The following is a 230097-nucleotide window of genomic DNA, read 5'->3' as shown; positions in this document are numbered from 1 at the left end:
CGACGAATCCTTCAGCAGCATCACGAGCGTGTTGCCGTACGGCGGCAGCGCGATGCGGAACGCCTGCGGCAGCACCACGCGCCGCATGATCATCGGCCCGCGCATGCCGATCGCGTGCGCGGCCTCGATCTGGCCGCGGTCGATCGCCTCGATGCCGGCGCGGAAGTTTTCCGCCTGGTAGGCCGAGTACGCGATGCCGAGGCCGAGCACGCCGGCCTGGAACGCCGACAGTTGCACGCCGAGATCGGGCAGCACGAAGTACATGTAGAACAGTTGCACGATGATCGGCAGCCCGCGGATCACGTTGACGATCGTGCTGCCGGCCGTCGCCACGGCGCGGTTGTGTGACACCTTCAGCAACGCGAGGATCAGCCCGAGCACCGAGCTGAGCACGAACGCGCATGCCGTGATCTCGATCGTGACCACCGCCCCCTTCAACAGGATCGGCAGGAAATCGATCGCGTTCTGAAAAAACATGAGGTTTCCTATTCGATGGCCGAATGGCGCGCCGCAATGGGTGCCCGCAAGGCGCGGGCGATACCGGTCAGGAATCGGGAGCCGGCGCTCAGCTCATGTGCCACTTCTGCAGGATCTGCTGCAGCGTGCCGTCGCTCTTCATCTTGCGGATCGCGCCGTTGAGCTGCTCGAGCGTCGCGGTATCGCCCTTGCGCACGATGAAGCAGACCTGCCCCTTCACGACGCTCTGGTATTCGGGTACGAGCCGCACGTCGCGGTTGACGCCGTGTTCGATCTGGTACGCGACGATCGGCTGGTCGGCGAAGCCCGCCTTGATGCGCCCGAGCGCGACGTCGCGCATGATGTCGGCGATCGAATCGTAGGTCCGGACTTCCTTGAAGATGCCCTTCTTGTTGAGCGCGTCGACGAACGCCGTACCGACCTGCGCGCCGACCACCTGCCCCTTGAAATCGTCCATCGACGTATAGCGGCCCGGGTCGTCCGCCTTCACGATCAGGCCTTCGCCAAACGAATAGACCGTGTCGGAGAAATCGACGACCTGCTGGCGCGCGGGCGTCTTCAGCATCGCGGCCGAGATGATGTCGATCTTCTGCGTGGTGAGCGACGGAATGAGCGCCGAGAACACGGTCTGCTGCACGTCGACGCGAAAACCGGCCGATTTCCCGGCCGCGGTGATCGCGTCGACCATCATGCCCTGGATCGAATTGCTCTTGACGTCGAGAAACGTGAACGGCACGCCGGTGGCCGTCGCGCCGACCTTCAGCGTCGGCTCGGCCGCGACGGCGCCCGCCGATGCCGCGGAAATGGCGATACAGGTGGCGAAACCGGCGGCCAGTGCGCCGAACCGCTTGATGAACGAAACCATGATGTCTCCTTCTCGAATAAGCCAGTACGCCGTCCAGTCGCCGATCGACGGTGCGACGATGACTTGATCTTAAAGCGAATCAAAAATATCGCAAATAGATTTTTGCGTATCGATATTCGATACGTTATGATTCGATATCGAATCGATCAAGCCTCCCCTTGCTCATGGAAACATCGCCCGATCAGTCAAACGACCTGCTGTTCAACCAGTCGCTGGAGAAAGGGCTGAACGTGCTGCGCGCGTTCAGCGCGAAGCGGCGCACGATGACGCTCGCAGAAGTGGCCGACGCGGCGGGGATGACGAAGAGCTCGGCACAGCGGATGGTCTATACGCTCGAGAGGCTCGGCTATATCCGCAAGCATCCGGTCACGCGGCGTTACCAGCTCACGCCGCACGTGATGCGGATCGGCTTCAACTACCTCGCGGCCGATACGCTGATCGACGTCGCAAATCCGTTCCTGTCCGAGCTCACGAACCTGACCGGCGAAACCACCAACCTCACCGAGCCGGACGAGGACGAGATGGTGTACGTCGCGCGTTTCGTATCGACGAAGTTCGTGCCGATCCACATGCCGATCGGCAGCCGCATCCCGATGTTCTGCACCGGCAGCGGCCGCGCGTTCCTGAGCGCGCTGCCGCCCGACGATGCGCGCGCGCGGCTCGACGGCATGGCGCGCACGCCGCACACGCCGCGCACGGTCACGGCGCTCGACGCACTCGTCGCGCTGCTCGACAGCGCGCGGCACGAAGGCTACGCCACCAACCAGGAAGAACTGTTCATCGGCGACATGTCGATCGCGGCACCCGTGCTCGGCAGCCAGGGGCAGCCCGTCGCGGCCGTGCATGTGGTCGCGCCGACGAGCCGCTGGACGTTCGACGACGCACGCCGCAAGCTCGCGCCGGCCGTGATCGACTGCGCGCGCGGCATCAGCAATTCGATCCGGACGCTCGAATAGTGTCTGCGATCGGGGAATGGCAGCGCCGCTGCATTGCGCAGCGGCGCTTGATCGCTCGTGCGCGTCAGCGCGTCACCGCCGGGTATTCGCTCACCATCGCGACCGCCTTCTCGCGCCGCTCGGCCAGCCGCTGCGCGAACCGATACGCGACGAGCGCCCCGGCCACCGCAAGCAGCATCGGCACGAGGCTGTCGTGATTCGCGCGCGTGAATTCGAGCAGCAGCACGACGGCCGTAATCGGCATCTGCATCGACGCGGCGAGAAACGCGGTCGCGCCGACCAGCGCGCATCCGCCAATCGACGCGCCCGGCCACACGAGGCTCCACAGCCCGCCCAGCACGATGCCGAGCAGCGCACCGTTCGCGAGGCCCGGCGTCAGCAGGCCGCCCTCGGCACCGGCCCGCAGGCTGCCCGCCTCGATCAGCACCTTAAGCACCAGCAGCGCCGCTGCCAGACCGATCGTCAGCGTGCCGTCGAAACTCAGCGACGCCGGCCCCTTGCCGTTGCCGAGCAGTTGCGGAAACCGCATCGCGAGAAATCCGATCACCGCGAAGTTGACCAGCGCGAGCACGGGCAGCCGCCAGTCTTTCCGCGCGTTCGCCCGTGCACGGGTCGTGAGCCGCACGAAGCCGTACGCGGCGAAGCCGAACAGCGGCCCGCAGACGATCGACCATGCGACGAGCGGCGTACTCAGCGCGAACGCAGGCACCGTGTACTGGTGTTCGTTGCCGAGGCCGATCCACGCGACGGCCGCCGCAATCGCCGACGTCACGACCGCCACGATCAGCGCGCGCAGTTCGAACGTGCCGAGCAGCACTTCGAGCACGAAGATCGCGCCGCCGAGCGGCACGTTGTAGACGGCCGCGAGGCCGGCGCCGGCACCGCACGCGACCATCAGCCGGCAGTCGTCGGGCGTCAGCCCCGCGCGATGCGCAAGCTGCCCGGCGAGCAGCGAACCGATTTCGCGCGGCGCGACTTCGCGGCCGAGCGGCGAGCCGAGCGCGACGGTGACGATCTGCAGCAGCGCGTGAATCGTCGTGCTGACGAACGGCATCCGCGGATCGCCCGCGCGCACCGCGCGGCGAATGCTGACCAGCGGCCGGCCGTACCGGTAAAGCGCCCACCAGCCGCCGCCGGCGACGATCCCGCAGACGATCAGCACCACGAGCCTGCGCAACGGATCAGCGCCGGTCACGCCGGTCAGGAAGCTCTCGGTGCCGATCACGTGCGCGACGCTGTAGCCGTACGCGACGTGCTGGATCGCATGCAGCAGCAGCGCGAGCAGCATGCCGCCGAGCCCAGCGCCGACGCCGGTCAGGATCGTGACGGCCGCCACGCGTGCGAACGGGCTGGCAGGCGGTGAAGCGGATGCGGGAGCGGACGGGAGATCGAGGCGCATGAGGTCGGCGAACGGGGATCGAAAGGACGGCGCGCAACCCGCGCGCCGTCGTCAGGACCGCATCGTAGGCCTGCGCCTCTCATGAGACAAACGTATTTTTCGAATCGACTCATGCATTTTTCGAATGCATAAGCACGGCTGGCTTGTAACCGCCTTCCGCATCAACTCGATCGATCCGGATGAGTGACGCGCTCCGGTTTACGCCGCATGGTTGGATGAAAAGCATCGATGCGCGCGCACCGCGCATCAGGACCAGCCTTCAAACGACAAGCCTGTTTCGGCAGCCGCTTCCTCCGGCGTCACGTCGCGCACGTGCTGGCCGAACGTCCACACGTGCTGTTCCGGATCACGCGCGCGATACGTGCGGTCGCCATAGAACTGGTCGGCCGGCTCCTGCAGGATTTCCGCGCCGGCCTGTCGCGCGCGTTCGCAATGGGCGTCGAGGCCGTCGGCAAGCTGCACGTGCACGCTTTGCGTGTTCCTGCCGCCGATCTCCTGCGGGCTCGCGACGAAATCGGCCCAGTGTCCGCCGATCATCACGACGCCGCCGCGATGCGTCAGCTCGGCATGCGCGACCTGCCCGTCGGGCGTACGGACGACGATGCCGCGGGCGAAGCCGAACGCGCGCTCCAACCATTCGAGCGCGGCGCTCGGATCGCGGTAATACACGGCGACGCTGATCGGCGGATGGCGGTCGGGCTGGCGCATCGTGTGTCTCCGGTCGTGGGCACGAGCGACTCATTCTCCGCGAGTCGCCCGTACCGATCAACCGTCGTGCCGCGCCCCGCGCTTGTTGCAACGGCGCGACAGCCGAGTCGCGCCGGGCGGATACCGCGTGCCGGTCATCTCGCAAAAACGCCCCGCGTCGGGCGCGCGCGGCGCGTCGTGTCAGTTTTGTGAAGGACCGTTGCCGGATCCGGAAAGGTGCGCTCGCGGCCCCGGCGGCCTTGCGCGTGCCGTGCATTCCTATACTTGCGCCGAACTTTTGTTTCCAGTCCCACACGCAGGAGCCTCACCATGAAAAAAAACCTGATCGCCGGCGCATGCACCGCGGCGCTGTTCGCACCGCTCGCCCACGCGCAAAGCTCGGTCACGCTGTACGGCCTGATCGACGCCGGCATCGCCTACACCAACAACGTGAATGGCGCGTCGCAGTGGCGCATGGCCAGCGGCACGATCAATGGCAGCCGCTTCGGCCTGCGCGGCAGCGAGGATCTCGGCGGCGGCCTGAAGGCGCTGTTCGTGCTCGAAAACGGCTTCAACGCGAACAACGGCGGGCTCGGCCAGGACGGCAAGCTGTTCGGCCGCCACGCGTATGTCGGCCTGAGCCAGGCCGGCTACGGCACGCTGACGCTCGGCCGCCAGTACGACACGATGGTCGACTTCGTCGCGCCGCTGTCCGCGACGGCCGGCGACTTCGGCGACGCGGGCTTCGCGCATCCATTCGACAACGACAACCTGAACCACTCGCTGCGCATCAACAACGCGGTCAAGTACACGAGCGATTCGCTCGCGGGCTTCAAGGTCGGCGCGATGTACGCGTTCTCCAACTCGACGAACTTCAGCGCCAACCGCGCATACAGCGTCGCGGCGAGCTACACGAACGGCCCGTTGAAGGTGGCCGGCGCGTACCTGCAGATGAACGGCACGAAGGGCTCGACGAGCGCGAGCCCCGGCGCGACAGATTCCGCCGAAGCGAAGAGCGTGAGCCAGGGCGGCTGGTCGATCGGCTCGGACCGCATGCGCACGTACGGCGGCGGCGTCAGCTACGTGTTCGGCCCGGCAACCGTCGGCTTCGTCTATACGCGTTCGCAGTACGACAACACGGGCTCGTTCGGCTCGACCGGCCAGGTCGCGTTCAACAACTACGACGTGAACGTGCGCTATGCGGTGACGCCGGCCGTCAGCCTCGGCGCGGCTTACGTGTACACGGACGCCAGCGTGTCGAACCCGGACAGCAAGCACGGCACCGATCCGAAGTGGCACCAGGTCGACCTGCAGGCCGTGTACAAGCTGTCGCGCCGCACCGACCTGTACGCGGAGGCGATGTATCAGCACGCGTCCGGCCGCGGCTATCAGGCGTTCATCAACACGTCGGGCGGCGCATCGAGCACGGCGAACCAGATCGTCGGCACGATCGGCATGCGCACGCGCTTCTGACCGGCGTGAGGCAACGTCGCCCGCCGGCAACGAACCCGTGTTCGCATACGGGTTCGTTCGCCGCGGGCGACGTGCGCCAATGTTGTTCCATCTGGAAGGCAGCCTGCCTGGAATCGGGGTTTTTGCATGTGCAAGCGCTGCGTAGACTCGTATCGAAGCTCCGGGTCGCGCATCGCGCGTCGAACCGGCCACCTCCCCCTTGCTCAGGAGAACCTCGTGAAATCGCTCGTCGTTACCGCCGCCGCTGCCGTCCTGCTTGCCGCACCGGCCCTGTCGTTCGCCCAGTCGGCGAAGTCGCCCGTCACGCGCGCGCAGGTGCTGCAGGAACTGGTCGATCTCGAGTCGGTCGGCTACAACCCGGCGCGCGGTGAAATCGGCAACTATCCGGAAGACATCATGGCGGCGCAGGAACGACTGCAGGCGAAGCGTCTCGCGGAACGGAAAGCCGCTCAGGCCGCATACGGCCCGGCCGGCGAGCCGGCAACCGAATCGGGCGCGGCGGCGAAACCCGCGCTGTGACGACATGACGATGCGCGTCGCCCGCATGAATCGTGTGCTGCGGGCGGCGCATATGCCACGTGTGCATGAAGAAGCCTGTCGCGCGATCGCCGGCCACCGCAATGTATCGACGTGCCGGTGCGCGCCCCGCGCTCAGGCGGCCTGCGGTTCGCGGCCGATCGCGTTGAGCATCTCGACGTCGCGCGCGATCATCCCAGGCACCTGCGCACGCAGCATCTCGACCCAGGTCCGCACCTTCGCGTCGACGAAGCGGCGCGACGGATACAGCGCATACACGTTCATCTTCTGCAGGATATGCGCGGGCAGCACGCGCACGAGCGTGCCGTCGCGCAGCGCGTCGATCGCCGAGTACAGCGGCAGCATGCCGATCCCGATGCCGTCGCGGATCGCGAGTGCGAGCGATTCGGCCGTATTGGTCTGCACCGGCCCGGCGACGTGGATCTGCTCGACGCCTTCCGGCCCTTCGAGTACCCATTCGTGGGTCGGGAACGCGGGCGTACACAGCGTCAGGCACGCGTGCGCGGCGAGATCCTGCGGACGGGCCGGCACGCCGTGCCGTTTCACATAGTCGGGCGACGCGCACAGGATGCTGAACGTCGAGCCGAGCAGATGCGACACCAGCTCCGAATCCGGCAGCGACGACGCGGTCACGACGGCCATGTCGCTCGTGCCGTCGAACAGGTCGGGCATGCGCTGCGACAGCGACAGTTCGATCGACACGTCCGGGAACTGCGCGTGATAGCGCGTCAGCGCGGGCAATACATAGTGATGGCCGACGCTCGCGAAGCTGTGCATGCGCAGCACGCCGGCCGGCCGCTCGTGCGCGCAGCTCGCCTCTTCTTCAGCGCGGTCGACGTCGGCGAGGATCTGGCGGCAGCGCCGCAGATAGCTTTCGCCGGCCGACGTCAGCGCGAGGCGGCGGGTCGAGCGATTCATCAGACGGGTGCGCAGGCGCGCCTCGAGCTCCGACACCGCGCGCGACATCGCGCCCGTCGTCGAATTCAGCGATTGCGCAGCGGCGGTGAAGCTGCCGGTCTCGACGACGCGCGAAAACACCCGCATGTTTTGTAGGGTATCCATTCCTGTGAGCAACCTGTAGCGGAGCCGCTATTTTCCTCCACGGGGTGCGACAGATTGTTGCTCCGGCTGCAACTATCGTTTCCCCGCAGCTGCGTTAATGCACGGGCGCCGCACTCCTACAATCGGCGCCTCACCAGTCGAACGGACCCGTCCGGACGCGCCGCGGCATCACGCTCGGCGTCGCACGCCCCTCTCTTTTCATGAAGCCACAACCTGCGATCGAGCAACCTTCCATCGAACCCGCACGATGGCGATCATGGCTCGATCCGCTCGGCGACGCGGCACGCGACTGGGCCGCCAGCGACGGCCTGATCTGGCTGCACCTCGCGAAGACCGTGTTCGCGGCGCTCCTTGCGATGGGCATCGCGATGCGTCTGGAGATGTCGCAGCCGCGCACGGCGATGACGACCGTGTTCGTGCTGATGCAGCCGCTGTCGGGGATGGTGTTCGCGAAGAGTTTCTACCGCGTGCTCGGCACGGCGGCCGGCCTCGTCGCCGCGCTTGCGCTCGGCGGGCTGTTCGCGCAGCAACCCGAGCTGTACATGGCCGGCATCACGCTATGGATCGGCGGCTGCATCGCGCTCGCGGTGCGCAACCGCCATTTCCGCTGGTACGGCTTCGTGCTCGCCGGCTACACGGCCGCGCTGATCGGCCTGCCGGCGGTGATGACGCCGCAGTCGCTGTTCCAGTCCGCACTCACGCGCGCCGCGGAAGTCGCGCTCGGCATCGCATGTTCGGGCGCCGTCAGCGCATTGATCCTGCCGCTCAGTTCCGCGAAGGCGCTGATGCGCTCGCTGAGCGCACGCCACGCGACGTTCGCGGCCTTCACGGCCGGCGCGCTTGCGGGGGCCGTCGCACGCGGCGATTTCGAGCGGCGCTTCGCCGATTTCGTCGACGACATCGTCGGCTTCGAAGCGAACCGCGCATTCGCGTCGTTCGAGGATCCGCACATTCGCGCGCGCAGCCGCCGGCTTGCGCGGCTGAACAGCGAATTCATGAACGCATGCACGCGGTTGCATGCACTGCACCAGCTCGTCAAGCGCCTGCGCGCGAACGGCTCGGACGCGGTGCTCGACGCGCTTGCACCGCACATCGACGCGCTCGCGCAGCGGTTCGCCGCATTGCGCGACGAGCGGCCGCGCGGCATCGCACCGGCCACCGGTGCGATGCTCGATCTGCGCCGTTTCCACAGTGCGTTGCCGAAGGCCGCGCGCGCGTCGCGGCGGATCATCGAGGAACACGCGGCCGGCGGCCTGCTCGACTTCGATACGGCGATCGAGCTACTGTACCGCTTCATCGGCGAATATCTCGGCTACGCGGACACCTACGCGTCGCTCGACCAGGACGATCACGCATTCGAGCGCACGGTCACGCATTACGCGGTGAAGACCAACTCGTTCTTCGTCGGCTTCGCGTTCCTGCGCACGATCGTCGCCGTCGGCGCGATGAGCGCGTTCTGGATCGCGTCCGAATGGCCGAGCGGCTCGCTCGCGGTGATCGCCACCGCAATCGCGTGCGCGCTCAGCTCGACGTCGCCGCGCGCACCGAAGTTCGTCGCGCAGATGGGCGTCGGCGCGGCATTCGCGACCGCCGTCGGCTACCTGTTCCTGTGCTACGTGTATCCGAATATCGACGGCTTCCCGCTGCTGTGCGCGACGCTCGCGCCGGTGCTCGGCCTAGGCGCGTTTCTCGCGATGCGGCCCGGCCTGTCGGGCTACGGGATCGGCTTCGCGGTGTTCTTCTGCCTGCTCGCGGGCCCCGACAATGCGATCGCCTATACGCCCGAAATACTGGTCAACAACGGGCTGGCCGTCGTCGTTGCGATGCTCGCGTGCTCGATCGTGTTCGCGGTCGTGTTCCCCACCCACATGCCGTGGCTCACGGGCCGCATCGCGCACGACCTGCGCCGCCAGGTCACGCTCGCGTGCGAAGGCGCGCCGGACGGCCTCGCGCAGCGCTTCCAGTCGAGCACGCACGACCTGATGGCGCAGTTGCGCACGCTGCTCGTGCGACGCACGCGGCAGCATCGCGACGCGCTGCGCTGGATGCTGTCCACGCTCGAAGTCGGTCATGCGGTGATCGACCTGCGCGACGAACTGCACGCGTTCTCCGAATCGAAACCGCCGCAGACGCTGCGCTGGACCGGTTCGATCGATGCGGTGCTGCACGAGCTGCCGCGCTTCTTCGACGACCCGACGCCCGGCCACCATGCGCGCACGCTGAAATCGGTGAACCTCGCGATCCGCGCCGCGCAGCACACGCTGCAGGCGTGGTACGCGGTGCCCGACGCGCGCCGCCGCATGCAGCGGATCGTCGGCTGCCTGCACTTCATGCGCAGCGCGCTGCTCGACAAGGACGCACCGTTCAACCGGCATCGCCATTGAACATCGATGCGCACGCAACGGGATCCTTGTTCCGAATGGAAATAAGCTCTACAGGCGCGGTGATTAATCTTTAAGCAGTGCGAGCCTATAGTTTCCTCACTGCCAGCGAGACTGGCACTCACCCAGGAGAAACAAAATGAAGCCGCTGCACCTCGCCCTCGTTGCCCTGTCGCTCACCGCTGCTGTCGCCCACGCACAGCCCGCGCCGGCCGACGTCGCACCGCAACAGGCGAACCGCGCCGAAGCCGTCAAGGCCGCAGGCCGCGTCGATCGCGCGCAATCGAAGCAGGAAGACCCGAACGCCTGTGTCGGCCCCGTCAGCTTCTGCAACATCTACTTCGGCAGCTGACCATGACGCCGCGTCGTCACGGCCAGGCCCGCATCGCCCGCATCGAATCCGCGGGCGGGCGGCGGACCGGCCGAGCGCCGCATCGCATTCCCGCTCCACGCCGCTTCGATTGAAGCGGCGCATGCCGTTTCAGGCGCCACGCCCCGGCCGCCACCCCACTTCGCGCAACGCATCCAGCAAGCGCGCCTGCCCTAGCCCCTCGACCCGCGCACCACGCGATTCGACGTCGCCACCCGCGACAAGCGCATTCACGATCGCTTCCTCCACCGCCTCCGCCGCCGCGACGAACAGCGCGGAAATATGGTCGTTGTTGACCATCTTCACGCCGGTGGTCGGCGCGCCCTTGCTGCCGTAGTTCGCCGCCGGCAGCCCGTCGTTGCCGGTTGCGAACGCAAGGAAGATGTCGCCGCTCGAATCCTCGGTGCCGCCGCCGACGCGTGCGAGCCCGACGCTCGCGCGCTGCGCGAGGCGCGCGCATTGATGCGGCAGCAGCGGCGCGTCGGTCGCGATCGTGACGACGATCGAACCCATGCCGGCCTCGCCTGTCGCGTCGGGCACGCGGAACGGCGAATGCACGTGCCGCAGCACTTCGCCGACCGGATAACCGGCCACGCGCAGCATCTCGCGCACGCCGTAGTTCGCCTGCACGAGCGCACCGACGGTCCAGCCGCCCGCATCGGCCGCGAGCACGCGCGACGCGGTGCCGATGCCACCCTTGAACTCGTGGCAGATCATCCCCGTGCCGCCGCCCACGCCGCCTTCGGCAACCGGTCCCGACTGCGTGGCGGCCAGCGCGCACTGCACGTGCGCGGCGCTCACGTGCTGCCCCCAGATGTCGTTCAGCAGCCCGTCGTAGGTTTCCATCACGACCGGCATGCACCAGTACACGCGACCGGCCGCCGCTTCCCGCTCGTTCGCGACGAGCGCGTCGCGCACCGCGCCGACGCTGTGCGTGTTCGTATAGGCGATCGGCGTCGTCAGCAGGCCCGCCTCGCGGATCCATTCGAGCCCCGTCGCGTCGCCGTTGCCGTTCAGCACGTGCACGCCGGCGAAACACGGCGAATCGTGCGCAGTGCCCGCGCGCGGCTCGATGACGGTGACGCCGGTGCGGATCGATGCGTCGCCGTTCTCGACGTTCAGCGTGCAATGTCCGACCCGCACGCCCGGAACGTCCGTGATCGCGTTGAAGCGGCCCGGCGTGCCGAGTCCGATGCGGATGCCGAGATCCCTCGTGCGCATGATGCAATTCCTCCAGTCTTTCAATGGTTCGGTGTTTCGGTGCTGCAACGTGACGATCCGGCGTTCAGAGCGCGCGGAATGCTTCGCTGTGGCGCGCCCAGACGACATACATCACGAGTGCGGCGACCAGCAGCCCGGCGATGATGATCAGGTCGGTCGGCTTCGTCGCCGTCGCCAGCGTCGTGTAGAGCGTATACGCGGCGCCCGCCACCGCGACGAGCGGCGTCACGGGCCACAGCGGCATCCGGTAGTGATGTTCGACGTCGCGGCGCACGAACCGGCTCGCCAATGCGGCCAGCCCGACGACCAGGTAAATCAGCAGCAGCAGGTCGACCGTGAACGCGGTCAGCTCGTCGAGGCTCGACACGAACACGAGCCCGGCTGACGGCACCGCGAGCGCGATCGTCGCGAGCCACGGCGATTCCAGGCGCGGATGGATCGTCGAGAATGCGCGGTTGCAGGTACGCGACCAGAGCGCGTGCCGGCCGCTGCTGTACAGCAGGCGGCCCATCGTGATCACGATCGCGATGATCGCGTTGAACACCGACAGGAAGATCCCGGCGCTGACCACGCGCGACACGGCCGGGTTGCTCAGCGAACGCACGACATAGCCGATCGGGTCGGCACTCTTCGTCAATTCCGTCAGCGACGGCGCGCCGAGCACGATCGCGGTGAGCGGAACCAGTTCGACGACGAGGATCACGAGCAGCGAATAGATCACGGCCTTCGCGACGTTGCGGTTGCCGCCGCGCAGGTCTTCGGCGAGGTACGCAGCGGAGCCGAAGCCGTTGTAGCAGAAGATCGCCGTGCCGATCGCGGGCACGATGGCGGCGAGCGTCGCCGGCACGAGCGCGTTGCCGCTCGCGACGACCGGCGCGACCAGCACGTCGGCGCCGCGATGCAGCGAGCCGAAGCCGAGCCCGGCGATCAGCATCAGCACGCCGATCTCGACGACGAGAAACGCGCCGGTGATCCACGCATTCGTCTTGATGTTCAGCATGCCGAGCAGGTAGCTGAGCAGCACGATCGTCAGCGCGACCGACTGGTTGCTGAAGTGCGTGCCGAGCGCGTTGTTCAGGTACGGCGCAGCGCCGCTCGCGAGCACGGCCGGAATGAACACGCTGACGGACAGCACCGTGATGAAGGTCAGGTAGCCGGGCAGCGTGCCGAACACGCGCTTGGCCATCACGTATTCGCCGCCCGCGCTGCGATGCGCGGCACTGAGCTCCGCATAGCAGAGCGCGAATGCGAGTGCGAGCACGCCGCCGAGCAGGAACGACAATACGGCGCCGCTGCCGGCCTGCTGGATCGCGAACGGCGCGATCACGAAGATCGAGCTTGCGGGGGTCACGCCCGACACGGTGATCATCACCGCGTCGCGCACGCTGAGCGTCTGCGACAGTGCGCGCGGCGCGTCTTCCGTTGCAGGCGCCGCTTGCAGCGTGCCCGTCGATTCCGACATCATCGCCATCTCGTTCTCCTGTGCTGCGGTTTTTTGAACGCCCATACTCGGGCCCGATTGATTGCGTGGCAGTCTAGGAAGCCAATTTCAGGACCGCTATTCCCCCTTCGTGTTACGCCCTTCCGGTGGTGGTATGGATCGTCTCTTCTCCGAAATCGCGATGCACCAGGCGCTTGGCCGCGCAATCGATCATCTCGGCCAGCCGCGCTTCTGGCGGTTCCTCGTGCTGCTGCTCAATGAAATGACGCCGTTCGACAATGCGCTCGCGACCGCGATTGGTCGCGACGGCGTGCCGCTCGTGCTCGACGAGTACGACACCGGCGGCACCGACACCGCGTCGCCGGTGCCGCTTTACCTGAATGGGTTATATCTGCTCGACCCGTTCCTGCAGGCCGCGCACGACGGGCTCGCCGACGGATGCTACCGGCTCGAGGAAGTCGCGCCCGACCTGTTCCGGCAGAGCGAGTATTTCCTGAGCTATTTCCGCGATGCGGTCGGCGACGACGAGATCCAGATCCTCGTGCGGCCGAACGCCGATACGCTGCTGTCGTTGTCGCTCGGTGCGGCCGCGCGCTTCGACGTCGAGCCGCTCGGCAAGCTGACGGCCGCCATGCCGTGGGTGCTCGCGACGATCCGGCAGCACTGGCGGCTGGTCGGCGACGCCGCGCGCACGACACCCGACGCCGATCTCGGCGCGCGCGTCGAGCAGGCACTCGCGCGCTTCGGCGCGGGCGTGCTGACCGATCGCGAGATGTCGATCGCGAGAATGGTGCTGCGCGGCAATTCGTCGAAGGCGATTGCCGAGCGGCTGACGATCTCGCCGGAAACGGTGAAGGTGCATCGGCGACATCTTTACGCGAAGCTCGGGATCTCGTCGCAGCCCGAGCTGTTTTCGCGGTTCATCCAGGCGCTGGGAGAAGATGCGGCCGGATGAGCGCATCGAGCAGTACGGATGGCAACCGGCGCGGAATCGCGCACTATCCGTGAATCGCCGCAATCCGTGGTCATCCGGTGAAGCACACGCGGATGTTCCGTCGACAACCAGGCTGCCCGGAAACAGGAATCCCGATCCATGTCGCTCATTCCGCTCGTCGGACTTGGCTGGTTGCTGCCATGTGCGATCAGCGCCGCATCGATCGTGCTCGTGCCGCCGCTGCTGCTGGTCGCCTGCCTGATGGGGAAGGATGTCTGGTCGATCCTGACGCGCGGCCGGCTGCAGTTCGCGTTCCTGGCCTACCTCGGTTCCGCGCCGGTGCCGGCGGTTTTCACATTCCTGCTGGAAGCCGGCGCCGCCGCCGGGAGTGCCGGCGGCGTGGCGCCCGACGGCCTGTACAGATGGAACGAACGGTGCGTTTTCATTTTCGTTGGCGCGGCTGCACTGAGCGGCCTGCTGTTGCTGCTGCGGCCGCAAGACTGGCGAGCGGCAAACGTCGAGCCGTCACAGTCTGCGGAATAGCCGGCACGCGAACGCCGCGCCATGCCGCCCGCCCGTTTTTCAGGCAGGGGCACGGTCATGCGCAGCGTCCTGCTACTGCCACTTCGCGCCGAGTTGCGCGAGCCCGGCGTTCCGGAGATCGTCCGGCAGCATCACCACGCGGAACTCGCAGTCTGCATTCAACATCAGGAACCATGGCTCCGCGAGCGCCGGGATCTGCGACGGGTCATCCAGATTGACGATCACGACCGCCCCACGTCCGCCGCTCTGCTCCGTGAAATACACGGCCTCCGGCTTGACCGCTTCGAGTATTCGCGAGATCACGTCGCCGACGCTGCCGTCGCGCACCAGCGTGTTGAACGGCTCGTGAGGGATTCGTATGTTGAGAAGCATGCGCATGACCATCCTCCTTGGGCTCCGCCCGGCGTGGGCCCTTCAAGCATAGGTGTTACGCGACGCCGCGCCAGTGGCGCCGCAAGCAGTTGCCGGCACGCATTCACATTCCGACGATTCGATGACACCGCGTCGCGCAAACGGCAAGCGCCGGTGCGATGCAGGCCGGGTCGAATCGACCGCTTATGCCCCCGTCATGCGGAGACTGTATCGACCGTCAGCCCGGTCGGCGCGATCGCCAGATGCAACGCATGCTCCGGCCGCAGCGTCACGTTCAGCACCGCGCGCGGCGGCGTCATGCCGGGCGGCACCGACAACACGTAACGCTGCAGGATCATCGCAGCCACCACCGTCATCTCCGTCATCGCCAGATGCTGCCCGAGGCATACGCGCGGGCCCGTGCCGAACGGCATGTACGCGCCGCGCGGCAGCGCCGGCGCATCGTCGGCGAAGCGCTCCGGACGAAACGCGTCGGGCTCCGGAAACCATCGTTCATCGCGCTGCATCAGTTGCAGCGGCAGCATGAACAGCGTCCGTGCGGGAAACTGCCATGCGCCCAGCGCGACCGGCCGCGATGCACGGCGGCTGATCAGGATCGGCGCGGACGGATACAGGCGCAGCGTTTCGTCGAGCGTCTGCGTCAGGTAGCGCAACGACGAGCGCGTGTCGGCGGACGGCGCGCGACCGCCCAGCACGCGGGACACCTCGTCGCGCGCGGCGGCTTGCACGGCCGGATTCGTGGCCATGCACCATGCCCACCAGGTCAGCGCCCCGGCCGTCGTCTCGTGACCGGCCAGGAACGCCGTCATGCATTCGTCGTGCACGGCCTGCAGCGGCCATTTCCGTGCATCCGCCCGATGCAGCCGCAACAGGCGCGACAGCAGATCGTCGGGCCACGTGCGCTCCGGCAGGTCGACGCGCGCACGCAGTTGCCGGTCGATCAGCCCGTTCAGCACCGCCGTCGCCCTCACCTTGCCGCGCTTCCACGGCATCCAGTCCGGCGTGCTCGCCGGCTGGTAGAACGCTGCGTCGGCCGCAGCGCTCACCGCGCGCACCGCGTCCTCGGCGGCACGCGCATCGTCGCCGATCGTATCGGAGAACATCGTGCGCATGATCACGTCCATCGCCAACGACGTCAGCGCGCTTTCGATCGGCCAGTCCGGATCGCGCGCGGGCCACTGCGCGAGTGCATGACCGGCCGTTGCCGCGATCGCCGGAACGAACGCCTGAACCGGCTTCGGCATGAAGTTCGGTTGCAACGCATGCCGCTTGTCGCGCCACGCATCGCCCTCGGCGACCAGCACGCTATGGCCGTGGACCTGCGCGAATATGCGGATCGCGCGCTCCCAGCGCCCGAACGCATCGTGATGCGTGACCAGCAGCTCGCGCACGAGCGCCGGATCGGTCACGACCACGGCGTGCTCGGGCCACACGCGCAAGTGCACGAGGTCGCCGTATTCGCACTGCCAGCCGGACAGCGTGCCGATCAGGTCGCGCGACATCTTGCGCAGCAGCCCCCACCCCGTCAGGCCGGCACGCGGCCCCGGCGGCCATACGCCGGGCGGGTGAAGCACGGGCGCCGGTGCAGCGGCGCCCGCATGGAATGGACATTGGGAAGATGATTGTGTGTTCATGGGCCGGATTGTCCGCGTCGGCGAGCCGGCGGTCTTGAACGCAAACGACATCGACACGCGTGCGGCCGGTCCCTATACTCCGGCGTCATGTTCTCCGGACTGCCATCGATCCCGCCGTCATGCCCCGATCCGCTTGCGCGCGCACCCCGTGTGTCGAGCGGCGGGCGGTCGCCGCATGCGCGGCTGCATCCCGCCCCGGCCGCGCTGCAGGGTGCGGTGGTCGCGATCGTCCTGCACGACACGCGCGGCTTCGCGTTGAGCGACGCGCAGCGACTCTCGCACTTTCCGGCCACGCCGCTCGTCTGCGTGTCGTGGTATCGGGATCTCGACGTGGGCTTCATCGAACCGACGGCCGACGGCCCGCAATGGCGCCCCTTCGGTGCGGCCGCGACGCTGTCGGGCAGCCACTCGGCCCCCACCGTCGCGTGGGCGCCGACGGGCGGGCTGATCGGCATGATCTGTTTCAACGCCGATGCGGCACGGACACTGTTCGGCATCGCGCTGCCGGACATCCACGACCGTGTGCTCGACGCGCACGCGTGCCTCGGCCGCGACTGGCACCCGCTGCTCGATGCGCTGATCGCCGCGGATCGCGACGCCGACGCGCTGGCGGCGATCGATCGCCATCTCGCGCCCCGCTGGCAGGCGCTTCGGCCCGCGACGCCGCTGTCGTCGCTCCGCAACGCGGGGCGTAGCTGGGTCGAGCGCCTCGCGCTGCAGGCGCGCGAATGGCGAGGCACGCACAGCCCGCGCCACGTCGAACGGCGCATCAAGACCTACAGCGGCCGATCGCTGCGCGAATGGCAGGCGCTCGTCAGGACGGAAAGCGCGTTCTTCGCGGCGCGCGACCGGTTCGAAGCCGGCGCCGCGTTCAACTGGGCGACGCTGGCGCTGGACGAAGGGTTCGCCGACCAGGCGCACCTGAGCCGCGAGGTCAAGCGCATCACGGGATTCTCGCCGAGCGAATTCACGCAACGCTTCATCGACGACGAATCGTTCTGGATGTACCGGCTCTGGGTGTGACGCGGCGGCGGCCGATCCCGCCTGGTCATCCGTTTCGCGATGAACGGCCCGCTTGCGTCCCCCACTCAACCGCGCGGTTCGACGAAACCGCCTTCAGGCGCAGCGTGCGGCACGTTCCAGCCGAAGTACACCTCGGCCTCGACGATCCGGCCGTCTCGGACGCGCAATCGCTCCGCGTTCCTGAACCGCTTGCCGCCGCTCGTTTCGGCCTCGTACACGACGAATACGTGCTCGCCGCGAACGACGACGTCGACGAAATCGAAGTGCGCCAGCGTCACGCTGTTCGGCCAGCAGCGCCGGAAATACGTGTCGCGGTCGAGCCGGTTGTCGAGCGGGCTCGTGAAGTGGAAGTCCGGCGCGATCAGCGCTTCGATCGCGTCGCGGTCCTTGTCGGCATATGCGCGATAGCAGGCGCGCGCAACGTCGCCCGGTTCGTCGCTCGGTTCGTCAAGCATCGTCGTGTCCTCCTCGAACGGTCGGTGTGGACCTCACTCGCGCAGGTTCAGGTGTTCCGGCGAAACGCACCCGATACCATCCACGTCAAGCCGCGTCGGCCGGCGGCCTGCTGCCTTCCATCGTATGCCGCCAATGCCGTGGTTGCCCGATTCGGCGGGCACGGGCATGATGTCCGCGAACTCGCCGGCCGCTTGTTTAGCCGATTCTTGCCGACCTCGCCGCACCTGCGCGGCGTGTCACGCGAACGCTGCCGCCGTCACGCGAGCCATCCGCATGCCTGCCCCGCCGCCCACGCCACTTCGTCCATGTCACTCCGCGCATTCAGAACGCTGGTCGCCATCGCCCGATACCGGACCTTCGCACGCGCCGGCGAAGCCATCGGGCTCACGCAGTCGGCGGTGAGCCTGCAGATCAAGACGCTCGAAAGCGAATACAACGTGCAGTTGTTCGACCGTTCGCGCCGGCAGCCCGTGCTCACCGAAGCCGGCAACATCCTGCTCGCGCAGGCCGAGCAGGTGCTCGCGATGGTCGACCGGATTCCCGATTCGCTCAGCGACGAGAAGAAGCTCGTCGGCCGCCTGCGGATCGGCGCGATCCAGACCGCGCTGTCCGGCCCGCTGCCCGACGCGCTGCTCGCGCTGCGCAACGCCCATCCGTCGCTGCGCGTGCACGTGTCGGCCGGCATGTCGGCCGAACTGGCGAACCGCGTCGCGGCCGGCGAACTCGATGCGGCGATCACGACGCGCCCGGTGCGCCCGCATCCGGCGGAACTGACGTGGACCACGCTGTACGAGGATCGCTTCTGGCTGCTCGCGCCGCCGGACCATGCGGAACGCGACGCGGGCACGCTGCTCGAAGCGCTGCCGTTCATCCGTTTCGACGCGCAGGCCTGGGCCGGCCGCATGATCGCCGCCGAGTTGCGCCGCATCGGCGTACGCGTGCGCGAAGAGATGGTGCTGGACAGCGCGGAAACGATCGCACGGATGGTGGCGCGCGGGCTCGGCGCGGCGATCGTCGCGCTTCCCGATGCGACGCTCGCGCGCCTGCCGCCCGTCACGCGCTTGCCGTTCGGCCAGCCGCAGATGGGGCGCGCGGTCGTGCTGCTCGAACACCAGTCGCGTCCGGCCGAGCGTTTCGCACGTGCGCTGGCCGCCGAAGTGACCGCATCATCGATGAGAATTTCTCATTGAACACCCGATAATTAACAATTATTCCTGTTGCTTGCGCGTGTTAACTTGGCCGCATCGTCACTCTTTCGATTGCGTGTCGCCATGTTGCCCGCCGGATGGATTCCCGCCTCGCTCCACCGCTCCGCCTGCCAGCTGCCCCGCACGGCCGGCGTGAAGGCGCGCCGATGATCGGCCCGATCCTGCTCGCGCTGGCGCCGGTCGCGCTACTGGTCGCGTTCGGCCACGGCCTCCGGCGCACGGGTTTCATCGCCGAAGCGTTCTGGCCGCAGGCCGAGCGCCTTTGCTACTACGTACTGCTGCCCGCGCTGTTCGCGGACGGCCTCGCGAACGCGCGACTGCAAGCGCTGCCCGTTTTACCGCTCGCGGCCGCGCTGGTCGGTTCGACCGCCGTCGCCGCGGCGCTTCTCCTGCTGGTCCGCCCGTTCGTCCGGGTCGACGGCGCCGGCTTCACGTCGGTGTTCCAGGGCGCGGTGCGCTTCAACAACTATGTCGGCACCGCGCTCGCCGCCGGGCTGTTCGGCGCAAAGGGCATCGCGCTCGCGGCCGTGGGCGTCGCGGCGATCGTCCCGACCGTCAACCTGATGTGCGTGTTGGTCTTCGCGCGGTATGGCGACACGCGGCTCGGCGCGAATGCGCTCGCGCGCCAGATCCTGTCGAATCCGCTCGTCGTCGCGTGTGCGCTCGGGATCGCGATGCAGGCCGGCGGCGTCGCGTTCCCGGCGGCCGTCGAGCCGGCCGTGCGCGCGCTCGGCGCGGCGTCGATGCCGCTCGGCCTGCTGTGCGTGGGCGCGGCGCTGAGATTCGACGCGGCCCGTACGTGGATTCAGCCGGTATGCGTCGCGTCGGCGTTCAAGTTCATGGCGATGCCGCTCATCACGCTCGCGGCCGGCCGCCTGTTCGGGCTCGGCGATGCGGCGCTGACGGTCGCGCTGCTGTTCCAGGCGCTGCCGACGTCGTCGGCGTCGTACATCATGGCTCGCCAGCTCGGCGGCGACGCGCCGCTGATGGCCGGCATCACCGCGTTCCAGACGGTCGCCGCGGCGCTTGCGATGCCGGTCGTGCTGACGGCGCTCGCATCGGCGCCCGTATTTCGCTGACGGTGCGGCACCCGCCCCCATCCCGTTGAATCAGCGCTGCGCGCCAGTCGTCGCACGGTTCGTGCCTCGTGAGCCGCGCGCGGTCGTGCACGCGTTGCCGCACTACCTTTCGAGAAACCACCCCACATGAACGCTCCCGCCCCACCGGCAGGCACCGCCGCCACCCGGCCGAATACGGCCATCTACGTGAAGCTCACGCTCGTCGCGCTGTTCTGGGGCGGCACGTTCATCGCGGGCCGGATCCTCGCTGCGTCGATGTCCGCGACTTCCGCGGCCACCGGCCGCTTCGCGATCGCCGCGCTGCTGCTGGTCGCGCTGACGTGGAAGTTCGAAGGCGGCCTGCCGAAGCTGAGCGGCCGCCAGATCGTGACGACCTTCGCGCTCGGCGCGACCGGGATCTTCCTGTACAACGTGTGCTTTTTCGCGGCGCTCGCGCGGATGCCGGCCGGCCGCACCGCGCTGTTCGTCGCGCTGAATCCGGTCGCCACCGCCGTGCTGCTGTCGGTCGTCATGCGGGAACGCCTGTCGCCGTCGCGCTGGGCCGGCATCGCCGTCGCGCTGTTCGGCGCGCTGGTCGTGATCAGTCGCGGCGAATGGCTGCGTGTGCTGACCGATCTCGGCAACACGTTCGGCGCCGGCGAACGATACATGCTGTGCGCGGTGCTGAGCTGGTCCGCCTACACGGTGATCGGCCGGCGCGCGCTCGACGGGCTGTCGCCGCTCGCGGCGACGACGTACGCGACGCTGTGGGGCCTCGCGCTGCTGGTCGTCGCGCATCTGTTCGGCCCGGGCGCAAGCGGCGGCATGCGGCTGACGTGGCAGGCCGTCGTGTCGATGATCTATCTCGGCGCGATCGGCACCGTGATCGCGTTCGTCTGGTATTCGCAGGGGATTCGCGAACTCGGGCCGGCCCGCGCGGCCGTGTTCACCAACCTGGTGCCCGTGTTCGGCGTGCTGCTGTCGGTCGCGCTGCTCGGCGAACTGCTGTCGCCATCGATGCTGGCCGGCGGCGCGCTCGTGATCGCGGGCGTCGTGCTGACCAATCGTGCGCGGCGCTGATACATCGCCGCACGCGCCGCGCCGGCTCGGGGACGGATCCCGAATACCGGATCGCGACGGCACTCGCCGAACCGTTGCGCGACGCCTGCGCACCGCCGCCACGCGCCCGGACTTTCTCGCAGCCGTGCCAAAAACCGCCTATCGTGAATGAAGTGCACCGTTCGCCGCCATCCGACCCTGCGTCGCTCGCACCGGCGGCAACGGTGCCGCGTTCCGGCACCATTCATCGCGATCGTCGCGCCCGCTCGCCCGTGCGCATGATCGCGGCCGCCCACCGGATTACAGGAGGCACTCATGAAAGCCGCGCTGCTCGTCAGTTCCGCCCTGCTCGCCATTGCGTCCGCTTCAGCCTCGGCCCAAGGCTCGATCACGAAAGTCGAAAACGGCGCGCTCGTCGCCGCGAACGGGATGACCGTCTACACGTTCGACAAGGACAAGCCCAACGCCGGCACCAGCGCATGCTCGGGCCAGTGCGAATCCTTCTGGCCGCCGTACAAGGCCAGCGCGACCGACGCACCGGTCGGGCCCTACACGATCGTGAAACGCGACGACGGCAGCCCGCAATGGGCGTACAAGGGCAAGCCGCTGTACTTCTTCTCGAAGGACATGAAACAGGGCGACCGCAACGGCGACAACTTCAAGGACATGTGGCACGTGGTCGCGCCGTAAGCGTTGTTCCGCCGCCGTCCGCGCAATCGGCGCGGACGTAAAAAAGCCCGCCCGGATCGTGGTCGATCAGGGCGGGCCTTCACCTCTTCACGCCGGCCGCGTTGCATCGCCAGCCGGCGGGCCGGCAACGCATGCAGCCGGCATGCGCGTCAGCGGTTCGACGGGAAGCTGAACACCGTCCCTTCGCGCACGCCCGCCGACGGCCAGCGCTGCGTGATCGTCTTGCGCTTCGTGTAGAACCGCACGGCGTCCGGGCCGTAGGCGTGCAGGTCGCCGAACAGCGAACGCTTCCAGCCGCCGAACGAGTGATACGCGACGGGCACCGGCAGCGGTACGTTGATGCCGACCATGCCGATCTGGATGTTGTCGCTGAAGTAGCGCGCGGCCTCGCCGTCGCGCGTGAACAGGCACGTGCCGTTGCCGTATTCGTGCGCGTCGATCAGCGCCATCGCCTCGTCGAGCGACTTCAGGCGGATCACGCCGAGCACGGGCCCGAAAATCTCGTGCTGGTAGATCGGCATGCCGGGCTTCACGTTGTCGAACAGGCACGGGCCGAGATAGTAGCCGCCGTCGTGGCCGTCGACCTTCACGCCGCGGCCGTCGACGACGAGCGTCGCGCCCGCCTCCACACCCGCTTCGACGAAGCCCGTCACCTTCTCGAAATGCTGCTGCGTGACGAGCGGGCCCATGTCGACGCCCGCGCCGTTGCCGGGGCCGACCTTCATCTTGTCGATTTCCGCCTTCAGGCCCGCGACGACCTTGTCGCCCGTCTCGTCGCCGATCGCGACGACCAGCGGAATCGCCATGCAGCGCTCGCCGCACGAGCCGTACGCGGCGCCCATCAGCGCGTTCACCGCGTTGCCGATGTCGGCGTCGGGCATCACGACCGCGAAGTTCTTCGCGCCGCCGAGCGCCTGCACGCGCTTGCCGTGCGCGCAGCCGGTCGAATAGATGGTTTCGGCGATCGGCGTCGAGCCGACGAAGCTCACGGCCTTCACGCGCGGATCGGTCAGGATCGTGTCGACCGCTTCCTTGTCGCCGTTCACGACATTCAGCACGCCCGGCGGCAGGCCGGCCTCGAGCGCGAGCTCGGCCATGCGCAGCGTCGACGACGGCGTGCGCTCGGACGGCTTCAGCACGAACGTGTTGCCGCACGCGACGGCCATCGGCCACATCCACAGCGGCACCATCACCGGGAAGTTGAACGGCGTGATGCCGGCGGCGACGCCAAGCGCCTGGAACTCGCTCCACGAATCGATCGCGGGGCCGACGTTCTTGCTGTGCTCGCCCTTCAGCAGCTCGGGCACGTAGCTCGCGTATTCGACGTTCTCGATCCCGCGCTGCAGTTCGCCCATCGCATCGGCGAGCACCTTGCCGTGCTCGGCCGTGATCAGCGCGCACAGCTCGTCGGCGTGCTCCTCGAGCAGCGTCTTGAAGCGGCTCATCACGCGGGCGCGCTTCAGCGGCGGCGTGTTGCGCCACGCCGGGAACGCGGCCTGCGCGGACGCGATCGCGGCTTCGACGGTCAGCTTGTCGGCGAGCGCAACGCTCTTGTCCGATGCGCCGGTGGCCGGATCGAACACCGGCTGGACGCGGCTGCCGCCGTCGACGCGCTTGCCGTCGATCAGGTGGCCGACGGTGGAGGTCACATTGCTGTCGTGTTTCATGGTTCAGGCTCGTTCGTGAATTCGGTTGTCGCTGGGGGGCGAGCCGCGGCTCAGTCCACTTCGTTCAGTGCGTCGGACAGCGCGTTGACCAGGTTGTCGATCTCGCGCTTCTCCGAGATGAACGGCGGCGCGAGCTGGATCGTGTCGCCGCCGTAGCGCACGTAGAAGCCCTTCGCCCAGCAGCGCATCGCGATCTCGTACGGGCGCCGTGCGGGTTCGCCCGGCAGCGCCGCGATCGTCAGGCCGGCCGCGAGGCCGTAGTTGCGGATGTCAGTGATGTGGCGCTGGCCCTTCAGCCCGTGCACGGCCGCCTCGAAATGCGGCGCGAGATCGCGCACGCGGGCCACCGCGTCTTCCTTCACGAGCAGGTCCAGCGCCGCGACGCCGGCCGCGCACGCGACCGGGTGCGCCGAATACGTGTAGCCGTGCGGGAATTCGAGCATGTACTCGGGGCCGCCCGCAGCCATGAACGTGTCGTAGATTTCCTTCGTCGCGACCACGCCGCCGAGCGGCTGCACGCCGTTCGTCACCTGCTTCGCGAAGTTCAGGATGTCCGGCGTCACGCCGAATGCGTCCGCGCCCGTCATCGCGCCGGCACGGCCGAAGCCCGTGATGACCTCGTCGAAAATCAGCAGGATGTCGTGCGCGGTACAGATGTCGCGCAGGCGCTTCAGATAGCCCTTCGGCGGTACGACCACGCCCGCCGAACCGGAGAACGGCTCGACGATCACGGCCGCGATGTTCGATGCGTCGTGCAGCGCGATCAGGTCGAGCAGGCGGTCGGCCAGCTCCGCGCCGTGTTCGGGCATCCCGCGCGAGAACTTGTTCTCGGCGAGTTGCGTGTGCGGCAGGAAATCGGCGTCGAGGCCCTGCCCGAACAGCTTGCGGTTCGGCCCGATCCCGCCGACCGAGATGCCGCCGAAGTTCACGCCGTGGTAGCCCTTCTCGCGGCCGATCAGGCGCGTCTTCGTGCCCTTGCCCTTTGCGCGCCAGTACGCGCGGGCCAGCTTCAGCGACGTGTCGGCCGCCTCCGAGCCCGACCCCGTGAAGAACACATAGTCGAGGCCGGCCGGCGTCAGTTCCTTGATCTTGTTCGCGAGTTCGAACGACTTCGGGTGACCGAACTGGAACGCCGGCGCGTAGTCGAGCTGCGCGACCTGGCGGCTCACAGCTTCGACGATTTCCGTGCGGCCATGACCGAGGCCCGTGCACCAGAGACCCGACAGGCCGTCGAAGATCTTGCGGCCTTCGGCGTCCGTGTAATACGCGCCCTGGCCCGACACGATCATGCGCGGATCGGCCTTGAACTGGCGATTGGCCGTGAACGGCATCCAGTGCGCGTCGAGCCACGCGGCGTCGGTGCGGATGGTCGAGTCGTCCTGCTGCGCGGCGGTGGTGATGTCGGTCATGTCGGTCGGCGCGGCGCGCCCCTCCTTCTTGTGATGATGTTGCGTATTGTCGGGAGGCCAATTAGTCTCTTCAATATCGCAATATCAATGTTCACTTGCGAAACTATGCAAGCAAAGAAACCGAAGAGCCGCGCGCTGCTCGGGCAGCTCAGCGACATGGATCTCCGCCTGCTGCGGGTCTTCAAGGGCGTCGTGCAGTGCGGCGGGATGGCGGCGGCCGAACTGGAACTGAATATCGGCATCTCGACGATCAGCCGGCACGTGAAGGATCTGGAGACGCGCGTCGGCCTCGTGCTGTGCCGGCGCGGTCGCGCGGGCTTCACGCTGACGCCCGAGGGCCAGACCGTGTACGAGGAGACGTTGCGGCTGCTCGCGTCGATGGAAGCATTTCGTAGCAGGATAGACGGTATTCACGACCGGATGGGCGGAGAACTGCACGTCGCGGTGTTCGACAAGACGGCCACCAACGCGAACGCTCGGCTCGGCGACGCGATCCGCCAGTTCGCGGACGAGGCGCCCGACGTCACGCTGAACCTGCACGTCGCGTCGATCAACGAGGTCGAGCGCGGGATCATCGACGGCAGCTACCAGGTCGGGATCATTCCCGCCCACCGCAACTCGGGCAGCCTCGTGTATTCGGAGCTGTTCGACGAACGGATGCTGCTGTATTGCGGCCGCCAGCATCCGCTCTACGATGCGCCGCACGGCAAGCTCACGTGGACGACGATCCGCAACCACGCGTTCGCGGGGCTCGGCTTCCATTCGCCGAACATGGAGCTGAGCCATCGCGCGAAGCTCACACGCAGCGCGACCGCGTCGGATCAGGAATCGATCGCGACGCTGATCCTGTCCGGTCGTTATCTCGGCTTCCTGCCCGACCATTACGCGGAAAGTTTCGAAAACAAGGGGCTGATGCAGCCGATCGCGCCGCACCGGTTCAATTACCGGTGCCGGTTCGTGAGCCTGCTGCGGCGCTCGCCGCGGCCGTCGCGGGCCGCGCTGCTGTTCCAGTCGTGTCTGGAAGCTGCACACGATGCGAAGGCGCGGCCGGCGGCGTAGGCGGCTCACTCGGGGAACCCGGTTCGCGGCGGTGCGCCGTGCAGCATCACTGCGCGCGGGACGCTCGGCAGAACGACTGGCTGGCCATGCGCGCGCGCCTGCATCGAATATGAGACGAACAGGCTCAGCCGCGCGTTCGTTTCCGCCCTGTTACGTCACGCGCCGTCGCCCTTGTCGACCGCACCGCCCGCGCGCAGCCTGGCCCGGCTGCGCTTCATGAAATGCGTCGCGACGAGCGCGGCGGCAAAACCGGACGCGGCGCCGACGCCGAGCGCCCAGCGCGGCCCGAGATGGTTCGCGACCCAGCCCGCCACCGGTGCGCCGAGCGGCGTGCCGCCGAGCGCGACCGCGAGGCGCAGCGCCATCACGCGGCCGCGCATCGTCGGCTCGGTCGACAGTTGCATCAGGCTGTTGGTCGAGTTCATGAAGGTGATCGCGGCGATCCCGGTCAGCACGAGCGCGGCCCCGAACAGCCAGTAGCCCGGCGCCAGCGCGGCGAGCGTGCAGCCGAGCCCGAACAGCGCCGCGCCGAACCACAGATGCCGGAAGCGCGGCTGTTCGCGGCGTGCCGCGAGCAGCGCGCCCGACACCGTGCCGACCGCCATCATCGATGACAGCACGCCGAAGCCGCGCGCGTCGACATGAAACACGCTGACCGCCATCGTCGAGATGAACAACTGGAAATTGAGTCCGAACGTGCCGATCAGGAACAGCATCACGAGGATCGCCTTCAGGTCGTCGCGCTGCCACACGTAGCGGAACCCGTCGAGCAGGCCACTGCGCGAGCGGCTCGCCCGCACATTCGCGCGCAGTTCGTCCTCCCGGAGCAGCGACAGCGACGCCAGCACCGCGAAGAAGCTGAGCCCGTTGGCGAGAAACGCCCAGCCGGTGCCGATCGACGCGATCAGGAACCCGGCCGCCGCCGGTCCGATCATCCGCGCCGCATTGAACGACGTCGAATTGAGCGCGACCGCGTTCGCCAGCTCGCGGTCGCTGACCAGTTCCGCGACGAAGGTCTGCCGCACCGGCGCGTCGAACGCCGACGCGCAGCCGAACAGGAACGCGAACACGTACACATGCTCGAGCCGCGCGACGCCCGTGACGGTCAGCGCGCCGAGCGTCAGCGCCAGCACGCCCATCAGCCCCTGCGTCACCATCAGCAGCTTGCGCTGGTCGAAGCGATCGGCCGCGTAGCCGGTCCACGGCAACAGCAGGAGCTGCGGCCCGAACTGCAGCGCCATCACCGTGCCGACGGCCGACGCGTCGTGATGCGTGAGCTGCGTGAGGACGAGCCAGTCCTGCGCGGTGCGCTGGATCCACGTGCCGATGTTCGATACCAGCGCGCCGATCGCCCACACACGATAGTTGAAACTGCGAAGCGAGCGGAACACGCCCGCGGCTGGCACGCTCATGGCCGCTCCCGGTCGGGCTCGTTGCCGCCGTGCAGCGCGCCGAAGTGCCGCGCGAGGAACAGGCCGAGCGCCAGTACACCGAGCCCGAGCGCGGCCGCGTCGGCCGTAACCTTCGGGTCGAAATCCCCGACGCGGCACACAAGCGCATAGCCGATCGCGAGATTCACGACGCCCCACACGACATTCACTGTGGACGACGACAGCCCTCGGCCGGGCGGATTCGCGAACGGCGTCTGGAACGGCTCGCCGCGCAGCCCGCTGGCGAGATGCGGCACGGCGTTCGTGAGAAACGCGCCGCCGAAAAAGTACGACACGAGATGCAGGGCGTTCATGGTCGGGCGGTCCTTTCGGCGGGCGGGTCGATGCGGTTCACGGGCGCGCCGGGTCCTGGAATTCGGCGAGCCGCTGCAGCAACTTCACGGCCGCTGCGAGTTCGGCCTGCTCCCGTTCCGATAACTGCGCGTGCAGTGCACGGAACAGCCAGTCGTCCTTGGCCGCGCGGTTGGCCTGCAGCACCTTGCGGAAACCGGGCGTGAGCGCGATCAGCGTCTGTCGTCCGTCCGTCGGATCGGGGGCGCCGGTGACGGCACCCAGCGCCTCGAGCGTCGCGACCGTCACGCGCATCGACTGCGGTCGCACGCTTTCGGCGCGCGCGAGCGCCGACACGGTCGCGGGGCCGTCGCGGTCGAGCCGCAGCAATACCGATTTCTGGGAAGACGTGAGGTCGTTCGGATGGGTCTGCTCCCGCATCCGCCGTATCAGCTTGCCGACCGAGATGCGGAGTTCGCCGGCGAGACCGGCCAGTGGGAGCGATTCGGAAGATGGCGATGGCGTGTTCATGAATCCACGGTAGCACATATACAGAAAAACTGTACAGTTTGACTGTATATATCGAGATGCGATGCTCACGTGCCTGCGGAGATCCGCGAATCGGGGACGAACGCGAAACGTCGCGTTCAGCCGCGCGATCCGCCTCTGCGATAATGCGGGCTCCCCATTTCCGCTCCGCCTCCCGCCATGACGCAGCCGCCCGCCCCGCTCTCCACCGACCTGCCGCCGATCTCGTGCCTGCCCGGCGATGCGCTGCCGTGGCTGCCGATGAGCGCCGACCTGCCGGGGCTGGCGATCAAGTACCTGCACATCAATGCGGCCGAGGACACGCTCACCGCGCTGTTGAAGATGCCGGCCGGCGGCACGCTGCCGCGCCATCGCCACGATGGCGAGGTGTTCGTCCATACGCTGCAGGGTGCGTGGCGCTACCTGGAATACGACTGGGTCGCGCACGCCGGCTCGACGGTGCTCGAACCGGCCGGCTCGGTGCATACACCGGAAACGCTTGGCGCGCCGGGCGAGGACGTGATCACGCTCAACGTGATGCGCGGCGATCTCGTGCTGCTCGACGACGACGGCCGCGAGACCGCGCGCGAGAATTGCCGCGTCGCGCTGCTGCGCCAGCGCAAGCATGCGCGCACGGCGCCGGACGCCGCCGTGGCGTTCGTGACCCGCTGACGTCGGGCGCGGTCGGATTCGGCGATCGGCGCATGCACGCTCGGCGTTGAAATGCCGGGGCCGCGCCGCATCGCCGAACGGGCCTAGTCAGCGGACCGCCGGATCAACTGGCGCAGCGACAGCGCGTGCAGCAGGATCGAGGTCGGCACTACGAACGCCGGGGTCAGCACATCCGGATAAACACCGGCACCGATGCTCGGCACATTCGGAACGATCAGTTGGAACCGGCCGGGCGACGTGATCATTCCCAACGTGATCGCGACCGCGAAATCCGCGAGGCCGAAGAGGTTCCACATGATCGCCACCTTCCGCCCGTCGGCCGTGCCGGTCGCGACGGCGATTGCCGCCGGCACGGCGAACACGCCGGTCAGCACGTCGCCGATTCCCGCCGGCAACGCGAACACGCCGGGCATCCCGCCATGCAGCCACGCGGCGAGCGCCCAACCGCCGAATACGCGGTAAAGCTGAATCGCGACGAGCCACGTCGCCGGCATCGCATCGAGCACCTGCCCGACCCGCCTCGACAACAGCAACAGCGGCGCGCCGATCAGCACCGGCAGGACAATCGCCAACGGCAGCAAAGGCGGCGCGTCCGGCGTGCCCGCGCGGAACGTGCCATCGATGGCCGCGCTCCACGCGACAGCGAACCAAAGCGTGTACGGAATCATGACCGCAAGCCAGGTCGTGCTGCGTTGGCCCGGCGTCAGGCCGGTGCGTTCGAGGCCGAGCCATAAACCGATCGCGACGACCGCATGAACCGCCAGTTGGTGAGCGGTGACTGCAACGCCGCTCGCGGGGATAGCCGGCTGCCAGTAGATCAGGCCGATCCGCAAGGCCGTCAGCGATGCGATCCAGAGCAGGCCGCGCCAGGCGGCACGCGACGGAACGATCCCGGCAGGAAAAGGAGCGGTTGTCATCAGCGGGCCTCCATGCGGTTCCGGATATTCGTGGCGTCGGCCTCGAACACCGCAGTGAGAATGCCGACCCGGCCTTCGACGAGATTGCGTCCCAGGTTCGCGAACAGTTGCGCGAAGTCCGGCCCCAGCACAATGCCAAGATTCGGCGACGGCGGCGGACCGGACGCGCGCCGTTGGGCGATCCACGCTTTTGCGGCCTCGGTGTCGTCCTGCCATGTCAGCGTGCGGAAACCTGCTGTCTCGATGGCCTCGCGTGTTGCGTCGGCCGTCATCAGGAAGCTCGTGGCCGGGGTTCGCGCCCACGGAACGGGATAGTGCGGTTCGCTGCCGTTTGCGACGACGTCGTATGTCGCGAATTTGCCGTCTGGCTTCAGCACGCGCCGGATCTCCCGGTAAAGCCGTGCGCGATCGGCGATGTTCATCGCCACATGCTGCAGCAACACGACATCGAAACAGCCGTCGTCGAACGGAAGGTCCAGCGCGCTGGCGGTACGAAACGACACCTGCCCGCTCTGCCCGGTGCGCTGCGCGAGATAGCGCGCGGCATCCACGAACGGCTCGCTGAGGTCGATGCCCGTCACCCGGCAGCCATGGGTTGCAGCCAGAACGCGAGCCGGCCCGCCGATGCCCGAACCGACGTCCAGCACCGCCATGTCGGCGGTGATCCCCACCAGTTCGGCAAGCTCGTCGGTGGCAGCCAGCCCGCAGGTGTGAAACTGGTCGAGGGCGTCCAGTTGCCGCGGTGCGAACGGTTGATCTTCCGGTCCGAGCACCGTGAGTGCGGCTTTCAGCCGCTCGGTCAGGCCGGTCGCGCGATAGTGCTCGCGCACGCCATCAAGCGCATCGTTCATGGTGACGTTCCTCCATGGATTCAAGCAGATCGTTCCGGGCTTGCGCGTCGAGATCGGCGCGATGCCTCGTCTGCAGGCGTAGGTGTAACATGGCCGCTGGCGAGCGACTATTCATCACAATGTTGATGGGCCATGAAGCAGAACTTCACAGTCAGGCAACGCGCACTCGATGGTGTGGAAGCGTTCCTCAGCGTTGCCCAGCATCGCAGTTTTCGCCGCGCTGCCGCCGAACTCGGCGTCACGCCGTCGGCCATCAGCCAGGCCGTGCGTGCGCTTGAAGAACGCATTGGCGCAGCGCTCTTCATCCGCACCACGCGTAGTGTCGGCCTGACGGAAGCCGGCGAACGGTTTCTGTCGCGTGCAAAGCCAGCGTTCGAAGAGCTCGTCGCCGCCAGCGAGGTGGCCCGCGATCTCGGCCAGCGGCCCACCGGACTGTTGCGCCTGTCGGTGCCGCGCGCGGTGGTGCCGATCCTGCTGGAACCGCTGATTGCATCCTTCTGCCGCGCGTATCCCGAGATCGAAGTCGAGATTGCCGCGAACGAGGCGCTGGTCGATCTCGCGGCGGAAGGGTTCGACGCCGGCATCCGACTGGGCCAGTTCGTCGACGCCGACATGGTCGCGGTGCCGCTCACGCCCCCGTTCCGTCTCGTCATCGTCGGCAGTCCTGCCTACCTTGCTGGCCGCGGCCGTCCCGAACGGGTGGACGATCTGCGCGAACATGCATGCTTGCGATGGCGGAGATCCAATGGCGCGCTCGCGCCGTGGTCATTCAACGACAACGACCGTGAGATCGAGGTCGCCGTATCGGGCCCGCTTATCGCGCATGATTTTCCTACCCTGCTGGGTGCGGCAGTCGAAGGTCTGGGCCTTGCGCAGCTACCTGAGCCCATGGTCTCGGAAGCGCTGAAAGCGGGAACCCTGGTGCACGTGCTGGAGCCGTTCGCGCCGGTGCGGCCGGGCGTGTTTCTCTACTATCCAGGCCGTCGGCAGATCATGCCGAAGCTGCGCGCGTTCATCGATCACGTGAAGAACCACCCGCCAGGTCCCGGCAAAACGTCGGCGCATCGTGCGCCGGGGCGTGCAGGACCGGGGAAAGGCGGATGAGGTTTTCTTTCGCGTGGCCGATTAGCGAGTCGGATGGTCGATCCGATCGGGCCGCAGGATCGCGATATCGAATGCCTCCCGCGCGTCGATCCGCCGCTTCAGCGCGGCCGCGTTGGCGAACGTGTTTGCGACACGATGTCCGGTCTGCCGCTCGAACTCGGGCGCGATTTCCTCAAGCGTCGAATTCAGCGCGGGCGTGCCGAAGACCTTGAGTTCGTCCGCGCGCCCTGACGCTGGGGCATGCAACGGTCGCGAGCCCCCGTTATCCATGCGCAGCCTCCCAATCATGAAGCGTAGCCACGCCGGGGAGCCGCTTTCCGTTTGGCCCGATGGGTTCAGAAAGTCAGCGGATAAGCTATCCGAAAACCCGAGCCCATGCCGCCCGAAGGCGTCGCGCGCGGTCTTCGAAGATATATGATGCCGCCAGCGTCAGGAGACCTGAAATTGCACCCGTCACGATGTGCTCGACATAGGGGATACGGTAGTGACTCGTGTGCGAGTAGGCGTCGCCCAACGTTGTCAGGACGCCAACGACCAGCGCATTGCCGAATCGATGCGCGTAGAGTTTCGCCGCGGGCGTGAAAGTCAAAAGTACAGCCAGGAGTCCAGTCAGCAGACCTGTATGAAATGCAATGGTCCAGTGGGCAAGGCTCATGATATTGCCCCAGCTCCCCGGCATGCAGGTCATGCACGCACTGGTCGGCTGCCAGAAGCGCTGGATAAACAGTCTGACGCGGTGCTTCCACTCGGTTGACATGATGCATTCCCATCAATGCCGTCATCGCGGCCGACGCCACCACACGTATCGTTGACGCAGTTTCCAAACCCTTTAACGAGCTTGCCGCCCTTGTCACGGATGGGCTGGCGGTGCGCCGTAGAGGCCGAGCAATGACTTGGATATGGGGAATACTACTCCACGATCAGACGGCCGCTGTCTCGACCGAGACCGGAATTCAACTCTTGTGTCTATCCGTGCGGTCCCGTCCATGACGGGCATCGAACGATGCGCTTCCGCGCGAAGTCGAGGTCCGGCATCGACCCACAACGGCCGGTCAGGTTTCGCGATAGCGGACCTTCATTTCCCACGTTTGTCACCTTGCGGAGCCCAATGATCTGGGGCGCACCGTCGCCTTACTGCTTCTGGCCGAACGCGTGTCAAAAAGCGCAGGCTCACACCTTCCGTTTACAACGGCCGCACCTACGCTTCCGGGATTTCGATTGTCCCTTCAAGATATTGAACAGCCTGACCGGAGATATATACCCGGTCGCCTTGTACGCGACAATGAAGTAACCCGCTGCGGCGTGACACCTGCATGGCCACGAGTTGTGACCTGCCCAAACGGTCGGACCATAATGGCGCAAGCGCCGCGTGAATAGACCCGGTCACCGGATCTTCATCTCCGCCATTGGCAGGCCAAAAGTAGCGGGACACAAAATCATGCTCATCTCCGCGCGCTGTCACGACAACATCGAGCGGACCAAGTGCCGACAGCAGATTGAGTTCGGGTACGACGGATCGTACCTCGTGTTCCGTTCCGTAGATCGCAACATAGGCTTGCTGGTTTATCAGCACTTCTTGAGGCCGTATCGAAAGCCCCTGGATCAAGTTCGCGGGTATTTCGTCCAATTTTTCAGGCCGGCGCTGCGGGAAGCTCATTTCGATCAGACCGTCATGCGTAAGGCAAACGGCAAGCCGACCGACCGCTTTCGCAACAAATTCGATGACTTCCAAATCATCACGTCGCTTGAAGATCACGTATGCGCTTGCCAGCGTGGCATGTCCACAAAAAGCAATTTCGGTAAGTGGAGAAAACCAGCGGATGTCGAACGCACCGTCGGCATTTTTCACGAAGAATGCTGTTTCGGACAGGTTGTTCTCAGCGGCGATTGCCTGCATCAAGCTATCGGGCAACCAGCGTTCGAGTGGCACTACCGCAGCGTAGTTACCCTTAAACACCTTATCTGAGAATGCGTCAATCTGATAGATCGGCAGTTTCATGAAATGTGCCTGTTCAAAGCGGGAGGTTAGTCAGCGATTTGCGGTGTTATTCGTAGACAACGATATCAGCCCGGGAAGCTGGCGAACATGTACAGATTGCGATGTTCGACACAAAAAGCGACCGTTCGCTTGGGCCGACGATGCCGTGGGCGTCGTCTGAAAGCAGCCGTTTGCCCAACGTTTTGCTGCCCGTCGATCCTGCGATGAAATGTTTTAGCGAGCATGAGCGGTGGCCCACCGGGACAACCGCGCATGACGATGACGGAAAAGAAACACGAGCACGCCTCCAATCATACTTGGCCACCCTGGCAGCCATCGCGTCGGCGAACGCAACTCAAAAGTCAGTTTGTCGTGCACTTCACAACCGCCGCTTATGTCGCGAATGGTCCGTTCGTGAATCCAGGTCCGAATGCCGAGCATTCGCGACGTTTCCTTGAATCGGAATCCGGGGCCCACTTCAGCGAGCGTGATGTCGTCGAAATCTACCGGGAGCACGCCCAACACAAGGAGCCAGCTCCGGCCGAGACAGCGCCCAAGCGGGAGTTGATCGATCGACCTACCTCGCAGAGCGGCAGGGACCGTCATGTGTAACCACGGAAACAGTTCGTCGTTGATGCCTTGCGGCGTTGTCACACGCGACCACGCTGCAGCGGCGCTTACCGGGAGTGTGGACCTTCGTTCAAATGTTGTTCTCACAGTCATCCCAATGTTTGAGTATTGTTCTCCCGGCCTGCCGGTCTCCACTCGGTCGAAAGAATTTGCACGGGCCACCAGCCTTGACAGTGAGTGGCCGTGATTGTCGACGATTCGATCGGTGGTGTCGACCGACCGAAACTGGCGGCGGATTCAGCCGGTAGCGGCCCTCGTCCCCACCCAAGCCAAGCCGACCCGATTCGTCCACATGCCCCTGCCTGTGGCGACCACCGGCCTAGCCACCTCCCCGATCGTCCGTACGCGCATCGCGACGCATCGCCTGCGGCGGCACGCCGAACCCGCGCACGAACGCCTCGCGCATGTGCCGGCGATCGCGAAAACCGTTCTCCTTCGCGATCACATCGAGCGGATGGCGGCTCTGTTCGATCATCAACCGCGCGGACTCGAGCCGCAACCGCTCGATCGCCTTCGCGGGCGACTGCCCCGTTTCGAGCGTGAACACGCGGCTGAACTGCCGCGGGCTCAGGTGGACCGCATCGGCGAGGTCCTCGACGGTCAGCGCGCGGCCGAGGTTCTGCCGCGCGTAGTTCAGCGCGTTCTGGATCCGGTCGGATTTCGGCGCGAGCTCCAGCATTTCCGAATGCTGCGACTGGCCGCCGGCCCGGCGCTGGTGCATCACCAGCTTGTGCGCGACCGAACGCGCGGCATCGGCGCCGAGATCCTTCTCCACCATCGCGAGCGCAAGGTCGAGGCCGGCCGTCATCCCGGCCGACGTCCAGATCGGCCCGTCGACGATGTAGATCCGGTCTTCCTCGACGCGAGTCTCCGGGTAGTGCCGCTGCATGTCGCGGCCGAAGGCCCAGTGCGTCGTCGCGCGGCGCTGCGCCAGCAGCCCGGCCTCGGCCAGCACGAATGCGCCCGTGCAGATGCCGGCGATCCGCCGCGCACGCGCGTTCGCGCGGCGCAGGAACGCGACCACGCCGGCCGGCGCCGGCGCAGCGAGCGGATCATTGACGCCCGCGACGATCCACGTATCGACGTCGATCCGCCCGCGCAGCGCGCGCGTCGCGACCGACAGCCCGAGCGACGAGCGCACGTCGCCGCCGTCGACCGAATAGTTATCCATCACATAGAACGCCTCGCCCGCGCCCATGTTCGCGTACTCGAACACCGACTGCGCGGCGAGCGCCATGATCTGGAAACCGTCGCTGATCAGAAAGCCGATTCGGTGCATGCGTGTTCTCCGGTCCCGGGCGTATCGGTGGCCCGACGTCCTGAATCATACCCATCTACGTCATTTGTGTCGCAGCGATTCGAAGCCAGAATGCATTCACGCCATTCGGCCACCTTCATCGAAACGGAGCGACATCATGACTCAAGCACATCGCGGTACCGCCCTCATTACCGGCGCCTCGTCGGGCATCGGCGCCCTCTACGCAGACCGGCTCGCGCGCCGCGGCTACGACCTGATCCTGGTCGCGCGCAGCCGCGACCGGCTGGCCGCCCTCGCCGAGCGCATCACGAACGACACGCAGCGCAGCGTCGAGATCGTCGACGCCGACCTCAACGACCGCGCGGCGCTCGCCGCCGTCGAAACGAAGCTGAAGCAGGACGCGAGCATCACGCTGCTCGTGAACAACGCGGGGATCGGCACGCACACGCCGCTGCTCGACAGCGACGTCGACGCGATGACGCGGATGATCGACCTGAACGTGACCGCGCTCACGCGCCTCACCTATGCGGCCGTGCCCGGCTTCGTCGCCCGCGGTCGCGGCGCGGTGATCAACATCGCGTCGATCGTCGCGATCTCGCCGGAGACGCTGAACGGCGTGTACGGCGGCAGCAAGGCGTTCGTCCTCGCATTCAGCCAGTCGCTGCACCACGAGCTCGCCGACAAGGGCGTGCAGGTGCAGGCCGTGCTGCCCGGCGCGACGGCCACCGATTTCTGGCAGACGGCCGGCCTGCCGCTCGAGCACCTGCCGAAGGAAATCGTGATGCCGGCGGCGGACATGGTCGACGCGGCGCTGGTCGGCTTCGATCGTGACGAACTCGTGACGATTCCGTCGCTGCACGCGGCCGACGAATGGGAAGCGTACGAGGCCGCGCGCCGCACGATGGCGCCGCACCTGTCGACCGATACGCCGGCGCCGCGCTACACGGTGGCGCGCTAATCCCCGTTTTCGCTTCTCCCCGATCCGATCACACAAATGGAGCACACGTCATGAAACTCAGCGGCAATACTGTCTTCATCACCGGCGGCACCTCCGGCATCGGCCGCGCGCTCGCGATTGCGCTCGAGCGGCGCGGCAACAAGGTCATCGTCGCCGGCCGGCGCAAGGCGCTGCTCGACGAGATCGCGCAGCAGCACCCGAATATCGACACGGTCGAACTCGATGTCGGCGACGGTGCGCAGATTCGCGCGGTCGCCGCCCGGTTGATCGACCGCTATCCGGCACTGAATATCGTGATCAACAACGCGGGCATCATGCCGTTCGACGACGCGGGCGGCCCGCTCGACGACGCGCAGGCCGTCCGCCTCGTCGATACCAACCTGCTCGGCCCCGTGCGCGTCAGCGCGGCATTCGTCGAGCACCTGAAGCGGCAACCCGACGCGACGATCATCAACAACAGCTCGGTGCTCGCGTATGTGCCGCTCGCGGCGACGGCGCTCTATTCGGCAACGAAGGCCGCGATTCACTCGTACACGCTGTCGCAGCGCTTCGTGCTGCGCGACACCAGCGTGCGCGTGCTCGAAATCGCGCCGCCGTGGGTCGACACCGATCTCGTGCACAAGAGCGGCGATCCGCGCGCGATGCCGGTCGACGCGTTCGTCGCCGAAACGCTGGCGCTGCTCGAAACCGCGACGACGGAAGTCGTCGTCGAAGCGGCCAGGCCGTTGCGCGACAACGCAGGGCCGAACGAGCACGCATTCGTCGAACAATTCAACCAGTTCGTCGTCGACAACCCGATTCCCGTGGCATGACGTCGCCCGGGAAACCCGTCATCGGAGCACACATCATGACGACCGCACTGGAAGAGAAAAACACGGCCTTCGTCCTCGAAGCGCTGGATACGCTGTTCAACCGGAAAGACTACGACCGTGCCGCGCAATTCTGGGCCGACGACTACGTGCAGCACAGCCAGCACGTTCCGGCCGGCCGCGACGGGCTGTTCAGCCTCGTCGATTCGATGCCCGACCTGCGTTTCGAATACGACAGGGTCGCCGCCAACGGCGACTTCGTGTGGGTGCACAGTCGGTACACGCACTCGGCCAGCCCCGTCGCGCTGATCGCACTCGATATCCTGCGGATCGAGGGCGGCAAGCTGGTCGAGCACTGGGACGTGCTGCAGAACGAGGCGACGCGCGCCGAATCGGCCGGCGGTCACCCGATGTTCGGCGACGCATTTCCGGACACACGTTGATGCGGTCGTTCGTCTGACGAAAAGCCTGGCGCCGGCGCGCCGGGACGCCGCCGGGGACTCCTTCCCCAGCGGCGCAAATGGGCTGCATGGAACACCGATTCCCGCACGCTTGCGTTGTATTTTTCGCAACAGTAAGCTCTATCGCTGCAGTCTCCGAAGCAGCGCCATATCGGGCGCGATCCGTCCGATCACCCGGGCAATCGACCGTTGCGGAATTCGACCATGCGGTTCCGTATGTTCATCACCGAGACCGGCGACGCGCCGGCCACCGCGCGCGGTTCGGCCGACCGTCAGCCGGCGCTTGCGCCGCCGCCCGAACTGGCGATCGTCTGCCGCATTGCGCGTGCGCATTTCGGCACGGCCGGCGCCTTCGTGGCGCACGCCGAAGCCGGCACGCAACGCGTGCTGGCGGCCGACGGAGTGCTACCCGACCGGCTTCCCGCCGATTTCTTCCCGCCATACGTCGAACGAGATCCGTCTGCCGGCAGGCGATTCGTCCTGCCCGGCGCGAACGGCGGCCTGCAGTCCGACAACACCCCGCCTCACGCACCGCAAGTCGTCGCCGCCTGCGAACTGGTCGCGCCCGACAGTGACACGCTCGGCACGCTGTGCATCGTCAACCCTGGTGCCCTGACGCTCGACGCCACGCAATGCGCGCTGCTGCGCGACTTCGCCGCGCTGGCCGAACGCGCACTCACCCGCGCGATTGCGGAAGCCGCGTTGCGCGATCGGCTCGGCATCGTCGAGGAGCACAGCACGATGACGACGCTCGCGCTGACCGAAAGCGGCACCGGCGTGTGGGACCGCAACGTGGAAACCGGCGAGATTCATTACTCGCCGGCCTGGAAGGCGATGCTCGGCTACGCGCCGCACGAACTGAGCAGCCGGATCGAGGATGCGTACCAACGGCTGCACCCGGACGATGTCGACGACGTGAAGGCCATGATGCTCGCGCACTTCGAGCGGCGGACCGACAACTACGAGGTCGAGCACCGCATCCGCTGCAAGGACGGCACATACAAGTGGATTCGCAGCCGCGGCAAGGTAATCAGCCGCGACGGTATCGGCCGTGCGCTGCGCATGGTCGGCACGACCACCGACATCACGGCGCTGCGCGAACTCGCCACGCGGCTGCGCGACTCGGCCGCGCTCGTCACGGACCTCACCGACCAGGTTCCCGGGCTCGTGTTTCAGCTGCGGCAGGCGGCCGACGGGCGCCGCACCTTTACCTATGCGAGTGCAGGTGTCAGCGACATCTACGAACTGACGCCCGAGCAGATCGCCCGCAGCGCGGATGCGGTCGAGACGCGGATCCATCCGGCCGACCTGATCGCGTATCGGCAGTCGCTGCATGAGTCGTCCGTGCGACTGACGCCGTGGCGCCTCGAATATCGCGTGCTGCTGCCCGGCCAGGGCCTGCGATGGCGCGAAGGCGATGCGCGCCCGCAACGCATGGCCGACGGCGGCACCGTGTGGCACGGCTTCATCACCGACGCGACCGACCGCAAGCGCATCGAGGCCGAACTGCAGCGGATGGCGACGACCGACCACCTGACGCAACTGTCGAACCGCCACGCGTTCATGCGGCAGAGCGAAGCCGCGCTGCGCTGCGTGCGCGCGACCGGCCGGGCCGCCGCGGTGCTGATGCTCGATCTCGATCACTTCAAGGCGCTGAACGACCGCTGGGGCCATCCGCTCGGCGATCGCGCGCTCCGGCATTTCGCGCGGCTGCTGCTCGCGGAAACCGGGCCGGACAGCATCGTCGGCCGGGTCGGCGGCGAGGAATTCGCGATCGTGCTGCCGGGATCGGACCTCGATACGGCGATTGCGTTTGCCCGGCGCCTGCAGCAGCGCGCGATGCAGGCACGGCTCATCCACGAGGATCAGCCGCTCGAGCTGACCGTCAGCATCGGCATCGACGCGATGCGCGAGTCGGATTTCGGCGCATACCAGTCGCTGTCGCGCGCCGACAAGGCGCTCTATCTCGCGAAGGATCGCGGCCGCAACCGGATCGAGGTGTATCGGGCGTAGCCCGGGACGGATTCGCCCCGCGTGTTGATCGATCGTGTAGGCTTGCGCATCGATCTGACGAATGCCACCTCGCCATGAGCCTTTCCGAACGAACCACGCACATTCCGGCCTGCCTTCTCGGCGTCGCGCTCATCGAGCTGCTTGCGCTCCTGATCTGCTACCTGTCCGCCAGTTCGATGGAAGATCCGTATGCCGGCGTTCGCGTGCTGCTCACCGCGCTGGTCTGCGCAGCTGCGATATCGGCCGTCGCGCTCATCGCAGGCATCGCGTATCTGGCAATCGACCTGCAGGCGCGCGGCGCCAGGATCAACAGTGCTGTGGCACTGCATGGCGTGCTCATCCTGCCGGGGCTGTATCTGTATTTCCATTGAACTGACCTGCGGTCGCCCGGTCACGCACGCGCCTGCGCGCGCACGCCCAGCAGCGCCGCGATCATCAACATCGCCGGATCCATGCGTCTCCTCGATGGATTCGGATGGGGGACGCACGTGAAGCGCCGGCCGCCGCCGCCCGCGGGCAGCGGCCGGCCGTGGTTCAGTCGCGCTGTGCGGCTTCGCCCTTCACGCCGAGCATCAGCGCGACGCCGCTCGCGACCAGCAGCGCGGCCAGCAGGTACACCGCGAGATCCATGCTGCCCGTGCGCGTGCGAATGATCCCGATCACCCACGGGCTGACGATGCCGCTCGTGATCCCGATGCTGCTGATCAGCGCGATCCCGGCCGCGGCCGCGTTGCCCGACAGGTAGCGGGTCGGCACGGCCCAGAAGATCGGCAGCGCGGCGAAGATCAGCGTCGCCGCGATCGACAGGCACGCGAGCATCGCCGCGAAGCTGTGCAGATGCAGCGTCAGCGCCGCGAGCGCGAGCCCGCCGCCGATCGTGCAGCACGCGAAGTGCTTGCGGCGTTCGCCGGTGCGGTCCGAGCGGCGCGCGATCAGGATCAGCCCGACCGCGCCGACCGCATTCGGCACGACCGTGTAGAGGCTCACGGCGACGACGTCGGTCACGCCGAAGTCGCGGATCATCAGCGGCATCCAGAAATTGAGCGTCAGCGACGCGCAGGTCAGCGAGAAATAAATGAACGCGAACAGGTACACGCGCGGGTTCGCGAGCGCAGCGGCGAGGCTGCGCCCGTCGTGCGCGCTGCCGTGCCCGCGGCCGTCCGCGCACAGCGCGGCGACCCGCGCCTTGTCATCGGCGGTGAGCCATGCGGCGTCCTGCGGCCGGTCAACGAGGAAAGTGAACGCGGCGAACGCGAGCAGGATCGCCGGCGCGCCTTCGATCGCGAACATCCATTGCCAGCCGTGCAGCCCGAGCACGCCGCTCATGTCGCGCATGATCCAGCCCGACATCAGGCCGCCGAGCACGCCGGCCACCGCGACGCCCGCGAAGAACACCGAGATCGCCGCCGCACGCCGGTTAGCCGGGAACCACCAGGTCAGGTACAGCACAATGCCGGGGAAGAAGCCGGCTTCGAACACGCCGAGCAGGAAGCGCAGCACGTAGAAATGCGATGGCTGCGACACGAACATCATCCCCGTCGACGCGATGCCCCACAGCAGCATGATCCGCGTGAACGTGCGGCGCGCGCCGAAACGCGCGAGCAGCAGGTTGCTCGGCACTTCGCAGAACACGTAGCCGACGTAGAACACCGCGGCGCCGAGGCCGTACATCGCATCGCTGAAGCCGAGATCGTGCTTCATCTGCAACTGCGCGAAGCCGATGTTGATGCGGTCGAGGAACGACACGACGTAGCAGAGGAACAGGAACGGGACGATCCGCCACGCGATCTTGCGGAACAACAGCGCGTCGCCGGATTCGGACGTCGATGAGGATACCGAAGCGCTCGCGTGTGCGAGCGTCGCTTCGGCGGGAAGCGATTGGGGCATGTCTCTCTCCAAACGGGCCGCGCGAATCGAGCGCGCAGCAGTCTCCGAGGGCGTGCATGCGCCCTGCTTTCTTGTGAGACCGGATACGGCGGCGGAAACCGCCGCCCTCAGTGAAACGGCGGCGCGTTCACGCGAACGCCCCGCCGCCGTGTGCCGCTCAGTCCTGCAACGCGGCCCACATGTCCTTGTCGCGCTGCGCCGTCCAGATACGCGGATGCGTGATGCCGCTCGCCTCGTCGAACGCGCGCGATACGTCGAACGGCAAGCAGTGCTCGTAGATGAACACGTGGCCGAACTTCGGATCCATCGCTTCGCGCGTGAGCGCCATCGACGCCTTCAGGTCGAGATTGCGCTCGACGGCCTTGCGGCCCTGCGCGAGCAGCGTCGTGACGAAATCCTTCGTGTAGTCGAGGCCCTTGTCGACCTCGGCCGGATTCAGCAGCGCGGGGCCGCGGCCCGGCACGAGCTTCTCGGCGCCGAGCGCACGCAGCGCCTCGAGCGTGGCCGGCCACTGTTCGAGCTGCGCGTCGCCGCAGTAGCACGCGGCGTCGTATTCGACGAGGTCGCCCGAGAACAGCACCTTCTGCGACGGCAGCCAGACGATCGTGTCGCCCTTCGTATGCCCCGAGCCGACATGCATGATCTTCACTTCGAGCTTGCCGAGGAACAGCGTGATCTCGCGCTCGAACACGAGCGTCGGCCAGGTCAGGCCGGGCACCGTCTCGACGCCCGCGAACAGGCGCGGGAAGCGCTCGATCTCCGACTTCATGTCGGCGTCGCCGCGCTCGACGATCATCTCGTACGTGCCGCGGCTCGCGATCACGTGCTGCGCGCCTTCGTCGAAATACGCGGACGCGCCGAGCACGCGCACCGCGTGGTAATGCGACAGCACCACGTGCTTGATCGGCTTGTCGGTCACGCTGCGGATCTTCGCGATCAGGTCCTGCGCCATCGCGGGCGTCGCGGTCGTGTCGACGATCAGCACGCTGTCGTCGCCGACGATCACGCCCGAGTTCGGGTCGCCTTCGGCGGTGTACGCGTACGCGTTCTCGGACAACTGCGTCCAGGTGACTTTCTTCTCTTCCAGATCGGCTTGGGAGGCGAATGCTTTGGCCATGTTGCGTTCCGTGGCTGCGAGCCATGTGTTGAGGGGTGTGAGCGGATCATCTTCCCGTGCCGATTATTTGTCAATGACAAAGTCGCTTGCTATTGTTTAATACGGGTAAACCTGCGGGCTGGCGCGATAAATGGCGTCGGATACCATGCGGGGTTTCGTCAACGGAAGATTCATCGCGTGCAGAACCACGAAGTCAGCGCAGACGACGCGCCGCCCAAGGCGCAGCGCGGGATCCAGAGTGTCGAGGTCGGCGGCCGGCTGCTCGACGCGCTCGCGCGCCGGCGCAAGCCGCTCGGCCTGTCGGAGCTGGCCGCGGCAGCCGACCTGTCGACCGCGCAGGCGCACACCTATCTCGTCAGCCTGACGCGGCTCGCGCTCGTGAAGCGCGACGCGATCACCGGCAACTACGAGCCGGGCCCGTTGTCGTTGCGGCTGGGGCTGATGTCGATCGAGCGCCAGCCGGCCTACCGCGCGGCGCTGCCGCACGCGGTGCGGCTCGCGGAAACGGTGGGCCTGAGCGTCGCGCTGTCGGTGCCGGGTGCGCTCGGCCCGACGATCGTGCGCATCGAGCACGGCGGCTATCCGTTGCACGTGAACCTGCACGTCGGTTCGGTGATGTCGCTCGACACGACGGCGACGGGCCGCGTGTTCCGCGCATTCGGCGATCCCGCGCAACTCGACGCGATGGCGGCCAGCCAGGCCGGCGCAGGCGATACGCTCGCAGGCGCCGAAGGCACGCAGCACGCCCCGGACGCCGACGCGCAACAGGCCGCACTCGACGCGATCCGCGCACGCGGCATCGAGCGCAGCGTCGACCGGCCGAGCCCCGGCGTCAGCGCGATGTGCGTGCCGGTGTTCGACGCGCACGGGCGCCTGCAGCTCGCGTTGACGGTGATCGGTTCGAGCGGATCGATCGATGTCGGCTGGGACGGCCCGATCGCGACCGCGTTGCGCGATGCGGCTCGGCAGGCCACCGCATCGCTCGGCGCGGAACGTGCGGAACCGCCGCCCGCACCGGCGGCGGGCGCATCGCGCGTGCCGCCGGCGCTGGCCGACGACGCGAAGGCGCAGCGCGGAATCAATGCGCTCGACAGCACCGGCGAGCTGCTGCTCGCGCTGGTATCCGCAGGCCGCGCGCTGCCGCTGCGCGATCTCGCGGCGGCGGCGGGCATGCCGGCGGCAAAGGCGTTTCCGCACCTCGTCAGCCTGCAGAAGATCGGCCTGCTGAGCCGCGACGACGCCGGCTGTTTCGACGGCGGCCCGCTCGGGCAGGCGCTCGGCCTGATCGCGATGCAGCGCGTGTCGCCGACGCGCGACGCAGAAGCCGAGATCGTCGCGCTGGCCGGCGCGACCGACATGAGCGTGGCCGCCGCGACGCTCGGGCCGCTCGGGCCGACCGTGATCCGCCTCGAGGAATCGGCGCGGCCGCAGCATGTGAGCCTGCAGGTCGGCACCGTGATGTCGCTCGTCAATACGGCGATCGGCCGGATCTTTGCGGCCGGCATGTCCGACGACGTGCTGGCCGACCTGCTCGCCAACGAGCCCGTGCGCCTCGCCGGCAGCGGCCCCGCGCAGGCCGACGATGCATTCCGCGCGCGGCTCGCGGCGATCCGCGCGGACGCGCTCGATTTCGCGTTCGACGCGCCGGTGCCCGGCATCGGGACGATCGCCGCGCCCGTGTTCGATCACACCGGCAGCATCCGGCTCGTGATCGCGATCATCGGCTCGTCGCGCGGCTTCCCGCGCGGGCCGGACAGCGACCTCGCGCAGACGCTGCTCGCCGCGACGCGGCGGCTGTCGTGGCGGTTCGGATGGATCGGCCGGTAATCGCCGCAACGCCGCCTTCCTCTCCGTCGCTCGATTCCCGCTCTCCTTCTCCTTGCAAGGCCGTGCTTGCCACGGCCTCGTCGCGCCTGTCCGCGACCTGGTGGATCGCGCAAATTCATGTTGCGTAGCAGCAACATAAATTGTCAGTAATTCTCATATAACGAAATCGAATTTCACAGGGCGGTGACGTTTCGCTATGATTAGGGTTATCCCTAACTCGCCACCTATATGGGGCTTCGTCATGCAAACGTCTAATGTCTCCGATCGTTCCACCCAATCCGCTGGCTGGCTCGCACGTGTTGGCGAGCTGCTGGCAGAAGCCTGGCAACTCCACCTCGATAACTGCGAAGTCATCGCCGAAGCGCACGCGCGCCTCCCGCACTGAACGGAACGACCGGGGCTGCACAGGTTTGAAATGAATGACGGTCCGTCGAGCGGACCGTCATTTGCAATCGGGCATGCTTTCCGCCGCGGCCTGCGCCGGTCTCCCGGCCAGGTTCCTGCGACGGGCGGGCGTCAGCCCTTCACCGCATGCTTCGCGGCCGCCGGCCGCGCGTCGTCATCGTCGTCGTGCCGTCGCGTCGCCTGCTGCGTGTCGCCCGGCCGCACCGGGTACGCCTTCGCCCCCATCAGCCCCTTCCACAGCACCTTGTTGTACGCGACCGCATCGAGCCGGTCCTCGACCGAGAAGTCCATCCCGCGCGTGACCGCTGCCCAGTAGCGCATCCCGTGCGTCGGCTTGAGCGCCGCCGTCTTGATGTCGCCCGCCGGGATCGGCAACTGCGTGTTCGCGAGCAGGCCCGACGCGACCGCCTTGTACGTCCACTTCGACTGACTCATGTCGAACACGTCGGTCATCGGCCCTTGCGTCGCGTCGAACAAACCGAGGTGATCGAGATTCAGCACCTCCGTGATCGTGCGGATCATGTTGACCGTCGTGTAATGCGTGCTGACGACCGCGTTCTGCTTCACGTACGGCCCGATCACGAATGCCGTGCTGCGATGTGCGTCGACGTGGTCAGGCCCGTCTTGCGCGTCGTCCTCGACGATGAAGATCAGCGTGTCCGCCGCATACGGGCTGTTCGCCAGCGCCTGCGCGACGCGGCCGACCGCATAGTCGTTGTCGGCCATGTCGAGCTCCGGCGTGTTGACGCCGTCCAGCGACGACGCAAAGCTGCCGGTATGGTCATGCGGCAGCCGCAGCAGCGTCAGCGCGGGCATCTGGCCGTTGCTGACGAACTGGTTGAATTCGCGCTCCCACTCCAGCTCGCGGTACAGGTCCGGATACGCGTTGTCGTAACCGCGGAAATACGGATCGGTGCGATCGACGAGCGCAGGCGTCACGCTGTACCCCTGCACCTTGTTGTCGGCGAACGGCGCGCGATCCATCGGAATCGCGTTCGGTCCGCCGTTGCGCGAGATATCCATGAAGAAGCCGTAGTTGCGCACCGTCAGCCCCGCGCGCAGCGCGGCGTTCCAGATATAGCCCTGCTGTACGGCGTCGGACGGGCCGTCCGGCGCCGACACGTCGGCCGTGCCGGGCAGCAGGTCGGGGTCGGCCGGCGTGAGCGGGTTCGCCGTCGTGCGTTGCGCGCCGGTCAGGCCCACGTCGACGTTTCGATTCTGGCCTTCCCAGTCGTAAGAGCCGCCGCGCGAGCCGCTGCGCACCGGGCTGCTGGCATAGTTAACGGGCAGCATCTTCGCGCCGGCGTCGGATTCGCGTGCGCCGGTCGACCACGGCCAGCCGTTGCCGCTCACGTCGCCGGAATCGTGGAAGTTGTCGAGCGTGACGAACGTCTTCGCGAGTGCGTGCATGCTCGGCGTCGTCGCGTCCGGGAACTCGGCCAGCGACGGATCGCCGTTCCCGCGGCCCAGATCGCCGAGGACCTGGTCATACGTGCGGTTCTCCTTGACGATATAGATCACGTGCTTGATCTTCTGTCGCAGCGCGTTCATCGTCGCGACGTCCGCCGTGGAGAGCGCGGCGTTGAAACTGTTGTTGTCGGCAACCTGCTTCGTCAGCAGACCGAGCGTCGCGCTATCCGGCGCGGGCATCCACATGAAGCCGCCCTTGCTCAACTGCTCGATGTACTGGTTCTCCACCAGGTGCACGGGCGAGTTCTTGACCGGGCACGGCACGGTCCGGCCGCTGTCCTTGCAGTTGCCCGGATTCGGCCCCGGCATGTTCTTCGTGTAGACCACGTAGAGCGCGTTGTTCGCGCCGACCGCGACATCGGACGGATACCATCCGGTCGGAATCAGTCCCGTCACTTTCGCCGTATCGCCGGACAGCGAAACGACCGCAACGTCGTTGGTGCCGCGATTGGTCACGTACAGTGCGGTTTCGTCCGGTGACAGCGCGAGCCCGTTCGGCGACGCGCCGCGATACTGCATTTCGGTGACGAGCCCCGCGGGCGCAACCGTCGACACGCTCGACACCACCTTGTTCGATGTCGTATCGATCACCGACACGGTGTCGGCGTTGTCGGACGCGACGTAGAGGCGCGTCTGCGCCCGGTTCAGCACCATCTTGTTCGGATTGCCCTTGACCGGGATACGCGTGACGACCTGCGGCGCATTGGTCGAGATGTCGACGACGACGATCTCCCGATCGCGTTCGCTCGACACGTAGGCCGTCTTGTTGCCGACGATGCGCACCGCGTTCGGATATTCTCCGCCGGGCGCGCCCGCTGCGCCGCCGCTCTTGCCCGGCCGGAGATCGCGTTCGGCGAGCACGGCGCCGGCTGCGACATCGACCAGCGTGACGGAGTCGTGATAGCGGTTTGCAACGACCGCGCGCTTGCCGTCCGCCGTCACGTCGACGCCGGTCGCGAGCGGCGAGCTGCCGAGGCCGTTGCCGCCCTTGTGATTCAGCGCGATCGGCGCGCCGGCTTCGCCCCACACGCCCTGCGACAGCGCAAACACATGCAGGTTGTCGTCGCCGCCGCCCGTCACGTAGAAATGCTGGCCGTCCGCCGCGAAAGCAATGCCGACGTAGGTATTCGGCACCGGCAGCACCTGCTTCTTCACCGGCGTGCCGCCCGACACGTCGAACACGAACACGTACTCGCTCGAATCCGCACTGATCAGCTTGCCGCCCGCATCGAGCCTGTTGTTGTAGCCGCTCGTCAGCACGAGCAGCGTCTTGCGGTCCGGGCTGAGCGCCTCCGACACCGGTTGGCCGGCGATCAGGTCCGGCACGTCCTGCAGCCCCGGATTCAGCGCGACGAGCGTCGTGCCAGGCGCGGCAGACGGCGTAACGCGCTGTCCGGTCGACAGCAGCGTCGACGTGGTGTCGCCGAGCGTCGCGGTCGTGTTCACGGAATCGCTGTTGCACGCGGTCAATGTCGCGGCAACCGCTCCAGCAAGGACGAGAATCTTGTACACGGATACTCCTGTTCGTCGAATGAGAACGTTTTCACCGCCCCACCGAAACGAGCGGTAATTATTCGTAACGAACAGCAGGATATTGACCGTGGGTGAACCACCGGTGACGGCAACCTTGCCGAAAGCATTCAAGCGCTTTCGTTTCGCCTTCCATCACCGCTCGGTGCGCGCGCCGGCCCGTGCGCATTGCGCGTCGACGACGGCCGCGCATGCCGATCGCGGGCGATGGGCAACCCGCGCAGTGCTGCGCGCTCAGCGCCCACGCCCCGAACGTTCACACCTGGATCGAAGGCACATCCTTCATGCAGCGCAGCGCGAACATCGAGCGGCTGTGGCGGATGCTCGAGATTTTGTACAGCTTTTCGCGCAGGAACCGCTCGTAGCCGGCCGTGCCGTCCACGGCGACCTTGATCCAGTAGTCGTATTCGCCCGACACCAGATACGCCTCGAGCACTTCCGGCAGCGCGGCCAGTTCCGCGCCGAAACGCGCCAGCGCATCGTCTTCGTGACGATCGAGCGTGACTTCGAGGATCACGATGTCCGCGTAGCCGAGCATGCGCTGGTTGACGAGCGCGACGTAACCGTCGATGTAGCCGTCGGCTTCGAGCTGCCGCGTGCGGTTCCAGCACGCGGTCGTCGACATGCCGATCTGTTCGGCCAGTTCGGCGTTCGACAGACGCGCATTTTTCTGCAATGCCCCAAGGATCTTGCGGTCCTGATTGTCGAGCGTTTTTGGCATGCGTTCGCGGTTGGCCATGATGAGAAGAATCTTCTACTGAAAATCGGCATTCTATCTGAACAGGATTCCGGTTTCAGACCCGTTTCGCCGGAAAACAGGAAGCCTTTTAACCTGCCCGCTTGATACATTTTCTCCATGCCTGTTGCCCGGCACGCTCCCCGCGACAACCCCTTCGCACCGGGACGCACGGCCGCAATCACGAGTTGCGGTGCCGGACAAGCAGGCATGCGATCCCCGCCGCCCGCACGCCTACCCGACCGCGTGCGGAGCCGGTGCCTGCGTCCCCGTTCTTGCACTTCCCGTCATGTCGTTCAGGCTTTATCTGTCGTTCCTCGCTGCTTCCGTCGTTCTCATCTACGCGCCCGGCCCCGTCAACCTGCTCACGATGAATCAGGCGCTGCGCACTGGCTGGCGCCGCGCGCTGCCGTGCGTGTGGGGCGGCACGCTCGCCGTGCTGCTGCAACTCGCGCTGACCGCGCTGTGCCTGAATTCGCTGGTCCACATCAATGAGCACGCGCTGACCGTGTTGCGCTGGGCCGGCGCCGCGTATCTCGTGTGGCTCGGCGGCAAGCAATGGCTCAACCGCGCGCCGGCTAACGCGCCTGCCGTTTCGGCGGATGCCGAAGCCGAAGCCGCAATCGTCCCGCAGGACACCGACACCGGACGCGCGCTGTTCTGGCGCGGCGTCGCAACGTCGGGCCTGAATCCGAAGACGCTGCTGTTCTTTCCGTCGTTCTTTCCGCAGTTCATCAGCCCGACTGCCGACTGGAGCCTGAACCTTCAATACCTGCTGCTTGCCGCGTCGTTCGCGCTGCTGTTCGCGGGCGGCGTCGCGTCGATGGCGCTGTTCTCGCACCGGCTGAGCCGCGCGTTGCAGCGGCCGGCGCGGATGCGCGCGATGAACCGGGTAACGGGCGGGCTGCTCGTCGGGATGGGCGCGATCATGGTCGGCTGGAACTGAGCGATCAGCGCGACCTCGAACGGCTGCGCCTGCTGAAACCCGACATGCTGTTCTCGCCGCAGCAACTCGCGGGCGAACTGCTCACAAGCACGCTCAACGACGAACCGGTCGACAAGTCGGTGATCTCGCACCTGCAGTTCGGCACGGCCGATGCCGCCTGACGCTGTGAGCCGGTGTGACGGTGTGACGGTGTGACGGCGTGACGGTGTGACGGTGAGCCGGTGTGACGGTGTGACGGTGTGACGGTGAGCCGGTGAGCCGGTGTGACGGTGTGACGGTGTGACGGTGTGACGGTGTGACGGTGTGACGGTGTGACGGTGTGACGGTGTGACGGTGTGACGGTGTGACGGTGTGACGGTGTGACGGTGTGACGGTGTGACGGTGTGACGGTGTGACGGTGTGACGGTGTGACGGTGTGACGGTGTGACGGTGTGACCCACGGCGCCCAGCGCTCGGCCGGTACAATCGCGCGATGTCCGAATTGCTCACTTACGGCGGCCTGTTCGCCGTGTCGATGGTCGCCGCGACCCTGTTGCCGCTCCAGTCCGAAGCCGTCCTCGCCGGCCTGCTCCTCGCCGGGCGCGAACCCGTGTGGGCGCTGGTGCTCGTCGCGAGCATCGGCAACGTCGCCGGCTCCGCGATCAACTGGGCGCTCGGGCGCGGCATCGAGCATTTCCGCGACCGCCGCTGGTTTCCCGTCAAGCCGTCCGCGCTCGCGCGCGCCGAGCGCTGGTATGCGCGCTACGGCCGCTGGTCGCTGCTGCTGAGCTGGGCGCCGGTGATCGGCGATCCGCTGACGATGATCGCCGGCGTGCTGCGCGAGCCGCTGCCGACCTTTCTCGTAATCGTCACGATCGCGAAGGTCGGTCGTTATCTGGCGGTCGCGTGGCTCGTGACGGTCTGACGCGCCCTATCCTGCGTCGACGGCGCCTGCTCGCGCCACCACCGGCTTCGCACCGCTAAAGAATTCGCCAAAGCTGCCGTATTCCTTACGATGTGCGGTGACGCGTGCGTTCCGCCCCTCTCCCTCCCCACTCAGGATGCCGTATGAGATTGACCCAAATGGGCCGGGTGAGCGTCGGCGCGCGCCTTGCCGCGCTGGCGTGCGCGCTCGTTGCACTGTTGTTCACCGTTTTCGCTTGGGCGCTCGCCCATTTTGCCAGCCAGCAACTCGCGGACGAGGCGCACGCGCGAATCGCCGACAAGGAGCAGTCGATCCGTGCGATGGTCGAGATGTTCGACAAGGCGCTGTCGGCCGAAGCCAGTCGCTCGATGTCGCTGTTCGCGAGTTTCCTCCCCGCCGATTTCTCGCTCGACCCGGCGCGCACCGTCGACATCGGCGGCGTCGCCGCGCCCACGCTTTCCGCGGGCGGCCAACCGCTCGACCTCGATTACTCGATTCCCGACCAGTTCCTGAAGAAAAGCGGCGCGATCGCGACGATCTTCGCGCGCGACGGCGACGATTTCGTGCGCATCACGACGTCGCTGAAGAAACAGGACGGGGCACGCGCGGTCGGCACGCGCCTCGATCGCGCGAGCCCCGCGTACGCGCCGCTCGTCGCCGGGCACAGCTACACGGGCCTCGCCAAACTGTTCGGCCGGTCGTACATCACGCAGTACAAGCCGGTCACCGACGCAACAGGCCGCGTGATCGGCGCACTGTTCGTCGGTCTCGACGTCGGCGCCGAGCTGCAAGTCGTCCAGGACGGCATCCGCGCGTTGAAAGTCGGCGAGAACGGCTACTACTTCGTGCTCGATGCATCGCCGGGCGCATCGCGCGGCACGCTCGTCGTCCATCCCGACGCAGCCGGCCAGCGCGCCGACGACACGCGCGCGCCGTACACGCAGATGCTCGCGGCCGGCCAGGGCCAGCTCGCGTATACGTCGGCGGACCCGGCCGCGCACGACAGCCAGCCAACCGCGAAATTCGTGTCGTTCACGACGATTCCGCAGTGGCAGTGGCTGGTCGGCGGCATCGCGGTCGACGACGAACTGCTCGCCGGCATGCGCACCCTCCGCGACCGTTTCCTGATGATCGCGGCCGTGCTCGTCGCGGCGTTCGCGGCGCTGTTCGTCGTCGTCGTGAAGCGCGTCGTGAGCCGGCCGCTCGACGCGGCGGCACGTGCTTCCGAACGCTACGCGGCGGGCGACCTCAGCGTGCGGATCCGCGACGGCGAGGCGGCACGCAGCGCCGCGGGCAACGACGAGATCGGCCGGCTCGTGCAGGCAGTGGACGGGATCGGCGACGGCCTCGCGCGGATCGTCGCGCAGGTACGCGGCGGTTCGGCCGACATCGCGCGCGGCATGGTCGGCATCGCGGCCGGCAGCGGTAACATCGCCGCGCGGATCGCGACGCAGGCGAGCAGCGTCGAACAAACGGCGGCCAGCATGGAGCAGATCACGGCCGCCGTGCAGCAGAACGCCGAGCACGCGGCGCAAGCGAACGCGCTGGTCGCGAACGCATCGGCCGCCGCGACCGACGGCGACGCGGCGGTACAGCGCGTGGTCGCGACGATGGACGAAATCGGCCGCGCAACGCGCCGGATCGCCGAAATCACGAGCGCGATCGAAGGCATCGCATTCCAGACCAACATCCTGGCGCTGAACGCAGCCGTCGAGGCCGCCCGCGCGGGCGAGCACGGCAAGGGCTTCGCGGTGGTCGCGGCCGAAGTGCGCGCGCTCGCGCAGCGCAGCGCGGCCGCGGTCAAGGAAATCGACACGCTGAGCGCCGAATCGTCGACGACCGTCGAACAGGGTTACCGAATCGCCGACGCGGCGCGCGGCACGATGCGCGACATCGTCGCCCGGGTCGATCAGGTCCGCACGCTGATCGGCGAGATCAGCGCCGCGTCGCGAGAACAATCGGCCGGTATCGAGCAGGTGAACCAGGCCGTCACGCAGATCGGGGAGGCCACGCAGCAGAACGCGACGCTGATCTCGAATGCCGAACGCGCGGCCGTCGCACTGCGCGACCAGGCCGCGCAACTGTCGGAAGCCGTCAGCGTGTTCCGGCTCGAGCGCGACGCATGAGCGTCGACCGGCGGCGGGCGACCGGCAGCGGGCGGTGGCCGCTCGCTGCCTACTTCTTCTCCCCCGCCAGGTCGATCGCCTTGTCCGATCCGACCGCATTGCGCAGCTGGAACTTCTGGATCTTGCCGGTAGACGTTTTCGGCAGCTCGCCGAAGCGCACGGCCTTCGGCACCTTGAAGCCCGCGAGCAGTTGCCGGCAGTGCGCGACGATCTCCTCCTCGGTCGCGCTCGCGCCCTCGCGCAGTTCGACGAACGCGCACGGCACCTCGCCCCATTTCGGGTCGGGCATCGCAACGACGGCCGCAACCGCGACGGCCGGATGCCGGTACAGCGCGTCCTCGACCTCGATGCTCGAGATGTTCTCGCCGCCCGAGATGATGATGTCCTTCTTGCGATCCTTGATCCGGATATAGCCGTCCGGCGTCAGCACCGCGAGATCGCCGGTATGGAACCAGCCGCCGTGGAACGCCTCGTCGGTCGCCTTCGGGTTCTTCAGGTAGCCCTTCATGCAGATGTTGCCGCGGAACATGATCTCGCCGAGCGTCTCGCCGTCGGCCGGCACCGGCGCCATCGTGTCGGGATCGATCACCGTCGCGCCCGCTTCGAGGTGGTAGCGCACGCCCTGGCGTGCATTGAGCCGCGCGCGCTCCTCATCGGAAAGTTCTTCCCAGTGCGACTGCTTCGCGCACACGGTCGCCGGGCCGTAGACCTCGGTCAGCCCGTACACGTGCAGCAGGTCGAAGCCGATCTCCTTCATCTTCGCGATCACGGCCGGTGCGGGCGCCGCGCCCGCGACCATCGCGTGCACCGTGTGGTCGATCCCTTCGCGGAATTCGGCCGGCGCGTTCGCGATCGCGCTCTGCACGATCGGCGCGCCGCAATAGTGCGTGATGCGTTCGCGGCGAATCAGGTCGAACACGGTCTTCGCGTCGAACTTGCGCAGGCACACGTTCACGCCGGCGCGCGCCGCGACGGCCCACGGGAAGCACCAGCCGTTGCAGTGGAACATCGGCAGCGTCCACAGATACACCGCGTGCTTCGGCATGTCCCATTCGAGGAGGTTGCTGATCGCCGCCAGATACGCGCCGCGATGGTGGTAGACGACGCCCTTCGGATCGCCGGTCGTGCCCGACGTATAGTTCAGCGCGATCGCGTCCCATTCGTCGGCGGGCGGCGTCCATGCGTAGTCGGCATCGCCGCCGGCGACGAACGCTTCATAGTCGGTCGCGCCCGCGAACCGGTCGGGATCGGCCGGCATCGCATCGGCCACGCTGACGATCTTCAGGCCCGGCACCTCGAGCGCCGCGCGATGCGCGAGCTCTGCGTATTCGGTATCGACGATCAGCACCTTCGCCTCGCCGTGACGCAGCATGAACAGCACCGACGGCACGTCGAGCCGCGTGTTGATCGTGTTCAGCACGGCGCCGGCCATCGGCACGCCGAAGTGCGCCTCGACCATCGCCGGGATGTTCGGCAGCATCGCCGCGACGGTGTCGCCGCGCTCGACGCCGGCCTGCGCGAGCGCGCTCGCCAGTTGCTTCGCGCGCGAATAGGTCTCGCCCCACGTGCGCCGCACGTCGCCGTGCACGATCGCGAGGCGCTCGCCGTAGACCTCGGCCGTCCGGACCAGGAAGTCGATCGGCGTGAGCGGTACGTAATTGGCATCGCGGCGGCCGAGCCCGGCCTCGAACATCTGCGTCATGATCCTGTCTCCCGTGTTCTGTCGACCGGTGTGCATGCACCCCGGATCGTTTTGATGTGGTTCAATTGCCGACAGCCTAACCGGCGTTATTGTGAGCCGTCTGTCATCGAAACGACAGAGTGCCTTTCGAGCGCCGCGCGTTATCCCTATCCTCGCAAACCCGCACCCATGCACGACCATCTCGTTGCGCCGCCCGACGCGGCCGCCCACCCGGCCGACGCGCTTCCCGAACCGGGCCTGCTGCCGGCGCTGTCGACGCTGTTCGGCCAGTGCGCGTGGTTCCGCACGCTCGCGCCCGAACACCAGGCGCTGGTGCTCGCGCAGTCGCGCGTCGAGCAGTGCGAGGCCGGCGACGTGATCGCGCACCGGCTCGCGCCGTCCGAATACTGGATCGGCGTGCATCGCGGGCTGCTGAAGCTGGCGATCTTCAACGCATCGGGGCGCGGCTGCACGTTTTCCGGCGTGCCGTCGGGCGGCTGGTTCGGCGAAGGCAGCGTGATCAAACGCGAGCTGCGCAAGTACGAGGTCGTCGCGATCCAGCGTTCGACCGTGCTGTTCGTGCCGGTCGACACGTTCCATGCGCTGCTCGACACGAGCCTGCCGTTCACGCGCTTCGTGATTCACCAGTTGAACAACCGGATGGGCGAATTCATCGCGTCGATCCAGAACAGTCGGCTGCTCGACGTCGATGCACGCGTCGCGCAGTCGCTCGCGCAGCTCTTCAACCCCGACCTGTATCCGGACACCGGCCCGTCGCTGTCGATCTCGCAGGAGGAACTGGGGATGCTCGTCGGCGTGTCGCGGCAGCGGATCAACCAGGCGCTGCAGCAACTCGAGAAGCTCGGTGTGCTGCGGCTCGCGTACAACCAGATCGAGGTCGTCGATCCGGGTGCGCTCGCGCGCGTCGGGATGGAGCAGATCTGAGCGCGGTGCGATGAGCGAATCCGCTGCCGGCACGACGCACGCATCCGGTGCCGCAACGGTTCGCCGGTCGCAGCACGCTCACGCATTTCGTCAGCAGAATCGGCCGACCTCGACCGCGCCACAACCTGACAATTCCGCCAGTTTCGCGACAGTAACCCGTTCCATGCCGACGCCTATCATTCGGGTTCCCTTCACCGACGCCTGATCACCGCCCGTCCCGCCGCCTCCATGTGGATTGTCAATCTCGCGCTCAGGCGCCCCTACACGTTCATCGTCATGGCCATCATGATCGTGCTGGCCACCCCGCTTGCGCTGATGCGCACGCCGGTCGACGTGCTGCCCGCGATCAACATCCCCGTGATCAGCGTGATCTGGAATTACGGCGGCTTCTCCGCGACGGAGATGACGAACCGCATCACGGCCGTGCATGAACGGATCCTGACGACGACCGTCAACAACATCCAGCATGTCGAGTCGACGTCGCTGCCCGGCATCGCGGTCGTGAAGGTGTTCCTGCAGCCCGGCGCGAACGTGCAGACGGCGATCGCGCAGACGGTCTCGTCCGCGCAGGCGATCGTGCGGCAGATGCCGCAGGGCGCGACGCCGCCGCTCGTGATCACCTATTCCGCGTCGAGCATCCCGGTGATCCAGCTCGGGCTGTCGAGCACGACGCTCAGCGAACAGTCGCTCGCCGACATCGCGCTGAACTTCCTGCGCCCGCAGCTGATCACGGTTCCGGGCGTGCAGATCCCGTTCCCGTACGGCGGGCGCACGCGCGTGGTCGCGATCGACCTCGATCCTCAGGCGCTGCAGGCGAAGGGCCTCACACCGGCCGACATCGTCAACGCGGTCAACGCGCAGAACCTCGTGCTGCCGACCGGTACCGCGAAGATGGGCCAGACCGAATACCGGATCGACACCAACGCGTCGGCCGACACGATCGCGGACATCAGCCGCCTGCCGATCCAGACCGTCGGCGGCGCGACGACCTACCTGAACGAAGTCGCGGCGGTACGCGACGGCTTCGCGCCGCAGACCAACGTGGTGCGGCAGAACGGCCAGCGCGGCGTGCTCGTGTCGATCCTGAAAAGCGGCGACGCGTCGACGCTCAAGGTCGTGTCGGACCTGAAGACGCTGTTGCCGAAGGTGATCCCGACACTCCCCGAAGGGCTCACGATCACGCCGCTGTTCGACCAGTCGGTGTTCGTCAACGCGGCCGTGCAGGGCGTGATCCACGAGGCGCTGATCGCGGCCGTGCTGACCGCGATGATGATCCTGCTGTTCCTCGGCAACTGGCGCAGCACGCTGATCATCGCGATCTCGATCCCGCTGTCGATCTTCACGTCGCTGATCGCGCTGTCGGCGCTCGGCGAGACCATCAACATCATGACGCTCGGCGGGCTCGCGCTCGCGGTCGGGATCCTGGTCGACGACGCGACCGTCACGATCGAGAACATCGAGCGGCACCTGCATCTCGGCACGCGCCGGGCCGCCCCAAGCGTGCCGAGCGCCCCCCTCGGGGGGCAGCGACCGAAGGGAGCGTGGGGGTCGTCGTTCAGCACGGACCTGCACGAGGCGATCCTCGAAGGTGCCGGAGAAATCGCGGTGCCCGCGTTCGTGTCGACACTGTGCATCTGCATCGTGTTCGTGCCGATGTTCTTCCTGACGGGCGTCGCGCGCTACCTGTTCGTGCCGCTCGCGGAAGCCGTCGTGTTCGCGATGCTCGCGTCGTACGTGCTGTCGCGCACGCTCGTGCCGACGCTCGCGATGCTGCTGTTCCGCCCGCAGCAGGCCAGCACCGGCCCCGATCACGCGACGTCGCGTTTCGCGCGCGTGCATCATGCGTTCAACAACGCGTTCGAGCGGCTGCGCGCGTGGTACATCGTGCTGCTCAGCATGCTGCTCGTGCGCCGCCGCTTCTACGCGATGTGCTTCCTCGGCTTCTGCGTGCTGTCGACGGGCCTCGTGTTCGCGCTCGGCCGCGACTTCTTCCCGAACGCCGATTCCGGCAACATCCGGCTGCACATGCGCGCGCCGACCGGCTACCGGATCGAGGAAACCGCGCGGCTCGCCGACCGGGTCGAGCGCGTGATCCGCGAAGCCGTGCCGCCAGATGAACTCGGCGCGATCGTCGACAACCTCGGGCTGCCCGTGAGCGGCATCAACCTGTCGTACAGCAATGCCGGCACCATCGGCACGCTCGACGGCGAGCTGCTGATCGCGCTGAAGCCCGGCCACCGCGCGACCCAGCATTACGTGCAGACGCTGCGCAAGCTGCTGCCCGAACGTTTCCCGGGCGTCGAATTCTTCTTCCAGCCGTCGGACATCATCACGCAGATCCTCAACTTCGGTCAGCCAGCCGCGATCGACGTGCAGGTGCTCGGCAACGATCTCGCGAGTAACATGACTATCGCGAGCAACCTGATGAAAAAGGTCAGGCAAATCCCCGGCGCCGTCGACGTGCATGTGCTGCAACGCAACGACGAGCCGACCCTGCTGGCCGACATGGATCGTACGCGCATGCAGCAGCTCAATCTCTCCGCGCAGAACGTCGCGCAGAACATGCTGATCTCGCTGTCCGGCAGTTCGCAGACGACGCCATCGTTCTGGATCAACCCGCGCACCGGCGTCCAGTACCCGCTGCAGATCCAGACCCCGCAATACAGCATCTCGTCGGTCGACGACCTGCTCGGCACGCCGATCTCGGCGAGCGGCCGCACGGGCATGCCGCTGCAACTGCTCGGCAACCTCGTGCAGGTGCGCACCGCCGCGAATCCGGCCGTGATCACGCACTACAACATCCGCCCGGCGATCGACCTGTACGTGAGCGTCGAGGGCCGCGACCTCGGCTCGGTCGCGGGCGAGATCGAGCGCATCGTGTCCGACATGCGCGCGAGCCTGCCGCGCGGCACCGAGCTGACGATGCGCGGCCAGATCGAGACGATGCGCACGTCGTACATCGGCCTCGGCGCGGGTGTCGCGATGGCGATCGTGCTCGTCTACCTGCTGATCGTCGTCAATTTCCAGTCGTGGCTCGACCCGCTGATCATCATCAGCGCGATGCCCGCCGCGCTCGCCGGCATCGCGTGGATGCTGTTCATCACCGGCACGCACCTGAGCGTGCCCGCGCTGACGGGCGCGATCATGACGGTGGGCGTCGCGACCGCGAACAGCATTCTCGTCGTGTCGTTCGCGCGCCAGCGCCTCGCGGCCGGCGCGCCGCCGCTCACGGCCGCGCTGGAAGCCGGCGCGACGCGGATCCGGCCGGTGCTGATGACGGCGCTCGCGATGATCATCGGGATGGTGCCGATGGCGCTCGGTCTCGGCGAAGGCGCCGAGCAGAACGCGCCGCTCGGCCGCGCGGTGATCGGCGGGCTGCTGTTCGCGACCGTTTCGACTTTGCTGTTCGTGCCGCTCGTGTTCGGCGGCGTGCATTCGCGGCTGGCCCGCCGGCGCGCGCGCCAGGCCGGACACTGACTTTCGCCTATAGACCCGGTTGAATTGGTTGAATTCATGGAAGAGAAACATCACAGCTCCGTCGGCATCCAGGTGGACGAACACGGCATGCACCTGCCGACGCGCACGTCGGTGTCGCGGCGCGGGCGAATCGTGCTGATCGTGATCGGCGTGCTGCTGGCCGCCGGCGCCACACGCACGATCGTCGTCAACGTGCTGAACCGCAACCGGCTCGACGCGATCGCCGAGCAGAACACGCGCCAGTACGTGAACGTCGTGCATCCGGTCGACGCGGCCACCGGCGGCAAGCTGACGCTGCCCGGCACGCTGCGCGGCTTCGTCGAGGCGCCGATCTACGCGCGCGCGAGCGGTTATGTGCTGCGCTGGCAGGCCGATATCGGCGCGCACGTGAAGCAGGGGCAAGTGCTCGCCGAACTCGACACGCCCGAACTGAACCAGGAGCTCGCGCAGGCCACCGCGCAGCGCCAGCAGGCGCAGGCGGCGCTCGCGCTCGCGAAGACGTCGTTCGACCGCGCGCAGCAGTTGCGCCAGCGGGATGCGGTGTCGCAGCAGGAACTCGACGACCGCCAGGGCGCATTCAACCAGGGCACCGCGAATCTCGCCGCGGCCGATGCGAACATGCGCCGGCTCACCGAACTGAAGGGCTTCCAGCGGATCGTCGCGCCGATCGACGGGATCGTCACGCAGCGCAACGTCGACGTCGGCGATCTCGTCGGCTCCGGCAACGCGGGCCGCTCGCTGTTCACGGTCGTGCAGGCCGACCGGCTGCGCCTCTACGTACAGGTGCCGCAGGCCTACGCGCAGCAGGTGAAGGTCGGCCAGCACGTGAGCGTCGCGCAGGCCGAGCTGCCGGGCCGGACCTTCGACGGCACGATCACGCGCTCGTCCGAGGCGATCGATGTCGCGACGCGCTCGCTGCAGATCGAGATCACGTTGCCGAACCCGGATGCACGGCTGCTGCCCGGCGCATACGTGCAGGCAACGCTGCCGATGACGCCGGTCGGCCGCCTGCAGATCCCGTCCAATACGTTGCTGTTCCGCGCCGAAGGCCCGACGGTCGCGGCCGTCGATGCGAACGGCCAGGTCCGCCTGAAACCGGTGACGGTCGTGCGCACGATCGGGCAGACGCTCGAAGTCGACGGGCCGCTCACGCCGAACGACCGCCTCGTCGCGAACCCGAGCGACGCGCTCGCGAACGGCGACCCGGTCGTCGTGTCGACGCCGGCGGCGAAACCCGCATCCGGCGCCGCGGGAGCAAAGTCGTGATCGCGAAACGCGCCCGCGTGCGGCCCGCGGCGCTCGCTGCCGTCATCGCGGCAGCCGCCCTCGCCGGCTGCACGGTCGGCCCCGACTACCGGCGCCCGGCCGTCGATACGCCGGCCGCATGGCGGCTCGACCCGGCCGACGCGTACTGGCACCCGGCCGCGCCGGCCCGCGCGCCGCTCGATCCCGCGTGGTGGACCGCGTTCGGCGATCCGCAGCTCGACGCGCTCGAGACCGACGCGCTGCGCAACAACCAGAACCTGAAGGCCGTCGCCGCGCGCTACGACCAGGCGAAGGCCACGCTCGCATCGGTCGCGTCCGCGCAGTATCCGGCGGTCGGCCTGAACGCGAGCGGCCAGCGCTTCAAGATTTCCGCCGACCGGCCGCGGACCAACTACGCGACGCAAAGCATGTCGACCGTGCAGAACGACATCCAGGTCGGCGCAAGCGTCAGCTACGAACTCGACCTGTTCGGCCGCGTGCGGCGCAGCGTCGAATCCGCGCAGGCGAGCACCGAGCAGGCACACGACGATTTCGCGAACGCGCGCCTCGTGCTGACCGCCGATCTCGCGTCGAGCTATTTCGCGCTGCGCGAGTTCGATAGCGAGATCGACGTCGTCAAGCGCTCGATCGACCTGCAGCAGAAGGCGCTCGACTACGTGAGCGCGCGCCACGACCTCGGCGCGGTGTCGGGCCTCGACCTGCTGCAGCAGCGCTCGCAGCTCGACGCGACGCGCACGCAGGCGCAGTTGCTGATCCAGCAGCGCACCCAGGTCGAAACCGCGATCGCGACGCTGGTCGGTACGCCGGCCCCGGCCTTCTCGCTGCCGCCGCTCGTGGTGCCGATCAACGCGCCCGCGCTGCCGACCGGCATGCCGAGCGACCTGCTGCAGCGGCGCCCCGACGTCGCGTCGGCCGAGCGCGCGATGGCGGCCGCGAACGCGCAGATCGGCGTCGCACGCGCCGCGTATTTCCCGCGCATCACGCTGTCGCCGGACCTCGGCTGGGATGCAACGCGCTTCGCGAGCCTGTTCACCGTGCCGGCGCTGCTGTGGTCGGTCGGCGCGTCGGTCAGCCAGCCGCTGTTCGAAGGCGGCAAGCTGAAGGCCGGCGTCGATTTCGCGCAGGCCGGTTATGCCGCCGCGCAGGCCAGCTACCGGCAGACCGTGCTCACCGCGTTCCAGGAAGTGCAAAATGCGGTGACGGGCCTGTCGGTGCTGGCCGATGCCGCGCAGCAGGCATCGGCGGCCGTCGACGACGCGCGCAAGCTCGTGTCGCTCGCGCAGGACCGCTACGCGGGCGGCCTGACGCCGTTCATCGACGTGCTGACGGCCCAGCAGCAACTGCTGACGAGCGAGCGCCAGGCCGTGCAGATCCAGGGCCAGCGCGCGGCGCTCGTCGTTTTTCTCGCGAAGGCGCTCGGCGGCGGCTGGGATGGTGGCGCGGCGAGCGGCCCCGCGCCGTCCGACGTCGCGGCAGCCGGCGCGCAGCGCACCGTGGGCGTCGCCCCTTAACCCGATTAGGCGGAAAACCAACATGAAAGTCCTGATCGTCGAAGACGAACCGAAAGTCGTCGAATACCTGAAGAGTGGCCTGACCGAGGAAGGCTGGGTCGTCGACACCGCGCTCGACGGCGAGGACGGCGCGTGGAAGGCGGTCGAATTCGACTACGACGTGGTCGTGCTCGACGTGATGCTGCCGAAGCTCGACGGCTTCGGCGTGCTGCGCGCGTTGCGCGCGCAGAAGCAGACGCCCGTCATCATGCTGACCGCGCGCGACCGCGTCGACGACCGCGTGCGCGGGCTGCGCGGCGGCGCCGACGACTATCTGACCAAGCCGTTCTCGTTCCTCGAACTGATCGAACGGCTGCGCGCGCTGACGCGCCGCGCACGCGTGCAGGAATCGACGCTGATCTCGATCGGCGACCTGCGCGTGGACCTGATCGGCCGCCGCGCGACCCGCGACGGCACGCGCCTCGACCTGACCGCGCAGGAGTTCCAGTTGCTCGGCGTGCTCGCGCGGCGCAGCGGCGAGGTGCTGTCGAAGACGACGATCGCCGAACTCGTGTGGGACGTGAACTTCGACAGCAACGCGAACGTCGTCGAGACGGCGATCAAGCGCCTGCGCGCGAAACTTGACGGCCCGTTCGCGGACAAGCTGCTGCACACGATCCGCGGGATGGGTTACGTGCTCGAGGCGCGCGAGGACGGCGACACCGAGAGGCAGGCATGAAACGCTCGATCGTCCTGCGGCTGTCGGCGATGTTCGGCATCGTGTCGCTGCTCGTGTTCACGCTGGTCGGCTGCGGGCTGTTCGTGATGATGGAGCGTCAGCTGTTCGCCGAGCTGCGCGCGACGCTCGACACGCGCGCGAAGGTCGCCGAGATGATCGTGTCGCATGCGACGACGGCCGCGCGCGGGCGGCTCATGCAGGAAAAGCTGGCCGACCTCGAACCGCCGGACGGCTCGACGCACTACCAGGTCGACAGCACGAACCCGGCATTCCGCTTCGGTACGCCGGTCAACGGCGTGCCCGTCGAGCCGCCGTTCGGCGCGTTCCAGCGCTACGCGCTGAACGACAGCAGCTACCACGTGATGACGAAGACCGTCACCGTGGCCGGCAGCGGCGAGCGACCGACGCTGAAGCTGATCGTCGCGAGTTCGTGCGAGCGCACGCAGCGGATGCTGCGCCGCTTCGGCTGGACGCTCGCCGCGCTGATCGCCACGGCCACCGTCATTACGCTGCTGCTGAGCCGCGCGGTCGCGCGCTTCGGGCTCGCGCCGCTCGACCGGCTGTCGCAGGACGCATCGGCGATCAGCCTCGCGAACCGCCGCCAGCGGCTGCAGACCGACGCGCTGCCGGCCGAGCTGCGCGACCTCGCCACCTCGTTCAACGGCGCGCTCGAACGCATCCAGCAAACCTACGCGCGGCTCGAAGCGTTCAACGCGGACGTCGCGCACGAACTGCGCACGCCGGTCAGCATCCTGATCGGCCAGACCCAGGTCGCGCTGACGAGCCGCGATCGCTCGGTCGACCGGATGCGCCAGACGCTGCAGTCGAACCTCGAGGAATTCGAGCGGCTGCGCATAATCATCAACGACATGCTGTTCCTGTCGCGCAGCGACCGCGGCGAACGCGCGACCGACCTGAAGGACGTGTCGCTCGCCGACGAGGTGCGGCGCATGCTCGACTTCCTCGAAATCCCGCTCGACGAAGCGCAACTGCGCGCCGAACTGCACGGCGATGCGCGCGCGGCCGTCGATCCGTCGCTGTTCCGCCGCGCGATGACGAACCTGCTGATCAACGCGATCCAGCATTCGGCGCCCGGCGCGACGGTGAACGTGACGATCGCGCGCCGCGACACGCTGGTCGAGATGGCCGTGTCGAATCCCGGCGAGCCGATCGATCCCGTGCAGCGGTCGCACGTGTTCGAACGCTTCTACCGGCTCGAGGAAGCGCGCGCGAACAGCAAGGAAAACCACGGGCTCGGGCTGTCGATCGTCAAGGCCGTGGCCGAGATGCACGGCGGCAGCGTGTTCGTCGCATGCTCGGGCGGCATCAATACGTTCGGCTTCTCGGTGTCGACGCAACCCTGCGCGGGCGGCCCGCTGCGCCCGGCCGATGCCACCGATTCCGCCGATGCCGCCGATGCCGCCGGCGCGGCCGATTCGCACGCCACGCGGCCGGCGCACGCGCCGCGCGCGTTGCACTGACGGCGGCCGCGCGCCGCCGAGGGCAGTTTTCTTCAATACGGGCCGATGCGGCTCCCGTAGTCTCGATGCGACTTTCGACATTTCGCATGGAGACACCTGATGAGCATGCTGGTTTCGATGGCGGCGTTCGCGCTCGCCTCGTCGATCACCCCCGGTCCCGTCAACATCGTCGCGCTCAGCGCCGGCGCACGCCACGGCCTCGGCGCGAGCCTGCGTTATGCGGCCGGCGCGACGCTCGGTTTCGTCGCGCTGTTCCTGCTGATCGGCCTCGGCCTGCACGCGGCGCTCGTGCGCTGGCCCGTGCTGACGACCGCCACGCAGTGGTCGGGAATCGCGTTCCTGCTCTATATGGCGCTGCGGCTCGCGCTCGACGACGGCCGGCTGTCGGCCGACCCGGACGTGGCCGGCCCGTCGGCGGCGGCCGGCGCGGCGATGCAGTGGCTGAATCCGAAGGCGTGGCTCGCATCCGTGGCCGCGATGGGCGCGTATGCGGCCGATGGCGACCGCGCGCAGGTCTGGTTATTCGCCGCGCTGTATCTGGTGATCTGTTTCGCGTCGATCGCGTGCTGGGGATATGCGGGCGCGTCGCTGCGGCACCGGCTCGCGAACGCGCGGCGCATGCGCGTGTTCAACCGGTTGATGGCATTGCTGCTCGCGGGCAGCGCGCTCTTTTTGCTGGACGTCTAGCCGGCCTGCTCGCGAATCAGGCGCTTCGGCGCATCGACGGCGCAAGCGCACTCCGCACCCCGCGCCCTGCCGTTCAGCTCATCGCGCTGCGGTACTGCCCGGGCGTCGCGGCCGCGATCCGCCTGAATGCACGCTGGAAATGCGCCTGGTCCGCGAAGCCCGCGTCGAGCGCGACCTCGGCGATCGGCCGGCCGCGGCGCAGCTCCGTGCGGCCGTACTGCACGCGGCGATCGATCAGGAAAGCATGCGGCGTCATTCCGTAGCGCGCGTTGAAAGCGCGGATCAGGTACGACGGCGACAGATCGGCCGCCGCGCAGATCGCATCGAGCGTGACGCCCTCGCGGCAATGCGCGGCGATGTAGTCGGCCGCACGCGCGAGCTTCGCGTTGTCGTCCGGGGGCCGCATGCCGGGCAGCTCGCGATCGAGCGCGCCGTGCAGTTGCGTGAAGAATTCGACCGCCGCGCTCTCCTTGCCGAGCGGATCGATGCCGGGCGACACGAGCGTGCGGTAGAAGCCGCCAAATTGCGCGAACAGATCGCGCCGCTCCGTCAACTTCGGCGAAAACCCGTGAAAATCGCTGTTCGGGTCGCGGCCCAGCGAATGCTGCAGCCGCGCGAGCCATGGCACGTCGACGTAGACCATCCGGTACGCCCATGCGTCGGTGCCGTACGGATTGCACGCGTGCACCTGCTCCGGATCGATGATCACGAGCACGCCGCGCCCGACATGCGCGTTCGTTGCGCCATTCACGTAGGTGCTCGTGCCGCCGACGATCGCGCCCAGCGAAAACGTGTCGTGCGTGTGCTTCACGTAGCAGATCGCGCGCCCGTCGTCGACGGTGCGCGCCTCGATGAACGGCAGCGCGGCGTCGCGCCAGAACGGCGACGGGTCGGCGGATCGGTTGACGGGACGGCTCACGCGGCGGGCTCCTGGTTCGGACGGCGAACGCTCACCGTACAAGACTGCGCGGGCCGATGCAACCGGCGCCTTGCAGCTTCGACGCCGGATCGCGCCGTTTCGCCTAAGCTTTGAATTCCGGCCGCCGCGACACGCGCGGCGGTTCCCGTTTACTCCTCTCCCGTCACGCTCATGCACATCGATCTGAAAGGCAAGACCGCGGTCGTCACCGCCTCCACCGCCGGTATCGGGCTCGCGATCGCCGAAGGGCTCGCGCGCGCCGGCGCGCGCGTCGTCGTCAACGGCCGCAGCGACGCATCGGTGCAGTCCGCGCTCGCGCAACTGCGCGCCGCCGTGCCCGGCGCGAGCCTCGATGGCGTCGCCGCCGACCTGTCAAACGCGGCCGGCGTCGCGCGCGTCACGCAGCACACGCCCGATGCGGACATCCTCGTCAACAACGCGGGCATCTACGGCCTGAAGGCGTTCTTCGACATCGACGACGCCGAATGGGAACATTACTTCCAGATGAACGTGATGTCCGGCGTGCGGCTCTCGCGGCATTACCTGCAGGGAATGATCGAACGCAATGCCGGGCGCATCGTGTTCATTTCGTCGGAATCGGGCCTGAATATCCCGGTCGACATGATTCATTACGGGTTCACGAAAACCGCGCAACTGTCGATCGCGCGCGGCCTCGCGAAGCTCGCGGCCGGCACCCATGTGACCGTCAACTCGGTGCTGCCGGGGCCGACGCTGTCGGAAGGCGTGCGCGCGCTGCTGAAGGAAACGGCCGACGAAACGGGCCGCAGTGTCGAAGACGTGGCCGTGGATTTCGTGCGCGATCATCGCTCGAGCTCGATCATCCAGCGACCCGCGACGCCCGAGGAAGTCGCGAACCTGGTCGTGTACGTGTGCTCGTCGCAGGCTTCGGCGACCACGGGTGCGGCGTTGCGCGTCGACGGCGGCGTGGTCGACACGCTCGCCTGACGGCTCACGCGCGGCGCTCGCCGCCGCGCTAGCGCGAAGCGGCCTTGTCCGGCTGGAGCGTGCCCTTGCGGTCGGCGTCGATGCAGGTATCGAAGCCGTACTGCGTGACGACGCCGGCCTTGTCGAATACGACGAAGTAAGGCCGGTGATCGTTGCCGTGCTCGATGAAGTAGTTGTAGCAGACGCCGCTGCCGTTGCGGACCATCCATACGCTGCGCGGATTGCCGCCGGCGCGGACGACATCGGCGCGCGTCGCGCCATGCCGCGATGCGGCCCGCGCGAGCGGCGTGCGCGAATACGAGAACGGTAGCCACGAGTCGAACCACGCGCAACCGTGCAACATCAGGCAGCCGGCAGCCAGGGACAGCGCCGCCGCGGGACGGGACATCGGAATCAATCGCATGCTTGGGGAAATCTGCTGCGCCATGCCGGCGTGATCGAAAGCCCCATGCTACTCGACCTTTGGGTCCGGATCGAAAAGAAATGTAGAGATCCGTATCCGAACCGTTGCCTTGCATGCCCTCGCGCCAGCCGGATCATTGCCGGCCATTGCGGCCGGCGCATGCTTGCACGCGCATCCATCCCGTCGCGCCGATGCATCGAATCGGCGCGACGACGAGCCTCGTCACGCAATCCATTCGGCCCACAGCATCGTCAGCACCGTCATCAGCGCGGGGCCGACGAACAGCCCGATCAGGCCGAACGTCTCGGCACCGCCGAGGATGCCGAACAGCACGAGCACGAACGGCAACCGCGCCGAACTGCCGATCAGCACCGGCCGCACGAAATGCTCGGCGACGAACACGACGACGAAACCGAGCACCGCCACCACCACGGCCCACATGGTCGCACCCTGCACGAACAGCCAGAGCGCCGCGCCGCAGAACACGATCGGCGCACAGAACGGCAGCATCGCGGCAATCGCCGTGACGAGGCCGAGCAGCGCCGCATGCGGGACGCCCGCGAACGCATAGGCGATGCCGAGCAACGCCCCCTCGCCGAGCCCGACGACGACGAGCCCCGTCACCGTGCCGTACACGGCCCTGACCATCCGGTCGATCAGTTCCGCGCCGTTGCGACCGAACGCGCGCTGCGCGCCCTGCAGCAATGCACCCGACAGCTTGTGGCCGGCGCGCAGGATCACGAACAGCGTGACGAGCATGAAGCCGAATTCGAGCAGCGCATGCGCGAGCTTCGTGCCGAACTGCCGGCCGAACGCGAGGAATTTCTCGCCGTTGGCGCCGTGCATCGCGCTGGCCGCATGCAGCGGATGACCGAGATTGGCCTGCCACCATTCGGTGATCTGCGCCGACCCGTAAGGCAGCCGGCTGACGACGTCGGGCAGCGGAATGCCGTTGTCCTGGATCGTACGCAGCCACTCGCGCAGGTCGTGCGCCTGCCCGATCGCCTGGATTGCCGCGACGGCGATCGGCAGCACGACGAGCAGCGAGATCGCCGCCGTGATGACGAGCGCGTTGACCGTTGGCCGGTTGCGGAACAACCGGTGCGATTCGACGCGTTTCAGCAGCGGCCACATCGCGATGGCGATCACGCAGGCCCATGCGATGGCGGGAATGAAGTCGCGGATCACCCAAAGCGCGAGCACCAGCAGCGCCGCATACAGCACGACGCGGGCGATCTGCTGCGCGCGCGAAGGTGCGGCGGACTCGTGAGACGACGGGACATGTGCGCCCATGGCACCTCTGTTGAAATGGAAAAATGGCGGCTCGCGCAGGCAACCGCCCGCACGAACCGCCATTCTATCCATCGCCACCGTATCGGCGGCGCGCGTCCTGCGCGGGCCGCCCCGGCGCTACGTCGCCGCGCCCGCTCAGGCCACCTTGTCGGCGACCCGGTAACGCTCGAGCCAGTGCGCGTACGGCGCGGGCAGCGTCCACGACGGGCGCTCGACGCCGAGCTGCTTCGCCGCGTAGTACGGCCAGTGCGGATCGGCCAGATGCGCGCGGCCGACCATCACGAGATCAAGCTGTTCTTCCGCCACCACGCGGTTCGCCAGTTGCGGCGTGTCGATGCCCCACGCGGACGACACCGGCAGCCCGGCCTCGCGGCGCACGCGCGCGGCGATCGGCGCGAGGAACGCCGGGCCCCACGGAATCTGCGCGTCGGGCGTCGTGAAGCCGACCGACACGCTCAGCATGTCGAGCCCTTCCTGCTTCATCCGCCGCGTGAGTGCGATCGACTCGGCGAGCGTCTCTTCATCGCGGCCGTCGTATTCGATCACGCCCAGGCGTGCCGTCAGCGGCAGATGCTCGGGCCATACCTTGCGGACGGCCGCGAGCGTCTCGACGAGGAAGCGGCCGCGGTTTTCGGCCGAACCGCCGTATTCGTCGTCACGCCGGTTCGAATGCACCGAGAAGAAGCTCTGGCCGAGATAACCGTGCGCGAAGTGCAGTTCGAGCCATTCGAAGCCCAGGTCGCGCGCACGCTGCGCCGATGCGACGAAGTCGGCCTGCACGCGGGCGATGTCGTCGCGCGTCATTTCACGCGGCACCTTCGGCAGATGCGCGCCGAACGGCACGGCCGACGGCGCGATGGTCTGCCAGCCGTGCGGATCGCCATCGGCGATATGGTCGTCGCCTTCCCACGGACGGTTCGCGCTCGCCTTGCGGCCCGCGTGCGCGATCTGGATGCCGGGCACCGCGCCGGCCGCCTTGATCGCCGCGACCGACGGCGCGAACGCTTCGGCCTGCGCATCGTTCCACAACCCCGCGCAGCCCGGTGTGATGCGCCCTTCCGGCGACACGGCCGTCGCCTCCGCGATCACGAGGCCCGCGCCGCCGCGCGCGATGCCGGCCAGATGCACGCGATGCCAGTCGTTGACGACGCCGTCTTCGGCGACGTACTGGCACATCGGCGGTACCGCAATACGGTTGCGCAACGTGACATCCTTGAGTTTGAACGGTTCGAACAGGGCAGACATCCACGACTCCTTTGCTTGGTTCTGCATAACATGGGCGCACCCGCCGCGTGTCAGGCGGCGGGACGAAAAGGTGTGCCCGGCAACGATCGCCGCCGGGCGGCAGCGCAACGCGCGGCGTCAGGCCCGCTTGAGCTGCGCGAGCAGTGCGGCAGCAGCCGGCTCCGACGACGCCGGGTTCTGTCCGGTGATCAGCAGGCCGTCGACCACCACGTGCGGTGCCCAGTCGGGGCCGTGCTCGTAACGCGCGCCGTTGGTCTCGAGCATGTTCTGGACGAGGAACGGCACGACTTCGGTCAGCTCGACGGCGGCCTCTTCGCTGTTCGTGAAGCCCGTCACGCGCTTGCCGCGCACGAGCGATTCGGCCGTCCGCGGATCCTTCGCGTGACGCAGCACGCCCGGCGCGTGGCACACGAGCGCAACCGGCTTGCCGGCGCCGATCGCGCGCTCGATCAGCGAGATCGAATGCAGGTCTTCGGCGAGATCCCACAGCGGACCGTGGCCGCCCGGGTAGAACACCGCGTCGTAATCGTCGATCGACACGTCCGTCAGCTTGCGCGTGCTGGCCAGCTCGGCCTTTGCCGTCGCGTCGGCGTCGAAGCGGCGCGTCGCATCCGTCTGCGCGGACGGATCGCTGCTTTTCGGGTCGAGCGGCGGCTGGCCGCCCTTCGGCGAAACCAGCGTCAGCTCGACGCCCGCGTCCTTGAACGCGTAGTACGGCGCGGCCAGTTCCTCGAGCCAGAAGCCGGTCTTCTTGCCGGTGTCGCCGAGCGTGTCGTGCGAGGTCAGGACAACCAGGATCTTCATGATCGCAACTCCTTCGAAATGGGGGGAACGGGGCCGCGCGGCCCGGTTTTGGCCGGCACGGCACGCCTGTCGGTTAGTCAGATACCGCGCGGCAACGTGCCGCTCACGGATCCGAAATACCGCACGATTCTATTAGACCAGTCGTCTAGGAAAAGTCCAAAAAAAACGACGGTGTCTCGCTGCACGTTCAGCATCGCAGTGCGATATGGCATTTTCGCGTCGCGTTGCCCGAGCCGGGAGGGGTCGTCGCATTCGTCAGGGCGGATGATATCCGCTGATTAGACCGGTCGTCTAGTGAACGGGCATTCATCCCTGCAAGCGTCATGGCCTTTTCGACCGGGCGCGATCCGGCAACGTCCGCCACCGATCGCGCCCTGCCCGGGCCCGTCGCGCCGGCTAGCCGCGCACCGGGCCGTCAGTATCGCCGGCTTCGATGACCGGTGCCTCCAGTCGATGCTCGTGTGCGCCGTCGTCCAGCCGCCGCAACATCAACTCCGCCAGCGCACGCCCCGACGCGTGCCCGGTCGGCTGCATGACCGCCGTCACGCGATGCGGATGCGCGAGGTCCGGCGGCACGCCGTCATAGACGATCAGCGACATGTCCTGCCCCAGGCGCAGCCCGCTGTCCACGAGCGCCCGAAACGCGCCGCTGCCCGCGATATTGTTGTCGACCAGCAGCGCCGTCGGCCGCTCGGCGTGTGCGAGCAGCGTCCGCGCGGCCTGCAGCCCGCCGTCGTGCGTAAACGCGCACTCGACGAGCAGCGCCGGATCCGGCTCGATACCGGCTTCGTGCAATGCCGACAGATAGCCTGCGCGACGCTGCGCGGCGAAATTCAGCACGAGCGGCGCGCTGATCATGGCAACGCGCCGATGCCCGAAACCGGTCAGCCGACGGACAGCATCGCGCGCGCCCGCCTCGTTGTCGAAATCGAACCACGCATACGGCTCGACCGCTTGCGTGCGACCGTACGCGACGTATGGAAACGCGCTCGACTGCAGGTAGGCAATGCGCGGATCGTCGACGAGCGTGCGCGCGACGATCAGCCCGTCGACGAGCTTGCCGTCGACGATCCGCCGATAGGTGTCCAGTTCCGCATTCGGTCGCGCAGACGCGATGATGAAATCGAGATTGCGCTCGGCCAGCCGCTCGGTGATGCCCGCGACGACCTCGCCGAAACGCGGATCGCCGAGATCGCCCGCGCCGAACGGATAGACGATCCCGATCACGTCCGCCCGCCCGGTCGCGAGCCGGCGCGCGGTCGGGTCCGCGACATAGCCCATTTCCCGCGCAGCCTTCGCCACGCGTTCGCGCGTCGCTTCGCTCACGTCGTCGTAACCGTTCAACGCACGGCTGACCGTCGTCCGCGACAGCCCGAGCGCATCCGACAGCGCCTTCAGATTCACCTTCACCGTCGCTCCTCGCATTCTCTTGTCCGCCCGATCGCCCGGATGCCCGTACGCCGGATGCCCGTACACCTCAATCGGGTAATTATTTCCATTTGGTAAGCATTACCGTCAAATAAATATCTTTTGCGTCCCAAACCGGTTTGAAATACTATCCAAACCGGTTTGGACATCGATGCCCACTCAGCCGTTCACTTTCACTTTCCCTGGAAACAACGACGAGATGACACACTTTCCCCTTTACCGTTCGCCGGCGGCCAAACGTTTGCTCCTCGCTGGCGGCGCACTTGCCGCCTTCGCGTCCGTCGCGCACGCGCAGTCCGGCGGCACGGGCGCGCCTGTGCCCACGCCGCATACGCAGCAGGCCTACGATCCCGAAGGCAACTTCACGATGCGCTGGACCCGCGCGGACATCCGCCAGATCGTCGCGCAGTCGCACACCGCAGGCGCCGACAAGAACTCGCTGCCGCAAGCGCTGACGATGCCGGACATCCCGCAGGATTTCCCGTTGGTCAACTCGAACGTGTGGGTCTGGGATACCTGGCCGCTGGCCGACCTGCGCGCGAACCAGCTCAGCTACAAGGGCTGGGAAGTGATCTTCTCGCTCACCGCCGATCCGCACGCGGGCTACACGTTCGATGACCGCCACGTCCACGCGCGCATCGGCTTCTTCTACCGCCGCGCGGGCATCCCCGCGTCGCAGCGCCCCGCGAACGGCGGCTGGACCTGGGGCGGCCACCTGTTCCCGGACGGCGCGAGCGCCAAGGTGTTCGGCACCGCGCCGATGACCAACAACGCCGAATGGTCGGGCTCCGCGCGCCTCACGCACGGCGACAACGTCAGCCTCTACTACACCGCCACATCGTTCAACCGCTCGGCGCCCGGCGGTGCCGACATCACGCCGCCGCAGGCGATCATCACGCGCGCCGACGGCCACATCCATGCCGACGACAAGCACGTGTGGTTCAACGGCTTCGACGATCACAAGGCGCTGCTGCAGCCGGACGGCAACTACTACCAGACCGGCCAGCAGAACACCTACTTCTCGTTCCGCGATCCGTTCGTGTTCACCGATCCCGCGCACCCGGGCAAGACCTACATGGTGTTCGAAGGCAATACCGGCGGCCAGCGCGGCGCCCGCACCTGCACCGAGGCCGATCTCGGCTACGCGCCGAACGATCCGTACAAGGAAGACCTCAACGCGGTGATGAATTCGGGCGCAGTGTATCAAAAGGCCAATGTCGGCCTCGCGGTCGCTACGAACCCGCAACTGACCGAGTGGAAGTTCCTGCCGCCGCTCCTGTCGGCGAACTGCGTCGACGACCAGACCGAACGCCCGCAGATCTACCTGAAGGACGGCAAGTACTACCTGTTCACGATCAGCCACCGTACGACGATGGCCGCAGGCGTCGACGGGCCGGACGGCGTGTACGGCTTCGTCGGCAACGGCATCCGCAGCGACTTCCTGCCGCTGAACGGCGGCAGCGGCCTCGTGCTCGGCAACCCGACCGATTTCTCCGCACCGGCCGGCGCACCGTATTTTCAGGATCCGAACCAGAACCCGCGCGAATTCCAGTCGTATTCGCATTACGTGATGCCGGGTGGCCTCGTCGAGTCGTTCATCGATGCGATCGGTCCGCGTCGTGGCGGCACGCTCGCGCCGACAGTGAAGGTCAACATCAACGGCACGTCGACGGCGGTCGACCGCACCTACGGACGCCGTGGGCTCGGCGGTTACGGCGACATCCCGGCGAACCTGCCCGCGACGGGCGCCGGTCACAACGACGGCCCGGGCACCCGCCCGTAACGGCCGCGGCGGGCTCCGCCCGCGAGCGTTGAGGCGGTGCACGTCGCGCGTGTCGCGTGCGCACCGCCGTTTTTCTTCCGCAATTCGCACATGCCGCCGTCTCACGCGGCATGCGCCCTCCTTTCCCGCTTCGCGCGACGGAGCACGGATCCCCGCATGAGATCGACGTTTTTCCGCTTTTCCTTCCGGATCGCCCGGCTGCTGCTCGGCTGCGCGGCCTGCACGCATGTCGCCGCCGCAACCTGTGTTACATCGCCCGACAACGGCACGCCGCAATGGCGCCCCGCGCTGCATTACACGCCGCAACGCAACTGGATGAACGATCCGAACGGGCTCGTCTACGACAACGGCCGCTACCACCTGTTTTATCAGTACAACCCGGTCGGTAACGACTGGGGCAACATGTCCTGGGGCCATGCGACCAGCACCGATCTCGTTCACTGGCGCGAACAACCGGTCGCGATGCGCGCGAACGCCACCGAGGAAATCTTCTCCGGCTCGATCGTCGCCGACACGCGCAATACGTCGGGCCTCGGGTCGCCCGGACAAGCGCCACTGGTCGCGCTCTACACGAGCGTCTACAAGGACGGCTCGGGGCACGTGCCCGGCACGCAGGCGCAGTCGCTCGCCTACAGCGTCGACCATGGCGCGACGTGGCAGCCCTACGCGCACAACCCCGTGCTCACGCTCGATCCCGAATCGAAACAATTCCGCGACCCCAAGGTGTCGTGGTACGCGCCGGGACGCTACTGGCTGATGACGACGGTCGTCGCCGACGCGCATGTCGTCAAGCTCTACCGTTCCGACGACCTGATCCACTGGTCGTTCCTGAGCGACTTCACGTTACCGGACGTGCCGCACGCAGGCGCACTGTGGGAGATGCCCGACCTCGTGCCGCTGCCGCTCGACGGCGATCCTCGACACATCAAGTGGGTGATGATCGTCAATGTGAATCCGTGGTCGATCGCGGGCGGCTCGGGCGCGATGTATTTTGTCGGCGACTTCGACGGCCGCACGTTCACGCCCGATCGGGTCGCGCCGGCCGGTTCCGATCCCGCCCGATTCCGCTGGGTCGATCACGGCGCCGATTTTTATGCCGCGGGCACCTTCTCGGGCGCACCCGGCACGCGGCCGGTCGCGATTGCGTGGATGAGCAACTGGGATTACGCCGCGAAAGTGCCGACGACGCCGTGGCGCGGCGCGACAACCCTGCCGCGCGAGCTGGCGCTGAAGACGATCGACGGCGAACCCCGGCTCGTCGTCACGCCGGCCGCCGCGTTCGACGCGTGGGCGGACGGCCGGCCCGCCGTGCACGAAGGCGAGCTTGCGGTCGAGTCCGCCACGCGCGAGCTGTCGGCTGCGACGCGCGGCGTCGTGCAACGCATCACCGTGACGATTACGCCCCAGCGCGCGGCGCGCGCGGGCCTGATCGTCCGACGCTCGGCGGACGGCACGACCGGCACCCGGATCGTGTACGACACGGCGAAACGCACACTGACGCTCGACCGCTCGCAGTCCGGCGAAGCGAATTTCGCCGGCACGTTCAGCCGCGAGCACATCGTCGACCTGCCGCTCGAACACGGGCAACTGCGGCTCGAAATCGTCGTCGATCGCGGGTCGGTCGAAGTGTTTGCGAACGGCGGTCGCGTCACGCTCACCGATCTGGTCTTTCCGCCGCTCGGCGCGGACCGCATCGCGGTATTTGCCGAGCACGGCCGTGCAACGTTCTCGGGGCTCACGGTGACGCAACTCGAAGCCGGCGGCGCTCCGCGTAGCGCCTGTGCGGCGCGGTAGGCGCGGTTCGAGAGCGTCGCCCTTCCCGCATGTGACGGGGACCGTCCGCCCGGCGTTGCGTCGGTCGGTTGCGGTCCCCGCCTGCGTCGCGGCTCAGAGCAATCCCATCCCGCCCGACGCGATGATCTCCGCACCGACGATGAATGCGGATTCCGCCGCGCTAAGGTGCAGCACCGTCGACGCGATTTCGTCCGGCGTGCCGAACCGGCCGATCGGGACGAGGCCCTTGATCTTCTCGGCCGTCTCGTCGAGCGTCGCCGCATCGAGCCCGAGCTTGCCGTACAGCGGCGTCTGAACCGGCCCCGGGCTCACGACGTTCACGCGCACGCCGTGCGGCAGCAATTCCGTCGACAGCGTCTTCGCGAACGAATTGACGGCCGCCTTGCTCGCCGCGTACACCGACGAGCCGGGCATTCCGATGTGCGCGTTGATCGAGCCGTTGATCACGATCGATGCGCCGCGGTTCAGCAGCGGCACCAGCAACTGGATCTGGAAATACGCGCCCTTCACGTTGGTGTTGAACACGAGGTCCCACATCGCCTCGTCGCTGTCCGCGAACGGCGCGAGTTTCGCGACGCCCGCGTTGATGAACACGGCGTCGAGCCGCGCGCCCGCGGTCGCGATCGCGTCCGCCAGTGCGCGGGCCGACGCGACGCTGCCGGCCTCGTTGCGGATCGCGAGCGCGCCTTCGCCGAGCGTTTGCCGTGCGGCTTCCAGCGTCTGCGCGTCGCGCCCGGTGATGATGACCCGCGCGCCTTCGGCCGCGAATGCCTTGGCGGCCGCCAGGCCGATGCCGCTGTTGCCGCCCGTGACGAGGACCGTTTTTCCTTCGAAGCGTTGCATGATGTTCTCCTGTGAACCGGTGAGTTGACCGTGAACACAGGATGCGCGCGGCGCCCGGACATGCCGTACGACGGGGGCGACGAACATGTTCGAAATCGTCGAACGTGTTTGAGTGGGTTCGAGCGTTGGCCACGGCCCGGCGACCGTACCCGCCGCACATGTGCCCTGGCATGCGTGGCCGTCGCCGCCATCCCGCCGACTGACGCCGCGCGCCCGGTCAGCGTTCATCCGGTCACGTCGATCCCGTCGAGCAGGCGCTGCGCGAGGCGCGGCTCGCGCAGTTGCTCCAGCCACCATTGCAGCGCGCGGCCGTCGCGATCGCCGTGCCATGCGACATACAGCACGTTCGGTTCGCGCGGGTTGTCCGTCTGTTTTTCGACGAGTTCGCCGCGCGCGAGCAGCGACGCCACGCGCCGGCGCGGCACCCAGCCGACGCCGAGCGCGTCGCGCTGCGCGAGGATCTTCGCGCGCATCGACGGCACCGCGAGCACGGCCTGTCCGCCGAGCAGGCCATACGCGCGGCCCGCCGCGCGCCGCGACGAATCGGCGACGACGACCGCGCGATGCGCGCCGATCGCGTCGCGCGTCAGCGCGTCGCTCGCCGAGGCAAGCGGATGGCGCGGCGAGACTGCGAACACCCACTCCATCGCGCCCAGCTCGAACCATTTGAAGCCCGGAATCGCCGGCGGCTCGTTGGTCGCGCCGACGACCAGATCCGCGCGACCGTCGCGCAGCGCTTCCCAGGTGCCGCCGAGCACCTCGTGCGTGAAGCGCAGCGACACGCCCGAATCGAGCGCGTCGAACGCGCGGACGACCGGCAGCAGCGTGTCGAACTCCAGCACCTCGTCGCTGACGATCCACAGCCGGTCCTCCCAACCGCTCGCGACCTGCCGCACGCGCTGCGTCAGCCGCGCGACGTCCAGTGCCAGCCGCGACGCTTCGTCGGCCAGCAATTGTCCGGCCGGCGTGAGCTGCAGCCGGTAGCCGCGCCGGTCGAACAGCAGCGCGTCGAAACGCGTTTCGAGCTGGCGCGCGGCGTGCGACACGGTCGACGGCGCCTTGCCGAGCCGCGCGGCGGCGCGCGACAGGCTGCCGGTCGCGCGGATCGCGTCGAGGAGCGCAAGTTCGTCTTCGGACAGCATGGGGTCGCTCCGGTGTGGGTTGGTCTGGGTTGGTGTGGGTGGTCTGGGTTGGTCTGGGGTTGTCGCGGCTCCCGTGGATCGTAAGGCAGTGGCGGGCGGCGGTCCAATCGGACGGCATTCGATGCTGCGAATGGGCGGGCAGGCGTCGGGCAAACTCCCTTCATTCGGTGTTCCGCTCGCCTGGCCGGCCGGTTTCGCTGGTTTCGCTGGTTTCGCTGGTTTCCCCGGTTTCCCCGGTTTCCCCGGTTTCCCCGGTTTCCCCGGTTTCCCCGGTTTCCCCGTTTCCCCGTTTCCCCGTTTCCCCGTTTCCCCGTTTCCCCCGTTTCCCCCGTTTCCCCCGTTTCCCCCGTTTCCCCCGTTTCCCCCGGTTTCGCACACTCGATCACGGCCCACGCCTTCCGGTTCCCCGCCCTTGCACCGCGTCGAACACAACATCCCGCCCACCCGAATCCGCGCGCCGGCGGCATACTGGCGGCACACCGATTCCGGCAAAACAGCATCAATCGAGGTAACCACTGCGATGGACATCGCGATCCGTATCGAAGGCCGTCACGACCTCACTGGGCAAATCTTCCGGCAACTGCGCACTGCGATCGTCGACGGGCGCCTGGCAGGCGGCGCACGGCTGCCATCAACGCGTGATCTCGCGAAGCAGCTCGGCGTATCGCGCAAGACGACGCTCGATGCGTTCGAGCGTCTCGTCGCCGAGGGCTACCTGAATACGCGTGCGGGCGATGGCACGTTCGTCGCCGACGGCCTCGCGCGCGTGCCGCACGCCGCGGCCATGTCGGCGCCGTCGATCGTCGAGGACACGCCGCGCATCGACGCGGTCGACGCGCGCGCGCTGTGGAACGACCTGCCCGACGCGCTCGCGATGCCCGCGCCGCAGGATTCGCCCGGCTTCGACTTCCGCGGCGGCGTGACCGACAAAACACTGTTCCCGTTCGACGCGTGGCGGCGCTGCCTGCACCACGCGCTGCGCCAGCAGGCGCGCGGCCCCGGCCAGTACCACGACCCGGCCGGCGATCCGCAGTTGCGCGGCGCGATCGCGCGCTACGTCGCGTTCAGCCGCGCGGTTGCGTGCAGCTGGGACGACGTGCTCGTCACGCAAGGCGCGCAACAGGCGCTCGACCTGCTCGCGCGCGTCGTCGTGCGGCCCGGCGACGTGGTCGCGGTCGAGGATCCCGGCTATCCGCCGGCGCGCGCCGCGTTCGCGTCGCTCGGTGCGACGGTGATCGGCGTGCCGGTCGACGCGCACGGCCTCGTCACGGAACGGCTGCCCGACGAAGCGCGCCTCGTCTACGTAACGCCGTCGCACCAGTTCCCGCTCGGGATGCCGATGACGCTGGAGCGGCGCATCGCGCTGCTCGAATGGGCGCAGCGCCGCCGCGCGGTGATCATCGAGGACGACTACGACGGCGAGTTCCGCTTCGAAGGCCGGCCGGTGGAATCGCTGAAGAGCCTCGACCGCACGGGCCTCGTCGCATACGTCGGCACGTTCTCGAAGACGATCTTTCCGGAACTGCGGATCGGCTACGCGATTCCGCCGCGCGCGCTGCGCGGCGCGCTCGCCAAGGCGAAGCAGATCGTCGACTGGCACAGCTGCACGCTGACGCAGGCGGCGCTCGCGCGCTTCATGGTCGAAGGCGATTTCGCGCGGCACCTGAAGCGCGTGCAGAAGCATTACGATGCGCGCCGCAAGATGCTGATCGCGCATCTGCGCGGCGAACTCGCGCCGTGGTTCGACGCGATCGTGCCGACCGCCGGCATCCACCTCGCCGCGCACCTGAAGCCTGGGCTCGACGAAGCGGCGCTGGTCCGCGCGGCGCGCGAGCAGGACATCGGCCTGTACGGGATCTCGGCGTTCCATGTCGGCGTGCCGGTCCGCGCGGGACTGCTGTTCGGCTATGGCGGGATCGACGCGCTGCGCATCGACACGGCGCTCGCCAAGCTGGCCGGGCTGCTGGGTTCGGGCAGTTTCGGCGCTCCGCCACTGGTTACCTGAATTTCCACATAATTGGCTATTCAAGCAGGCCAATCCGGGTCTTAAAGTGGGTCCTGTCGCGCCACCCTGCGCTACCCAACCGAAAAAGGACCTGCCATGCAACCGCGCCTGAACTTCTATACCGCCAGCCCGAATGCGATCAAGGTGATGCGCAACGCCGAGGAATTCCTCGCGAAGAGCTCGATCGAGAAGCCGCTTGCCGAACTCGTCCGCCTGCGCGCGTCGCAGATCAACGGCTGCGCGTTCTGCGTCGACATGCACACGACCGACGCGCGCAAGGGCGGCGAAACCGACCGCCGTCTCGCGACCGTCGTCACGTGGCGCGAAACGCCGTTCTTCACCGAGCGCGAACGCGCGGCGCTGGAATGGACCGAGGCGCTGACGCTGGTGGCCAGCAACCACGTGCCCGACGCCGTCTGGGAGGCCGTGAAGCCGCACTTCAGCGACGAGGAGCTGTTCGACCTGTCGATGCTGATCGCGACGATCAACACGTGGAACCGCTTCGCGATCGCGTTCCGCAAGATGCCCGAGTAAGGAGACGACGATGATCCGCTCCACGCTCCAGCGAGCCGCCCTGTGCGCAGGGCTCGCGCTCGGCGCCGCGCTGCCGGCCGCCGCCCATGCGCACGACACCGGCGACAACGTGCACGCGATCATGCAGCAGGCCGTGCCCGAAGCGCCCGGCAAGCTCGTCATCGTCGCGACCGTCGACTATGCGCCCGGCCAGGCTTCCGAAGCGCACCGGCACCTCGGCTCGGTGTTCGCGGTCGTGTCGAAAGGCGAAGTGCTGTCGCAGGTGAACGGCGGCCCGCTGCATCGCTATCGTGCCGGCGAAGGCTGGTACGAGGCGCCCGGCTCGCGCCACCAGGTGTCGCGCAACGCGAGTGCGACCGAGCCCGCGCAGCTCGTCGTGTTCGGGCTGACCGGCGAACACGAGCCACTGAAGTCGCCGATCGATCAGTGACAATGATTCGGGGGCGCGTGCGATATCAGGTCCGCGCCTCCGTTTCGTGATCGGCTTCCCCGCCGGTTCCGCGCAGTTTCTCCGCCGCGTTTCGCGGTTTCCGCTCGCCCGTTTCCCCATTAGCCGCTCCCTACACTTCGCCGCCGGCACCCTGCCCGCCGCGCGCGCCGCCTCCCTGCTCGTCCGCGCCGCCATTCGACACGCGTCCGATCGCGATCAACGCCGGCGAAAACCCTTCCTTGAAATTAACTAACTCATCAATTAGCGTCGTCTGCATGAACGCGAAATCCACCGTCGCCAGGCCGCGCGGGCGCCGCCCGTCGGCGGACGATTTCGACCTGCGCGACCACATGCTCGACGTCGCGATGCAGTTGTTTGCCGAGCGCGGCATCGCCGCGACGACGGTCGCGCAGATCGCCGCCGCCGCCGGCGTCACATCCGCGATGGTCCACTACTACTTCACGAATCGCGAGCAACTGCTCGACGCGATCGTCGAGGAACGGCTCGCACAGGTCATCACGTTCGTGTGGCGGCCGACCGAGCCGCAGATCGAAAACGATCCGTTCGCGCTCGTCGCCGAACTCGTCGATCGCTTCTTCGACGTCACGCATCGCATGCCGTGGCTGCCGTCGATCTGGCTGCGCGAGATCGTCCATGAAGGCGGGCTGCTGCGCGAGCGGATGGTCCGGCGCATTCCGCTCGAACATGTCGGGCGTTTCGCCGAACGCGTCCGCGCCGCGCAGCAGGCCGGCACGCTGAACCCCGCGCTGGAACCCGCGTTCCTGTTTCATTCGATCATCGCGCTCGTGATGCTGCCGCTCGCGACCGCGAAGCTGTGGCAAAGCGCGCGCGGCCTGCCGCCGATCGATCGCGACGTGCTGCACCGGCACGTCCGCGCACTGCTCGGTTCCGGCCTGCAGCCGCCGGCTGCCGCGCCGCGTGCGCGGACGCGCTCACCGCGGCGGCCGTCATGAACGCGGCCCGCGCACTGCCGCTCGCGCTGGCCGCCGTCGCGCTGCTCGCCGGTTGCGGACGGTCGACGGACAACGGCACGACCTACCAGGGCTACGTCGAAGGCGAATTCGTGTATCTGTCGTCGTCGCAATCGGGCACGCTGGCGCAGTTGTCGGTCGCACGCGGCCAGGCCGTCGTCGCCGGCGCGCCGGCCTTCTCGCTCGAAGCCGTGAACGAAACGGCCGCGCTGCTGCAGGCGCAGCATCAGCTCGCCGCGGCACGTGCGCAGCTTGCCGACCTGCAGACCGGCAAGCGCCCGCCGGAAGTCGCGGTCACGCAGGCACAACTCGCGCAGGCCACCGCACAGGCCGCACGGGCCGCCGCGCAACTCGCGCGCGACGAACGCCAGTACGCGGCCGGCGGCCTGTCGAAGCAGCAACTCGACGATTCGCGCACGTCCGCGCAGACCACCGCCGCGCAGATGCGCGAGCTGCAGAACCAGGTCGACGTCGCGCGCCTGCCGGGCCGCGCGCAGCAGGTCGCCGCGCAGGCCGCGCAGGTCGACGCCGCGCAGGCGGCGGTCACCGAAGCGCAATGGAAGCTCGACCAGAAGCGCGTCGCCGCGCCCGCCGCCGGGCGCGTGTACGACACGCTGTACCGCGTCGGCGAATGGGTGCAGGCCGGCAATCCGGTCGTGCAGATGCTGCCGCCGCAGAACCTGAAGGTGCGCTTCTTCGTGCCGGAAACCGCCATCGCATCGCTCGCGCCGGGGCGCACGGTCGCGATCCGCTGCGACGGCTGCGCGGCCGACGTGCCCGCGCGCATCACCTACGTGTCGAGCGAGGCCGAATACACGCCGCCCGTGATCTACAGCAACGAGAGCCGCGCCAAGCTCGTGTTCATGATCGAGGCGCGCCCCGCCGTCGCCGACGCGCCGAAGCTGCATCCGGGCCAGCCCGTCGCCGTGAGGGTGCAATGAACGCGCCGGCCGCTCCGTACGCGATCGACGTCGATCGCCTGAACAAGCGTTTCGGCGACAAGCACGTCGTGAAGGACGTCTCGCTGCGCGTCGCGCGCGGCGAGATCTTCGGCTTTCTCGGGCCGAACGGCAGCGGCAAGACGACGTCGATCCGGATGATGTGCGGCCTGCTCACGCCCGACTCGGGCAGCGGCACCTGCCTCGGTTACGACATCGTGCGCGACAGCGCGCAGATCAAGCGGCGCGTCGGCTACATGACGCAGCGCTTCTCGTACTGGGACGACCTGTCGATTCGCGAGAACCTCGATTTCGTCGCGCGCGTGTACGGGATGTCCGACCGCAACGCGGCCGTCGCGCGCGCGCTCGACGGGCTCGGCCTCGCGAGCCGCGCGGACCAGCTCACGGGCGCGCTGTCGGGCGGCTGGAAACAGCGCCTCGCGCTGGCCGCGTGCATGCTGCACGAGCCCGAACTGCTGCTGCTCGACGAGCCGACCGCCGGCGTCGATCCGGCCGCGCGCCGCGACTTCTGGGAGGAGCTGCACCGGCTGGCCGCGCAAGGAATCTCGGTGCTCGTCAGCACGCACTACATGGACGAAGCCGAGCGCTGCCACAAGCTCGCGTATATCGCATCTGGCGCACTGCTTGCGCAGGGCACGTCGGCGGAGATCGTCGCATCGCAGCGCCTGTCCACGCGCGAGATCACCGGCGAGCACCTGACCGAGCTGTCCGCGCGGCTGCGCACGATGCCGGGCGTCGATCAAACCGTCGTGTTCGGTTCCGCGCTGCACGTGAGCGGCCGCGATCGCGCGCTGCTCGACGCAACGCTCGCGCAGGTCGCGGCGCAGGCCGACGGGAATGCGGCGCTGCAGGTCGCACCGATCGACACCGGGCTCGAGGACGTCTTCATCTTCATGATGGGCCGCGCGTCCGGGCCGCCCGGCGGAGCATCGTCATGAACGCGTGGGCGCGCCTGCGCGAATCGTTCTCGGTCGCGCGCTGGTGGAGCATCGTGCTGAAGGAATTCCTGCAGTTGCGCCGCGACCGCGTGACGTTCGCGATGATCGTCGGCGTGCCGATCATCCAGCTCGCGCTGTTCGGCTTTGCGATCAACACCGATCCGAAGCACCTGCCGACCGCGGTGATCGTCGCCGATTCGAGCCCGTTCGCGCGCAGCTTCATCGCCGCGATGCGCAATTCCGCGTACTTCGACATCGTCGAGACGCTGCCCGACGAAGCGGCCGGCCGGCATGCGCTCGCCCGCGGCGACGTGCAGTTCGTGCTGAGCGTGCCGGCCGATTTCTCGCGGCGGCTGCTGCGCGGCGAGCGTCCGGCGCTGCTCGTCGAGGCGGACGCGACCGATCCCGTCGCGACCGCGTCGGCGATCGGCGCGCTGCCGGGCCTCGTGCAGCCCGTCGCGGACAAGGACCTGACGGGGCCGCTCGTGCACCTGAACGGCCGCCCGGCCGCGTTCGACGTCGTGCTGCACCGGCTGTACAACCCCGAAGGCATCACGCAGTACAACGTCGTGCCGGGCCTGATGGGCGTGATCCTGACGATGACGATGGTGATGATGACGGGCCTCGCGATCACGCGCGAACGCGAGCGCGGCACGATGGAGAACCTGCTCGCGACGCCCGTGCGGCCGCTCGAGGTGATGACGGGCAAGATCGTCCCGTACGTGTTTATCGGGCTGATCCAGGTATCGATCATTCTCGCGGCCGCGCGGTTCGTGTTCGAGGTTCCGTTCGTCGGCGGCGTGTTCGCGATCTACCTGTCCGCGCTGCTGTTCATCGCCGCGAACCTGACGGTCGGCATCACGCTTTCATCGCTCGCGCAGAACCAGTTGCAGGCGATGCAGCTCGCGGTGTTCTATTTCCTGCCGAACATCCTGCTGTCGGGCTTCATGTTCCCGTTCGCCGGGATGCCGAAGTGGGCGCAGTTCATCGGCAACCTGCTGCCGCTCACCTACTTCAACCGCCTCGTGCGCGGCATCCTGCTGAAAGGCAACGGCTGGGCCGACCTGTGGCCGTCCGTGTGGCCGGTCGCACTGTTCACGGTCGTCGTGATGGGCATCGCGCTGCGCTTCTATCGGCGCACGCTCGATTAGGCGCCGCGCGATGAAACCGGCCTCGCATCGCGCCTCCGTCGCTGCCCGCGGCCTTACGTTGGCCGCTGCTGCGCTGCTCGTCTCCGGTTGCGCCGTCGGGCCGGATTTCCGCACGCCGGACGCGCCGGCCACGCAGCAGTACACGCGGGATGAACCGCCCGTCACGACGGCAGCCGCCGGCGGCCCGACGGGCGACGCGCAGACGTTCGCAGCGGCCGCGCACACGCCGCAACACTGGTGGACCGAGTTCGGCTCGGAACCGCTGAACCGGCTCGTCGACACCGCGTGGCAAAACAGCCCGACGCTCGCCGAGGCCCGCGCGCGGCTCGACGAAGCGCGGCAGAACCATGCGGCCGAAGCCGGCGCGACGATGCTGCCGCGCGTCGATGCGAACCTGTCCGCCACGCGGGAGAAGGTCGACACGACGGCGTTCGGGCTGCCGGCCAACGTGCCGAATCCGGGGCCGTTCACGCTGTACGACGCGTCGGTCAGCGTGTCGTACGTGCTCGACGTGTTCGGCGGCAACCGGCGCGCGCTCGAAGCACTGCGCGCGCAGGTCGACTATCAGGCGTACACGCTCGACGCCGCGCGCCTGACGCTCGCGGGCAACGTCGTCGCCACCGCGATCCTGCGCGCATCGCTCGCGCAACAGGTCGTGCTCACGCAGCAACTGGTCGACGCGCAGGCTCGGCAGTTGCGCATCGTCGAAGCGCGCTTCGCGGCGGGCGGCGTGTCGCAGGCCGACGTGCACGCGCAACGCGCGCTGCTCGCGCAAACGCAGGCATCGCTGCCGCCGCTCGCGGCCCGCCTCGCGCAGGCCGGCCACCGGCTCGCGATCCTGCTCGGCGCGCCGCCGTCCAGCGCGATGCTGCCCGACCTCGCGCTCGATGCACTCGCGCTGCCGCGCACGCTGCCCGTCACGCTGCCGTCGACGCTCGCGCGCGAACGGCCCGACATCCGTGCGGCGGAAGCCGTACTGCACCAGGCGAGCGCAAACGTCGGCGTGGCCACCGCGAACTTGTATCCGCGTTTTTCGATTTCGGCGGGGATCGGCTCGGAGCGCACGCGCATCGCGGATATCGTGAGCGGGTTGAATGTCTGGAACGTCGGCCTGGGTCTGACGCAGCCGCTCTTTCACGGCGGCGAACTGCGCGCGAAGAAGCGCGCGGCCGAAGCGGCGTACGACGCCGCGTTCGCGAGCTATCGGGAAACCGTGCTGCAGGCGCTTCAGCAGGTGGCCGACGCGATGCGCGCGGTCGAACACGACGCGGCCGAACTGCAGGCGAGAGACACCGCTGCGGGGGAAGCGGCGGCAAGCAACGCGATAGCCGGCGATCGCTACGCGGCGGGCGGGATCAGCACGTTCGACCTGCTCGACGCGCAGCGGCAGGCGTTGCAGACGGCGCTCGACCGTACCCGCGCGCAGGCCGACCGGCTCGCCGATACGGCGGCGCTGTTTCAGGCGCTGGCGGGGAGCTGGATGGATGATACGGCGCGGTGACCGACAGGATGGTGTTGGCACCGGCCGAACACTGCCGGCCTGCACGGCCATGTACCGCATGTGCGGCGCATTGGTCAGGCTCGGCTGCGGTCGCCGCCCGCTTCCATTCGATGCCCGCCGATGACTGAACCCGCAATATGCGTAACGCGTGCCGCACATAAAAAAACCGACCCGAAGGCCGGTTTTTCATACCGCATGTCGTGAGCGGCGCTCGCGCGCCGCGCGACATTAGAAGCGGTGGATCAGGCCGACGCCGGCGGCGATCTGGTTCTGCTTCGAACCTGCGCCCACGCCGTCGCCGATCGACGTCGTTGCTGCCTGGATACCGGCAGCCTTGTTCAGCGTGTTGCCGCTCGCGTGCTGGTAAGCCTCAACTGCATACAGGCCCGTGCGCTTCGACAGGCTGTAGTACTGCGACAGCGTGACCTGGTGGTACTTGGCTGCGCTCGAGATGCCGTTCGACTGCGTTGCCGCCGTGTACGAGTAGCCTGCCGCGAAGTCCCACTGCGGCGCTGCCTTCCAGTGCAGCACGGCGCCTGCCGTGTTGAAGATCGCCGTGTTGCGGAACGCCGAACCGACTCCCGGCACGTACTGGACGTTCGTGTACGACACGGACACGTCCCATGCCGGCGTGAACTGGTAGCCGGCCGTCACACCGAGGCGCTGCTGCGTTTGCGCCGTTTGGTAGCCGCTGTTAATCGACGACACGGCCGGCTGGCCGCCGCTCGTGACCGTCGAATTGTCACCCCACACGCCGCCGCCGAGCGTCGAGTTGTTGACCTTCTGGAAGCCGACCGCGATGCCTGCCGGGCCGTTCAGGTACTGGATCGCCGCGCTCCACGTCGAGCCGCGGTTGAAGCTGCCTGCCACGCCGCCGAGCGAGTACGAACCGCCGACCGTGAAGCCGTAGAACTTCGGCGACATGTAGACGAGCGAGTTGTTCGCGCGGTAGCTGGTGTCCAGCGAGTCGATATCGCCCGGGTGCGCGCCGTAGTAACCGGTCAGCCAGGTCGTCGGGCTATACGGCGACAACAGCGTGTAGTACGCGGTGTACTGGCGGCCGGCCGTCAGCGTACCGTACGCGGCGTTGCTCAGACCAACCCACGCCTGACGCGTGAAGATGCCGTTCGCCCACTGCGACGAGCCGTTGTTCGCGTTGAAGCCGGCTTCCAACTGGAAAATCGCCTTCGTGCCGCCGCCGAGATCTTCGCTGCCCTTCAGGCCGAAGCGGCTGCCCGCCCAAATACCGGTGGCCATCTGCACCTTCGAGTGACCACCCGTGGTCGCGCCCGTGGCCGACGAGTTGTTCTGCCAAGCGATAGCGTTATCGACGATACCGTACAGGGTCACGCTGCTCTGGGCGTGGGCGGCGGTAGCGGCTGCAAGGCCCACTGCCGTCATGGCGAAAGCGACGCGCTTTTTCATTGATTCTCCGTCCTCAAAGAATGATTTCTTTTCTGGTGTGGTTTTATGACTGACACATGTGCGAGTACATGCCGGCGCAATTCTGACGGATTACCAATCATTTCCCAACATGTGCAGTCGGTCATCGTATGATCGACGCAACGCGCGGGTTCACCAAGCAGTTACATAACACCTGAAAACGCTTACGCGGCGGGCCTTCCCGGCATTTCCCGGTGAAAACCCTAGCTTTACATTTTTACTGGTGCAACGCGACCGACCGATGTCGTCAGACGCCTTCGGCAAATAATCCTCTTACAAATACGCGATCGCAGCTGACGCCGCGATTCACGCCGCCGCGCAGGATCGCTGACGTTCATGACACCCACATTTCGAGAAACGAAATCGTGAAAACGTTTCAGTCCGCGCCGGAAGATCGGATGGGAGCGGCCCGGCGAACGCGGGCCGAAGGACGATGCCGGCGCGGCGCGCCGGCGACATTCAACGCGACGCCGGCGACGCGAGCCGCGCGTTCACCGCATCGGCGAGCGCGGTCATCCGCGCACGGATCGCCGTGTTCGAGCCGACCAGCGCGAGCGACGACGCCATGATCCTGTAGATGCGTTTTCTCGGCACCTTGGCCGGCTTTGCCGGATCGAGCCACGCATCGTGGCCAGCGAGCAGCTCGAGCGTTTCGAGGCCGATCATGATCGGCCACAGGCACGCGAGCCGCAGCCGCACGAAGCGGCGCGGGATCGCGAGCGTATACAGGCACGCGTCGCGATACTGGTCGAGCGCGATGCGCAACAGGTCGACCAGCACGCCGCGCGCGCGCGCCGACGCGTCGGGCTGCATCAGGTCGGCGACGCCGAGCCCGTGCGCGCCCAGCACGTCGTCGGGCAGGTAGCAGCGGCCGATGCGCAGGTCCTTCGCGCAGTCGCGCAGGATGTTGGTCATCTGCAGCGCCTTGCCGAAACGGATGCCCTTCTCGCGCATGTCCGGCAGGTCCCAGCCGCGCGCGGCACGCGTGTGTGCGCCCGTCATGTCGGTCCAGAACTCGCCCACGCAGCCCGCGACGAGGTACGTGTAGCGGTCGAGCATGTCGCGCGTCGGCAGCGATGCGACCTGCCCCGACTGCTCGTCCGGGAATGAGCGCAGGTCGAATTCCATGCCTGAAGTCAGCGTTGCGACGACCTTGCGGATCGACGCGCGGTCGGCGTCCGGCTGTGCGCGCAGCAGCGCGAGCATCGGCTCCATCGAGCCGAGCAGCACGTGCTCGTGCGAATCCGTCTGCATCCGCGTCACGTCGTCGAGCGAACGCGACAGCGCCACGCCGTCGCCGAGCCGCTCGACCTCGTCGCGCAGGTCGGTCAGCAACGCCGCCCGGCGATCGGGTGCGACGAGCGCGGTGTCGGCGATCGTGTCGGCCGCGCGCGCAAGCAGGTACGCGAGGCCGACCGGGTCGCGCATGCCGTCAGGCAGCACGCGCAGCGTCAGGTAGAAGGAGCGGGAAACGTTCTTCAGCAGGTCGCCGAGCAGGTAGGCGGAATCGGTTCGGGTCGTCATGGGTCGGGAAAAATCGGCCGGCGCGGGCCCCGGACGCACACGGGCGCCGGGCGCCCGCGCCGGCCCGCGAGTCGCCGCATCGTCGCGCCGCGCGGGCGTCGGCCCGGGCGCTGCGATGCAAAATTCCCGCAAGTTTAGTGCATCCGGCGCGCGGCCTGCCCGGCGACGGCCGGAATGCGGCAGGCATACGGCCGCCGCGCCCCTCCCCGCCGCCCTCATCGCACCCTCGAACAAAACGGAAAGGACAAAGTAATACATATGTAATGATTCGATGCGACGATCGCGTCCCGTTCGATTCCGTATGGCACCGCATGACAGCCGCACCGGCGGAGCGAGCGCCCTTTTCCGATTTTTCCGACTCCCGTTTCGAAGGTTCATCGACATGTTCTTCACGCGCCCGAGCGCCCTGCGCTACGTCCCGTTCGCCTGTGCCGCCGCCTTCCTGCTCGCTGCGTGCAACGACGGCGACGACCTGACGTCCGATCCCACCCAGCCGATTTCCGCGAAGGTCCAGGTGGTCGGCCATCGCGGCGCGAGCGCGCTGCGCCCCGAACACACGCTCGCGTCGTACCGCAAGGCGATCGAGGACGGCGCGGACGTCATCGAGCCCGACCTCGTGTCGACGCGCGACGGCGTGCTCGTCGCGCGCCACGAGAACGAGATCTCGGGCACGACGAACGTGTCGGCGCTGCCGCAGTTCGCAAGCCGCAAGGCGACCAAGACGATCGACGGCGCGCAGCTCACGGGCTGGTTCACCGAGGATTTCACGCTCGCCGAGCTGAAGACGCTGCGTGCGCGCGAGCGCATTCCGCAGGTCCGCCCCGCGAACACCGCGTACAACGACCAGTTCGAGATTCCGACCTTCGACGAGATCGTCGCGCTCGCGAAGCAGATGTCCGCGCAGACCGGCCGCACGATCCACCTGTATCCGGAAACCAAGCATCCGACCTACTTCCAGTCGATCAACCTGCCGCTCGAGGACCGCCTCGTCGACGCGCTGCTGAACGATACGTACACGTCGCGCACCGCGACCGTCTACATCCAGTCGTTCGAAGTCGCGAACCTGAAGACGATCCGCAACCGGATCAAGTCGAGCCAGCCGAACTGGAAGCTCGTGCAGTTGATGGACGAAGCCGGCCAGCGCCCGTACGACTTCGTGAAGACGAACGACAAGCGCACCTACGGCGACCTGTCGACGCGCGACGGCATGCGCGAGATCGCGACCTATGCGAACGGCGTCGGCCCGTACAAGACGTCGATCATCGCGGTCGCCGCGGACGGCACGCTGCAGCAGCCGACGCCGTACGTGCGCTACGCGCATGAGGCGGGCCTCGTCGTGCATCCGTACACGTTCCGCCCGGAAAACAACTTCCTGCCGGCGTCGCTGAAGGACGGCGGCACGGCGGCCACGCGCAACACGGCCGGCTCGGTGCGCGAGATCCAGGCTTACCTGCGCGCCGGCATCGACGGCTTCTTCACCGACGATCCGGCGGTCGGCCGCACGGCTGTCGATACGTTCAAGCGCTGAACGTGCTGAACGTGCGGTAGCCGGGCGCGGCGCATTGCGTGCTGCCGCACCCGGTTGCCGCCGTATCGGTCAGATCACGCTGAAGTGGTGCGTGCCGTCCCGCTTCAGCTGATCGACCAGCCCGTATTCCCAGTCGAGATACGCCTGCATCGCGGCAGCCGCGTTGTCGGTGCCCTCATACGGGCGCCGGTAGCGGTCGACGCGCGGCGACGCGAGCCGCGTCTCGCCGCCTTCGAGCGGCAGCCCGGCATCGATCCATGCGGCCGTGCCGCCGGTCAGCACCGAGATGTCGGCCGATGCCGGCAGCAACGCGCGCGCGTCGTCCGCCGCGAACCGTGCGAGCAGGCTCGATCCGCACGTGAACACGTAGCGCTTCGCGGGCGGGATCCCCGCGAGCGCGTCGCGCAACTGCGCGCGCACGGCGAACCAGGCGCCCGGAATATGGCGCTTCACGTAATTCGCGCTGACCGTCACGTCGACGATCGCGAGTTCGCCGGGCGCGGCTTCCTTCAGCCAGCCCGCGAGCGTCGCGGGCGACACGTCGGTCGCGGGCGGCGTTGCGGGCACGTCGCGCGGCGGCTGGCCGTGCTCGCCAAACGCCGCCGCGCCGGCCGGTTCGACCACGCGCACGTCCCAGCCCATCTGTGCGAGCCACGACGCGGTCATGTCCGCGCGCACGCCGTCGTCGTCGGCGAGCACGATCCGCGCGCCGCGCACGGCCGCGTGATGGTCGGTCTCCTGCACGAGCTGGCCGCCCGGCGTGTTCAGGAAGCCCGGCAGGTGGCCGGCTTCATATTCCTCCGGCGTGCGCACGTCGAAGCGGTACAGCGTGCGGCCCGGCTCGTCGAGCGCGGCAACGTTCGCGAGCGCGACGCGCGGCACGCCGGCGCGTTCGGCCACAGCGCGCGCAGCCCGGCGCGCGTCGGCGCGCTGCGTCGCGTCGATCTCGTCCGGAAAGCGGCGCGCCGCGCCGTGCTCGAGCGTCTGGCCGGCGAGCGTCCAGCCGATCGTGCCGTTGCGCAGTGCCGCGACCGGGTTCGGCAGCCCCGCGTTGACGAGCGACTGCGTGCCGATGATGCTGCGCGTGCGACCCGCGCAGTTGACGACCACCTGCGTTGCCGGGTTCGGCGCGAGCGCGCGCACGCGCAGCACGAGTTCCGCGCCCGGCACGCTGGTCGAGGTCGGGATGTTCATCGTCTGGTATTCGTCGAAACGGCGCGCGTCGACGATCACGACATCGGCCTTCGCGTCGATCAGCGCCTGCACTTCCTGCGCGGACAGCGACGGCGTATGCCGCTCGGCCTCGACCCATTCGCCGAACGACTTGCTCGGCACGTTCACGTCGATGAACAGTTCGCCGCCCGCGGCCTGCCAGCCCGCGAGGCCGCCGTCGAGCAGCCGCACGTCGGTATAGCCGAGCTGCGCGAGCTTCGCGGCCGCGCGCGGCGCGAGATCCTCGCCGCCCGCTTCGCCGAACACGACGATCGGCGTGTCGCGGCGCGGAATCCGCGTCCACGCGTCGAGTTCGAGTTTGGACAGCGGAAAGTTGGCGGCCCACAGCGGGTGGCCCTGCGCGTACGGATCTTCCTCGCGTACGTCGATCAGCGCGATCTCGTCGCGGGCAAGCAGGCGCGCGCGCACGTCCTGGTACGACGCGGCGGGAAAGCGGGAGGTGGAATCGGCGGATTGCGTCACGGTGTCTCTGTCGGATTCTGTTGAAGTCGGTGAAGAAAGCGAAACGGATGAATCTTGGGCCTGCCGGCGCACGCCCGCAACGGGCCGCGCCGGCGGGCGCTGCATCAGGCGTTCGAATAGCCCGACACGAAAGGCTTCACGGTGCCGTCGTCCAGGTACACCGCGCGCTCGACCTTGCCGATGTTCGCGCCGTACGCATGGATGCTGATCGATACCTGGTCGGCGAATGCGTTGGTCACGCGATGGACGTCGCCGATGCGTGGCGACACGGCCTCGACCTCGCCCGGCCGCAGCAACACCGCTTCGCCCGCCGGCACGGGCTTGCCCGCTTCGTCGAATCGATAAGGCTGCGAAAACTCGCCGCCACGCAGCATCCCGATCAGCCCCCATACCGTGTGGTTGTGGATCGGCGTCGTCTGGCCGGGCCCCCACACGAAGCTGACGACCGAGAACCGTTCGTCCGGATCGAGATACAGCAGGTACTGCCGATAGCGCGCGGGATCGGGCTGCGCGAACGCGTCGGGCAACCAGTCGTCGTGTTCGACGAGCGCGGCGAGCAGCGCGCCGCCCTCGTCGAGGATGCGCGCCTCGTTCGCGCCGGACGCGAGTAGCGCACCCAGGCCGTCGACGAACGGGCGCAGCGGCGTCTGCTGCAACGAAAGCGTACTCATCGGCTGCCTCCTCGAATATGATGCCGAATATGATGGATCGTCATGATGCACCCGAAAGACCATGCAGAACAAACATGAAAATTAGCGATATCGACGCTTTTGCAGCGGTCGTCCGCTGCCAGACCCTGAGCCAGGCCGCGGCCGAGCTCGGGATGACGCAGCCCGCGATCACGCGGCGCGTCCAGAATCTCGAGGAAGCGCTCGGCGTGATCCTGCTCGATCGCAACACGAAGCCGCCGCGCCCGACCGATATCGGCCGGCAGGTATTCGAGCAGTGTCGCGCGATCCTGCGCGAAGTCGATGCGCTGCGCGAACTGACGGCCGGCCAGCAGCCGCCCGCCGGCGAATTCCGGATCGGTCTCACGCAGGGGCTCGGCGAACTGATGCTGCCCGCGCTCATCGCCGAACTCGCCGCGCAGTGGCCCGCGCTCGCGACGCAGGTCACGACCGCGTGGGGCGGCATGCTCGTCGAGCGCGTTGCACGCCGCGAACTCGACGCGGCGCTCGTGTTCCTCGCGCGCGAGATGGTGCTGCCGGCGCAGGTCGAGGGCGAACGGCTGCTGGCGACGCGGCTCGTCGCGGTCGGCCGCAAGGGCGACTGGCCGCGCCGCAGCTACCGGCTCGCCGATTGCCACGCGCGCGGCTGGGTGCTCAATCCCGACGGTTGCGGCTTTCGCGCGGGCCTGCGGCGCGCGCTGGACGCACAGGGCCTGCCGATGCCGGTCACGCTCGACACCTACGGCCGCGACCTGCAACTGCAGAGCGTCGCGAACGGCTTCGGCATCGGGCTGATGCCGCTGCCGCTGGTCGAAGGCAGCCCACTGCGCGACGCGCTCGAGATCGTGCCGCTCGCCGATTTCAAGCCGCAGATCGATCTGTGGCTGCTGCGCCGGCACGATGCGGCGCGCTTCGACGCGCCGCTTGCGGCCGTCGCCGCGCATGCGCGCGCGGCGTTCACGTTGCCAGAGCAGACGCAAGGCAAGGCTGCTTGACCATACAGGGCGGCGCCCGCATCGCACCGCCCTGTTTCTGTTTGCTTCCACAGCAGCGCGGCACAGCTCACGCATCGTTTCGGCCGCGTTCGTCCTCGTAGCGTGACACCTCGCCCGTGTCCGCCTTCGTTTCGCCCCGACTCGCCGCGTCAAGCACCGCACGCCCTGCGGCGATCGCAATCGCGTCGTCCTGCGGCGTATGCACGCGGCTGCACAGCACGTCGCGGTAGTGGCGTTCGAGCGGATTGCCACGGCTCAGCCCGTGGTTGCCCGACAGCTTCAGCGCCTGCTCGACCGCGCGGATCGCGTGCTCGGTCACGGTCCGCTTGACGAGGCCGCTCGTCGTCACCGACGGCGCGTTGCCGGCGTCGGTGCGCGCGATGTGATCGTCGAGCAGCACGCGGTTCGCATGCAGCCAGCCCTCGATTTCGCCGACGGCCTCCTGCACGCGCGGCAGCGTCGCCAGCGGCGCACCGAGCCCGCTCGGCGCACGCGTCGTCGCGAATCCGACCAGCCAGTCGCGCGACGCACGCGCCACCGCGTCGTACAGACTGCCGAGCAGCACGACCATCCACGCCTGCTGGTCGGCCTGCGCGTCGGCATCCGCATGCGTCGCGGCCGACACGGCCCACGCGTGCGGCGCGCGCACGTCGACCGCGTGGTCGGCCGGCAGCCGCACATCGTCGAATACGACCTCGTGACTGCCCGATGCGCGCAGGCCAAGGTGATTCCAGCTTTCGATCACGCGGATGCGGTCGCCGTCGGCATCACGGTCGCGCGGCACGAGAAACACGCCGACGCGCGGCTCCGGTTCATCCGTGCGCGCCCACACGGCCAGCCAGCGCAGCGCCGGAATCCCGGTGCTGTACAGCTTGTGGCCGGACAGCCGCCAGCCGTCGCCGTCGCGGCGCGCAACGGTGTCCGGCAGGCCGCCGCGCGACGGCGAACCGAGCGCCGGCTCGACGCGCAGCGCGTTGATCAGCGCGCCTTGCGCGACCGCGCTGTCGAACACCGCGCGCCGCGCCGGTGCCGGCCAGCGGTTGTCGGCACGGGCGAGCGCGCGATGCTGCAGATACGTCATCGTCAGCACCAGCGCGGTGGCCGGATCGGCGCACGCGACGGCGGCCACGATCCGGCTCGCCCGCGCGAGCGTCGCGCCCGCTCCGCCATGTTCGCGCGGCACGACCTGCGCGATCAGCCCCGCGCGATGCAGCCGCGCGAAGTTCTCGTGCGGAAAACGGCCGTCGACGTCGTTGCGGGCCGCGTCGGCGGCGAGTTCGGGGGCGAGGCGGTCGAGCAGCGCGGCGACGCGCGCGTCTTCTGCATCGTCCGAGTCTTCGGCAGGCAGAAGGCGCAGCGAAGGCTGCTGCGGCGACGGTGACGAAGCGGCAAGGCTGGCGGACATCGAGACGGATTCCCTGGGTAATACGCAAAGGCGACGCAGAGGCGACACAAAGGCGGCCACCGCAGCAAACGCCGCAATAGCGGCGATCGATCGTCATGCGGCGCGGTTTCGCGTGAAGTCGGCGATGTTGAACGTGTTGAACGCGCACTCGCCCGATCGTTCGTGAGCCCACAGCGTATGCGCAGTGCCCACCCACCCAAACCATGCAAATCTGATATTCAAATCGGGATTGATTATTTCCATTCCGCATGATCCCGGCGTTAACCTGCGCTCCATTCCTGCCCGGCCGTGCGCCGGGACGTCCCTGCACCGGAGACCCAGATGAGCGTCGAATTCATCGGCATGATCCAGAGCCAGAAGCAATCGGAAATCCACCCGCCGTCCGGGCCTGTGGTCGATCCCGATTACGTGCGCGACTTTGCGCGCGCCCACGAAACCGCCGGCTTCGACCGGATCCTCGTGCCGCATCACTCGACCGGCCCGTCGGCGACGCTGACGATCGCGTTCGCGGCGGCCGCGACCGAACGCATCCACTTCATGCTCGCGCATCGCCCGGGCTTCACCGCGCCGACGCTCGCCGCGCGGCAGATCGCGACGCTCGACCAGTTCAGCCGCGGCCGGCTCGCCGTGCACTTCATCTCCGGCGGCTCGGACAGCGAGCAGCAGCGCGACGGCGATTTCCTCGACCACGACGCGCGTTATGCACGCACCGACGAATACCTCGGCATCCTGCGGCGGATCTGGACCGAAGCGCAGCCGTTCGATCACGACGGCGCGCACTACCGCTTCAAGCAGGGTTTTTCGGAAGTGAAGCCGTTCCAGCAGCCGCATGTGCCGATCTACTTCGGCGGCGCATCGGAGGCCGCGCTCGCGGTGGCGGGCAAGCACGCAGACGTCTACGCACTGTGGGGCGAATCGCTCGACCAGGTGCGCGACCTGACGACGCGCGTGCGCGCCGAAGCCGCGCAGCACGGCCGGCAGGTGCGTTTCTCGGTATCGTTCCGCCCGATCCTCGCCGCGACCGAGGACGAAGCGTGGGCGCGCGCGCATCGCATCCTCGACGAAACACGCCGGCTGCGCGAAGCATCCGGCCTCGGCGCAGGCGGCCCGCAGCAGAGCGAAGGCGCGCGCCGCCTGCTCGCCGCGGCCGAACGCGGCTCGCGCGTCGACAAGCGGCTGTGGACCGAAATCGCGAAGCTCACCGGCGCACGCTCGAACTCGACGGCGCTCGTCGGCACGCCCGAGCAGGTCGCCGATGCGCTGCTCGACTACTACGACCTCGGCGTGACGACGTTCCTGATCCGCGGCTTCGATCCGCTGGAAGACGCGATCGACTACGGCCGCGAACTGATCCCGCGCGTGCGCAGCGCCGTCGCCGCACGCGACGCGGCGCGCCGCGCCGCATGACGCCAACGGAGCCGCACGCCATGTCCGCCGTCCTCGCCACGCCCGTCCGTACCGCATCGGGCCTCGTGCTCGCCGAAGCACCGCGCCAGCATTTCTGGTTCGACGCGCCCGCGCCGCGCATCGACGTCGCCGCCGAACGCCGCCACCGGCAGGAGCGGCTCGCGGCCGCGTTCCGCCTGTTCGCGCGCTACGGTTTCGCGTCCGGGCTCGCCGGCCACATCACCGCGCGCGATCCGGAACTGCCCGACCATTTCTGGGTGAATCCACTCGGCGTGCATTTCTCGCAGATCAAGGTGTCCGACCTGCTGCTCGTCAACGCGCGCGGCGAAACCGCGATCGGCACGCGGCCGCTGAACAAGGCCGCGTTCGCGATCCATGCGGCGATCCACGAAGCCCATCCGCACGTCGTCGCCGCAGCACATACGCATTCGACCTACGGCAAGGCGTGGTCGACGCTCGGCCGCCCGCTCGATCCGCTGACGCAGGACGCGTGCGTGTTCTACGAGGATCACGCGCTGTTCGACGACTTCACGGGGATGGTCGTCGACACGAGCGAAGGCGCGCGGATCGCACACGCGCTTTCGAAGCCGGACGGCGCCACGCACAAGGGCGCGATCCTGAAGAACCACGGGATCCTGACGGCCGGCCCGACCGTCGAGGCCGCCGCGTGGTGGTACATCGCGCTCGACAACGTCGCGCACACGCAGTTGCTGGCCGAAGCGGCCGGCACGCCGCAGCCGATCGATCATGCGACGGCGCGCCATACGCATGGCCAGATCGGCGGCCCCGAAGGCGCACTGCACGCGTTCGACAGCCTGTTCGCGCGCGTCGTCGCCGACGAACCCGACCTGCTCGACTGAGCGCCCTTCCGCACGACCGGAGACCCGACCACCATGACCCAATCCACCGCACCCGCGCCGGCCATCGCGCACGACGACAAACGCCGCAGGCTGCTGCGCGCGGCCGGCGCCGCCGCGCTCGCCGCGCCGGCGATCACGCTCGGCCGCAACGCATGGTCCGCGCCGCCGCTGAAGAAGCTCACGTTCGCGTGGAACCAGAACGCCTTCTGCCTGACGCCGATCGTCGTCGCGCAGGAGCGCGGCTTCTTCGAGAAGAACGGCCTGAAGGTCGACCTGATCAACTACAGCGGGTCGACCGACCAGTTGCTCGAATCGATCGCGACCGGCAAGGCCGATGCGGCGGTCGGGATGATCCACCGCTGGCTGAAGCCGCTCGAAGCCGGCTTCGACGTGAAGATCATCGGCAGTTCGCACGGCGGCTGCGTGCGGCTGGTCGGCGCGAAGGCGGCCGGCGTCACGACGCTGCAGGCGCTGAAGGGCAAGACGGTCGGCGTCAGTGATCTCGCCGCGCCCGGCAAGCATTTCTTCTCGATCCTGCTCGCGAAGAACGGGATCGATCCCGAACGCGACATCACATGGCGGCAGTATCCGGCCGACCTGCTCGGTGTCGCGGTCGACAAGGGCGAGATCCACGCGATCGCCGACGGCGACCCGAACCTCTTCCTGCTCGAAAAGCGCAGCAACGGCGCGTACACGGAACTCGCGACCAACCTGTCCGGCGAATACGCGCGCAAGGTGTGCTGCGTGATCGGCGCGCGCGGCGATCTCGTGCGCAACGACCGGCCGGCGGCCGCCGCGCTCGCGCGTTCGATCGTGCAGGCGACCGAGTTCACGCACGACAACCCGAACGAAGCCGCGAAGGTGTTCGCGAAGTATTCGCCGAAGATCAGCCCCGACGACCTGCGCAAGCTGTACGCGACGCTCACCTACACGCATCACCCGACCAACGTCGACCTGCAGCAGGAAATCGCGTTCTATGCGGACGATTTCCGCCGCATCAGCGTGCTGAAGAAAAGCACGGACCCGCAGCGCTTCGCGCAGCAGGTCTATGCGAACGTGCTGGGGTGACGCGATGTCGACGATCGAACACGCTTCCTCCGCACGCACCGCATCGGCACCGGCCGGCGGCGCCAATGTGTCCACTGCCGCCACTGCGTCCGCGCGCATCGCCTGCACGGCCTGCGAAGCCACGCTCGCGGCCGAAGCCCGCCGCGCCCGCACCTGGCCGACCGGCATCGTCGCCGCATTCGCGTGGGCCGCGCTCGGCGCGCTCACGCAACTGTGGCCGAACCGCGTCGTCGGCTTCACCGACTGGGCGTACACGGACACGTTCGGCACGGCAGCCTGGTCGATCGCCGCGTTGCTGCTCGTCGTCGCGACGCTCGGCCATCTCGTCCCCGCCACGCGCACGCGGCTCGCGCGCGTGCGTCCGGCCGGCCCGTGGCTCGTCGCGCTGCCGCTCGTGCTCGCCGCCTGGGAAATCGTCACAGCGAAAACCGGCTGGCTGCCGACGCCGTTCTTCGCGCCGCCGCAGGCGCTGATCGAGGTCTACGTCGACGACTGGCCGCGCCTGCTCGGCAGCGCCGGCAACACGCTGAAGCTGCTCGCGCTCGGCTTTGCGTACGGCGTCGCGGTCGGCTTCGCCGTCGGCGTATCGATCGGCTGGTCGCGCCGCATCGGCTACTGGGTACACCCCGTGCTGCGCGTGCTCGGCCCCGTGCCGGCCACCGCGCTGCTGCCGCTCACGTTCTACTTCTTCCCGTCGAGCTATTCGGCCGCCGCGTTCCTGATCGCGCTGTCGACCGGCTTCCCGGTCGCCGTGCTGACATGGTCGGGCGTCGCGAGCGTCAACCGGCAGTACTACGACGTCGCGCGCACGCTCGGCGCGAACGCGCGCTTCCTCGTGCTGCGCGTCGCGATTCCGGCCGCGCTGCCGCACGTGTTCGTCGGCATCTTCATGGGGCTGAGCGCGTCGTTCACGGTGCTGGTCGTCGCCGAGATGATGGGCGTCAAGTCGGGGCTCGGCTGGTACCTGAGCTGGGCGCAGGGCTGGGCATCGTACGTGAACATGTATGCGGCGCTGATCGTGATGGCGCTGCTGTTTTCCGGGCTGATCGCGCTGCTGTTCGCGGTGCGCGACCGCGTGCTCGCGTGGCAGAAAGGAACCGTCAAATGGTAAGCGCCGCCGTACTCGAACCGCCCGTTGCCGCTTCGCCCGCCACTTCGTCCACCACCACGGCGCCACGCGGCGCGCGCATCGACATCCGCCGCGTGAGCCATGCGTTCGACGGCCCCGGCGGCCCGCTGCCGGTGCTCGACGACGTGACGCTATCGGTCGCGGCCGGCGAATTCGTCGCGCTGCTCGGCCCGAGCGGCTGCGGGAAATCGACGCTGCTGCGCCTCGTCGCGGGCCTCGACGCCGCGCGGCAAGGCACGATCGCGCAGGACGGCGTGCCGATCGAGCAACCCGATCCGTCGCGGATCGTCGTGTTCCAGGACCCGACGCTGTACCCATGGCGGCGTGTGCGCGCGAACGTCGCGCTCGGCCTCGAAGCGCGTGGCGTGGCGCGGGTCGCGCAGCATCGCGTCGACGATGCGCTCGCGCGCGTCGGGCTGCAGGAATTCTCGAACGTGTTTCCGCATCAGTTGTCCGGCGGGATGGCGCAGCGTGTCGCGCTTGCCCGCGCGCTCGTCAACGATCCGCGCCTGCTGATTCTCGACGAGCCGCTCGGCAAGCTCGATTCGCTGACGCGGCTCACGATGCAGGCCGAGCTGACCGCCCTGTGGCAACGCGACGGGTTCTCCGCGCTGCTCGTCACGCACGATGTCGAGGAAGCGCTGTTCCTCGCGCAGCGCGTGATCGTGTTCGGGCCGCGTCCGGCACGAATCGTCGCCGAATTGCACGTCGACCTGCCCTACCCGCGCCATCGCGGCGACCCGCGCCTCGCCGAACTGCGCCACGACGCGCTGCGGCATCTCGGGCTCGATGCGAGCTGGTAGATGCAGGGTGCCGTTCGACGATTGGCCGCCGCGCGGCAAAGACGTGTGCGATGAATGCACCGCCGTTCTCCGACTGGGCGCTCGCCTTCCTGCAACTGCTGTATCGCGCGCAAATCGCATTGGCGCGCGTGCTGCATGCGGTCGGCCTGATCGGCGACGCCGACGGTCAGGCTGCGTGGCCGTGGGCGCACCGGATCGCACTCGAGACGCTGCGCATCGACGCGGGACTCACGCGGCAACTCGCGTTCGCCGGTGCGGCGACGGCACTCGCCGTGGCGCTCGGCTTCGTCGCAATCGCTTCGCGCAAGTGGCGTTTCGCATCCGCGATCGCCGCGCTCGCCGTTGCATGGTTCGCGCCTTGGCCGCCGTCGTCACTGTGGCTGTCACCCGCCGTGCCGACGAGTTTCCAGCGCGACCCGGCGCCGTTTTCGGTATCGAACGTGATGCGCGGCGCGCACCTGTATGCACAACACTGCGCGGCGTGCCACGGCGCGGACGGCCGGGGCGAAGGGCCGCTCGCGGCCACGCTTTCGCACTGGCCGCCGACCTTTGCCGGGTCGCTGCTCGCGCGCCGCCTCGACGGCGAGCTGTTCTGGCGTGTGCGCCACGGCACGCGCGACGAGCACGGCGCACCGACGATGCCCGGCTTTGCGGCGACGCTCGGCCCGCAGGACACGTGGGCCGTGCTCGACTACCTGAAAGCGCTCTCTGCTGGCAGCGGCGCGCAGGCGGAAGGCGCGTGGCCCGTGCCCGTCCCGCTGCCGGCGCTCGACGTGCGCTGCGGCGGCGCCGCGCCGCAATCGCTCGATCGCTGGCGCGAAGGCCAGCGCGTGCGCATCGTCGCGCTCGCGCCGGGCGCCGCACCACCGCCGGAAGACGCTCGCTGGCAAACCTTGCTCGTCACCGCGCGCGGCGCGCCCGTGCCGCCGGCATCCGGCACGCGTGCGAACTGCGTCGCGTCGACGCCCGATGCATGGCTCGCGTTCGCGACGATTGCCGGCGTGGCACCCGACGCGCTCGGCGGCACGCAACTGCTCGCCGATCGGCGCGGCTGGTTGCGGGCGCGTGCGCTGCCGGGCAGCGCCGGTTGGTCCGATGCCGACCTGCTGTGTCGTTCCGACGCCGCTGCACGGCCGCCCGTACCCGCCGCGAACGGCGATCCGCTGACCGCGCTGCTGCTGCGCGTCGACGCGGAACCCGTGCGCGACGTGCAGGCCGGGCTCCCGCACTGAATTCCCGAACCTCTCTTTCGATCGACCGAACTTCACGATGAATCCGACCCGACGCCATTTCCTCGCACAGGCGAGCGCCCTCGCCACGATCGCAGCGGCCCCGGCCGCGTTGCGCGCGCAATCGGGCGCACGGCCGCTGCTGCGCGCCGGCGACCAGAAAGGCGGGCTGCGCGCGCTGCTCGAAGCGGCCGGCGAACTGAACGGCCTCGCATACGACATCGCGTGGACCGAGTTCCCGGCCGCCGCGCCGCTCGCCGAAGCGCTGAACGCGGCCGCCGTCGATTGCGGGCCGATCGGCGATGCGCCTGTGATCTTCGCGCTCGCGTCGGGCGCACGCATCAAGGTGATCGGCGCGAACCGTTCCGATCCGTACGGCACGGCCGTGCTCGTGCGGCCCGACGCGGCGCTGAAAGGCGCGGCCGACCTGAAGGGCAAGCGCATCGGCACCACGCGTGGCTCGATCGGCCATTTCGTCACGTTGAAGGCGCTCGACGCGGCCGGCCTGCCGCCCGATGCCGTGTCGTTCCGCTTCCTGCCGCCGGCCGACACGATGCTCGCGCTCGCGACCGGATCGATCGACGCATGGGCGACGTGGGAGCCCTATACCGCGCTCGCCGAAACGAGCGGCCGCGCGCGCGTGCTCGTCAACGGCCGCGGCCTGTGGTCGGGCCTCAGCTATCTCGCGGCGACCGACGCGGCGATCGCGTCGAAGCGCGACGTCCTGCACGATTTCATGCGGCGCGTCGTGCGCGCGCAGGCCTGGTCGTACCGGCATGTCGACGCGTATTCCGCGGCGCTCGCGCGCATCATCGGCATTCCGCCGGCAGCCGCGAAGCTGCAGTTCGAGCGCCGCAACACGCGCTGGCTGCCGCTCGATGCGACGGTGATCGCCGAACAGCAGCGTACGGCCGACTTCTATCTGAAGGCCGGGCTGTTGCGCCAGCCGCTCGACGTGCGCACGACCTTCGACGCGGGCTTCCCGCTCGCATGACGGGCCGCGCGGCGATACGCAACCGCCCGAACGGCTTCAGCACGATCTGGCACAATCGCCCTTTGACCATCCACGTCATTCGAAGCCAGCGCCATGCCAGCCATCAGCGAACTTTTCGTCTACCCGATCAAATCCTGCGCCGGCATCGCGCTGCCGCGCGCGCAACTGCTCGAAACGGGCCTCGCCTACGACCGCCGCTGGCTGATCACCGATCCGGACGGGCAGATGATCACGCAGCGCACGCACCCGCGCCTCGCGCTGATCCGCACCGCGCTCGACAGCGATGCACTCGTGCTGAACGCGCCGGGCATGCGCGAGATCCGCACGCCGCTCGACGGCGATGTATCGCCCGCAACGCCAAAAATGGCCGCGACCGTCTGGCGTGACACGGTCGACGCGATCGACACGGGCGCCGAAACGGCCGCATGGCTCACCGAATATCTCGGCATGCCCACCAAGCTTGCGCGCTTCGGCCCCGACGCCCGTCGCGGCTGCGACCGCAACCGGACGGGCGAAATCGATACGCACACGCAATTCGCGGACGCCTATCCGCTGCTCGTGATCGGCCAGTCGTCGCTCGACGACCTGAACGCGCGGCTCATCGCGAAAGGCGCGCCGGCGATCCCGATGAACCGCTTCCGCCCGAACATCGTCGTGTCGGATCTCGATGCATACGAAGAGGATTTCGTCGAACACTTCGATACGGAAGGCGCGACACCCGTGCGGCTGCGCCTCGTGAAGCTGTGCACGCGCTGCCCGATGCCGACGATCGACCAGGCCACCGGCGCACCCGATCCCGCGTGGCCACACGAGCCGACCGACACGATGCAGACCTATCGCGCGAATCCGAATTACGAGGATGCACTGACGTTCGGCATCAACGCGATCGTCGTCGAAGGCGCCGGCGCGTGGCTCGAAATCGGGCAGTCGGTCGAAGCGGAGATCGGGTTCGGCGATTAGAAAATCGCGAACCCGCATGAATGGCGCAAGGCGCTGAATCGGAAGGCGGCGCATGCGATCGTTTACCGCAATGCGCCACCGGATTCGATTTCAGACAATACGCCGATTGATTTCTGCTGGAATCACAATTCCGTAATCTTTGCGTCGCTCACCGTGATCTTTTCTTCCGGATTTTGGGGATCGACGCTCGTGTAGTTGGCCGTTCCGGTTTTCGAACCCTGCGGAATAAGGGAGGACAAATCCAGCACCGGAAACAGTGCCGGCGGGATGCCATGATACTTGTTGACGGGAATGATCCCGCCGACGTAACCATGCACGTGCAGCAAAAGCGACCGTACCAGAAGAGCGGACGCGCTTTCCTCTTCCTTTGACGGGAAGTAGGTATAGTTTCCGCCGATCGTGATTCTGGCCACGTTATTGGGCCGATGGGCCCAGATAATCGTGCCGGAGCCTTGCAGCGAGCCCGAGGGATGCTCGAATTCCGGGTGGAAAGCAGCGGCAAAGCGGATGGCCGGCGCCTGTCCCTTTCCTGACGTGACGTGCCCACCGCTGATTCTGAATCGTTTGACGAAAATCTCCGGCAGAACTTCTTCATCGAGTGTCGTGGCCATGGCCTTGCCCTCACTTAATTGTGGAAAATTACGATTCATCCCTGAATTGACGAGACGAAGCCGCGTATTGAACGGCTGATTCAGCTTAGGTCGGATAATCGGAATTTGTAGCTGTTATAAATAGCAGCATGTCACGTGATTATAAAAATACTCAATTCCACTATTGATTTTTTCGATTTTCTAAAATCTCGCGATTGTGCATGATGGCGCAGATAATCACCTGCGCTCCGCATATCCACCGTCGCCCGGAAAACACAATCCGAAATGTGTTTCTAAAGGCTGATCGGCAGCGCCACCGTGACCATCAGCCCGGCGCCGCCCGCATCGGCCAGCGCCACCGTGCCCTGGTGCACGCGTGCGATCTCCCGCACGATCGACAGCCCGAGCCCCGTCCCTTCGACCGTCTGCGTCTTGCTGCCGCGATGAAAGCGCTCGAACACCGCGTCGCGCTCGTCGGCCGGAATGCCCGGCCCGTTGTCGATCACGTCGAGCCGTGCATGCTCGCCGTCGCGCGACACGCGCACCGTGATCACCGCGCGGTCGCCCGCATAACGAATCGCGTTGTCGATCAGGTTGCCGATCATTTCGCCGAGCAGGTCGGACTGCCCATGCACGTCGACGTCGGCCTCGTGCTCGAAGCCGAGATCGATGTCGCGCGCGCGTGCGACGGGCGACCAGTCGAGCGTCACGCTGCGCGCGAGCCGGTGCAGCGCGACCGGCTTGTGCGCGACCGCATGGCCGCTGTCCGAATCGAGCCGCGACAGCGACAGCAGTTGCTGGACGATCTTCGCGGCCTGCCGCACCGCGCCGTTCGCGCGCCGCAGGTGACCGTTCACGCGCGTCTGCTCGTCGGGCCGCAGCGCAAGCTCGACACCGGCCTGCACGGCCGCGAGCGGTGTCTTCAGTTGATGGGCCGCATCGGCGAAGAAGCGGCGCCGCGCGACCTGCATCCGCTGCGTGCGGCCGATGTACTGGTTGATCGAATCGACGAGCGGCGTTAGCTCGCTCGGCATCGCGCCCGTGTCGAGCGGCGTCGTGTCGTCCTCGCTGCGCGCGGCGACCGTCGCCGACAGTCGGTTCAGCGGCCGCAGCCCGCGCCCGACGCCGAGCCATACGATCCCGAGCGCGAGCACGACGAGCAGCCCTTCCTGCAGCAGCGAACCGACCAGGATCTCGCGCGCGAGCGCCTGGCGCGCCTCGATCGTCTCGCCGACCATCACCCAGACGATGCGCGACTGCGCGGTCGGCACGTCGTGCACGGGTATGCGCAGCGCGGCCATCCGCAACTGCTCGCCGCGATAGACGACGTCGTAGTAGCGCGTGACGAACAGCGCGCCGTCGCCCGTGTCGCGGCCCTGCGGCAGCGGCAGGTCCGGGTAGCCGGTAATCGTGTGGCCGTTGTCCTCGCGGATCAGGTAGTAGATCTTGCCGCCGTCGCTCGATTCGAGCATTTCGAGCGCGAGATACGGCAGGTCGACCTCGATCTCGCCGTCGTTGAGCCGCACGCCTTCGCGGATCGACTTCAGCGACGACGACAGCGTGCGGTCGAACGCGACGTGCGCGGCGCTCATCGCGCGCTGGTACGTGAGCCACGAGTCGAGCGCGAGCAGGCCGAGCAGCGGCAGCAGCAGCCACAGCGCGACCTGGGTGCGCAGGTTCGGACGGGTCATTCAGCGGTCTCCGCCTTCGCTTCGAGCAAATACCCGAGCCCGCGCAGCGTGACGATCGCGACGCCCGTGTTCTCGAGCTTCTTCCGCAGCCGGTACACGTAGATCTCGATCGCGTCGGCGTTGACCGACTCGTCGAGCCCGAAGATCTTCTCCGACAGCGTGTCCTTGTTGATCGCGCGACCGTTGCGCAGGATCAGCACCTCGAGCACCGAGCGCTCGCGCGGCGTGAGCGACAGCGGTTCGCCCGCAAGGTGGAAGCTGCGGTCGATACTGTCGTACGAAAGCGGTCCGCATTCGACGCGCGAATGCTCGTGGCCGAGGCTGCGCCGGATCAGCGCGCGGGCGCGCGCCTCCAGTTCGGTCAGTTCGAACGGCTTCGCGAGATAGTCGTCGGCGCCGAGATCGAGCCCCTTCACGCGGTCCTCGACCGACCCGTGCGCGGTGAGGATCAGCACCGGCACCGGATTGCGGCGCGCGCGCAGCCGCCGCAGCACCTCCAGCCCGTCGAGCTTCGGCAGCCCGAGATCGAGGATCACCAGCGCGTAATCCTGCGTGCGCAGCACGTGGTCCGCCGCCTCCCCGTCCGCCATGTGATCGACCGCGAAGCGCGCGGCGCTCAGCGCGTCGTTCAGCGACTGCGCCAGGTTCGGATTGTCTTCGACGAGTAGCACACGCATGGGGATTCCGGTAAGGTCAGCGACAGGCCGCTACATTACATGATCCTTTCCATGTCGACGCCTCGCGGAAACACCGGTTGCGCCGCCCCTGCGAACCCGCGTCGCCCGGTCCGGCCGACCGTCGGTCATCGCTCGGCGGCGGGACGGCTCCCCGTCGCGAAGCGCGAACCGTCGGTCACGCGCCGCTCGCGAAGACCGACGACCACCGCCAGGAACGCGGCGCTCGCGCCGACCGTGACGGCAATCATCGGGCGGGCGGCGCCGTCCGACAGCCACGCCAGCACGCCGCCGCACGCGGCCGTGATCGCCATCTGGATAAAGAAGAAGAGCCCGGACGCCGTACCGGCGATCGTCGTGTACGGCTGCATCACCGCAAACTGACAGGCCGGAATCGCGATCCCGACGGCGATCATCACGACGAACATCGGCACGACGAGGGCCGCCACCGCAGTGGGGGCGATCGCACCGCAGCCCCACAGCGCGATAGCGCCGACCAGATTGACGGCGGCCGCCGCCACGATCACCGAATCGGCTTTCCAGCGGCCGCTGGTCCGCGCGAACACGCTCGAACCGATCAGGTAGCCGAGCACCGTCAGGCCGAAGATCGCGGCATAGACCGGGCCGGACACGCCCATTTGCCGCTGGAACAGCGTCGACGATTCCGCGATGAACGGATAGTACGTGCAGTAAGCGAAGCTGATCGCCAGCGAGTAGCGCAGGAAGCGGCGCTCGCGCAGCAGGCCGGCATAGGTCCGCAGGAGCCCGGGGCCGAGCGCCGGCCGCGCATCGTATTCGCGGGTCTCGGGCAGGTAGCGCAGCACCATCGCCGTCGCGACGAGCCCGCCCGCCGCCAGCCATCCGAACACGCCGCGCCAGCCGAGCCACTCGGCGACCGCGCTGCCTGCCAGCGGCGCAATCACCGGCGACAGCGCCATGCCGGCCGAGATTCGACCGAGCATCGTCGCCTGCATCGCGGTCGGAAAGCGCTCGCGCACGATGACGCGCCCGATCACCGTTCCGCTGCAGCCGCCCAGTGCCTGGAAGATGCGTGCGGCGATGATCGCCGGGATGCTCGTCGACAGCGCGCAGGCAACGCTCGCGATCGCGTAGACGCACAGGCCGCCGACGAGTACCGGACGGCGGCCGTACCGATCGGACAACGGCCCCGACACCAGCATCGACAGCGCATAGCCGACCATGTAGAGGGTCAGCGTGAGCTGCAACTGGGCGTCGGTGCCGTGGAGTGCATCCGCCATCGCAGGCAGCGACGGCAGGTAGGCGTCGATCGTGACCCGCGGCAGGCACACGACGAGCATCAACAGGAACAGCCAGCCCCATTGGGGCAAGGAACGCGTCTTCATGCGGTGTGTCCGTCTCCGGTCGAATGGATGGGGTTGGTGTGGTCGACAGCAATCTAAGGGGAAAGTGATATAAGCTGAAGGACCATTAAATCGATCATAGACTGGACCACTATGCCGCGAGGCAAAGCCGCGATTCCGCTTGATCTGCCGTGCCCTTCCGGGCTGTCGACCGGCAGCCCGCAGTCGAAGCAGGCGTGCATTGCCGACGCGATTCGCGACGCGATCCTGAAGCGCCTGCTTCCCGGCGACAGCCCGCTGCCGTCCAGCCGGACCCTTGCCGCACGCTGGGGCGTCGCGCGGGGAACCGTCGAAGCGGCGTACGACCTGCTGTGCTCCGAGGGCTACATCGCACGCACGCGCGGCTCCGGGTCGCGGGTCTGCGCAGTGGTGCCGGACAGCTATCTGCGCGCGGCCGCGCAGTCGCGCGACGGCAGCCCCCGCCGCCCCGACACGCCCCGCGCGTCGGCGGGCACGACGGATGCGGCCGCGCCGGAACATGGCGTGCGCCCGGGCGTCCCGTTCGTCGCGCGGCTCGCCGATCCCGGCCTGATGCCGATGCAGCAATGGAAGAAGGCGCTCGGCGCAAGCCTGCTTGCCGCGACGGCGAACGACCTCGGGGCAACGCCGTCGCAAGGCGTCGAAAGCCTTCGCGCTGAAATCGCAGCCTACCTGCGGGAATACCGCGGCATTCCGTGCGAGGCCGGCGACATCTTCATCACGACCGGCATCCGGCATTCGATCGATCTCGTCGCGCGCACGCTGCTCGCGCCCGGCTCGACGGTGCTGATGGAAGATCCCGGTTATGCGTCGGCCTGGCAGATTTTCACGATCGCAGGCGCGACCGTGATCGACGTGCCCGTCGATCGGGAAGGGATCGACACGGCGTCGCTGGATCGCCACCCCGATGCGCGCGCGGCCTACGTGACGCCCGCCCATCAGGCGCCACTCGGCGTCACGATGTCGGTGTCGCGCCGGCTCGAACTGCTCGACTGGGCGCAGCGCAACCGCGCGTGGATCATCGAAGACGACTACGACGGCGAATTCAGTTACCAGACCGCCCCGCTGCCCGCGCTGAAATCGCTCGACGCCTGCGATCGCGTGATCTACTGCGGCTCGTTCAACAAGACGTTGTTCTCGGGGCTGCGGATCGGCTTCATGGTCGTGCCGGCGGAACTGCGGCCGATGCTGTCGGCCGTGTGGCACGCGACCGCGCGCTCCGTCGGCGTGGCGCCCCAGCTCGCGCTGGCCCGCTTCATCGCGCACGGCGATTTTGCGAAGCACCTGCGCGCCAGCCGCCACGCGTACCGCCAGCGGCGCGACATCGTGCTCGACCAGCTCGCGAAACACGCCGGCGGGCGGTACACGGTGTCCGGCGAGCACGCGGGGTTTCATTTCGTGCTGTGGCTGCCGCCCGGGACGGACGACGCGTCGTACGTCGCGCAAGCCGACGCGGCCGGCGTCGCGTTGCAGACGATCCGCGGGTTCTGTCGAAGCGCCGACTGCGAAGCGGGCGTCGTCGTCGGGTATTCGGCACTGACGACCGCGCACGCGCGGCATGGCGGCCGGATCCTCGCAAAGCTGCTGGCGCAACCCGCATAGCCGCCTTTGCCCTCGTTGCCGCGTTCGGCGGCAACCCGCTTCCTTCCCTTTTCAAACCGGGCCGCGCGCCGCGAAAACCGCGGCCACCGTCGTTTCGACCTCGGGAAATCCATGACACAAAGGACGCGATTGTGAACGGAAATGAAAGCAGGCTGAAAGTGCCTCGCAATTAACATCCGCGTCACTCGAACAACATCTATGCGTAACTGGAGGAAGACATGCCGTTTGCACCGAAGCACCTCGCCGCCGCACTGGCGATCGTTCTGGGCACTGCCGCCGGCAGCGCCGTCGCGCAGGTTCCGGCCGGGTATCCGGGTAACTACCAGGGCGTGATCGACGCCGCGAAGAAGGAAGGCAAGCTGATCGTCTACTCGACGACCGACACGGGCCTCGTGCGTCCGCTGATCAAGGACTTCGAAAGCCTGTACGGCGTCAAGGTCGAGTACAACGACATGAACAGCACCGAGCTGTATAACCGCTACATCAGCGAGAACGCGGCGAGCAGCACCAGCGCCGACGTGCTGTGGAGCTCGGCGATGGACCTGCAGGTCAAGCTCGTCAACGACGGCCTGATGGCGTCCTACGATTCGCCCGAAAGCCCGAACCTGCCGCAATGGTCGCAATACCAGAAGCAGGCGTACGGCACGACGTTCGAGCCGCTCGCGATCGTCTACAACAAGCGCCTGATCCCCGAGAACGAAGTCCCGACGACGCGCGCCGACCTGATCAAGCTGCTCACCACGCAGGGCGACAAGTTCAAGGGCAAGGTCACGACCTACGACATCGAGAAATCGGGCGTCGGCTTCAACTACCTGACGCAGGACGCGCACGTAAACGAGAAGGTCACGTGGGAGCTCGTGAGGGCGATCGGCGCGACCGGCCCGAAGCTGCAGTCGAGCACGGGCGCGATGATGGAGCGGATCTCGTCGGGCGAGAACCTGATCGGCTACAACATCATCGGTTCGTATGCATACGCGAAGGCGAAGAAGGACAAGTCGATCGGCTATGTGTTCCCGAAGGACTACACGCAGGTCGTGAGCCGCCTCGCGACGGTCTCGAAGAAGGCGAAGAACCCGAACGCCGCGAAGCTGTGGGTCGACTACCTGCTTTCCAAGCGCGGGCAGACGCTGATCGCGAACCAGGCGAACCTGTACGCGATCCGCACGGACGTCACGGGCGAAACGTCGGCCGCGAGCCTGTCGAAGGAGCTCGGCGATTCGCTGAAGCCGATCCAGATCGGCACCGGCCTGCTCGTCTATCTCGACCAGTCGAAGCGCCTGGCTTTCCTGAAGCAATGGCAGCAGTCGATCAAGCGCTGATCCGCTGATTGCCGGCCGCCCGCCACGCATCGCGCGGGCGGCCCCTTTCCCTCACCGATTTCCTGGAGGCGGCCATCCGGATGGCCGCAGGGGCGAACTCATGCTTTCAACCAGCACACGCGGAACGGCGCCGGCCGTTACGCCCGCCACCGGCCAGCGCGACGCGATTCCCGCGCTGCCGGTCAACAGCCTGCAGCCGCTCGCCGGCATGCTGCGCTGGATCGTCGTCGCGGTACTGACCGTCGCGGTCGCGCTGCCGCTCGGCTTCATCCTGTTCCAGAGCCTGCTGACCGCGCCGTTCTTCGACGCGAACAAGACGCTCGGCATCGAAGGTTTCCGCTTCATCTTCAGCGATCCCGACTTCTGGTCGGCCGTGAAGAACTCGTTCATCATCGCCGGCGGGATGCTGTTCATCTCGATCCCGCTCGGCGGCATCCTCGCGTTCCTGATGGTGCGCACCGACCTGCCCGGCCGCCGCTGGCTCGAACCGCTGCTGCTCACGCCGGTGTTCGTGTCGCCGATGGTGCTCGCGTTCGGCTACGTGGTCGCGGCCGGCCCGGTCGGCTTCTACTCGGTGTGGTTCAAGGAACTGTTCGGGGTGCAAAACGTACCCTGGAACGTGTACTCGATCTTCGCGATCACCGTGATCGTCGGCCTCACGCACGTGCCGCACGTGTACCTGTACTCGTCGGCCGCACTGCGCAACCTCGGCTCGGACGTCGAGGAAGCCGCACGCGTGACGGGCGCCCGCCCGTTCCGCGTCGCGCTCGACGTAAGCCTGCCGATGACGATGCCCGCACTCCTGTTCGCCGGCGTGCTCGTGTTCTTCCTCGGCTTCGAAGTATTCGGGTTGCCGCTCGTGCTCGGCGATCCGGAAGGCCACCTCGTGCTCGCGACCTACCTGTACAAGCTGACCAACAAGCTCGGCGTGCCGTCGTACCACCTGATGGCCGCGGTCGCGGTGTGCATCGTCGCGATCACGTTCCCGCTCGTGCTGCTGCAGCGCCGCCTGCTGAAAACGGCGAACCGCTTCGTCACGGTGAAGGGCAAGGCCGGCCGCGCGACGGTGCTGCCGCTCGGCGTGTGGCGCTGGGTCGCGCTCGCGATCGTCGCGCTGTGGCTGATGCTGACCGTGATCGTGCCGATCTCGGGCATCGTGCTGCGCGCGTTCGTGACCAACTGGGGCGAAGGCGTCGCGCTCGCCGAAGTGCTGACGCTGTCGAACTTCATCGAGCTGTTCGAGCAGGACAATCTGGTGCGCGCGATCGTCAACACGCTCGGCATCGGCGTGATCGGCGGCGCGCTCGCGATCGGCTTCTACTCGCTCGTCGCGTTCGCCGGCCACCGCCGCCCCGACTGGGCGACCAAGCTGCTCGACTATCTCGTGCTGCTGCCGCGCGCGGTGCCCGGCCTGCTCGCCGGCCTCGCGTTTCTGTGGATCTTCCTGTTCGTCCCCGGCCTGCGCGAGCTGAAGAACTCGATGTGGAGCATCTGGATCGCGTACACGGTCGTGTGGCTCGCGTACGGGATGCGGCTGATCCAGAGCGCGCTGCTGCAGGTCGGCCCGGAGCTCGAGGAAGCCGGCCGCAGCGTCGGTGCGACGCGCAGCCGCGTGTCGCTCGACGTGACGCTGCCGCTCGTGCGCTTCGGCCTGCTCGCCGCGTGGCTGCTGATCTTCATGATCTTCGAGCGCGAATACTCGACGGCCGTCTACCTGCTGTCGCCCGGCACCGAAGTGATCGGCGCGCTGCTCGTGTCGCTGTGGGCGACCGGCGCCGTCGACCAGGTCGCCGCGCTTTCTGTCATCAACATCGCGATGGTCGGCGCCGGTCTCGGCGTGGCCCTGCGTTTCGGAGTGAAACTTCATGGATAAGCTCATCGTCGACGACCTGCATCTCAGCTACGGCGCCAATCCGATCCTCAAGGGCGTGTCGTTCGAACTGAAGGCCGGCGAAGTGGTGTGCCTGCTCGGCGCATCGGGCAGCGGCAAGACCACGCTGCTGCGCGCGGTGGCCGGACTCGAACAGCCGTCCGACGGCCGCATCCAGCTCGACGACCGCGTGTTCTTCGACGGCGCGAAGCGCGTCGACCTGCCCGTCGAGCAACGCTCGCTCGGCCTCGTGTTCCAGTCGTACGCACTGTGGCCGCACCGCACCGTCGCCGAGAACGTCGGCTACGGGCTGAAGCTGCGCCGCGTCGCGCCTGCCGAACAGAAGCGCCGCGTGCAGACCGCGCTCGACCAGCTCGGCCTCGGCCATCTCGCGGAACGCTTTCCGCATCAATTGTCGGGCGGCCAGCAGCAGCGCGTCGCAATCGCACGCGCGCTCGTCTACAACCCGCCGGTGATCCTGCTCGACGAGCCGCTGTCGAACCTCGACGCGAAGCTGCGCGAGGAAGCGCGCGCGTGGCTGCGCGAGCTGATCGTGTCGCTCGGGCTGTCGGCCCTGTGCGTGACGCACGATCAGACCGAAGCGATGGCGATGTCCGACCGCATCCTGCTGCTGCGCAACGGCCGCATCGAGCAGGAAGGCACGCCGGCCGAGCTGTACGGCGCGCCGCGCTCGCTGTACACGGCTGAATTCATGGGCAGCAACAACCGGATCGACGCACGTGTCGCCGCGATCGACGGCGAATGCGTGACGCTCGCCGGCGACGGCTGGGAAATCCGCGCGATGGCGCGCGACACGCTCGCGCCGGGCCAGGACGCGCAGGCCGTGATCCGCCTCGAACGCGTGCAGGTCACCGACGGCCCGGGCGCGAACCGGCTGCAGGCCGACCTCGTCACGTCGATGTATCTCGGCGACCGCTGGGAATACCTGTTCCATTGCGGCGACATGCGCCTGCGCGCGTTCGGCCACGTGCCGCGCGCGGCCGGCAAGCACTGGATCGAATTCCCGACCAACGACTGCTGGGCGTTCGCGAAAGCGGGCTGACCCGAGCGCGGCGGCCCGCGCGCCGCCGTGCCTGCACGCCGCGCACATCGCGCGCATTGCGCCATGCGATGACCTGCAGGTCCGGCGGACGTCTTCCGGCGTCCGCCGCGGCCGGTTGCGCGCCGCACCTGTTTCACCCAACCCACAAGAACCAAGGAGACACCGTCAATGAAGTCACGCGCAGAACGTTCCATTCGCACAGTAGTCCTCACGGGCTCGGCCGCCGCGGCCTGCATTGCCGCGCCCGCCGCGCACGCGCAGTCGTCGGTCACGATGTACGGAATCATGGATGCCGGCATCGAATACACGAACCATGCGGCGCCGGAGGGCGGCAGTTCAGTCAAGCTGAAGTCGGGCAACAAGAACACGTCGCGCTGGGGCCTGCGCGGCGTCGAGGATCTCGGCGGCGGGCTGAAAGCCGTGTTCCGCCTCGAAAGTGGTATCGACCTCGCGAACGGCGCGTTCGACGACGGCCCCGACTCCATCTTCGCGCGCCGCGCGACCGTCGGCCTGAAAGGCAAATGGGGCGAACTGACGCTCGGCCGCAACTACACCGTCACCTACGACTACATCCTGCCGTTCGACCCGATGGGTTATGCGCAGAACTACTCGTGGGCGACGTCGTCGATGGCGACGGGTGGCCGCAAGGACGGCATGTTCACGCGCTCGTCGAACGCGGTGCGCTACGACGGCGAATTCAGCGGCTTCAAGTTCGGAGCGATGTACGGCTTCGGCAACGTGCCGGGCAGCGTGAAGACCAGCTCGAAATACGATTTCGCGCTCGGCTACGAGACCGGCCCGTTCGCGGCAGTGGTCACGTTCGACCGGCAGAACGGCGCGGCCGACAGTGTCACGCCGGCCGATACGGTCAACTACATCCAGGGCATCCACGCAGGCTTGAGCTACGACTTCGGCAACCTGAAGACGATGGCCGGTTACCGTAATTACAAACGCACGTTCCGAACCACTGCTGCAAACCAGCTGAGCGACATGGTTTGGATCGGCGGGTCGTACCAGTTCACGCCGACGTTCTCGCTGATCGCGGCCGTCTATCACCAGAACATCAAGGGCGGCACGGACGCCGATCCGACGCTCGTGTCGCTGCGCGCGAACTACGCGCTGTCGAAGCGCACGGTGCTGTACGCGGCCGGCGCGTTCGCGATCGCGAAGCACGACCAGAAGGTCGGCGTGTCGCGCGATTTCGCGGGATACGGCACGACGCAGGTCGGTGTCACGGCGGGGATTCAACAGCGGTTCTGAGCTTGATGCGGCGGGTGGCGACGGGTGTGTTTCGCCCGCGGCCGCCCTGCTTTCCCCTCACGCGCGGCGGCATCACGATGGATAGCCGGTTGTCGCCGCGCGGCTCGTTCATCGCACCGCGTCGGGCCCGCTGCGGTTCGGTCGCCGTTCACGCGCCGCGCATCGTGAACACCGTGCGCACGAGACTGTTTGTATCGCCCCAGTGTTCGCCGACAGCCGACAGCGGCACGATGCGCGTCTCGATCGCCAGCCGCGCCGGCCCGGCCGCGTCGAACACACCGCGCACCGACTCCAGCAATCGCGGCAGCGACACGCTGCCGAGGCCGCTGCCCATCAATTCGATTGCGGTTGCGCGCAGCACCGCGCCCGGCAGCAGCACGTCCGCGCCGCCGATCGAGCCGATCTGCACGAAACGCAACCGGCGGCCATCGGGCGTCGCCTTCGCCGCGGCAATCAACAGCGTTTGCGCGCTGATACCCCACAGATAATCCAGCACGACGTCCACGCCCGCGCGGAAATGCGGTTCGAGCGCACGCGCCAGATGCGCGTCGTCCTGCTGCAGCGACACGACGGCGTCCGCGCCCGCGTTCAGCAACGCCTGCAGCGCGACCGCGTTGCGGCCCGTCGCGATCACCTTCGCGGCGCCGAGATGCTTCGCGATCCGCACCGCCAGCCGCCCCGACGTGCCCGTCGCGCCGTTGACGAGCACTGTCTCGCCCGCGACGAGCCGCGCGCGTTCGGTCAGCGCGGCCCACGACGACATCCCGGGAACCGCGATCGCCGCGGCCGTGACGTCGTCGAGCCCGTCCGGCAGCGGCACGCACTGCGTGTCGGGCGCGATCGTGCGCTCGGCCATCGCGCCGAACGGCGCGGGCGCACCGAAGAAATAGACGCGCTGCCCGTTGTCGACGCGCCCGACGCCGTCGACACCGACGACGAACGGATAACGTCCATTCGACGAATAATGCGTGCCGGACGCACGCGCCTGCGCGATCCGGCTCAGCGCGGACGCCGTCACGTCGATCAGGCTGTGGCCCGGCATCGCGCTCGGCGGTTCGAATTCCATATGGACGGGACGCTCGCCGGCGCCCGTCACGACTGCGGCTTTCATGTCGGCTCCTTGAATCGGGGATCTCGATCGGCGGTTCGGGTGGACGTCAGCGTGCGTCGAGCCACGCGCGCAGCGCGGGATCGCGCACTTCCATCACGTCGAACAGGCCGAGCGCGCGCAGCGCGGGCAACGCGTCGATCGTGTCGGCTTCCGCGCGTGCCCGGTCGGCGGGCGTGGCGTCGGGATCGGTCAGCACACGCGCGTTGACCAGAAACGCGCCGATGGTGCCCTTGCGGATCGTCGTTCCGCCGGCCTCGATCCGGTCGGCATGGTCGGGAAGCATCTGTTCGGCTCGCATCGCGTCGTACTCCGGTTGTTATCGATGGACGCAGTGTAGGCGTGCTAAGCCGGCCGATCTCCGGTATAACAGCCATTCGATACCGCTATCCGGCCATGTCCGATCCGCTCCTGCCCGCCCGCTTCATCACGTCCGACGACGGCCCGTTCGTCGTCGCCGCCGTCCTGTCGCAACGCGACCCGCGCGTGACCGCGCCGCACGCGCATGCGCGCGGCCAGCTTGTCGGTGCACTGAGCGGGCTGCTGACGATCGGTCTCGACGACCAGGACTGGGTCGTGCCGGCGATCCACGCGATCTGGATTCCGCCGCATTGCCGGCATTCGCTGCGCTCGTTCGGGCCGATTTCCGGCTGGTCGGCGTTCGTCGCCGAAGCGCGTTGCGCGGTACTGCCGGACACGCCGCGCGCGATCCGTGCGTCGCCGCTGCTGCGCGAAGCCGTGCAGCGCGCCGCGAGCTGGGACGGTTCGGAACTGAATGACGCGCAAACGCGGATCGCCGACGTGATCCTCGATGAAATCGCGTCATCGGAGGTCGAAGCGCTGGGGCTGGTGCGACCGCAGGACCCGCGGCTGATGAAGATCACCGACGCGCTGGCCACGAACCTCGCGGACAACCGGCGGCTGGAGGAATGGGCCGAATGGGCCGGCATCAGTGCACGGACGATGAGCCGCCGTTTCGTCGCCGAGACGGGGCTGACGTTCGCGCAATGGCGTCAGCAGGCAAGGCTGCTGCGTGCGCTGGAGAAAATCGCGGATGGCGTGCCGGTGACGACGATCGCGCTCGATCTCGGGTACGACAACGTGAGCGCGTTCATCGACATGTTCCGGCGCGCGTTGGGGACGACGCCGGGAAGGTATTTGGAAGCGGGAATATCAGAAGTCGGGACCACTAGAAGTCAGTCGTAACCCATCCGCAGGGCTTGCGCCTACGCACTCAGTTCCGCCATCGTATCGCCGCTTGCTTCACCATTTGTTTCCCTGCGACACGTCAGGTCAATGGCACGGACACGTCGACGAACCGCCGCATCGCGATATGGGATCGACTTCAGTTCAAGCGAGGTCATCCGGTCCCTTTGCGAAGCCTTGTACGACTTCTCCGATTCGTCAGGCAGTGCCTCCGCGTCATTTGGCATGTCTGCCACGGCCCCTCGCTCAATACGTCGTGTCGCCATTCTTTTCCGTCGGTCGCGATACCCCCTTGAACTGCGCTGCGAGCCGCTCCGCGCTTCTCGCGAGCAGCGTCGTATCGACCCCGACCGCGACGAACAACGCGCCCGCTTCCAGATAACGCCGCGCCGCCGCTTCATCCGCACTCAGAATGCCCGGCGCCTTGCCGGCCGCCTTGATCGTCCGGATCGCGCCGTCGATCGCGGCCTGCACGTCCGGGTGCCCCGGATTGCCGAGATGCCCGAGATCGGCCGCCAGATCGGCCGGCCCGATGAACACGCCGTCGACACCTTCGACCCGCGTTATCGCGTCGATCGCATCGAGCCCCGCGCGCGTCTCGACCTGCACGAGCACGGCCATCTCTTCGTTCGCGCGGTGCAGGTAATCGCCGACGCGATTCCATCGCGACGCGCGCGCCAGCGCGCTGCCGACGCCGCGCATCCCGTGCGGCGGGTAACGCGTCGCGGCAACGGCCGCGCGCGCCTCGTCGGCGCTCTGCACCATCGGCACGAGCAGCGTCTGTGCGCCGAGATCGAGCACCTGCTTGACGATCACCGGGTCGTTCCACGGCACGCGCACGACCGGGTGCGACGGATACGGCGCGATCGCCTGCAGTTGCGCGAGGATCGTCGGCACCGTGTTCGGCGCGTGCTCGCCGTCGATCAGCAGCCAGTCGAAACCGGCGCCCGCGACGACTTCGGCACTGTACGGATTCGCGAGACCGAGCCACAGCCCGATCTGCGCATCGCCGCGCGCGAGCGCGGCCTTGAAGACATTCGAAGGAATCTGCATCGCTCGCTCACTCGAAGTAGCACTGGATCGTCCCGAGCGGGCCGTAGTCGACACTGAACGTGTCACCCGGCCGCGCTGCGCACGGCCGCGTGAACGAGCCGCCGAGCACGATCTGCCCGGGCTCCAGCGCGACGTCGAAGCGCGCCAGCCGGTTCGCGAGCCACGCGACGCCGTTCGCCGGATGGTTCAGCACGCCGGCCGCGACGCCCGTTTCCTCGACCACGCCGTTGCGCGACATGATCGCCGCGACCCAGCGCAGGTCGACGTCGTGCGGCTTCACCGGCCGCCCGCCGATCACGACACCCGCGTTCGCCGCGTTGTCGGCAATCGTGTCGAACACCTTGCGCGGCCGTTTCGTATCGGGGTCGATCGACTGGCTGCGCGCGTCGATGATCTCGAGCGCGGGCACCACATAGTCGACCGCGTCGTACACGTCGAAGATCGTGCAGTCCGGGCCCGAGAGCCGCTTGCCGAGCACGAACGCGAGCTCCACCTCGACGCGCGGCACGATGAAGCGGCCGGTCGGGATCGTGCCGCCGTCCGCGAAGAACATGTCGTCGAGCAGCGCGCCGTAATCGGGCTCGTCGATCTGCGACGTGTTCTGCATCGCCTTCGACGTGAGGCCGATCTTGTGTCCCTTCAGCGTGCGGCCTTCCGCGAGCTTGAGGGCCACCCACGCGCGCTGGATCGCGTATGCGTCGTCGATCGTGATGTCGGGATGGTCGAGCGAGATCTGGCGGATCTGCTTGCGCTCGCGCTCGGCGTCGTGCAGACGCTGCGCGAGCTGGTCGATGATGGCGGGTTCGAGCATGGTCGGATCGGGAATGAGGTTCAGCCGGCCCGCTTGTAGCGGGCGTGGATGTTGTTGTGCTTGTACGAGCCGCTTTCGCTGAACTCGGTCAGCTCCATCGACAGCGCGAGGTAGCGCTTCGCGTACAGCTCGGCGAAATGCGCGTTGATCGCGTCGAACAGCGCGTCGCATGCGGCCTTCTTCGTATCGTCGCTGCGGCCCGAGCCGATCTTCAGCGTCACGTGGACGAACGCGTCGTCCTCCGTGCCGTCGGCGACGCAGTAGTCCTGCAGCTCGATCGCGCGCGAGCGGATGCCGCCGGTCGGGAACACGCCGCCCTGCGCGATCAGCGTGGCGTTGATCGTGCGCAGCAGCGCGGGGATGCGCGCGTCGTCGCGGATGTTCGCGGTGTATTCGACGACGATGTGTGGCATAGCAATTCTCCTGTCGACCCGAGTTAGTGCTTTAGCGCTTACTCGGGTCCCATGCATAGCAGTCGGATGTCGGATGCGGGGCGGCGGCGTTCAGGGCAACGGAAAGATCGCGTTGATCTGTCCGGTGCCCGAACTCGCGAAATAGTCGGTGACGATCTCCACAGGCTTGTCGTAACGATCCCAGCCGAGCAGGCCAAGCAGCATCGCGGTATCGTGCATGCCGCCTTCGCCGTGGCAATGCGTGTTGTACTCCGGCAGCATCGCGCAGAAAGTCTTGAAATCGCCCTGCTTCCACAGCTCGACCACGCGCAGGTCGACCTGCCGGAAGAATTCGCGGCTGATCTGGTGGATCGATTCTTCGGGGCTGCCGTTATCGTTGAAGCGGTGCGACAGCGAACCGCTCGCGAGGAACGCGACGTTCGAATCGCTTTTCTCGATCGCTTCGAGCAGCGCCTCGCCGAAGCGCCGGCTTTCGTCGAGCGTGTGCCACATGCACCAGCCGGCGATCGACACGACCTTGAAGTGCTGGTCGCCGTTCATGTAGCGCATCGGCACGAGCGTGCCGTATTCGAGTTCGAGGCTGTCGATCTCGTGTGCGCGCGTCGCGACCCCGCGTGCGCTGGCCGTCTCGGCAATCAGTTGGCCGAGCGCCGGGTTGCCCGGATACGCGTACTGCATGTCGCGGATGAAATGCGGCAGCTCGTTGCTCGTGTACGTGCCGGCGAACCGCGCATTGCAGTTCACGTGATAGCCCGCGTTAACGAGCCAGTGCACGTCCGACACGACGATCGTGTCGACGCCGAGCGCACGGCAGCGCTCGCCGATCAGCTGATGGCCGCGGATCGCCGCTTCGCGGCAGCCGTGATGCCTGCCGGGCAATTCCGACAGGTACATCGATGGCACATGCGTGATCTTCGCGGCGAGGGACAGTTTGCCCATCGTTAAGTCTCCGTATCGTTCTTGCGGCGAAACGACCCGCGCCCGTTACACGCCCCAGCGCGGAATGTGATGCGAACCCATCGAGATGCACACGTTCTTGATCTCCGCGAACACCTCGAAACTGTACTCGCCGCCCTCGCGCCCGGTGCCCGATTCCTTCACGCCGCCGAACGGCTGGCGCAGGTCGCGCACGTTCTGGCTGTTCACGAACACCATCCCGGCCTCGATGCCGCGCGCGAGGCGATGCACCTTGCCGACGTCCTGCGTCCAGATGTATGACGCGAGGCCGTACGACGTATCGTTCGCGAGCCGCAGTCCTTCTTCCTCGTCCTCGAACGGAATCACGCACGCGACCGGCCCGAAGATCTCTTCCTGCGCGATGCGCATCCGGTTGTCAACGTCGGCGAACACGGTCGGCCGCACGAAGTTGCCGTTGCGCAGATGGTCGGGCAGGCCCGCCGGCTTGTCCGCGCCGCCCGCGACCACGCGCGCGCCTTCCTGCTCGCCGATGCGGATATAGCCCGTCACCTTCTCCCAGTGCTGGCGCGTGATCATCGCGCCGAGCTGCGTGGCCGGATCGGACGGATCGCCGACCACCAGGTTGTTCGCGCGGCGCGCGAATTCCTGCACGAAGCGGTCGTAGATCGTGCGCTGCACGAAGATCCGCGAACCGGCCGTGCAGCGTTCGCCGTTGATCGAGAAGATCGTGAACAGCGACGCGTCGAGTGCACGGTCGAAATCCGCGTCGTCGAAGATCAGCACCGGCGACTTGCCGCCGAGCTCCATCGAATACTTCTTGAGGCCCGCGCGCTCCATGATCCGCTTGCCCGTGACCGTGCCGCCCGTAAACGACACCGCACGCACGTCCGGATGCCGCACGAGCGCGTCGCCGGCCGTCGCGCCGTAGCCCTGCACGACGTTCAGCACGCCGCGCGGGATCCCGGCTTCGAGCGCGAGCCGGCCGAGCTGGTCGGCCGTCAGCGGCGACAGCTCCGACATCTTCAGCACGGCCGTGTTGCCGAGCGCGAGGCACGGCGCCGTCTTCCATGTGGCCGTCATGAACGGCACGTTCCACGGCGACACCAGCGCGCACACGCCGACCGGCTGGTACAACGTGTAGTTCAGCATCTGGTCGTCGACCGGATAGGTGCGGCCGTTCATCTGCACGCACACTTCCGCGAAGAAATTGAAGTTCTCGGACGCGCGCGGGATGAGCTGCTTGCTCGTCTGCGCGATCGGCAGGCCGGTGTCCTGCGTCTCCAGCGCCGCGAGCATCGGCACGTTCTTCTCGATCAGCTCGCCGAGCTTGCGCATCAGCTTCGCGCGCTCCTTCGCCGGCGTGTTCGCCCACTTCGGGAACGCTTCCTTCGCCGCGCGCACGGCTGCGTCGACTTCGGCCTCGCCGGCCGACGCGACGTCGGTGATCACGTCGCCCGTCGCGGGATTCAGCGTCGTGAAGGTCTCGCGGCTCTCGACTTCGCGGCCGTCGATCCAGTGCTTGATGGTCATGGGTTCTCCTTGGGCGACGGGCTCAGCCGGCGCGATAGTAGTCTGCTTCGCCGACGATCGTGTTCACGAGCCGGCCGATCCCTTCGATTTCGGTCACGACCTCGTCGCCCGGCTGCGTGTCCGCCAGCCCCTCGGGCGTGCCGGTCAGGATCAGGTCGCCCGGCGAGAGCGTCATGAAGCTGCTGATGTGCTCGATCAGCGCCGGCACGTCGAAGATCATGTCGCGCGTGCTGCCGCGTTGCGTCTCCTGGCCGTTCACCGTCGTGCGCAGCGTCAGATCGCCCGCGTCGCCGATCTCGTCGCGGCTGACGAACCACGGCCCGAGCGGCGTGCAGGTGTCGCGGTTCTTCACGCGCAGGTTCGGGCGGTAATAGTTCTCGAGATAGTCGCGGATCGCATAGTCGTTCGCGACCGTGTAGCCGGCCACGTAGTCGAGCGCCTGCGCACGGCTCACGTTGCGCGCGGGCCGGCCGATCACGACGGCCAGTTCGCACTCGTAGTGCATGTGCGTCGCGTCCGCCGGGCGCACCGTGCGCGACCGGTGGCCGACGAACGTGTTCGGCCCCTTCAGGAAGATCAGCGGCTCGCTCGGCGCCTTGAACGCGAGTTCCTTCGCGTGGTCGGCGTAGTTGAGGCCGAGCGCGAACGTCGTGCGTGGCGCGACGGGCGGCAGCCATGCGACCACCTCCTCGGCGACCACCCGCCCGGTATCGAGGCGGATCGCGCCGTCGCCGGCCGGTTCGGCCGCATGCAGTGCGCCGTTGTAGATCACGCGCGCCGTCTTCATCGTGTTTCCTCCGCAATCAGCGTGTGCCGCAGCGTGCCGATGCCGGCGGCGGCGATCTCGATCGTGCTGCCCGCGCGGGCGCGCGGTGCGCCGCCGGCGACGCCGAGCAGCAGCACATCGCCCGCGTCGAACGACATGAACGCGGTCACGTCGGCGATCAGTTCGCGCACCGGGCGGATCAGCGTCGCGGTCGACGCCGATGCGGCCACCCCGCCGTCGATCCGCACGGTCAGTGCGAGCGCGTCGACATCGGCCAGCGCGGCGGCCGGCACGATCGCCGGGCCCAGCGGGCAGAAACCGTCACGGCACTTGAAGCGTACGGCCGGACGGTAGTAATCGGGATGCGGCACCGACACGTCGCTCGCGAGCGTGAAGCCGTGCACGTAGTCGAGCGCCTGCACGGCCGGCACACGCGTCGCGCGCCGAGCGAACACGACGGCCACCGACGCGCCGATCTCCAGCGCATCGACGCCGGCCGGCACGACGACGGCCGCGCCGTCGGCCGCATGCGTGTTGGCCGGCTTGATGTAAAGGATCGGCGCCTGCGGCGGGCGGCCGTAAGGCGGCGCGTTCACCGCATCGCCGAGCGCGTCGAGCGCCGCGCGCTCGTTGAGCAGCGCACCGTAGACGGTACCGATGGCGACCGGCAACGGCGGCGCCGCGGCGGTCGTGCAAGACAGCTCCATGCGTCATTCCCCTGCCGCGCGTCGCGGCGCATCGTCAATAGTTAATATCTTAAGTAAACAATCGAGCGCTGGCAACCTCGATTACCCTGATATGCGAAATTCACCACCTTCGGCTGTTAAGATTGATGCGTCCCCGTCCACTGTCCACCCCGATGAACCGTACGCTCGACCATCGCAACCTGGCCATGCTGCTGCTCGAGGCCCGCGAAACGCTGATGGGCCTGTTCCGCCCCATTCTCAAGGAATTCGCGCTGACCGAACAGCAATGGCGGATCATCCGCGTGCTCGACGGCGAACCGTCTCATGCCCTCGAAGCGGGACAGATCGCGCGGCGCTGCTGCATCCTGAGCCCGAGCCTCACGGGCGTGCTGGAACGGATGGAGCGCGACGGCCTGATTACGCGCACGCGCGCGCAGGAGGATCAGCGCCGGCTGCTGGTCAGCCTGACGCCGCAAAGCAGGAAACTCGTCACGGAAATCGGTCCGCGCATCGACGAGCAATACCGGCAGCTCGAATCGCGCTTCGGCCAGGACGGCCTCGAAGACATTTACCGCGCGCTCGACCGGCTCATCGAACTCGGCGGCAACGCGTGACGATGGTGCCCGTTCCCGCCAGCAGCGGGAACGGGCACCGGTACAGCGCGGGCGGTCAGTGCAGCGCGCCTCGCATCAGCTCGGTCACGGCAACGCCGCGCGACGTGCGCATGCATTCCTCGACGTAATCGATGAACGGCAACGGCTCGAAATCGATTTCGTCGCGCACGCGGCGGTTGTCGAACACGCGATCGACCGTCGCGAATTCCGCGCAACGCTGCAGCGCCCGGCCGATCACGCGTTCGAGTGCCGGATCGGGCCGCCCGAGCACGTCGCGCACCACGAGCGGCAGCTCGGCCGGCGCGCACGCCGCGTAGCGCGGCGCCCCCGTCATCCCCGCCGCCTCGTCCATCGCGCGCACGATCTGCGCGACCTGCGGCGCCTCGTCGCCGGCCGACACGTGATAGAGATCGTGCGCGAGCGTCGGCTTGACGGCCAGCAGCATCGTCGCGCGCGCCACGTCGTCCACCGACACGATGTCGATGCGCGTCATCGGCCGCGCGGTGAAGCGGCGCGCGGCATGCGCAAGCCGGAACATCCAGAACGAATTCGGCGCGGGCCGCGTACCGAGCACCGTGTGGCCGACGACGTGCGACGGCCGCACGACGACGAGCGGCAACCCGAGCGCGCGCAAGCGCTGCTCCGTTGCCGCTTTTGCATGCAGGTAGTCGGCCGCGAGCACTGCGCCCGGCAGCCCTTCGCCGTCTTGCGCGACGTCGTTCGCCATGGCTCCCGCCGCTTCTTCGTGCACGATGCCGCCGCGACCCGCATGCGCATAGGCCGTGCCGACGTACACGAAACGCTGCAGGCGCGGCGCCCGCGCGAAGCGTTCGGCGAAGCGCACCGAATCGGCGATGTCCGCCTGCAGGTGCGCACCGTCGGCCGGCGACGCATGACCGGCGCAGTGGATCACGTGCGTCGCACCGGTGAGGCGCGGTGCGTCGGCGCCCTGCCACACGTCGCCGAGCGCGCCGACGATCACGTTCGCCTCGGTCAGGCGCGACGCCCAGTACGGCGCAAGCCCCGCGCGCAGCGCCGCTTCGCGCAGCCGCGCGACGGCGTGGCCGCGATCCTGCGCGCGCACGACGCACACGATGCGTTCGAGCAGCCCTGCATTGACGAGCGCCGTCAGCACGGTACTGCCGATGAAGCCGGTCGCGCCGGTCAGCACCAGCCGTCCGACGTTCGCCGCCGCGACCGGTGCGCTGGCCGGCGACACGAGGCTCGTCCGCCAATTGAGCGACAACGCGGTTTTCCAGATCAGCACGATAGTCTCCTTCGAAGAGTCGGCCGGGCGGCGCGACGCCCGCGGTTGCGGGCTGCGCACGGCTCACCGGCCGGGCCGGGGCTGACGCGCGCGCCCTGGCTGTCCCGATCGGGCGTGCGGCCCGCGATCGCGTCGATCGCGTCTCTGGCACGAGGCGGCGGCAGCCGCCGAGGACGGGCGTCCGCGGCACGGGATCGGGAAGCTTCCAGTGTGGGGCCCGATCGCATGCAAGTCTGTCCCGAAAGTTTCGTGAAAGTGTGCCGATTTGTACGCGATTGTCGGAGTGTGTCGTTCCGGCCGCGCCGTCAACGCGCCGAAACATCCGGTCGGGCCCCATTCGGGCGCTGCCGGGTTGCCTAGGTTGGCCTGGTTTCGGCGGCGGCCCGCGCGCGACAGATCGACGCGCCCCCGGCCATGTCATCCCATGTCTCGACCGTCACCCATGCGCGCGTCGACACCGCAATCGCCTCTGCCACGTGCGTTTGCGCGCGCCGCCGGAATGACCGCGAATCGTCAGACGTCGTTTCATCTGAAACCGCAATGGACTCAATATGGATTTATTGCGGATTATCACTTGCGTTTCACACCAGTCTATCTAGACTGATCAAGTCAAAACGGTCGAATGCATCATTTCTTTCAGGAGACGATCCAATGCGCCTCACGATTCGGATTAACGGCAGCGAATCCGCAACCCGGCAATTCTTCGCGGTGCTGTGGGTGGATACCGACGAGGGACTGTGGTCGCGCGAGGCACATCAGGGCATCGATCTCCCGACCTGGGGCAAGGTCCGCGACGTCGAGGGCGCGATGGCGCTCTGCGCGGCCGACGGCGGGAGCGCCGTATGCCAGTTGAAGGGGCTGTCGTTCGGTGCGACGCAGCGTGAACAGGGCCCGGCCGTGCTCGCCGGCGACCACCCCGGCGCGTGGCGGCTGCAGGCCGTCGATCGTTGCACGACCGAGCCGGAATACCATGAATTCATTTCCGTCGACCGATAGAAATATTTGACGCAAATCGTCTGCGGTTTTCGGGTTTATTCCGGTTTCAGCGATATTCATTTCGATATTCAGCATTAACGGCGCCCCTCTTTGGGGCGTTTTTCATTTTCCGCCTTAAAGAAATAATCAGGTTCCGGGCAATTGATCGCATACCGGCGACGGTCTGAAACGATTGGTCCCGGATGTCATGCGTCCGGATCGACACGCAGCGGATCGTCCGCCTTTCATCGCCCGCCGCGGCGGTGAGATTCCGCTTCCGTCCCGCCTTTCCTGCCCCCTTTTCGGCACTTGACCGGTTCATCGCCACGCGGCTTTTCACGGGGCCGGAACACACTTTCCCCACACGGCGTTTACTCATTTATTACAATCGCATTATTCAGACTGACCTGCCGCCGTCCGGCGGCCCGACCCGGCCATTGCATGAGCGTGAAAAAGAAGACCCACCCCGCCGATCCGTACGCGGCCAAGAATCCGATGCTCGCGTCGCGCCTGCCGATGTGGCGCTCGAAACTGGTCGTGATCGTCGTGTTCCTCGCGTTCGCCGCGCTGGTCGCGCGCGCCTTCTGGGTGCAGGTCGCGAACCAGGATTTCTACGTCGGCCAGGGCCAGAAGCGCTACCAGCGCACGATCGAGCTCGACGCGATGCGCGGGCGCATCGTCGACCGCAACGGCGCGATGCTCGCGGTCAGCCTGTCGACCTATGAAATCTGGGCGAATCCGAAACAGGTCGCCGATACCGACTATCCGCAGATCGCGAAGCTGCTCGACATACCGCTCGTCGAGGTGAAACGGCGCCTCGGCAACGACAAGACGTTCGTGCTGCTCAAGCGGCAGGTCGACGCGGACACCGCGGGCCGGCTCGACAAGCTCGCGATCGACGGCATCACGCAGATCGCCGATTCGAAGCGCTTCTACCCGGAAGGCGAATCGGCCGCGCACGTGGTCGGCTTCACGAACGTCGAAGACAAGGGCCAGGAAGGCGTCGAACTCGCGGCGAATGGGCGCCTGTCCGGCACGTCCGGCCAGCGCGAGGTGATCCGCGACCGGCTCGGCCGCATCGTGTCGGACACGCGCCCGCTCGTTCCCGCGCAGCACGGCGCGACGATCGAGCTGACGATCGACCGCCGGATCCAGCAGCTCGCGTTCAGCCAGCTCAAGGCGGCCGTGGTCGAGAACAACGCGCTGGCCGGCAGCGTCGTCGTGCTCGATGCGCAGAACGGCGAGATCCTCGCGCTCGCGAACTACCCGACCTTCGACCCGAACGACCGCGCGCGCCTCACGGGCCAGCAGTTGCGCAACCGCGCGGTGATCGACACGTTCGAGCCCGGCTCGACGATCAAGCCGCTCGTCGTCGCGCTGTCGATCGACGAGCGCAAGGTCACGCCGAACACGATCATCAACACGTCGCCGGGCACCTACAAGATCGGCCCGGCCGTGATCCACGACACGTCGAACCACGGGTCGCTGACGGTGTCGCAAGCACTGCAGAAGTCGAGCAACGTCGCGCTCGCGAAGCTCGCGCTGAACCTGCCCGCCGAAACGATCTGGAACAAGTACCAGGAATACGGGATCGGCCGCGCGCCGGAGCTGACGTTCCCGGGCGTCGCATCGGGCCGGCTGCGCGGCTACAAGCGCTGGCGGCCGATCGAGCAGGCGACGATGGCGTACGGCTACGGCCTGTCGATGTCGCTGCTGCAGATCGCGCAGACCTACACGGCCTATGCGGGCGACGGCACGCTGCACCCGGTGTCGCTGCTGAAGAACGGTACCGACCAGCAGACGATCGACGCGCATCGCGGCCACCGCGTGACGTCGCCGCAAACGGCCGCATCGATCCGCTCGATGCTCGAGATGGCGGTCGGCGAAGGCGGCACGGGGCGCCGCGCGCGCGTCGATGGCTACCGGATCGGCGGCAAGACGGGCACCGCGCGCAAGCAGGTCGGTGCGACCTATGCGAAGGGCAAGTACCGCGCGCTGTTCGCGGGGATGGCGCCGATGAGCAACCCGCGCCTGATCGTCGCGGTGATGATCGACGAGCCGCGCGGCAAGGGCTACTACGGCGGCACGGTGGCCGGCCCGGTGTTCGCGTCGGTCACGAGCGGCTCGCTGCAGTTGCTCGGCGTGCCGCCCGACGCGCCGGTCGAGCCCGCGACGAATGCGCCGGTCAAGGCGGCCGCGCCGCAGAAGACGGTCGCGGCGCCGAAGGCGGCCGCTCAACCGAAACCGGCTGCCGCGCAGAAAGCCGCCGTGCCGGTGAAGACGGCCGCGCAGTCCGGCACGACCGCGCCGACGAAGGCAGCGTCAAGCTGACGCCGCCGGGCGCGTGATGCGGCATGCCGCACCGCCCGCGCGCCATCTCCGTTCCCCGCTTTCATCCCACTTTCAAGGAACGCCCCGCATTATTTGAGCGTTCCGGCTGCGTTCACCTACAATTTTTTCGCGCCGCGGGCAACCTTGCCCGCGCGCCGTCAATGCGCCGCCGCTGCGACCGGCTTCACCATCCGGCCGAGCACGTGCTCGGTCATCCCGCGCGCGAGTTCGGTCTCGCCCATGAACACGGTGCCGATGCCTTCGCTCGACAGCAGCGCGGCCTCGTCGCCGCTATTCGTGCACAGCACGACCTCGAGCGTCGGGTTGAGCGTGCGCGAGATCTCGACGATCTGCCGCACGTCGAACACGTCGGGCAGCGCGACGACCAGCATCCCGGCGCGCGCGATATGCGCCTGCACGAGCACGATCGGCTCGATCGCGTCGCCGGACACGGCAGCGATGCCGTCGGCGCGCAGCTTCTCGACGAGCTCGCGATTCTGCTCGACGACGACATACGCGATCCCGCGCTCGTCCAGCGCATGCGCGATCCGCGTGCCGACCTTGCCGTAGCCGACGATCACGACCTGCCCGGTCAGGTGCGTCTGCGGCGTCGACATCGGCAGCGCGGCGAGCGGATCGTCGCGCGCCTCGAGCTTGCGCGCGAACGCCGAATGCTTGCGGATCCACGCGAGCGCCGGATCGATCATCGCGAACAGCAGCGTGTTCATCGCGATCGAGATCAGTGCGACCGCCAGGATCAGGCTCTGCCCCTCGGCCGACAGCAGCCCGAGCGCACGGCCGAGCCCCGCGAGGATGAACGAGAATTCGCCGATCTGCGCGAGGCCCGCGCCGACCGTCAGCGCGGTGTTCAGCGGATAGCGGAACGCGATCACGAGCGCGACCGCCGCGAGCGTCTTGCCGACCAGCACGATCGCCGCGACCTCGATCACGTGCAGCGGCTCGTCGATCAGCACCTTCGGGTCGAACAGCATCCCGACCGAAATGAAGAACAGCACCGAGAACGCGTCGCGCAGCGGCAGCGTCTCGTCGGCCGCGCGCCGGCTGAATTCCGACTCGCGCATCATCATCCCGGCGAAGAACGCGCCGAGCGCGAACGACACGTCGAACAGCTTCGCCGCGCCGAACGCGATGCCGACCGCGGCCGCGATCATGCACAGCGTGAACAGCTCGCGCGAACCCGTGCGCGCGACGAGCCACAAAATGCGCGGGAATACGCGCTTGCCGACCACGAGCATCAGCGCGATGAACGCCGCGACCTTCAGCATCGTCACGCCGAGCGTGCCCCACAGGCTACCGCCGGCCGCCTGCGCGTCGCCGGGCGGCGTGCCGCCGAGCAGCCCCGCGACGGGCGGCAGCAGCACGAGCACCAGCACCATCACGAGATCCTCGACGACGAGCCAGCCGACCGCGATGCGCCCGTTGACCGTCTCGACGAGCCCGCGCCCTTCGAGCGCGCGCAACAGCACGACGGTACTCGCGACCGACAGCGCGAGCCCGAACACGAGCGCCGCCCCGAGGCTCCAGCCCCACGTGAGCGCGAGCCCGCCGCCTAGCAGCGTCGCGACGGTAATCTGTACGACGGCGCCCGGCAGCGCGATCTTGCGCACCGCGAGCAGGTCGCCGAGCGAGAAATGCAGGCCGACGCCGAACATCAGCAGCATCACGCCGACTTCGGCGAGCTGCTGCGCGAGCGACAGGTCGCCGACGAAACCGGGCGTGCCGGGGCCGATCACGATCCCGGCGAGCAGATAGCCGACGAGCGGCGGCATTTTCAGCAGCGACGCGAAGTAACCGAAGATCATCGCGAGACCGAAACCGGCCGCGAGCAACGCAATCAGGCTGACGTCATGGGGCATCCCCCCTCCCAAGTTCTTGTAACTATTTAGTAAGGTTCAAGAATGGAAGGATAAGGGATGAGGCGGAACAATGGCGCGCCACCGCGAAAATTTCACGCAGCGGCGCGCCTGTGCGGGGTGCAACCCCGGCGAAACGGCAGGCGCCGCGTGGGCTCGGCGGCACCTCGAAGCGGGTCGGACAGGCGGGGCTGGCGCCCCGCCGCCCCGTCAGCGCGACGCTTGCGGGAACCGCGCGCCCGGCGGCGGTTCGGGCCGGGTCGACGGCACGCTCTTGCGCACCTTCGCGACCTGCGCGGCCGTCACCGGCGCGCCCGTATTGCCCCAGCTCGTGCGCACGAAGTTTGACACGTCCGCGACTTCCTGGTCCGACAGGCGCCAGCCGAACGGCGGCATCGTGAAGGTCGACGGCGCGGTGCGCGTGCCCTGCAGCGCGCTGCCTTCCAGCACGACGTGGATCAGCGACGTCGGATCGCCGCCCTGCACGACCGGGTTGCCGGCGAGCGCCGGGAACACGCGCGTGTAGCCGTGGCCGTCGCTGCGGTGGCACGCCATGCAGTTGTCGCGATAGACGGCCGCGCCCGGCTTGCTCGCGTCGCCGGTCTGCAGCGCCTTCGCGGCGGCCGCGTCGTACACGTGCGGCTGCTCGCCCTGCACGCGCGGCGGCAGCGTCTTCAGATAGCGCGCGATCGCATTCAGGTCGTCGTCGGTCATGTGCTGCATGCTGTGGCCGACCACGTCCGTCATTCCGCCGAACGCGGCCGTGCGGAGCGTGCGGCCGGTCTTCAGGAACTGCACGATCTCGGTTTCCGTCCACGTGCCGAGCCCGGTGCGCGGCTCGCCGCGCAGGCTCGTCGGCACCCAGCCGTCGATCGCCGCGCCGCCGGCCAGGAAGTCCGGCCCGTCCGCGTCGGTCAGCCCGCGCTCCTGCATCGTCGGCGCGCGCGGCGTGTGACACGCGCCGCAGTGGCCGAGACCCTGCACGAGATACGCGCCGCGCGCGACCACCGGGTCGGTGTACGGCGCCGCGTCGAACGGCTTCGGCGACGGCGCGAACATCGTGCGCCAGATCCCGAGCGGCCAGCGCATCGACAGCGGCCACACGATGTCGACCGTGCGGTTCTCGTGCTCGACGGGCGCGACGCCGTGCATGAAGTACGCGTACAGCGCCTTCATGTCGTCGTCGGTGAGGCGCGCATAGGACGGGAACGGCATGGCCGGATACATCGTGTCGCCGTTCTTGCGCACGCCCTCGCGTACCGCGCGGGTGAAGTCGTCGAACGTCCAGCCGCCGAGGCCGGTTTTCGAGTCCGGCGTGATGTTCGTCGAATAGATGCCGCCGATCGGCGTGTCGAACTTGAGCCCGCCCGCGAACGGCTTGCCGCCGCTCGCCGTGTGGCACGCGATGCAGTCGCCCGCGCGGGCCAGGTATTCGCCGCGCTTGACGAGGTTCACGTCGGCGGATCGGGCCGCCGGCACGACCGCCGAGCCGGAAGCCGCCGCGGGTGCTACCGCCGGTTGCGCGAAGGCCGCGGTGCCCGCGAGGCCGAACGCGGTCCAGGCCGCGCCGGCCGCCAGCGCGCGCCGCACCGGGGAAATGCGGCGCGCTGCGTTGTGGTTCATCGTCCTCTTCATATGGTCACCAGCGGGGCGGGATTCTTCAGGTATTGCTCGCGGATCGCGCGCGCCGACCAGTAGGCCAGCGCCGCGATGATCCCGGTCGGGTTGTAGCCGATGCCCTGCGGCAGCGCCGAGGCGCCCATCACGAACACGTTGTGCACGTCCCAGCACTGCAGGTAGCGGTTCAGCACGCTCGTCTTCGGGTCGGTGCCCATGATCGCGCCGCCGACGAGGTGGGTCGTCTGGTACTGGCGCGAATCGAAGTGCTTGCCGAACTCGCGCGTCGACACGCCGATCGCCTTCGGCCCCATCGCCTCCGCGATCTTCTTCATCTGCCCGGTCACGTACTGCGCCATCCTGATGTCGTTGTCCTTCCAGTCGAAGGTCATCCGCAACAGCGGCTGGCCGTACGAATCGCGATAGGTCGGATCGAGGTCGAGATACACGTCGCGGTACGACATGTTCGAGCCGTGCGCGTCCATCGAGATCGTGTGCGCGTAGTAGTCCTTCACGGATTTCTTCCACGCCGAGCCCCACTGCGGCGTGCCGGCCGGCGTCGCGATGCCGCTGACCGGCTTCACGCCGGCCTGGTTCACCCACAGCGGCGAGCCGCCGACGAAACCGAGCGGCCCGTGGTCGAAGTTGTCCGCGTTGAAATCGTCCACCGCGACGCCGTTGCCGCCTGCGCCGATGAACGGATTCGTGTAGGTGTCCTTGTCGAAGAACGCCTTGATCGTCGACAGGTTCTGGTACGCGAAATTGCGGCCCACGACGCCTTCGCCGGAGATCGGGTCGTACGGCTTGCCGATGCCCGACAGCAGCAGCAGGTGTACGTTGTGATACTGGAACGCGGCCACGATCACGAGATCGGCCGGCTGGTGCACTTCGCGCCCCGCCGGGTCGACATAGGTCACGCCCGTCGCGCGTTTCTTCGTATCGTCGAGGTCGACGCGCAGCACGTGGCACTTCGAGCGCAGCTCGAAGTTCGGCGCCTGCTTCAGCGCCGGCAGGATGTTCAGGTTCGGCGACGCCTTCGAGTACATGTAGCACGCGTAGCCGCTGCAGTAGCCGCAGAAGTTGCACGGGCCCATCTGCACGCCGTACGGGTTCGTGTACGGGCCCGACGTGTTCGCCGATGGCAGCCGGTACGGATGCAGGCCGAGCGACTGCGCCGCGTCGAAGAAGCGCTGCGCCGAATAGGTATTGAGCTGCGCGGGCAACGGGAAATCGTTGCTGCGGTTCGCCTCGAACACGTTGCCGTCCCCGACGACCTTGCCGCCGACCTTGTACGCCTGCCCCGACGTGCCGAACACCTTCTCGGCGAAATCGAAATGCGGCTCGAGCTCGTCGTAGCTGACGCCGGTGTCCTGGATCGTCATCCCTTCGGGGATGAACTTCTTGCCGTAGCGCTCTTCATAATGGCTGCGCAGGCGCAGCTCTTCGGGCGTGATCCGGAAATGCACGCCCGACCAGTGCAGCCCCGCGCCGCCGACGCCTTCGCCCGGCAGGAACGCGGCGAGCTGCCGGTACGGCAGCGCGGTGTCCTGCACGCCGTGGCGGATCGACACGGTCGTCTTCGACAGGTCGAGGAACAGCTTCTTGCGGACGTTGTAGGTCAGCTCGTCGATCGTGTTCGGATACGCGCCGTCCGGATAGGTGTCGCGATACTCGCCACGCTCGAGCGCGACGACCTTCAAGCCCGCTTCGGTCAGTTCCTTCGCGAGAATCGCGCCGGTCCAGCCGAAGCCGACGATCACCGCATCGACATGCGGCTTTTTCTCTGCGGTCATCAGCTGCGCTCCCCGTTGATCGAGACGGGGCCGTACGGATAGGGCTTGCCGTTCTGGTTGACGAAATCCATGAAGTCCGCGCGCGCGCCCGGAAAGCCGATCATCTTCCACGCGGCCATGTCGTGATTGCCGCCGTGTACCGGATCGCAGAAATAGCCCTCGCGCGTGTTCTGCAGCAACTGGCCGAAGAACACGCCGGGCGGCACGTCGTCGATCTGTGCGCCGCCCCTCTCCAGCGCGCCGAGCACGGTGTCGCGCGTCGGCGCGTCGAGCTCCGCGAACGCGTTGCCGTGCGCCTTTTCGCAATAGCGGTTGACGGCCGCGATGCCGAGCCGGTAGATGTCGCGCGGCACGAGCTTCAACTGGTAGCCGAGCTCGGGCACGCCCTGCTGGAACGGCCCCTGCATGTACCACGTCGCGCCGTGCGCATACGGCGTCTCCATCTGGCGGTCGATGAATTCGGGCACGCCCGATTCGAGCGCGCCAGGGCCTTCGGCGTCGGCCGGAATCAGCCGGTCGACGGCGGCCTGGACGAACGCCCACTCCTTCGCATCGAAGAAGGTCGGCTTGTACGGGGCACGTTCGGCGCTGGCCGATGCGGCTTGCGTGTTGCCGGCCGTCGTCGCGGACGGCGACGACGCGCGCAGGTCGCAGCCGGCGACCGACGCGATCGGCACGAGCGCGACCGACGTGCGCAGGAAGCGGCGGCGCGAGTTGGGTTTGTCAGGTGGCGTGGACATGGTCGGATGTTGATCGTTGGGGATCGGGGGCCGGACGCGCGCATTCCGCATGCGGCGTGTCCGGCACGGCAGCCATGCCGCATGCGGCTGGCCGTCCTGTTCATTCGTGTGTTGCGAACAACCTCGATGCGGACACCGGCCGCGCGATGTGCGGCGGCGCCGTCATGCAGCCGCGTGCGTGCCGGTTCCGGCGGCGCCGCGCGGATCGGCCTCTTCGCGGACCTGATCGTCGGACAAATACCGGCCTGTCGGCCCGGACCTGCCCGCCATCGCCATGACCCTGATCCAACTTAGACGCCGCGTTTGCCGACGGCAAGCGCAGCGTGCACGACCCTCGTTCGGGTCCGGCGACGCGTGGCGCGAATTATAAATGGAACCGGTTCCATTACTAGGTGGTTCGATGCAATTCAATGCATCGAAAATTGCAACAATTGAAAAATCCGGAAGCGGGAATGCGCAAGGATGGCGCGATCGCTGGCGGATCAGCACGTCGGGCAGACGATTGTTCTACGTCGGGTGCAGCCGATCGCTGTCGCTTTCCAGCCACGGCGGGCAATGGCACGGTGCCGGCCTGCGCGGCGGTCTGGTAGCCTCCGCGTCTCATGAGTACACAGAAAAACGAACCGCTGGCGCCCGACGCGATCAGCATCAGCAAATACCTGAGCTACCTGCTGCGCCACGAGCCGCACGCCATCGGCCTGCCACTCGACCCGGAAGGCTGGGCCGACATCGGCGAACTGATCGCCGGCGCCGCCCGTCACGGGCGCAGGCTCGATCGCGCGACGATCGAAACCGTCTGCGCGACCAACGACAAGCAACGCTTCGCCCTCTCCGACGACGGTCAACGCATCCGTGCGGTGCAAGGCCATTCGACATCCGTCGTGCAACGCCGGTATCCGGCCGCGCCACCACCGGAGCGCCTCTATCACGGCACCGCGACGCGCTTCCTGGAGTCGATTCGGGCGCAAGGGCTGAAACCCGGCGCCCGTCATCACGTGCACCTGTCGCCGGACATCCGGACTGCATTGGCCGTCGGCACGCGCTACGGCGTGCCCGCGATTCTCGAAGTCGATGCGCAGCGCATGCACCGGCAAGGCCACACGTTCTTCGTCGCCGAAAACGGCGTCTGGCTGACCGATGCCGTGCCGGCCGAATACCTCACTCGGATCGACACGCCGGCGCGCTGAGCCGCACGCCGCTCACCACGGCCAGAACATCGACGCGAGGGACAGCGCGAGCGCCGCGCAAAGCGGCGAGTAATACAGCGTGTCCATCCGCGCGAAACGCGACCCGCGAATCCGCTTGAAGAAGCCGACATAGCGGAAATCGCCGACGGCCCGCACCGCGAAGATCAATGCGAACGCAACGATCGCGAACGCGATCGTGCCGGGATACGCGTTCCGCCCCAGCCAGCCGGCACGCGCGGCGACCACGCATGCGCCGGCCAGCAGCGCCGCCGCGACGGCAAGCGTGCCGACGGCGGTCGGCCGCAGCAGCGGTACGCCGTCCTGTTCCGGAATGGCCGCACGCTTGCCGAGCCGCCCGCCGAACGCCCAGTAGACGTGAACGAGCGCGAGCGCGCAAAGCGTCGGCACGCTGAAATACGCACCGGTCATGTCGGTAAATGTCCTTGTCTGGTTGTCTCGTTGTTTTGCCGGAAGGGTTCCGGCACGCGGCCCCGGCCCGCGCCACGCATGACGATACCGAAACCCGCCAGTGCGTGCATTGCGACGCCCGGTCGCAACCCGCCGCGGCGCGTGCTGCGGTGCAATGCGCAGGCATCGTCACGCCGGCCGCCCGCTTGACTTCCCTCCGCGCACTACTACGCTGGTATTCCAGTACTGCCGTCGGCATGCCCCTGCGCAACCGGCCGCACGTGCATCGTTCGCCGCGCGGCGCACCTGCACGACAACGATAACGAAGGCCATGGAGGCGACTCATGCTGATCGGTGTGCCGAAGGAGATCAAGAACCACGAATACCGCGTCGGCCTCACGCCGGCCAGCGCACGCGAACTCACGCGGCACGGCCACACCGTGCTCGTGCAGCGCGGCGCGGGCACGGCGATCGGCCTGCTCGACCACGACTACACGGCCGCGGGCGCGTCGCTCTGCGACGGCGCCGACGAAATCTTCGCGCGCGCCGACATGATCATCAAGGTCAAGGAACCGCAGCTGGCCGAATGCGCGATGCTGCGGCGCGGGCAAATTCTCTATACGTACCTGCATCTCGCGCCCGATCCCGAACAGGCGGCCGCGCTCGTGAAGTCCGGCGCCGTCTGCATCGCCTACGAAACCGTGACGGGGCCCGGCGGCGGCCTGCCGCTGCTCGCGCCGATGAGCGAAGTGGCGGGACGCATGTCGATCCAGGTCGCGGCGACCCACCTCGAAAGCCCGCGCGGCGGCCGCGGTCTGCTGATGGCCGGCGTGCCCGGCGTGCCGGCCGCACATGTGGTCGTGCTCGGCGCGGGCGTGGTGGGTACCGGTGCGCTGCAGATGGCGGTCGGCCTCGGCGCGCGCGTCACCGTGCTCGACAACAACGTGAACCGCCTGCGCCAGCTCGACCTCGTCTTCGCCAACCGGATCACGACCGTCTGCTCGAATGCGCAGACGATCGACGAAGCCGTGCGCGATGCCGACGTCGTGATCGGCGCCGTGCTCGTGCCCGGCGCATCGGCGCCGCGGCTCGTCACGCGCGACATGATCGCGACGATGCGCACGGGCGCCGTCGTCGTCGACGTCGCGATCGACCAGGGCGGATGCTTCGAGACATCGCATGCGACAACGCATGCGGACCCGACCTTCGTCGTCGACGGCGTCGTGCACTACTGCGTCGCGAACATGCCCGGCGCGGTCGCGCGCACGTCGACCTTCGCACTGAACAACGCGACGCTCGGGCATGCGCTCGCGCTCGCCGACAAGGGCTGGAAGCAGGCGATGGCCGACGATCCGCACCTGCGCGCGGGCCTGAACGTCTGCGACGGGCACATCACGTACGAGGCGGTCGCGCTGGCGCTCGGCCTGCCTTATGTGCCGGCCGCCGGCGTGCTCCCATGACGGTGCCGGCTCGATGTCGAGCGCACGGTGGCGCGTGACGCACGCGCCGCCGGCCGCCCTCACGCGCGCTTCGACCGGCTCCGCTTCGACCCGCCGCCCCAGGGCCTGTTCCCGCTCATAACGGGCTTGCGAACGTGCGTTGCCGGTCGTAGTGCAAGGAGTGAAGAGCGCCGTTTGGCCGAGCCAAACAAGCGACGATCGACGCCGCAATACGGCCGGCAAAGCATGTTCCCCTGTTTGGAAAAATTCATTCGTGGGGCTGGCCCCCAGAAGGGCCGATCGCCGCGTCATGCTCCTCGCGAATACGTCGAGTATTCGCTTCGTCGCATTCCTTGCGCTTGGCCCTTCTGGGGGCCAGCGCAAGCCCGTTATTAGCGGGAACAGGCCCTACATCGTGCGCGCCAGCAACGGCCGCAGTTGCGCGAGCGTGCGCGTGTTGAGCACGTCCGGCCGCGTGAGCCAGCCGCGGCGCGCCTGATCGACGCCGTACGCGAGGTTGTCGAGTTCGTCGGCGCTGCACGCATCCGAGCCGATCGCGACCGGCACGCCGGCCTTCGCGGCCTCGCGGCACCAGATGTCCGGCAGGTCGAGCCGCCGCGGCTGCGCATCGAGTTCGACGAAGCAGCCGCGCGCCGCGGCCTGCGCGATCACGCGCGGCACGTCGAGTTCGCATGCGTCGCGCTCGCCGAGCATGCGGCCGGTCGGGTGCGCGAGTATCGTGAAATGCGGATGATCCATTGCGCGCAGCATGCGGTCGGTCTGCGCGGCGCGCGACAGGTCGAAGCCATCGCGTACCGCGCCGACGACGAGATCGAGCCGGCCGAGCATCGCGTCGGGCACGTCGAGGCTGCCGTCCTCGCGAATGCCCGCTTCCACACCCTTGAGCAGCACGAAATCGTCGAACGACGCATTGACGCGATCGATCTCGTCGAGCTGCCGCGCGAGCCATTCGACGCCGTTGCGGCCGCCGCCGGCAGGCGGTGCGCGGTCGGTGACGGCCAGGTACGTAAGCCCGCGTGCGCGCGCGGCGTCGGCCATCGCACGCAGGCTGTCGCGGCCGGCCGATGTGTTCGTATGCGCATGCAGGTCGCCGTGGATGTGCTTGCGCTCGACCAGCGCCGGCAGCGTGCCGGCGCGCGATGCGTCGATCTCGCCGCGATTCTCGCGCAGCTCGGGCGGCACGTCGTGCAGCCCGATTGCGGCGTAGACCGACGCCTCCGTTGTGCCGGCGATCCGCTCGTCGCCGCGAAACACGCCGTATTCGTTGATCTTCAGCCCGCCGGCCTGCGCGATCCTGCGCAGCGCGATGTTGTGCGCCTTCGATCCGGTGAAATAGACGAGCGCCGCGCCGAACGCATCGGCGTCGACCACGCGAAGGTCGACCTGCAACCCGCTGTCGAGCACGACGCTCGACTTCGTCTTGCCGTGCGCGAGCACGCGCGCCACCTTGCCGTAGCCGACGAACACGTCGGCAACCGCAACCGGATCGCGTGCGGTGACGAGAATGTCGAGATCACCGACCGTCTCGCGGCGGCGGCGAAAACTGCCGGCCGGCACGGCCTTGCCGACGCCTGCGACCGCGCGCAGGCGTTCGAGCAACGGCGTCAGCGCGTGTGCGGCATCCGGCAGCAGGAAGCGCTGCGGTTCGCGGTGCAGGCGATCGTCGATCGCTTCGAGCAGATGCGCTTCGGTTTTCGCGCCGAAGCCCGGCAGCTCGCGCACGTGCCCGCTTTTCGCTTCGACGCGAAGTTGTTCGAGCGAATCGATGTGCAGTGCGTCATGCAACGCCTTCACGCGTTTCGCGCCGAGCCCCGGCACGTCGAGCAGCTCGACGATCGCGCCCGGCAGCGCGTGGCGCAGCGTTTGCTGCAGTTCGCAGGTGCCGGTCGCGGCGATCTCGCGCAGCTTCGATGCGAGATCGGGCCCGATCGACGGAATCTTCCCGGGATCGTCGCCATTCGCGATCATCGTCGGGATGTCGCGCCCGTAGTCGGCGATCGTCCGTGCGGCGTTGCGGTACGCACGCACGCGGAACGGATTGGCACCCTGGATCTCGAGCATGTCCGCGATCTCGGCGAACACGGCCGCGCACTCGGCGTTGTGGATCGGCATGATCGGCGTGGCTCCCTTCCACGTGGATGGCGCCGCACGCGTGCGCGACGGCGTCTGCCCGCCCGGCGCCGCATGTCGACGCCGCCGGGCGCCCGTTCGTCATCCTACGCCGGCCGCGCAGCGCGTGCAGCGTGCAGCGCGAAGGCGGGAGCGGGAGCGCGACGTCAGAGCGATGCGCGCGGTGTCGTCGCGTAGCGTCGTTCGTAGATCGACTGGCAATGCGTGCAGCGTTCGGCCGCCGGGCGCGCGAGCAGGCGCTCATAGCCGACCGGCGCGTCGCAATCGATGCATTCGCCGTAGCTGCCGTCGCGCATCCGCAGTTGTGCGCGCCCGATCGCGCGCAGTTCGGTCAGCTTCATGCCGATCAAAGCATGATCGACGTCGACGAACAGATCCGCGTTCGCCTCGTCGCCCTCGTCCGGCGACGCGCCGGCGAGGTCCGCATAGGATTCCGACGCGCGCTGGTCTTCGCTCGTGCGGATTTCCGCACGCAGCGTCTGCTCGCTATCTTTCAGCCGCTGTTGCAGCGTCTGCCGTTGTTGTTGGTCGAGCGCCATGGCCGTCTCTCCTGTTCCGGGTTCCGCGCGGAAAGTGTGGCGCGCGGTGTCGCGCCGGTGCGCGGCAGGCAGACACGACCGGCGCCGCCGCGCCCGGATGTGCGCCCGGACGCACGAAGCGCCGGATGCATTCGACGCAGGATAAACCCATTGAACACGCGTGTGTTGACCGGAATCAGCGCGACACGCGGCGCGCGGCGCACGCGTGCGGAAACTGGGGACGGACGCGAAAACGCGGCTTGACCGGATTCGTCTGATGCAAACGCCGCGGGGATCGTCCGATACGCGGCGCAACGTTGCGTGATCGCATGTCAGGCATCGGCGCGAACGATGTCGAGCAACGCGCGCGCCGAGCGCTGCCAGCTATAACGCCGTGCGTGCTCGCGGCCCATCGTGCGCAGCCGCGCACGCAGTTCGGGATCGTCCATCACGCGCGCGATCGACGCCGCGATATCCGGCGGCGAATACGCATCGCAGAACAGCGCCGCGCCGCTGCAGACTTCCGGCAGTGCGCCCTCGTGCGACACGACGACGGGGCAGCCGCACCGCATCGCCTCGAGCGGCGGCAGCCCGAACCCTTCGTACAACGATGGAAAGACGAAGCAGCCCGCGTGCTCGTACAGCGCCTTCAGTTCGCCGTCGGTCACGTAGCCGGCCCACGTGATGTACGGGTCGTCTTCGCGCAAGCCGGCTGCCCGTGCGCCGAAGATCTTCGCATTGGCACCGCCCGCGATCACGAAGCGCAACGTCGGGTGCGACTCGCGCATCAGCGCGATCGCGGCAAGCGCGCGCACGAGATTCTTGCCGGGCGCGAGCGACCCGACGAACAGCACGTAGCGGTCCGTCTCCAGATTCAGCCGCGACAGCACGGCGGGGTCGGCATCGATCCGGTCGATATGATCGACCGCACCCGGCACGACCGCCAGGCGTGCAGGCGGCACGCCAAGCCGCGCGGCCAGCCGCGCTCGCGAAAAATGCGAGACCGTCACGATATGGCGCGCGCGCCGCTTCAGGATCGAGAACGCGAAGCGATACCACAGACGGAACGCGAGCGAATAACCGGCCGGCAGATCGAAAATCGCCGCATCGTGAATCATCAGCAGTTGATCGCGCTTCGCCAGCGGCCCGATGTTGCACAGGCTCAGCAAGGTCCGGCCGCGCGTCGTGCGCGGCAGCGTCCATTGTTCCCAGAGCGTGCCGTGCCGGCGATCGGAGGTCTGCGACCGCGCGCCGGCCGGCAATGCCGCCGGATCGTGATCGGACGGCACGACGAGCGCCGGTGCATCGTCGGCATTCGCGATGCGCGCGAGTTCAGCCGTCAGTTCGTATGCCACCCGCTGAACGCCCGTCATGCGCTGCGCAGTGAATTTTCCGTTGATTGCGAGGCGGCGCAACCGCGTGGTTTGCGCGGCGGTGCCGACGCCCCGCTCCGCGCACGCTTCCTGCAACACAGGTACGCTTCGCTCCCGAATCGACGTTGACATGATCGTGACTGTTCCGATGGCTGCGGCGCGCTTGCGCGCCGCCGGACACCCCGTTGCGCGGGGTGCGACTGTGCCGTCAGTGTGTTCGCCGCCCGAGGTCCGGTCGGTACGTTCGACCGCACAACGCAGCGCTTTCCGGACGATTCGCGATCCTCAGAATGCGTTGCGCCCGATGAAGCCGCGCACGACCGTCAACAGGATGATCTTCATGTCGAACCAGAAGCTCCAGTTCTGCATGTAGAACAGATCGAACTTCACGCGCGCGGCCATCGCCTCGACCTTGCGCGTCTCGCCGCGATAGCCGTTCACCTGTGCCCATCCGGTGATGCCGGGCCGCACGCGGTAGCGGTACATGTAGCAGTCGATCAGTTGCCGATAGAAGTCGTCGTGCTCGAGCGCGTGCGGACGCGGACCGACGACCGACATTTGCCCGAACAGCACGTTGAAGAACTGCGGCAGCTCGTCGAGCGACGTGCGCCGCAGGAACGCGCCGACGCGCGTGATGCGCGAATCGTTGCGCGACGCCTGCCGCAGGACGCCCGGCTGTACGCGATGCACACGCATCGTCCTGAACTTCAGGATGTCGAACTCGCGGCCGTCGACGCCCTTGCGGCGCTGCCTGAACAGCACGGGCCCCGGCGACGACAGCTTGACCGCGATCGCCAGCATCGACAGCAGCGGCAGCAACGGAATCAGTACGCCGACCGCGAACAGCCTGTCGAACGCGAACTTCGCCCACAGCTCCGGCGCGGAGCGCGGCGTGGTCGCGAGATTGATCGCCGGCATGCCGAGCACGTCGGTCGCCGAGCGATCGACGACCGCCATCTGCCGCACGTCGGGCAACAGCCGCAGCTCGACGAACTCGTCGCGCAGCTCGCGCACGATGCGCTGGATCCGCCACTCGTGCGACATCGGCAGCGTCAGCCATACCTCGTCGATCTCGCCGCCGCGAATCATGTCGCGCAATGCGTTCCAGTCGTCGATCACCGGCACGCCGCCGATGCCGCCTGCGGCGGCCGGCGCATCGTCGTCGAAGACGCAGGCTGCCACGAACGGGCCATTCGATGCGAGCTGCATCCGCTCGATCGCCACGCGCCCATACGCGGTTGCGCCGACGACGGCCACGCGGCGCTGCCGCGTGCGTGGGTCGTCACGCGTCAGCGCGAGCGCCAGCAGCGCGGCGCGGCCGAGCAGCAGCGCCGCATCGCCGGCCAGCACCGTGCGTACGATCCAGCGTGTCGTGACCGTGCCGCCGCGGTTCATGATCCATATCGTGCCGGCCACCGTCAGCACGCTCGCGCAGACGACGGCCACCATCGTCTGCGTCAGTACGTGTGTGCCGCCACGCGGTGCCACGCCGCCGCGCACGGTGCGCAGGTAACGCGGCAGCAGCGCCGCGGTCAACACGCACAGCAGCGCGATCGCCCCGCGCTGCGCATCGGACAGCTCGCGCCACGCCAGGCCCGACGCCGCCTGCGCCGCGAGCGCCCCTGCCAGCACGAGCACGACGTCGGTCGCCGCGATCGCGGCACGCCGCATCGTATTCGCTCCACCGGACATCGACTGCATCGTCACGCACCATGTGCCGGGAATCCGCAACGTGCGTCCGGCATGCGGGGGCGCACCGGCGTCGGCCGCGCATTCCCGCGCGTGCCGAGCAACCTGCGATAGTCGGCGCGAATCAGGTTGTAGCATTCGCACGCGTGATGTTCGAGGCCGTCGCGGTCGAGCAGCGTGATGCGGCCGCGGCGCTGCCGGATCAGCCCGGCTTCCTGCAGGTTGCCGGCCGCTTCCGTCACGCCCTCGCGCCGCACGCCGAGCATGTTCGCGATCGTCTGCTGCGTCACAGTCAACTCGTCGCCGTCGATGCGGTCGTGCACCAGCAGCAGCCAGCGGCTGAGCTGCTCGCTGACCGAGTGATGCCGGTTGCACAGCGCGCTGCGCGAGATCTGCGCCATCGTCGCCTGGCAGTAGTTGAGCAGCAGCCGATAAGTCTCGGGCGACCGTTCGAATTCGGCGCGCATCACGCAGGTCGGCACGCGATAGGCCATGCCGCCGATGCGCACCTCGACCCGGTTCGATGCCGCGACGCCACCGACCAGCGTGCCAAGCCCGACCACGCCCTCGCGGCCGACCACCGCCACCTCGACCATCGCGCCGTCCTCCATCAGGTGCTGCACCGACATCATTGCCGTCGTCGGGAAATGCAGGTGGCGCGTCGGCTCGCCGACCCGGTCGAGCATGCCGGCCTTGATCCTGACCAGTTCGAGATGCGGTGCGATGGTGCGGATGCTGTCCTCCGGGAGGGCATCGAGGATGGCATTCGCCGAGTAGCTCGAGTGAAGATGAAGCATGTCTGTATCCCTTTTATCGTCCGCGCCGCCTGCAGCCGCCTGCACGGAACTCGTTATCGCGATGCGCGCCCGGACGTAGACAGCGGTTGCGGCCCACAACCCTGAATCCGACCGACCATCGGCTTTCACCGCTGGATTGAGTCGACCGTCCCGTTTCGACACGCCAGCCCGAATAAGCGATTTACGTGCCAATACCCGCCCATCCTTAATATATGAATCACGTCCGATTTAGATCGACCGAATAACCCGCCTGAAACTCGAAAAAACGTCTCATTTCCGGACACTCTTCCGCACGACGGACACTGAACAGCATTCAACTGACCAATTTGCGGGCATCTGCTCGGAACCCCCGCAGCGGTGCTGCGAGGCTTGTCGGTCATATACTTACAGGCGATTTTCAATTGTTTCCGTGATGTGCCGAACGGCGCGAGACAGCTCCTTCACGCGTCACACGGTCGTTTCAAACTGTCTCAAAATTGAATCGGCACGCTAATTCAAGGCTCCGTCTGCTATCGCACATATCGCACGCAAGCCATTGATATTTATGGACATTTGTTAAATGCACGCTTATTTGTCAAATAATGTTCAATGAACTCGCGACGCTTTCCTCGTATGATGGGCGGCTTCGACCGATTGATTCCCGATCGACATTGAATGGCTGACCAGCCTGTCATTCCACTTCAGGATGATTAATTCCGTAAAAATGAATCATTAAATCCGCATAACGTTTTCACTCAATCAAAATCGTCAAACTTTGTGAAATGACGCAATGTGCAATTGGTTGAATTCAATTGCGTGCTAGCCTTTCCGCAGCATCGTCATTCGATTTTCGATGAACACAAGTCCGCACGAGCGTGCGAAATTCCCTTTTCCGGGGTATCGCCGCGACGACGCGTGACCGCCACCCAACGAGGATGCGCCGTGACTCACCAGGCCCCCGACGCCGTCGCGCACGCGAACGGCATGATCGAGCTTTCCCACAGCTTCGATGCAAACCGCTTTCTCGCGGCCGTCGACCGCGACGAGCTCGCCACGCTGATTCCCCACCTCCAACTCGTTCACCTGAAATCGGGGCAAGTGCTCTGTGAACCCGGCGAAATGCTCGCCGCGGTCTACCTGCCCGTCACGACGGCGATTTCGCTGCAGTACGTGTCGTCCGGCGGCATGACGCTGGAGGTCGCGGAGATCGGCAGCGAAAGCGTGGTCTGCGACGACGTGATCGGCGGCAGCGGCCACATGCCGTGCCGTGCCGTCGCCTGCCGCGACGGCTTCGTCTACCGGCTCGACCGGCGCGTGTTCGCGGCCGCGTTCGACGTGTCGCCGGTGATCCGCCATCTCGTGTTCGTCTGCGTGCGGCTGCTGATGGCGCAGGTCTCGCAGATCACGTTCTGCAGCCGTCATCACGTGCTCAAACATCAGTTATGCAGATGGTTCCTGCTGGCGTACGACCGCACGCGCAGCATCGAGATCCAGGTCACGCACAGCATGCTGGCGCAGATGCTCGGCGTGCGGCGGGAAACGGTCACGGACGCCGCCGGCGAAATCCAGAAGCTCGGCCTGATCCGGCAATACCGAAGCTCGATCGAGCTCGCCGACCTTGACGGCCTCGAGAAGATGTCGTGCGGCTGCCGCGCGATCGTGCGCGACGAGATGAAGCGCATCCTGTCGGCCGACTCGGGCGTGCCGGCCGCATCGCGTGCCTGATAACCACGCCGATTGCCGCGCCGATTCGTGCGGCGCCTGCGTGCGGGGTTAGCGGTTTGTAGGGTGGCGAACAGAACGCCGTGCGTGCGAATGGTCTACTGATGCCGGACTGCCGGGGGGATGTCAGCGCAATGCGCGCGTCTGCCCGAGCGGACGACACCACGCACGCCGGAGCCGCACGTGAAAAACGAAATCAGAACCATCCTCAAACACGTCGCCCACCTCGAAGCCGCGATCGATTCGATCGGCGACGGGGACGACCTCTACGAAGCAGGCCTCTCGTCGCTCGACACGATCCAGTTGATGCTCGCGATCGAGAAGCAGTTCAACATCGAGATTCCCGACGAGATGCTGAACCGCAACCTGTTCCGCAGCATCGACGCACTCGCGGACACGATCGCCACGCTGCAACGCACCGAGCATTCCGCATGAGCGCGCTGCTTCCCGAACTCGCGGCCGACAGCGAATCGCATCGGCTCGACGAGGCCGCGCGCGCCGTCGCACAGATCGCCGCGCAGCACGCGGATGCGGTCGACCGCGACGCGCGCTGCCCCGTCGAGGCGATCGAGGCGATGCGCGCGCGCCGGCTGCTGGGCGCGATGGTACCGGCCCATCTCGGCGGCGCGGGCGCGTCGCTGGAAGAGATCGCTTCGGCCTGCTCGATCCTCGGCCAGGCCTGCGCATCGTCGGCGATGGTGTTCGCGATGCATCAGATCCAGGTCGCCTGCATCGTCAACCACGCCGTCGACCAGGGCTGGCACAAGCTGTTCCTGCAGCAGCTCGTGCGCCACCAGTGGCTGCTCGCGTCGGCCACGTCGGAAGACGGCGTCGGCGGCAACCTGCGCGCGAGCCAGTGCGCACTCGAAACCGATGGCGGCGAGTTCCGGCTGCGCAAATCCGCGCCGACGATCTCGTACGGCGACTACGCCGACGGCATCCTCGCGACCGCGCGACGCGACGCGGACGCGCCGGCTTCCGAACAGGTGCTCGTCACGCTGCTGCGCGACGGTTATACGCTCACGCGCCGCGGCGAATGGGACACGCTCGGGATGCGCGGCACCTGCAGCAACGGCTTCGTGCTCGACGCACAGGGCGCCGCCGCTCAGTGCCTGCCGGTGCCGTTCGCGAAGATCGCCGAAGACACGATGGTGCCGGTCTCGCACATCCTGTGGGCCGCGGTCTGGATCGGCGTGGCCAGCGACGCATTCCATCGCGCACACCAGTTCTTCCGCGCGCAGGCACGCCAGACCGACGGCGCGCCGTCGCCCGCGTCGCGGCGCATCGCCGAATCGCTCGAGCTGATGCAGGCGATGCAGGCCCGCGTCGACAACGTACTGCGGCTCCATGCGAATACGTCGGCCCGCTCGTGGTCGGCCGGCATGGCCTGGGCCGCGGAGATCAACACGCTGAAGACCTACGTGTCGACGACCGCGCTGGAAGTCGCGCAACAGGCCATGATGATCTGCGGGATGGCCGGCTACAAGCAAGGCACGCCGTTCAGCATCGGCCGCCACATTCGCGACCTGCACGCGGCGCCGCTGATGATCAGCAACGACCGCATTGCCGCCAACACTGCGAGCCTGCTGCTCGCGCTGCGTCCTGCGACGCTGGAGAAACATTCGTGAACGATCGCCTCGCCGTGCCCTCCACCGCCCCCACTCCCGCCGACGCGCCGCTCGACCGCGCGGGCGTCAACCCGCTGCGCGATGCGCTGATCGACGCCGGCCTGCTGGTCTCGACCGGCATCCAGGGCCTGTTCGGCCGCAGCGAGCGGTTCGAGCGTGTCGTCGAAGCGCTCGACGCGTTCGTCACGCGCCTCGGCGCCGATCAGCAGGCCGAAGTGCTGCGCTTCCCGCCGGCGATGAGCCGCATGGAATTCGAGCGCAGCGAATACATGAAGAGCTTCCCGCAGCTCGCGGGCAGCGTGCATGCGTTCTGCGGCGACGAGCACCAGCACCAGCGCCTGCTGCAGTGCCTCGATCGCGGCGACGACTGGACGGAAAACCAGAAGCCGACCTACGTCGTGATGACGCCGGCCGCGTGCTACCCGGTCTATCCGGTCGTCGCGCGCGCGGGCGCACTGCCCGGCGACGGCCGGATCGTCGACGTGTTCTCGTACTGCTTCCGCCACGAGCCGTCGCTCGATCCGACCCGCATGCAACTGTTCCGGATGCGCGAATACGTGCGGATCGGCACGCCCGAGCAGATCGTCGCGTTCCGCGAGACGTGGATCGAGCGCGGCACGCGGATGATCGACGCGCTGCGCCTGCCGAACGCGATCGATCTCGCGAACGACCCGTTCTTCGGGCGCGGCGGCAAGATTGTCGCGAACAGCCAGCGCGAGCAGAACCTGAAGTTCGAGCTGCTGATCCCGATCGAGCACGACGACCGCCAGACCGCGTGCCTGAGCTTCAACTACCACATGGATCATTTCGGGCTGCTGTGGGACATCCGCACCGCGACGGGCGACGTCGCGCACACGGGCTGCGTCGGCTTCGGCCTCGAACGGCTGACGCTCGCGCTGTTCCGCCACCACGGCTTCGATATCGACGCGTGGCCGCGCGACGTCCGCGACGTGCTGTGGGGCACGCAATGAGGTTCGTCTCCCGCGACGGCGAAAACGCGTCGTTCGACGACGTGCGCCACCGTGCGCGTCATTACCGGCCGCACCCGCTGCACAGTCAGGAGATGGTCTGGAAACAGACCAACTGCTACGTCGACATGTGGCTCGAGGTGCTCCGCTGGTGGGGCTTCAATCCGTACGCGGCGCTGCCGTTTACGATCGCGCTCGATTTCGAGGGCGACCAGTTCACGTTCTTCAAGTTTCCGCATGACGAACTGGAGCGGCTCTACGGGATCGTCGTGCAGGAGCACTCGATCTACGAGCCGCTCGACCAGCACATCGAAACGCAGGTCGCGCGCGGTCACCTGATGATCGTCGAGGTCGACGCGTGGTTCCTGCCCGACACGCGCGGCAGCAGCTATCGCACGCAGCACACGAAGACGACGATCGGCATCGACGCGATCGATCGCGCGAAACACCAGATCGGCTATTTCCACAACAGCGGTTATTACGTGGCCGAGGATTTCGACTACGACGGGCTAGTCGGCGGCAGTTCGCCGATGACGCTGCCGCCGTACGTCGAAATCGCGAAGCGGCGCTTTGCGCCGCTCGACGAGCGCGCGCTCTGCGACGCATCGCTCGCCGCGCTGCAGCGCCACCTGCGGCGCCTGCCGGTCGTCGATCCGATCGCGGCATTCCGGCGGCAGTTGCAGACCGATGCGAAGACGCTCGCCGATGCGCCGCTCGAACACTTCCATGCGTACTCGTTCAATTCGGTGCGGCAGCTCGGCGCGAATTTCGAACTGTTCGGCCATTACGCGCGCTGGCTGCAGGCCAGCGGCTGCGTCGGGCCGTTCGCCGAGATCCGCGCCGCGTGCGACCGCATCGCGTCCGAAGCGATGGTGCTGGAGTTCCGGCTCGCGCGCGCCTGCGCACGCGGCAAGGAGGAACGCGGCGATTCGACGCTCGAAGCAATCGGGGCCGCCTACGTCGACCTCGTTGCCTGCGCGCGGCAGATCGGCTCGCCGCTGCGGCACATGACGCCCGCGCGCAGCGACGCGGCGCCCGTGCCGGCCATGCGGTGACGCGCGCGCGTGCCCTGCCCGCGTGGTCGATGCTGGCGACGGCCGCGGGCGCCGTGCAGGAACCGCGCGAGCTCCCGGCCGCCGGCGACGGCTGGATCGCGGCACCGGTGCCCGGCACGGTCGCGCAGGCGCTCGCGCTGGCCGGCCGGCTCGACGAAGCGGCGTCGCTCGACGAACGCGACCACTGGTACCGGATCGAGTTGCGCGGGCGCGGGCCGCGCGTGCTGCGCTTCCACGGGCTCGCGACGCTCGCGCAGGCATGGCTCGACGACACGCCGATCCTCCGCTCCGACAGCATGTTCGTCGCACACGACGTTCCCGTGTCGCTCGACGGCACGCACCGGCTGACCCTCTGCTTCCGCGCGCTCGCGCCACACCTGCGCGACGCGCGCGCGCCGCGCCGTGCGCGCTGGCGCACGCGGCTCGCCGAGCCGGCGACGCTGCGCACGGTCCGCACGTCGCTGTTCGGGCACATGCCCGGCTGGTTTCCGCCGTACGTGCCGGCCGGCCCGTGGCGCCCCGTCGACGTGCTCGATCCGGCCGACGGCTTCGTTCCGGTCGATTGCGACCTGCGGGCGCGCATCGAAGGCGACACGGGCTGGCTCGATGCGGAACTGACATTCGCCGCGCCGTTGCCCGACGCGCTCGCGGCGCGACTGTCGTGCGGCGAACACCAGGCGACGCTCGAACGCGCCGGCGCCGACCGTTTGCGCGCAAGCGTCGCGGTGCCCAACGTGCGCCGCTGGTGGCCGCATACGCACGGCGAGCCGGCGCTCTACGAGATCGCGCTGCATATCGGCGACGAACGGCGGCCGCTCGGCTCGACCGGCTTCCGCACGATCGAGATCGATGCCGGCGCCGACGGCAAGGGTTTCGGGCTGCGCATCAACGGCGTGCCCGTGTTCGCGCGCGGCGCATGCTGGAGCAGTGCCGCACCGCTCGCGCTGCATGCGGACGACGCGACCTACGGCCGCCTGCTCGGGCTCGCGCGCGACGCGGGTTTCAACATGATCCGCGTCGGCGGCACGATGACCTACGAGGCCGACGCATTCCACGCGTGGTGCGACCGGCTCGGGCTGCTGGTGTGGCAGGACTTCATGTTCGCGAACTTCGATCATGCGCTCGACGATCCCGCGTTCGCGGACAACGTCGACCGTGAAGCGAATCAATTCCTCGCGCGGCACGGCGCGTCACCGTCGCTCGCGGTGCTGTGCGGCGGCAGCGAGATCGCGCAACAGGCGGCGATGTCGGGGCTCGGACCGAAGCAGCGCTTCCTCGAGCTGACCGCCGAGCGGCTGGCCGGCCACGCGGCCGCACGCCGGCCCGACGTCCCGTACGTGCCCGATTCGCCCGACGGCGGCGTGCTGCCGTTCGCGCCGCGCGAACGCGTGTCGCACTACTACGGCGTCGGTGCGTACCTGCGCCCGCTCGACGACGCGCGCCGCGCGGACGTGCGCTTCGCGAGCGAATGCCTCGCGTTCGCGAACGTGCCGTGCGATGCGACGCTCGCCAGCCTCGGCTGGCCCGGCGTGCACGAGCCTCGCTGGAAAGCGGCCGTGCCGCGCGACCCGGGCACGTCGTGGGATTTCGAGGACATTCGCGACCACTATCTGCAGACGCTGTACGACGTCGCGCCCGACCGGCTGCGCCGCGAGGATCCGGCACGCTACTTCGAGCTGTCGAGGGCCGCGATCGCGGACGTAATGCGCGACACGTTCTCCGAATGGCGGCGCACCGGCTCGCGCTGCGCCGGCGCGCTCGTGTGGCAGTTCCAGGACGTGATGCCGGGCGCCGGATGGGGGGTGATCGACGCCACGCACCGGCCGAAATCGGCGTGGCATGCGCTGCGCCAGGTGCTGCAGCCCGTGCAGGTGCTGCTCGTCGACGAAGGCTTGAACGGGCTCGACGTGCACGTGGTCAACGAACGCCCGGCGCCGCTGTCGGCGGCCGTCGAGCTGGTCGCGCTGCGCGACGGTCGCACGCCGGTCGCACGGGCCGGCTGCCCGGTGCGGATCGCCGCGCACGACGCGGTGCGGATCGGCTCGGCCGAACTGCTCGGCCGGTTCTTCGACTGGACCTATGCGTATCGTTTCGGGCCCTGCGAACACGACACCGTCGTCGCGACGCTGCGCGCCGACGACGGCACGCAACTGTCGCAGGCGTTTCATTTCCCGTCCCGCACGCATCCGGCCGTGCTGGCGCGGCGCGAACTCGGGATCGAAGCGTGCGTGTCGCGCACCGGCGATACATGGCACGTCGACATCGACACGCGACACGTCGCGCGTCACGTGCAGATCGACGCGCCGGGTTTCATGCCGCGCGACGACTGGTTTCATCTCGCACCCGGCACGCCGGTGCGCGTCGCGCTCGTTCCGCTGGAAACTGCCGGGAAGATTCGGGATGCAGACGGCGGGCCGCCTGCCGTGGAAATCCGCGCGGTGAACGCCGCGCGAACGGTGCGCGCCACGCAGGCCGGTTGACGTGACGCTCGCGGCCCCGGTGCGCCGCGAGCGTCACCATTCGAACGTCAGTCGGACGAGCCCGTGCCGCGCGGCCGCTCGATTCCGTACGCTTCCATCCAGCGATACAGCGTCGCGCGCGACACGCCCAGCTCGCGCGCCGAAGCCGCGACGCGCCCGCGCGTGCGCAGCAACGCGGTTTCGATCGCCTCGCGCTCGATCGACTTGCGGATGTCGGCCACGGACGGCGACGCCGCATCGAGACAGTATTCGAGTTCGAGATCCCGCGCGGTGATCAGGCGCCCTTCGGTCATCACGACCGCGCGGCGCACGCGGTTGATCAGTTCGCGGACATTGCCGGGCCAGTCGTGCTTGTAGAGTGCGGTGATCGCGTCCGTCGAGAAGCCGCGCACGCGATGGCGCGCATCGCCGCGGAAACGTTCGAGCATGTGGTGCGCGAGCAGTTCGATGTCCTTGCCGCGCGCGCGCAGCGGCGGCTGGTCGATCCGCATCACGCACAGGCGGTGGAACAGGTCCGCGCGAAACCGCCCTTCCTCCATCGCGCCGCGCAGGTCGACGTGCGTCGCCGATACGATCCTGACATCGACCGGCACCGGATCGCTGCCGCCGAGGCGATGGATCGAGCGCTCCTGCAGAAACCGCAGCAGGCTCGCCTGGCTCTCGTGCGGCAGGTCGCCGATCTCGTCGAGCAGCAGCGTGCCGCCGTTGGCGGCCTCGACATAGCCGATCTTGCGCGCGTTCGCACCGGTAAACGCGCCGCGCTCATAACCGAACAGCTCCGATTGCAGCAGATGCGGCGGAATCGCGCCGCAGTTGACCGCGACGAACGGGCCGTTGCGCCGCTCCGAATGACGATGGATCGCGACGGCCGTCAGTTCCTTGCCGGTACCCGTTTCGCCGAATACGAACACGGGCGCGTCGGTGCGCGCGAAGCGCCGCACCGTATCGAACAGCCGCAGCATCGCGCTGCAGGTGCCGACGATGCCTTTCTCGTCCGATTCGAGCTGTTCGCGGTCGCGCGCGAACAGGCATTCCATGCCGTACGCATGGCCGACCGTATCGGCGATGCGCTGATGCGACGCGGGCAACGTGACGTAGTCGAAGCAGTAGTCGCGCAACAGCGCGCGCACATTCGGGGACGCGGTCTGGCCGACGTCGACGAGCGCAACCCACACGACGTCGCGCATCGACGCGCAGGTCGACGCGATGCTGCCGATCGCATCGGCATGGCCGCCGCTCAAGTCGAGAATGCCGCAGGTGATTTCGCCGGACGTGTCGCGCAGCTCGTTCGCATGCGCGACGATCGAAACCTTCCAGTCGCGTCGCGCCAGTTCCTTTCGCAGCATGACGGACGGCGACTGCGTCCAGTAAATCAGCGGGCGCGGCCCGTTACCGCTTCCCCCGCCGGCGCGCTTATCGCGCGTTATTGGCATATTCATAACGAACCATCACTTTCTCCACTCCGCGAACCGTTCGCGTGCGCTGCGGCCGGCGGCGCATGGCCACCTGTCCGCGCTGCGTTTCCGCAGCTTTGGCGAAGATCGAAACTGCACACGGCAGAGCCCCCGGAGGTCGAGCCGGATCTCATCCGGCCTCGTTGTCATCGAACTCGAAGGGAACGCGCGGCCGCGGAGCCACGACGTTCCGGCTTTGATGCGACGCGCCGTCAGGCGGGGCACGTCGGCAAACGGAGAATCCGTCCGCATGTGCATCGCGTCGTACACGACAGTCGCGCCTGATGCCGAACCGGATGGCCGCCAACCCGCTCCCGGAATGACCGCCTCATTTCATCCGTTCCTGAATCTACACCCCGTTTCGAGATGGCCGTGTTACCAAAAGATAAACATGATTCAGGCTATTACGCCACTGGTTGGGCCGCTCAAACTGCCTTTGACCACTGAAATTTGATTATCTCCGACTATTCCCGTCAGTCAGTGGCAAATCCTACTTTTCGGCAAGATCGGGGCATTCATTGCGCGCGATTTTTACCGGAATCCCGGGTTAAAGCCGGACGTCCCATTCAGCGAGTCGATAATCGCGGGGCACATGCCCCGCCGACATCGCGTGGCGAACGCACGCGCCCCGGCCCTCCGTTACAGCGTCGTAACCAAACGCCGGTGCCGCCGGTCAGGTCCGCAGCGCCGCCTCGTCTGGCAGCGCGTGCCGATCGCGCATATCGCCACGGGCCGAAACTCCGTTGTCCTGCGTGAAACCGGCGGTGCCGGCCATCTCCTCCTGCAATGCAGCATAGCCATCCATCACGAAGCGCGTGAACTCGTCGCGGAAACGCGCCGAGCCGAAGCATTCGGCATTCGCGCGGCACGCGTGCGGATCGAACGACCCGCGCGGCAGCGCTTCGAAGCGGGCCAACGCGTCGACCAGTGCGTCGGCCGTCTGCGCGCGATAGAACAGGCCCGTCGCGCCGGCGCCCGGCCACGCGCGCACCGACTCGCGCACGCCGCCCTTCCCGTACGCGATCACCGGCGTGCCGCACGCCTGCGCCTCGACCGGCGAAATGCCGAAATCCTCTTCCGCCGCGAACACGAACGCGCGCGCGCGCTGCAGGTGGTCGTGCAGCACATCGAACGGCTGGTAGCCGAGCAGCGTGACGTTCGGCCCCGCAAGCGCGCGGATCTTCGCCATGTCGGGACCGTCGCCGATCACGACGAGACGGCGCTCCGGCGTACGCGAGAACGCCTCGACGATCAGGTCGATCCGCTTGTACGGCACGAGCCGCGACGCTGTCAGGTAGAACGCGTCCTTGTCCGTGCGCAGCGACAGATGGTCGACGTCGACCGGCGGATAGATCACGGTCGCGTCACGCCGGTAGGTCTTGCGGATGCGGCGCGCGATGAAGTGCGAATTCGCGGCCACGCGATCGACGCCGTTCGCCGAACGCGCATCCCAGTTGCGGATGTAATGCAGCAGCGCCCGCGCGATCGCTGATTTCGGCCCGCGCGCGAGCCCCGCCTCGTTCAGGTACTGGTGCTGCAGATCCCACGCGTAGCGCACCGGCGAATGCACGTAGCTGGCGTGGAACTGATCCGGTCCACTCAGCACGCCCTTCGCGACCGCGTACGAGCTCGACAGCACGACGTCGTATTCCGACAGGTCGAACTGTTCGATCGCCAGCGGAAACAACGGCAGATAGCTGCGGTAGCGCTTGCGCGCGAACGGCAGCTTCTGGATGAAGGACGTGCGTACCGCGCGGCCGCGCAGGCAGTCCCGATCCTCGAGGAAATCGACGAGGCTGTAGATATCGGCCTGCGGAAAGCAGTCGATCATGTGCGCCAGCACGCGTTCGGCGCCGCCAGGCACGACCAGCCAGTCGTGAACGATCGCAATCTTCAAGTACTGCCCCTGGTTCTTCATTGACGTTCGATGTGGCGGGCCGCGCAGCGCGGCCGCCGTGACGTGCCAATTATCGGAAAGCCCCGTCACGGCCGATGTGTGCTACCGCACATTGCGCCGCTCTCGTCGCGCCGGCCGCGCGAAACCATGGCGTGAGTACGCTTTCGAACAGACCGGCGCGCGCGGCGTCCGCATCATGACCATCGCCGCACCGCACGGAACGAACGCGTCCGTGCGGTACTGCGTGCTGAAGGCTTCACGTGAGGACCGCATCATGGAATGGCATTGTTGTGAATTCGAACATCTGGGCGCCGTCGATCTCTATGCAATCCTGCGCGCGCGCAACGCCGTGCTGGTCGTCGAGGATGCGCACACGCATCTCGACATCGACGGCAAGGACGCGGGCGCACTGCACGTGTACGCGACCTTACGTCACGGCGACATGGCGGAAGTCGCGGCCTACGCGCGCATCCTGCCCGGCGACGACATCGATCCGGATGTCGTGATCGACAAGGTACTGACGAGCGAAGCGTGTCGCGACGGCGACACGCTCGAACGCCTGCTCGAACGCGCGCTGACCGCCGCGCTGGCCGCGTGGCCGGACGCCGCGCTCCGCATGCACGTTCCCGCGCCGCGCCAGGCGTTCTACAAACGCTTCGGATTCCGCAAGGCGTACGGCCCGTATCTGGAACAGGGTGCACCGTTCGTCGGCATCATCCGGCCGGCCGATCGCGCCGCCGGTGCGCTGCGTCAACTGCTGTCCCGGGCCGTTTCGGCGCCCCGGCCCCGAAACGAAGATGCACGCGCCGACGGCCGCGCGCACAACCGGCTGCCCGCCGATACCGGAGCCAATCGATGACCCGCCCCCTTCGCCCGGTTCCCGAACCCGACCTGCCGCGCATCCTGCCGGTCATCCTTGCCGGCGGCTCGGGCACGCGCCTCTGGCCGCTGTCGCGCGAGCAGTTTCCGAAGCAACTGATCGAGCTGACCTCGAACGAATCGCCGCTGTCGGCAACGGCGCGCCGCCTGAACGGCATCGCGAACGCGTCGCTCGGCGACACGCTGCTGCTGGTGTGCGGCGAACAGCATCGCATCATGAGTGCCGCGCAAGTGGTCGATCGTGCGGCGCCGGCGCGCATCCTGCTCGAGCCGGCCGCACGCAACACGGCACCGGCGCTCACGCTCGCCGCGCTCGACGCGAGCGTGCTCGCGGACGATCCCGTGCTCGCGGTGATGCCGGCCGATCACGTGATCGCCGATGTCGGCGCATTCCAGGACACCATCGCGCGCGCGGCGCGTTACGCGCAGGAAGGCGCGATCGTCACGCTCGGCGTGCTGCCGCGCCGTGCGGAAACGGGCTACGGCTACATCCAGGTCGGCGAGCCGCGCACCGGCCGCCTCGGCGGACAAGGCGGCTATTCGATCGGTCGCTTCGTCGAGAAACCCGACGCGACGCTCGCCGAGCGCTACCTGCAATCGGGCGACTACTGGTGGAACAGCGGAATTTTTGTCACGCGTGCGTCGGTCTGGCTGAAGGCGATCCGCGCGCTGGCGCCCGCGATCCATGCGGCCTGCGAAGCGGCGTGGCGCGCGGGCGTCGCCGAGGATCCGTTCTTCCGGATCGACGCGGCGGCGTTCGACGCATGCCCGTCCGACTCGATCGACTACGCGGTGATGGAGCGCCTCGCCGAAAGCCGCGAGCTCGGCATCGAAGGGATCGTCGTGCCGCTCGCGGCCGGCTGGTCGGACGTCGGCACGTGGGATGCGATCTGGGAAATCATGCCGAAGGACGATCAAGGCAACGTCGCGCGCGGCCCGATCGTGTTCGAGGATACGCAGGACAGCTTCGTGCGTTCCGAGGGGCGGCTCATCGCGTGCGTCGGGATGAAGGACGTCGTCGTGATCGAAACGCCCGATGCGGTGCTGGTCGCGAACAAGCACGACGTGCAGCGCGTGAAGAACATCGTCGCGCGCCTGAAGATCGACCGGCGTCCGCAGGCGAGCGAGCACCGCAAGGTGCAGCGTCCGTGGGGGCATTACGATTCGATCGATCTCGGCGAACGGTTCCAGGTGAAGCGGATCGTCGTCGAACCGGGCAAGCGGCTGTCGCTGCAGATGCACTATCACCGTGCCGAGCACTGGATCGTCGTGCGCGGCACCGCGAAGGTGACGCGCGGCCGCGAGACGTTCCTGCTCAGCGAGAACGAATCGACGTACATCGCCGTCGGCGAGGTGCATCGCCTCGAAAATCCCGGCCGGATTCCGCTCGAGATCATCGAGGTGCAATCGGGCAACTATCTCGGCGAGGACGATATCGTGCGCTTCGACGACCAGTACGGACGCGCCGTCGTCGACTCGCTGCCGGACACGCATGCGGTGCCGCACGCTTCGCGGGAACCGCATGAACGGGCGGTGGAAGGAGATGTCGTGCGGTAAGCGCGGTAAGCGCACGCCGGCGCACGCATCGTGCCGTCAATCGATGCCGCGTTGCGACCAGCGTGCCTGCCTCAACGATTCGCGCACGCGCGGCAACTGCGACGCGTCCGCGCCCACCGTCACGCTCGTCGCGAGCGGCTGCGCGCCCGCCGCCCCGCACTGCCCCGCTTTCGATCCGCCGGCATTCGGGCGGGCTGCGTTCGGATGGCCCGCGGTACAGCCTCCTCCGACACCGCCCACCTGCACCGGCATCCCGCCGATCGCGGACAACCGGTTGTCGGCGATCCGGTATTGCGACACGTTTCCCCACACGCGAATGCCGGCGAACCGCGCGCGCGACACGCGGTTGCCGACCACGGCCACGCGCGTCACCGAGCCCGACCACGTACTGACGTCGATCGCGGCCTGCTGCGTCAGCGGGCGCGGATCGGTGCGCGCGGTCGCGGTCTGGATATCCGAGATCTCGTTGTTCTCGACCAGCACGCCGGACGCGCCGTAGGTCCGGAAGCTGTCCTCCTGCGCGACGAGAATGCCCGCGCTCACCTGCACGTTGCGCACGATGTTGTTCGCGATCGTCACGTCCGCGCCGCCGACGACCGTGATGCCGCGCCCCCACGCATTGCCCTCGAGCGAGTTGCCGGTAATCAGCACGTTGCGGCTGAGCACGCCGTCGCCCTGGTAGCTCACCACCGCAATCATGTCGTCGCCGGTGCCGCGCACGACGTTGCCCTGCACGAGCACGTTGCGCGCGCCGTGCGTGATGTGGATGCCGTCCGCCAGCGTCGCCAGCACTTCGTTGCCGACGATCGCGACATCCGCTCCGCCGAACACGAAAATCCCGCCGCCGCCGCCATCGATCGCGTTGTCGAGCACCTGCACGCCGCGCCCGGTCACTTCGATCTTGGTCGATTTCGGCGTTTCCATCCGCGTCGAGCCGGTTCCCGCCAGCCTGAATCCGACGATCGTCGTACCGTCGCCGCGCATCTCGATCGTCTGGTCGTCGGGCACGGTCGCGATCAGCGTCGCGCCGTAGCCCGACAGCACGACCTGCGTTTGCCGAACGACGAGCGACCGGCCGACGACGTACCGCCCCGGTCCAAACACGAGCCGCTGGCCGGGATGCAGCGCGTCCAGCGCACGTTGCAGCGCGTCGGCCTGGTCCGCGCCGTCGGGTGCAGGGTCGACATGTGCGTCCGGCACCGTTGCGCGGAGCGCGCGCTGCGCCGCGGGTGCGGCCGCCGCCGCAGCGTGTGCCGCCAGCGCGGGACTGCACGTCGCCCATGCACCGAGCATCGCGCAGCAAAGACAGGCAAGGTATCGGCGTCTACACATGCCGGCCGCGTCCACGCGTCTCATGCGGCCTGCGGGCGCACGACCGCCCCGCGCCCCGGCCACGACGGAAATCCGGCCGCCCGCGCGGTCCCCGTGCGCAGCGCGATCAGGTAAGCCGCCATCGGAACCGCGACGCCCGCGAGCGTGCCAAGCGCGAGGTGCATCGTGAGACTGCTGATGCCCGCGCGCATCAGCACGATGCGCACGCCGGCCATCACCAGGATATGCATCAGGTAGATCGGCATCGACGCACACCCGATCGCCGCCAGCCATCCGGCGCGCTCGGGAGACGACGCATACCGGTACGCGAATTGCAGCATCAGCGCGATGCCGGCGAACGCGGCGGGAACGGCCCAGATGCTCGTTGCACCGCCCAGCCCGTGCGCCAACGCGACCGCCGAGACGAAGACCGCCGCCGTCGCAGCACACGCGACGAGATGGCTGTGGCGTTCGAGCCAGCCCGGCAACGCGCGCGAAGCAACGACACCGGCCACGAAGAACGGCCAGTTCATCAGCGTCGTCGACAGGATGCCCCATTGCGTCGCCGCGCCGATGGCCAGCCCGAGCACCGCGCTTGCAATGAGCGCGCCGCGGATGCGCGGCGGCATCGGCACCTGCGCGAGCGTCGGCACCTGCTGCGCAAGCAACCAGACGCCGATCATGCAAAGCATCAGCGCATACAGGAACCAGAACTGCGCGAACGGCCGCCAGCCGATCGCCAGCAGGTCGGCGAGCGTGAACGGATGATTGGTGCCGTGCGACGCCATCGCGATCTGCACGCCACCTTGCAGGACCGACCACAGCAGGTACGGATAGGCGATCGCCCGCGCCTTCGCCCCAATGAACCGGTGCGGCGCGCTGCGCAACGAGCGGCAGACGTGCAGCCCGGACAGGAAGAAGAACAGCGGCATGTGGAACGTGTAGATCACGTAGTCGATCCACGCGAACCCGGTATCGGGCAGGCCCGCCGGCATGAGGCCCGACGAGACGGCGCCGCGCAAAACATGTCCGTAGACGACCAGAATGATCCCCGCGCCACGGGCGACGTCGAGGCTGGTTTCGCGTGCGGTCGTAGTCATGTGAAATGTCGATGCGGCGAGCCCCATCAGGGCCCGCGCGCGTTGCGAGTGGTCATGAGACGCTCCACTCTATGCATGCCGGCAGCGAAAGACTGTGGGCTGGGCGACAGTTAGCCGATGTCGGGCGCATGCCGGATCGCGGCGCCGTGCGCGGCTGCGGGCGACGCCCGTTCCGGCCGCTTCGCGAAGCACCGGAACACGACGATCAGCAGCACGACCGGTACGAAGTTTCGGCCGCTGAACAGGTTCGGAATCCGCAGGATTTCCATCAGTGACACATAGAGCACGGCATGTGCGCAGCACCAGAAACCGTTCCCGGCCCGCCAGCCCGCGTAGCCGCGACCGAACACCCAGCCGGCAAACGCCGCGTTCAGCAACCCGAACCAGCCCCATTCATAAAAGTGGACGAAGATGCCCGACGGATTGTTGAACTCGGGATCGGCGTAGCTGTTCAGGAACAGGTCGAGACTGTCGCCCGAATCGAGCCACGGCTGGAGCGTTGCGCCGATCGCCGGGAAGCGCAGCAGCCAGTCGAACGTGAACATCGGATGCCCGCTGCCCCATCCGAGCACGTCGAGGATCCCGGCGCCGTTGTTCAGCGACGTCGAGTAGTACAGACCCAAACGTTCAAGCGCGAAATCGAAGATGTTGTCGTAGATGTTGATGTAGTAGGTTTCCCACGACCGGTTGTATTCGTTCACGATGAACAGGCCGAGCAGCAGCGGAATCGCCGCATACGGCCCGAGCGCCAGGAGCCTCGAACGCTTGCGGCCGAACCGGAACCGCACGGCCATCAGCGCGAACGGCAGCACCATCTCGATGATCGCGAGCCGCTCCGCGAAGATGAAGCTGCGCAGCAGCGTCAGCACGGTGAGCACGGCCAGGTACGCCTTGTAGCGGTTGAAGCCCTTGACCGGCGTCCTGAACACGTAGAAATACAGCGCGACGAACGGCGCCGTCGCCTGCGTGAAGGTGCTCAGGCCGGTGATGCGCCCTTTCAGTTCGATCAGCTCGAACGTGTTCGCCGTGCCGGACAGGAACGACAACAGCACGGCCAGATGCGTGAGGATGCCGCTCATCATCACGAGATAGCCGAACAGCGCGAGCGCGAACACGAAATCGAGCACGCGCGGCGACAGCTCGACCGGCCCGTCGTCCGGCGCGCGCCGGAACTGCGCGTCGGTCGCCGCGAACCATGCGGACGCGATCAGCACCAGCAGGAACAGGCCGCCCGCGAACGCGACGTAGCCGTCGAAATAGATGCGCGCGATCGACTTCTGATCGCCGAGCAGGCCGATCGACAGCATCGCGTACAACGGCAGGATGAAGATCAGCACGAGCCGCGCCGGATCCTCCCACCAGTAACCCGCGTAACCGGCAGCCCGGGCGGCGCGCGCCGCCCGGCGCACCGTCGCCGGCTGTCGGCGCCGCACACGCACACCGGCCGCCACTCGTTTGTTCATGATGTCCGTTCCATCGCTTCCCGTGCGCGCACCGTGCGAACCCGCCGGCGCCACGCGTTCGCCGCTCAGCGCGCCGGACGCCGCGCCGCCATCACGCCGGCGTAGCCGGACGCGGCCTGATGGGTGTTCGCATCCGTGTATCCGGAGTCGTACCGTCCCGGGCTGCCCTTGAAGTCGTTCAGGATCACGCCGCGTACGTCGATATGCGCGTGCTCGAGCCGTCGTGCGCTTTCGTCGAGCTCCGTCAGCGTCGTCACGCCGCTGCGCGCGACGAGGAACACGGTTCCGGCCAGGCGCCCGAGCACCAGCGCGTCGGCCACCGGCAGCAGCGGCGGCGCGTCGATCACGACCATGTCGTAGCGCGACGCGACGCGCTCGATCAGTTCGGCAAGCGCGGGCTGCAGCAGCAGTTCGCCCGGATCGGGCACGACGTTGCCCATCGGCATGAAATCGAGGCCGGGCATCGCGTCGCGCTTGATCGCCTCGTCGAGCGCGTGCGTGCCGGCCACCACGTCCGCCAGGCCCGGCGCGCGGCTGTAGCGGAACTGCTCGTGCAGCGAGCCCTTGCGCAGGTCCGCGTCGATCAGCAGCACACGCCGCTTCGCGGCGCCCACCAGCGACGCGAGATTCGCGGCGACGAACGACTTGCCGACGCCCGTCGTCGGCCCCGAGATCAGCACGACGCGGTTCGGTGCGTCGGGCATCGCCAGTTGCAGCGCCGTGCGGAAATTGCGCAGGCTTTCGAGCGCCGCGCCCTCCGGGGCACCCGGCGGCTCCGGCGTGCGCGCGGCGCGCCTCCGCGCGCCCTTCGACGGCGGCACGGCTGGCCCGGACACCGGGCTGTGCGGCACCGCCGCGAACACGGGCAGGCCCGTCGACCATTCGATTTCCTCGGCGTCGCCGACCGTGCCGGCGACACGCTGCCGCACGATCACGACCGCGGCACCCGCCAGCAGGCCGAGGATCAGCGACGCGATCACGGCCATCCCGCGATGCGGCCCGGCGGGCGTCTCGGCGACCTTCGCGGCATCGACGATCCGCACGGTGCCGGTCTTGCTGGCCCGCGCGAGGATCATCTGCTGGCGCGTGTTGAGCAGGTTCGTGTAGAGCGCGGTATCGACGGCCACGTCGCGCTGCAGTTGCAGCACGCCCTGCTCGACGGTCGGCAACTGCTGGATCTGCTTGCGCACCGTGTCCAGCGCATGCTGTGCGTCTCCAAGCTGCGCGTCGACCGCGACGACGGCCGGATGCTTCGGCATGAACCGGGTCAGCAGTTCCTCGCGGCGCTGCTGCAGCGTCTGCACGCGCGTCTCGATGTCGACCGACTGCTGCCGCAGCGCCAGCCCTTCGTCGCTCGTGTTGACCGTGCCGTGCGACGCGCGGAACGCGTTGAAGCGGCTTTCCGCCTGTTCGAGCTGCGCTTTCAGTTGCGGCAACTGCGTGTCCATGAAGCGGATCAGCTTGTCGGCCGCCGCGGACTTGCGCTGCGTGTTCTGCGCCAGATACGCGTCGCCGACCGCGTTCAGCACGCGGCTGTCGTGCACGGGATCGGTGCCGTCGAGCGTCACGCCGATCATGTTCGACTGCTTGCCGCGCTCCGAGATCAGCGCGTTCTTCTGCAGCCACGCCGTCGCCTCTTCGTCGGCGTAGCGCGTCAGGTCGAAGCGCGCGCCGGGCTCGCCCGCGACGCCGCGCACGAACACGTCGAGCGGCCCCTGCGGCGTCTCGACGTGCAGCGGCTGGCCGACCCTGCCTTGCCATACGGGGCCCGTCCTGCCGAGCAAGCCCGTGCGCTGCAGCGTATAGGCGCCGTCGTTGCCGACGGTCAGCGCGAAACGCTTGCCGAAGAAGCGCTTCGGCACGTCGAAGGTCGGTACGTCGATGCGCTCCGTGCCGTACACGTAACCGCCCGGCAGCGGCGACGACAGCCCGTCGGCCGCGTTCACGAACCGCCAGCCGATGATCGGCAGGTAATGCGGTCGCGCATCGACGGCCAGGTTGGTATCGTCGACCGCCCGCGCCATCACCGCGCGCGATTTCAGCACCTCGATCTCGGTCGACGCGTCCGTCTTCAGGTCGAACACCGACGACGGATCGCCCGGCGGCGAGCTCGGCTTCGATTCGGTCGGACTCTGCTCGACCTGGAACAGGACGTCGGTCCGGTAGACGGGGCGCGCGCAAAGCGCATAGACGGCCCCGGCAAGCGCGCCCGCGACCGCCGTGCACAGGATCAGCCGCCGGCCGCCGACCAGCATGGTCCAGTAGCGGCGGTACGGATAGGACGGCCGCAACGCGGGCCCTTCGTGCGGGTCAGGCAGGGTCAGGGAGTTCATGCAGGATCAGTCCCGTAGGCGCGACGAGTCGCGGTCGCGGTCGCGGTCGCGGTCGCGAAATCGGTCACGAGGTTCACGGCGAAATGGCCTTGGCCGTCAGCGCGCCCTGCGCGGACGACGGGATCAGCAGGTTGACGACACGGCTCCAGCGCACCAGCGACGACGCATCGACGAACACGACATCGCGACGCTCGAGCGGGAACCGGTCGGCCAGCGCGAACGAGGCCGGCGCGCTCCCGTCGAGGTGATAGACCTGCGGCCGGTTGCCGGGCCCGCGCCGCACCACGTACACCTGCCGCGCGTCCGCCGTGTACTGGCTGACGCCGCCCGTGTCGCCGAGTGCTTCGCCGAGGCTCATCCGGCCGTCGGTCAGCGTCAGCGTCGCCGGACGCGACACTTCGCCGAGCACGAACACCTTGCTGTCGCTCGCCGCGCGCACGCGCACGAGATCGCCGTCGTGCAACAGGATGCTGGTCGGGTTGATGCCTGCGGCCAGCATGGCCGGCAGGCTCACCATCACGGTCTTGTCGCCGCGCGTCACCGACACCTGGGAGCGGTCGGCCGTCGCGGTGAAACCGCCCGCGCGGTCGATCGCCTCGGGCAGCGTCATCGGCATGTCGTTGACGATCTGCAGCCCCGGCGTGCGCACTTCGCCGTCGAGATAGACGCGCTTGCTGCGGTACGCCTGGACGCGCACCGCGATCTGCGGCTTGCGCACGTATTCGCCGAGCCGCTTCGTCAGCACCGCGCGCGCCTGCGCCTCGGTCAGCCCTGCCACGTGCACGAGGCCCGCATAGGCGAACTGCACGCTGCCGCTCGCGTCCACCGTATAACCGGTCGCGACCGAGCTGGCGCCGACGCCGTCGCCGCCGCCCGTCGTCTGGGTCGTCGGCAGGTTCAGTTCCGGGTGATCCCACACGACGATGCTCAGCACATCGCCGGGGCCGATCACGTACGGCTTCGGCTTGCCGAACAGCTGGCGGATTTCCGCGTCGACGCTGGCCGACTGTGCCGCATGCTGCCGCTCGACGAACGCCGGCGTGATCTCGATCAGATCCTCGCCCGATACGTTCTGAACGCCGTCGAGGCCGCCCGAACCCGATGCGTCGGCACCCACGCGCGCATTCGCGTCGCGTTCGGCAGGCGCGCGATACGTCATGCCCGGTGACAGCGCGCACGCGCTCAGCGCGCACACGGTCGCCGCCAGCGCCACGCGCGACAGCCAGCGCATGCGTGGCCGCAGCCTCCCGGTCGTCGATTCCTTCTGCGTCGTCGTTGACATGGTGTCCTTCCGAAACTGTGCGGTAACCCGCCAAACGCGGCGAGCTCCGGCATTACGCTTGCCAGCGCGGCTCGCCATACGGCGCCGCGCCTCCCTCGTTACCGCACGTCATTCCGTACGATTCGTCATGAACTGCTCTTCGTCGCTTTCGTCGCTCGTCTGCATCCTGTCGGCCGGTTTCGCATGCGCCGCCGCGGCGCAATCCGTGCGCTCCGACCCGGCCGACGCGCCGGCCTTCGCATCGTCCGCGCTTGTCGCGCCGGTCCCGCTGCAACGTTCGGCGCAAACCACGACTGCCGGCGTCGCAGTGTCGGCATCCGATGGCGCGGCACCGAACCTTGCGCTTCCCGGCATCCGCACCGCCGAGGAACCGGCCTCGCGCGCCCGCAGCACGCTGCGGCGTCCGCTCGTGCCGGGCCGGCCGAGCCGCCCGAAAACGGCCAGTGCGCCCGCCGACGACGCGTGGCACAGCGACACGCTGTACGCTTCGCCGTACACGACATCGCCCTACGCGCAGCCGGGCGATCCGGAGTGATGCGGTCCGGCCGGTCATGCGCCCGTCATGCGCCGGCATGACGACGCATGCACCGATGCAGGATTGGACACCGCCGCGACCGGCGTGTCTGTGAGCGAGCCCACCGAACGTCGATCTTCATACGAAGCGGGGATCGCACCCCGTAATCCGCGCGACCGCGACGCGATGCGTGTCACGAACTTCCGACCGATACGTTCGCGTACGGCCGCCCGGCTGCGTCAGGTGCCGACGGATCGGCCACGCGTACCGCCGGCCGACCCGGATCGCCGCCCAGCGCCTGCGTGCAGAGATCGATCACGGCGGCCGTTCCCGCCGCGCCGTACAGTGCATGGTCGACCTGCGGCATCAGGTGCACGCGCACGTGGCGCGAGCACCGAAACGCGCGCTCGACCGCGCCGAAGTGGCGCCGGACGTCGTCGATGCCGGGATCGAGCGCGCCGTAGACGAGCATCGTCCACACGTTGCGCTGCGCGAGTTCGCGCATCACGCCGCGCGGCGTATCGGCGCGCGGCTTCCAGCCGACGCGCGCGGCCGCCGCCTTCACCGGCACGCTGATGCGCGCGATACCGTTCGCCGCCACCGCGCGCAGGATCGGGCGCAGGTCGCGCCGCTCGACGACGAGCCGCTTCCACCGCCGCCAGTCACGCACCGACAGCCAGTAGCCGCGCACCGAATTGATCCGCTGCTTCTGCGCCGCTTCGAGCGTGAGCCCGGCCGGCCACACGAAGCGCGCGAGATTGATCGCGATCACGCCGCCGAGCGAAGCCGTTTTCACCGCCGCATGCAACGCCGCGTACGCGCCGGAGCAGATGCCGGCCGCGATCACGTCCGGATGGCCGATCGCGCGCAGCCAGTCCGCGGCGGCCGCGACGTCGTCGATCGCCTGCGGCGAATACACGACGCCCGACTGGTCGTCCGGCGCGCCGGGCCCGCTGTCGCCGACGCCGGTCACGTCGATCCGCAACGTCGTCACGCCGGCCCGCGCCAGTGCGCGGGCGATGCGCACGCCGAAGCGCCCTTCGCCGCTGCGCGGATTCGTCGACGTGTTCGCGATCACGAGCGCCGGGCCGACCGGCGCTGCCGGCCGCGTCTCCGCCGGCCGGCACAGCACGCCGACCAGCCGGCCGGGGCCGACCGCGACGACCTGCTCCGTCATGTCGCTCATGTCGAGCGCAACGCCCGACTCGCCGTTCCACGCGCCGACCGCACGCGATGGAACGTCAGCGGCCACGGCCGCATCCGGCGCGCGCTCGACAATCCAGTTGACCAGCGTGTCGATCGCCGCGTGCGGCAGGTGCGAACGCGTGCCGTCGAGCATCGTCGTCGGCCATTCGCGGAACGGCTCGCATGTCACGTCCACGCCGCGCGCCAGCAACGCGTCGCGCAACGCGGGGCCGTCGCCCTGCTCCGGCTGGATCAGCAGCATCGCGCCGGGCAGCGCCGGCGCGTCGCGCACGACGTCGCACAGATCGGTTGCCTTCAGCGCATCGACGAAATCGGCCGGGTAGCGATGCCCGAGCACGTTCATGCACGGTTCGTCGCGGTGCGCGACACGGATCGCGGGCGGCGTCGTATCGAGCCACTGACGATGCACGAACGACAGCTCGCGCAGGTACGCACGGCCGCGCACGACCGGCGACAGCGCCGCCATCGCCTCGACGCGCGGCGACGTGTGCCGGCCCGCGCCCGCGGCAGCCAGCATCGCGAACAGCGCGCCCGCGCGGAGACCGACGAGCGTCAGCGCGGTCACACCGGCTTCGTCGCGCAGCAGGTCGATCGCGCGATGAATGCTGTCGATGCTGGCGGCATGTCGCCCGGCGTCGAGATCGTCGCCCGCCGAGTCGCCGGCGCACGGGTAGTTGAACCGCAACACTGTGACGCCCGCACGGGCGAGTCGCTCCGCGATCGCCCGCATGAGCTTGTGCGTCCACGCGGCCTCGTGGCCCAGCGATTCGCACAGGATCACGCCCTGTCCCGTCTGTCCTTCGTGCAGCCACCCCACGCAACTGCCGAACGTTATCGGTTTCACTCGGTACTCCTCGGATCGGTATTTGTTATTCCATGCGCACACGCGCCGGCGGCTCCACCGGCATGCGCGGCTGCGCAATTCCCGCGGCGGGCCGGCGACGGCAGGACGACCGGCTGCAGCCCTCCGCCGCGCCCCTGCGCGGCCCGCTCGCCGATTTCCATGTGCCGCACTGCCCCACGCACGAACCGGTTTCGCGCAAGCGCGCGCCGGCCGGCATGCGTGACCTTCGCCGCGTTGCACCGGCTTCATCCGCTCGCGGGCCGGTCGTGCTGCCGGTCGCAAGCGCCGCCTGCATCCTTTCGGCGACGGACGAAACAGTGCGTCTGATTAGATCATTCGGCCCGATCCGCCTTCGGTGCGCCAGCTTACAAATGCATTCATCACCGCGGCGATACAACACGGCGCGCCCTTCCGCGATTCGTTCCGCTCGTGCGAACGGAATCCGCGTACGGTAGGCTCGCGAACAATGCCTCGTCGCACGGCCCGTATCATGGCCGCCATACGATGTGGCCGTGCCGGCATCGCCGGAACGGGTCGCGAATCCTCGCAGCCGGGTCAGCGCCGACCGGCCGCGCGTCCGCACGGCAGCACGCAACCCGCCGCCATGCGACACCCAACGGCGCCGACCGAGCGAATGTCAAACCTCAAGAAGAATTTCCTGCTGCTGCTGACGCTGCAGATTTCGATGTATGCGGTGCCGCTGCTGATCGCACCACTGCTGACGCATGCGCTGGGCCCGGAAGGCTATGGCCAGCTCGCGTTCTCGCTCGCGGTCATCGCGTATCTCACCAACTGCACGAGCTACAGCTTCGACCTGACCGCGACGCCACGCATCGCGCTCGCCCGCGACGATCGCGCCGAACGCTCGCGCATCTTCTGGGCGACGCTGTACGCGCAGATCGGGATCGCAGCCGTCTGCTTCGTCGTGCTGGTGGTGCTGACCCTCGTGATCGGGCGCTTCGGCGAGGACCGCGACCTGCTGCTGATCGGGTTCGGCATGGTGGCCGGCGTCGCATTCACGCCCGGCTGGTATTTCCAGGGCATGGAGAAGCTGCGCGCGCTCAGCGTGATCCTGTTCGTCGGCCGCGTGCTGAGCCTTCCCGCGATGTTCGCCGTCGTGCACAGCCCGGCGGACATCGATCGCGCGATGATCGTCAACGCCGCCGTGCCGGTGCTGTCGGCGATCGCGCTGGCCGTCTACCTGTATCTCCATCGCGAAATCGACTTCGTGCGCGTCGGCGTTGCCGACATTGCCGAATCGCTGAAAGGCGGCTGGCAGGTGTTTCTCGCATCGACGTCGATCGCGTTCTACGCATCGACCAACACCGTGCTGCTCGGCTTTGTGTCGGGCAACGTCGCGGCCGGCTACTTCGCCGCCGGCGACAAGCTGATCCGCGCGGCGCTCAGCATGCTCCAGCCGCTGAAGGCCGCCACCTATCCGCGCATCAGCTACCTGATGCGGCACGCGCGCAACGACGCGTTCTCGTTCCTGCGCAAGCTGTTCGTCGTGCAGGTCGTGATGGTGCTCGGCATCTCGCTCGTGATTTTCTTCGGTGCGCCGCTTGCGGTGCGCATCCTGTACGGCCCGTCGTACGAACCGACGGTTCACGTGCTGCGCTGGATGGCGTTCATCCCGTTCATGGCCGGCATGACCGACCTGTTCGGCGTGCAGACCATGCTGCCGCTCGGCATGAAGACGGCCTTCACGCGCATCCTGATGTCGTCCGGCATCCTGAACATCGTGCTGCTGCCGGTGCTCGCGAAGTATTTCGCCGAACTGGGCGCCGCCGCCGCCGTGCTGCTCGCGGAGGCCGCAGTTGCCGCCGCGCTCGCGGCCGTGGTCTATCGCGCCGGCATTCCGCTGCTCGGCAGCTCCGTTGCGCGCCGCTAGCGTGCAGCCGTACGACCGCGCGGTGCGAGCCGCCCGCGCCGCCCGCGCCGGAACACTCGAACCCGCTTCACCGGGGAGCTGCTCATGGCAGACCTGACCATTGCAATCTGCAACTACAATCACGGCGCCTATCTGCGCGCCGCGATCGATTCCGCGCTCGCACAGACCGCGAACGGCATCCGCGTGCTCGTGATCGACGACGGATCGACCGACGATTCCCGAGACATCATCCGCTCGTACGGGGAGCGCATCGCGTCGGTCTTCCAGGAGAACCGCGGCCAGGTCGCTGCGTACAACCGCGCGCTCGAGCATGTCGCGACCCGGTACGTGATCCTGCTCGACGCGGACGACCTGCTCTACCCCGACGCGACCGCCCGCGTGCTGGCCGCGTTCGCGTCCGGCGACTTCGTGAAGGTGCATTTCCGGCTCGACGTGATCACGCGCGACGGCGCCGCAACCGGCGTCACCGTCCCGCAATCGGGCGTCGACACGGATTGTGGACGCCTGCTGCGCGCGGGCTGGCTGTATCCGTCGCCGCCCGCGTCGGGTAACGCGTACCGGAGCGACGCGCTCAGGCGCATCTTCCCGGTGCCCGTCACGGCCGACAATCTGCACGGTGCCGATTTTTATGCGATCTACGGGATCGTGCTGCTCGGCGCCGTTCACATGATCGACGCGCCGCTCGGCGGTTATCGCGTTCACCAGTCGGCCACATACGACGCAGCCGGCAACGCGAACCGCGACACCGCCGATCTCGCATTCGCCAATGCGGAGGACGCAGCCACGGGTGCATTGAAGGCTGAACGCCGATGGTCGACGCTGCGCGCGATTGCCGGCTCGCGGCTTCACGAAGCGCTGCCGGGCGAGCCGTTCGATTTCTCGATCGAAAAGGCGCGCTTCGCGAGCACGCTGTACCGCGCGCCGCTCGCGCGCCGCTGGCGCTGGTTCCTGTCCGATTCGGGCCGTTACTGGCATACGGTGCTGCGCAATCCGTTCTGGCGTCCGTTCAAGAAGCTGGCCGTCGCCGGGCTGTCGCTCGCGTGCCTGCTGCCGTCGTCGACGCTCAGCGACCGGGCGATCCGCTACATCGCCAATCCGCTCGCCCGCGCCCGCAAGCCGTCCGATCCGCGCACCGCACGCGACCCAGGATCCCGCACCGCCGGATGACGGCAGGCACCGTCGATTCGATGCGCACGCAACGAATCGCACTTGCCGCGTCGCAACACTCCCTGCGCAAACGGCCGCACACAGGCACTTCTTACCCTGCTGCACAGCCACAATCGGGAACGATGACCGCCTTTTCGTCGCGTCGCGCGACCGTTCCGAATAAAGATCGTACGTATCGGTAGAAACACCGATGCTGTAGTCGAACTACATTCATACCATTAGTCCCTGCTGAGAGTCGCTACATCCGATTCGGCAGCGTCGGACGGCCTGCGCGTCGCCGCCCGCGTTGACCGGTCGAGCCCAACCGGTCGTAACGATTCCCCGCCTGACCTGGCATGCCGACGCGCAACCACCCTGCATCGCCAGCCGAATGCGTCCGGTGCGAATCCACCGGGCGTGCGCAGCTCCAGACATCATCCGAACAACGAGCAATACGATCATGGAGAGCAACATGCGGGACAAACTCTGGCCGGCCGTCGTGCTGGCAGCGACCCTCTGCACCACCGCGTACGCGGGCAACGCCGATTTCAACTCGCAGGGCGACGCCACCGACGCATTCGCGTCGGCCGGCGCGCAACGACGCGCCGACCTGCTCGTGCGCAAGATGACGCTCGACGAAAAACTTCAGTTCATTCATTCGCAATACGAAATGTCGAAGGTGCCGGGTGGTGGCGCCGGCTACATCCAGGGCGTGCCGCGGCTCGGCATTCCCGATCTCAACATGGTCGACTCGGCGACCGGTTCCGGCAGCACGTCGCAGGCCAGCACGACGTTCCCCGCGACGATCGCCGTCGCCGCGAGCTGGGATCGCCGCCTGTCGTACGACTTCGGCAAGCAGGTCGCGATCCAGTTGCGCGCGCAAGGGTTCGGCATGGGCCTCGCCGGCGGCACCAATCTCGCGCGCGAACCGCGCGGCGGCCGCCTGTTCGAGTATCTCGGCGAGGATCCGCTGCTCGCCGGCGACCTGCTCGCCGAACGCACGCTCGCGACGCAGCGGCAGAAAGTCATCGCGACCATCAAGCACTACGCCGGCAACGAACAGGAGCACGGCCGGATGGGCGGCAACACGCAGATCGACGAACGCACGCTGCGCGAGCTGTACCTGCTGCCGTTCGAGATCGCCGCGAAGCGCGGGCGGCCCGGCAGCGTGATGTGCAGCTACAACCGCCTGAACGGCGCGTATGCGTGCGAGAACAATCACCTGCTGAACGACGTGCTGAAGAACGAATGGGGCTTCCAGGGCCAGGTGCAGTCCGACTGGGGTGCCGCGCACAGCACCGCCGCCGCGATCAACGCCGGGCTCGACGAGGAAGAGGACGTCGGGCCGACCGTGTACCTGACGCCGGCGGCCGTGAAGCAGGCGATCGCGAACGGCTCGGTGTCGACCGTGCGCCTCGACGACATGGTGCGCCGCAAGCTCGCCGTGATGATTCGCGTCGGCGTGATGGACGATCCGGCCAAGGGCGGCGGCACGATCGATTTTGCGGCCGCGAACCGGTTTGCGCAGGCGGCGTCCGAGCAGTCGATCGTACTGCTGAAGAACGACGGCAACCAGTTGCCGCTTGCCGCGTCCGCGCTGTCGCATATTGCCGTGATTGGCGGCCATGCCGATGCGGCCGTGCTGTCGGGCGGCGGCTCGGGCAACACGCGCGACCCGGTGACGGGTTCGTTCGCGGGCTGCGGCGGCCTGACGTTCGGATCGTCGACGGGTTGCAGCTGGTGGCGTAATCCGTGGCTGAAGGTCGACGTGCCGATCGTCGCGGCGATCCGCGCGCTCGCGCCGGCCGCGCAGGTCACGTACGCGGGCAACAGCGACCAGCAGTCGCCGTTCCGCGCATACACGCAGCAGGAAATCGACCAGGCCGCCGCGCTCGCGGGCCGCTCGGACGTCGCAATCGTCGTGGTCGCGCAGCCGGCCGGCGAGGATTTCGGCGATCTGCAGAGCCTGAGCCTCGCGAACCCGTCGAACCAGGATGCGCTCGTCGAAGCCGTCGCGCGCGCGAATCCGCATACGATCGTCGTCGTCCAGAGCGGCAATCCGGTGCTGATGCCGTGGAAGGACCAGGTGTCCGCGATCGTCGAGGCGTGGTATCCGGGCGAAGCCGGCGGCAAGGCGATCGCGAACGTGCTGTTCGGCGCCGTCAATCCGTCCGGCAAGCTGCCCGTCACGTTCCCGGCGCGCGACCAGGATTCGCCGGCGTGGGGGCAAAACGGCGCGTTCGACAACGATCCCGTCTACGCGGAGAAGCTGAACATGGGCTATCGCTGGTATGACGCGCGCAACATCAAGCCGATGTTCGAGTTCGGCTACGGGCTGTCGTACACGCACTTCGCGTATTCGGGGCTGTCGGTGTCGAAGCAATGGGACGGCTCGCTGAGCGTCGCGTTCACCGTGCGCAACGACGGGCGCGTCGCCGGTGCGGAAACGCCGCAGGTCTATCTCGGCGTGCCGTACAAGGACGAACCGCCGAAGCGGCTGGTTGGCTGGGAGAAGATCCGGCTGAATCCGGGCGAGGCGCGGCACGTTCACGTCACGGTGTCGCCGCGGATGCAGAGCGTGTGGGATACGTCGCGCAACGGCTGGCGCGTTGTGCCGGGCGGGACGGTGTATGTCGGTGCGTCGTCGCGCGATATCCGGCTGCAGGGTAACTGAGCGGCGATGTAACACAGCCGGAAGCGCCGCGGGTATCGCGTGCGGCGCTTCCGGTCATGCGACGGCGCGACTGCTGCATCGCATCTCGCCTTGTCTGCTTGTTCCCGGATGCCCCGAGCTTGCCCGCCCGCTGACGATCGTTACCGGACCATCAGCGCCAGCAACGTCGTCAGCACGGCGATGGCGGCTATCCCGGCCGCTACGCCTGCCAGATGAGCCGCGACCGCGAGGCCGGCGGGCAATCGCGTCGATGGCCCATCGCCCGCCCCGCCGGGCGATCGGCCGCGTGCCACCGGCCGGGCCCGCGATCGCGACACCACGCCGGCCATCACGCGCCGCTCCCTTCCAGCGTGTCGAGCAACGGTTTGGCCAGATGCAAGACCTGGTACACCGTGCCCGCACCGCCGTCGTCCGGTTCGTGTTCGGTGACGAGTATCCGCGTCAGCCGCCAGCGCAGCGGATCGAGGCTGACGGCGGCCGCGACGACACCCGGCCGCGCCGCCGCTTCGCGGTTGCGCGCGATCTCCCGTGCAAGCGTCGCGTCGAGGTCGGCATCCGCCGGAATATCGAGCGCTTCGAGACGAGCGAAACGCCCCGTCGACGTGCTGCCCTTGCGCGCGTCGAGCGCGACCTGCACGTCGATCGGCGCGCGCCCGAAGCTGTCCGTCACGACCCGATAGCGGCCATCCGTCACGAACCCGGCGAATGCGCGGTCGTTGCGCCACAGATAAAGCGACGCATAGCCGTTTTCGGTCGCGCCGTCGCGGCCGGCCTCGCGCAGCAGGAATCCCTTGAACACCAGTTCCGGCGTGTCGTCCCAGAGCCTGCCGCGTTCGCGGACGCGGTTGCGGATGATGTCGAGGTCGTAGTCCGCCGGCAGGCGGTGCACGTAGTACGCGGTCAGCATGATCGACTCCTGGCGAAAGAAACGCGGGAATTCCGGACGGCTTGGGAACAGCGTAGAAGACCTTGAATCATTTGAAAATACGATGGCAGAATATTTCAATGATTCGATTCAGAAATGGATAAGCGCGCGATGAAAACACTCGACATCGAAGCCGTGCAGGCGTTCGTGCTGACCGCCGACCTCAAGAGCTTCACCCGGGCCGCCGAGGCGATGGACACGACGCAGTCCGCGGTAAGCCTGAAGATCAAGCGCCTCGAAGACGGTCTCGGCCGCCGCCTGCTGGAGCGCACGCCGCGGCAGGTCCGCCTGTCCGCCGACGGCACCGCGTTCCTGGAACCGGCGCGCGAACTCGTGGCCGCGCACCAGGGTGCGGTCGGCGCGTTCGGCACCGGCCAGCGGCGGCTGGTGATCGGCGTCAGTCACCATGTCGTCGGCGCCGATCTCCCGATGCTGCTTCGGCGCATGAGCGAGGCCGAGCCGGGGCTCGTGCTGGAGATTCGCGTCGCCGCGTCGCGCGACGTGCTCGATGCGTTCGACCGCGGCCAGCTCGACGCGGCCGTCGCGCTGCAGCACGACAGCCGGCGGCTGGACGGCGAAACCATCCTGGCGGAGTCGTTCGGCTGGATGGCCGCGGCCGATTTCGAGTACCATCCGCCGCAACCGCTGCGGCTCGCGACGCAGGCCGAGCCCTGCAGCGTGCGCCGCATGGCGGTCGGTGCGCTCGACGAAGCCGGCATCGCATGGACGGAAGTCTTTGTCGGCGGCGGCGTGGCGACGATCGGCGCGGCGGTGTCCGCGGGGCTGGCCGTCGCGGCGCTCGGGCATCGCGTGGCGCCCGCCGGTACGGTCGATGTGAGCGTGCGATACGGGCTGCCGCCGTTGCCGACGCGCGATGTCGTGCTCTACTCGAACCTGACCGATGCGCGGGCCCGGCAGGCGCTGCGCACGCTGGGCGCGGCGCTGCGGTCGTCGGTGGGCGTGCGTTGACGTCGAACGCGGTATCGACGGATCGGCATGCGCGCCGGCTGCCGAACGGAAGTGCGTTCGCCGGACGTTTCGCCGCCCTCCCGGCTCGCACGCGGTATGCTTCGACACGCGCCGCGCATCCGCGGCCGATCCAGACAACACCCGGAATACGGGCACGCGATTGCATCGGTCGTGCTTGCCCATGACGATCAACGTGACTTACACCCTATCCGCTTCCCGCACGACCGAGCTCGAGATCCGCAAGAGCCGCTTCATCGCATACGCGATACCCGTCGACGACCGCGACGCCGCGATGCAGGTGCTGCAGCGCCTGCGCGACGAGCATCCGTCGGCCACCCACGTATGCTGGGCGCTGCTGGCGGGCGGCCAGTCGGGCATGTCGGATGACGGCGAGCCGTCGGGCACGGCGGGCCGGCCGATCCTCGAAGTGCTGCGCCATCACGATCTCGACGGCGTGCTGGGCGCGGTCGTGCGTTACTACGGTGGCGTGAAGCTCGGCGCGGGCGGGCTGGTGCGCGCGTACACGGATGCGATCGCGTCGGCGCTGCTCGATGCCGAGCGCGTCGAACGCATCCGCCAGACGCGGCTCGCGATCGAGATGGGTTACCCGGACGAGGCGCGCGTGCGCCGCTGGGTGGAACAGGCAGGTTATGAACTGGTGGACAGCGCGTACGGGATGACGGTGAAGCTCGTGATCAAGCTGCCGGAGACCGCCGAGGCCGATGCGAGAACCGAGTTGTTCGATCTGACGCAGGGGCGGTCGGGGTTTCCGGAGCTGTGAAGCGCTCGTGGCGAAGTGCCTGAGCGGTTGGCATCGCGTACGTTTCGGAACGCTTTCGACACGGTCGATCCGAAACATTGAAAGACGATAAAACCCGCCATCACGCACGCTTGCCGAACCCAACAAAAAAACGCGCCGCATGAAGCGGCGCGTTGCGTCAACCGTGAACCTGCCGGAACCGCTCAGTAAATATCCGGCACGATCATGGTGTCCGGCACCGGCCGGCGGATGTAATCCTCGTGATGCTCGCGCTGCGGCAGATCGATTGCCGAGCGCGGCACGTCGTGATACGGCACCTGGCCCAGCAGGTGGTGGATGCAGTTCAGCCGCGCGCGCTTCTTGTCGACCGCCTGCACGACCCACCACGGCGCCTCGGGAATATGCGTGCGCTGCAGCATCTCTTCCTTCGCGGCCGTATAGGCCTCCCAGCGGCGGCGGCTCTCGAGGTCCATCGGGCTCAGCTTCCACTGCTTCAGCGGATCCTCGATCCGGGCCTGGAAGCGCACCTCCTGCTCGTGATCCGTGATCGAGAACCAGTACTTGACGATCTGGATCCCGCTGCGCACGAGCATCTTCTCGAACTCGGGCACCGAACGGAAAAACTCCTCGTACTCGTCGTCGGTACAGAAATTCATCACGCGCTCGACGCCTGCGCGGTTGTACCAGCTGCGGTCGAACAGCACGATCTCGCCGCCGGCCGGCAGATGCGCGACGTAGCGCTGGAAGTACCATTGCGTGCGCTCGCGGTTGTTCGGCGCGGGCAACGCGGCGACCCGGCAGACACGCGGGTTCAGGCGCTGCGTGATGCGCTTGATCACACCGCCCTTGCCCGCCGCGTCGCGCCCTTCGAAAATGACGACGAGCCGGTGCCCGGTGGTCATGACCCAGTCCTGCAGCTTCACGAGTTCGCCCTGCAGCCGGAACAGCTCGCGAAAATACTCCTTGCGCGCTTCGCGACGCTCCGGCGAGAACAGCAGGTCCTCGCCATTGTCGAAGCGGCGATCGTCGAGCTCCATCTCGAGTTCTTCGTCGTACGCGTCGACGAGATCTTCCTCGAAACGGCGCTGGCGCGTTTCCATCGATTCCATATCGGCGACGTCGTCGGTCTCGGTGCGGGTATCGTTTTCGCCCATGGGGCCTCCTTCCATCATTGACGCAGGCAAACTTTGCCATTATCCCAGTGTCGCGCGTCAAATTGATGAAAACCGGCTGTTCAGGCCCTGGCCCGTCAGAAGCGGAATGCGAGCAGCACGCTGGCCAGCACGGGGTTCGCCGAAATGTCGAACGTATTCGATGCGAGCGTCCGGTTCGGCTGGCTGATGTCGAGCGTAATCTTCGTACGCAACGGGATGTAGGTCACCATCCCGGTGATCCAGAACTGGCGCGTGATCTGGTAGCTCGCGCCGACGGTGAACACCGGCTCCCACACGCTCTTCACCTTCGCGGACACGTTGGTCTTCCCTGACAGCAGCAAGTCGCCGCCGGCATCCCAGATCCGCTGGAACAGCGCCGGATCGAGCAGCAGCGACTGCAGGCTGCCGATGTCCGCACCCGCCGCGAGCAGCCCGCCGAGCGACGCGAGCTTGCGCTGGAACACGGGATTCAGGTTCGTGTTCGTGAAGCGCGTATAGCTGATGCCGATGCCGGCGAACGGACGAAAACGATCGTCGCGCTCGCCGAGGTAGTACTTGAACACGACGGACCCGAGCCATGCGCGCGTGGTCGCGAGCGGGTTGCTTTGCGGGTTCGCGAGATCGATCAGCGGAAAGCGCCCGTGGACGCCGGAAAAAATGCGGTCGAGCGGCAGCGCGATGCTGCCGTGCCCGCGCAGCGTCAGCACCGGCGGAATGCCGCCACCGAGTTCGGCCGCCCAGTTCTCCGAGAAGAAATGCGTGAGCGTGAACGCCAGCGTGTTCGTATTGCCGAGCGACAGGCTCGACCCCTGGTTCTGGAAGCTGTTCAGCCCGAGCGCGTCGGTGTGCGTCGTCACGGGCGTCGACCGGCCGGTCGTCCCGACGAAGTGCCAGCCGAGGCCGACCATGTTGCGGTCGTCGCCCATCAGTTGCTCGAGCAAAGGCGGCGCCTGGGCCGCCGGCAGATCGGGCAGCCGCGACGGATCGACCGGATGCAGCTCGTACGGCATCCGGTCGGCGTGAACGACGCCGCGCGCCGGCGTGTCGTCCGCCGCATCGTGCGCGGCGGACGGATCGCAGCCGGCAACCGCACCGCCTTCGTCGAAGCCGATGCCGTCCGTGCCGTCGTCCCGAGAGGCGGCGCATGCGCGCCCCGCCCCGTCGGCACGCTGCCCGAGCGTGATCTTGCGCGCCGTCAGCGGCACGGCGGGCTGCGGCGCGTCGACCGCACCGTCGCGCCCGCCGCGCGCCGGCCCGGCATCGGTCGCCCACGCGCTCGCATCGAACCCGTCCGCGTCGCCGCCCGGCCAGAAGCCGATCCCGTCGGCGCCGGCCTGCCAGCGTGGCGCTGCGTCGCCGTCCGGCTGCGGCGCGCCGTGCGCGGCGGCCGCGCACGCGAACAGCGTCGCGCCGAGCCAGCGCGACAGCGGACGCGCGGAGCCCGGCCGCGCGCGGCGGCAGCATGAGTCGCGAAGCGTCATCGGCTCAGGCCGGCACGCCGAACAGGCGCTGCCGGATCCGGTACAGCGGCTCGAACAGCCATTCGAGCAGGCTGCGCCGTTCGAGCACGATGTCGGCCTTCAGCATCATCCCGGCCCGCAGCGACAGCGGCCGCCCGTCGAACGACGGCGCGCGGTCGGCCAGCTCGACCCAGGTCTTGAAGTAGGTCTGCGGCGTGGCCGCATCGCCCGGCAGGTTCAGCTCCTTTGCCGAGAACGCGACCGGCGAGATCGACAGCACCTTGCCGCGATACGTGCCGAACTTCTCGACCGGATAGCTTGCGTACGCAACCTTCACCTCCTGCCCCTTCTTCACGAAGCCGGCCTTCGACGACGGAATGTAGACCTCGGCGATCAGCCCGTCGGCCTTCGCGGGCAGGATCTCGACGACGCGCGTGCCCGGCGGGTCGATCACGCCGCCCTGCACGACGTCGAGCCGCACGATCTGCCCGTCGGCCGGCGCGTACAGCACCTGGTTCACGTTCTCGTCGATGTTGTATTCCTTCGCGTTCAGCTCCTCCTGCTTGATCTTCAGTTCCGCGTTCGCGCCGTCGTACTTGCTCTGCATCGTGTCGAGGTCGCCGCGCAGCTTCATCGCGTTCTTCGCGAGCTCGGCGCGGCGCAGCAGCAGGTCCTGGTACGCCTGCCCGGCCTGCAGGTACTGCGTGTTGACCTGGTTGTACTGTTCGAGCGTCACGACCTGTTCGTCGAGCAGCTGCTTCACGCGCGCGCGCCGTTCGCCGTACTCGTCGACGATGCGCTTCTGGTCCTGGATCTGCCGGTCGATCAGCCCGCGGCTCTCGCCCTGCGCGGCGATCTGCTGATTGATCTGCTGCACCGACGACCGGTATTCGAGCCGCGCCGCGTCGATCTGCTGCGTCACCTCGACGCGTTGCCGGTCGAGTGCCGCACGCATCCCCTGCACGTTGTTCGCCTGGCTGACGAAGCTCGTGTCGCGCGTCACTGCCAGCAGCCGCTGGCCGGCCTTCACGTGCTGGTCCTTGCCGACGTAGATGTCGCGCACGGCCCAGCCCGGCGGCGCACTGACGCCGATCAGCCCCGAACGCGGCGTCAGCATCCCCGACACGCTCTCGGTATTCGCGTAGCTCAGTTCGACGAGCGCGGTCACGAACATCGCGAACATCGCCAGCGACAGGTAGCAGAAGAACCGCATCGACACCGGCACGTCGACGACGCCGTGTATCACGGTGCCGAAGGTCGTGCCGCGCGCGAGCTTGCGCGACGGCTTCTGTTCTCGGAGGGCGGAGTTCCAGGTCGGCATGGGGCAGGCTCGTCAGGAGCGACGCCGCGCGGCCGCGTCGAGCAGCGGCGTCGGCATCAGGTAAGGCGTGAAGTGTTCCCAGAAATGCCACTGCTCGGGCTGGCGCACGAGCGCCTGCTCGAGCCGGTCGACGATGCGCTGGTGCGTTGCGCGCACGGGCGACGCGTCGTCGTCCGCGCCGAGCATCGGCGCGAGCGGGCTGGCCGCGAGTTCGGTGAAATGCACCGCGCAGCGATCGCGGAACGGTACGCCCGTCGCGTATGAGACGAGCAGCGGAATCCCCTGCTCGACCGCGAGCTTCACACCGCCGCCGGCCATCCGCACCCAGCGCCCGCCGAGCCGGCAGCGGTTGGTCTTGCCGAACTTGCCGTGCAGGTCGGAAAACAGCAGGAACACGGGCGCCTCGCGCCGCAGGCTCGTGATCAGCCGCCGCAGGTGCACGCGTTCCTCGATGTCGATGAATTCGACCTCGCCGGCGCCATATTCGGCAACGAGCCGCAGCGCATCGTCGAAGAACGCGCCCGGTGCGTCCCGGTGCAGGATCACCATCAGCTTGCGGTCGTCGGGGATCATGAAGCGCAGCTTCGTGACGAACAGCATCAGGTTGCCGAAGTGCAGCCCGGCGAGCATCAGCGGGCCGCTGCGCGCGAGCGCCGCCTGCAGTTGTTCGTCGCCTTCGCATGCCATCCCGTCGATCATCGTCTTCATCGATTCGAGGCTGTGCGTGCGCAGCTTGAGCCCCGCGAACTCGGCCTCGAACAGCTCGCGCACGATTGCCGCAGACACGTCCCGCACGCGCCGCGGATCGTCGTTCAGGTGAGCGCTCAGCATGTGCGCGACCGCGCGTTCGATCGATTCGCGAATGCACGGGAAACAGCGCAGGCACGCACTCGAGCACCAGCGCATCAGCCGCAGCCCGCGCGCGGGCGACGTGCGCAGCGCGACGGCACGCACCGCGCGCCGCACCAGGAACGCATACGAGAACGGATTGAGCAGAAAGAGTCGCCCGAGCATCACCGTGCCTCCTCGACCGAGCGCCACTCGTGGGTCGCATCGGTCAATACGCCGTCGTGCATCCGGTAGATCCGGTCGACCATCGACAGGATCGACGCATCGTGCGTGACGAGCACGATCGTGCACGGCAGCGTCAGCACGTTGCGGCAGATCTCGTGCGTCGTCGCCTGGTCGAGGTTCGACGAGAATTCGTCGAGGATCAGCAGGCGCGGCTCGCAATACAGCGCCCGCGCGATCAGCAGCCGCTGCATCTGGCCGGCCGACAGGAATTTCTGCGTATCGCCGAGCGGCGTGTCGTAGCGATGGTCGAGCCGTTCGATCTCGTCATGGATGCACGCGAGCTTCGCCGCATCGAACATCGCGCCGATCCGCGGCGCCGGCGCGAAATTCGTGATGTTGTCGCGGATCGTCCCGCGAAACAGCTGGTCGGACTGCGTGACGGCCGCGAGATGCTTGCGGTACTGCCGCAGGTTCACTTCCGCGAGATCGACGTCGCCGACGAACAGCGTGCCGGGTTCGGGCCGGACCAGCCCGCAGATCAGGTTCAGCAGCGTCGTCTTGCCGCTGCCGGTGCGGCCGACGATCGCGATCTTGCCGCCGGCCGGCACGTCGAGCGCAATGTCGCGCAGGATCGGGCGGTTGCCGCCCTTCGGCGTATACGACAGCGCGCGGATCGACAGCGCGCCGTCGAAACCGTCGACCGGCCGCACGACCGCATCCGGCGCGGGCTCCTCGGTCTCGGTCTGCAGCACGTCCGCGACGCGGTCCATGTGAACCTGCAGCACCTTGCGGCGCACATAGAGCTGGATCGAATCGATGAACTTGTCCGCGAACAGGTTCTTGTACTGGATGAACGCGTAGATCACGCCGATCGTGCTCTGCCCGTGCATCACGAGCCACGCGCCGTACGTGACGATCACGAGCTGCTCGACGTGCACGATCCCCTTCGACACCGCATCGAACAGCAGTTGCAGCCGCTCCTGCTGGCGCATCGCCTGCAGCTTCTGCGTGAACGCGTTGATCCACAGGCTGCTGCGCGCGGTCTCGGCCGACAGCAGCTTGATCGAATGCGCGGAGCGGATGTTCTCGATCAGCAGCGCATCGGCCTCGGCGCCGCGCGTGAGGATCTGCGACATCGCGTCCTGAAGCTGCGGCTGGATCGCGAGCCGGCTGAGCGCGAATAGCACCATCCCGGCGAGGCTGATGCCGGCCAGCACGGGGCTGTAGTACAGCATCAGCACGAGCGTCAGCGTGCAGGTGACGATATTGAGCAGCCCGCCGACCAGGCCGTCGACGAGAAACCGCCCGACCTCCGACACCGACGACACGCGCGAGATCGAATCGCCCGTGTTGTGGAACAGGAAATACCCGATCGGCAGCCGCGCGAGATGCCCGACCATGTTCGCCGACAACTGCTGCGACACGATGTTGCGCAGGTAGCTCTTGATGTTGCCGACGAGGTTGGCGTACAGCGTGTCGAACAGGAACACGATCGCGAACAGGATCGTCAGCAGGTACAGGATGTCGACGTCGGTCTTCTTCAGCGCCTCGTCGATCGTCAGTTGCACGTACGACGGTCCGAGCAGCAGCAGGAGCTGCGCGGCGACGCCGCCCGCGATGCCGATCGCGAGGCTCTTGCGGATGCCCGTCAGCCCTTCGAGGTAGTCGCGCAGCCGGATCCGGTCGGCCGGCCCCGCATGCGTGAAGCCGATGTCCGGATTCAGTTCGAGCGCATAGCCGGTGATGTGCGTGAGCGCCTGCGCGAGCGGCAGCTTCGTCTCGCCGAGCGCGGGATCGACGATGTGCACGCTGCCGTAGCCGACCTTCGTCAGCACGACATAGTGGTTCATCCCCCAGTGCAGGATGCACGGCGTCTTGAGCGCATCGAGTTCGCCGGCGTCGAACTGCAGCCCGCGCGCACGCAGGCCGAGATCGTTCGCGATCTCCATCAGGTCGAAGAACGACAGCCCGGAATCGATCCGGACCGGATAGCGGTTGCGCAGCGTGCGCAACGTCGTTTCGCGCCCGTGCCACGACGCGATCATCGCGAGACAGGCCAGGCCGCACTCCGTCACCTCGTCCTGCAGGACCGGACGGACTTTACGCGTATTGAAGAGCATGGTCGGGCACCCGGGGCGCGACAACGCAACGCCGGAGCCTGCCGATGCGGGCCCGTGGCGGGTCGTGCGCGATACGCATGGGCGCAGCCGGCGCGCGGCCGGTTGCGACGGAAGATCGGTGTTGCCGGCCGCTCAGCGCGACGAGCCGAGCGACATCCGGAACTGTTCGACGGCGCGGGTCTGGTACTGGGTCATCAGGCCCTGCAGCGTGGACCCGATCGACTGGTTGACGAGATCGACCGTATAGGCGGCCGAATTGGAGTAAAGCGATGCGCCGCCGTGAATCTGGCGGGCCTGATCTTCCGTGATGTCTCGCATTTTTATGGCCTTTATATTGTCGGAATGCCTGCGGCCGTCAGCCAATTGAAAACTCGACGGCCGTTCACTTTATTACGGGGATAATCCGGCACTCCTGCCTCCCGATAATCGCCCGAACCGAAATAATATATTTCGGATTCGCTTTATTTCCACTGCGGCGATCGATTCTTTTCCTTTTGTTTCGCAGCATTTCGCGCGGGGGGCGCCTCCCCGCGCACGGCGGTTACTTGCCGGTGTTATTGAACGTCTTCGGGTTCTGCAGGTAATTGCCGAGGCTCGGCAGGAACTGGCCGAGCGCGGTCACCACCGGCGCGGCGTCAACGGCGAGGCTACCCAGCGAGCTGATCGCACCGCCGCCATGCACATTCCTGACCTGTTCCGTCGTCATGACCTTCATCATTCTCTCCTCGTAAAAAATAAAGATGATGCAAAGAACCTTCATTGAAAGACAAACGGCTTTTAATCCCTAGCGACTTGTTAATCTAATAATCACTGCGATTACGAGCCGAAATCAGGCTATCATGCGGACGCATCGGAATTCAATGGAGGACACACTCTTACAGGCGCGTTTTACGATGCGCCGCAGGCAGTAGTCATTCACGCTGTTTGAATTTCAATTTCAAAACGTTTAAATCCCGCCGCAACGCAATGCGGCATGGGCAGGAGACGGAGACGGCCATGTTTGAAACGAGGCGCGCGCATCGCGGATCGGCGATGCAGGATGCGGGTAATCCCCTATCAAGATTTCCGACTAGGTGGAATCCCCTACTTGCAACCGTGACACTGTTCGCCGTAACGATGGCCGGCATGTCTGCGAACGCGCATGCGTTCTGCCTCGACACCGCTTACCAGTACGCTGTCGTGCACGATCCGCGTTACCTGCAGGCGCGCAGCGAATACGATGCGGCCCGCCAGAAATTCCCCGAGGCGCGCGCGCAGATGCTGCCGCAGGCCGCCGCGCAGCTCGAATGGGGGCGCTACGGCACGCACGCGAACCTGTTCGGCATCGACGTCAGCGGCTCGAGCAACGCGGCGTATGGAGCCGCGCAGGTCACGCAGGCGCTGTTCAACGTGCCCTACCTGTACGACATGCGGCGCGCGACCGAGTACGAGGAGTCGGCGAAGCAGAAGCTCGAGGTCGCGAGGCAGGACCTGATCCTGCGCGTCGCGAATGCGTGCTTCGACCTGTTGAGCGCGCGCGAGAAGCTGCAGTCGGCCGACGACGAAGTGAGCGCGCTCACGCGGCTCGAAAGCGATACGCGGCGCATGGCGCAACTCGGGATGAAGACGATCGGCGACACGGCCGAGATCGAGGCGCGCCGCAGCCTCGCACAATCCGACGAGGCGCTTGCGCAGACCGACGTCGACGCACGCCGCGCGCGCTACGAGACGCTGCTCGGTTCGACGATCGATTTCTCGCGCTGGCCGCGGCTGGCGATGCGCGGGTCGTCGCCGCGCATTCCGTCCGGCGACTACGCGCCGCAGGACAACCCCGCGTACCGGCAGGCTTACCGAGATGTCCAGGTCGCGCGGCTCGCGGCGAAACGCGTCAGCGCCGAGCACCTGCCGACCGTCGACCTGTTCGCGTCGTATTCGCGCGGGCTCAATCCGAACCTGCGCGGGCTCACCGATCGCTCGGACTTCCATCAAAGCGCGTTCGGCGTGCAGGTGACGATCCCGATCTTCTCCGGCGGCAGCGTGTACTACCGGCAGGTGGAGGCCGAGCACGTGACCGAGCAATACCGCAACCGGCTGCGCGAAGTCGAGGAGCAACTGGGCACCGATCATCGCGAGGCGTTGTCCGCGCTCGAATCGGTCGGCAAGCGCATCCGCGCGCTGCAGCAGTCGCTGCAGGCCGCCCGGCTCGCGTACGATTCGTCGATGAAGGCGCACCAGGTCGGCTACAGCACGACGTACGAAACGCTGAACCTGCGGCGCGACATCTCGGGCATCCGGCAGAAGCTGTTCGACAGCTATCTCGATGCGCTGAAGCTGCAGTTGAAGCTGAAAAGCGTGCTCGGCACGCTCGACGAACAGTCGCTGGTGGCGGTGGACGGTTTTCTCGAGAGCAATGCGGCGGGAGGCGTGCGTTTGGAGTGACGGTTGCCATGCATATCGGGGCGCGGCGTCCAGTGCCATGTGCGTCGCTTCGATTGTTGAATGCGGCTTCGCGTCGCGACCGTCTGCACCGGTCAGAGTGCCGGAGTCGACACACTAGCCCCGGACGAACGGCATCGCGGCACGTCAACCATCGAATGAGCCGCGGACGCGTCCATACGTATGACAGTCAACCCATTGGAGGTCCGTTCCACTTGTCTGTTCGACCAGCCACGGCACAACGGCCCACGCCTTCGCGTGGATGTCGTGAAACAGAATGACGCCACGACGCCAGAGGAGCATCAGAGTCAACACTCGCTGCTTGACCTGATCGGCGTCCATCTTGCTGCTCCAGTCTTGCGAATCGATGTTCCACAGCGCCACACGCAAGCCTTGGGCATCAAAGAACGCGCCACTGTCAGCGCGACGCTGGCCATACGGGGGCCGAAACAGTGGCACATAGCTGGAAGGCAAGCTGTTGCGGACAAGGCCAATGCTGCGTGTAACCGAGTCCTGCCATTGCGGCCATGCACTGTGCGACTTGTGTTGCCAGCCGTGCGAACCCACGCACATTCCCTGGTAGGTGCGAGAAAGTTCACCTGGCGCGTTTTGCTGCAACCGCGCCTGCAACGGCTCGCCTAGCACGAAAAAGGTGGCGTTGAGATGTTGTTTGCGCAGCGCATCCAGCAACTTGTCGGTGTTGCCGCCAGTTCGGGTGGGACCATCGTCGAAGGTGAGTAGGAAATGCCGGTCTGCCAACTCGTTGCCGGTCAGTTCGTCGGGTGAATAGGTCGCCACTTCACTGCTGGTGCGCTGGAACAGTGACGCGAGACGCAGCAATTCGTCCAGATAGGTACGGTGGAACCGCTGAGACGCCACGAGCCACGCGGCGTAGCGATCGTCGGGGGCGTGCGTGAAAGCCGCCGCCGCCTTCCTGAACGCCGTTTCGTCGAAAGGACCAAGGCAGAATGGCTCGCTCTGCATACAACTGGTCGATGCCAACGTGTAATTCGCCGCCAGACGGCGCCAATATATCGTGCGCACACGATCAAGCGCGCTTTGGTCGAATTGCGTGTGCTTGAGCTTGAGCCGATCGCGCAGCGTGTCGTCGCCGTCACGCTCGCTCTCGCTCAACGCGTGCGCAAAGCTAAGCACTTCTGCGCGCGACGCCCGGTCGAAACCCGCGGGGGACGCAACGGAGTCCGGCCAGAGACTGCGGTCTACAGACGCGACTGCACCTGGGCCGGCGGCCTGGGCCAGACCAGCCATCACCAGCAGACAAAACACGGCAAGGCGTTTGTGCATATGTGGAACTCTCAGGGAACAGGCCCCCGCCCGCGGGGGCATGGTTGATTACATACGCGCGCTGACGCGCTCGATGGCCTTGTCGTAGACCGGATTGTTTTTTTCACGCTTAGCCGCCTGGTAGTTTTCCAGTGCGTTGGCAAACTGCCCCGCAGACTCGTACATCCGGCCGATGTTGTAGTGGGAACTCGCGCGTACCGTAGCGGCGGTGGCACCGCTAGCGAGTGCAATCGCCTTGCGATTGGCCCAGATCGCCTCGGCACTGCGCCCCGCCTTTTGATAGGCCAGGCCGAGGTTGCTATAAGCCTGCCCGTAATTCGGATCCTGCTCGATAGCCTGACCGTACAGAACGATTGCCTCGTCTAGCTGACCGTTGCGATAGGCCTTTTCACCGGACTGATTGAACGCGCGCGCGCGTACGGAATCGATCGGCGCCTGATTGTCAGCCACGACACGGTTGCGTTCGTCGCCGATGTCAGAGAGCGTGTTCAGGACATCTTCGGCGTCCACTCTCACACCGCGCATCGTATTGACGTCCTGGAACTCGCCTGCGCCAGTGATGCGAAACACGGTCCACAGATTGCCCGGCTGATTTCGCGGCACGTAGTATGTGCGTACCAGCGATTCGCCTACGTAGACGAACACTTTCGCTTGACTCTGCGAAAGCGCCATCGTGCCCGGATCGTCACGGTCGGTATAATCGTGTACCGCATATACATAGGTTTCGCCGTCACGCTTGCGCTCAAGCGTGACGGTTTCCGGGCCATAGCCATCGGTATCGTCGACATCGAGGTTCGCACTGGTGCCATGCTTGCTTCTGAAGTAGATGTGATTGCCCGGATAGACCATGTGTGAATCAAGATCTCGCGGCGTCGCCCCCCAAGTCAGCACCACGCGCAAACCATCCAGGTTGCGCATCACCGGGCTCAACGCATAAGTAAGATCGGTACAGGGGCATTTAGCGACGAGATTCGAATAACCTTCCTTCTTGATGATGATCAGCGATGCTCCGTCGGACAGCACATTGGCATCAATCGACGCCTGACCTCGCGTGTCCGTCGTGGCAGTAATCGACTGCTCGCCGTTCCTTTGGAGAATGACCGACGCGCCGGCTATCTTCTGGTCTTTGACGGTAGCGCTAAGTACCTGCACGCGGGCGTCCGCGGCGTGGGCACCAACCGTGGCCGACAAGGCCAGAGCAGCCACGAAGAATCTAATACGACTTATCATTTCCATTCCCAATTAAAATTTATAAGAATAAAAAACGTACATTGTCGACAATCAAAAGACCATTCAATGCCACGCCATTAAAATTGGCTTATCTATTTTATATAAATCTAAATTTCAAAAAATATTCCAGTATTTTTCGCGCTCCGAATCCTACACGAAAACAAAATTCACAAATATTGGACAAGTACGAATTACACTTGCGCAGCAATACAATTCGGTCAATCAATTGTGAATATTGTTAAATTCAGAAAATCGTACTTCGGTTAAGCATGATTGCCACGAGTCCCCCACCGCCAGTGGCCTGGTATCGATTTTCACGGAAACTGGCGCGTGGCATTCTGCGCACTGAGCGGGATGACCGCGCTGTGGTTGTCCTACGCTGTCCTGATCTTCGCGGTCGCCGCGCACTTCGGCGCATCCCCGTTCATCGAGACGAATCTGCGGCACCAGCCAGGCATTGTGCCGTCCGTCGTCGAGGTCCTGCAGATTGCGTTCGACACGCGAGGCTGGATGGCAATGTTCTGGCCGGGCTCGCGATCGATCGACATTTCGATCAGGTAGTTGCGGCGCCACTGGCCCTTATGCGTACGGCGCTGATCGCGGCCCAACGGCGCGGAAAACACCAGCCGGCGAACCTGATCGGCAGCGTACCCGCGCGAAGCACGCGACGCCGAACGAGCCGCGAATAAAAAACGCCGGGCATCAGCCCGGCGTTCGTCGATGCGCAAGCGGCCGCCATTCGTGGCCGCATACGCCCCGTCAGTGAATCACCCGCGTCACGCCACGACCGCGCGGGTCGGCCATCGCCTCCGGCGTCTTGCCGTCGATCTTGATCACCTGGATGTCGCCGCTGAAGTCCTGCCCCTTCAGCGTGTAGCCACGCGCCTCGATCTGTTTCGCGAGTTCGCCTTCGATCGGGTGGTACGGCTCCCAGAAGATCGTGTTCGGCGGCAGCAGCTGGTGATGGAAACGCATCGCGCCGACGGCTTCCTTCAACGGCATCCTGAAGTCGTAGATGTTGTTGATCACCTGGAAGATCGACGTGAAGATGCGCGAGCCGCCCGGCGTGCCGATCACGAGCGACACCTTGCCGTCCTTGGTCATGATCGTCGGCGACATCGACGACAGCGGGCGCTTCTTCGGTTCGATCGCGTTCGCGTCGCTGCCGACCACGCCGAACATGTTTGCGACGCCCGGCTTCGCGGAGAAGTCGTCCATCTCGTCGTTCAGCACGATGCCCGTGCCGTCGGCAATCACGCCCGAGCCGAAATAGCCGTTGATCGTGTACGTGTTCGACACCGCGTTGCCCCACTTGTCGACGACCGAGAAGTGCGTCGTTTCGGCTTTCTCCGGCATCGTCGTGCCGAGGCCCGGCTGCACGCTCTTCGTGTCCGACGGCTCCTTCGGGTTGACCTCGCCCGCGCGCTTCGCGATGTATGCGTCGGCGGTCAGTTGCGCGATCGGCACCTTGTAGAAGTCCGGGTCGCCGAGATACTGCGCGCGATCGGCAAACACGCGCTTCTCGATTTCCGCGACGAGGTGGATGTATTGCGGCGAGTTGAGCTTCACGCCCTCGAAATCCTGCTTGAGGTCGGCCTTCATCTTCAGCAACTGCACGAGGCCGATGCCGCCCGAGCTCGGGGGCGGCGCGGTGATCACGTCATAGCCGTTCCACTTCGCCTGCACGGGCTGGCGCCACACCGCGCGGTATTGCGCGAGATCCTCGGTGGTGATCAGCCCGTTGCCGTCGCCGGTCTTCATCGAAGCCGCGATCAGCTCGGCCGTCTTGCCCTGGTAGAAACCTTCCGCGCCGTCGTTCGCGACCCGCGTGAGCACGTCGGCGAGGTCGGGCTGCTTGAAGTTCACGCCGGCCTTCAACCCGGAGAAGTACTTGTCGAAGTTGGTCTTTCCGCCGAACTCCTTCGACGCGTCGACGCCGCGCTGCGCGAGCTGCTCGTCGACGACGAAGCCATCGCGCGCATAGTGGATCGCCGGTGCGAGCACCTGCTTCCACTTCAGCTTGCCGAAGCGCTTCTGCGCTTCCCACATGCCCGCGACCGTGCCCGGCACGCCGACCGCGCGCGGGCCGTACAGGCTCATGCCCTTGACGACGTTGCCGTCCTTGTCGAGGTACATGTCCTTCGTCGCGGCGAGCGGCGCGCGCTCGCGGTAGTCGATGAAGTACGGCTTGCCGTCCTTGTAGATCGTCATGAAGCCGCCGCCGCCGATGTTGCCGGCTTCGGGGTACGTGACGGCGAGCGTGAATGCGATCGCGACGGCCGCGTCGATCGCGTTGCCGCCTTCCTTGAAGATCCGCTCCGCGGCATCCGCGCTGTACTTGTCGGCCACCGCGACCGCCGAGCTCGTCAGGACCGCCGGCTGCGGCCCTTTCGCATAGGCGGGCGTGTTCGGCAGGAAACCGATGCCGGCCACCGTCGCAAGCACGACAGCGGATGATTTGAAGCGATTCAGCGTAGTCATTGCATGTCCCCCATGTAGATCTCCTTCAGGCAGGAAAAGCACCTGATCCGCTTATAGCCGCTGGCGCGCCGACGGCCATATGCCGGTTTCGTAGTATAGGGGGACAAAGAGGGTCGAACACGCGGCGCGCCACGAAAGCGCTTCGAGTGGGTGCGCCCGGTCACGCAGCGGCGCTGCAGCATGCATGCGGGTCGGTCGAAATGGCATGCGGTACGACGCGTCATCACGCAACGCACAAAACGGAAAGTTGCGAACTACGCTGCATGCAACACATGCACACAAAAAAATCTGCGAACGAGCCACCCGTTGCCCAGACCGATCTGAGAAGATAGCGCCCCGCTTCGCGCCGCATCGTTTTCTTTCACTCACGCGCCGCTTCACGTTTCTTCGTCTCATTCCCTATGGCATCACACAATGCGCATCATGCGTCCGGCTTCGCGGCCGGCGTCGCCGCCGCCGTCCTCGTCGCACAAACCGGCACAACAGGCCCGTGGCACGTAGGCCTGCTCGCCGCGTTCGCGGCCGGCGTCGCGGGCGGCACCGCGCCCGACTGGCTCGAAGTCGCATGGTGGAGCCGCAAGCGCCGCCTGTGGATCACGCACCGCACCGTCACGCACTGGGGCATCGGCTGGATCGCGCTGCTTGCGCTCGGATGGCACGGGCTCACCCATCATCCGCATCCGCTGTGGGCCGCGCCGCTGTTCGGCTTCGCGTGCGGCGGCGTGATGCACCTGCTCGCTGACTGGCCGAACCCGCTCGGCGTGCCGTGGATCTGGCGGCGTCACTCGCTCAACCTGTGGAACAGCGGGCATTGCGACCTGATCGTGGTGGCCGCCGCATGGGGCGGCACGCTGTGGCTCGCGCAGTCGCTGTGGACGCGCGCGCCGCTGCTCGAACACTGGCTCGGCTGGCTGCATCGCGTGTAGTTGCATGTCGTTACGTGTCGTCGCGGATCGGGCTGCGCAACTACCCAACGCACGTCGAACGCAACTTCCTCCTCCCGCTGATCCGGCACCCGTAACCGAACGGGTACCGCCCCGCGCGCGCCTGTTGAAATGCCGGCACCGCGCCTCATCTGAATCTCCGACTCGCGCGCTCCCCCGCCCGCAGTGCCCGGCACGCACACGCGACGTCTGGCACACTGACGATTCACGCGATCCGCCCGCACACTCGCACCCCATTTCAACGCTTCGATGGACGTCACCGCTACCCGCCCTGCCGCCAGTGCGCTCGACGTGTTCCACCCGGCCGTCGCCGCGTGGTTCCGGCGCACGTTCGCCGCGCCGACCGGCGCGCAGGCGCTCGCGTGGCCGCACATCAAGGCCGGACGGTCGACGCTCGTCGCCGCGCCGACCGGCTCCGGCAAGACGCTCACCGCGTTCCTGTGCGCGCTCGACGAGCTGGTGCGCGATGCGCTGTCGCACGACGGCACGCTTCCCGATGCGACGCTCGTCGTCTACGTGTCACCGCTGAAGGCGCTGTCGAACGACATCCACGTGAACCTCGACGCGCCGCTCGCCGGCATCGCCGAATCGCTCGCGCAACTCGGCCTGCCGGTGCCGGCGATCCGCACCGCCGTGCGCACCGGCGACACGACGCAGGCCGAGCGCGCCGCGCTGCGCAAGCGCGCGCCGCACATCCTCGTCACGACGCCCGAGTCGCTGTACGTGCTGCTGTCGTCCACGTCGGGGCGACAGATGCTGTCGAACGTGCGCTCGGTCATCGTCGACGAAATCCACGCGCTCGCATCGTCCAAGCGCGGCAGCCATCTCGCTCTGTCGCTCGAACGTCTCGACGCGCTGGCCGGCCGCGCGCTGCCGCGCATCGGGCTGTCGGCCACGCAAAAACCGATCGACGCGGTCGCGCGGTTCCTGGTCGGCGGGCCGGCCGATGCGCCGCGCGACTGCACGATCGTCGACACGGGCCACACGCGCGAGCGCGACCTCGCGCTCGAACTGCCGAACGTGCCGCTCGAACCCGTGATGGCGACCGACGTGTGGGAACAGATATACGACCGGATCGCGGGGCTCGCGGCCGCGCATCGCACGACGCTGGTGTTCGTCAACACGCGGCGCACCGCCGAGCGCATGGCGCGCCATCTCGCCGATCGGCTCGGCAAGGAAGCGATCGCCGCGCATCACGGCAGTCTCGCGAAGGAGCACCGCTTCGATGCCGAGCAGCGCCTGAAGCGCGGCGAACTGAAGCTGCTCGTCGCAACGGCATCGCTCGAACTCGGCATCGACATCGGCGATGTCGATCTCGTCTGCCAGGTCGGCTCGCCGCGCGGGATCGCGCCGTTCCTGCAGCGCGTCGGCCGCTCGGGGCACCACGTCGGCGGCGTGCCGAAGGGCCGGCTGTTCCCGCTGTCGCGCGACGAACTCGTCGAATGCGCGGCGCTGCTCGATTGCGTGCAACGCGGCGAACTCGACGCATTGCGGATTCCCGAAGCGCCGCTCGACGTGCTCGCGCAGCAGATCGTCGCCGAAGTCGCGTGCGCGGAATGGCAGGAGGACGCGCTGTACGCAAGCTTCACGCGCGCGGCGCCGTACGCGCGGCTGACGCGCGAGCGTTTCGACGAAGTGATGACGATGCTCGCCGAAGGCTTCACGAGCCGCCGCGGCGTGCGCGGTGCATACCTGCATCGCGACGTGGTCGGCGGCACGGTGCGCGGGCGCCGCAACGCGATGATGACCGCGACCACCTCGGGCGGCACGATCCCCGACATGGCCGACTACGCGGTGCTGCTCGAACCGCAGGGCATCCAGGTCGGCACCGTCAACGAGGATTTCGCGATCGAGAGCCTGGCCGGCGACGTGTTCCAGCTGGGCAACCAGTCGTACCGGATCATTCGCGTGGAAACGGGCCGCGTGCGCGTCGAGGACGCGCAGGGCCAGTCGCCGAACATTCCGTTCTGGCTCGGCGAAGCGCCGGGGCGCAGCGACGAGCTGTCGGCGGCGGTCGGCCGGCTGCGCGCGCGGCTCGACGGGTTGTTCGCCGACGGCGACCGGCAAGCGGACGCCGACGCCGGCGGACGCAAGCGCGCGGGCGGCGAGTCCGTGAGCAAGACGGGAGCGCGAAGCAAGGCGAAAGCCAGGGCGGAAGTCGAAACAGGCTCCGCAGCCGATCTGCAAAACGACGCCGACGGCACCGCGATCGCTCCCGCCGAAAGCCGACTCGCACCAGCATTGCGCTGGCTCGTCGACGATCTCCACCTGTCGCCCGACGCCGCGCACCAGATCGCCGCTTACCTCGCTCGCACGCGTGCCGCGCTCGGCGCGCTGCCGACGCAGGACACGCTCGTGATGGAGCGCTTCTTCGACGAATCGGGCGGCACGCAGCTCGTGATTCATTCGCCGTTCGGCAGCCGCATCAACCGCGCGTGGGGGCTCGCGCTGCGCAAGCGCTTCTGCCGCAGTTTCAACTTCGAGCTGCAGGCCGCCGCGACCGATGACGCGATCATCCTGTCGCTGTCGCTCGCGCACAGCTTCGCGCTCGACGAAGTGTGGCGCTACCTGCGTTCGGCCAGCGCCGAGCACGTGCTGGTCCAGGCGCTGCTCGACGCGCCGATGTTCGGCGTGCGCTGGCGCTGGAACGCGACGACCGCGCTCGCGCTGCCGCGCTTCACGGGTGGCCGGCGCACCGCGCCGCAACTGCAGCGGATGAAGAGCGAGGATCTGCTCGCGACCGTGTTCCCGGACCAGGTCGCGTGCCTCGAGAACATCGTCGGCGAACGCGAGATACCGCATCACCCGCTCGTCGACCAGACGCTCGACGATTGCCTGCACGACGCGATGGACACCGACGGCTGGCTCGCGCTGCTGCGCCGGATCGAAAGCGGCGCGATCGAGCTCGTCGCGCGCGACCTGCCCGCGCCGTCGCCGCTCGCGGCCGAGATCCTGAACGCGAAACCCTACGCGTTCCTCGACGATGCGCCGCTCGAGGAGCGCCGCACGCAGGCCGTGCAGTCGCGCCGCTGGAGCGATCCCGAATCGGCCGACGATCTCGGCGCGCTCGACGCCGATGCGATCGATGCGGTGCGCGACGAAGCATGGCCGCTCGTGCGCGACGCCGACGAAATGCACGATGCGCTGCTCACGCTCGCATGCATCGCCGACGGCGAAGCGCACACACACGAAGGCTGGCCCGACCGGCTCGCGGAACTCGCGGAACGCCGCCGCGCGACGAAACTCGTCGCGCCGGGCGGCGCCGCGCTGTGGGTGCCGGTCGAACGGCTCGTGTGCATGCGCGCTCTGCATCCCGACGCACGCGTGACACCGCCGCTCAAGGTGCCGGCCGCCTGCGCGCAACCGTGGGAAGCCGATGCCGCACTCGTCGACGTGGTTCGCGCGCGGCTCACCGGCTTCGGGCCGCTTGCGCTCGACGCGATTGCGACACCGCTCGGCCTGCCGCCGGCGTCGATCGCGACGGCGCTCGCGGCGCTGGAGCGCGAAGGTTATGTGATGCGCGGCCGGTTCACGCCGGGCGCGACGACGGACGAATGGTGCGAACGCCACCTGCTCGCGCGCATTCATCGCTATACGGTGAAGCGGCTGCGCCGCGAGATCGAACCGGTCGAACGCGCCGACTTCATGCGCTTCCTGTTCCATTGGCAGCACCTGACGCCCGACACGCGCGGCACCGGCCGCGACGCGCTCGCTGCCGTCGTCGAACAACTCGAAGGCTTCGAGGCCGCGGCGAGCGCATGGGAAGACGCGCTGCTGCCCGCGCGGCTCACCGACTATATGGCGGGCGGCCTCGACGAGCTGTGCCGCTCGGGCAAGCTCGTGTGGACGCGCATCGGCGCGCCGGCACGCGCGGCCGGCACGCCCGTGAAGACGACACCGATCGTGCTGCTGCCGCGCCGCCACCTCGCCGCATGGCAGGCGCTGCGCGACCCCGATGCGCAACCGGCGCTGTCCGCAAGGGCCACGCAGGTGCGCGACGCGCTCGCCGCGCACGGCGCAATGTTCTTCGATGCGCTGCTCGACGACCTGCACATGCTGCCCGTCGAACTCGAACAGGCGCTCGGCGAACTCGTATCGGCCGGCCTCGTGAATGCGGACAGCTACGCGGGCCTGCGCGCGCTGCTGAAGCCGGCCGTCAAGCGCAGCGCGACCTATGCGCCGCGCACGCGACGCGGCGGTGCGCTGATCGGCGGGATGGACGACGCGGGCCGCTGGGCGCTCGTGCAGCGTCAGGCGCCGCCGGACGATGCGCCGGCGCCGAAGCGCGGCCCGGCCGCGACCGATCCCGACGCGCTCGAACATATCGCGTGGACGCTGCTGCGCCGCTACGGCGTCGTGTTCTGGCGGCTGCTCGAACGCGAAGCCGACTGGCTGCCGAGCTGGCGCGAACTCGCGCGCGTGCTGCAACGCCTCGAAGCGCGCGGCGAGATTCGCGGCGGTCGTTTCGTCGCCGGGCTCGCGGGCGAGCAGTTCGCGCTGCCCGAGGCGATTCCGATCCTGCGCGAACTACGGCGGCAACCCGGTGACGGGCAGACCGTATGCGTGACGGGCGCCGACCCGTTGAATCTCGCCGGCACGCTGCTGCCCGGCGACAAGGTACCGGCGCTGGCCGGCAATCGCGTGCTGTTCCGCGACGGCGTGCCGGTCGCATCGCTCGTGTCGGGTACGTTCCACTACGCGCCCGAACTGTCGCCCGCCGCGCGCGAGGACGCGCGTCTGCGGCTCGCGCGCCACTGCTGACATCCACAGACTACTGATCGCCGGGCCGCGCTGCCGGCATCGTTCGGGTAGCATCGACCGATTGCCCGCGCGGGCTCCCGCGCCCAGACAAAACAAGACTTCCGGAGACTGCCACTGATGACTTCGCATGCCGACTCGCCCGCCGCACATCACGCGGGCTCGCTGACCATTTTCCAGGGTGCCGCGCTGTATATCGGCGCGGTGCTCGGCACCGGCGTGATCGCGTTGCCTGCGCTGGCCGCCGAGGTCGCGGGCCCGGCGTCGCTGCTCGCGTGGGCCGCGCTCGTCGTGCTGTCCGGACCACTCGCGGCGACCTTCGCCGCACTCGGCGCGCGTTATCCCGACGCGGGCGGCGTTTCGACCTACGCGCGGCGCGCATTCGGGCCGAAAGCGGCGGCGATCGTCGGCTGGTGCTTCTATTTCGCGGTGCCGGCCGGCGCGCCGGCCGCTGCGATGTTCGGCGGCGCGTACGTCGCGGCCGTCACGGGCGGCGGGCACACGACGGTCATCGTCACGGCTGCCGCGCTGATTGCGACCGTGTCGGCCGCGAATGCATTCGGCGTCACCGTATCGGGCCGCATGCAGCTCGTCTTGTCGGCGCTGCTCGTCACGCTGCTGCTCGCCGCGGTGCTGGCGTCCGCACCGCATGCGCGCACCGCGAACCTGCAGCCGTTCGCGCCGCACGGCTGGCTCGCGGTCGGCCAGGCCGCCGCGCTGCTCGTGTGGAGCTTCGCGGGCTGGGAAGCGATCACGCATCTCGCGGCCGAATTCCGCCGGCCCGCGCACGACATGCCGCGCTCGGCCGCCATTGCGGTCGTGGTCGTCGGGTTCCTGTATCTGTCGGTCGCGGCCGCGAGCGTGACGGTGCTCGGGCCGTCTGCCGGCGCATCGGGCGCGCCGCTCGCCGAACTGATCGCGGGCGGCATCGGCGGCCATGCACAGGTGCTCGCAGCCGCGGCCGCGCTGCTGCTCACGCTCGGCACGATGAACGCGTATTTCGCGGGCGCGGCCAAGCTCGGCGCGGCGCTCGGGCGCGACGGTGCGTTGCCCGCGTGGCTCGCGCAAGGCAGCCAGGTCGGCGGCGTCCCGCGCCGCAGCCTCGGCGTGATCGCCGTGCTCGCGGCCGTCGCGCTGGCCGCGACGACGATCTCGGACGTTGGACCGAAACCGCTCGTGCTCGTGACGTCCGGGTGTTTCGTGATGGTGTATGGGCTCGGTGCGGCCGCCGCGCTGAAGTTGCTGCCGCGCGGCAGCATCGCTTACCGCTGCGCGTGGATTTCGCTGGTTGCGGTTGCCGGGCTGTTCCTGACGACGGGCTGGTATCTCCTGTGCCCGCTGCTGCTCGCGGGCGGTGCGCTGCTTTATCTGCAGGTGACCGGGCCGCGCAAATGACCCGCCGTGCGCGCGCGGGCTGACACCCGCCCGCTCGCGACGACGCGCCGGCAGATCGCTGGACGGATCGCCGCGTGCATCGCTTCGGTCAGGCCGGCACCAGTTCGAAGCTGAGCCGTTTGCCGAGCGCGGCGGCCGCGCTCGCGAGCGTCGCCAGCGTGAGGCTCGTGTCGGTTTCGTCGAGCAGCCGGTTGAGCGCGGCACGACTGGTTTTCATCCGCGCGGCCATCGCGGTTTTGGTGATGTGCTGCGCCTTCATTTCCTGCCCGATCTGCCACGCGATCACGCGCTTGATCGCGGTGGCGGTGGCCGCTTCGAGATTGCCGTCCTCTTCGAGGAAGGTATCGAAGTCGCTGCCGATATGCGGGTTGTTCGTGGTCGTCATGTCGTACTCCAGTGCATGGCGTTGCCGGCTGCCCGACCGTCGACGACGGTGGGTTGCGGCGCAACCGGGAATTCAAATGGCGTGCGTCAGCGCTTTCAGACGCGCGACGGTGACGTCGAGATCGTCCGACGGCGTGGCCCGCGACTGCTTGAAGAAGCCGTGCAGCAGGACCATCGTGTCGCCGACGACCGTGAACAGCACGCGGGCGCTCCGCCCCGGCAGCATCACGCGGATCTCCCACAGATCCTTCGCCATCTTCCGGACCAGCGGCATGCCGAGCGGCCAGCCGAGTTGAACGGTCTTGATCTCTTCGCCGATCGCCCTTCGCTCCACGTGCCCGAGCGCCTTGAGCCATTCGCGCACCGGCTCGTTGCCTCGGGCCGTGCGAAAGAACCGCACGCCGAGCGTGACCTGAATCTGCTGTCTCGCCATCGTCTTGCCACCAATCGTACCAAAAACGATACGATATGCCAAGCACCGCAAGGACGGCTACTGGCCGGATGGCCAATCCAGAAGCGGCGAAAGGGATTGAGCCGGGCTTGCCGCACGGCCCGAAGGATCAGCGATCGCCGCGAGCCGGTTTGCGCGCGGCGCGTGGCGGCCGGTGCGGGCGCTTGTCGCCGAACCGCGACCGCGCGATCTCGCGCACGGCATCGATCAGCGTTCGTGCGACCGGCGACGGCTGCGCATCGGTGCGCAGAATGAGCCCGACCGGCTCGTCGGTCCCCGCGGACGGCAGTGGCAGGCGCGCCAGCGCACCGGCCGACAGATCGTATTCGGCCGCGTAGAGCGGCACGAACCACACCGCGTCGTTCTCGAGCGCCAGCGCGCGCGCGACCGATACCGACAACACCTCGATGAACGAATCCAGCGGCGGCGCGCCGCATGCGCCGAGCAGTTGCTCGGCCGACTGCCGGATCAGCGTGCCGTACGGCGGCAGCACGACCGGATAGCGCGCGAGCTCGGCGGCCGGCGCCGCGCTCGACAGCAGCGGATGCCCCGCGCGCACCACCGCGACGAGCGGCTCGTTGTACAACTGCTCGAACGCGAGCCCGATCATCCGCTCCGGCTCCGACAATCGCCCGATCGCGCATTCGATCGCACCGGACTTCAGGCGCTCCAGCAGATCGGCGTTCGCGGCCGTCGCGATCCGCACGACGATGCGCGGCCAGCGCTCGGCCAGCGCCTTCATCAACGCGGGCGCAAGCGATGCCGCGACGGTCGGCAGCATGCCGATTTCCAGCGTCGCCGCGGCGGCCCCGCCCTCGCGCGCGAGCAGCCCGACGCCCTGCCGCAGCGCCAGCACGCACGCGTTCGCATGCGGCATGAACAACTGCGCTTCGCGGGTCGGCTGCGCACCCTGCCTGCCGCGCTCGAACAGCTTCACGCCGAGGATCGCCTCCAGTTCGGCGATCGTCTTCGACACGGCCGGCTGCGTGATCGACAGGCTTTCGGCCGCCTTTTGCACGCCGCCCAACTGCGCGACCGCGAGAAAGCACTGCAGGTGCCGGAACTTGACGCGGCCGTCGGCGATACGGTTATTCATAACGGGTGGTTATGCAAATGACGATGAAATGCCATTTTGCATAACTTTCCGGATAGTCCCAAGCATTCGGTGAAACGTCACGCATCACGCCGCAGCGCATGGAAACCGGTCGGCTCCCAGATCCGCGTCGCGATCAGCAAGCCCGTCCCGTGCTTTTGCCCGAGCGGCGCGGACGACGATTCCGCATGCAGTGCGGCCGCCTTGCTGCGCAGCCGGCGCAATTCCAGTTCGAGCTCCGCGGCGGCCGCCTCCGTCAGCATCCCCTGCGAGAACGTCATCGTCTCGCCCGCGCCGTCGAAACGGCTGTCGAGGAAATCGCCAAGCGCGTGCGCATGGAAATAACGGCGGATCGGCCCGCCCGGCAGCCAGTCGAAATCGCGCGCGACGCGCACGCGAATCCGGTCGCCCGGCAGCAGCGCGACGACGTTCATCCGGTCGAGCATCAGCAGGTATTTCACGCATTCGGCCTTCGTCATGCGATAGGCCGACACGATGTCCTGCACGGTCCAGTAGTTGATCGCGCAGACGGCGACGAGCAACAGTTTCTCGTCCGACACGAGCAGCGCCTCCTGCTGCTCGGTCAGCACGTGCAGCCTCGGCGCCGACGCCGATGCCTCCTGCACGAGCTCGGCCAGCGTATAGCCGAGCAACTGCGCGATCTCCGCGACGCGCTCCAGCGTGAAGCGGCCGCTCGCGAACAGCCGCTTCACGCTCGTCTCGGAGACGTCGAGCGCACGCGCGACGTCGCGATAGGTCATTCCCTGCGCCTTCAACTGGCGCTTCAGCGTTTCGATGAGTTGGGCGGTTTCGGTCATTTTGGTATCGAAAAATGATGCTCCAGGTCGGATATTAGGCTACCTGCGCATGCATCTGAACACTTTTGGTTACTTGTCTGCATAATCCGCTCCGTCCTGTCACTCAACGACGGAGCCGAAATGGCCACCCGAACCGACGCCGCCGCTTACGAACCGCAGCACACCGCACCGCGCGATGCACGCGACACGGATCGCACGATGCCGCTCGCCACCGTCCGCACGCTGGCCGCCAGCGCGCATGTAGGCGATCTCGTGTTCATCCGCGTGCCGGCCGGCTCGCCGCGCGACGCGGCAGGCACGACGGGCGCATGGGCCAATCGCTTCGGCATCGTGGTCGATACGTCGGGCGACGAACCCGTGATCGCCGAGCCCGCGTTTGCGTGGACGAAGCTCACGCCGCTGTCGCGCTTCGTCGCCCATACCGACGGCGGCCGCATCGCGCTGGCGCGCCGCGTCGCGGCACCGACCGCCGACGAGCAGCGCAACGCGCATGCGACGGCCGAACAACGGATCGACGCATTGCTCGGCAACCGCTTCAACCTGAGGGCGCGGCGCGGGTTCTGCGCGCAGTACGTGAGCGACGTGATCGGCACCGACCGGGCCGCGACGCCGGCCGTACTGCTGCGCAGCGGCACGCTGTCGCTCGAATTCGACGGGATCGTGTTCGATCCCGGCTGCAAATGACAACGGTCAGGCTCAGGGAGGCCGGATAACAACAAGAACAAAAGACAAAAAATAGCGACGGGCTGGCTGGAGGGCCGTGCACGGGGTCGTCACCGACGACGCGAAGCCCGATCGCTTTCATCCGCCGGACAGGCATCCTGTCCGGCGGATTTTTCATTGGCGCCGCGAACATAACGAACGGTTATGCGTCTCGCGAAAAAAGGTCATTTTGCATAACTTTCCGGATTGGCTAAAGTCCTGCCATCCACTTCGTGAAATACCTATCAGGAGACGCCCGATGGATTCCCCCACGATCCTCACGCCGCGCGACTGGCCGTCGCATCCGGCCTATGTCCACCCCGAGTACCGCTCGTCCGTGAAGCGCGGCCCGACCCGCCCGCTGATCCCGCTGAAGGAGAAGCTGCGCGACCAGTACGCGCCCGTCTACGGCGCGGAAGATCTCGGCGCGCTCGACCACGACCTGACGAAGAACGCCGTGAAGAACGGCGAGCCGCTCGGCGAACGCATGGTCGTCACGGGCCGTGTGCTCGACGAAGGCGGCAAGCCCGTGCGCAACACGCTCGTCGAGGTGTGGCAGGCGAACGCGGCCGGCCGCTACGTGCACAAGGTCGACCAGCACGACGCGCCGCTCGACCCGAACTTCCTCGGCGCGGGCCGCTGCCTGACCGACAACGAAGGCCGCTACCGCTTCCTGACGATCAAGCCCGGCGCGTATCCGTGGGGCAACCATCCGAACGCGTGGCGCCCGAATCACATCCACTTCTCGCTGTTCGGCGATTACTTCGGCTCGCGTCTCGTCACGCAGATGTACTTCCCCGGCGACCCGCTGCTCGCGTACGACCCGATCTTCCAGGGCACGCCCGAGGCCGCGCGCGATCGCCTGATCTCGCGCTTCTCGATGGACATCACCGAAGAAGGCTATGCGCTCGGCTACGAATTCGACATCGTGCTGCGCGGCCGCGACGCTACCCCGATGGAGCGCTGAACCATGACGACGCTGAAGCAAACCCCTTCGCAGACGGTCGGCCCGTACTTCGCATACGGCCTGTGCCCGCAGCAATACGACTACGACCTGAAAAGCCTGTTCACGCCGACGATCGCCGCGACGCACGCCGACGGCGAGCACGTGCTGCTGGTCGGGCAGGTGTTCGACGGCGACGGCAACGTCGTCGGCGACGCAGTGCTTGAATTCACGCAGGTGGATAGCTCGGGCCGCTTCCCCGCATCGCGCGACGACATCGCGAAATCCGGCTTCACCGGTTTCGCGCGGGTCGGCACGGGCACCGATGCGCAGCACCGCTTCGTCGTCGAGACGGTGAAGCCGGGCCGCGTCGCCGCCGACGAAGCGCCGCACGTCAACGTGACCGTGATGATGCGCGGGATCCTCACCCACGCGTTCACGCGCGTGTACTTCGACGACGAAATCGCGGCGAACGCAGCCGACCCCGTGCTGAACGCGGTGCCGGCCGAGCGCCGCGCGACGCTCGTCGCGAAACGCGACGCGCAGCCGGGCCGCCCGGTCGTCTACCGCTTCGATATCCGCATGCAGGGGCCGGACGAAACGGTGTTCTTCGACGTTTGACGCACGCGCCGGCGCAGGCCGGTTCCGGATGCAGACGCACCGCCGCGTGGCGCGATACCGACAGGCATCGCGCCACGCGGCGTTTTTGCTGTGCCGTCAATCTTTCGATGCTGCGCTGCATCGCGCCGGGACACGGTTGTCGATGTCCATTGGTCGGGACTTCTGCCCCTACATCGAACGCGCGATTGAAACGCATGCTGCGACAGCACATGAATCGTCCGTTCGGCGGTGTATCGTTTGCGCGTTATGCGGCGTATCCTTCGTTATCCGCAACGCACCGACACGATTGAATCGGAAGAAGCAACAATTACGCAAGTAATGCGCGACACCGGCCCGCTGGCTGTGCGTGCATTTCTTCTGACCGAGTGCCTTTAAACGCGTCTGACCGAATTGGGCAGGCGCGTATTTTTTTGCGGCTGCGACCGGCAAACGGGCGTGGCACGCGCGTCGGCGACTCCTTCCGCTTAGCGCCGAATCTCCAGATACCGGCTTGGCGTGTCGCCCAGAATGCGGCGAAACGCCGACGTGAACGCGCTCGCGCTCGCATACCCGAGATCGAGCGCGACGCGCGTCACCGGCTGCCCGTCGCTCAGGCGGGAAATCGCCGCGAGCATGCACACCTGCTGACGCCACGCGGCAAAACTCACGCCCGTCTGCGCGCGGAACTGCCGCGTAAACGTGCGCCGGCTCACGCCCGCGTCGGCGGCCACCTGGTCGAGATCGGCCGCGATCGACGGCGACGCGAACAGGTGCCGGCACACCTTCGCCAGCCGTGCGTCGGCCGGCAGCGGTGCATGCAGCGACAGGCGCGGCATCGTCGCGATTTCCGCGATCAGCAGCGCCATCAGCTTGCCCGCACGGCCATCGACGTCGTACATGGCCGGCAGGTCGATCGCATCGTCGATCAGTTGCCGCAGCAACGCGGACACGCCATACACGCCGCACTGCCCGGGCAGGCCCGCTTCCTGCGCGGCGTCGCCGGACACGAACGTGTTGAGCATCGTGACCGGCCCGGTCATCGTCATTTCGTGCCGCACGCCGGCCGGCACCCAGCACGCACGCTGCGGCGGCACCAGCCAGCGGCCGTGCGGCGTCGACACGCTGATCGTGCCGCGCGACGCGAACGCGAATTGCCCGCGCCCGTGCGCGTGTTCCGGAAACGTCGTGCCCGCCGCATAGTCGTTGGCGGTCACGACCACGCTCCGGGGAATGTGTTCGTAGGGATCTAGCAGCGTATTTCTCACGGCCCGAATTCCATCATCAATGACCCGATATCGAAGGCGGGTCTCCTTCGATCCATCTACGATCCGCTCCACGCTTGCGCGACCTGACGGCCGCAAGACCCGTCGGCCTGATCGGCCGGATAACAACCTCATCGGAGCGGACATGCCCAATACGTTTCATCGCGTGGGAGACGGCCCCCACCCTGTTCTCGTGCTGCACGGCTGGTTCGGCGACGCCCGCGCGTTCGAACCCGTCGAAGCGTGGCTGTCGCGCGAGCGCTTCAGCTATGTGTTCATGGACTATCGCGGCTACGGCCGCATGCGCGACGCACGCGGCGACTACACGATCGACGAGATCGCCGCCGACACGCTCGCGCTCGCCGACATGCTCGGCTTCCCGACCTTCAGCCTCGTCGGCCATTCGATGGGCGGCATGGCGATCGAGAAAATCGCTGCCGTCGCGCCCGAACGCGTACGCGCGCTGGTGCCGATCGCGCCCGTGCCGTGCGGCGGCCTGCCGTTCGACGCCGGGCGACGCGCGCTATTCGAGCGCGCCGCCGACACCCTCGCCGATCGCAGGACCATCATCGATCGCAGCACCGGTGGCCGGTTGCCCGCCGCCTGGGTCGAGTGGAAAGCCGCGTATTCGGCAGCCTGTTCGTCGGCGCATGCGTTCGGCGCGTACTTCCGCGCGTGGGCCGATACGGATTTCAGCGACGAGATCGCGGGCATCCATCCGGTGAAAGTGCTGATCGGCGAACACGACCCGGCGTTCGACGCGGCGCTGATGGCGCGCACCTATCTGCGGCGCTATCCGCGCGCCACCGTCGAGGTGCTCCGCAACGCGGGCCACTATCCGATGAACGAGACGCCGCTCGCGCTGGTCGCGGCGATGGAAGCGTTCCTGCTCGCCGCGACAGCACACCCCGTCGCCAGCGACTGACCCGCCGCGCGCAAGCGGCATCGTTGCGGCACGCATCACCGCAGCATGAACGACATCGCCGACAGGCTGTTCAGCGTGCGCACCACATGCTCGACCGACGGCCCGTCGAAGCGCAGCGTCACCGCATCGACGCGCTCGAGCGACGGCAGCACGCAGAACAGGTCGGCCAGCGCGGCCGTCTGCACGCGCAGCGTGCAAGCGGCCGGCGCGGGGCGATGTGCGCCCGCGCGACAACCGGACGACAGCGCCTGCGCAACCGTCTCGCGCGCGGCGTTCGCAATTCGGGCGCACGATGCGGCAGGCGTAAGCGTGTCGCCGCTCGATGCGCCGCCGGCCGTCTTGACCGTCTCGAAACGCGCGTCCGGAAACAGCGGCTGCGTTTCCTCGGCGAACACGTCGTCGCCGGTTGCCAGTGCGACGCGCGCGCCATATTCGCGCGCCAGCGCGCCGTACAACCCGGCTTCACCGAGCTCGACGCCGTTCAGCCATACCTGCGTGAACGCGAAGCTGTTGATCGTGTGCGCGAGCACGCCGCGCGTCTGCGATTTCGCGTGATAGCCGATCATGAACACGAGGTCGGGCTGCTGTTCGAGGCCCGCCATCATCCCGAGCGTGCGCGGCTTGCCGAGTACGACGCGTGAGCGTGCATCGAGCCCGTCGGGCAGCAGGTTGCGAAAGCCGCCATGCGAATCGTTGATCCAGACGGCCTGCGCACCGCCCGCGAACGCGCCTTCGATCGCCGCGTTCGCCTCGGCGGTCATCCAGCGGCGCGCTCGCTCGTATTCCGGATTGCCGGCACGTGTCTGCTCGGTGGCGAATACGCCGGCGACACCTTCGATGTCGGTCGAGATCAGGATCTTCATGACTGGGTAGAACGCCCTTCGTTGCCTTCGTTAAACAGGTGATCGAGATCGGGCACCGCGTCGCGCAGCGATTGCCGCTCGTGGCCGTCGCGCCCGGCGACCGTCACGGCCTGCAGCAATGCATCGGCGATCGCGTGCTCGACGCTTTCGGCCGCGGCCATGAACAGCGGGTCGAGCGCCGCATCGGCCACGAGGGCCGGCAGCGCGAGGGTCGACGCGTCGTGCGCGATCGTGTACGCGGTCGAGAATGCGAGCGCGATGTCGCCGCTGCCGTGCCCGTAGACGGAACCCGTGCGGGCCAGCCCCGCGCCCGCACGGCGCGCGAGCCGCGACAGTTGCCGCGCATCGAGTGGCGCATCGGTCGCGAGCAACAGGATGATCGAACCCTGCTCGGGCGGCGCCGCGTGCGCGGCCCCGGCCGCCCGCCGTTGCGCGACGATGCGCCCGAGCGGCACGCCGCCGAGCGTCAGCATCGGCAGCCGGCCGAAATTCGCGAGCACGAGCGCGCCGACCGTATAGGGCCGGCCGGCCGCGACGGCGACGCGCGACGCCGAGCCGACCCCGCCCTTCAGATCGAAGCACGACATCCCGCGCCCGGCGCCCACCGCGCCGCGTGCGACGTCGCGCGACGCGGCGCGGCATGCGTCGTCGTAATGCGCGGCCGTCACCGCGAACGCCTGGATATCGTTCAGATAACCGTCGTTGCACTCGAACACGAGCGGGTTGACGGTCGACCAGTCGCGGCCGATCTGCGGATTCGCGGCGATCGCCGCGCGGATCTGCGCCTGCGCGACCGCGCCGACGCCGAACGTATTGGTCAGCGCGATCGGCGTATCGAGCGTGCCGAGTTCGTCGACCTGCACGAGCCCGACGCTCTTGCCAAAGCCGTTGATCACGGCCGCGCCGGCCGGCACCTTGCTGCGGTACACATCGCCCGGATGCGGTTTCACGACGGTCACGCCGGTCTGCACGTTGCCGTCGGCGAGCGTGCAATGGCCGACCGTCACGCCCGGCACGTCGGCGATCGTGCCGCGCGGCCCGGCCGGCAGCGTCGTCGCCCACATCGGACCGGCACGCATCAGCGGCGCTCCAGCTTCGGGTCGAGCGCGTCGCGCAGCCCGTCGCCGAGCAGGTTGAACGCGAGCACGGTCAGGAAGATCGCGAGGCTCGGGAACACCGCGATGTGCGGCGCCGTCACCATGTCTGCGCGCGCCTCGTTGAGCATCGCGCCCCACTCCGGCGTCGGCGGCTGCGCGCCGAGCCCGAGGAACGACAGGCTCGCGGCCGTGATGATCGACGTGCCGATCCGCATCGTGAAGTAGACGACGACCGACGACACGGTGCCCGGCAGGATGTGCCGCATGATGATCGTCCAGTCCGACGCGCCGATGCTGCGCGCGGCCTCGACGTAGGTCATGTGCTTGAGCATCAGCGTGTTGCCGCGCACGAGCCGCGCGAACGCCGGGATGCTGAAGATCGCCACCGCGCAGATCACGTTGACCATCCCGTTGCCGAGGATCGCGACCACGCCGATCGCGAGCAGGATGCCCGGGAACGCGAACAGCACGTCGGCGATGCGCATCGTGATGCGATCCCACCAGCCTTCGTAGTAGCCGGCGAGCAGCCCGAAGATCGTGCCGATCAGCGCGCCGAGCGCGACCGAGAAGAAGCCGGCCGCGAGCGAGATGCGCGTGCCGACGACGATCCGGCTGAAGATGTCGCGGCCGAGCGAATCGACGCCGAACCAGTGCACGGCCGACGGCCCCGCATTCAGTGCTTCGTAGTCGAAATAGTTTTCCGGATCGAACGGCACGATGTGCGGGCCGACGAATGCCAGCACGACGAGCGCCAGCACGAAGCCACCCGCGACGAGCGCCACCGTCTGCTTGCGGAACTTGCGCCAGAATTCGCGCCACGGCGTGCGGATCGCGGTCGATGCGGCCGGTGCCGCGGGCTGGACAGTCGCGTTCATGTACGCCTCACTTGAACCGGATGGTCGGGTTGATGACCGCGTACAGCACGTCGACGGTCAGGTTGATCAGGATGAATTCGAGCGAGAACAGCAGCACGATCGCCTGGATCACCGGGTAGTCGCGCATCGTCACCGCGTCGACGAGCAGGCGCCCGAGCCCCGGCCAGTTGAACACGGCTTCGACGACGATCGAGCCGCCGAGCAGGAAGCCGAACTGCAGCCCCATCATCGTGACGACCGGGATCATCGCGTTGCGCAGGCAGTGCTTGAGCACGACCATCGGCTCGTGCACGCCCTTCGCGCGCGCGGTGCGCACGAAATCCTCGTTCAGCACCTCGACGAACGACGCGCGCGTGAAGCGCGCCATCACGGCCGCGACCGCGGCGCCGAGCGTCAGCGACGGCAGCACGTAGCTCTTCCACGTGCCGTCCGGCACGACCGGCAGCCAGCCGAGCTTCACCGAGAAGATCTCCATCAGCAGCATGCCGAGCGCGAACGCGGGAAACGAGATGCCCGACACCGCGATCGTCATCCCGATGCGGTCGGGCCAGCGATTGCGCCACACCGCCGACGCGATCCCGATCGCCATCCCGAACAACGTCGCCCACACCATGCTGACGAGCGTCAGCATCAGCGTCGGCATGAAGCGCTCGCCGATCTCGGTCGATACCGGCCGCTTGCTGCGCGTCGACATGCCGAAATCGCCGTGCGCGATCTTCATGAAGAAGTTCGCGAACTGGGTTGGCATCGGCTTGTCGAGGCCGAGATCGGCGCGCACGAGCGCGACCGTCGCGTCGTCGGCTTCGGGGCCGGCCGCGAGCCGCGCCGGGTCGCCCGGCAGCAGGTGCACGAACAGGAACACCAGCACCGCGACGATCGCGAGCGTGGGCAGCAGGCCGAACAGGCGTTTGACGAGGAAATTCAGCATGGGGCACCGATCGAATCAGCGCGCCGGCAGCTTGCGCCGCCGGCGCCGCGTGGCGGGCAAACCGCCGTCATTTCAGCGAGATCTCGTCGAAGTTGAACGAGCCGTCCGGCATCACGTACATGCCCTGCAGGCGCTTGCTGCGCGCGTAGACGATCTTCTCCTGCACGAGGAAGATCCACGGCGCGTCGGCCCAGATCTGCTTCTGCGCATCGCCGTAGAGGGTGGCCTTCTTCGAGCGATCGGTCGTGGCGAGCGCCTGCGCGAGGTCGTCGTCGACCAGGCCGTTCTTGTAGTACGCCGTGTTGTACAGCTTCGGCGGCGCCGACTCCGAAGCAAGCAGCGGCGACAGTGCCCAGTTCGCCTCGCCGGTCGACGCCGACCAGCCGCTGTAGTACATCCGCACCGGCGCCGTCGCCGGATCCTGGGCACTTTCCACCCGGGCGACCCGTTCGCCGGCCTCGAGCGCCTGCACCTGCACCTTCACGCCGACCTGCGCGAGCTGCTGCTGGACGAACTGGATCAGCTTCTGCGCCGTCGTGTGATTGTAGGCAGACCAGAGCGTCGATTCGAAGCCGTTCGGATAACCGGCTTCCTTAAGCAACGCGCGTGCCTTCGCCGGGTCATACGGCCAGGGCCCGAGTTTCGTTGCGTATTCGACGCCCATCGGCGCAACCCCCGTCTGCGGTGTCGCGTAACCGGCGAACACGACCTTCGCGAGCGCATCCTTGTTGACCGCGTAGTTCAGCGCTTCGCGCACCTTCGGGTTGTCGAACGGCTTTTGCCGCGTGTTCAGCGAAATGTAGCGTTGAATGATCGACGGCGCCTCGATCAGGTCCACCTTCGGATTGCTCTTCAGATCGTTCGCCTGCTCGAACGGAATCGTGAATGCGAAATCGGCTTCGCCGGTCTTGATCAGCGCGGCGCGCGTGTTGTTGTCGACCACCGGCTTCCAGTCGATCGTGTCGATCTTCGGATAGCCCTTCTTCCAGTAACCGGCGAATTTCTTCACCTTCATGTCGTCGGTCTGCTTCCATTCGACGAACTCGAACGGCCCGGTGCCGACCGGATGCAGCGACACGTCGCGCCCCCACTTCTTCAGTGCGGCCGGCGAAATCATCACCGCGGACGGATGCGCGAGCGTGTTGATGAACGCCGAGAACGGCTCGCGCAACGTGAACCGCACGGTGCTCGGATCGACCACTTCGGTCTTCTCGATCACCCGGAACAGGCCGTACCGCTTCAGCTTGTTCGCCGGATCGGTCACGCGATCGAAATTCGCCTTCACCGCGGCGGCATTGAAGTCGGTGCCGTCGTGGAATTTCACGCCCTGGCGCAGTTTGACCGTGTACACCTTCGCGTCCGGCGACGCCGTATAGCTGGTCGCGAGCACGTTGACGAGCTTCATGTTCCTGTCGAAACCGAACAGGCCCTCGTAGAACGACTTGACGACAGCCTGCGACACCGTATCGTTCGCGTCGTACGGGTCCATCGTCGTAAACGTCGAGTACACGGCGACCACGACGTTCTGCTGCGCGAACGCGGGCACCGCAGCCGACAACGCAAGCGCGCCGGCACCCGCAGCGAGCAGCGCGCGCGGACGGAACATCGGGAACGAATACGGCTTGTTCATCTTGGTGGGCTCCTGTGGATGATTCGGTAACGCATGGTTGAAATCGCGGCGTGACTGCCCCCGCTCGGGATAAAGACGCCGTTGCCTCGCTCGTGCGCAGCTGCGGTCCATATGCAACCTCCCGCGCGTTCAGTACGCGCCGCCGACGCGATGCGTCGCGACGTAGTGATCGGGGCCGACCGCGACGAGCGGCGCAACCACCGGCTCGTCGCCGACCGTGCGGATCGGGCTCGGGATCTCGTCCGCCGCGAGCTGGCGCGGCGCGTGCCGGCGCGCCGGATCGGCCACGGGCACCGCGCTCATCAGCTTCTTCGTGTACGGATGCTGCGGCGCTTCGAACACCGCGCGGCGCGGGCCGATCTCGACGATCTGGCCGAGATACATCACCGCGACGCGATGGCTGATGCGCTCGACGACGGCCATGTCGTGCGAGATGAACAGGTACGCGACGCCGAGCTCGCGCTGCAGGTCGAGCATCAGGTTGACGATCTGCGCCTGCACCGACACGTCGAGCGCCGACACCGATTCGTCGGCGATCACGACCTTCGGGTTCAGCGCGAGCGCACGCGCGATCGCGATCCGCTGGCGCTGGCCGCCCGAGAATTCGTGCGGATAACGACGCGCGGCCTCGGGCGGCAGGCCGACCTTATCGAGCAGCCAGTCGACGCGCGCCTGCGCTTCGCGGCCGCTCGCGACGCCGTGCACGAGCAGCGGCTCCATGATCGAGAAGCCGACCGTGAGACGCGGGTTCAGCGACGCGAACGGATCCTGGAAGATGAACTGGATGTTCCGGCGCAGCGCCTGCAGGTCGTGGCCCTTCAGCGCGCTGATGTCGCGGCCGTCGAATTCGATCGAGCCGCTCTGCGATTCGACGAGGCGCAGCAGCGAGCGGCCGGTGGTCGACTTACCGCAGCCCGATTCGCCGACCAGCGCGAGCGTCTCGCCCGCGCGCAGCTCGAAGCTCACGCGCTCGACCGCATGCACGTACTGCGACACGCGGCCGAACACGCCGCTCTTCACCGGAAAGCGCGTGACGAGATCGCGTACGCGCAGGATCGGCGGCGCGGCCTGATCGACGGGCGGCTGCACATCGTCGTTCGCCGCCGGTGCCGGTGCCGCGGCGCTAGCGCCGTCCACCTTCAGCAGCGGGAATTTCTCGGGCGCGTCGGTGCCCTGCATCGAGCCGAGCCGCGGCACGGCCGCGAGCAGCGCACGCGTGTAGCGATGCGCGGGCGCCGCGAAGATGCGGTCCGACTCGCCCTCCTCGACCTTCTCGCCGCGATACATCACGAGCACGCGGTCGGCCACCTCGGCCACCACGCCCATGTCGTGCGTGATGAAGATCACGCCCATGTTCATCTCGTCCTGCAGCCCGCGAACCAGTTGCAGGATCTGCGCCTGGATCGTCACGTCGAGCGCGGTCGTCGGCTCGTCGGCGATCAGCAGCGCAGGCCGGCACGACAGTGCCATCGCGATCATCACGCGCTGCCGCATCCCGCCCGACAACTGATGCGGATAACGCACGAACACGCGGCGCGCTTCCGGGATGCGCACCAGATCGAGCAGCCGCAGCGCCTCGGCACGCGCTTCCGACGCGCTTTTCGACTGGTGGAGCGCGATCGCCTCGCTGATCTGGTCGCCGACCGTGAACACCGGGTTCAGCGATGTCATCGGCTCCTGGAAGATCATCGCGATGTCCGAGCCGCGGATGCCGCGCATCGTCGCGGCGCTCGCCTGCGCCAGATCGACGAGCGCGCCGCCGCGGCGCCGGAACGCGATCCGGCCGCCCGTGATCGCGCCGCCGCCATGCTCGACGAGCCGCATCAGCGCGAGCGACGTGACCGACTTGCCGGAACCCGATTCGCCGACGATCGCGAGCGTCTCGCCGCGATCGACGTGAAACGACACGTTGCGCACCGCGTCGAACGTCGCGCCTTCGCGGCGGAACGTGACCGACAGGTCGTCCACGGCGACGACGCGCTGCTCCGGCAGCGCCAGGCCGGACGGGTTACGGCTCGAAGTCATGCGGTTCTCCTCGTGCGATCCGGAATCAGGCTGCGTCGTCGCGATAGATGCCGACGACAGGCGCTTCGCCCACACGCGCGTAGCCACGGTACATCCCTTCGGTGTTGAACGGCATCGCGACGTTGCCGTGCGCGTCGACCGCGATGATCCCGCCGCGGCCCGCCAGGCGCGACAGCTTGTTCATCACGACGTCGTGCGCGGCGTCGGCCAGCGACGCGCCGCGATACGCGATCTGTGCGGCAACGTCATGCGCGGTCGCGAGCCGGATGAACATCTCGCCGGTGCCCGTCGACGATACCGCGCAGGTCGCGTCGTCCGCGTAGCAGCCGGCGCCGATGATCGGCGAATCGCCGACACGCCCCGGCTGCTTGTTCGTGATGCCGCCCGTCGACGTCGCCGCCGCGATGTGGCCGTGCAGGTCGCACGCGACCGCGCCGACCGTGCCGTGCTTGCGATCCGGATCGAGCGGCTCGGCCGGCTGCGGCTGCGATGCGCCGAACGCGAACGTCGCCGCATCGTGGTCGAGCATCATGCCGGCCGCCGCGCGCGCCTTCAGCCACTGAGCATGACGCGCCTCGGTGTCGAAGTAGCCGGGTTCCGCGAGTTCGAGCCCTTGCGCGGCCGCGAACGCATCCGCTCCCGCGCCGGCAAACAGAACGTGTTCGCTTGCCTCCATCACGCGCCGCGCGGCAAGCACGGGATTGCGCACGCGCGTCGCGCAGCAGATCGCGCCGGCATCGAGCGTCGCGCCATCCATGATCGCCGCGTCGAGTTCGTGCTTGCCTTCGGCCGTATACACCGCGCCGCGCCCGGCGTTGAACAGCGGGCAGTCCTCGAGCATCCGCACCGCGACGGTGACGGCGTCGAGCGCGCTGCCGCCGTCGGCCAGCACCTGCTGAGCGGCCTGCAGGATCGCGGTCAGTTCGGCACGGTACCGACGTTCGGTGTCGGTATCCATCGCATCGCGCAGGATCGTGCCTGCGCCGCCGTGAATCGCGACGATCGCGGGTGAAGTCATGATTTTTTCAGACGGGGGGAAGAAGGGTTGGCGGCCTGCAGCGCCGCTTGCGGCTGCACAAGCCACGGCAGCAGGAATTCGGTCATCTCGGCGGCGGATTTCGCGGACCGGTGCGTGCGCAGCGCGACCGCATCGATCAGCGCCTCGATCATCGTGAGCACGGCGGCTTCCGACGTGGCCGCGAAGCGTCGTTCGGCCTTGACGTACAGGTTCAGCGACGCGATCGGCGCAAGCGGCGATTGCGGGCCGTCGGAGATGCCGAGCACGCGTGCGCCGCGCGCCGCCGCGCGACGGGCCAGCTCGATCGTGTCCTTCACGTAGCGCGGAAACGCGAGCGCGATCACGAGATCGCGCGAGTCGGCCGTATACAGGCGCCGCGCCGCATGCGACGGCCCGCCGAGCAGCGCGAGCGACTGCACGCTGTCGTGACACACGGACAGCCCGTGCTCCATCAGCCCGGCGAGAAACGCACTCGACCCCGCACCGAGGATCAGCACGCGCCGCGCGCCGACGATCGCCTCGACCGCGGCCTCGACATCGGCCGCGTCCAGTTGCGCGCGCGTGTTCTCGATATTCGCGACAGCCTGGTTGAACACCGCGTCGATCCATGCGGCACCGCGTACGCCGGGCTCCTGCTCCTGCGCCGAACGCAGCCGTTCGACCGGCCCGAGCGTCGCCTCGAAGCCGCGCACGAGCGCCGCGCGCATCGCCGGATAGCCGTCGAAGCCGAGCGCCTTCGCAAAGCGGTTCGCGGTCGCGATCGACGCATTCACGGCCTGCGCGAGTTCATCGATCCGCATCGTCGCCGCGCGAAACGGATTCGCGAGCACGAATTCGCCCATGCGCCGGTGGATCGGCGTCATCAACGGCATCGCCGACGCGATCCGCTCGGCGATCGCGGGTTCGTCGTGACTGGCGTCGTGCTGAACGAGAGGCGTCATGCGAATGGTCATTGCAAGGTGGATGAAAATCAATTTACACAATCCACGAACCAGAAAAAAATAAATTTTCACCAAGGCTGCTGTGCCCCATCCGTCGCCCACCGATCGCCCGGCCATCGCACAGCCCCGCCGCACGGGCATCCGATACGCAATCGCCGTCCGTCTCTGCGCGCGTCGCTCCCCCTGCCATCGGGAAAACCCCGATCACGTTCGTTCGAATGCAAATTCCCGTTGACCGGATTCGTATTCGAACATAGGATGTTCGAAAATGATCAGTCGTCAGATAACATCCGTATCCAACGACGCCGAAATGTTCGCTTGAACAGCGGAATTTCGATATAACCCGGAAAAACTGGCGTTTATCAAGATCAGACATCGTATGAATAAGACGACAAAGCCCTCCTGACCGGACGGCTTGCATGGATCAGGCAGGTGCCGCATGCCCGCCCTGCCCAACAGGAGACAGTAGTGAAAACAGTCAAGGCGTTGCGCTGGTGGATCATCGTGCTCGTATGTCTCGGCACGATCCTCAACTACCTCGCACGGAACTCCCTCGCGGTGCTCGCCCCCGAGCTGAAGCAGGTATTCGCGATCTCGACGCAGCAGTATTCGTACATCGTCGGCGCGTTCCAGATCGGCTACACAATCATGCAGCCGGTGTGCGGGTTCATCGTCGACCTGATCGGGCTGCGGCTCGGGTTCGCGCTGTTCGCGATGCTGTGGTCGGTGGTCGGCGTCGCGCACGGCTTCGCGTCGGGCTGGCTGTCGCTCGGCATCCTGCGCGGCTTTCTCGGGCTGTTCGAGGCCGCCGCGATTCCGTCGGGGATGAAGGCCGTCGCCGAATGGTTTCCCGATCGCGAGAAATCCGTCGCGGTCGGCTACTTCAATGCGGGCACGTCGCTCGGCGCCGCGATCGCGCCGCCGCTCGTCGTGTTCATCTCGATGCGGTTCGGCTGGCAGTCGGCGTTCATGGTCACCGGCGCGCTCGGCTTCGTGTGGGCCGCGCTCTGGTACACGCAATACCGTTCGCCGGCCGATCATCCGCGCATCACGCCGCAGGAGCGCGCGCTGATCCGCGACGGCCAGGCCACGCTGCCTTCCGTGTCGAAGCGCCGCATCCGCGACGTCGTCACCGCGCGGCGCTTCTGGGCCATCGCGCTGCCGCGCTTCTTCGCGGAACCCGCGTGGCAGACCTTCAGCTTCTGGATTCCGCTATACCTCGCGACCGAGCGCCACATGCCGCTCACGCAGATCGCGATCTTCGCGTGGATGCCGTTTCTCGCGGCCGACGCCGGCGGCATTGCGGGCGGCTACCTGTCGCCGTATCTCGCCAACCGCTTCAAACTGCCGCTCGTGTGGTCGCGCGTCGCCGGCGTCGCGCTCGGCGCGGTGCTGATGATCGGGCCTGCGATGATCGGCCTCGTGTCGTCGCCGTACACGGCCATCGCGCTGTTCTGCGTCGGCGGCTTCGCGCACCAGATGATCTCCGCGCTCGTCAACACGCTGTCGGCCGACGTGTTCGATTCCGAGGAAGTCGGCACCGCCAGCGGCTTCGCCGGGATGGCCGCGTGGATCGGCGGGCTCGGTTTCTCGCTGCTGGTCGGCGCGCTCGCCGACAAGATCGGCTATGCACCGCTATTCGCGTGCCTCGGCCTGTTCGACATCATCGGCGTCACGCTGCTCGCGGTGCTGATCCGCGGGCAGTCGAAGCAGGAACGCCTGCTCGCACGGCACGCCTGACATTCGCTTTCACCAGGAATCGCATTCATGACTTCGCTTCTTCATCCGCCCGTGTTCCGCATCGCCGGCCGGCACGCCAACCGCCTGCTGCTCGCGTCCGACGCGGGCGCGACGCTCGAGATCTTCGTGCTCGAGGACGACATCGTCCGTGTGCGCGTGCTGCCCGACGCGACGGCACGCAACCCGCGCACGTGGTCGATCGCACCGGGCCTCGACGACGTGCCGCTCGACGGGCGCGACCGCGTCGACCTGGACGGCTTCGCGCTGCCGTCCTATAGCCTCGTCGAAGACGACGACGGCCTGCGCATCGAGACCGCGCAGATCCGGCTCGCGGTGCGCTGGCAAGGCGGCCATTGCACGTGGTCGATGCGCGGCGCGGACGGCGCATGGCGCGTCGCGCTCGCCGACCGCGCGACGCAGGCATACAACTTCGGCTGGTGGGACGATCGCGCGTATCACTACGTCGCCCGCGAGCGCAGCGACAAGGTGTTCGGCCTCGGCGAACGCGCAGGCGACCTCGACCGCACGGGCGCGCGCTTCGAGATGCGCAACATCGACGCGATGGGCTACAGCGCGAAACACACCGACCCGCTGTACAAGCACATCCCGTTCTACATCACGTGGTCGCCCGCTGCGTGCCAGGGGTTCGGCCTGTTCTACGACACGCTGTCGGATTGCTCGTTCGACATGGGCCGCGAGCTCGACAACTATCACGGCCCGTACCGCTATTTCGTCGCCGAGCACGGCGATCTCGACTACTACTTCATCGCATCGCCCGATACGCCGCTCGCGGCCGCGCGGCGCTTCACGTGGCTCACCGGGCGCCCCGCGCGCACGCCGAAATGGGGGCTCGGCTATTCGGGCTCGACGATGAGCTACACCGATGCGCCGGACGCGCAGCAGCAGATGAACCAGTTCGTCGAGCAGTGCGACGCACACGACATCCTGTGCGACTCGTTCCACCTGTCGTCGGGCTATACGTCGATCGGCGCGAAGCGCTACGTGTTCAACTGGAACCGCGACAAGTTTCCCGACGCGAAGGGTTTCGTGAAGCATTACCGCGACCACGGCATCCGCCTGTGCGCGAACATCAAGCCGTGCCTGCTGCGCGACCATCCCGCATTCGACGAGGCCTCAAAACGCGGGCTGCTGATCCGCTCGGCGTCCGGCGAGCCTGCGTGGGTGCAGTTCTGGGACGAGGTCGGCGCGTATCTCGACTTCACGCAGCCGGACGCATATCGCTGGTGGCGCGAGCAGGTCACGTCGGCGCTGCTCGAATACGGGATCGAGTCGACCTGGAACGACAACAACGAATACGAGATCTGGTCGCCCGACGCGATCGCGCACGGCTTCGGCCAGCCGTTCCCCGCGCGCGAGGCGAAGGTGCTGCAGACGATGCTGATGATGCGCGCGTCGCGCGACGCGCAGCGCGCACATGCGCCGGCGCAGCGGCCGTTCCTCGTGTCGCGCTCCGGCGGCGCCGGCATGCAGCGCTACGTGCAGACCTGGTCCGGCGACAACTATACGTCGTGGGAAACGCTGCGCTACAACCTGAAGATGGGCCTCGGGCTCGCGCTGTCGGGCGTGTCGAACATCGGTCACGACATCGGCGGCTTCTCCGGGCCCGCGCCGTCGCCCGAACTCCTGCTGCGCTGGGTGCAGTTCGGCATCTTCATGCCGCGCTTCAGCATCCATTCGTGGAACGACGACGGCACCGTCAACGAACCGTGGATGTATCCGGAGATCGCCGCGCAGGTCGCGTCGCTGATCAAGCAGCGCTACCGGCTGCTGCCCTACCTCTATCACCTGCTGTGGCTGTCGACGACGCGCTACGAGCCCGTGCTGCGGCCGACCTTCGCCGATTTCCCCGGCGATGCGCGCTGCTACGACGAGTGCGACGACATGATGCTCGGCGACGCGCTGCTGGTCGCGCCGGTCGTCGATCCCGGCCGCACGGAACGCACGGTCTACCTGCCGTCGGGCGCGCGCTGGACGTGCTGCGCGAGCGCGCAGTCGTTCGACGGCGGCGCGAGCGTGACGCTGCCCGCGCCGCTCGATACACCGGTGATGCTGCTGCGCGAAGGCCGCGTGCTGCCGCTGAACGTCGCGACACAGCATTTCGGCGCGCGCGCCGACACGCGCGGCTTCCTCGTCGCGCCGCGCATCGAGGACGGCGTCGCGTACGGCGAATGCGTCGAGGACGACGGCGAGACCGAAGCGTGGCGCGACGGCGAATACGGACTGTGGCGCATCGAGACCGGCCGCGAGGCGTCGGGCGTGCTCGGCGTGTCGGTCCGCTGGGACGGCCGCCCGGCCCGCCCGGCCGACCGCGTCGAGATCCTGCTGCCCGCGTCGCTGCAAGGCCCGCTCGCCGTCCGCGGCGCGCGCGTCGAACAGGACGCGCAGGACGGCGCATGGCGCCGCATCGTCGTCGCGTTCGATAGCTGACCGCGCACGCCGCACCGATCAGGCGGGCCGTTCGCGCGGCCCGCCACCCGCCACAGAGGAGGTCTCCGAACCTCCCGCCCCCTTTGAACGAAGAGTCTGGAGATCAACAATGAAAGCACCCGTCAATCGCTATGCAATCCTGATTTTATCGGCCGCGTCGCTCGGCGCGACCGCCGCCCACGCACAGAGCAGCGTGACGCTGTATGGCGTCGTCGACGATTCGCTCGCGTACGTGAACAACCAGCAGGGCCACTCGAACATCTACATGCGCGACGGCAACCTGTATGCATCGAAGTTCGGGCTGCGCGGCGACGAGGATCTCGGCGGCGGCACGCACGCGATCTTCGATCTGCAGTCCGGCTTCAACCTGAACACCGGCGCGCAGGCCGCCGCCGGCACGATGTTCAATCGCCAGGCATTCGTCGGCCTGCGCAACGATCACTACGGCACGGTGACGGCCGGCCGCCAGTACACGCCCTACTTCCTGTTCGTCGGCCCGTACGCGTCGAGCAGCTGGCTGACCGGCGCGACCGGCGCGCATCCGGGCGACATCGACGGCCTCGACACGACGATCCGCGTGAACAACTCGGTCACCTATACGTCGCCGATCTTCGGCGGGCTGAGCGCGAGCGCGATGTACGCCTTCGGCGGCATTGCCGGCGCGACCGGCAAGGGCAACACGTTCAGCGCCGCGCTGCGCTATGCGAACGGGCCGGTCGGGATCGCGGCCGGTTACCTGCGCATCAACAGCTCGGGCTCGTCCGCGGGCTTCCTGAACCCGGCCACCGCATCGTCGGGCAGCTTCGCGGTGTCCGTGCTGAACCAGGGCTACCTGACCGCGAAGGCCATCGAACACGTTGCGGCAGCCGGCAACTACACGCTCGGCAACCTGACGATGGGCGTCAACTATTCGAACGTGAAGTACCTGCCCGGCAACGGCTCCGTATTCACCGACACGGCCGTGTTCAACACCTACGGCGCGCTCGCCGCATACCGCTTCACGCCGGCGTTCTCGGTGGCCGGCGCGTTCGCGTACACGCTCGCGTCGAAGGCGAACGGCGTCGCGAACGCGGCCCGCTACCAGCAGTATTCGCTGAAGGAGTCGTACAGCCTGTCGAAGCGCACGACGCTCTATGCGCTGCAGGCGTACACGCATTCGAGCGGGCGGACGCTCGGCGCGCAAGGCGCCGGCCACATCATCGACGCGGCGCCGATCGTCGGCGATTCGCAGCAGCTGACGCCGTCGACGACGCACGGCCAGTTCGTCGGCATGGCCGGGATCGCCGTCACGTTCTGAGCGCCCCCAGACCTGTCGCTTCGCGCCAGGCCCCCCGAGGGGGTCAAGAAAACTTGGAGCGGCCCGGCGTTTTCTTGAGAACCCGCACGGCAGCGCCTTCAGCGCGCTGCCTTCGCCCCGGACGATGCGCATCGCACGTGCGCCGTCCGAGGCACCCCAGGCCCGGCGCCCGCCGCGCTTTCCGCATCCCGTCCACTCGCCGCGCGAACCACGCGGTTTTCCTCGACCGCCCCGATACCTTACAATTCGTCAGGTTCATCTCTTCTGCATGCCCCTTCTTGCAGTCCTGACACCGCGGTACACTCGACGCACGCCGTATCAGGGTCCGGCGCGCCACGTGCGCGCCGGGCGGCGTCGCGCCTCGTTGCGCCCACAACTGGATGCCCGACATGCCGGAATCCCGTCCCTCTCCCCGCACAACATTCAAGCCGCAGGTCGTCCTGCCTGCGCTCGCGGTCATCGGCGCACTGCTCGTCGTGTGCGGCCTGCTCCCGAATGAAGCCGGCGCGCTGTTCTCCGCCGGCCAGCAATGGGTCATCGCGCGCTTCGACTGGTTCTACGTGCTGGCCGTCACCGGCTTCCTCATGTTTCTCGTGCTGATCGCCGCGAGCGATTTCGGCAACATCCGCCTCGGCCCGGACGACGCCGAACCCGAATTCAGCTTCGTATCGTGGACGGCGATGCTGTTCGCGGCCGGCATGGGCATCGGGCTCATGTACTTCGGCGTCGGCGAGCCGATGCAGCATTTCCTGAAACCGCCGACCGTCGACCCCGGCACGCCCGCCGCCGCGCGCGAGGCGATGCTGATGACCTTCTTCCACTGGGGCTTCCATGCGTGGGCGATCTACGGGCTGATGGGGCTCGTGCTCGCGTATTTCGGCTTTCGCTACAACCTGCCGCTGACGTTGCGCTCGGGGCTGTATCCGGTGCTGCGCGAGCGCATCAACGGCTGGATCGGTCACACGGTCGACGCGTTCGCGCTAGTCGGCACCGTCGCCGGCATCGCGACGACGCTCGGCTACGGGGTGATGCAGATCAGCGCAGGCCTGCATACGGTCGCCGGCTGGGACACAGGCAGCAATGCGTTTCGCATCGGGCTCGTCGCGCTCGTCGTGATCCTCGCAGGGCTGTCGGCCGCAAGCGGCCTCGACAAGGGCGTGCGGCGGCTGTCCGAACTGAACCTGCTGCTCGCGTTCCTGCTGCTCGCGTTCGTGGCCGTCGCGGGCCCGACGGCGTTCCTGTTGCGCGCGCTCGGCGACAACATCGGCCAGTACCTGTCGAATCTCGTCGACCTGTCGTTCCGCACCTACGCGTATGCGTCGCCGCGCGAGGAAGGCTGGTTCGGCGGCTGGACGATCCTCTACTGGGCGTGGTGGGTATCGTGGTCGCCGTTCGTCGGCATGTTCATCGCGCGTATCTCGCGCGGCCGCACGATCCGCCAGTTCGTGATCGGCGTGCTGCTCGTGCCGACCGCGTTCAACCTCGTGTGGATGACCGTGTTCGGCAACAGCGCAATCTGGCTCGATACGCACGGCGCGGCCGGCGCGCTCGCGCAGACGGCCACCAGCGTCGATGCGCTGCTGTTCCGCTTCTTCGATTTCCTGCCGTTGTCGCAAGGGCTGTCGATCGCCGCGATCGTGCTGATCGCGGTGTTCTTCGTCACGTCCGCCGATTCCGGCGCGTTCGTGATCGACCAGATCGCGACGCGCGGCAACGCGCACTCGCCTGTCTGGCAACGGCTGTTCTGGGCCGCGCTGCTCGGCGTGACGGCCGCGGTGCTGCTCGTCGCCGGCGGGCTCGGCGCGCTGCAGGCGATGACGCTGATCGCCGCGCTGCCGGTCGCCATCATCATGCTCGCGCTCTGCTATGGGCTGTGGCGCGGGCTCGCGGCCGACCGCGCGCACTATTCGCAGGACATCGCGCCCGCGACGAGCTACTGGACCGGCCAGCACTGGCGCCACCGCCTGACGCACATCCTGCGGCAGACGACCGAGGCCGACGCACGCCAGTTCGTCGCCGAGACGGTCGAGCCTGCGCTGCGCAAAGTCGCCGACGAACTGCGCGCGAGCGGCGTCGATGCGCACGTGCAGCGCGACAGCGACGACGCCGTGCGGCTCACCGTGCCGACTGCCGACCACCGCGATTTCGTGTACGGCGCGCGCGTGACGGTGAAATCCGCGGCCGCGTTCCTGGTGCGCGAAGCGGCCGAGCCGGAAGCGGCACGTGCGCACGTGTACGGGATCGTCACGTTCTTCGAGGACGGGCGGCTCGGGTACGACGTCGAATACCTGCGCGGCGACGAGGTGATTGCCGACGTGCTGCGCCAGTACGAACGCTATGTGTCGCTCGCGGCCGACAAGCGCACGCATCTGCTGAGCCGCGCGCCGGGGCACGCGACGGAGGCCGAATGAGCGCGCACGCCGCAGCCTTTGCTGCACCGCGCCGGTCCTGCACGTTCGGCGGAGCCGCACGATGAACGCGCTCCTGCATGGCCGCTCCGCCGACATCGTCGCGCTCGGCACGCTCGCCGTGCTTTATCTCGGCGGAGCCGGCATCGCGCTGTGGCGGATCCGGGCCGCGGCGCCGCGCGGCAAGCTCTACTGGATCGTCTGCATGGTACTGCTGGCCGGCGGCGCGATCGCGATGGGCGGCAACCTGTCGCCCGCACCGAACAGCGGTGAAATGCCGCCCGGCTTCGCGCTCGGCGTCGAGGCCGTCCTGCTCGGCCTCATGCTGGTGGCCGGAGGTTGCGCGTGGCTGATGCTGCGCGCGCGCAAACGCTGACGCGCGCACGTCGCGCGGCCTTGTTTCATCGTGCGCGAACGGCAATGCGCATGACCAGCAGGCGGTCCTTTCCTGATCCGTCCTTTATCTCATTGCGCGGAAGGCGCGCGCCGTCACGAGCCAGCACGCCGCGTCGAAGCGCACTTCCGCACCATGCACGTAACGCTCGAACGCGGCACGCACCGTGTCGACCACGCGCCGCCGCGTCGCGTCGTCCGTCTCCAGCAACGCGAGCCCGACCGGGCCCAGCCGCGCGATGTAGTCGTTCAGCGCGGGCTCGGGCAACGCGCACGCCCTATCGACCGGCTCGATCGCAACGTCGGCCCAGCCGCTGTCCGACAGCACCGACGTGATCCGCTGCCGGTCGCCGAACGCGAACTGCCCCGGCGCGCCGGGCCGCCGCGCGGGCAGGTTCGGCAGCAACGGCCCGGCGGCCCGCTCGGCTGTCGTCATGAACGGGTTGTCGGCCGCACTGCGCCACGCGACGAACCGCATCTGCGCATCCGGCCGCGCCGCGTGCCGCAGATTCGCGAAGGCCCGCACCGGATCGTCGAAGAACATCACGCCCAGGCGCGACACGATCAGGTCGACGCTCGCGGGCTCGAACGCATGCGTCTGCACATCCGCGCGCACAAAGCGGGCGTGAAGGCCGCTGCGTTCGGCGCGCGCCTGCGCGGCATCGATCATCCTGGCCGAGATATCGATGCCCGTGCATTGCGCATTCGCACCAAGCCGGCGCGCGATCGCGAGCGTGACCGCACCCGTGCCGCAGCCGACGTCGAGCACGCTGCGCGCGGACGACGCGGCCGCCGCATCGGCGAGCAGCGCCGCGAGCGGCTCGAACATCCGGTCGATCGGCGCCTGCGCATCGACCCATGCACGCCCCGACGGGCCGTTCCACAGCGCGGATTGTTCGTCGTTGGGCCGGTTGGTTTCCATCGTCGATTCCCCTTCTGGTTCGTTGATCATGAACCGGACTGTGCTGCTTCAAGCCGGCTTGAGGTCAAGGCCCTGACCGCGAACACCGGCGCATCGGCGAGCAGCCCGTCGCGCCACGGTTTTTCACATTTCTTACATTCGCGCTGCGTATCGTTGACGACTTTCCTACGGTGCCTCCCATGCGACGACTCCTCCCACGCGCACTGCTCGCGCGCTGCGCCCCCCTTGTTGCCCTCGCCGCGCTGTCGGCGTGCTCGAATCACATCGATACGCCGGCCGATCCGGCAAGCGCCGCGATCAACGTCCAGGCCGCGTGGGTCGAGATCGGTGACGCAAACCAGGCGATCGCGCGCGTCATCACGAACTACACCCCCGCATCGGCCAGCGATCCGCTGTGTCCGCAACTGACCGTCGACGGCAAGCTGTCGCGCATGACGCTGCGCGCAGGCGCCGCGACCCTGGCCCAGCGGCCGACCGCCAGCGACCCGGCCGATTCGAAGCCGTCGAACTTCCCGGTCTCCGTCTGCGAAACGACGTTGCCGGCCGATGCGCAGGCGGCGAGCGTCGCGGGCCGCACGCTGCCGCTGCCGAAAGCGCAGCCGCAGCGCATCGCGATCATCGCCGACACCGGCTGCCGGATGAAGAAGGCCGACAACGCATGGCAGGCATGTAACGACGCGACGGTCTGGCCGTTCGACACGATCGCGGCCAGCGTCGCGAAACTGTCGCCGGATCTGGTCATGCATGTGGGCGACTACCACTATCGCGAGAACGCCTGCCCGCCGGACATCGCCGGCTGCAAGGACAGCCCGTGGGGATATGGCTGGGATACGTGGCAAGCCGACCTGTTCCGCCCGGCCGCGCCGCTGCTCGCGAAGGCGCCGTGGGTCGTCGTGCGCGGCAATCATGAGGAATGCGCACGTGCGGGCCAGGGCTGGTTCCGCTTCCTCGATCCGCGCCCGTATTCGGCTGCCCGCTCGTGCGACGATCCGGCCAACGACACCAACGCGAACTATTCGGAACCCTATGCGGTGTCGCTCGGTGGCGGCTCGCAGGTGATCGTGTTCGACACCGCGAAGGTCGGCCGCACGCCGCTCAAGACGACCGACGCGCAATTCGGCATCTACCAGAAGCAGTTCCAGACGGTGGCCACGCTCGCGTCGAAGGCAGGCATGACGACGACGATCTTCACGAACCATCATCCGATCCTCGCGTTCGCGCCGATCGCCGGCAGCACGCCCGCGCCGGGCAACCTCGCGCTGCAGTCGGTGATGTCGAGCCTCTACGCGCAGGCGTACTACCCGCCGGGCGTACACGTCGCACTGCACGGTCACGTGCACGACTTCCAGGCGATCAACTTCTCGTCCGGGCACCCGGCGACGATCGTGTCCGGCAACGGCGGCGACAACCTCGACGTCGCATTGCCGGACCCGTTCCCGGCCGGCCTGACGCCGGCACCGGGCGCCGTGATCGAGCGGCTGTCGCACAACAACAGCTTCGGCTTCCTGATCATGGAACGCCGTGCGGCACCCGCGACGGGCTGGGTGTTCCGTGCATATTCGGCCGCAGGCAAGCTGCTCGCGTCGTGCAACCAGTCGGGCACGACGCTCGCCTGCGACAAGACGGGGTTCATTGCGCCGTGAGTGAAGAGGTTCGATGCGACGGCCGCGTCGTGCGCGGCCGGCAAACGCTGCACACGCTTGCCGCGGCCGTGCTCGCCGGCCTGGCGCTGGCGGCGCACGCCGCGCCGTCCGAAACGGTCCTGCTTCCCGGCGCGCCGCCGTCGCGCGTCGTCGACACGATCGGCAACGGCACGCCGCAGGTGATGGGCAAGATCGACGCGGCCACCGCGCGCTTCGCGCCCGACCCGACGCTCGTCGCGCTCGGCCGCCGGATCTTCTTCGACCCGCGGCTGTCCGAGCCGCGCGGCATGTCGTGCGCGGGTTGCCACGATCCGGGCCGTGCGTTCGCGCCGACGCTGTCGGCGGCTTCGCTCGCGGGGCCCGGCGTGCCGGAAGGCAGCCGGCCCGGGCGCTTCAGCCAGCGCAATGCGCCGTCGCTGCTCTATGTGCGCTACGTGCCGCGCCGCCACTTCTACCAGGACGACGACGCGCCCGCGCCGTCGCCGTTCGGCGGACTGTTCAGCGATGGCCGCGCGGATACGCTCGCCGAGCAGATCCGCGGGCCGCTGTTCGATCCGAACGAGATGAACAACCGATCGCCGGCCGCGCTGCTGCGCAAGGTCAATGCAACCGAACTCGCGCCCGATCTCGCCGCGCGTTTCGGCGCGCCGGTGCGACGCGATCCCGAACAACTCGTGCGCGCGCTGGGATCGGCCGTCGAGGCCTATCTGCAGAGCGACGAGATGGCGCCGTTCACGTCGCGCTTCGACGCGTTCCTGCGCACGCGCAAGCCGCTCGCGCCGGCCGAAATGCGCGGCCTCGCGCTGTTCCGGAATCCGGACAAGGGCAACTGCATGACCTGCCATACGCTGTCGGACACGTCGAGCCGCCCGGAGCGCTCGCTCTTCACCGATTTCGGTTATGACGCGATCGCCGTGCCGCGCAACCGCGCGCTGCCAGCGAACCGCGATCCGCGCCATTTCGACAACGGGCTGTGCGACACCGCGCGGCGGCTGCGCTGGCCCGAGCCGACGCAATGGTGCGGCTACCTGCGCACGCCGGGGCTGCGCAACGTCGCGGTCAAGCAGACGTTCATGCACAACGGCGTGTTCACGACGCTGCGCGACGCGGTCGCGTTCTACAACACGCGCTCGACCGACCCCGGCTTCTGGTATCACGGCGCCAGGACGTTCGACGACGTGCCGGCCGCCTATCGCGGCAACATCAACGTCAACTCGACGCCGATGAACCGCCGGCCCGGCACGCCGCCCGCGCTGACCGACACGGAAATCGACGACATCGTCGCGTTCCTCGGCACGCTGACCGACGCGCGCTATACGGGCATCGCCGCGGCCGCCGCTCCTGCTGCCCCTGCTGCCCGGATCGCCGGATCGCAGGACCGTCGAACCACCGCGCCGGCGCGCTGACCCTGGCCGAACGGCCAGCCGCAAGCGCGCCCGCTTGCAGTCGCCGCAAACACTGGTTATATTTACAGTACTGTATTTATGAACAGTGAGGTGCGCGATGGAACATCTGGTCCGAATCGTCAACGACACCGATCGCCAAGTGCTGGCGTGGCTTCGCGCCCAGGTCGGCGACGCCCGCGTCGAGCGCGCGGCGCGCCAGCTCGGGCATACCCGCAAGCCGTTTCCGTCGGCCGTCTGCCGGTATCTGGGCATGAGCGCGCCGGCCACGTTGCGCCAGGCCGAACGGCCGCGCGTCGCACGCGATTTCTCGGTCGGCGATCGTTACCTGTCGTTGATCCGCCAGCACCTCGCGTCGCACTCGGCCAGCCGCTGACAGGGCGGCGGCCGGCCGCCGCGGTGGCGCGGCGGGCCGGAACGATCGCGCATGCGCGAGCCCGGCCGGCAACCGCCGTGCTTATGCAGCCGCCACCGCGTCGCGTATCAGGCGGCCGAGCGTTTCGAATGCCGCCTCGTGCGCCGCATCGAACACGCGTGTGCACGCAAGCCGGATATAGGCGTCGAAGCGGTCGGAATTCGAGAAGATCGAGCCGGGCGCGATCTTGACCCCGTGCGCCAGTGCGGCGTCGAACAGCGCATCAGAGCGCACGCCGTCCGGCAACGCGATCCACAGCAGCATCCCGCCCGGCGGCTGGTTCATCCGGGTTCCGGACGGAAAATGCCGCGCAATCGCGTCGATCGTCACATCGCGCTGCTCACGCAACTGTTCGCGAAACCGGTGCAGATGGCGATCGAACGCGCCCGAACCGACGAATTCGGCCGCAACGGCCTGCAGCAACGCGGCGTTGTGCCGGCTGTGCGCGAACTTCAGCATCTTCACGCGCGCATGCCAGCGCCCCGCGCTCATCCAGCCGAGCCGCATCCCGGGGGCCAGCACCTTGTTGAACGACGGGCAGTAGATCACCGTGCCGTCGCGGTCCCATGCCTTGACCGGCTTGACCGCCTGCGGCGCCTCGACGAGTTCGCGATACGGCTCGTCCTCGATCACGGCCACGCCGTGGCGAGAGCACAGCGTGACGAGCGCGGCCTTGCGTTCGTCGGGCATCACGCAGCCGAGCGGGTTCTGCAGGTTCGGCACGACGACCACGGCCCGAATATCCGGATACGCGGTCAGCGCCACTTCGAGCGCCTCGATCGACAGGCCGGTCGTCGGGCTGGCCGGGATTTCGAGCGCGCGCAGGCCGAGGCTTTCGAGCAACTGGATCAAGCCGAAGAAGGCCGGCGATTCGATCGCGATCGTGTCGCCGGGGCGCGCGACCGCCCGCAGCGCAAGATTCACGGCATCGACGCCGCCGCTCGTCGACATCACGTCGTCCGGCGACACGGTCACGCCGTACGACAGCGCGCGTTTGGCCATCGTCTGCCGGAATTCGGGCGAACCGCCGACGGGCCCCGCGTCGGTCAGCAGCGTCGGCTTGCGCCGCAGCAGCCGGATCGCCAGCGCCTGCAGGCGCTCGGTCGGATACAGCGCGGCCAGCGCGGATGCGCCACCGAGATTCAACGCATCGGTTGCCGCATTCGCGCGGTCGATCACGCGCGACACGCGTTCGTGCAGACCCGCGAACGGCGGCTCGACGCTCAACGGCGGTCCGTCGCTTTCCGGCAGCGTTTCGAGCGCGGCCGACGCGCGGCGCCGCACAAAGTAGCCCGAGCGCGGCTTCGCCTCGCACCAGCCCGTATCCTCGAGCCGCCGGAATGCCTGGATCGCAGTCGACAGGCTCACGCCGTGCTGCGCCATGAATGCGCGCACCGACGGCATCCGGTCGCCGGGCGACAGCGTGCCGGCCGCGATGATGCGGCGGTAATGTTCGGCGAGCCGTTCGTAAAGCGGCTCGCCGTCCATCGGCAAGGGCGTGCGGGATGTGTCGGCGAAAGGCTTCATGCGAGCCATCGTGCCCGCGCGATCGGGGGCACGCCAGATACAGATTCGGGGGAAACCCACCGATACAGCGATGCAAAATCGGCACCTGCACCGCAACAGATTCCCGGCCCCTGAATCTGTCGTGCCCGCGCCCGTTTCCCTAACCTGACTGCACGCTGTCGCCTCGCCGTCGCGAGGCCGCGCAACCGGGAAAAGGAATCGCCATGCGGACGCAACATATCCGGCTCGACGCCGGGCAAAGCCACTTTGCGTGGTTCGACAAGGGTAGCCAGGTGATCGTGCTGGACGGTGCGCTCGCGGTTACGCTGCGTCACGGCGGGCTCGACTGGCTGCCCGACGCGCCACAGTACATCCGCCGTGTGCTCGACGAAGGCGAATGCCTGGTGCTCGACACGGCCCGTCACGTGGCGTTGTCGACCGGCGGCGCCGGCGCGGTCAGTATGGCGGTTGTGGAGCCTGGCGGCCGCAGAGGCGTGCTCGCATCGTGGCGCGCGATCCTGCGCCGGCTGTCCGGGCTGGTGCGCGGCGGCCATCATGTGCGAGAGCATTCCTGACATCGCGGCGCGCCGAGCCGCGGCGTCGGCCACGCAGCCACCGCATCATCCCGGCGACAAGCGAACGCGCTCCGTTCCAGCCCCCTCATCCGGGTAGACTGCCTCGACAGCCGCGGCCTAAACGGCACGCGGCCATCGCGTCACCGCGCGCTCCTGCTCCTGCGACGCTCGACCCACTCGAATATCGCCATCCCGGCCAGCATCGCGACGACGAATCCGATCCCCTTGGCCGACCCGAAGCCGATCGACACGATCGCGGGCCCCGGACAGAACCCGGCCATCCCCCAGCCGATGCCGAACACGGCGCTTCCGGCGACCAGGCGCACGGTGATCGTCCGCAAGGCCGGCAACTGCATCGGCAAGCCGAGCCACGACCGCGTCCGGCGTTTCGCCCACGCGAACGCGAACACGGCCACGCCCGTCGCACCGGCCATCACGAACGCAAGCGACGGATCCCAGCGGCCCGCCAGGTCGAGAAAGGCGAGCACCTTCTGCGGATTGGCCATACCCGACACGATGAGGCCGACACCGAACAGCAGCCCAGCCAGAAACGCGAATCCTGCCTGCATGTCAGCCTCCCAGCATGTGCTGCCGCACGAACACGGTCACGAAGCCCGCGACCATGAAAGTCGCGGTCGCGACCACCGAACGCAGCGCGCCGCGCGACATCCCGCACACGCCGTGGCCGCTCGTGCAGCCGCCCGCGTATCGCGTGCCGATCCCGACCAGCAGGCCAGCCGCCATCAACTCGGGCCATCCTGCGTCGACCTGCGGCGTCAGGCCGGCTCCGGCGGCGCGCATCGCGAGCGGTGCGGCGATCAGCCCGGCGACGAATGCGACGCGCCAGTCGCGCTCTCCGGAACCCGCCGCGAACAGGCCGCCGACGATTCCGCTGATGCCGGCAATCCGGCCGTTGAACGCGACGAGCCATGCGGCCGCGAGCCCGATCAGCACGCCGCCGGCCAGCGACAGCCACGGCGTGAAATGAATCGCATCAAGCTGCATCGCGCGCCCCCTTCGCGGCCGGGCCG

The 230097-nt window shown here is 67.7% G+C and carries 196 protein-coding genes and 1 pseudogene (2 of these 197 only partly in view); 95 read left to right on the top strand and 102 right to left on the bottom strand.

All coding sequences use genetic code 11. The features are described from left to right. Both R9B84_RS26460 and R9B84_RS26455 read right to left on the bottom strand, forming a co-directional pair. Positions 1 to 477: the 5' portion of an amino acid ABC transporter permease gene (locus R9B84_RS26460; RefSeq protein ID WP_262544591.1), read on the bottom strand. The gene continues 180 nt to the left of window position 1, outside the view; only the first 477 of its 657 coding nucleotides appear in the window; it begins with the start codon at positions 475 to 477; its stop codon lies off the left edge, out of view. A gap of 88 nt (positions 478 to 565) precedes the next feature. Next, entirely contained in the window at positions 566 to 1342 is a 777-nt protein-coding gene (locus tag R9B84_RS26455) for an ABC transporter substrate-binding protein (protein WP_423762966.1), read from the bottom strand. 164 nt (positions 1343 to 1506) lie between these two features. Between R9B84_RS26455 and R9B84_RS26450 the strand changes: the two genes are divergently transcribed. After that, positions 1507 to 2298 carry an IclR family transcriptional regulator gene (locus tag R9B84_RS26450; RefSeq protein WP_423762965.1) on the top strand — a complete coding sequence of 264 codons (792 nt, stop codon included), beginning with the start codon at positions 1507 to 1509 and terminating at the stop codon, positions 2296 to 2298. 64 nt (positions 2299 to 2362) lie between these two features. Here the strand turns inward: R9B84_RS26450 and R9B84_RS26445 are convergent, their stop codons facing one another. Together R9B84_RS26445 and R9B84_RS26440 are read right to left on the bottom strand one after the other, a co-directional pair. Further along, positions 2363 to 3697 carry a chloride channel protein gene (locus tag R9B84_RS26445; RefSeq protein ID WP_423762964.1) on the bottom strand — a complete coding sequence of 445 codons (1335 nt, stop codon included), beginning with the start codon at positions 3695 to 3697 and terminating at the stop codon, positions 2363 to 2365. Positions 3698 to 3943: 246 nt separating this feature from the next. Further along, entirely contained in the window at positions 3944 to 4405 is a 462-nt protein-coding gene (locus R9B84_RS26440) for a VOC family protein (RefSeq protein ID WP_423762963.1), read from the bottom strand. 309 nt (positions 4406 to 4714) lie between these two features. Here R9B84_RS26440 and R9B84_RS26435 point away from each other — a divergent pair, with 309 nt between their 5' ends. Both R9B84_RS26435 and R9B84_RS26430 read left to right on the top strand, forming a co-directional pair. Further along, positions 4715 to 5857, top strand: coding sequence for a porin (locus tag R9B84_RS26435; protein WP_423762962.1), 1143 nt, complete (start codon positions 4715 to 4717; stop codon positions 5855 to 5857). Between the two features lie 216 nt (positions 5858 to 6073). Further along, the gene (locus R9B84_RS26430) at positions 6074 to 6376 is read left to right on the top strand and encodes a DUF4148 domain-containing protein (RefSeq protein WP_423762961.1); all 303 of its coding nucleotides are present in this window, start codon (positions 6074 to 6076) and stop codon (positions 6374 to 6376) included. A gap of 132 nt (positions 6377 to 6508) precedes the next feature. Here the strand turns inward: R9B84_RS26430 and R9B84_RS26425 are convergent, their stop codons facing one another. Next, entirely contained in the window at positions 6509 to 7456 is a 948-nt protein-coding gene (locus tag R9B84_RS26425; RefSeq protein ID WP_282510066.1) for a LysR family transcriptional regulator, read from the bottom strand. A gap of 200 nt (positions 7457 to 7656) precedes the next feature. Between R9B84_RS26425 and R9B84_RS26420 the strand changes: the two genes are divergently transcribed. Then, entirely contained in the window at positions 7657 to 9840 is a 2184-nt protein-coding gene (locus tag R9B84_RS26420) for an FUSC family protein (protein ID WP_423762960.1), read from the top strand. A 136-nt stretch (positions 9841 to 9976) separates the two neighbouring features. Beyond that, positions 9977 to 10189 (top strand): hypothetical protein, encoded by a 213-nt coding sequence (locus R9B84_RS26415; protein ID WP_096474441.1) that lies wholly within the window; start codon positions 9977 to 9979, stop codon positions 10187 to 10189. A gap of 129 nt (positions 10190 to 10318) precedes the next feature. Here R9B84_RS26415 and R9B84_RS26410 read toward each other — a convergent pair whose 3' ends face one another. Both R9B84_RS26410 and R9B84_RS26405 read right to left on the bottom strand, forming a co-directional pair. After that, complete coding sequence (locus tag R9B84_RS26410; RefSeq protein ID WP_423762959.1) at positions 10319 to 11428, bottom strand: P1 family peptidase; 1110 nt, start codon at positions 11426 to 11428, stop codon at positions 10319 to 10321. Between the two features lie 64 nt (positions 11429 to 11492). Beyond that, the gene (locus R9B84_RS26405) at positions 11493 to 12899 is read right to left on the bottom strand and encodes an APC family permease (protein WP_047903350.1); all 1407 of its coding nucleotides are present in this window, start codon (positions 12897 to 12899) and stop codon (positions 11493 to 11495) included. Between the two features lie 124 nt (positions 12900 to 13023). Here R9B84_RS26405 and R9B84_RS26400 point away from each other — a divergent pair, with 124 nt between their 5' ends. Together R9B84_RS26400 and R9B84_RS26395 are read left to right on the top strand one after the other, a co-directional pair. Further along, the gene (locus R9B84_RS26400) at positions 13024 to 13824 is read left to right on the top strand and encodes a helix-turn-helix transcriptional regulator (RefSeq protein ID WP_423762958.1); all 801 of its coding nucleotides are present in this window, start codon (positions 13024 to 13026) and stop codon (positions 13822 to 13824) included. Between the two features lie 138 nt (positions 13825 to 13962). After that, the gene (locus R9B84_RS26395; protein ID WP_423762957.1) at positions 13963 to 14346 is read left to right on the top strand and encodes a hypothetical protein; all 384 of its coding nucleotides are present in this window, start codon (positions 13963 to 13965) and stop codon (positions 14344 to 14346) included. 72 nt (positions 14347 to 14418) lie between these two features. On the opposite strand, the gene R9B84_RS26390 is transcribed toward R9B84_RS26395, so the two are convergent. Continuing rightward, positions 14419 to 14724 (bottom strand): panthothenate synthetase, encoded by a 306-nt coding sequence (locus R9B84_RS26390; RefSeq protein WP_423762956.1) that lies wholly within the window; start codon positions 14722 to 14724, stop codon positions 14419 to 14421. A gap of 188 nt (positions 14725 to 14912) precedes the next feature. Beyond that, positions 14913 to 16352: a cytochrome P450 gene (locus R9B84_RS26385; RefSeq protein ID WP_423762955.1), complete on the bottom strand. Its 1440-nt coding sequence runs from the start codon at positions 16350 to 16352 to the stop codon at positions 14913 to 14915. A gap of 87 nt (positions 16353 to 16439) precedes the next feature. Here R9B84_RS26385 and R9B84_RS26380 point away from each other — a divergent pair, with 87 nt between their 5' ends. Then, the gene (locus R9B84_RS26380) at positions 16440 to 17375 is read left to right on the top strand and encodes an AraC family transcriptional regulator (protein ID WP_423762954.1); all 936 of its coding nucleotides are present in this window, start codon (positions 16440 to 16442) and stop codon (positions 17373 to 17375) included. A gap of 65 nt (positions 17376 to 17440) precedes the next feature. On the opposite strand, the gene R9B84_RS26375 is transcribed toward R9B84_RS26380, so the two are convergent. Beyond that, the gene (locus R9B84_RS26375) at positions 17441 to 17830 is read right to left on the bottom strand and encodes a nuclear transport factor 2 family protein (protein ID WP_423762953.1); all 390 of its coding nucleotides are present in this window, start codon (positions 17828 to 17830) and stop codon (positions 17441 to 17443) included. Positions 17831 to 18136: 306 nt separating this feature from the next. On the opposite strand from R9B84_RS26375, the gene R9B84_RS26370 reads away from it, so the two are divergent. The 4 genes from R9B84_RS26370 (at position 18137) to R9B84_RS26355 (ending at position 21846) form a co-directional block, all read left to right on the top strand. After that, positions 18137 to 19021, top strand: a complete 885-nt coding sequence (locus R9B84_RS26370; protein ID WP_423762952.1) for a LysR substrate-binding domain-containing protein — start codon at positions 18137 to 18139, stop codon at positions 19019 to 19021. Positions 19022 to 19185: 164 nt separating this feature from the next. After that, positions 19186 to 20118: an AEC family transporter gene (locus R9B84_RS26365; RefSeq protein WP_423762951.1), complete on the top strand. Its 933-nt coding sequence runs from the start codon at positions 19186 to 19188 to the stop codon at positions 20116 to 20118. 126 nt (positions 20119 to 20244) lie between these two features. Continuing rightward, a complete protein-coding gene (locus R9B84_RS26360) occupies positions 20245 to 21177 on the top strand; it encodes a DMT family transporter (RefSeq protein WP_423762950.1) in 933 nt (310 codons plus the stop codon). Positions 21178 to 21471: 294 nt separating this feature from the next. Beyond that, positions 21472 to 21846 (top strand): hypothetical protein, encoded by a 375-nt coding sequence (locus R9B84_RS26355; protein ID WP_423762949.1) that lies wholly within the window; start codon positions 21472 to 21474, stop codon positions 21844 to 21846. Positions 21847 to 21995: 149 nt separating this feature from the next. Here the strand turns inward: R9B84_RS26355 and R9B84_RS26350 are convergent, their stop codons facing one another. Further along, a complete protein-coding gene (locus R9B84_RS26350) occupies positions 21996 to 23513 on the bottom strand; it encodes a CoA-acylating methylmalonate-semialdehyde dehydrogenase (protein ID WP_423762948.1) in 1518 nt (505 codons plus the stop codon). Between the two features lie 50 nt (positions 23514 to 23563). Next, positions 23564 to 24922, bottom strand: coding sequence for an aspartate aminotransferase family protein (locus R9B84_RS26345; RefSeq protein WP_423762947.1), 1359 nt, complete (start codon positions 24920 to 24922; stop codon positions 23564 to 23566). 105 nt (positions 24923 to 25027) lie between these two features. On the opposite strand from R9B84_RS26345, the gene R9B84_RS26340 reads away from it, so the two are divergent. After that, positions 25028 to 25981, top strand: coding sequence for a LysR family transcriptional regulator (locus tag R9B84_RS26340; RefSeq protein WP_423762946.1), 954 nt, complete (start codon positions 25028 to 25030; stop codon positions 25979 to 25981). A gap of 155 nt (positions 25982 to 26136) precedes the next feature. Here R9B84_RS26340 and R9B84_RS26335 read toward each other — a convergent pair whose 3' ends face one another. Genes R9B84_RS26335 through R9B84_RS26325 form a run of 3 tightly spaced genes read right to left on the bottom strand, consistent with a single transcriptional unit; the run spans position 26137 to position 28251 of the window. Further along, the gene (locus tag R9B84_RS26335; RefSeq protein WP_423762945.1) at positions 26137 to 27393 is read right to left on the bottom strand and encodes an MFS transporter; all 1257 of its coding nucleotides are present in this window, start codon (positions 27391 to 27393) and stop codon (positions 26137 to 26139) included. Continuing rightward, a complete protein-coding gene (locus R9B84_RS26330) occupies positions 27390 to 27725 on the bottom strand; it encodes a hypothetical protein (RefSeq protein ID WP_423762944.1) in 336 nt (111 codons plus the stop codon). Before R9B84_RS26330 ends, R9B84_RS26335 begins: the two co-directional genes overlap by 4 nt. A gap of 37 nt (positions 27726 to 27762) precedes the next feature. Continuing rightward, on the bottom strand, positions 27763 to 28251 hold the full coding sequence (locus R9B84_RS26325) for a MarR family winged helix-turn-helix transcriptional regulator (RefSeq protein WP_423762943.1): 489 nt from the start codon (positions 28249 to 28251) through the stop codon (positions 27763 to 27765). A gap of 159 nt (positions 28252 to 28410) precedes the next feature. On the opposite strand from R9B84_RS26325, the gene R9B84_RS26320 reads away from it, so the two are divergent. Next, the gene (locus R9B84_RS26320) at positions 28411 to 28902 is read left to right on the top strand and encodes a 2,4'-dihydroxyacetophenone dioxygenase family protein (RefSeq protein WP_423762942.1); all 492 of its coding nucleotides are present in this window, start codon (positions 28411 to 28413) and stop codon (positions 28900 to 28902) included. A gap of 83 nt (positions 28903 to 28985) precedes the next feature. On the opposite strand, the gene R9B84_RS26315 is transcribed toward R9B84_RS26320, so the two are convergent. Together R9B84_RS26315 and R9B84_RS26310 are read right to left on the bottom strand one after the other, a co-directional pair. Then, positions 28986 to 29819, bottom strand: coding sequence for an MFS transporter (locus tag R9B84_RS26315; protein ID WP_423762941.1), 834 nt, complete (start codon positions 29817 to 29819; stop codon positions 28986 to 28988). Further along, positions 29819 to 30670 (bottom strand): class I SAM-dependent methyltransferase, encoded by an 852-nt coding sequence (locus R9B84_RS26310; RefSeq protein ID WP_423762940.1) that lies wholly within the window; start codon positions 30668 to 30670, stop codon positions 29819 to 29821. Before R9B84_RS26310 ends, R9B84_RS26315 begins: the two co-directional genes overlap by 1 nt. 132 nt (positions 30671 to 30802) lie before the next feature. On the opposite strand from R9B84_RS26310, the gene R9B84_RS26305 reads away from it, so the two are divergent. After that, positions 30803 to 31774, top strand: coding sequence for a LysR family transcriptional regulator (locus tag R9B84_RS26305; RefSeq protein ID WP_423762939.1), 972 nt, complete (start codon positions 30803 to 30805; stop codon positions 31772 to 31774). Between the two features lie 21 nt (positions 31775 to 31795). On the opposite strand, the gene R9B84_RS26300 is transcribed toward R9B84_RS26305, so the two are convergent. From R9B84_RS26300 to R9B84_RS26285, 4 genes are all read right to left on the bottom strand, one after another. Continuing rightward, complete coding sequence (locus R9B84_RS26300; RefSeq protein WP_423762938.1) at positions 31796 to 32044, bottom strand: substrate-binding domain-containing protein; 249 nt, start codon at positions 32042 to 32044, stop codon at positions 31796 to 31798. 85 nt (positions 32045 to 32129) lie between these two features. Further along, positions 32130 to 32531, bottom strand: coding sequence for a hypothetical protein (locus R9B84_RS26295; protein WP_423762937.1), 402 nt, complete (start codon positions 32529 to 32531; stop codon positions 32130 to 32132). A 441-nt stretch (positions 32532 to 32972) separates the two neighbouring features. Next, positions 32973 to 33773, bottom strand: a complete 801-nt coding sequence (locus R9B84_RS26290) for a PhzF family phenazine biosynthesis protein (RefSeq protein WP_423762936.1) — start codon at positions 33771 to 33773, stop codon at positions 32973 to 32975. 928 nt (positions 33774 to 34701) lie between these two features. After that, positions 34702 to 35661, bottom strand: a complete 960-nt coding sequence (locus R9B84_RS26285; RefSeq protein ID WP_423762935.1) for a GlxA family transcriptional regulator — start codon at positions 35659 to 35661, stop codon at positions 34702 to 34704. Between the two features lie 136 nt (positions 35662 to 35797). Between R9B84_RS26285 and R9B84_RS26280 the strand changes: the two genes are divergently transcribed. From R9B84_RS26280 to R9B84_RS26260, 5 genes are all read left to right on the top strand, one after another. Then, positions 35798 to 36598, top strand: a complete 801-nt coding sequence (locus R9B84_RS26280) for an SDR family NAD(P)-dependent oxidoreductase (RefSeq protein WP_423762934.1) — start codon at positions 35798 to 35800, stop codon at positions 36596 to 36598. Between the two features lie 50 nt (positions 36599 to 36648). Next, on the top strand, positions 36649 to 37410 hold the full coding sequence (locus tag R9B84_RS26275; protein ID WP_423762933.1) for an SDR family oxidoreductase: 762 nt from the start codon (positions 36649 to 36651) through the stop codon (positions 37408 to 37410). Positions 37411 to 37445: 35 nt separating this feature from the next. Beyond that, the gene (locus tag R9B84_RS26270; protein ID WP_423762932.1) at positions 37446 to 37850 is read left to right on the top strand and encodes a nuclear transport factor 2 family protein; all 405 of its coding nucleotides are present in this window, start codon (positions 37446 to 37448) and stop codon (positions 37848 to 37850) included. Between the two features lie 222 nt (positions 37851 to 38072). After that, a complete protein-coding gene (locus R9B84_RS26265; RefSeq protein ID WP_423762931.1) occupies positions 38073 to 39881 on the top strand; it encodes a sensor domain-containing diguanylate cyclase in 1809 nt (602 codons plus the stop codon). Positions 39882 to 39955: 74 nt separating this feature from the next. Continuing rightward, positions 39956 to 40252, top strand: a complete 297-nt coding sequence (locus tag R9B84_RS26260) for a hypothetical protein (protein ID WP_423762930.1) — start codon at positions 39956 to 39958, stop codon at positions 40250 to 40252. Positions 40253 to 40415: 163 nt separating this feature from the next. Here R9B84_RS26260 and R9B84_RS26255 read toward each other — a convergent pair whose 3' ends face one another. Then, positions 40416 to 41768, bottom strand: a complete 1353-nt coding sequence (locus R9B84_RS26255; protein WP_423762929.1) for an MFS transporter — start codon at positions 41766 to 41768, stop codon at positions 40416 to 40418. 157 nt (positions 41769 to 41925) lie between these two features. Then, positions 41926 to 42885 (bottom strand): MBL fold metallo-hydrolase, encoded by a 960-nt coding sequence (locus tag R9B84_RS26250; protein ID WP_423762928.1) that lies wholly within the window; start codon positions 42883 to 42885, stop codon positions 41926 to 41928. Positions 42886 to 43062: 177 nt separating this feature from the next. On the opposite strand from R9B84_RS26250, the gene R9B84_RS26245 reads away from it, so the two are divergent. Further along, positions 43063 to 44712: an IclR family transcriptional regulator gene (locus R9B84_RS26245; RefSeq protein ID WP_423762927.1), complete on the top strand. Its 1650-nt coding sequence runs from the start codon at positions 43063 to 43065 to the stop codon at positions 44710 to 44712. A gap of 516 nt (positions 44713 to 45228) precedes the next feature. Here the strand turns inward: R9B84_RS26245 and R9B84_RS26240 are convergent. Together R9B84_RS26240 and R9B84_RS26235 are read right to left on the bottom strand one after the other, a co-directional pair. Then, positions 45229 to 48099: an alkaline phosphatase family protein gene (locus tag R9B84_RS26240; RefSeq protein ID WP_423762926.1), complete on the bottom strand. Its 2871-nt coding sequence runs from the start codon at positions 48097 to 48099 to the stop codon at positions 45229 to 45231. Positions 48100 to 48373: 274 nt separating this feature from the next. Further along, entirely contained in the window at positions 48374 to 48856 is a 483-nt protein-coding gene (locus tag R9B84_RS26235) for an Lrp/AsnC family transcriptional regulator (RefSeq protein ID WP_423762925.1), read from the bottom strand. 286 nt (positions 48857 to 49142) lie between these two features. Between R9B84_RS26235 and R9B84_RS26230 the strand changes: the two genes are divergently transcribed. From R9B84_RS26230 to R9B84_RS26215, 4 genes and pseudogenes are all read left to right on the top strand, one after another. Beyond that, positions 49143 to 49799, top strand: a complete 657-nt coding sequence (locus R9B84_RS26230; protein ID WP_423762924.1) for a LysE family translocator — start codon at positions 49143 to 49145, stop codon at positions 49797 to 49799. Further along, positions 49796 to 49960 (top strand): annotated as a pseudogene (locus tag R9B84_RS26225) (voltage-gated potassium channel TrkA); the annotation flags it as partial. The gene R9B84_RS26230 and the pseudogene R9B84_RS26225, both read left to right, overlap by 4 nt. A 311-nt stretch (positions 49961 to 50271) precedes the next feature. Next, complete coding sequence (locus R9B84_RS26220) at positions 50272 to 50703, top strand: YqaA family protein (RefSeq protein WP_423762923.1); 432 nt, start codon at positions 50272 to 50274, stop codon at positions 50701 to 50703. Positions 50704 to 50846: 143 nt separating this feature from the next. Further along, entirely contained in the window at positions 50847 to 52829 is a 1983-nt protein-coding gene (locus tag R9B84_RS26215; protein ID WP_423762922.1) for a methyl-accepting chemotaxis protein, read from the top strand. Positions 52830 to 52878: 49 nt separating this feature from the next. On the opposite strand, the gene R9B84_RS26210 is transcribed toward R9B84_RS26215, so the two are convergent. Continuing rightward, positions 52879 to 54531 (bottom strand): acyl-CoA synthetase, encoded by a 1653-nt coding sequence (locus tag R9B84_RS26210; RefSeq protein WP_423762921.1) that lies wholly within the window; start codon positions 54529 to 54531, stop codon positions 52879 to 52881. A gap of 168 nt (positions 54532 to 54699) precedes the next feature. Here R9B84_RS26210 and R9B84_RS26205 point away from each other — a divergent pair, with 168 nt between their 5' ends. From R9B84_RS26205 to R9B84_RS26175, 7 genes are all read left to right on the top strand, one after another. Further along, positions 54700 to 55455 (top strand): Crp/Fnr family transcriptional regulator, encoded by a 756-nt coding sequence (locus R9B84_RS26205; protein WP_423762920.1) that lies wholly within the window; start codon positions 54700 to 54702, stop codon positions 55453 to 55455. A 228-nt stretch (positions 55456 to 55683) separates the two neighbouring features. Beyond that, positions 55684 to 58932 carry an efflux RND transporter permease subunit gene (locus R9B84_RS26200; RefSeq protein WP_423762919.1) on the top strand — a complete coding sequence of 1083 codons (3249 nt, stop codon included), beginning with the start codon at positions 55684 to 55686 and terminating at the stop codon, positions 58930 to 58932. A 36-nt stretch (positions 58933 to 58968) separates the two neighbouring features. Further along, positions 58969 to 60198, top strand: a complete 1230-nt coding sequence (locus tag R9B84_RS26195) for an efflux RND transporter periplasmic adaptor subunit (RefSeq protein WP_423762918.1) — start codon at positions 58969 to 58971, stop codon at positions 60196 to 60198. Further along, a complete protein-coding gene (locus tag R9B84_RS26190; RefSeq protein ID WP_423762917.1) occupies positions 60195 to 61709 on the top strand; it encodes an efflux transporter outer membrane subunit in 1515 nt (504 codons plus the stop codon). The genes R9B84_RS26195 and R9B84_RS26190 overlap by 4 nt, the downstream gene beginning before the upstream one ends. A gap of 22 nt (positions 61710 to 61731) precedes the next feature. Continuing rightward, positions 61732 to 62427: a heavy metal response regulator transcription factor gene (locus R9B84_RS26185; protein WP_034179625.1), complete on the top strand. Its 696-nt coding sequence runs from the start codon at positions 61732 to 61734 to the stop codon at positions 62425 to 62427. Further along, positions 62424 to 63908, top strand: a complete 1485-nt coding sequence (locus R9B84_RS26180; RefSeq protein WP_423762916.1) for a heavy metal sensor histidine kinase — start codon at positions 62424 to 62426, stop codon at positions 63906 to 63908. The genes R9B84_RS26185 and R9B84_RS26180 overlap by 4 nt, the downstream gene beginning before the upstream one ends. A 99-nt stretch (positions 63909 to 64007) precedes the next feature. Continuing rightward, positions 64008 to 64595, top strand: a complete 588-nt coding sequence (locus R9B84_RS26175; RefSeq protein ID WP_423762915.1) for a LysE family translocator — start codon at positions 64008 to 64010, stop codon at positions 64593 to 64595. Positions 64596 to 64668: 73 nt separating this feature from the next. On the opposite strand, the gene R9B84_RS26170 is transcribed toward R9B84_RS26175, so the two are convergent. Continuing rightward, a complete protein-coding gene (locus R9B84_RS26170) occupies positions 64669 to 65514 on the bottom strand; it encodes an AraC family transcriptional regulator (protein WP_423762914.1) in 846 nt (281 codons plus the stop codon). 171 nt (positions 65515 to 65685) lie between these two features. Here R9B84_RS26170 and R9B84_RS26165 point away from each other — a divergent pair, with 171 nt between their 5' ends. Beyond that, positions 65686 to 66480, top strand: a complete 795-nt coding sequence (locus R9B84_RS26165) for an SDR family NAD(P)-dependent oxidoreductase (RefSeq protein ID WP_423762913.1) — start codon at positions 65686 to 65688, stop codon at positions 66478 to 66480. Between the two features lie 28 nt (positions 66481 to 66508). On the opposite strand, the gene R9B84_RS26160 is transcribed toward R9B84_RS26165, so the two are convergent. The 5 genes from R9B84_RS26160 to R9B84_RS26140 form a co-directional block, all read right to left on the bottom strand. Further along, positions 66509 to 66883, bottom strand: a complete 375-nt coding sequence (locus R9B84_RS26160) for a hypothetical protein (RefSeq protein ID WP_423762912.1) — start codon at positions 66881 to 66883, stop codon at positions 66509 to 66511. Positions 66884 to 67105: 222 nt separating this feature from the next. Next, entirely contained in the window at positions 67106 to 68176 is a 1071-nt protein-coding gene (locus R9B84_RS26155; RefSeq protein WP_423762911.1) for an AI-2E family transporter, read from the bottom strand. Between the two features lie 135 nt (positions 68177 to 68311). Then, a complete protein-coding gene (locus R9B84_RS26150) occupies positions 68312 to 69421 on the bottom strand; it encodes an NADH:flavin oxidoreductase/NADH oxidase (RefSeq protein ID WP_423762910.1) in 1110 nt (369 codons plus the stop codon). A gap of 117 nt (positions 69422 to 69538) precedes the next feature. Then, positions 69539 to 70225, bottom strand: a complete 687-nt coding sequence (locus R9B84_RS26145) for a type 1 glutamine amidotransferase domain-containing protein (protein ID WP_423762909.1) — start codon at positions 70223 to 70225, stop codon at positions 69539 to 69541. A gap of 396 nt (positions 70226 to 70621) precedes the next feature. Next, a complete protein-coding gene (locus tag R9B84_RS26140; protein ID WP_423762908.1) occupies positions 70622 to 71650 on the bottom strand; it encodes a substrate-binding domain-containing protein in 1029 nt (342 codons plus the stop codon). A 202-nt stretch (positions 71651 to 71852) separates the two neighbouring features. On the opposite strand from R9B84_RS26140, the gene R9B84_RS26135 reads away from it, so the two are divergent. Next, positions 71853 to 73436, top strand: a complete 1584-nt coding sequence (locus R9B84_RS26135) for a glycoside hydrolase family 68 protein (RefSeq protein WP_423762907.1) — start codon at positions 71853 to 71855, stop codon at positions 73434 to 73436. Positions 73437 to 73592: 156 nt separating this feature from the next. Then, positions 73593 to 75230: a glycoside hydrolase family 32 protein gene (locus tag R9B84_RS26130; RefSeq protein WP_423762906.1), complete on the top strand. Its 1638-nt coding sequence runs from the start codon at positions 73593 to 73595 to the stop codon at positions 75228 to 75230. Between the two features lie 93 nt (positions 75231 to 75323). Here R9B84_RS26130 and R9B84_RS26125 read toward each other — a convergent pair whose 3' ends face one another. Together R9B84_RS26125 and R9B84_RS26120 are read right to left on the bottom strand one after the other, a co-directional pair. Beyond that, complete coding sequence (locus R9B84_RS26125) at positions 75324 to 76073, bottom strand: SDR family oxidoreductase (RefSeq protein WP_423762905.1); 750 nt, start codon at positions 76071 to 76073, stop codon at positions 75324 to 75326. Between the two features lie 224 nt (positions 76074 to 76297). Further along, complete coding sequence (locus R9B84_RS26120; RefSeq protein WP_423762904.1) at positions 76298 to 77215, bottom strand: LysR family transcriptional regulator; 918 nt, start codon at positions 77213 to 77215, stop codon at positions 76298 to 76300. Positions 77216 to 77735: 520 nt separating this feature from the next. Here R9B84_RS26120 and R9B84_RS26115 point away from each other — a divergent pair. The 3 genes from R9B84_RS26115 to R9B84_RS26105 all read left to right on the top strand — a co-directional run bounded on the left by R9B84_RS26115 (position 77736) and on the right by R9B84_RS26105 (position 80184). Next, positions 77736 to 79220 carry a PLP-dependent aminotransferase family protein gene (locus R9B84_RS26115; protein WP_423762903.1) on the top strand — a complete coding sequence of 495 codons (1485 nt, stop codon included), beginning with the start codon at positions 77736 to 77738 and terminating at the stop codon, positions 79218 to 79220. Between the two features lie 96 nt (positions 79221 to 79316). Next, positions 79317 to 79754 (top strand): carboxymuconolactone decarboxylase family protein, encoded by a 438-nt coding sequence (locus R9B84_RS26110; RefSeq protein WP_175959022.1) that lies wholly within the window; start codon positions 79317 to 79319, stop codon positions 79752 to 79754. Positions 79755 to 79764: 10 nt separating this feature from the next. Beyond that, entirely contained in the window at positions 79765 to 80184 is a 420-nt protein-coding gene (locus tag R9B84_RS26105; RefSeq protein WP_423762902.1) for a cupin domain-containing protein, read from the top strand. A gap of 130 nt (positions 80185 to 80314) precedes the next feature. Here R9B84_RS26105 and R9B84_RS26100 read toward each other — a convergent pair whose 3' ends face one another. Then, positions 80315 to 80461, bottom strand: coding sequence for a hypothetical protein (locus tag R9B84_RS26100; RefSeq protein WP_423762901.1), 147 nt, complete (start codon positions 80459 to 80461; stop codon positions 80315 to 80317). Here R9B84_RS26100 and R9B84_RS26095 point away from each other — a divergent pair. Genes R9B84_RS26095 through R9B84_RS26075 form a run of 5 tightly spaced genes read left to right on the top strand, consistent with a single transcriptional unit; the run spans position 80460 to position 85725 of the window. Further along, entirely contained in the window at positions 80460 to 81158 is a 699-nt protein-coding gene (locus R9B84_RS26095; RefSeq protein WP_423762900.1) for a TetR/AcrR family transcriptional regulator, read from the top strand. The genes R9B84_RS26100 and R9B84_RS26095 overlap by 2 nt on opposite strands. Further along, entirely contained in the window at positions 81155 to 82117 is a 963-nt protein-coding gene (locus R9B84_RS26090) for an HlyD family secretion protein (RefSeq protein ID WP_423762899.1), read from the top strand. The genes R9B84_RS26095 and R9B84_RS26090 overlap by 4 nt, the downstream gene beginning before the upstream one ends. Further along, complete coding sequence (locus tag R9B84_RS26085; RefSeq protein ID WP_423762898.1) at positions 82114 to 83073, top strand: ABC transporter ATP-binding protein; 960 nt, start codon at positions 82114 to 82116, stop codon at positions 83071 to 83073. The genes R9B84_RS26090 and R9B84_RS26085 overlap by 4 nt, the downstream gene beginning before the upstream one ends. Next, positions 83070 to 84224: an ABC transporter permease gene (locus R9B84_RS26080; protein ID WP_423762897.1), complete on the top strand. Its 1155-nt coding sequence runs from the start codon at positions 83070 to 83072 to the stop codon at positions 84222 to 84224. Before R9B84_RS26085 ends, R9B84_RS26080 begins: the two co-directional genes overlap by 4 nt. Positions 84225 to 84234: 10 nt before the next feature. Beyond that, on the top strand, positions 84235 to 85725 hold the full coding sequence (locus R9B84_RS26075) for an efflux transporter outer membrane subunit (protein WP_423762896.1): 1491 nt from the start codon (positions 84235 to 84237) through the stop codon (positions 85723 to 85725). Positions 85726 to 85953: 228 nt separating this feature from the next. Here R9B84_RS26075 and R9B84_RS26070 read toward each other — a convergent pair whose 3' ends face one another. Continuing rightward, positions 85954 to 87150: a porin gene (locus R9B84_RS26070; protein ID WP_423762895.1), complete on the bottom strand. Its 1197-nt coding sequence runs from the start codon at positions 87148 to 87150 to the stop codon at positions 85954 to 85956. A gap of 477 nt (positions 87151 to 87627) precedes the next feature. Further along, a complete protein-coding gene (locus R9B84_RS26065) occupies positions 87628 to 88692 on the bottom strand; it encodes a phytoene/squalene synthase family protein (RefSeq protein ID WP_423762894.1) in 1065 nt (354 codons plus the stop codon). A 382-nt stretch (positions 88693 to 89074) separates the two neighbouring features. On the opposite strand from R9B84_RS26065, the gene R9B84_RS26060 reads away from it, so the two are divergent. Next, positions 89075 to 90220 carry a glycerophosphodiester phosphodiesterase gene (locus tag R9B84_RS26060; RefSeq protein ID WP_423762893.1) on the top strand — a complete coding sequence of 382 codons (1146 nt, stop codon included), beginning with the start codon at positions 89075 to 89077 and terminating at the stop codon, positions 90218 to 90220. A gap of 69 nt (positions 90221 to 90289) precedes the next feature. Here the strand turns inward: R9B84_RS26060 and R9B84_RS26055 are convergent, their stop codons facing one another. Both R9B84_RS26055 and R9B84_RS26050 read right to left on the bottom strand, forming a co-directional pair. Then, positions 90290 to 91915 (bottom strand): rhodanese-related sulfurtransferase, encoded by a 1626-nt coding sequence (locus tag R9B84_RS26055; RefSeq protein WP_423762892.1) that lies wholly within the window; start codon positions 91913 to 91915, stop codon positions 90290 to 90292. A gap of 104 nt (positions 91916 to 92019) precedes the next feature. Continuing rightward, positions 92020 to 92586 carry a cysteine dioxygenase gene (locus R9B84_RS26050; RefSeq protein WP_423762891.1) on the bottom strand — a complete coding sequence of 189 codons (567 nt, stop codon included), beginning with the start codon at positions 92584 to 92586 and terminating at the stop codon, positions 92020 to 92022. Between the two features lie 17 nt (positions 92587 to 92603). Here R9B84_RS26050 and R9B84_RS26045 point away from each other — a divergent pair, with 17 nt between their 5' ends. After that, positions 92604 to 93578 carry a LysR family transcriptional regulator gene (locus tag R9B84_RS26045; protein ID WP_423762890.1) on the top strand — a complete coding sequence of 325 codons (975 nt, stop codon included), beginning with the start codon at positions 92604 to 92606 and terminating at the stop codon, positions 93576 to 93578. A 67-nt stretch (positions 93579 to 93645) separates the two neighbouring features. Here R9B84_RS26045 and R9B84_RS26040 read toward each other — a convergent pair whose 3' ends face one another. Then, positions 93646 to 94983, bottom strand: coding sequence for an acyl-CoA dehydrogenase family protein (locus tag R9B84_RS26040; RefSeq protein ID WP_423762889.1), 1338 nt, complete (start codon positions 94981 to 94983; stop codon positions 93646 to 93648). Between the two features lie 321 nt (positions 94984 to 95304). Between R9B84_RS26040 and R9B84_RS26035 the strand changes: the two genes are divergently transcribed. From R9B84_RS26035 to R9B84_RS26000, 8 genes are all read left to right on the top strand, one after another. Then, a complete protein-coding gene (locus R9B84_RS26035; RefSeq protein WP_047903415.1) occupies positions 95305 to 96390 on the top strand; it encodes an LLM class flavin-dependent oxidoreductase in 1086 nt (361 codons plus the stop codon). A gap of 20 nt (positions 96391 to 96410) precedes the next feature. Beyond that, positions 96411 to 97250, top strand: coding sequence for a class II aldolase/adducin family protein (locus tag R9B84_RS26030; protein WP_423762888.1), 840 nt, complete (start codon positions 96411 to 96413; stop codon positions 97248 to 97250). A gap of 33 nt (positions 97251 to 97283) precedes the next feature. After that, entirely contained in the window at positions 97284 to 98318 is a 1035-nt protein-coding gene (locus R9B84_RS26025; RefSeq protein WP_423762887.1) for an ABC transporter substrate-binding protein, read from the top strand. 4 nt (positions 98319 to 98322) lie between these two features. Continuing rightward, positions 98323 to 99429, top strand: coding sequence for an ABC transporter permease (locus tag R9B84_RS26020; RefSeq protein WP_423762886.1), 1107 nt, complete (start codon positions 98323 to 98325; stop codon positions 99427 to 99429). Beyond that, the gene (locus R9B84_RS26015) at positions 99423 to 100250 is read left to right on the top strand and encodes an ABC transporter ATP-binding protein (protein ID WP_423762885.1); all 828 of its coding nucleotides are present in this window, start codon (positions 99423 to 99425) and stop codon (positions 100248 to 100250) included. Before R9B84_RS26020 ends, R9B84_RS26015 begins: the two co-directional genes overlap by 7 nt. A gap of 50 nt (positions 100251 to 100300) precedes the next feature. Continuing rightward, positions 100301 to 101482 (top strand): c-type cytochrome, encoded by a 1182-nt coding sequence (locus R9B84_RS26010; RefSeq protein ID WP_423762884.1) that lies wholly within the window; start codon positions 100301 to 100303, stop codon positions 101480 to 101482. Between the two features lie 37 nt (positions 101483 to 101519). Beyond that, the gene (locus tag R9B84_RS26005; protein ID WP_423762883.1) at positions 101520 to 102473 is read left to right on the top strand and encodes an ABC transporter substrate-binding protein; all 954 of its coding nucleotides are present in this window, start codon (positions 101520 to 101522) and stop codon (positions 102471 to 102473) included. A gap of 93 nt (positions 102474 to 102566) precedes the next feature. Next, entirely contained in the window at positions 102567 to 103433 is an 867-nt protein-coding gene (locus R9B84_RS26000) for an MOSC domain-containing protein (protein ID WP_423762882.1), read from the top strand. Between the two features lie 122 nt (positions 103434 to 103555). Here the strand turns inward: R9B84_RS26000 and R9B84_RS25995 are convergent, their stop codons facing one another. The 4 genes from R9B84_RS25995 to R9B84_RS25980 all read right to left on the bottom strand — a co-directional run bounded on the left by R9B84_RS25995 (position 103556) and on the right by R9B84_RS25980 (position 107752). Beyond that, positions 103556 to 104044 carry a hypothetical protein gene (locus R9B84_RS25995; protein ID WP_423762881.1) on the bottom strand — a complete coding sequence of 163 codons (489 nt, stop codon included), beginning with the start codon at positions 104042 to 104044 and terminating at the stop codon, positions 103556 to 103558. Between the two features lie 272 nt (positions 104045 to 104316). Then, positions 104317 to 105714, bottom strand: coding sequence for a sensor histidine kinase N-terminal domain-containing protein (locus tag R9B84_RS25990; RefSeq protein WP_423762880.1), 1398 nt, complete (start codon positions 105712 to 105714; stop codon positions 104317 to 104319). Then, complete coding sequence (locus R9B84_RS25985) at positions 105711 to 106391, bottom strand: response regulator (RefSeq protein WP_006484260.1); 681 nt, start codon at positions 106389 to 106391, stop codon at positions 105711 to 105713. Before R9B84_RS25985 ends, R9B84_RS25990 begins: the two co-directional genes overlap by 4 nt. A 125-nt stretch (positions 106392 to 106516) precedes the next feature. Next, positions 106517 to 107752, bottom strand: coding sequence for a multidrug effflux MFS transporter (locus tag R9B84_RS25980; protein WP_423762879.1), 1236 nt, complete (start codon positions 107750 to 107752; stop codon positions 106517 to 106519). Positions 107753 to 107863: 111 nt separating this feature from the next. Here R9B84_RS25980 and R9B84_RS25975 point away from each other — a divergent pair, with 111 nt between their 5' ends. The 5 genes from R9B84_RS25975 (at position 107864) to R9B84_RS25955 (ending at position 114863) form a co-directional block, all read left to right on the top strand. Then, positions 107864 to 109351 carry a PLP-dependent aminotransferase family protein gene (locus R9B84_RS25975; protein ID WP_423762878.1) on the top strand — a complete coding sequence of 496 codons (1488 nt, stop codon included), beginning with the start codon at positions 107864 to 107866 and terminating at the stop codon, positions 109349 to 109351. A gap of 218 nt (positions 109352 to 109569) precedes the next feature. Next, positions 109570 to 110670, top strand: coding sequence for an ABC transporter substrate-binding protein (locus tag R9B84_RS25970; RefSeq protein ID WP_423762877.1), 1101 nt, complete (start codon positions 109570 to 109572; stop codon positions 110668 to 110670). A 100-nt stretch (positions 110671 to 110770) separates the two neighbouring features. Then, positions 110771 to 112543, top strand: a complete 1773-nt coding sequence (locus R9B84_RS25965) for an ABC transporter permease (RefSeq protein WP_423762876.1) — start codon at positions 110771 to 110773, stop codon at positions 112541 to 112543. Then, positions 112536 to 113603 carry an ABC transporter ATP-binding protein gene (locus R9B84_RS25960; RefSeq protein WP_423762875.1) on the top strand — a complete coding sequence of 356 codons (1068 nt, stop codon included), beginning with the start codon at positions 112536 to 112538 and terminating at the stop codon, positions 113601 to 113603. The genes R9B84_RS25965 and R9B84_RS25960 overlap by 8 nt, the downstream gene beginning before the upstream one ends. 168 nt (positions 113604 to 113771) lie before the next feature. Continuing rightward, on the top strand, positions 113772 to 114863 hold the full coding sequence (locus R9B84_RS25955) for a porin (RefSeq protein WP_423762874.1): 1092 nt from the start codon (positions 113772 to 113774) through the stop codon (positions 114861 to 114863). Between the two features lie 148 nt (positions 114864 to 115011). On the opposite strand, the gene R9B84_RS25950 is transcribed toward R9B84_RS25955, so the two are convergent. Then, positions 115012 to 115974: a quinone oxidoreductase family protein gene (locus R9B84_RS25950; RefSeq protein ID WP_423762873.1), complete on the bottom strand. Its 963-nt coding sequence runs from the start codon at positions 115972 to 115974 to the stop codon at positions 115012 to 115014. 46 nt (positions 115975 to 116020) lie between these two features. Beyond that, positions 116021 to 116272, bottom strand: coding sequence for a hypothetical protein (locus tag R9B84_RS25945; protein WP_423762872.1), 252 nt, complete (start codon positions 116270 to 116272; stop codon positions 116021 to 116023). Positions 116273 to 116367: 95 nt separating this feature from the next. Between R9B84_RS25945 and R9B84_RS25940 the strand changes: the two genes are divergently transcribed. After that, entirely contained in the window at positions 116368 to 117177 is an 810-nt protein-coding gene (locus R9B84_RS25940; protein ID WP_423762871.1) for an AraC family transcriptional regulator, read from the top strand. A 246-nt stretch (positions 117178 to 117423) separates the two neighbouring features. Here the strand turns inward: R9B84_RS25940 and hpaI are convergent, their stop codons facing one another. The 7 genes from hpaI to R9B84_RS25905 form a co-directional block, all read right to left on the bottom strand. After that, positions 117424 to 118230, bottom strand: coding sequence for a 4-hydroxy-2-oxoheptanedioate aldolase (hpaI, locus tag R9B84_RS25935; protein ID WP_423762870.1), 807 nt, complete (start codon positions 118228 to 118230; stop codon positions 117424 to 117426). 7 nt (positions 118231 to 118237) lie between these two features. Then, a complete protein-coding gene (gene hpaH, locus R9B84_RS25930; protein ID WP_423762869.1) occupies positions 118238 to 119041 on the bottom strand; it encodes a 2-oxo-hept-4-ene-1,7-dioate hydratase in 804 nt (267 codons plus the stop codon). A 20-nt stretch (positions 119042 to 119061) separates the two neighbouring features. After that, complete coding sequence (locus R9B84_RS25925; RefSeq protein WP_423762868.1) at positions 119062 to 119454, bottom strand: 5-carboxymethyl-2-hydroxymuconate Delta-isomerase; 393 nt, start codon at positions 119452 to 119454, stop codon at positions 119062 to 119064. 90 nt (positions 119455 to 119544) lie between these two features. Beyond that, positions 119545 to 120393, bottom strand: coding sequence for a 3,4-dihydroxyphenylacetate 2,3-dioxygenase (gene hpaD, locus R9B84_RS25920; protein WP_423762867.1), 849 nt, complete (start codon positions 120391 to 120393; stop codon positions 119545 to 119547). Between the two features lie 45 nt (positions 120394 to 120438). Beyond that, complete coding sequence (gene hpaE / locus R9B84_RS25915) at positions 120439 to 121902, bottom strand: 5-carboxymethyl-2-hydroxymuconate semialdehyde dehydrogenase (protein ID WP_423762866.1); 1464 nt, start codon at positions 121900 to 121902, stop codon at positions 120439 to 120441. A 22-nt stretch (positions 121903 to 121924) separates the two neighbouring features. Continuing rightward, on the bottom strand, positions 121925 to 122689 hold the full coding sequence (locus R9B84_RS25910) for a fumarylacetoacetate hydrolase family protein (RefSeq protein WP_423762865.1): 765 nt from the start codon (positions 122687 to 122689) through the stop codon (positions 121925 to 121927). After that, positions 122686 to 123375 carry a fumarylacetoacetate hydrolase family protein gene (locus R9B84_RS25905; protein ID WP_423762864.1) on the bottom strand — a complete coding sequence of 230 codons (690 nt, stop codon included), beginning with the start codon at positions 123373 to 123375 and terminating at the stop codon, positions 122686 to 122688. Before R9B84_RS25905 ends, R9B84_RS25910 begins: the two co-directional genes overlap by 4 nt. 152 nt (positions 123376 to 123527) lie before the next feature. On the opposite strand from R9B84_RS25905, the gene hpaR reads away from it, so the two are divergent. Then, positions 123528 to 123968 (top strand): homoprotocatechuate degradation operon regulator HpaR, encoded by a 441-nt coding sequence (gene hpaR, locus R9B84_RS25900; RefSeq protein ID WP_047903440.1) that lies wholly within the window; start codon positions 123528 to 123530, stop codon positions 123966 to 123968. A 55-nt stretch (positions 123969 to 124023) separates the two neighbouring features. Here the strand turns inward: hpaR and R9B84_RS25895 are convergent, their stop codons facing one another. Then, complete coding sequence (locus R9B84_RS25895) at positions 124024 to 125235, bottom strand: SDR family oxidoreductase (protein ID WP_423762863.1); 1212 nt, start codon at positions 125233 to 125235, stop codon at positions 124024 to 124026. Between the two features lie 651 nt (positions 125236 to 125886). Between R9B84_RS25895 and R9B84_RS25890 the strand changes: the two genes are divergently transcribed. Next, positions 125887 to 126231 carry a DUF3564 family protein gene (locus tag R9B84_RS25890; RefSeq protein WP_423762862.1) on the top strand — a complete coding sequence of 115 codons (345 nt, stop codon included), beginning with the start codon at positions 125887 to 125889 and terminating at the stop codon, positions 126229 to 126231. Between the two features lie 420 nt (positions 126232 to 126651). After that, positions 126652 to 128541: a peptidoglycan D,D-transpeptidase FtsI family protein gene (locus R9B84_RS25885; protein WP_423762861.1), complete on the top strand. Its 1890-nt coding sequence runs from the start codon at positions 126652 to 126654 to the stop codon at positions 128539 to 128541. A gap of 158 nt (positions 128542 to 128699) precedes the next feature. Here the strand turns inward: R9B84_RS25885 and R9B84_RS25880 are convergent, their stop codons facing one another. The 4 genes from R9B84_RS25880 to R9B84_RS25865 all read right to left on the bottom strand — a co-directional run bounded on the left by R9B84_RS25880 (position 128700) and on the right by R9B84_RS25865 (position 134565). Beyond that, positions 128700 to 130418 (bottom strand): cation:proton antiporter, encoded by a 1719-nt coding sequence (locus R9B84_RS25880; RefSeq protein ID WP_423762860.1) that lies wholly within the window; start codon positions 130416 to 130418, stop codon positions 128700 to 128702. Positions 130419 to 130625: 207 nt separating this feature from the next. After that, complete coding sequence (locus R9B84_RS25875) at positions 130626 to 132050, bottom strand: c-type cytochrome (RefSeq protein WP_423762859.1); 1425 nt, start codon at positions 132048 to 132050, stop codon at positions 130626 to 130628. After that, a complete protein-coding gene (locus R9B84_RS25870) occupies positions 132047 to 133825 on the bottom strand; it encodes a GMC family oxidoreductase (RefSeq protein ID WP_423762858.1) in 1779 nt (592 codons plus the stop codon). The genes R9B84_RS25875 and R9B84_RS25870 overlap by 4 nt, the downstream gene beginning before the upstream one ends. Continuing rightward, positions 133825 to 134565, bottom strand: coding sequence for a gluconate 2-dehydrogenase subunit 3 family protein (locus tag R9B84_RS25865; protein WP_423762857.1), 741 nt, complete (start codon positions 134563 to 134565; stop codon positions 133825 to 133827). Before R9B84_RS25865 ends, R9B84_RS25870 begins: the two co-directional genes overlap by 1 nt. Before the next feature lie 602 nt (positions 134566 to 135167). On the opposite strand from R9B84_RS25865, the gene R9B84_RS25860 reads away from it, so the two are divergent. After that, positions 135168 to 135752, top strand: coding sequence for an RNA 2'-phosphotransferase (locus tag R9B84_RS25860; protein WP_423762856.1), 585 nt, complete (start codon positions 135168 to 135170; stop codon positions 135750 to 135752). 12 nt (positions 135753 to 135764) lie between these two features. On the opposite strand, the gene R9B84_RS25855 is transcribed toward R9B84_RS25860, so the two are convergent. After that, positions 135765 to 136181 (bottom strand): DUF3995 domain-containing protein, encoded by a 417-nt coding sequence (locus R9B84_RS25855; RefSeq protein WP_423762855.1) that lies wholly within the window; start codon positions 136179 to 136181, stop codon positions 135765 to 135767. 323 nt (positions 136182 to 136504) lie between these two features. On the opposite strand from R9B84_RS25855, the gene ald reads away from it, so the two are divergent. Next, positions 136505 to 137620 (top strand): alanine dehydrogenase, encoded by a 1116-nt coding sequence (ald, locus tag R9B84_RS25850; protein WP_423762854.1) that lies wholly within the window; start codon positions 136505 to 136507, stop codon positions 137618 to 137620. 387 nt (positions 137621 to 138007) lie between these two features. Here ald and polX read toward each other — a convergent pair whose 3' ends face one another. The 5 genes from polX to R9B84_RS25825 all read right to left on the bottom strand — a co-directional run bounded on the left by polX (position 138008) and on the right by R9B84_RS25825 (position 144127). Continuing rightward, positions 138008 to 139732: a DNA polymerase/3'-5' exonuclease PolX gene (polX, locus tag R9B84_RS25845; RefSeq protein WP_423762853.1), complete on the bottom strand. Its 1725-nt coding sequence runs from the start codon at positions 139730 to 139732 to the stop codon at positions 138008 to 138010. A 164-nt stretch (positions 139733 to 139896) separates the two neighbouring features. Beyond that, entirely contained in the window at positions 139897 to 140289 is a 393-nt protein-coding gene (locus R9B84_RS25840) for a TraR/DksA family transcriptional regulator (protein WP_423762852.1), read from the bottom strand. A gap of 311 nt (positions 140290 to 140600) precedes the next feature. Further along, the gene (locus R9B84_RS25835; RefSeq protein WP_423762851.1) at positions 140601 to 141641 is read right to left on the bottom strand and encodes a glycosyltransferase family 4 protein; all 1041 of its coding nucleotides are present in this window, start codon (positions 141639 to 141641) and stop codon (positions 140601 to 140603) included. Positions 141642 to 141926: 285 nt separating this feature from the next. Beyond that, entirely contained in the window at positions 141927 to 143312 is a 1386-nt protein-coding gene (locus tag R9B84_RS25830) for an undecaprenyl-phosphate glucose phosphotransferase (RefSeq protein WP_423762850.1), read from the bottom strand. Between the two features lie 32 nt (positions 143313 to 143344). After that, complete coding sequence (locus tag R9B84_RS25825; protein WP_423762849.1) at positions 143345 to 144127, bottom strand: Crp/Fnr family transcriptional regulator; 783 nt, start codon at positions 144125 to 144127, stop codon at positions 143345 to 143347. A 921-nt stretch (positions 144128 to 145048) separates the two neighbouring features. On the opposite strand from R9B84_RS25825, the gene R9B84_RS25820 reads away from it, so the two are divergent. The 6 genes from R9B84_RS25820 (at position 145049) to R9B84_RS25795 (ending at position 151959) form a co-directional block, all read left to right on the top strand. After that, complete coding sequence (locus R9B84_RS25820) at positions 145049 to 145831, top strand: Crp/Fnr family transcriptional regulator (protein WP_423762848.1); 783 nt, start codon at positions 145049 to 145051, stop codon at positions 145829 to 145831. Between the two features lie 180 nt (positions 145832 to 146011). Next, complete coding sequence (locus tag R9B84_RS25815) at positions 146012 to 146263, top strand: acyl carrier protein (protein WP_006490451.1); 252 nt, start codon at positions 146012 to 146014, stop codon at positions 146261 to 146263. Further along, positions 146260 to 147456: an acyl-CoA dehydrogenase family protein gene (locus R9B84_RS25810; protein WP_423762847.1), complete on the top strand. Its 1197-nt coding sequence runs from the start codon at positions 146260 to 146262 to the stop codon at positions 147454 to 147456. The genes R9B84_RS25815 and R9B84_RS25810 overlap by 4 nt, the downstream gene beginning before the upstream one ends. Continuing rightward, the gene (locus tag R9B84_RS25805) at positions 147453 to 148427 is read left to right on the top strand and encodes an amino acid--[acyl-carrier-protein] ligase (RefSeq protein ID WP_423762846.1); all 975 of its coding nucleotides are present in this window, start codon (positions 147453 to 147455) and stop codon (positions 148425 to 148427) included. Before R9B84_RS25810 ends, R9B84_RS25805 begins: the two co-directional genes overlap by 4 nt. Next, on the top strand, positions 148424 to 149479 hold the full coding sequence (locus tag R9B84_RS25800; RefSeq protein ID WP_423762845.1) for a DUF1839 family protein: 1056 nt from the start codon (positions 148424 to 148426) through the stop codon (positions 149477 to 149479). The genes R9B84_RS25805 and R9B84_RS25800 overlap by 4 nt, the downstream gene beginning before the upstream one ends. Beyond that, positions 149476 to 151959 carry a glycosyl hydrolase 2 galactose-binding domain-containing protein gene (locus R9B84_RS25795; protein WP_423762844.1) on the top strand — a complete coding sequence of 828 codons (2484 nt, stop codon included), beginning with the start codon at positions 149476 to 149478 and terminating at the stop codon, positions 151957 to 151959. The genes R9B84_RS25800 and R9B84_RS25795 overlap by 4 nt, the downstream gene beginning before the upstream one ends. 47 nt (positions 151960 to 152006) lie before the next feature. On the opposite strand, the gene R9B84_RS25790 is transcribed toward R9B84_RS25795, so the two are convergent. Then, entirely contained in the window at positions 152007 to 153398 is a 1392-nt protein-coding gene (locus R9B84_RS25790; RefSeq protein WP_423762843.1) for a sigma 54-interacting transcriptional regulator, read from the bottom strand. Positions 153399 to 154086: 688 nt separating this feature from the next. After that, on the bottom strand, positions 154087 to 155310 hold the full coding sequence (locus R9B84_RS25785; RefSeq protein ID WP_423763581.1) for a glycosyltransferase family 4 protein: 1224 nt from the start codon (positions 155308 to 155310) through the stop codon (positions 154087 to 154089). 196 nt (positions 155311 to 155506) lie between these two features. Here R9B84_RS25785 and R9B84_RS25780 point away from each other — a divergent pair, with 196 nt between their 5' ends. Next, positions 155507 to 156169, top strand: coding sequence for a drug:proton antiporter (locus R9B84_RS25780; protein ID WP_423762842.1), 663 nt, complete (start codon positions 155507 to 155509; stop codon positions 156167 to 156169). Next, positions 156166 to 157746, top strand: coding sequence for a mannose-1-phosphate guanylyltransferase/mannose-6-phosphate isomerase (locus tag R9B84_RS25775; RefSeq protein WP_423762841.1), 1581 nt, complete (start codon positions 156166 to 156168; stop codon positions 157744 to 157746). Before R9B84_RS25780 ends, R9B84_RS25775 begins: the two co-directional genes overlap by 4 nt. A 36-nt stretch (positions 157747 to 157782) precedes the next feature. Here the strand turns inward: R9B84_RS25775 and R9B84_RS25770 are convergent, their stop codons facing one another. The 5 genes from R9B84_RS25770 to R9B84_RS25750 form a co-directional block, all read right to left on the bottom strand. Then, positions 157783 to 159102, bottom strand: a complete 1320-nt coding sequence (locus R9B84_RS25770; RefSeq protein WP_423762840.1) for a right-handed parallel beta-helix repeat-containing protein — start codon at positions 159100 to 159102, stop codon at positions 157783 to 157785. After that, positions 159099 to 160157, bottom strand: coding sequence for an acyltransferase family protein (locus R9B84_RS25765; protein ID WP_423762839.1), 1059 nt, complete (start codon positions 160155 to 160157; stop codon positions 159099 to 159101). The genes R9B84_RS25770 and R9B84_RS25765 overlap by 4 nt, the downstream gene beginning before the upstream one ends. A gap of 110 nt (positions 160158 to 160267) precedes the next feature. Beyond that, complete coding sequence (locus tag R9B84_RS25760) at positions 160268 to 161620, bottom strand: oligosaccharide repeat unit polymerase (protein WP_423762838.1); 1353 nt, start codon at positions 161618 to 161620, stop codon at positions 160268 to 160270. Between the two features lie 65 nt (positions 161621 to 161685). Then, positions 161686 to 163953, bottom strand: a complete 2268-nt coding sequence (locus R9B84_RS25755; RefSeq protein WP_423762837.1) for a polysaccharide biosynthesis tyrosine autokinase — start codon at positions 163951 to 163953, stop codon at positions 161686 to 161688. Between the two features lie 73 nt (positions 163954 to 164026). Continuing rightward, positions 164027 to 165235: a polysaccharide biosynthesis/export family protein gene (locus R9B84_RS25750; protein WP_423762836.1), complete on the bottom strand. Its 1209-nt coding sequence runs from the start codon at positions 165233 to 165235 to the stop codon at positions 164027 to 164029. 127 nt (positions 165236 to 165362) lie between these two features. Here R9B84_RS25750 and R9B84_RS25745 point away from each other — a divergent pair, with 127 nt between their 5' ends. Beyond that, a complete protein-coding gene (locus R9B84_RS25745) occupies positions 165363 to 165770 on the top strand; it encodes a hypothetical protein (RefSeq protein ID WP_423762835.1) in 408 nt (135 codons plus the stop codon). A gap of 172 nt (positions 165771 to 165942) precedes the next feature. Here R9B84_RS25745 and R9B84_RS25740 read toward each other — a convergent pair whose 3' ends face one another. Further along, positions 165943 to 167799: a serine aminopeptidase domain-containing protein gene (locus tag R9B84_RS25740; protein WP_423762834.1), complete on the bottom strand. Its 1857-nt coding sequence runs from the start codon at positions 167797 to 167799 to the stop codon at positions 165943 to 165945. Between the two features lie 634 nt (positions 167800 to 168433). Between R9B84_RS25740 and R9B84_RS25735 the strand changes: the two genes are divergently transcribed. From R9B84_RS25735 to R9B84_RS25725, 3 genes are all read left to right on the top strand, one after another. Then, positions 168434 to 169690, top strand: coding sequence for an oligosaccharide flippase family protein (locus R9B84_RS25735; protein WP_047903469.1), 1257 nt, complete (start codon positions 168434 to 168436; stop codon positions 169688 to 169690). A gap of 84 nt (positions 169691 to 169774) precedes the next feature. After that, positions 169775 to 170857, top strand: coding sequence for a glycosyltransferase family 2 protein (locus tag R9B84_RS25730; RefSeq protein WP_423762833.1), 1083 nt, complete (start codon positions 169775 to 169777; stop codon positions 170855 to 170857). Positions 170858 to 171308: 451 nt separating this feature from the next. Further along, positions 171309 to 173510 carry a glycoside hydrolase family 3 C-terminal domain-containing protein gene (locus R9B84_RS25725; RefSeq protein WP_423762832.1) on the top strand — a complete coding sequence of 734 codons (2202 nt, stop codon included), beginning with the start codon at positions 171309 to 171311 and terminating at the stop codon, positions 173508 to 173510. A 328-nt stretch (positions 173511 to 173838) separates the two neighbouring features. Here R9B84_RS25725 and R9B84_RS25720 read toward each other — a convergent pair whose 3' ends face one another. Continuing rightward, positions 173839 to 174417, bottom strand: a complete 579-nt coding sequence (locus R9B84_RS25720; protein WP_423762831.1) for a DUF4865 family protein — start codon at positions 174415 to 174417, stop codon at positions 173839 to 173841. Positions 174418 to 174546: 129 nt separating this feature from the next. Here R9B84_RS25720 and R9B84_RS25715 point away from each other — a divergent pair, with 129 nt between their 5' ends. Continuing rightward, positions 174547 to 175404, top strand: a complete 858-nt coding sequence (locus tag R9B84_RS25715; RefSeq protein ID WP_423762830.1) for a LysR family transcriptional regulator — start codon at positions 174547 to 174549, stop codon at positions 175402 to 175404. 193 nt (positions 175405 to 175597) lie between these two features. After that, entirely contained in the window at positions 175598 to 176185 is a 588-nt protein-coding gene (locus R9B84_RS25710; protein WP_423762829.1) for an IMPACT family protein, read from the top strand. A 182-nt stretch (positions 176186 to 176367) separates the two neighbouring features. Here R9B84_RS25710 and ppk2 read toward each other — a convergent pair whose 3' ends face one another. The 7 genes from ppk2 to R9B84_RS25675 form a co-directional block, all read right to left on the bottom strand. Then, positions 176368 to 177318 (bottom strand): polyphosphate kinase 2, encoded by a 951-nt coding sequence (ppk2, locus tag R9B84_RS25705; RefSeq protein ID WP_423762828.1) that lies wholly within the window; start codon positions 177316 to 177318, stop codon positions 176368 to 176370. A 95-nt stretch (positions 177319 to 177413) separates the two neighbouring features. Then, the gene (locus R9B84_RS25700; RefSeq protein WP_423762827.1) at positions 177414 to 178799 is read right to left on the bottom strand and encodes an OmpW/AlkL family protein; all 1386 of its coding nucleotides are present in this window, start codon (positions 178797 to 178799) and stop codon (positions 177414 to 177416) included. A 4-nt stretch (positions 178800 to 178803) separates the two neighbouring features. Continuing rightward, entirely contained in the window at positions 178804 to 180099 is a 1296-nt protein-coding gene (locus R9B84_RS25695) for an HlyD family secretion protein (protein WP_262544390.1), read from the bottom strand. A 12-nt stretch (positions 180100 to 180111) separates the two neighbouring features. Then, a complete protein-coding gene (locus R9B84_RS25690; RefSeq protein ID WP_423762826.1) occupies positions 180112 to 181116 on the bottom strand; it encodes a hypothetical protein in 1005 nt (334 codons plus the stop codon). After that, complete coding sequence (locus tag R9B84_RS25685; protein ID WP_423762825.1) at positions 181113 to 183233, bottom strand: peptidase domain-containing ABC transporter; 2121 nt, start codon at positions 183231 to 183233, stop codon at positions 181113 to 181115. Before R9B84_RS25685 ends, R9B84_RS25690 begins: the two co-directional genes overlap by 4 nt. A 132-nt stretch (positions 183234 to 183365) precedes the next feature. Beyond that, on the bottom strand, positions 183366 to 183551 hold the full coding sequence (locus R9B84_RS25680; protein WP_423762824.1) for a hypothetical protein: 186 nt from the start codon (positions 183549 to 183551) through the stop codon (positions 183366 to 183368). A gap of 223 nt (positions 183552 to 183774) precedes the next feature. Next, positions 183775 to 183951 (bottom strand): hypothetical protein, encoded by a 177-nt coding sequence (locus tag R9B84_RS25675; RefSeq protein ID WP_006479216.1) that lies wholly within the window; start codon positions 183949 to 183951, stop codon positions 183775 to 183777. A 398-nt stretch (positions 183952 to 184349) separates the two neighbouring features. Between R9B84_RS25675 and R9B84_RS25670 the strand changes: the two genes are divergently transcribed. After that, positions 184350 to 185651: a TolC family protein gene (locus R9B84_RS25670; protein ID WP_423762823.1), complete on the top strand. Its 1302-nt coding sequence runs from the start codon at positions 184350 to 184352 to the stop codon at positions 185649 to 185651. A 144-nt stretch (positions 185652 to 185795) separates the two neighbouring features. On the opposite strand, the gene R9B84_RS25665 is transcribed toward R9B84_RS25670, so the two are convergent. The 4 genes from R9B84_RS25665 to ggt all read right to left on the bottom strand — a co-directional run bounded on the left by R9B84_RS25665 (position 185796) and on the right by ggt (position 190664). After that, complete coding sequence (locus tag R9B84_RS25665; RefSeq protein ID WP_423762822.1) at positions 185796 to 186953, bottom strand: polysaccharide deacetylase family protein; 1158 nt, start codon at positions 186951 to 186953, stop codon at positions 185796 to 185798. Between the two features lie 48 nt (positions 186954 to 187001). Further along, positions 187002 to 188159: a tetratricopeptide repeat protein gene (locus R9B84_RS25660; RefSeq protein ID WP_423762821.1), complete on the bottom strand. Its 1158-nt coding sequence runs from the start codon at positions 188157 to 188159 to the stop codon at positions 187002 to 187004. Positions 188160 to 188557: 398 nt separating this feature from the next. Beyond that, positions 188558 to 188911 (bottom strand): hypothetical protein, encoded by a 354-nt coding sequence (locus R9B84_RS25655; RefSeq protein WP_423762820.1) that lies wholly within the window; start codon positions 188909 to 188911, stop codon positions 188558 to 188560. Positions 188912 to 188942: 31 nt separating this feature from the next. Then, positions 188943 to 190664 (bottom strand): gamma-glutamyltransferase, encoded by a 1722-nt coding sequence (ggt, locus tag R9B84_RS25650; RefSeq protein WP_423762819.1) that lies wholly within the window; start codon positions 190662 to 190664, stop codon positions 188943 to 188945. Between the two features lie 401 nt (positions 190665 to 191065). On the opposite strand from ggt, the gene R9B84_RS25645 reads away from it, so the two are divergent. The 3 genes from R9B84_RS25645 to R9B84_RS25635 all read left to right on the top strand — a co-directional run bounded on the left by R9B84_RS25645 (position 191066) and on the right by R9B84_RS25635 (position 197761). Beyond that, on the top strand, positions 191066 to 191590 hold the full coding sequence (locus R9B84_RS25645) for a metal-dependent hydrolase (RefSeq protein ID WP_423762818.1): 525 nt from the start codon (positions 191066 to 191068) through the stop codon (positions 191588 to 191590). A gap of 267 nt (positions 191591 to 191857) precedes the next feature. Beyond that, entirely contained in the window at positions 191858 to 196369 is a 4512-nt protein-coding gene (locus R9B84_RS25640; RefSeq protein ID WP_423762817.1) for a DEAD/DEAH box helicase, read from the top strand. A gap of 117 nt (positions 196370 to 196486) precedes the next feature. Next, positions 196487 to 197761: an APC family permease gene (locus R9B84_RS25635; protein WP_423762816.1), complete on the top strand. Its 1275-nt coding sequence runs from the start codon at positions 196487 to 196489 to the stop codon at positions 197759 to 197761. An 88-nt stretch (positions 197762 to 197849) separates the two neighbouring features. Here R9B84_RS25635 and R9B84_RS25630 read toward each other — a convergent pair whose 3' ends face one another. The 4 genes from R9B84_RS25630 to R9B84_RS25615 all read right to left on the bottom strand — a co-directional run bounded on the left by R9B84_RS25630 (position 197850) and on the right by R9B84_RS25615 (position 200507). Continuing rightward, on the bottom strand, positions 197850 to 198146 hold the full coding sequence (locus tag R9B84_RS25630; RefSeq protein WP_011355454.1) for an XRE family transcriptional regulator: 297 nt from the start codon (positions 198144 to 198146) through the stop codon (positions 197850 to 197852). Positions 198147 to 198218: 72 nt separating this feature from the next. Further along, positions 198219 to 198578, bottom strand: coding sequence for a type II toxin-antitoxin system RelE/ParE family toxin (locus tag R9B84_RS25625; protein WP_423762815.1), 360 nt, complete (start codon positions 198576 to 198578; stop codon positions 198219 to 198221). 127 nt (positions 198579 to 198705) lie between these two features. Beyond that, the gene (pcaQ, locus tag R9B84_RS25620; protein ID WP_423762814.1) at positions 198706 to 199692 is read right to left on the bottom strand and encodes a pca operon transcription factor PcaQ; all 987 of its coding nucleotides are present in this window, start codon (positions 199690 to 199692) and stop codon (positions 198706 to 198708) included. Between the two features lie 77 nt (positions 199693 to 199769). Further along, on the bottom strand, positions 199770 to 200507 hold the full coding sequence (locus R9B84_RS25615) for a helix-turn-helix domain-containing protein (RefSeq protein WP_423762813.1): 738 nt from the start codon (positions 200505 to 200507) through the stop codon (positions 199770 to 199772). Between the two features lie 120 nt (positions 200508 to 200627). Here R9B84_RS25615 and R9B84_RS25610 point away from each other — a divergent pair, with 120 nt between their 5' ends. The 3 genes from R9B84_RS25610 to pcaG all read left to right on the top strand — a co-directional run bounded on the left by R9B84_RS25610 (position 200628) and on the right by pcaG (position 202773). Next, positions 200628 to 201191 carry a YiiX/YebB-like N1pC/P60 family cysteine hydrolase gene (locus R9B84_RS25610; protein WP_423762812.1) on the top strand — a complete coding sequence of 188 codons (564 nt, stop codon included), beginning with the start codon at positions 200628 to 200630 and terminating at the stop codon, positions 201189 to 201191. 277 nt (positions 201192 to 201468) lie between these two features. Then, positions 201469 to 202176 (top strand): protocatechuate 3,4-dioxygenase subunit beta, encoded by a 708-nt coding sequence (pcaH, locus tag R9B84_RS25605; protein WP_175022237.1) that lies wholly within the window; start codon positions 201469 to 201471, stop codon positions 202174 to 202176. Positions 202177 to 202179: 3 nt separating this feature from the next. Next, on the top strand, positions 202180 to 202773 hold the full coding sequence (gene pcaG, locus R9B84_RS25600) for a protocatechuate 3,4-dioxygenase subunit alpha (protein WP_423762811.1): 594 nt from the start codon (positions 202180 to 202182) through the stop codon (positions 202771 to 202773). Positions 202774 to 203237: 464 nt separating this feature from the next. On the opposite strand, the gene R9B84_RS25595 is transcribed toward pcaG, so the two are convergent. Then, positions 203238 to 204017, bottom strand: a complete 780-nt coding sequence (locus tag R9B84_RS25595) for an AraC family transcriptional regulator (RefSeq protein ID WP_423762810.1) — start codon at positions 204015 to 204017, stop codon at positions 203238 to 203240. A 142-nt stretch (positions 204018 to 204159) separates the two neighbouring features. Between R9B84_RS25595 and R9B84_RS25590 the strand changes: the two genes are divergently transcribed. Beyond that, entirely contained in the window at positions 204160 to 204939 is a 780-nt protein-coding gene (locus tag R9B84_RS25590; protein ID WP_423762809.1) for an alpha/beta fold hydrolase, read from the top strand. Positions 204940 to 204974: 35 nt separating this feature from the next. Here R9B84_RS25590 and R9B84_RS25585 read toward each other — a convergent pair whose 3' ends face one another. The 8 genes from R9B84_RS25585 to R9B84_RS25550 form a co-directional block, all read right to left on the bottom strand. Then, a complete protein-coding gene (locus R9B84_RS25585) occupies positions 204975 to 205802 on the bottom strand; it encodes a M55 family metallopeptidase (RefSeq protein ID WP_423762808.1) in 828 nt (275 codons plus the stop codon). After that, positions 205799 to 206881, bottom strand: a complete 1083-nt coding sequence (locus R9B84_RS25580; protein WP_423762807.1) for a P1 family peptidase — start codon at positions 206879 to 206881, stop codon at positions 205799 to 205801. The genes R9B84_RS25585 and R9B84_RS25580 overlap by 4 nt, the downstream gene beginning before the upstream one ends. Next, positions 206881 to 207774: a glutathione ABC transporter permease GsiD gene (gsiD, locus tag R9B84_RS25575; RefSeq protein WP_423762806.1), complete on the bottom strand. Its 894-nt coding sequence runs from the start codon at positions 207772 to 207774 to the stop codon at positions 206881 to 206883. Before gsiD ends, R9B84_RS25580 begins: the two co-directional genes overlap by 1 nt. Before the next feature lie 7 nt (positions 207775 to 207781). Further along, positions 207782 to 208702 (bottom strand): glutathione ABC transporter permease GsiC, encoded by a 921-nt coding sequence (gsiC, locus tag R9B84_RS25570; protein WP_423762805.1) that lies wholly within the window; start codon positions 208700 to 208702, stop codon positions 207782 to 207784. Between the two features lie 67 nt (positions 208703 to 208769). Beyond that, the gene (gene gsiB, locus R9B84_RS25565; protein ID WP_423762804.1) at positions 208770 to 210332 is read right to left on the bottom strand and encodes a glutathione ABC transporter substrate-binding protein GsiB; all 1563 of its coding nucleotides are present in this window, start codon (positions 210330 to 210332) and stop codon (positions 208770 to 208772) included. A 129-nt stretch (positions 210333 to 210461) separates the two neighbouring features. Continuing rightward, complete coding sequence (locus tag R9B84_RS25560) at positions 210462 to 212357, bottom strand: dipeptide ABC transporter ATP-binding protein (protein WP_423762803.1); 1896 nt, start codon at positions 212355 to 212357, stop codon at positions 210462 to 210464. Positions 212358 to 212382: 25 nt separating this feature from the next. After that, positions 212383 to 213375 carry an isoaspartyl peptidase/L-asparaginase family protein gene (locus tag R9B84_RS25555; protein ID WP_423762802.1) on the bottom strand — a complete coding sequence of 331 codons (993 nt, stop codon included), beginning with the start codon at positions 213373 to 213375 and terminating at the stop codon, positions 212383 to 212385. Further along, the gene (locus R9B84_RS25550; RefSeq protein WP_423762801.1) at positions 213372 to 214316 is read right to left on the bottom strand and encodes a MurR/RpiR family transcriptional regulator; all 945 of its coding nucleotides are present in this window, start codon (positions 214314 to 214316) and stop codon (positions 213372 to 213374) included. The genes R9B84_RS25555 and R9B84_RS25550 overlap by 4 nt, the downstream gene beginning before the upstream one ends. A gap of 468 nt (positions 214317 to 214784) precedes the next feature. On the opposite strand from R9B84_RS25550, the gene R9B84_RS25545 reads away from it, so the two are divergent. The 5 genes from R9B84_RS25545 (at position 214785) to R9B84_RS25525 (ending at position 222585) form a co-directional block, all read left to right on the top strand. Further along, positions 214785 to 216056, top strand: a complete 1272-nt coding sequence (locus R9B84_RS25545; RefSeq protein ID WP_423762800.1) for an MFS transporter — start codon at positions 214785 to 214787, stop codon at positions 216054 to 216056. A 27-nt stretch (positions 216057 to 216083) separates the two neighbouring features. Continuing rightward, a complete protein-coding gene (locus tag R9B84_RS25540; protein ID WP_423762799.1) occupies positions 216084 to 218504 on the top strand; it encodes a TIM-barrel domain-containing protein in 2421 nt (806 codons plus the stop codon). 109 nt (positions 218505 to 218613) lie between these two features. Continuing rightward, positions 218614 to 219801 carry a porin gene (locus R9B84_RS25535; RefSeq protein ID WP_423762798.1) on the top strand — a complete coding sequence of 396 codons (1188 nt, stop codon included), beginning with the start codon at positions 218614 to 218616 and terminating at the stop codon, positions 219799 to 219801. A 389-nt stretch (positions 219802 to 220190) separates the two neighbouring features. After that, positions 220191 to 222212 carry a BCCT family transporter gene (locus tag R9B84_RS25530; protein WP_423762797.1) on the top strand — a complete coding sequence of 674 codons (2022 nt, stop codon included), beginning with the start codon at positions 220191 to 220193 and terminating at the stop codon, positions 222210 to 222212. A 61-nt stretch (positions 222213 to 222273) separates the two neighbouring features. Next, a complete protein-coding gene (locus R9B84_RS25525) occupies positions 222274 to 222585 on the top strand; it encodes a hypothetical protein (RefSeq protein WP_423762796.1) in 312 nt (103 codons plus the stop codon). Between the two features lie 84 nt (positions 222586 to 222669). Here R9B84_RS25525 and R9B84_RS25520 read toward each other — a convergent pair whose 3' ends face one another. Further along, complete coding sequence (locus R9B84_RS25520; RefSeq protein WP_423763580.1) at positions 222670 to 223524, bottom strand: class I SAM-dependent methyltransferase; 855 nt, start codon at positions 223522 to 223524, stop codon at positions 222670 to 222672. A 179-nt stretch (positions 223525 to 223703) separates the two neighbouring features. On the opposite strand from R9B84_RS25520, the gene R9B84_RS25515 reads away from it, so the two are divergent. The 3 genes from R9B84_RS25515 (at position 223704) to R9B84_RS25505 (ending at position 226946) form a co-directional block, all read left to right on the top strand. Beyond that, positions 223704 to 225167, top strand: coding sequence for a metallophosphoesterase (locus R9B84_RS25515; RefSeq protein WP_065502325.1), 1464 nt, complete (start codon positions 223704 to 223706; stop codon positions 225165 to 225167). Continuing rightward, complete coding sequence (locus R9B84_RS25510) at positions 225164 to 226573, top strand: cytochrome-c peroxidase (RefSeq protein ID WP_423762795.1); 1410 nt, start codon at positions 225164 to 225166, stop codon at positions 226571 to 226573. The genes R9B84_RS25515 and R9B84_RS25510 overlap by 4 nt, the downstream gene beginning before the upstream one ends. Before the next feature lie 97 nt (positions 226574 to 226670). Then, on the top strand, positions 226671 to 226946 hold the full coding sequence (locus tag R9B84_RS25505; RefSeq protein ID WP_152857694.1) for a hypothetical protein: 276 nt from the start codon (positions 226671 to 226673) through the stop codon (positions 226944 to 226946). Positions 226947 to 227027: 81 nt separating this feature from the next. Here R9B84_RS25505 and R9B84_RS25500 read toward each other — a convergent pair whose 3' ends face one another. Beyond that, positions 227028 to 228512, bottom strand: a complete 1485-nt coding sequence (locus tag R9B84_RS25500; RefSeq protein WP_423762794.1) for a PLP-dependent aminotransferase family protein — start codon at positions 228510 to 228512, stop codon at positions 227028 to 227030. Between the two features lie 203 nt (positions 228513 to 228715). On the opposite strand from R9B84_RS25500, the gene R9B84_RS25495 reads away from it, so the two are divergent. Then, positions 228716 to 229066 carry a hypothetical protein gene (locus R9B84_RS25495; RefSeq protein WP_423762793.1) on the top strand — a complete coding sequence of 117 codons (351 nt, stop codon included), beginning with the start codon at positions 228716 to 228718 and terminating at the stop codon, positions 229064 to 229066. 140 nt (positions 229067 to 229206) lie between these two features. Here the strand turns inward: R9B84_RS25495 and R9B84_RS25490 are convergent, their stop codons facing one another. The 3 genes in view from R9B84_RS25490 to R9B84_RS25480 are tightly spaced (at most 1 nt apart) and all read right to left on the bottom strand, a layout consistent with a single transcriptional unit that may run on beyond the window. After that, positions 229207 to 229635, bottom strand: a complete 429-nt coding sequence (locus tag R9B84_RS25490; protein WP_423762792.1) for a DUF6691 family protein — start codon at positions 229633 to 229635, stop codon at positions 229207 to 229209. A gap of 1 nt (position 229636) precedes the next feature. After that, on the bottom strand, positions 229637 to 230071 hold the full coding sequence (locus R9B84_RS25485; protein ID WP_423762791.1) for a YeeE/YedE family protein: 435 nt from the start codon (positions 230069 to 230071) through the stop codon (positions 229637 to 229639). After that, positions 230061 to 230097, bottom strand: partial view of an ArsR/SmtB family transcription factor gene (locus R9B84_RS25480; RefSeq protein WP_423762790.1) — the end only. It continues 314 nt past the right edge of the window; only the last 37 of its 351 coding nucleotides appear in the window; its start codon lies beyond the right edge, outside the window; it ends in the stop codon at positions 230061 to 230063. The genes R9B84_RS25485 and R9B84_RS25480 overlap by 11 nt, the downstream gene beginning before the upstream one ends.

This window comes from Burkholderia sp. NLJ2, from assembly GCF_049487195.1.
GTDB lineage: Bacteria > Pseudomonadota > Gammaproteobacteria > Burkholderiales > Burkholderiaceae > Burkholderia > Burkholderia pyrrocinia.
Note: the sequence above shows the minus strand (reverse complement) of the source record. Positions and strands in the feature narration are given on the sequence as shown.

What these genes read in the sequence shown, in the direction of transcription:
- R9B84_RS25985 (WP_006484260.1), bottom strand. Translation starts at nt 106,391, where the DNA reads ATGCGTGTGCTACTCGTCGAAGACAATCCGAACCTGGCGCAGTCGCTG.
- R9B84_RS25765 (WP_423762839.1), bottom strand. Translation starts at nt 160,157, where the DNA reads ATGACTACGACCGCACGCGAAACCAGCCTCGACGTCGCCCGTGGCGCG.
- R9B84_RS25980 (WP_423762879.1), bottom strand. Translation starts at nt 107,752, where the DNA reads ATGAAGACGCGTTCCTTGCCCCAATGGGGCTGGCTGTTCCTGTTGATG.
- R9B84_RS25890 (WP_423762862.1), top strand. Translation starts at nt 125,887, where the DNA reads ATGCGCCTCACGATTCGGATTAACGGCAGCGAATCCGCAACCCGGCAA.
- R9B84_RS26220 (WP_423762923.1), top strand. Translation starts at nt 50,272, where the DNA reads ATGTCCGAATTGCTCACTTACGGCGGCCTGTTCGCCGTGTCGATGGTC.
- R9B84_RS26270 (WP_423762932.1), top strand. Translation starts at nt 37,446, where the DNA reads ATGACGACCGCACTGGAAGAGAAAAACACGGCCTTCGTCCTCGAAGCG.
- R9B84_RS26120 (WP_423762904.1), bottom strand. Translation starts at nt 77,215, where the DNA reads ATGCTGTCCGAAGACGAACTTGCGCTCCTCGACGCGATCCGCGCGACC.
- R9B84_RS26110 (WP_175959022.1), top strand. Translation starts at nt 79,317, where the DNA reads ATGCAACCGCGCCTGAACTTCTATACCGCCAGCCCGAATGCGATCAAG.
- R9B84_RS25725 (WP_423762832.1), top strand. Translation starts at nt 171,309, where the DNA reads ATGCGGGACAAACTCTGGCCGGCCGTCGTGCTGGCAGCGACCCTCTGC.
- R9B84_RS26075 (WP_423762896.1), top strand. Translation starts at nt 84,235, where the DNA reads ATGAAACCGGCCTCGCATCGCGCCTCCGTCGCTGCCCGCGGCCTTACG.
- R9B84_RS26380 (WP_423762954.1), top strand. Translation starts at nt 16,440, where the DNA reads ATGTTCTCCGGACTGCCATCGATCCCGCCGTCATGCCCCGATCCGCTT.
- R9B84_RS26365 (WP_423762951.1), top strand. Translation starts at nt 19,186, where the DNA reads ATGATCGGCCCGATCCTGCTCGCGCTGGCGCCGGTCGCGCTACTGGTC.
- R9B84_RS26140 (WP_423762908.1), bottom strand. Translation starts at nt 71,650, where the DNA reads ATGCGAGGAGCGACGGTGAAGGTGAATCTGAAGGCGCTGTCGGATGCG.
- R9B84_RS26050 (WP_423762891.1), bottom strand. Translation starts at nt 92,586, where the DNA reads ATGAGTACGCTTTCGTTGCAGCAGACGCCGCTGCGCCCGTTCGTCGAC.
- R9B84_RS25925 (WP_423762868.1), bottom strand. Translation starts at nt 119,454, where the DNA reads ATGCCACACATCGTCGTCGAATACACCGCGAACATCCGCGACGACGCG.
- R9B84_RS26340 (WP_423762946.1), top strand. Translation starts at nt 25,028, where the DNA reads ATGCAAGCAAAGAAACCGAAGAGCCGCGCGCTGCTCGGGCAGCTCAGC.
- R9B84_RS26425 (WP_282510066.1), bottom strand. Translation starts at nt 7,456, where the DNA reads ATGGATACCCTACAAAACATGCGGGTGTTTTCGCGCGTCGTCGAGACC.
- R9B84_RS25550 (WP_423762801.1), bottom strand. Translation starts at nt 214,316, where the DNA reads ATGACGCCTCTCGTTCAGCACGACGCCAGTCACGACGAACCCGCGATC.
- R9B84_RS26135 (WP_423762907.1), top strand. Translation starts at nt 71,853, where the DNA reads ATGACACACTTTCCCCTTTACCGTTCGCCGGCGGCCAAACGTTTGCTC.
- R9B84_RS25535 (WP_423762798.1), top strand. Translation starts at nt 218,614, where the DNA reads ATGAAAGCACCCGTCAATCGCTATGCAATCCTGATTTTATCGGCCGCG.
- ppk2 (WP_423762828.1), bottom strand. Translation starts at nt 177,318, where the DNA reads ATGGGCGAAAACGATACCCGCACCGAGACCGACGACGTCGCCGATATG.
- R9B84_RS26355 (WP_423762949.1), top strand. Translation starts at nt 21,472, where the DNA reads ATGAAAGCCGCGCTGCTCGTCAGTTCCGCCCTGCTCGCCATTGCGTCC.
- R9B84_RS26440 (WP_423762963.1), bottom strand. Translation starts at nt 4,405, where the DNA reads ATGCGCCAGCCCGACCGCCATCCGCCGATCAGCGTCGCCGTGTATTAC.
- R9B84_RS25810 (WP_423762847.1), top strand. Translation starts at nt 146,260, where the DNA reads ATGAGCGCGCTGCTTCCCGAACTCGCGGCCGACAGCGAATCGCATCGG.
- ald (WP_423762854.1), top strand. Translation starts at nt 136,505, where the DNA reads ATGCTGATCGGTGTGCCGAAGGAGATCAAGAACCACGAATACCGCGTC.
- R9B84_RS25680 (WP_423762824.1), bottom strand. Translation starts at nt 183,551, where the DNA reads ATGCGAGACATCACGGAAGATCAGGCCCGCCAGATTCACGGCGGCGCA.
- R9B84_RS26295 (WP_423762937.1), bottom strand. Translation starts at nt 32,531, where the DNA reads ATGTCAACCGAGTGGAAGCACCGCGTCAGACTGTTTATCCAGCGCTTC.
- R9B84_RS25685 (WP_423762825.1), bottom strand. Translation starts at nt 183,233, where the DNA reads ATGCTCTTCAATACGCGTAAAGTCCGTCCGGTCCTGCAGGACGAGGTG.
- R9B84_RS26360 (WP_423762950.1), top strand. Translation starts at nt 20,245, where the DNA reads ATGAACGCTCCCGCCCCACCGGCAGGCACCGCCGCCACCCGGCCGAAT.
- R9B84_RS25485 (WP_423762791.1), bottom strand. Translation starts at nt 230,071, where the DNA reads ATGCAGCTTGATGCGATTCATTTCACGCCGTGGCTGTCGCTGGCCGGC.
- R9B84_RS25495 (WP_423762793.1), top strand. Translation starts at nt 228,716, where the DNA reads ATGCGGACGCAACATATCCGGCTCGACGCCGGGCAAAGCCACTTTGCG.
- R9B84_RS26080 (WP_423762897.1), top strand. Translation starts at nt 83,070, where the DNA reads ATGAACGCGTGGGCGCGCCTGCGCGAATCGTTCTCGGTCGCGCGCTGG.
- R9B84_RS25700 (WP_423762827.1), bottom strand. Translation starts at nt 178,799, where the DNA reads ATGACGCTTCGCGACTCATGCTGCCGCCGCGCGCGGCCGGGCTCCGCG.
- R9B84_RS26060 (WP_423762893.1), top strand. Translation starts at nt 89,075, where the DNA reads ATGTTCTTCACGCGCCCGAGCGCCCTGCGCTACGTCCCGTTCGCCTGT.
- R9B84_RS25830 (WP_423762850.1), bottom strand. Translation starts at nt 143,312, where the DNA reads ATGCGGCGTGCCGCGATCGCGGCGACCGACGTCGTGCTCGTGCTGGCA.
- R9B84_RS26205 (WP_423762920.1), top strand. Translation starts at nt 54,700, where the DNA reads ATGCACGACCATCTCGTTGCGCCGCCCGACGCGGCCGCCCACCCGGCC.
- R9B84_RS26370 (WP_423762952.1), top strand. Translation starts at nt 18,137, where the DNA reads ATGTCACTCCGCGCATTCAGAACGCTGGTCGCCATCGCCCGATACCGG.
- R9B84_RS25610 (WP_423762812.1), top strand. Translation starts at nt 200,628, where the DNA reads ATGGCCACCCGAACCGACGCCGCCGCTTACGAACCGCAGCACACCGCA.
- R9B84_RS26160 (WP_423762912.1), bottom strand. Translation starts at nt 66,883, where the DNA reads ATGCGATTGATTCCGATGTCCCGTCCCGCGGCGGCGCTGTCCCTGGCT.
- R9B84_RS26280 (WP_423762934.1), top strand. Translation starts at nt 35,798, where the DNA reads ATGACTCAAGCACATCGCGGTACCGCCCTCATTACCGGCGCCTCGTCG.
- R9B84_RS26210 (WP_423762921.1), bottom strand. Translation starts at nt 54,531, where the DNA reads ATGACGCAGATGTTCGAGGCCGGGCTCGGCCGCCGCGATGCCAATTAC.
- R9B84_RS25905 (WP_423762864.1), bottom strand. Translation starts at nt 123,375, where the DNA reads ATGGAGCTGTCTTGCACGACCGCCGCGGCGCCGCCGTTGCCGGTCGCC.
- R9B84_RS26415 (WP_096474441.1), top strand. Translation starts at nt 9,977, where the DNA reads ATGAAGCCGCTGCACCTCGCCCTCGTTGCCCTGTCGCTCACCGCTGCT.
- R9B84_RS26045 (WP_423762890.1), top strand. Translation starts at nt 92,604, where the DNA reads ATGATGCCGAATATGATGGATCGTCATGATGCACCCGAAAGACCATGC.
- R9B84_RS25940 (WP_423762871.1), top strand. Translation starts at nt 116,368, where the DNA reads ATGTCCGATCCGCTCCTGCCCGCCCGCTTCATCACGTCCGACGACGGC.
- R9B84_RS25990 (WP_423762880.1), bottom strand. Translation starts at nt 105,714, where the DNA reads ATGACCCGTCCGAACCTGCGCACCCAGGTCGCGCTGTGGCTGCTGCTG.
- hpaD (WP_423762867.1), bottom strand. Translation starts at nt 120,393, where the DNA reads ATGGGCAAACTGTCCCTCGCCGCGAAGATCACGCATGTGCCATCGATG.
- R9B84_RS25755 (WP_423762837.1), bottom strand. Translation starts at nt 163,953, where the DNA reads ATGAACTCCCTGACCCTGCCTGACCCGCACGAAGGGCCCGCGTTGCGG.
- R9B84_RS25665 (WP_423762822.1), bottom strand. Translation starts at nt 186,953, where the DNA reads ATGCACAAACGCCTTGCCGTGTTTTGTCTGCTGGTGATGGCTGGTCTG.
- R9B84_RS26400 (WP_423762958.1), top strand. Translation starts at nt 13,024, where the DNA reads ATGGATCGTCTCTTCTCCGAAATCGCGATGCACCAGGCGCTTGGCCGC.
- R9B84_RS25715 (WP_423762830.1), top strand. Translation starts at nt 174,547, where the DNA reads ATGAAAACACTCGACATCGAAGCCGTGCAGGCGTTCGTGCTGACCGCC.
- R9B84_RS26215 (WP_423762922.1), top strand. Translation starts at nt 50,847, where the DNA reads ATGAGATTGACCCAAATGGGCCGGGTGAGCGTCGGCGCGCGCCTTGCC.
- R9B84_RS26180 (WP_423762916.1), top strand. Translation starts at nt 62,424, where the DNA reads ATGAAACGCTCGATCGTCCTGCGGCTGTCGGCGATGTTCGGCATCGTG.
- R9B84_RS26255 (WP_423762929.1), bottom strand. Translation starts at nt 41,768, where the DNA reads ATGCCCCAATCGCTTCCCGCCGAAGCGACGCTCGCACACGCGAGCGCT.
- R9B84_RS26435 (WP_423762962.1), top strand. Translation starts at nt 4,715, where the DNA reads ATGAAAAAAAACCTGATCGCCGGCGCATGCACCGCGGCGCTGTTCGCA.
- R9B84_RS26305 (WP_423762939.1), top strand. Translation starts at nt 30,803, where the DNA reads ATGAAGCAGAACTTCACAGTCAGGCAACGCGCACTCGATGGTGTGGAA.
- R9B84_RS26390 (WP_423762956.1), bottom strand. Translation starts at nt 14,724, where the DNA reads ATGCGCATGCTTCTCAACATACGAATCCCTCACGAGCCGTTCAACACG.
- R9B84_RS26005 (WP_423762883.1), top strand. Translation starts at nt 101,520, where the DNA reads ATGAATCCGACCCGACGCCATTTCCTCGCACAGGCGAGCGCCCTCGCC.
- R9B84_RS25790 (WP_423762843.1), bottom strand. Translation starts at nt 153,398, where the DNA reads ATGAATATGCCAATAACGCGCGATAAGCGCGCCGGCGGGGGAAGCGGT.
- R9B84_RS26040 (WP_423762889.1), bottom strand. Translation starts at nt 94,983, where the DNA reads ATGTCCGCCAGCCTTGCCGCTTCGTCACCGTCGCCGCAGCAGCCTTCG.
- R9B84_RS25560 (WP_423762803.1), bottom strand. Translation starts at nt 212,357, where the DNA reads ATGACTTCGAGCCGTAACCCGTCCGGCCTGGCGCTGCCGGAGCAGCGC.
- R9B84_RS25780 (WP_423762842.1), top strand. Translation starts at nt 155,507, where the DNA reads ATGACCATCGCCGCACCGCACGGAACGAACGCGTCCGTGCGGTACTGC.
- R9B84_RS25840 (WP_423762852.1), bottom strand. Translation starts at nt 140,289, where the DNA reads ATGGCGCTCGACCAACAACAACGGCAGACGCTGCAACAGCGGCTGAAA.
- R9B84_RS25530 (WP_423762797.1), top strand. Translation starts at nt 220,191, where the DNA reads ATGCCGGAATCCCGTCCCTCTCCCCGCACAACATTCAAGCCGCAGGTC.
- R9B84_RS25695 (WP_262544390.1), bottom strand. Translation starts at nt 180,099, where the DNA reads ATGCCGACCTGGAACTCCGCCCTCCGAGAACAGAAGCCGTCGCGCAAG.
- hpaI (WP_423762870.1), bottom strand. Translation starts at nt 118,230, where the DNA reads ATGCAGATTCCTTCGAATGTCTTCAAGGCCGCGCTCGCGCGCGGCGAT.
- R9B84_RS25945 (WP_423762872.1), bottom strand. Translation starts at nt 116,272, where the DNA reads ATGCGAGCCGAACAGATGCTTCCCGACCATGCCGACCGGATCGAGGCC.
- R9B84_RS26015 (WP_423762885.1), top strand. Translation starts at nt 99,423, where the DNA reads ATGGTAAGCGCCGCCGTACTCGAACCGCCCGTTGCCGCTTCGCCCGCC.
- ggt (WP_423762819.1), bottom strand. Translation starts at nt 190,664, where the DNA reads ATGACTACGCTGAATCGCTTCAAATCATCCGCTGTCGTGCTTGCGACG.
- R9B84_RS25875 (WP_423762859.1), bottom strand. Translation starts at nt 132,050, where the DNA reads ATGAAGAGGACGATGAACCACAACGCAGCGCGCCGCATTTCCCCGGTG.
- R9B84_RS25645 (WP_423762818.1), top strand. Translation starts at nt 191,066, where the DNA reads ATGGCATCACACAATGCGCATCATGCGTCCGGCTTCGCGGCCGGCGTC.
- R9B84_RS25640 (WP_423762817.1), top strand. Translation starts at nt 191,858, where the DNA reads ATGGACGTCACCGCTACCCGCCCTGCCGCCAGTGCGCTCGACGTGTTC.
- R9B84_RS26350 (WP_423762948.1), bottom strand. Translation starts at nt 23,513, where the DNA reads ATGAAACACGACAGCAATGTGACCTCCACCGTCGGCCACCTGATCGAC.
- R9B84_RS25960 (WP_423762875.1), top strand. Translation starts at nt 112,536, where the DNA reads ATGGATAAGCTCATCGTCGACGACCTGCATCTCAGCTACGGCGCCAAT.
- R9B84_RS25955 (WP_423762874.1), top strand. Translation starts at nt 113,772, where the DNA reads ATGAAGTCACGCGCAGAACGTTCCATTCGCACAGTAGTCCTCACGGGC.
- R9B84_RS26130 (WP_423762906.1), top strand. Translation starts at nt 73,593, where the DNA reads ATGAGATCGACGTTTTTCCGCTTTTCCTTCCGGATCGCCCGGCTGCTG.
- R9B84_RS26000 (WP_423762882.1), top strand. Translation starts at nt 102,567, where the DNA reads ATGCCAGCCATCAGCGAACTTTTCGTCTACCCGATCAAATCCTGCGCC.
- R9B84_RS25970 (WP_423762877.1), top strand. Translation starts at nt 109,570, where the DNA reads ATGCCGTTTGCACCGAAGCACCTCGCCGCCGCACTGGCGATCGTTCTG.
- R9B84_RS26085 (WP_423762898.1), top strand. Translation starts at nt 82,114, where the DNA reads ATGAACGCGCCGGCCGCTCCGTACGCGATCGACGTCGATCGCCTGAAC.
- R9B84_RS25975 (WP_423762878.1), top strand. Translation starts at nt 107,864, where the DNA reads ATGCCGCGAGGCAAAGCCGCGATTCCGCTTGATCTGCCGTGCCCTTCC.
- R9B84_RS25750 (WP_423762836.1), bottom strand. Translation starts at nt 165,235, where the DNA reads ATGTCAACGACGACGCAGAAGGAATCGACGACCGGGAGGCTGCGGCCA.
- R9B84_RS26090 (WP_423762899.1), top strand. Translation starts at nt 81,155, where the DNA reads ATGAACGCGGCCCGCGCACTGCCGCTCGCGCTGGCCGCCGTCGCGCTG.
- R9B84_RS26165 (WP_423762913.1), top strand. Translation starts at nt 65,686, where the DNA reads ATGCACATCGATCTGAAAGGCAAGACCGCGGTCGTCACCGCCTCCACC.
- R9B84_RS26410 (WP_423762959.1), bottom strand. Translation starts at nt 11,428, where the DNA reads ATGCGCACGAGGGATCTCGGCATCCGCATCGGACTCGGCACGCCGGGC.
- R9B84_RS26375 (WP_423762953.1), bottom strand. Translation starts at nt 17,830, where the DNA reads ATGCTTGACGAACCGAGCGACGAACCGGGCGACGTTGCGCGCGCCTGC.
- R9B84_RS26070 (WP_423762895.1), bottom strand. Translation starts at nt 87,150, where the DNA reads ATGAAAAAGCGCGTCGCTTTCGCCATGACGGCAGTGGGCCTTGCAGCC.
- hpaH (WP_423762869.1), bottom strand. Translation starts at nt 119,041, where the DNA reads ATGCTCGAACCCGCCATCATCGACCAGCTCGCGCAGCGTCTGCACGAC.
- R9B84_RS26330 (WP_423762944.1), bottom strand. Translation starts at nt 27,725, where the DNA reads ATGAACGCCCTGCATCTCGTGTCGTACTTTTTCGGCGGCGCGTTTCTC.
- R9B84_RS26450 (WP_423762965.1), top strand. Translation starts at nt 1,507, where the DNA reads ATGGAAACATCGCCCGATCAGTCAAACGACCTGCTGTTCAACCAGTCG.
- R9B84_RS26095 (WP_423762900.1), top strand. Translation starts at nt 80,460, where the DNA reads ATGAACGCGAAATCCACCGTCGCCAGGCCGCGCGGGCGCCGCCCGTCG.
- R9B84_RS25515 (WP_065502325.1), top strand. Translation starts at nt 223,704, where the DNA reads ATGCGACGACTCCTCCCACGCGCACTGCTCGCGCGCTGCGCCCCCCTT.
- R9B84_RS25950 (WP_423762873.1), bottom strand. Translation starts at nt 115,974, where the DNA reads ATGAAAGCCGCAGTCGTGACGGGCGCCGGCGAGCGTCCCGTCCATATG.
- R9B84_RS25630 (WP_011355454.1), bottom strand. Translation starts at nt 198,146, where the DNA reads ATGACGACCACGAACAACCCGCATATCGGCAGCGACTTCGATACCTTC.
- R9B84_RS26300 (WP_423762938.1), bottom strand. Translation starts at nt 32,044, where the DNA reads ATGGATAACGGGGGCTCGCGACCGTTGCATGCCCCAGCGTCAGGGCGC.
- R9B84_RS26125 (WP_423762905.1), bottom strand. Translation starts at nt 76,073, where the DNA reads ATGCAACGCTTCGAAGGAAAAACGGTCCTCGTCACGGGCGGCAACAGC.
- R9B84_RS25775 (WP_423762841.1), top strand. Translation starts at nt 156,166, where the DNA reads ATGACCCGCCCCCTTCGCCCGGTTCCCGAACCCGACCTGCCGCGCATC.
- R9B84_RS25870 (WP_423762858.1), bottom strand. Translation starts at nt 133,825, where the DNA reads ATGACCGCAGAGAAAAAGCCGCATGTCGATGCGGTGATCGTCGGCTTC.
- R9B84_RS25635 (WP_423762816.1), top strand. Translation starts at nt 196,487, where the DNA reads ATGACTTCGCATGCCGACTCGCCCGCCGCACATCACGCGGGCTCGCTG.
- R9B84_RS26260 (WP_423762930.1), top strand. Translation starts at nt 39,956, where the DNA reads ATGAGCCTTTCCGAACGAACCACGCACATTCCGGCCTGCCTTCTCGGC.
- pcaG (WP_423762811.1), top strand. Translation starts at nt 202,180, where the DNA reads ATGACGACGCTGAAGCAAACCCCTTCGCAGACGGTCGGCCCGTACTTC.
- gsiC (WP_423762805.1), bottom strand. Translation starts at nt 208,702, where the DNA reads ATGCTGAATTTCCTCGTCAAACGCCTGTTCGGCCTGCTGCCCACGCTC.
- R9B84_RS26235 (WP_423762925.1), bottom strand. Translation starts at nt 48,856, where the DNA reads ATGGCCAACCGCGAACGCATGCCAAAAACGCTCGACAATCAGGACCGC.
- R9B84_RS25760 (WP_423762838.1), bottom strand. Translation starts at nt 161,620, where the DNA reads ATGAACAAACGAGTGGCGGCCGGTGTGCGTGTGCGGCGCCGACAGCCG.
- R9B84_RS25505 (WP_152857694.1), top strand. Translation starts at nt 226,671, where the DNA reads ATGGAACATCTGGTCCGAATCGTCAACGACACCGATCGCCAAGTGCTG.
- R9B84_RS26020 (WP_423762886.1), top strand. Translation starts at nt 98,323, where the DNA reads ATGTCGACGATCGAACACGCTTCCTCCGCACGCACCGCATCGGCACCG.
- R9B84_RS26185 (WP_034179625.1), top strand. Translation starts at nt 61,732, where the DNA reads ATGAAAGTCCTGATCGTCGAAGACGAACCGAAAGTCGTCGAATACCTG.
- R9B84_RS25865 (WP_423762857.1), bottom strand. Translation starts at nt 134,565, where the DNA reads ATGTCCACGCCACCTGACAAACCCAACTCGCGCCGCCGCTTCCTGCGC.
- R9B84_RS25555 (WP_423762802.1), bottom strand. Translation starts at nt 213,375, where the DNA reads ATGACTTCACCCGCGATCGTCGCGATTCACGGCGGCGCAGGCACGATC.
- R9B84_RS26290 (WP_423762936.1), bottom strand. Translation starts at nt 33,773, where the DNA reads ATGAAACTGCCGATCTATCAGATTGACGCATTCTCAGATAAGGTGTTT.
- R9B84_RS26105 (WP_423762902.1), top strand. Translation starts at nt 79,765, where the DNA reads ATGATCCGCTCCACGCTCCAGCGAGCCGCCCTGTGCGCAGGGCTCGCG.
- R9B84_RS25735 (WP_047903469.1), top strand. Translation starts at nt 168,434, where the DNA reads ATGTCAAACCTCAAGAAGAATTTCCTGCTGCTGCTGACGCTGCAGATT.
- R9B84_RS26275 (WP_423762933.1), top strand. Translation starts at nt 36,649, where the DNA reads ATGAAACTCAGCGGCAATACTGTCTTCATCACCGGCGGCACCTCCGGC.
- R9B84_RS26195 (WP_423762918.1), top strand. Translation starts at nt 58,969, where the DNA reads ATGGAAGAGAAACATCACAGCTCCGTCGGCATCCAGGTGGACGAACAC.
- R9B84_RS25995 (WP_423762881.1), bottom strand. Translation starts at nt 104,044, where the DNA reads ATGGCCACGACACTCGATGAAGAAGTTCTGCCGGAGATTTTCGTCAAA.
- R9B84_RS25615 (WP_423762813.1), bottom strand. Translation starts at nt 200,507, where the DNA reads ATGACCGAAACCGCCCAACTCATCGAAACGCTGAAGCGCCAGTTGAAG.
- R9B84_RS26405 (WP_047903350.1), bottom strand. Translation starts at nt 12,899, where the DNA reads ATGGCGATGATGTCGGAATCGACGGGCACGCTGCAAGCGGCGCCTGCA.
- pcaH (WP_175022237.1), top strand. Translation starts at nt 201,469, where the DNA reads ATGGATTCCCCCACGATCCTCACGCCGCGCGACTGGCCGTCGCATCCG.
- R9B84_RS25670 (WP_423762823.1), top strand. Translation starts at nt 184,350, where the DNA reads ATGGCCGGCATGTCTGCGAACGCGCATGCGTTCTGCCTCGACACCGCT.
- R9B84_RS26010 (WP_423762884.1), top strand. Translation starts at nt 100,301, where the DNA reads ATGAATGCACCGCCGTTCTCCGACTGGGCGCTCGCCTTCCTGCAACTG.
- R9B84_RS26345 (WP_423762947.1), bottom strand. Translation starts at nt 24,922, where the DNA reads ATGACCGACATCACCACCGCCGCGCAGCAGGACGACTCGACCATCCGC.
- R9B84_RS25585 (WP_423762808.1), bottom strand. Translation starts at nt 205,802, where the DNA reads ATGAAGATCCTGATCTCGACCGACATCGAAGGTGTCGCCGGCGTATTC.
- R9B84_RS26035 (WP_047903415.1), top strand. Translation starts at nt 95,305, where the DNA reads ATGAGCGTCGAATTCATCGGCATGATCCAGAGCCAGAAGCAATCGGAA.
- gsiB (WP_423762804.1), bottom strand. Translation starts at nt 210,332, where the DNA reads ATGAACAAGCCGTATTCGTTCCCGATGTTCCGTCCGCGCGCGCTGCTC.
- R9B84_RS26115 (WP_423762903.1), top strand. Translation starts at nt 77,736, where the DNA reads ATGGACATCGCGATCCGTATCGAAGGCCGTCACGACCTCACTGGGCAA.
- R9B84_RS26030 (WP_423762888.1), top strand. Translation starts at nt 96,411, where the DNA reads ATGTCCGCCGTCCTCGCCACGCCCGTCCGTACCGCATCGGGCCTCGTG.
- R9B84_RS26325 (WP_423762943.1), bottom strand. Translation starts at nt 28,251, where the DNA reads ATGTGCTACCGTGGATTCATGAACACGCCATCGCCATCTTCCGAATCG.
- hpaR (WP_047903440.1), top strand. Translation starts at nt 123,528, where the DNA reads ATGAACCGTACGCTCGACCATCGCAACCTGGCCATGCTGCTGCTCGAG.
- R9B84_RS26150 (WP_423762910.1), bottom strand. Translation starts at nt 69,421, where the DNA reads ATGTCTGCCCTGTTCGAACCGTTCAAACTCAAGGATGTCACGTTGCGC.
- R9B84_RS26335 (WP_423762945.1), bottom strand. Translation starts at nt 27,393, where the DNA reads ATGAGCGTGCCAGCCGCGGGCGTGTTCCGCTCGCTTCGCAGTTTCAAC.
- R9B84_RS26025 (WP_423762887.1), top strand. Translation starts at nt 97,284, where the DNA reads ATGACCCAATCCACCGCACCCGCGCCGGCCATCGCGCACGACGACAAA.
- R9B84_RS25590 (WP_423762809.1), top strand. Translation starts at nt 204,160, where the DNA reads ATGCCCAATACGTTTCATCGCGTGGGAGACGGCCCCCACCCTGTTCTC.
- R9B84_RS25490 (WP_423762792.1), bottom strand. Translation starts at nt 229,635, where the DNA reads ATGCAGGCAGGATTCGCGTTTCTGGCTGGGCTGCTGTTCGGTGTCGGC.
- R9B84_RS25965 (WP_423762876.1), top strand. Translation starts at nt 110,771, where the DNA reads ATGCTTTCAACCAGCACACGCGGAACGGCGCCGGCCGTTACGCCCGCC.
- R9B84_RS26065 (WP_423762894.1), bottom strand. Translation starts at nt 88,692, where the DNA reads ATGACGACCCGAACCGATTCCGCCTACCTGCTCGGCGACCTGCTGAAG.
- R9B84_RS25855 (WP_423762855.1), bottom strand. Translation starts at nt 136,181, where the DNA reads ATGACCGGTGCGTATTTCAGCGTGCCGACGCTTTGCGCGCTCGCGCTC.
- R9B84_RS25885 (WP_423762861.1), top strand. Translation starts at nt 126,652, where the DNA reads ATGAGCGTGAAAAAGAAGACCCACCCCGCCGATCCGTACGCGGCCAAG.
- R9B84_RS26285 (WP_423762935.1), bottom strand. Translation starts at nt 35,661, where the DNA reads ATGCACCGAATCGGCTTTCTGATCAGCGACGGTTTCCAGATCATGGCG.
- hpaE (WP_423762866.1), bottom strand. Translation starts at nt 121,902, where the DNA reads ATGACCATCAAGCACTGGATCGACGGCCGCGAAGTCGAGAGCCGCGAG.
- R9B84_RS26385 (WP_423762955.1), bottom strand. Translation starts at nt 16,352, where the DNA reads ATGAACACACAATCATCTTCCCAATGTCCATTCCATGCGGGCGCCGCT.
- R9B84_RS26310 (WP_423762940.1), bottom strand. Translation starts at nt 30,670, where the DNA reads ATGAACGATGCGCTTGATGGCGTGCGCGAGCACTATCGCGCGACCGGC.
- pcaQ (WP_423762814.1), bottom strand. Translation starts at nt 199,692, where the DNA reads ATGAATAACCGTATCGCCGACGGCCGCGTCAAGTTCCGGCACCTGCAG.
- R9B84_RS25500 (WP_423762794.1), bottom strand. Translation starts at nt 228,512, where the DNA reads ATGAAGCCTTTCGCCGACACATCCCGCACGCCCTTGCCGATGGACGGC.
- R9B84_RS25825 (WP_423762849.1), bottom strand. Translation starts at nt 144,127, where the DNA reads ATGCTTCATCTTCACTCGAGCTACTCGGCGAATGCCATCCTCGATGCC.
- R9B84_RS25835 (WP_423762851.1), bottom strand. Translation starts at nt 141,641, where the DNA reads ATGACGGGCGTTCAGCGGGTGGCATACGAACTGACGGCTGAACTCGCG.
- R9B84_RS25580 (WP_423762807.1), bottom strand. Translation starts at nt 206,881, where the DNA reads ATGCGTGCCGGTCCGATGTGGGCGACGACGCTGCCGGCCGGGCCGCGC.
- R9B84_RS26420 (WP_423762960.1), top strand. Translation starts at nt 7,657, where the DNA reads ATGAAGCCACAACCTGCGATCGAGCAACCTTCCATCGAACCCGCACGA.
- R9B84_RS26395 (WP_423762957.1), top strand. Translation starts at nt 13,963, where the DNA reads ATGTCGCTCATTCCGCTCGTCGGACTTGGCTGGTTGCTGCCATGTGCG.
- R9B84_RS25880 (WP_423762860.1), bottom strand. Translation starts at nt 130,418, where the DNA reads ATGCCCCATGACGTCAGCCTGATTGCGTTGCTCGCGGCCGGTTTCGGT.
- R9B84_RS25800 (WP_423762845.1), top strand. Translation starts at nt 148,424, where the DNA reads ATGAGGTTCGTCTCCCGCGACGGCGAAAACGCGTCGTTCGACGACGTG.
- R9B84_RS25910 (WP_423762865.1), bottom strand. Translation starts at nt 122,689, where the DNA reads ATGAAGACGGCGCGCGTGATCTACAACGGCGCACTGCATGCGGCCGAA.
- R9B84_RS25625 (WP_423762815.1), bottom strand. Translation starts at nt 198,578, where the DNA reads ATGGCGAGACAGCAGATTCAGGTCACGCTCGGCGTGCGGTTCTTTCGC.
- R9B84_RS26175 (WP_423762915.1), top strand. Translation starts at nt 64,008, where the DNA reads ATGAGCATGCTGGTTTCGATGGCGGCGTTCGCGCTCGCCTCGTCGATC.
- R9B84_RS26445 (WP_423762964.1), bottom strand. Translation starts at nt 3,697, where the DNA reads ATGCGCCTCGATCTCCCGTCCGCTCCCGCATCCGCTTCACCGCCTGCC.
- R9B84_RS25770 (WP_423762840.1), bottom strand. Translation starts at nt 159,102, where the DNA reads ATGAGACGCGTGGACGCGGCCGGCATGTGTAGACGCCGATACCTTGCC.
- R9B84_RS26320 (WP_423762942.1), top strand. Translation starts at nt 28,411, where the DNA reads ATGACGCAGCCGCCCGCCCCGCTCTCCACCGACCTGCCGCCGATCTCG.
- R9B84_RS25675 (WP_006479216.1), bottom strand. Translation starts at nt 183,951, where the DNA reads ATGATGAAGGTCATGACGACGGAACAGGTCAGGAATGTGCATGGCGGC.
- R9B84_RS25540 (WP_423762799.1), top strand. Translation starts at nt 216,084, where the DNA reads ATGACTTCGCTTCTTCATCCGCCCGTGTTCCGCATCGCCGGCCGGCAC.
- R9B84_RS25860 (WP_423762856.1), top strand. Translation starts at nt 135,168, where the DNA reads ATGAGTACACAGAAAAACGAACCGCTGGCGCCCGACGCGATCAGCATC.
- R9B84_RS26230 (WP_423762924.1), top strand. Translation starts at nt 49,143, where the DNA reads ATGTCGTTCAGGCTTTATCTGTCGTTCCTCGCTGCTTCCGTCGTTCTC.
- R9B84_RS26145 (WP_423762909.1), bottom strand. Translation starts at nt 70,225, where the DNA reads ATGAAGATCCTGGTTGTCCTGACCTCGCACGACACGCTCGGCGACACC.
- R9B84_RS25745 (WP_423762835.1), top strand. Translation starts at nt 165,363, where the DNA reads ATGAACTGCTCTTCGTCGCTTTCGTCGCTCGTCTGCATCCTGTCGGCC.
- R9B84_RS26455 (WP_423762966.1), bottom strand. Translation starts at nt 1,342, where the DNA reads ATGGTTTCGTTCATCAAGCGGTTCGGCGCACTGGCCGCCGGTTTCGCC.
- R9B84_RS25520 (WP_423763580.1), bottom strand. Translation starts at nt 223,524, where the DNA reads ATGGAAACCAACCGGCCCAACGACGAACAATCCGCGCTGTGGAACGGC.
- R9B84_RS26250 (WP_423762928.1), bottom strand. Translation starts at nt 42,885, where the DNA reads ATGGCCAAAGCATTCGCCTCCCAAGCCGATCTGGAAGAGAAGAAAGTC.
- R9B84_RS25525 (WP_423762796.1), top strand. Translation starts at nt 222,274, where the DNA reads ATGAACGCGCTCCTGCATGGCCGCTCCGCCGACATCGTCGCGCTCGGC.
- R9B84_RS26200 (WP_423762919.1), top strand. Translation starts at nt 55,684, where the DNA reads ATGTGGATTGTCAATCTCGCGCTCAGGCGCCCCTACACGTTCATCGTC.
- R9B84_RS26155 (WP_423762911.1), bottom strand. Translation starts at nt 68,176, where the DNA reads ATGGGCGCACATGTCCCGTCGTCTCACGAGTCCGCCGCACCTTCGCGC.
- R9B84_RS25720 (WP_423762831.1), bottom strand. Translation starts at nt 174,417, where the DNA reads ATGCTGACCGCGTACTACGTGCACCGCCTGCCGGCGGACTACGACCTC.
- R9B84_RS26265 (WP_423762931.1), top strand. Translation starts at nt 38,073, where the DNA reads ATGCGGTTCCGTATGTTCATCACCGAGACCGGCGACGCGCCGGCCACC.
- R9B84_RS26315 (WP_423762941.1), bottom strand. Translation starts at nt 29,819, where the DNA reads ATGACAACCGCTCCTTTTCCTGCCGGGATCGTTCCGTCGCGTGCCGCC.
- polX (WP_423762853.1), bottom strand. Translation starts at nt 139,732, where the DNA reads ATGCCGATCCACAACGCCGAGTGCGCGGCCGTGTTCGCCGAGATCGCG.
- gsiD (WP_423762806.1), bottom strand. Translation starts at nt 207,774, where the DNA reads ATGAACGCGACTGTCCAGCCCGCGGCACCGGCCGCATCGACCGCGATC.
- R9B84_RS25730 (WP_423762833.1), top strand. Translation starts at nt 169,775, where the DNA reads ATGGCAGACCTGACCATTGCAATCTGCAACTACAATCACGGCGCCTAT.
- R9B84_RS26100 (WP_423762901.1), bottom strand. Translation starts at nt 80,461, where the DNA reads ATGCAGACGACGCTAATTGATGAGTTAGTTAATTTCAAGGAAGGGTTT.